Source organism: Pseudomonas tremae (genome assembly GCF_001401155.1).
GTDB lineage: Bacteria > Pseudomonadota > Gammaproteobacteria > Pseudomonadales > Pseudomonadaceae > Aquipseudomonas > Aquipseudomonas tremae.
In genome coordinates, this window is sequence record NZ_LJRO01000024.1 from 2,499 (window position 1) to 198,083 (window position 195,585).

Genomic DNA, 195,585 nt, shown 5'->3' on the forward strand with positions numbered 1-195,585 from the left:
AGCCAAGGGGAGGGCTCGAAATTGCCAGGGCCACGGTTGCTGATGGTTTTCCAGAGCGTGGGAAGTTGGGATTGCCAGTAGGCGGTAGACATGGTGCCTGGGCCTAATGGATCTTTAATCCCTTTGGTCTTCTGCGCGTCCTGATAGACTTTTCTGAATTTACTCGGTTGCTCCCAGTAGAAAGCCCAAAGCTTGCCTAGATCGGTATCTTTGTTCTGGTTGTCTTCTGCGTCGTTATTCGCATAAGGACGAATGTAGCGTTCCACCCGGTCCGAGCGAGTAATCAGCAGGCCTGTCATGCTTTCAAATACTGTTGGTACTACTTGAGTATTTTTTTGCAAGCCTGGAGTGCCATGTTCGCGATATAGGTTCCGCGTTACGTCCCCGTCTTCGCTTGCGATAAGTGCCTCGGGGACTTTCGGATTATCTTCAAAAAAACCAAACAGCCGCTCAATCATACCTTGTGCGTAGTTGGTATTTTCGTCTTCTTGCCAGAGGAACTGTGTCACGCCTAGCGTCGCTGCATTGCGGCCTGAGTTGATAATACTTGCAGCGCGGTAGGGCTTGTTGTAAGGGTTTGGAGGCCCGAGCGCAAAGACGGGAATTGGCCAGTAAGCTACTGATGGGCTTGCTGCATGCTGAAAGGCCACCCGAGTATTGATATCCGCTGTAGTTTCTCGCGAGCTCAAGGATGGGTTGTAGGCTTTAGAGTCCGACGGAAATATCGATGAGAGATTGTTGTTTTTCTTTACAATTTCTCGCCAGACAGACGATTGATGCCAGTCATTGACAGCTATGCCTACTCCCCTAATTTCCAGAGAATAGTTTCGCTTTTGAGTTGCCTGCTGTTCTGATACTTGTTCTTCCACTTTGGACTTGTAGGCTACCTGTTCGTGTTTTTCATCAGCAACGGCCTTGCCCCACCAGTGTCCGCTGTAACTCAGCAGAACCGCACCTAAAATCCCTGCAATGCCCCGGCGTGCTACCGAATGTATCTCACGAAATTCCATATGATTTTCCTGTGCTTCCGTTGCATGACCTGATCACAAAATTCCTAGACCACTCGCACATTCATGGCGTGGCTGGCGACACCCTGACAGCCGCACGCCAGTCGATGGCCGTGCAGCACCACCGGGATGCCGTTGAGCTTTCGGGTGGGGTGGCCTTCGATAAAAGCGAACTCACCGGAATGAAGCGGGCAGGTGGCCTTGTCGCCCAACACTGCTGGTGGCTTGCCATTGAGGGTGTGAGTGCCCGCCAGTTGGCAGGATATCACTCGGCCACCACTGCTGGTGGCGTCGCCCAGGCAGACCGGATAGCTCACTCCGCAGGTGCCCCGCCGGTTGGCGAGCCGAAGGTGAATGGGTCTGCGCCGCGATTCTGGCTGTTTTTCGCCTTGCGTGTTTCATCGGGCGGGCGAACCATTTGTACGGTCAGGCTGCCGTCGGTGCCTGCGTAGACCACAGCACTGACGCCGCCTTCCTTGTAGCTGGCGATGGTCGCCAGATTAATCTCGACCAGCGCACCGCTGACCCCGGTATTACCCAGACGGCGACCGATGTCGTAACCCTCTTCGACATTGCCGAGCTCAAGACCGTGGCCGTCCTTGTTCAGGTCGTGCAGGGCGTTGTTCAGAGCGATTTCGGCTTCCGGGTTGTTGGTGCTGTCGTAGAACACCCGCACAGGTTTCTGACCGTCGGGCAGGGTGCCCAGTGCTTGAATCCAGGCTGCTTGCAGGGCTTTGGCTTGCAGGGCAGGTTTCAGGCGTTTGCCGTTTTCATCCTGCATGGGCGCCTTGATCGGACGATGCAGATAGCCGAGAACCGGCGCAGCGTCGAACTCCTTGACCTGATGCTGATTCCAACGAATCGGCAGCCAAGGGGAGGGCTCGAAGTTGCCAGGGCCACGGTTGCTGATGGTTTTCCAGAGCGTGGGAAGTTGGGATTGCCAGTAGGCGGTGGACATGGTGCCGGGGGCGTAGGGGGTTTCAACGCCTTTCGCTTTCTCGGCAGTTTCGTACCAGTCCATAAATGCTTTGTCCCGATCCCAGTAGAAAGCCCAAAGCTTGCCTAGATCGGTATCTTTGCTCTGGTTGTCCTCTGGCTCGTTTGTCGCATAGGGACGAATATAGCGATCTACCCTGTCGGAACGGGTGACCAGCAGGCCTGTCATGCTCTCGAATACAGTGGGGACTACCTGAGCATTTTTGGGTAGTCCGGGAGTGCCACGTTTGCGATATATGTTCCGCGTGACGTCCCCGTCCTCGCTTGCGATCAGTGCTTGCGGAACTTTAGGATTAGCCTCAAAAAACTGAAACAGTCGCTCGATCATGCTTTGTGCGTAGTTGGTGCTCTCATCGTTTTGCCAGAGAAGCTGGGTGACACCTAAGGTCGCTGCATTCCGGCCGGAGTTGATTAGATTCGCTGCACGGTAGGGCTTTTCGTAAGGGTTCGGAGGGCCTAAAGCAAAGGCTGGAATTGGCCAATAGGCCACCGACTCTCCTGCGGAATGCTGGAAAGCCACCCGAGTATTAATATCCGCTGTAGTTTCTCGCGAGCTCAAGGATGGGTTGTAGGCTTTAGAGTCCGACGGAAATATTGATGAGAAATTGTTGCTTTTTTTAGCAATTTCTCGCCAGACAGACGATTGATGCCAGTCATTGACTGCAAGGCCTAAGCCTCGTATTTCTAGTGAGTATGTTCGCGCTTGCGCAGCCTGTTGTTCTGCATTTTTGGCAATAATCTCAGATCTATAAGCCGCCAGTTCGTGCTTTTCATTGGCAATAGCTTTGCCCCACCAATGCCCACTGTAACTCAGCAGAACTGCACCTAGAATGCCTGCAATACCCCAGCGGGTAACCGAGTTTATGTCACGAAGTTCCATATTGTTTTCCTGTGCGTTGAGATAGACCAGCAGAACGAAGCCGAGCCATAGCGCGAGCATCACCCCGGTTGTCCAGACATAAGGCTTAAGTTTTGGACGAAGCGTTGATCTTTGTCGTTTGACTGTCACTGGCTACCTCCGCTTTTCAATGAAGCTTGGACCAAGGGAGGAGGTACCAAAGATACTAAGCTCGCAGGTGGAAAGATTCCTTTTTGATAATACTCATGGCAGGCCTTCACGAGTGCCTGAGTTTCAGCGCTAAGATTTTCCCAACCAGGTAATTCAGTGGTGCTAAGAAACTGCCTTACATCCATCTTCCAATCCGCTATCGCCACCAGCACATCACGCATCGCTGGGTCGTCCAGGCATTTCGCCTGACCAATCGCAATATCCATCGCCGTTACCCAGCGTTGGTTTTCCGGACTGCGCAACAAGCCCGAGTGATAGCTATTGTCGGCCAGCACATCTGTGCTTTTATCCATGGATTCACGTATTTCGTCCGGGGTTTCTTCTCGTAGTATGTCGTAACGATCCGTAGGTTTGGGCGCGCCGTCGCCTGTCACTCGTTGTTTACGCATGATGCGGGTTTGTTCACTTGGTGCTTTGCCCAGATTCCATTTGGCTAACTCTCGCTCCAGATCTATCGATCCAGTTTGGCTGCGAACGTAATGCCAGTTGAACTTGGCTCTAGGATTGCCCACGGCAGAGGCTTTGTTCGCATCATCCGGTCTGTCAAGGCCCGATTTGGTTGGAGTGCCCTCTACTTCTTCTCCGCCAAACATAGCGGGGGCGTGTGGTGGATACAGTTGTTCTGCATTGATCAGGATCTTATGCCCTTTTTCTATAGGCCCTTTCGAAATGAACCCTGTGATAAAACCACCACCGGGATAACGAGATTCGCCATTGGCGCGCAACAAGTCATAGCCTGGCGGCTTTCCAACCATGACCGGCATGTCTTCACGGTGCCGTTTGGTCCACATGCGTTGAAAGAAACGCACTGCTTTCAATTCAGCCATTGGGTTACGATCGCTATTCTCACCATGTGTATCCCACACCCCGTAGGTGCCGATGCCTCTGACGTCATCCAGCGCGACGGTAGTGTCGTCCGGGCAGAAATACAGGTACACCTTGCCGCGGTTATCACGCTCAGGAAATACCGTCAGACCACCTACCTTATCCTTGTTCTTGCGCGTCCCTTGTATTGGTGACCACTGCGGGCCGCTTCTTCCGCGATAGGTTGCAGGGTTGCTCAGGTCCGACAGCGGCGGCTGGGTATGGGGTGCCTGAGTCACCTGCGCCACGATGCGGGTCAGTGTGGATAGTGTGTCTTGATCTTTGGGGGTCACTTCCGGGAACAGGCAGTAGGGCGTGTCCACCATGATGATTGTGTCCGCGCAACGATGCCCTCCGTCGACCAGCAACGCTTGCGCCAGCAGTGTGATTAACGTGCCTTGGCTATGCGCCATGATCGTGATGGTTTCGTCGGGAGATACTCTGCGTATCTCCTTGACCATCATGGCGAGCCGGTGAGCGGCCAGCACGTAATAACGCCGATGCGGGTTATCCCCTATAAAATGGGTGTTGGGCAGCGTCTTTCGGGCAATCTTAAGGCGCATGGTGAGTGGCAGGCCCCTGTCATACATTTCCAGCAGGTTATTGGTGGCATTGACAAAATAACCACCGGCCTTACCAAAATGACGATCCAGGCGATTGCCCTGTATGTCCTGATACTGGTCGCGCAGTTTGGTCGGGTCGTTGTTCTTGTCTCTACTGATTTCGCTGGGGTCGGCTCGGTATCCCCAATAGAAAGGAATCAGCAGACTGCGAGTTTTCGGGTCATCTGTATCGCGTTTGTAAAGATTGGTGTCAGGGTCGTCGAGTAGTTGTTTTTCTCGATCTCCCAGCGGTTGCTTGGCTCTGAGTTTGTCTTTCGCTGCGTAGTACTCAGCCCCATACCGCCCCGCCACCAAATCCGGCCGATCAAGCCGCTCATTAACCCCCTGACACAACCCCTTCTCCACCGACTCATAAGAAGCCCCCGGATCATTCACACCATGCAGAAAGATCACCACGCCGGGCAGGTCGGCGGGTACTTCCATTTTGCAGGTGGTGTTGAGGTTGGGGATCAGCCGGGTGTTGCCTTGGGCAACGGCGTATTCATCGGCGCCGTTCATTGCGCACCTCCTTTGGGTGCGCCGCTGCGTAATGCCGATACTTGCGCCTGATGCATCATTTCGCGCTCCACGCGCTCGGTCAGTCCGTCTGCGTTCGTCATTCCTTTCACCAGGCTGCCATCTTCCAGTTTGATTTCATAAGAATGGTCCGCCGCTGCCCGCGGGCTTGCTTCGCTGTGGCCAGGGTAGTGGAAGGTGACCTGCTGGGCGGCGGGGTCGCGGCCGAAAGAGGGGATCGACGCGCTGTCGGTTTTTGGGCCGATCCAGTCGTGTTCGCTGGCGTGCACTGTGACTTTGCCTTGCGAGCCGATCTCGACGCCGCCGCCTATCTTGATGTAACTGCCATCATCGGCGACCAGGCGAATGGTCGGAGCGGTGATAACCACTTCGCCCTCGACGGCCGAGACGTGCAGGTTTTTCTGGGCATTGAGCGCGATGTCGTCTTCCTGGGCCTGCACCAGCACCTTGCCGCGGTTGGCGATGGCGCTGATGCCTGCGTCCTGGGCGAAGGCCGACAGCCCTTTGCCTGCTTGCAGGTGCATGGCTGCGCCGCTGGTCAATTGCAGGTTGTCCTGCGCGGTGGTGTCGTGGTTTTGACCGGCGTAGTGAACCTGCGAGCGCGGTGTGGCGCTGGCGATGCCGGCTGCTGCGGTCATGGCCAGAACCGGGTCGCCCAGGGAGTTGTTGTCTGGCGCGGGCCATTGATCCAGCGACTGACGCAAGGCTTCGATGCCTTTTACATCTACCGCCTGCCCACCGCGAGCGGCAGCGGTTTCGCCGAGGGATTTGAACAGCTCTCCGCACTCGGCCAACAGCTTGAGCAGTTCCTCGCGATCCAGTTGCGAGCCTTTTGCGTCGGTGCGTGCATAGGTGGTCAGCAACATGCCTTGCGCAGCACGTAGCGCAATGGCTGCATCGGTACGCAGCTCTGCACCGTTGCCACGTGGCTGAGCGGTGCCGTCGGTGCGTGGGTCGGTCAGCTTACCCAGGTTGAGCGCCGTGGCCTGATGGGTGGTGCCCATGCGTGCGCGCAGCGAACCGGGTGTGTCATCGAAGAGCAATTCGTTGAAACCACTGCCCTTGTGTTCCTGAGTGCGGATCCCCGACAGCGTGCGATTGCCTGGCAAACCCGATGCCTTGCTGAAGCGCGGCGGCAAGTTATTGTTGTTGTAGAGCACCGAGGTGACCAGAGGCCGGTCTATGTCGCCTGCCAGAAAGGTCACCAGCACTTCCTGACCGATACGCGGCATGAACTGATGACCAAAGCCGCTGCCCGCGCTGGGCATGGCGACCCGCAGCCACGTGGTGCCCTGGGGGAGGCTGTCGCCGCGCTGCCAGTGGAACCTGACCTGAATGCGTGCCAGTTCATCGGTGAACACTTCTTCGCCTTGCGGCCCGACCACGATGGCGCTGAGCGGGCCGGGAACGGTTGGACGGGGGATGGTGATTGGATGACGATAAGGAATCTTCTGGCGAATGCACACGAACTCGTTTGCGTAACCCGCCTTTTCATCGGACAGGTAATTATTACGCCCGTTATGCGTGACTGATAACAGCAGAAAACTGCGATCTTCCGCAGAGCCCTGGTCGTGATCGAAATGCTGGGTCAGTTCAAACGTATGCCCGGGATACATGGCGCGGCAGTTGCTGATGCCGGTGAAGGTCTTGCCCTGTACTTCGATGGCTTCGAGACGCTGACGTACCAGACGTTCACCATCGTCGAACGTGCCGTGACTGTAATGATCGAGGAAGTCATAGACTTCGTATGAGTCGACATTGCCCTGTTCATTAAGGCTCGGCATGCTCACCGGCAACTGGTTGCGCGGTTGCTTGTAATCGAATGTCTGGATGGACAGGCGCCCGGGTTGCAGGCTGCGATGGCTACGCCATTCTGTAATCGAGTCCGCTGTCTCGGTAATGGATGCGCTGTGGTAACGGATGCGTGGCTGTTGGGCCAGTGGTGAAAGGTCCCGCGAGTGATCAAGAATGATCAGGGTGTGCTTTTCTTCGCTGTGCTCGAAATAGAAAAATAATCCTTCATGTTCCAGCAGCCTCAAGACAAAGGTCAGATCGCTTTCGCGGTACTGCGTGATGTAACTGTGCGGTTTGAGTGGCTGGCTGAGCTGGAACTCGAAGTCGGGCAAGGCGCCGTAGGCAGCAAATACCGTGCGGATGACTTCTTCGATGGTTTGTTCCTGGAAGATCCGTGAGTCGATGCGCCGGGAGAGCATCCACAGCCAGGGGCTCAGTGTGGCGCTGTAGCGTGCCAGACCGCCGTCGCTGCCCTGCAGGCTGAACGTGCTGATATAGCCGTTGATGTAGCGCGCCTCGCCCGTTGCCAGCTCTATCGCCAGTTGAGCCGGCTGGCCGATCTGCGACTTGAGCTGCAGGCCTGCATCGCGGCTGATCATCGACAACTCGAAGCTGAACAGTTCGGAAAGGCCTTCGGTGCCGGTAAACTTTTCGAGCAGGAGTTCCTGTTCGTTACGGGCGACGGTTGTCAATTTGATCAGGCGACGATTCTGTGGCGCAAATAGCGCTGTTAGGTCCTTTAACATTGTCGCTCCGGTATTAAAGCTGGCGTCTTTTTCTATTAAGAGCGCTGATACAAAGAGGGGCAGCAGTCTATACGCTTCTGTCTGTGCTCACACCTTCAAATCACACAGGTGCATTGCCGAAACAAGGTACGGGTAGCGAGAAACAAAAAGTAGTGCAGGGTGCCGAACAAGGTTGTCGGCTGTTTCACAGGGACCTGTAGTTTCTTTCTTACAAATAAATAGCAGCGTTATAAGGCCTCAGGCAAAAGCAGTCGAATGTTTAGCAGAAGGCTGGCTGAGTGGCGTAAAAAAGCCCCGACTCGTGCGAGTCGGGGCGGTTTGTTTTCTCAGTGCATTCTCGCCAGCGTAATAATAATAGTGATCGCCGCGAAGGCGGCGCCCAGTACGTTGATGAAGAATGCAGTACGTACTTTTTTCGACAGCCTCCACGGTTTGATGGCGAACGCATAAACCAGCAGGAAGATGACGGCGAAGATTTCCACCTGAGCCAGGATGACGGTCATGCCACCAAATGCGGCTCCGGTCTGGTCCGAGGCACCTTGCGATACATAGAACGTCAGCGCCGCGTAAATAATCGGTAGCCAGATACCCAGGCTTATAAGGATCAGTGGAACGGGGCTTCGTTTGTTTTCGGTGTTCACGTTGGTTCCTTGTAATGAGCATTCCGATTGGACTCGCATCCGAGCCTGTTTTTAACGCAGCAGCACCGAGCGCAGCCACTTTCGTACAGAGCCTAGCCAGCAATCAGGGCTTTTCGATACCCGTAGCCTCGTTCGGCGCCTCGGTTTTCGCCGTGCGTATCTCTCGGTTCCACTGCAGGATGATCATCACCAGCGTCGGAATACCCAGCAGGGCAGTGATCAGGAAGAAGTTGTGGTAGCCGAACTTCTCCACTACCACGCCCGAATAGCCGCCCAGTAGTCGCGGCAACAGCAGCATGATGGAGCTGAGCAGTGCGTACTGGGTGGCGGAGAATTTCAGGTTGGTGAGGCTTGACAGGTACGCGACGAAGGCTGAGGTCGCGAGCCCGGAGCTCAGGTTATCCAGTGAGATGGTCAGAATGAGCATTTTCACGTTGGGCCCCATGTCTGCCAGCAGCAGAAACAGGATGTTGGTCGACGCCGACGCGAACCCACCGATGAACAGAATCGGCATGATGCCGAACCTTACGATCAACAGACCGCCAGCGCCTGCGCCCAGCAGGGTCATGATCAGGCCGAATACCTTGCTGACGCTGGCGATCTGGTCCTTGGTGAAGCCCTGATCGATATAGAACACGTTGGCCATCACACCCATCACGGTGTCGGACATCCGGTAGGTCGCGATCAGCCCCAGCAATAGCAGTGCCTGCCAGCGGTAGCGCATGATGAAATCGTTGATGGGCGTAAGGACCGGTGCCAACCCGCGACGGCCCATCGAGGACAGGCAGGCGAACGTCAGAAGCGTGTAGAGAATGGCGCGCAGGAATGCCCGGTCCTCCAGCAGCAAGTCCATCCAGCTGGTGCCGTCGAACAGCACGCTGGCGAAGTCTGTGTTGTAAAGCTGGGTGAACATGGCCGGCACTGAAACCAGCAGCACGATCAGCACGAACACCGAAGCCAGCTGGTGGGTGAAGCCATAGCGTGCTGCCGACAGTTGCGTGCGCAACGGCACCGGCGGCTCGCGCATGATCAGTGTGGTAATCAGCGCTGGCAGCATCAGCAGGCCAAACAACACATACGTGCCGGTCCATGCCGAATGCTTGTAGGCAAAACCGGTCGAGCCAAAGCCCTCCGCAAATAACAATGCGCCAGCGGTCGCCAGTAGCGCCGCAACCCGGTAGCCGGACATATAGCTGGCGGCGAGGGCAGCCTGCTGGGTGTCATGGGCGATTTCGAGGCGATAGGCGTCGATGGCGATATCCTGCGTCGCGGACGCAAAGGCCACCACAACGGCAATTGCGATCAGCCATGACAGGTGTTTCTGCGGATCGCAGAAGCCCATGCCGATCAGGCCGAGAATCACCAGGCTTTGTGAAAGCACCAGCCAGGAGCGGCGACGCCCCAGCTTGCCGAGCAAAGGCAGTCGCCATTGGTCGAGCAGCGGCGACCATACCCATTTGAATGCGTAGGCAAGACCGATCAGGCTCGCGTAGCCGATGGTCTCGCGCGCGACACCGGCTTCGCGCAACCACACGGATAAGGTCGAAAAGACCAGCATGTAAGGCATGCCCGCAGCGAATCCGAGCAGCAGCAGTACTAATGTCGACGGGCTGGCATATGCGGCGAGCGCGGCGCGCCAGGTTTTACGGGGCATGGGCTGGAATCTGCCTCAGGTTACGAAAACAAAGGGCGCACTCTAACCGCTGTGCTATAGGGGACGCCAGCCATGGCGCTGCATATCAATCCGATTGTTTAGAATGCTGACGCCCTCGGCGCGCAAACGCGCCCGTTGTTCGTCGCCCGAAGCGCTGCCCTCCGGGAGGCTGAGCCGGCCGCCAGCGCCCAATACCCTGTGCCAAGGCAGCGAAGAGTCCGGCGGCAGTTGACTCAATGTACGTCCCACCCAGCGCGCAGCTCTGCCCAGCCCGGCCATTTCGGCCAGTTGACCGTAGGCGACGACTTTGCCCTCCGGCACTTGAGCCAGGGTCATGTAAAGCGCCACACGTCGTGCCTCGGCAGGCGACTGTTCGTCGGGGTAAGAAAGCGTCAAATCCGGGTCTGTCACTTGGTTTTCCTGTATAAAACATTACGGTACTGATAGTCATTCTCTGGAACTTTGATGAAATTGAGCTGTCTGTGAAACCTGTGCCTTGGTCCTCCATGACCGCCTTGTCGTTGTCCTGCAGGATAATGCCCGATTCCCGCCAAACAGAGCCTAGTTACCGCTTATGTTGTCCAGAACCCTGCTGTGCCTCGCAATTACTACTGCTTCCGCCCCATTGCTTGCTGACACCGTCTGGTTGAAGAACGGCGACCGGCTGACCGGCACAATCAAAGTGTTCGATGGCGGCAAGTTGCTGCTGCAGACTGAATACGGCGGCGCCATTGCGCTGGACTGGAAGCAGGTCAAAACCCTGAAGAGCGATCAGCCGCTGCTGGTCAAGCAGGATGAACACACCGGCGAAGTTTCCAACTCGCTGCAGGCTGCCGATGACGGCAAGGTCGTGCTGGCCAATGGCGATGCGCCCAAGACCGTCGATCTGGCAAGCATTCATCAGATCATCAAGCCCAAGCCGGTAATCACCGATCTGGTCTGGAAAGGCAATATCGACGCCGCACTGGACTTCCAGCAGGCCGAAAACGACACCGATGATTACAACGTTGCCTTCAAGACCTCGGCTCGTCACGGCGACTGGCGCCACAACGCCAAGGGCGATTACAACCGTGAGACCACCGACGAGGTTGTCGGCACTGACAACTGGAGCGCCGAATACTCGCTGGACCGCTTCCTGACCGAGAAATTTTTCTGGGATGGCCGCATCAGCTACAAGCGCGACAAGGTCGAAGATTTGTCTCGTCAGCGCGTCGTGGGTACAGGTCCCGGCTATCAGCTGTGGGATGACGAGCTGGGCGCGTTCAAGGTCGGGGCATTGCTCAACCGTACCGACTTCGAATTCTCCAATGGCCAGAAGGAAAACTTCTACTCCGTTGCAGGCACCTGGGATTACAACCGCTACCTGATCGGCAAGAAGGTCGAATTCTTCTCCAACGGGGAATTGGGCAAGCCGTTGAGCGCGGTGGCCGATTACTCCCTGGATTTCGAAGCAGGCCTGCGCTACAAGGTTACCGACTGGGCTTCGCTCAACGTGAAGGCCGAGAAAAACGTCATCAGCGGCTCGGATAATGGCGATGTCGACAAGACGCGTTACACCGCCGGCTTCGGCGTGAGCTGGTAAGTGGTTGGCATGCGACGCGCGTTCTGTGCGTCGCATGCCAGTCTGTAACGACTAGATTCGCATCGCTCCATCCAGTTCAAGAATGCGCCCGCTGAAGTAATCGTTCTCCAGGATGTAAGCCACCGAGTGCGCAATCTCGTCCGGCTTGCCCATGCGTTTCAGCGGGATGGCCGACGTCATTTTTTCCAGGGCTTCCGGCTTCATGCTGCCGGTCATCTCGGTTTCGATGAACCCCGGTGCCACGCCTGCCACTCGAATCCCATAGCGCGACAGCTCCCGCGCCCATGTCACGGTTGCTGCTGCGACCCCGGCCTTGGCGGCTGAGTAGTTGGTCTGTCCGATATTCCCGGCACGGGAAATCGACGAAATATTGATGATCGCGCCCTGGCTCTTCTGCTCGATCATCTTGGCCGCCACTTCGCGCGTGCAAAGAAACACACCGGTCAGATTGACGTCGATGACTGCTTGCCACTGCGCGAGGCTCAGTTTGGTCATCTCGCCATCCTTGACTTTGATCAGCAGGCCGTCACGCAGGATGCCCGCGTTGTTGATCAGGCCATGAAGGGTTCCCAGGTCGTCGGCAACCTTGTTGATCGTGTCGACGACTTGTTGTTCGTCGGCGACGTTGCACAGGTAGGCCCGCGCCTTGACGCCAAGCGTCTCGCAGGCTGCGACGGTCTGGTCCAGCTTTTCCTGATTCAAATCCAGCAGAGCCAGATTCGCGCCTTTGCCAGCGAGGTATTCGGCCATCGCTCTGCCCAGTCCCTGGCCGCCGCCGGTGATAACTATCAGCTTGTCTTTCAATTCCATGTGTGTGCCCAAATCAGTTGATCATTTCCATGGCGTCACCGGCTGTAAGCGGGTGTTCATGCCATAGCCAACCGACTTTATAGGCTGTTTTCGCTCGCTCGTCTTCCCGTTCAGGCTCGACATCAAACACTTTTTTGATGCTGCATCGACAGTCGCTATCAAGGCGTCGGCCCGATTTTGAAACACACCGATACACGTTCGTGAAGCCCAGGTTCAGCTGGCGTGTGTGCATAATTGTGCGTTCGCTGACACACCCGGTGCTTGAATTAACGATCTTCTGACATCACATACGGTCTACTCGGAAGGCATTCTTCCCTTGAGGAACTCATTTGATGCGTGTTTTTTTGCTGCTGTTTTTATTGTTCCCGGTACTTGAGCTGTTTCTGCTGGTTCGTGTCGGGATGTCCATCGGCTTTCTCTGGACCTTCCTGCTGGTCGTCGCAACCTCGATGCTGGGGTTGTTCGTGATGCGCGTGGCCGGGTTCGCGACGGCGTTGCGGGCACGCGAAAGCCTGGCGCGCGGCGAGTTGCCCGCTCAGGAAATGCTCGAAGGCCTGATGGTTGCCGTGGGCGGCGGTCTGTTGCTGTTGCCCGGTTTCATCAGCGACATTCTGGGTGTGATCTGTCTGCTGCCGATCACTCGCCGTCTGCTGATCAGCAAGGTGCGCCGACGTGCCGAGGATCAGGCCATGCGTCAGCGGGCCTTTGCCGACGACTTGCAGACGCCTGCCAATCACGGGCCTGCCAATCATCGTCCCGGTGCTATTCACCAGTCGACTCGCGATCCTGATGTGATCGAGGGCGAGTTCGAGAATCGCGACAAATAAACGCTACGGCCCCGCAGCGCGGCACCTTCGGGTGCCGCACTCGTTTTCAGGTTGCGCTTGTTTCGTAAAAAAAATTCTTGCCCAAGACTTGTAATCACCTTGCCCGCCCTTATGTATGGGTCACCGCAAGGTTTCTGGCCAAAACGCCAGACCGTATTCTGCGGTTCGCGCGTCGAACCGTAACCGGCAAGTCCGGATCCGTAGCGGCTGGTGCATTCGCCGGACGCTCAAAAAAACATAATCAGGAGATCGACAATGAAGCTTCGTCCTCTGCATGACCGCGTCGTAATCCGTCGCAGTGAAGAAGAAACGAAAACTGCCGGCGGTATCGTTCTGCCAGGTTCGGCTGCTGAAAAGCCTAACCGTGGCGAGATCGTTGCTGTAGGTACCGGCCGCGTGCTGGACAACGGTGACGTGCGTGCTCTAGCTGTAAAAGTGGGTGACAAGGTTGTGTTCGGCCCTTATTCCGGCAGCAACACAGTGAAAGTCGACGGCGAAGACCTGCTGGTGATGAGCGAGAACGAGATTCTTGCTGTTGTCGAAGGCTGAGTGCTTCCGCTGATTTCCGTTAATACCAAGTATTCAAGGAATAATGATCATGGCTGCTAAAGAAGTTAAGTTCGGCGATGCTGGCCGTAAAAAAATGCTCGCCGGTGTAAACGTCCTGGCTGACGCAGTAAAAGCGACCCTGGGCCCAAAAGGCCGCAACGTCATCATCGAAAAAAGCTTTGGCGCTCCGCTGATCACCAAAGACGGTGTATCGGTTGCCAAGGAAATCGAGCTGAAAGACCGTTTTGAAAACATGGGCGCGCAGCTGGTCAAAGACGTTGCCTCCCGTGCCAACGATGACGCAGGTGACGGTACCACCACCGCTACCGTGCTGGCTCAGGCTATCGTCAACGAGGGCCTGAAGGCTGTCGCTGCCGGCATGAACCCGATGGACCTCAAGCGCGGCATCGACAAGGCGACCATCGCCATCGTTGCTCAGCTGAAGCTGCTGTCCAAGCCCTGCACCGACACCAAGGCAATTGCCCAGGTCGGTACCATCTCTGCCAACTCCGATCACTCCATCGGCGACATCATTGCCGAAGCCATGGAAAAAGTGACCAAAGACGGTGTTATCACCGTTGAAGAAGGTTCGGGTCTGGACAACGAGCTGTCTGTTGTAGAAGGCATGCAGTTCGACCGTGGCTACCTGTCTCCGTACTTCATCAACAAGCCGGACACCATGGTGGCCGAGCTCGACAGCCCGCTGCTGCTGCTGGTCGACAAGAAGATCTCCAACATTCGCGAAATGCTGCCGGTTCTGGAAGCAGTCGCCAAGGCAGGTCGTCCTCTGCTGATCGTTGCCGAAGACGTTGAAGGCGAAGCGCTAGCAACTCTGGTTGTCAACAACATGCGCGGTATCGTGAAAGTTGCAGCCGTCAAGGCTCCAGGTTTCGGCGATCGTCGCAAGGCAATGCTGCAGGACATCGCTGTTCTGACTGGCGGTACCGTTATCTCCGAAGAGATCGGTCTGAGCCTGGAAACCACTACCCTGGAACACCTGGGTAATGCCAAACGCGTCATTCTGAACAAAGAAAACACCACCATCATCGATGGTGCTGGCGTCAAGACCGACATCGACTCGCGCATCTCCCAGATCCGCCAGCAAATCGGCGACACCAGCTCGGACTACGACAAAGAGAAACTGCAAGAGCGTCTGGCCAAGCTGTCTGGCGGCGTTGCAGTGATCAAGGTCGGTGCCGGTTCCGAAGTTGAAATGAAAGAGAAGAAAGCCCGCGTTGAAGACGCCCTGCATGCTACCCGTGCAGCCGTTGAAGAAGGCGTGGTACCTGGCGGTGGCGTGGCACTGGTTCGCTCCCTGCAGGCTATCGAAGGTCTGAAAGGCGACAACGCCGATCAGGACGTCGGTATCGCTCTGCTGCGTCGTGCAGTCGAAGCTCCTCTGCGCCAGATCGTTGCCAACTCCGGTGACGAGCCAAGCGTTGTTGTCGACAAGGTCAAGCAGGGTTCGGGTAACTTCGGTTACAACGCTGCTTCCGGCGAATACGGCGACATGATCGAAATGGGTATCCTGGACCCGGCCAAAGTGACTCGCTCTGCTCTGCAGGCGGCGTCCTCCATCGCCAGCTTGATGATCACCACCGAAGCGATGATCGCTGACGTGCCTGAAGACAAGCCAGCAGGCGGCGGCATGCCGGACATGGGCGGCATGGGTGGTATGGGCGGCATGATGTAAGCCAGCTTTACCCCTTAAGCTACACCCATAAAAAACCCCGCCTGGTGCGGGGTTTTTTTATGGCCGGCGTTAGGGGAAGAATGGGCTAGCGTGTCGGCTGGGCATCGCTGGCAGCGTGCTTCGGCGCAGGTCGATACAACACGCAGTAATAAACCCCGAGACAGATCAGCCAGCAAAACACTGCAGTCCAGATGTTATGAGAGAAGAAGTGTGCCCCTTGCAGCATGCGACCGATGGAGAAGATCGTTCCCAGGCCGAATGCCAGCGCCAGCCCCACTTTTGCCAGCTTCGGGCGACGATCACGCAGCATGAAGAACAACGCAAACAGTGTGAAACCGGTAGCGGCATGTCCGCCGGGCCAGCAGCGCCCAGGCTTGTCAGTGGCTGGGCGCGGGCTCAGCAGTTCGCTGTAGGTTTCCTGGCCGCCGAATTCTTTGAGGCTCCAGGGGCATTGCACCGAAGTTACTACTTTTACCGGCGTCACAAAGGCAGTCGACAAGGCCATCGACAGCACCAGACAACCCAGCTCTCTGCGCCACGGTATCAAACGCTCGACCTTGAAGGATGCGGCAAAGCCGATCATGGCCAGCACCCCGAATACCATGACCATCTGTTTGGCGCGGTCGTGGAGCACGTCTTCCAGAAAGTAGCTGTGCCTGCCGATGAACTCTCCACTGACCGGATCGAAGGCCATCTTGGCGATATCCATGTCCAGTGAGGTCAGTTCAAGCAGCACGAGTATCAAGGCAACAGCGGCAGGTATGCCGAGGTAGATCCATTTATTGATTGGGCGGGAGTAGGGTGGGGCGACGGTTTTCGACATATCGAATCCAGATCATGAGGGCAAATGCCGCTGTCAGTATGGGCGACGGTTTGTCTGAAAGTGTGTCATGAGCGTTGTTGATTTCGGGTGAAAAAATCGTCATGCCATTTCGGCGCTGGCCCTGACGCCCACTTCGTCTTAAGCTGCGCCAGCCCAAACTGCATATGAGAGTGCTTTATGCGAATTCTTCTGGTTGAAGACAACCGCGATATCCTGGCGAACATGGCCGATTACCTGGGCATGAAAGGCTACACCGTCGATTGCGCCCAGGATGGCCTCTCAGGACTGCATCTGGCAGCCACCGAGCATTACGACCTTATTGTTCTCGACATCATGCTGCCGGGCATTGATGGCTACACGTTGTGCAAGCGCCTGCGTGAAGATGCCCGCCGTGATACGCCGGTCATCATGCTGACTGCGCGAGATCAGCTGGATGACCGGCTGCAGGGCTTCCGTTCAGGCGCCGACGACTATCTGCTCAAGCCTTTCGCCTTGTCCGAACTGGCTGCGCGGATCGAAGCCGTACTGCGCCGCGCACAGGGCGGCGGTCGACGTACATTGCAGGTGGCGGATCTGGTGTACGACCTCGACACCCTTGAGGTAACGCGCGAAGGCCGAATGCTCAAGCTCAACCCGGTCGGGCTCAAGCTGCTTGCCGTGCTGATGCAGAAGAGCCCGCACGTACTGCGCCGGGAAATACTCGAAGAAGCGCTGTGGGGCGATGACTGTCCGGACAGCGACAGTCTGCGCAGCCATGTGCATCAGTTGCGTCAGGTGATCGACAAACCGTTCGCCAAACCGCTGCTGCAAACGGTGCATGGTGTGGGATATCGGTTGGCCGAGGGCCGGGATGGAGTTTAAGCAGAGTCTTGCCCAACGAATCATCATTGCCTTTGCGCTGATGAGCGCACTGGTCGCCGGGTCGTTTGCCATCGGTATCATTTCCACCGTCCATCTGGTTGAAGAGAAGCTCATCTCCGCCGGCCTGGGTGGCGATCTCAATCGTCTGATGCTGATGGACAGCGTCAGTGACTGGAGTCACCGGCCCAAGCCCGACCAGTTGTTCTACTTCAGCAATGGCCCGGGCGATTTTGATCTGCCCAAGGATCTGCGGCACCTGGAGCCGGGCTTTCATGAGGTGTTTCGCGGCCCGCTGTCCTACCACGCGATGATCGAGGTTGTGGATGGCCGGCATTATGCCTTGCTTCAGGATCAGAGCGATTTCGAGGAGCGTGAACGAGTGCTGTTTGCCGTGGTGCTCGTCGGTTTTGTGCTGGCGCTGGCGCTGGCAGTGTTTCTCGGCTGGGTGCTGGCCCGTCGCGTAATGGCGCCAGTAGTGCGTCTGGCCAGGCAGGTTCGCCACCGTGACCAGTTGCTGGGCCTTGCGCCGCCGCTAGCGCCTGATTATGCAGCTGATGAAGTGGGCGAGCTGGCCGTCGCGTTCGATGCGACGTTGGGGCGTCTGAGGCAGGCGCTGATCCGTGAGCGTATGTTCACCAGCGACGTGAGTCATGAGCTGCGCACCCCGTTGATGGTGTTGGCCAGTTCCTGCGAGTTGTTGCTGGAAAACCCGGCGCTTGATCTGCGTGGACGTCGCCAGGTAGAGCGAATCGGTCGCGCCTGTGAAGAAATGCGCGATCTGGTGCAGACGTTCCTCATGCTTGCGCGCACCCAGCGTGAAGATCCGGCCATGACGCCCAAGGCCACGCTGGTGGGTGTGGCCGAGCAGTTGATTTCGCAATGGCGTGAGCCGATAGAAAGCAAAGGTCTGCAGCTGACCTACACGCCGCCGTCGGACGACCAACTGTCCGATATCCGTTACAACGCCACATTTTTGCATGCGGTGATGGGCAATTTGCTGCGCAACGCGTTGCACTACACCGATCATGGTTTCATCGCACTGACCCTGCAGGCCGATAGCTTCACCGTCGAGGACAGCGGCGTCGGCATTCCCGAAGAAAAGCGCGAGGCCATGTTCGAGCCTTTTGTTCGGGGTAATGAGCAGCGCGGCGAAGGTCTGGGCCTGGGGCTGTCGCTGGTCCAGCGTATATGTACCAATCAGGGCTGGAGCGTCGATCTTACGCCGATGGAGCCACATGGTTGCCGTTTCAAGGTAACGCTGAACGTGATCAATGTCTGACTGATACTTTGAATAGAAAGTGGCTGCGTGTGACCGTAAATCGACTGCGTTTCGTCGATTGGTCACACAGCATGCCTAACTCTCTGTAAAATCTCGCAACAACTGACTTCCCCAGGTAACATTTTTTTCACATTGAGATGACCTGACAGTGACGGCTGGTTCTTTAGTTTTGCCGACACACCTGTCAGGAGATGCTCAACGTGAGCGAACGCATAGAACTCGAGTTTTCCCGCAAGTACGACAAATCGCATGCCCGTCAGTACCTTGAAAAACATCAGGACGGGCTATGGCGCAAGCTGTCACATCACCGCGACGAACAGTTGGCCAGAAAGGCTTTGCGTCTGGCCGGTGATCCGGGCCTGGTGCTGGACCTGCCGTGTGGTGCCGGGCGCTTCTGGCCGCTGCTGGCGGAGAAGCCCAATCGTTCGATCATCGGTGCCGATAACTCGGCGGACATGCTGGGCGTCGCCTGTGCTTCTCAACCGGCCGATGTTGTAAAAAGGGTACAACCCTTGCAGACATCTGCGTTTGATATCAAGTTGCCTGATAACGCAGTAGACAGCATCTTCTGTATGCGTCTGTTGCACCATGTCGGGCAGTCAAGCGACCGCATGGCCTTATTGCGGGAGTTTCAACGTGTTACCCGTGACAGTGTGATTATTTCACTGTGGGTGGATGGCAACTTCAAAGCCTGGAAACGCGAGCGACTGGAGAAACAGCGTCGGCAGAAAAATGGGCAGGAAAGTTACCAGAATCGTTTCGTGTTACCGGCAGATACCGCAGAAACCGAATTTGAACAGGCAGGGTTTCGCATTCAGAAGAGAATGGACTTCCTGCCGATGTACGCCATGTGGCGTGTCTATGTCTTACGTAAAAGGTAAAAAGATGGGTTTGCAGTCCTTGAAAAAGCCAGTTGTGAACTCGATGCAGGATGAGTTCAGTCATTTCTGGAGTCAGCGTGGCGAATGGGTTGAAGAGCCTAACGTGCGCAGGGGCGGAGAGAGTGGTGTACAACGGCTTCTCACGGACGACGGGCAGACCCTTTATGCCAAACGTCAGACAGGGCATATCTATCGCAGCCTGCTGCACCCGCTGGGCCGCCCGACGGTTCTGCGTGAGCGTGAAGCCCTCGAAGGTCTGCGCAAGCTGGGTGTAGTCGTACCGGAAGTGGTGTTTTGCGGTGCAACGCGCGACGCAGACAACGCCTGGCGGGCATTGCTGGTGACCGTTGCGCTAGAGGGTTTTGGCGAGATTGAGAAGTGGCTCGCTGCTGGAGGCCGCGAGCGGCACGGTGAGCTGTTTTATGAGCGGATGCTCAAGGAAGTGGCCAATACCCTGGCGCGCATGCACTTGGGCCGTTGGCAGCACAGCTGCCTGTACGTCAAGCACATCTTTGTACGTGTCACAGGGGATGGCCCTGACGCGGAGGTGGAAGTGGCCTTGCTTGATCTGGAAAAAGGACGTCGCCGTCTGACGGCTCATGGCGCTGCCCAGCACGACATGAAGCAGCTGAGACGCCATTCGTCATTCAGCGCTGCAGACTGGCAAAAGTTGGTCTATTTTTACCAGTCAGCATTTGGCAGCTCCATCAAAGGTTTAGAGTCATGAAACTAGAAATGGCACGAGGTTTGTTTCTGTTTGGTGCGTTGGCGGTAGCGACTGTCGCGGTAGCGGCGCTCGAGCAACCGTCTACCCGCATTCTAAGCGCACAGCATGGCGAGGGTTTTTGCCCTCTGCCGCGTGTGGCGAGGAATCTGGCGAACGTACAGCCCGACAAGGACCTGCTGCTGTTCATGTACAGTCTGGCGCAGGGTTCGGTCAGCAGAAACTGAGCGGTGCAGACGGGCTCGCAGCCCGTTAGAGCCGCAGCCAGGTAAAGCCTCAGGCCAAATGAAGATGGTTGTCCCACAGCCCCGCTGGCAGGTCCAGCGGCGTGGCCAGCAGTTGCTGTTTACGGCAATCGTAGAAGCGGCAACGCCCCTGACCAGAGGTCACGACGAAACCATCCTTTACCGCTCCCACGCCTGCGCAGTCCGGTAGCGGCGCGTCCAGCTTCAGTGCGCCACTGTCCATATCCCAGATGAAGAACCGGTTGCCTCGTGGTGCCGTAAGGGCGACCAGCCGCAGTTCGCTGTGCACGGCAACGCTGGCGGTGTAATGAGCCATAGCGCGCAATTGCTCTTCTGCCACCGGAAACGCCTGAAACGGCTGGCCCGGACGCTTGATCGCCAACAGCTCTGCCAATTCGTGACTTTCGCCCATGAACTGTTGGCTCGCCAGGATGGTGCCATCGTCGGCAATGCTCATGTGGCGCACGCTGTTCATTTGCTGAGAAAGCGTTTCCTTGCTCAATAGAGTGCCGTCGCGCTGCATGAGCACCAGGCTGGGCTGCATGGCGTTCAGATTCATCTCGACCCGGCTTTCTGCCTCGGTACGAATCCCGCCATTGGCGACGACCAGTGTTTCGCCGTCGGGCATCCAGGAAACCTGATGAGGCCCGATGCCGTGGGTGGATATTTCAGCTGAATGCACCAGCCGGTCATTGACGAATCGATACACGCCCAGCAACCCGCGACCGGGGTCACGGGTGTCGTTTTCAGTTGCATACAACCATTCGCCGTCTCGATGTATCACCGCGTGACCATAAAAATGCCGGTCCGGCCGGGAGACGATGGTTTGCAGCAGGCTGCCGTCGCGCACGTCGATCAGGTAGCTTTCGGTGCCCGGCCTGCGCGCAATGAAAACAGCGAGCGGCAGGCTTGGATGGTCAATGATGTCGTGACAGCGTTGGCCCACTTCAGTGGCAAACACCTGGGTCCCGTCAAGCCGGAAACCGACTGCGTAGTGCCGGCCTTCGCCGTCGTCGCGTGCGGAAAGCAGCAGCGGGCCTGTGGTTTTCTCCCCGGACAGCGTCCAGCCACCCAGGGTGCAGGCGCTGAGCAGCAGGCTGCCGAGGGCCTTGGCCTGACGTCGCAGCATCATTCGCACCTCTTGATCATGATCAATCGCCATCGTTGGCGTTGAAGCCCAACTGGATGCCCAACGCCTTGGCCAGTTCACCTTCATGCAGGCGATGCACTGCATTCAGGCTGTCATAGAAGGCATTGAGTTGCTGGCGTCCGGCGTCGGTGGCCAGCAGATCGGCCAGCGGCGGCTTGAGTTCCGAGAGCAGTTTGCGGCTATTGGCGTAGGCCGCGTCGATTTTGTCTGCCAGCGGTTTCTGTTCGGCAGGCAGCAAACCGCGCAGCCCTTTATTGTCGACGCCGGTCCAGACTGTTTCGGCGCTGATCAGGCTGGCCTCGAGGCTGCCGAGTGACGATTTGCTGCGCCATGAGTCAGCCTGGAAGGGCTGCGGCTGACCTTTGCTCTGGCGGCCGAGCGGCGTGCCCAGTTTTTTCTTCAGGCTGTCCAGCGCCGTGACCTGCACCCGTAACAACTCGGCAATGGCCTCGTGAGAGTCGGCGTAGCGCTGGTTGGGGAATTTGCTCAGCTGCGCGAGCATGCCGTCGGTGCTGTTCCAGCTATTGAGGATTTGTTCGGCAAGTTGCTTCTGACGCTCACCGATGGCCATCAGCAGCGGGCAATAGCGAGCTTTCTGTTCGGCATTGGCCATGTCGATTTCTGCATCGAACAGAATGTATTCGTAAGCGGAGAGCCCTTGAACCACAACGCTGGCTTTGGACAGCTCTTCGACGGTGACCTGTGGTTGTGCGCTCACCAGTTGTTCGACCTGACGGCCGACCAGGTTCTTTTTATCCGGCCAGAACTGCACTTGCCAGGCGCGATTGCCTTCGGCCAACGGGCCGATCAACAGCGGTTGCAGCTCGGCCCAGGTCTTTTGCGCCTTGAGGAAGTCGGCGCGCGCAGTGGCCAGATCGGTCTTGCCCTGACAGAACGCCAGTGCGCTGGCGGCCAGCTGGCGGTCAGCCTCGACCCAGCGGCTGTAAGTCGGCAGGATCACTTGCTTGGCGATAGCCGCAGACGTGACGGCCTGAGGGTCGGAAGGCGAGCAGGCACCCAACGCAAGCGCCGCGAGGCTGGTCAGCAACAACTTGGGTCGGAACATTGTCCGGCTCCTTATTTTCGAAAAGAAGATGTTGAACGAGAAGGTTCTGCAATGGGAGCAATCATAACGAATTCAGAAACGCCAACAGCGCTGTACGCTGTTCGGCGTCATACGCCAGCACCTTTCGTTGTGACGCTTGGGCTTCGCCGCCATGCCACAGTATCGCCTCAAGTGCATTGCGCGCGCGACCATCATGCAGCAACTGTGTGTGCCCGCTCACTGTTGCGGTCAGACCCAGGCCCCAGAGCGGCGGCGTCCGCCATTCGCTTCCGGTGGCCTGGAACTCGGTGCGGTTGTCCGCCAGCCCTTCGCCCATATCATGTAGCAGCAGATCGCTGTACGGATGAATCACCTGATTGGCCAGTTCCGGCTCGGCTGCGTCGCTTCGGGTCTTGAATGACGGTGTATGGCACTGCTGGCAGCCGGCTTCGTAAAACAGGTTCTTGCCGGCCAGCACCTGAGGGTCATCCACTTTGCGGCGTGCCGGAACGCCGAGGTTTCGGGTATAGAACTCCACCAGGCGCAGAATGTTGTCGCTGACTTCCGGCTCGCCCTCGGGGCCCTTGCCGCTGGGTGCTGCCAGGCAATCGGTCTGCTTCGGCGTGCAATCGTCGAACGGGCGCAGACGAGTGGTAAGACCCATGTCGCCGGAAAAGGCATGCGCGTTCTGCTGGTTCAGAGTGGGCTGTCCCGCTTTCCAGCCAAACTTCCCCATGACGACTTTCTGCTGGGCATCATCCCAGACCCAGTTGGGGCGTCCGGAAATCCCGTCGGCATTTTTATCATCGGGGTCGGCGTTGGCGAGCAGTGCGTCATCGGCAATCGCCTCAAGCAGTCCCAGACCGATCATGGGCGGTGCAATACGCGCAGAGATGTGTGTGTCTGGGTGCATCGGGCCATAGCCCAATTGCGTGATTTGCAGGGTCGGCTGGCGCAGCTCGACCGAGGTGCCGTCGCGAAACATGACCGTGAGCGCGTCGTATTCGACACGTACCTTGCCTTCTGGCGCCACGCCGGGGTTGGACATGTCCTGGAGCTGTCCGCCGTAGGTCGGCTCGGGCAATACACCGTTGCGCCGGATCAGGTCGGCGTAAGCCGGGTCGTCCGGAATCGATAATCTGACCAGCATCGACACCGCGTTGCTGTCGCCATCTTCCGGCGGGTGCCCGCGACCGTCCTTGATATGGCAGTTCTGACAGGCGTTGATGTTGAACAGCGGACCCAGGCCGTCGCGCGCCGTCGTTGTGGACGGGGCGATGACCCACGGGCTGCGGAAAAAGCTGTTACCGACGCTGAAATCCAGCCGTCGCACGGGGGACAGGTTGGCTGAGGGCATGGAGAAAGCGTTTTGATCGCGCTTCCCGACCGTTGCGCTGCCACCGGACAACGCTTCGCCCGGCTCGGCGTGAGTAAAGCGCGGGGCGTCATCGCACGCGCTCAGGGCCAGGGCCGTGAGCAAAGCAAGGGAAAGACGAAACCGCGTACTCATACTCATCCTGCAACGAGGTGCCAATCGGGGCGTGCAAGCTTATCAGTCTGGTGCGGTTTGAATAAGAGGGATTATCGTTTGCTACGTATGAGAGGCTTAGACGCATCACGCATCACGCCGACAGCCCCTGACCGACAAATGCCCGCAGAGAACCCAGACAGATGAAAAACACGCACAGCTCTGATTACGTGACAACCACCGAGGCGCTGGAAGCGTTGTACGGCCCAATCGCAGCGCCGTCGCTGGTCAAGGAGGTCGATCATATTCATCCGGTCTACAGGCCCTTCATCGAGTCTGCCCCCTTCGTTGTGCTTGCGTCCTCCGGCCCTGGCGGGCTTGATGCTTCACCGCGCGGCGATCAGGCCGGCTTCGTCCATATCGAGGACAGCAAGACGCTTTACCTGCCTGACCGGCGCGGCAATAACCGCATCGACACGCTTCGCAACATCGTTGACAACCCCCGCGTAGCCCTCTTGTTTCTCATCCCGGGCGTGGGTGAAACCTTGCGCATCAATGGCACGGCGCAGATATCGATACAGCCCGATTTGCTGGCGCGTTTTGAGATGAAAGGCCAGTTGCCCAGATCAGTTTTGCGTATCACCGTAACCAGTGTGTATTTCCAGTGCAGCCGGGCAGTTATCAGGGCTGGCTTGTGGGACGTCGCCCGGCAGGTGGAGCGCAGTTCGTTGCCCACCGCAGGGCAGATACTGAAAGAGGTATCGGCGTCGCAAATCGATGGCGAAGCCTATGACAAAGCCTTGCCGGGCCGCATCGCCGATACCCTGTATTGACGTAGAACGGTGCGGTTCCTGTACCCAAAAAGAATGCCGGTCAGCGAACTGACCGGCATTCTTTTACAGCAAGCGGGTTCTGTCAGAACTCGTGGTCAGCGTTGTCCGGGCTCAGGTCGGTGATGCCCAGTTTGCCAGCCGCTTGCTCGATGGCGCCGGTCTGTTTGACCAACGCAGCGATAGCGTCACGAACAACCTGATTGCCAGCGGTATTGCCTGCGGCGATCAACTGGTCGAAGTGTTCGCCCTTGTTGGCGTGGTCGACGATAGCCTGCAGCTTGGCCTGTGTGTCGTCCAGGTCAGCGCGCAGCGTGGCGTCGGTGGCCGGGTCTACCTTGGCGACCAGCGACGAAAGGCTTGGGCCGCTGACCTTGCTGCCATCGGTACGGGTGTATTCGCCCAGATAAACGTTGCGAATACCCTTGCCGTTGTAGAAGTGCGAGTTGTGCGTGTTGTCGCTGAAGCAGTCGTGTTCGTCTTCACTGGAGTTGGCTTCCAGTGCGACTTTCATGCGCTCGCCAGCCAGTTCTCCCAGCGAAAGGCTGCCCATGCCGAAGAGCATTTTGCGCAAGCCGCTTTCGCCTGGCTCGGCTTCCAGTGACGCGCGGTAGTTGTCGGCGACGCCCGCTCGCCAGTTGCCCGACATCTCTTCGAGGTCGCTGACCAGCAGGTCGGTGACCGCTTTGAGGTAGGCACGACGACGCTCGTTGTGACCGCCGGTTGCGCCTGCACCTTCAATGTAATCGCTGGCTGGACGGTTGCCTGCACCCGGGCCAGTGCCATTCAGGTCCTGGCCCCAGAGCAGGAATTCGATGGCGTGGTAGCCCGTTGCAACGTTGGCTTCGGAACCGCCCAGCTCGTTCAGGCTGGCCAGTTTCTCGGGCGTGATTTCCTTCACGTCGACCTTGTCTTCGCCCACCTGAATTTCGGTATTGGCGATGATGTTGGCAGTAGCGCCCGGGTTGCCCAGCGCGTGCTGGTAATCCTTGGCTACGTAGTCGATCAGGCCTTCGTCGAGGGGCCAGGCGTTAACCTGTCCTTCCCAGTCGTCGATGATGGTGTTGCCGAAGCGGAATACTTCACTCTGCATGTACGGCACGCGTGCTGCGACCCACGCATCCCGGGCTGCTTTCAGGGTTTCGTTGTTGGGCTTGGCCAGAAACGCGTCGACAGCCGTGCTCAGTTTTTTGGCACCGGCCTCGGCGTCGTCGAATACCGCAGACACCATGTTGGCATAATTCGCGACCACGGCTTTGGCTGCCGCGTCGTCGGTCTGGGCGGCAGGCGCGGGCGCGGCAACGGGTGCAGCAGGAGCGGCAGCCGGAGCAGCGGGTGCTGCCGGAGCCGGAGCGGCAGCCTTGTCCTTGCCTTCGCCACAACCGGCGAGAGAGATAGCGATGGCCAACAGACTAGCGGTTGCCAGAGGCATACGAATCATGACGGAATCCTGAGTCGAAAAAGGTGATGGCGGGGTACGCCCATAAAATCTGCGACATAATGCGAAGGATTTGCATTCGATGTAAAGGCAAAACGCCTTTGTGGCCGTGTTCAGGCCATCAAACGGTTGTAACAGCCAGTGTCAGGAGCCGGCGGCAGTCTGCTTGAAGCCAAGTCACGTTCACTCAGTGCAACGCAGTGCTGCCCTGTCGACCCTGCTTCAGGTAGGCCAGCAATTCCCGAGCGGGCAGCGGCTTGCTGTACAGGTAGCCTTGGCCTTCATGGCAGCCTTCGGTCACCACGTAGGCCTCCTGCTCGACAGTCTCCACGCCTTCGGCAATGACTTGCATGCCCAGGCTTTTACCCAACTGGATGATTGCACGCACAATGGTCGCGTCATCGTCGTCGTCAATGAGGTCCTGAACGAAGCTCTTGTCGATCTTGATCTTGTCCAGTGGCAGGCTTTTCAGGTAACTCAGTGATGAGTAACCGGTGCCGAAATCATCGATGGCAATCAGCGCGCCAGAGCGCCGCAGGCTGAGGAGGTGCTGGGCGGCCGTGGTGATGTCTTCCATCAGGCCGGTTTCAGTGACTTCCAGTTCCAGGCTGCAAGGCGGCAGACGATAGATCTGCAAGAGGTTGTTGACCACGCGTGGCAGCTCGGCATGGTGCAGTTGCACAGTCGACAGGTTGACCGCCATGCGCAGATCGGTAAAGCCTTGATCGAGCCACTCGCGCAACTGGCGACACGCTTGATCGAGCACCCATTCACCAAGAACGATGATAGTGCCGTTTTGTTCGGCCAGAGGAATGAATACGTCTGGCGGCACCAGACCGTGCTCGGGGTGTTGCCAGCGGATCAGCGCCTCCACGCCGACCACGCGGTGATCGACGTAGCTGATCTGCGGCTGATAGACCAGATAAAGCTGATTGCGTGGCAGGGCTTCGCGCAGGTCTTTTTCGAGTTCACGTCGACGGCGCATTTCACTGTCCACGCTGGCAATGTAGAACTGATACCGATTGCGCGAACGGGCCTTGGCCAGGGTCATGGTCTGTTCGGCTTTCTGCAGCAACTTCTCGGTGCTGTCGCCGTCTTCGGGGAAGAGGGTAATGCCGATGGTCGCTCGCAGCTGGATCTGCTGATCACCCACCACAAAAGGTGCTTCCAGCTCGTCCAGAATGTTCTGCGCCAGCTCTGCCGCTTCATAGGGTTGCTCGATGTTGGCCTGAACCAGCGCAAACTGATCGCCCCCCAGTCGCGCCAGTGCGCCGAGGCGTCCGCTGTGAGCGCGCAGCCGGTCTGCCAGGGCCAGCAATAACTGGTCACCCGACTGATAGCTGAACTGTTCGTTGATGCCTTTGAAGTCGTCCAGGCCCACGCAGAGAATCGCGACCCGATGTTGCTGACGCCCGGCGTCCTCCAGAATCCTGTCCAGCCCGGTCTGCAACTGAAGCCGATTGGGCAGGCCGGTCAGGAAGTCGTATTGCGCCATGCGCTGCAGGTTGTTTTCCGCCTCGTGACGCAGGTAGGTATGGCGCTCGATGGAGGCCAGCAACTGATTGGCGGTGTTGACCCATATCCCCAATTCGTTTTTTTCGTGGCCTTTGAGCAGCGGCAATTGATGCTCGCTGGGCCGGTCCGGATTGATGGCGATCAGGTGCTCGATGATTTTCGACAGCGGCTTGGTCAGCAACCAGTGATAGACCAAGTACAGAACCAAGCCCATCGCCAGGGCGCGCAGCACGCCAGCGATGAAGATAACCCCGGCATTGAACAGAAAACCTTCGCCATAGTTGGCGGTGTCCAGGGTGATACGCAGGTCGCCGTAATACTCGCTGTAAGGGCTGCGGCCCACCAGTTGTGTGGTGAAGCTGCGTTCCTGGCCGAGGATCAGGTCGGTCAGCCAGCGGGTTGAAGAGGCTTTCAGGGGACGGTCTTTTTCTGCGAGAAGGGTTTCGTTGGGATGGCCGATAGACGCCATGCGCACCGAGTCATCCTGAAACAGGCCCTCTATGACCTGCATGCCCATCTCGCGATCGAGGCTGTAGACGGCCTGAGTCGAAGGATCGCGGAACATGCCGAGAATGCGTTCGGCATCATTGGCGACAGTCTGTCGAGTCTTGTACGCATCGAAAACGATTTGCGCACAGCTCAACACGACGCCCACCAGAAGTGCTGAAAGCAGCACGACGCGCAGCAGCTTCACCGACAGGCTGTTCTTGAGTTCCAGCTTCAATGGCCGTTCCTTAGTTCGTGTCGGAGGGCGAATAACTTCACGGCCCTCGAAAAACCAGGTGCACCCGCAATGACAACTTAAAGGTGCATCTGGTCGATCTTCGCGTTCCCTGCACCCACCGGCCAAAGCCAACCCAGCGTATCGGGAGGCAGTAAGCGTAACTTGAGCAGAACACTGTAAAGAATTACGTCGTGGTACGAATCAGTCCGGATTTTTCCGACAATACACAAAGTCCGTGCGGCAGGCGAAAAAAACATTCGTCATTTGTGTGACCGACAAGTCTATCTCTGACGCTCAATGCAAGTTCATCGTTCCGGCGGTATTAATCTCCGAATGCGGAACATAAAAAAACCCGGCACCGGGCCGGGTTTTTTGTGACGCTGGAATCAGGCGGCGTATTGCTGGGCCACGAAGTCCCAGTTTACGAGGTTCCAGAACGCTTCTACATACTTTGGACGCAGGTTGCGGTAGTCGATGTAGTAAGCGTGTTCCCAGACATCGCAGGTCAGCAACGGCTTGTCGCCGCTGGTGATCGGGTTGCCTGCACCGATAGTGCTGGCCAGTGCCAGGCTGCCGTCAGCTTTCTTCACCAGCCAGCCCCAGCCGGAGCCGAAGGTGCCGATGGAGGTCTTGCTGAACTCTTCCTTGAACTTCTCGAACGAGCCGAATGCAGTGTTGATTGCATCAGCCAGCGCGCCGGTAGGCTCGCCGCCGGCGTTTGGCGCCAGGCAGTTCCAGTAGAACGTGTGGTTCCAGACCTGAGCGGCGTTGTTGAAGATACCGCCCGAAGAAGTCTTGATGATCTCTTCCAGGGTCTTGCCTTCGAACTCGGTGCCTGGCACCAGGTTGTTCAGGTTCACGACGTAGGTGTTGTGGTGCTTGTCGTGGTGATATTCCAGAGTCTCCGCAGAAATGTGCGGCACCAGAGCGTCTTTGGCGTAGGGCAGTGGTGGCAATTCAAAAGCCATGGTTTATCTCCTTTACAGGTCAATTGCGGTAATCGCACGGCCGATCACGGGCGGCCAGTTACAGCGTGCACCGGGAGTTTTACTCTTTTGCGGCGCAGACCCCGGATCATAGCACCGGGTCTGCGGCTTAACCACGCAACAACTGTGTGGGATAGAGGTTCCAGCTGTTGCCTGAATGGACATGAAAACTTCAGGCCGAACCGATCAACTGCCACGCCACGCTGAACATCATCACTGCAATCATTGCGTCCAGCAGGCGCCATGTAGCGGGGCGTGCCAGCCAGGGCGCGAGCCACGCCGCGCCTGCGGCAAGGGCTGAAAACCATATCAGCGAGGCGCTGGCGGCACCGGCCACGTAGGCGCCGGGCACACTTTGTTGCGCGCCGAGCGAGCCAATCAGCAACACGGTGTCCAGATAAACATGCGGGTTCAGGAGTGTGACGGCCAGAGCGCTCAACAGCACCCACGCAGCGATCTGACGCCCACCGCGGCGCCCTGTTCAAGGCTCTGTCGAGAGCAGGCTCGACGCAGCGCCAGCGCGCCATACCAACTGAGGAAAATCACACCGCCCCAGCGCGCCACGCCCAGCAAGGTCGGGTTAGCTGCCAGCACACTGGCCAGGCCGAATACCCCGGCAGCGACCAGTATCACGTCGCAGACAATGCACAGCAGGGCAACGGGAGCTGCGTGTTCACGACGCAAGCCTTGAGCCAGGACGAATGCGTTTTGCGAACCGATGGCCATGATCAGCCCTGCCGCTATCAGCAGGCCGTTGAGGTAGCTTTGCCACATGGAAAATGTCCCGTCGAGCTGATTAAGGTGGCGATTCTGTTGTGTTGAACGGTATAAGGAAAACCAATAATGCTGATCGCCCATTAGGAAAAGTGATGTTCGATTACAAGTTGTTGGCAGCGCTTGCGGCGGTTATCGAACAGGCTGGCTTCGAGCGTGCTGCTCAGGTGCTTGGCCTGTCCCAGTCGGCGGTTTCACAGCGCATCAAACTGCTCGAAGCGCGCGTTGGTCAGCCGGTGCTGGTGCGCGCGACGCCTCCCGCCCCGACCGACATCGGGCGACGTCTGCTCAATCATGTGCAACAGGTACGTCTGCTGGAGCGTGACTTGCTCAGCCAGGTGCCGTCGCTGGATGAGGATGGCATGCCCGAGCGCTTGCGAATCGCCTTGAATGCAGACAGTCTCGCGACCTGGTGGGCATCGGCAGTGGGCGCGTTCTGCGCGCAACATCGGCTGTTGCTCGATCTGGTCGTCGAAGATCAGGACGTCGGGCTCAAACGTATGCGGGCTGGCGACGTTGCGGCCTGCCTGTGTGGCAGCGAACGCCCTGTGGCCGGAGCGCGCAGCCTGTTGCTGGGTGCAATGCGTTATCGCGCGCTGGCCAGTCCGGCATTTATCGAGCGGCATTTCCCGGACGGTGTCAGCGCTGAAAAACTGTCCAGATCGGCAGCGCTGGTGTACGGACCGGACGATTTGCTGCAGCATCGCTACCTGGCACTGCTGGGGGTGCAGGACGGTTTCGAACACCACCTGTGCCCGTCATCCGAAGGGTTCATCCGTATGATCGAGGCCGGTATGGGGTGGGGGCTGGCGCCCGAGCTGCAGGTGCGCGAGCAATTGCATAATGGCACGTTGGGTGAGCTGCTCCCCGAGCGCTACATCGATGTGCCGTTGTACTGGCATCATTGGCGCAACGGCGGTCAGTTGCTCACGCGTCTCACCGAACACCTTGCGCAACACTCGGCGCGCTGGCTGGTGCCGCTTGGCGAAGAATGATCGTCAGTACGATCATGTGTAATTCATGCAGGCAGGTTGTTGCCTTTCTGCAGACCTGTTAATGGAGCGGTAAATGAAGATTCTGGTCACCGGCGCAAGCGGCTTCATCGGGGGACGCTTCGCGCGTTTCGCCTTGGAGCAGGGCATGAGCGTGCGGATCAATGGCCGTCGTGCCGAAGGTGTCGAGCATCTGGTCAGGCGTGGCGCCGAATTCGTTCAGGGCGACCTCGCCGATCCTTATCTTGTCCGTGCATTGTGCGACGACGTCGAGGCAGTGGTGCATTGCGCAGGTGCCGTCGGTGTATGGGGGCGTCGTCAGGATTTCTTGCAGGGTAACGTGCAACTGACCGAGAACATCGTCGAAGCCTGCCTGAAACAAAGAGTAAGAAGGCTGGTCCATCTGTCATCGCCATCAATCTATTTTGATGGGCGCTCCCGGCGTGACATCAAGGAAGAACAGGTCCCCAAGCGTTTTCACAACCATTACGCGGCGACCAAATACCTGGCGGAACAGAAGGTGTTCGGCGCCGAGGAGTTCGGGCTGGAAGTTATTGCCTTGCGGCCGCGCTTTGTCACCGGTGCAGGCGACAACAGCATTTTCCCGCGCCTGCTGCACATGCAGCGCAAGAAACGATTGTCGATTGTCGGCAACGGCCTGAACGTGGTGGATTTCACCAGCATGCAAAACCTCAACGAAGCCCTGTTGAGCAGCTTGCTGGCGACCGGAGCGGCATTGGGCAAGGCCTACAACATCAGCAATGGCACGCCGGTACCGCTGTGGGACGCGATCAACTACGTGATGCGGCAAATGCACTTGCCTCAGGTTACCCGTTATCGTTCATACGGCCTGGCCTACAGCGCGGCGGCGATTAACGAAGGTGCCTGTATGCTCTGGCCGGGCAGACCTGAACCTACCCTGTCGAGGCTGGGGATGCAGGTCATGAACAAGGATTTTACGCTTGATATCAGCCGCGCCAGGCATTATCTGGACTATCAGCCTCAAGTCAGTCTATGGACGGCGCTGGATGAGTTCTGTGGCTGGTGGCAGGCACAGCACGCAATCTGAATGCGGTAGTGGCACAGTGAGATTGAACAGGCGCTGTTGTTATACTGCCCGACTTTGGTTTAACAGCTTCCTGAAGGGTTATTCATGCGCAACGATCCATACGATGACGTCGATGACGTTCCCAGCCTTAGCGCCAAGGACGACGATGATGACTTCGAGCCTGGCAATGGCGCGCGCGAGCGCACCACGGTCTATTCGCGCACCACGCCTGTGGTCAAGGTAAAGGGGCCGAGTACCGGCCCGTTGTGGGCATTGGTCGGCGCGCTGTTCATTGCTTTTTGCGGTCTGGGCTGGTGGAGTTTTCAGCAGGTTTCTCTGATGGAGCAGCAACTGGTCGCCACCCAGGAGAGCTTTGCACGCATCAGCGAAGAAGCTGCCGGACGCTTGCAGGATATTTCCGGCAAGGTGGTCGCGAACGAAGCGCTGTCCAGTGACGGAGAAGCGCTCAAACAGCGTATCAAGCTGTTGGAAGCGCAGCTGGAAGATCAGGACAAGCAGCGTGAGGGCGTCGAGGGCCAGCAGGGCAGTCTCGACAAGCGTCTGGAACAGATGGCTGCGCAAACCGCTCAGCAGCAGACCGAAAGCGCACAGCTGCAAGAGCAACTGAAAGCCGTCGTGGCTGAACTGGCAACCCTGAAGTCGTCTTTGCCTGACCTGAAAACGGCACAGTCCGAGCAGGGCAAGCTGGACACGCAAATCAAAAGCCTGGCGGCTGATGTGGCGACACTGAAGAAACAGGGCGATCCGTCGGCCGCCATTGCGCGGGTCGAGCAGGACCTGATGGTGCTCAAAAGCGAGCAGGAGAATCGTCCGGCACCGTCAGCAGGAACCAACACCGCTGAGTTCGATGCGTTTCGTGCTCAGGTAACCCGCAACATAAATACCCTTACCAGCCAGATTCAGAACCTGTCTCAGCAGCTCAACTCACGCCGTTGATGCCGTGCATTGCCTGTCGCGATTTGTCGCAGCAGGCAAGTGCAACCGCCACGATTTTTCTCCTCGTTAAATAGTTATGTGCTTGCCGGTTAGAGGAGGGCTTACGCTTGCCTGGCTGTTAACTAAATGGATACTCAGGAATGAATGGAATCATTGATATGGATACCGATACCGCACAACAAACGACCGAACAGGTACACAGTCCGGCTGAGGACATGGGCAAGTGGGCAGACGAACCTGCCATGATGAGCTCACCTCCCGAGGGGGATGCGCCAGCAAGCCCGGACTTCACACCTATCCAGCACGCACCTCAGGTAAGGGTCAAGCCACCTGTGAAACCTCAGGTCAAGGTGGTTAGCCCGCTGAAGCCACCCGTGACACCGCCTGTGAAGCCACCGGCCAAGGTGGTTGAGCCGCTGAAGCCACCCGTGAAGCCGCCTGTGAAACCTCGGGTCAAGGTAGTGGATCCGCAGAAGCCACATGTGAAACCTCCGGTAACACCAAGCGTAAAACCCTCTACCAACCCAAAGGTTGTGCAGACAACGCCGCCGGTCCCTGAAGCGCCTTCGCGTCTGGACAAGCTACTGGCAGTCGTCAATACCGTCACTGGCGTTTTACAACTGGTCCACCCGCTCAATAGCGTTTTCAACCCTAATGGTACGGTCAGTCACCCTGACGGAAGTGTTGCCGCTGCAGATGGCGAGTCCGTGACTCGTCCCGACGGCACCACGCAGCATCTGGATGGCACCACCGTCCATGCAGATGGTTCGATCGAGCACCCCGATGGTGCGGTTCTGCACAAGGACGGCACTTGGGTCATGGCTGATGGCTCGGTCAACTACCCGGACGGGCGCTGGAAGTTGCCGGATGGCACCATCACTGATGCCGAAGGCAATGTGTTAGGAATAGTCGCGACCTAGATTGCGTTTGAAGCGCAATAAATTCAGACGAAAAAACCCTGGCTCTTGCGAGTCAGGGTTTTTGCTGTTGCAGCGTCGGGTTACAGGCGCGGGTAGTCGATGTAGCCGACCGGCCCCTTGGCGTAGAAGGTGTCAGGGTGCGGTTCGTTCAGCGGCGCATCGCTGGCCAGACGCTCTGGCAGGTCCGGGTTGGCAATGTAAGGCACGCCGAACGCTATGGCATCGGCCTTGCCTTCTGCCAGCCACGCATTGGCAGTGTTCTTGGTGAATTTCTCGTTGGCGATATACACACCGCCGAAGGCTTCTTTCAACTGCGGGCCAAGGCTGTCTTCAGCATCATGCTCACGGGCGCAGATGAACGCGATACCGCGCTTGCCGAGCTCTTTGGCCACGTAGCCAAAAGTTTCGGCACGGCTTTCATCGCTCATGTCATGCATGTCGGCGCGAGGCGAGAGATGCACGCCGACGCGACCAGCGCCCCAGACTTCAATGACTGCATCAGTCACTTCCAGCAGCAGACGAGCGCGATTCTCCACCGAGCCGCCGTACTGATCTGTGCGCTGATTGGACCCCGTCAGCAGGAACTGCTCAAGCAGGTAGCCGTTGGCACCGTGGACCTCGACACCATCGAAACCCGCCGCTTTGGCGTTTTCTGCACCGATGCGATAGGCCTCGACGATGTCGCCGATTTCCGCCAGCTCCAGTGCGCGCGGTACCGGCAGCGGAGTGATAGGGCGCATCAGGCTTACATGGCCTTCGGCAGCAATGGCACTTGGCGCAACCGGAGTTTCGCCATTCAGGTACGAAGGGTGGGAAATGCGGCCTACGTGCCACAGCTGCAAGACGATGCGGCCGCCAGCGTTGTGTACGGCTTTGGTGATGTTGCTCCAGCCGCGAACCTGATCGTTGGACCAGATGCCGGGGGTGTCCGGGTAACCCACGCCCATCGGCGTTACCGAGGTGGCTTCAGTCAGGATCAGGCCTGCCGAAGCGCGCTGCACGTAATACTCGGACATCATTGCATTGGGCACGCGGCCTTCGTCGGCGCGGCAGCGTGTCAGGGGCGCCATGATGATGCGGTTGGGCAGTTGCAGATCGCCAATGGTGATCGGGTCAAAGATAGTCGTCATGTATCGAATCCTCGGGATTGATCAGTGGGTAGCGTGGGCCAGATCCGGATTGCCGGTCTGACGAAATGTGATCAGGGTTATAAGCAGCGCGAGCACCGCCAGGACGGCTGCCGCCAGAGGCACGCTGGTCAGGCCCAGGCCGTGGGCGATAACACTGCCGCCGACCCAGGCGCCGAGCGCGTTGCCGACGTTGAAGGCGCCGATGTTCAGGGTGGAAACCAGATTGGGCGCGGCCTTGCCGAAGGTCACCACGTTGATCTGCAGGGCCGGTACGGCGGCAAAGGCCGCAACCGCCCAGAGGAACAGGGTGATTTCAGTCGGTATCAGCGCGATGCTGGTCCAGCTCAGGGCGGTGGAAATCACGGCCATCGAAGCGAACACCCCGATCAGCGTCGACGAAAGACGACGATCAGCCATTTTGCCGCCGATCACATTGCCTGCCGTCAGGCCAAGACCGATCAGCAGCAAGGTCCAGGTCACGCCATTGGGTGACACGCCGGTCACTTCGCCGAGCAGCGGTGCGATGTAAGTGAACAGCGTGAACATGGAGGCTGAAAACAACGCGGTCATGGTCAGCGACAGCCAGATGCCGGCACCTCGCAAGGCGCCCAGTTCGGCACGCATGTCGAGTTTTTCTTCGTTGCGATTGGTCGGCAGAAAGCGGATCAGGCCAATCAGTGCAATGATCCCGATGACGGTCACGGCCCAGAAGGTCGAGCGCCAGCCTGCGTATTGACCCAGCGCGGTGCCCAGTGGGACACCCAGCACGTTGGCGAGGGTAAGGCCGGTGAACATCAAGGCTACCGCCGAGGCACGCCGATTGGCGGGCACCAGTCCTGCGGCGACCACCGAGCCGATACCGAAGAATGCGCCGTGGCAAAGCGCCGTGACCACGCGGGCAAACATCAGCACGTTGTAATCACTGGCCAGCGCACAGAGCAGGTTGCCGATGATGAAAATCCCCATCAGCGTAACCAGCGCTGCCTTGCGCGGCAGTTTTGCTGTGGCCATTGCCATGAACGGCGCGCCGACTGCCACGCCCAGCGCATAGCCGGTCACCAGCCAGCCTGCTCCGGGAATGGACACACCCAGGTCGGCGGCAACGTCGGGCAACAGGCCCATGATGACGAATTCAGTGGTGCCGATGGCGAAGGCGCTCAGGGCCAGAATGAGTAGCGAAAGGGGCACAAGGCATCTCCTGGAAAAAGGTGGAAAAAATCAGGTCGGGTTGTTCAGCTCGTGAACCAGCGCCTCAACGAAGGCCTGGATCACCTCTTCGTTACGACGGAAGAAGTGCCACTGGCCGACCTTTTTGCTGCTGATCAGCCCGGCGCGTTGCAGCGTTGCAAGGTGGGCCGACACCGTTGACTGGGACAAACCTGCACGTTGATCGATCTGCCCGGCGCAGACGCCGTGTTCGATCGAATATTCCTGCGCAGGAAAACTCGCGCGCGGGTCCTTCAGCCAGGTCAGGATTTCTCGGCGGACCGGGTGGGCCAGAGCTTTTATTATGTCGTCGAGGTCGATCTGCATGTCGTTCTCACAGGCGTGTAGCGATATATCGCGATAGGGCGAACCTTATATCTGTATTTCGCGATATACAAATATGATTTTGTGCTTAGAGGTGAATAAATCGGTATATCGGGTTATATCGATATATGGACTGCATGCCTGCAAGCGGCGTACGCTTGCTGCCATGAACTATCTGGCACATCTTCATCTCGGCGGGTATCGTCCCGCCCAATTGCTTGGCAGCCTGTATGGCGATTTCGTCAAAGGTCCGCTGCCGGGGCGCTTTCCGGCGGAGCTTGAAGCCGCCATCCGTCTGCACCGGAGTATCGATGCCTTCACCGACAGCCACCCGCTGATCAAGGCCTCCATTGCCCGGTTTCCGGCACAGCGACGGCGCTACGCGGGCATCATGCTCGATGTTTTTTTTGATCACTGTCTGGCGCGCGACTGGCATCTGTATGCCGATCTACCGCTGGATGTGTTCACCCGAAAGGTCTACGGCACGCTGGCTGCCGAGTCGCAACTGCCCGAGCGCCTGGCGCTGATTGCACCGCGCATGGCAGCGCAGGACTGGTTGGGTTCTTATCGACAGTTCGAGGTGCTGGAGCAGGTGCTGCGGGGCATATCCAGCCGTTTGTCACGACCAGAAGGGCTGGCAGGCGGCATGCACGAACTGCAGGCGCTCTACCAGCCTTTGAGTGATGACTTCGCCGAGTTTTACCCGCAGTTGCAGGATTTCGCTCAGGCCGCTCTGGCCGGGCGAGAGACCGCTTCGCCCGACTGAGCAGGCTCGCCGATCTCGGGTTCACCAAACAATGCCACTTGCACAGCCTGCTGAGCCTTGAAGGCCAAGGCCGCACGCTCCTGATCCGCAGTCTGGATCGGCGTCAGCAAATGTATGTGCACGTCGCTTTGCTCGTTGGCGAACAGTCGGCGCAAATGTGACAGCAAGTCATCATCGCCAATGAACGGAGCAATCGGGTCAGGCTTGCCGTCGCGCGAATAACCAATGGCTACCGGCTGAATCGGCACACCCGCTTCGATGGCGCTGGACAGCAGACGCCCGTGGAAGGTACGCAAGCCCTTGCCGTCAGTGGTGGTGCCTTCCGGGAAGATCAGCAGTGCGTTGCCTTGTTGCAGATGACTGCACATTTGCTTCTGGATCAGACGGCTGTCGCCCGAGCCACGACGGATGAACAGCGTACCTGCCTTCAAGGCCAGCCAGCCGGCCACTGGCCAGGTCCGCACTTCGGCCTTGGACAGGAACGACAGTGGCGCGAGCATCCCCAGCAGTGCAATGTCGGTCCATGACACATGGTTGCTCACCCACAGCATCGGCTGCTTTGGCAGCTCGCCGGTGACGGTCACCCGAAACGGCAGCGCGTTACTCAGGCGGGCCATGAACCAGCGGCTCCAGCGCTGCCTGCGCTCCATCGTACTGCCGAATTTAATGCGTTCCAGAATCGCGAATGCTCCGGCAATCGTCAAGCCGAGCGCCACCACCATCAGCACTCTGGCTACGCGGGCATAGCCGCGCACCCTGCTCATTACACGGCCGCCTTGAAATGGCGCGCGTAGCGAGGGCACAGGTCATCGCGCTTGAGCAGGATGAACACGTCTGCTACCTGGAAATCCTCGTCCCAGCAAGGCTCGCCACAGATCTTGGCACCGAGGCGCATGTAGGCCTTGAGCAGCGGCGGCATTTCGCAGATGACGTTGTTGGGGATGTCGAGAGTCGGCAGCGGGTTCTTCGGCTCGGCGCGCAGATGTTCGTTGCACAGATAGCGTTCGCGCAGGCGCTGCATGATCGCGTGGGCCTGAATTCCGCCGTCCTGCATCGGGATACTCGCGCAACCCATCAGGTAGCTGTAGCCGCCCTCATTGAGTACTTCGGCCAGTTCGCTCCACAGCACGGTAATGGTGCCACCGTTGCGGTACGCCGGGTCGACACAGGTGCGGCCCAGTTCCAGAATCGGACCTTGCAGATGAGCCAGGCCGTGCAGGCTGAATTCTTCTTCACTGTAAAAGCTGCCGAGGGTACTGGCGGCTTTGTGGTCAAGCAGCCGCGTGGTGGCTACAAGACGCCCGGAGTTCAAGTCACGAACCCCGATATGTGAGCAGTGAATATCGTAATCATCGATATCCAGCCCTTGTTCAGCGCCATTGAGGCGGGCGTTGAACTCTTCGCTGAACACACTGAAACGCAACGCCTGTGCTTCCTGCAAGGCGCGCGTTCCAATCAGGCGCTCGGCCTGAAGACGACGTTCAGAAGTGTTGTCACGAATGCGGGCGATCTGGGTCATACGAATCTCCATGAGCCAGCCTTGCAGAGTTGGCTGGTTGACTGATTTGTCCAGGCGCTTTGCCGTAACTGCAGGCTAGGGAGATGGCGTGTCATGCCTGTGACGCTTTGGTGATGGTTGTGTGACGGAGGTCGTGAAGCCTTTTCATGAGCATTTGAGAGGAGCAATACGCGCGTGCAAACGCCGCAGAACGATAGGTCTCCGAAGGCACGCCCATCGTGTCCATGCTCCAGCGAGGGCATGCATTTCTGGACGCTCTTGAAGGTGAAGAACGATCCATCAGCATCAGCTGACTGTCATGAAGCCCTGATACAGTTCGCGGATAACCATTTTGGGAACCTGCCATGCCTCTTGGAACTGTCCGCCTGAGTCTGTTTCTGCTCCTGTGTCTCGGCACCCAGGGCGTCATTGCTGAAACATGGCCTGCAGAGCAGTGGTCTTCCCGAGCCGTATCCCCGGCCCCGGCAATCGAAGCGCTCGACACCTACGCGTTCCCGCCCCGTGACGACGAGGCCCGCAAGGGCATCCGCACCGATGCGCTCCTGGTTATCCGCGACGGGGAAGTGGTGTACGAACACTATGCTGGTGTCACCACTGAACAGACCCCGCACCTGACCTGGTCGATCAGCAAAAGCATCATGGCTACCGTATTGGGCGTGGCGTTTACAGACGGGCGCTTTCAGTTGAATGATCCGGTCGCGAAGTTCTACGCACCGTTCGAGAAACATCCCGACATCACCATCAAGCACATGATGAATTGGGCCTCTGGTCTGGATTGGCAGGAGGACTACGAATACGCTCCGCTCAACTCTTCTGTAGTCGCCATGCTCTATACCCGAGGGCGTGACGATATGGCGCATTTCACAGCCGATCACCCGGCAGCCAGGCCACCGGGCAAGGCGTACCTTTATTCCAGCGGCGACAGCAACGTTCTGGCTGCTGCATTGAAAACCATGGTCGGGCAACCCGCGTACGCGGACTACCCGTGGACAGCGCTTTTCGACCCGCTCGGTATCCACAGCGCCGTTTGGGAAACCGATGGCAGCGGGACATTTGTAGGGTCGTCCTATGCCTACATGACTGCTCGCGATCTGGCGCGTATCGGCCTGCTGATGCAACGCGGTGGCGAATGGCAGGGTCGGCAGTTACTCAATAAGGAATGGCTCGGTTTTGTCCTGACGCCGTTTGCGGGCGAGCAAGTGGACGCCAGCGTTGAAGTCCCGGGCGGTCAGTGGTGGCTCAACCGCACCCTGGATGGAGGCAAAGGCCCGTGGCCGGACGCGCCGCCTGACACGTTCGCGGCCCTTGGACATTGGGGGCAGGCGTTGTATGTAATCCCCAGCCAGAAGCTGGTGATCGTGCGCTATGCCGATGACCGCGACGGCACTTACAACCACGATCAAATGCTCAAGCTTCTGCTTGCGGCATTCGGCAAGGAGACTGGCCAATGAGTAGCCGTCGACTCTTCATTCTGCGTCGCCCGTTCAGCAGCCTGCTGATTCTGATCATTGCCACGCTCGCAGTACTTGCCTGGCAGTACCGCGTGAACCTGCAAGCATTTCCGACCATCATCAGTGCCTACACTGCCAAGGAATATTGCTCGTGCCGGTATGTGATGAACAACCCGGAAGCCTACTGCCGGGCGTACGTCAAACAGTACGTGCCCAGCACCCTGACTGACGACGCCGGCCAAAAGCGGGTGGTGGCCAGTGGTCTCGGACGCACCAGCAGTGCAGCCTGGCAGGGTGAACGACAGGGCTGTCGTCTGCAACCACCCGCGCTGTAGAGATTCCGGCGAACATAGCAGTTTGCCGGAGGTCTGACAGGCGGTAAGGTAGCCCTCAAATGCACCTCCGGAGTCTGCATGTTCAACATAAATCGCCTGCTGCTGGTCACGCTGGCCGCAGTGGCGTTACCTGCCCAGGCGAACTGGTATCTGGATAACGAGTCATCGCGACTGTCTTTCACCTCGACCAAAAATGCTGACATTGCCGAAGTGCATCGCTTTCTGGTGCTGCATGGCAAGGTCGACAACAACGGGCTAGCCGAAGTAGGGATCGAGACGGATTCAGTCAGCACCGGCATTCCGTTGCGCGACGAGCGCCTTCGCGAACAAGTGTTTCAGGTGCGCAAGTTTCCTGCTGCGCAAATCACCGCTCAGCTCGACATGCGGCCCATCAATGACCTGGCGCCTGGCGCGCAACTCGAACTGCGCTTGCCGCTGTCTGTCAGCCTGCGGGGCAAAACCCACACTTACAACGCCGAGTTGCTGGCGACACGGCTTGATGAGCGCCGCTTTCAGGTGGTGACGCTGGAACCTTTGGTGGTTCATGCTCAGGACTTCGATCTGGTGCCGGACTTCACTGCTTTGCGTGACGCTGCGGGATTGTCTGCGATCAGCCTGTCAGTACCTGTAGGCGCTGTACTGATCTTCACGGCGCGCTGATATGGCCAGCACGATATTTCCGTGGCGTGAAGACAACCAGTTTCAATTGCTGATCGACGGCCCTGCGTTCTTTCCGCGCATGATTGCGGCCATCGACCGCGCCGAGCAGCAGGTTGACCTGGAGTTGTACCTGGTCGAAGCCGGTGCCTGCGCCGATGCCATTGTGCGGGCACTGGTAGATGCGGGCAGACGCGGAGTCATCGTGCGCTGCCTGTTCGATGATTTCGGCTCAAAAGCTTTCGATGCGGGCCTGCGTCAGCAACTGATCAATGCCGGTGTCATCCTGCGCTTCTACAACCCGATTCACTGGCGGCGTGGTGTGCGTAACTTCTACCGCGACCATCGCAAGATACTGGTGGTGGATAAAACCCTGGCGGTAGTCGGCGGTACTGGTGTGACCGACGAATTCTGGGAGCCGGACAAAGACGTCAGCCAGTGGCACGAGGTCATGGTGGAGATCACCGGACCGCTGGTGCTCGACTGGCAGGCGCTGTTCGACCGGCAGTTCCACGCCAATGCACGACGCTTTGCCTGGCGCCCGAAGCAGAATTTTGGTCTGACGCACTTGCCGAAAGTCCCGACGTCCGGCACAGGGTTGGGCCGCGTCGCGTATGCCGATTCCCGTCAACACCGCGACATTGTGCAATCGCTGGTCCGCAGCCTGCACAGCGGGCAGAAGCGTATCTGGCTGGCTACGCCGTATTTCTTGCCCTCCTGGAAAGTCCGTCGTGCGTTGCGCAGCGCAGCCGCGCGTGGCATCGATGTACGTCTGTTGCTGACAGGGCCGCGCACCGATCACCCGTCCGTGCGCTACGCCGGTCACCGCTATTACCCGCGCTTGCTGCGTGCCGGTGTGAAGGTCTTCGAATACCAGCCGTGCTTCCTGCACCTGAAAATGGTGCTGATCGATGACTGGGTAAGCCTCGGTTCATGCAACTTCGATCACTGGAACCTGCACTTCAACCTGGAGGCCAACCTCGAAGCCCTGGACCCGGGATTGACCCGGGACGTAGTCGCCAGCTTCGAAAAAGACTTCGCCCTGAGCACTGAAATCACGCTGGAAGACTGGAAAGCCAGACCACTGTGGCGGCGCGTCAAACAGCGTTTGTGGGGCTGGATTGACCGGCTGGTGGTGAACTTGCTGGACCAGCGGAATTGAAGTGTACGCGGGGCTGACGATGGCCCTGCGTTGGCATGGTGGTTATGCGAAGCGGCCCAGCGAGCGGTATACCAAAAGCAGACCGGCCAAACCTGATCGATAACTCGGTGACCATCGATGAAGTTTGGGGGACTGTACAGCCGAATAAAAGAGGCCGGAACATTGACTGAAGTTTTCTTCAGTTGAAATAGATGCATCCTTCTACTGTTTCCTAAAATGCATTGTCTTAAGGTTTTTTAGCATTTTTTCGTTGCCTTTCTATCAGCGTGGGTACATTATTTTTATCAAGGCAGCCCCCAGAATATAGCGCCCCGATTATAAATCTTGCGGTAAAAAAGGACTGAAGGTGGATAGCGAAAGGAAAAATGCTTCAGAGCAGGAAAGTCTCAATCTTAAATTAAACTATAAGTTTTTCTTCTGGTTGCTGTTCTCGGTTGTGGTTTTGAAGTTCACGTTGTTCGATTATCTGGATAGCCCTTCCGGGGCAGACGAACTGCTGATGAAACGCGAGCTGCCGCAGGGCGACTGGCTTTACATCAGCCGCTACCTGGCACCCGCGACAGATCTGAACACCTTGCGTTTTTACATAAGCAAACGTCTGGAAGGCAACGACTCGGACGTGTTGAAGCAGTTGAATGAAACTCATCTTTTCCTGCTGACGGACAGCGACCCTGGTGACGCAAAGATTTCCGACACACCCAACGGTGTGGGCGTAGAGGTAACAGGCGCTGTCTATGCTTATTTCAGTAAGCAATACATTACCGAAGGCGAGACGTTACGAAGCTACCGGATCACATTGACTCAGCATGATGTGTCTCAGCCTTTTTAGGTAGTGCTCAGAACAAGATATAGCAGGATGCTTGCGCTTATCATCATTTGTATTTCAAGTTTGCGCAGCAGCTCCCGCCTGTTAATCGGGGTTGAAAGGTCTCTGGTTAGTGTAGGGTATGTATTGCAGGCTGGTGCTTGGCGGTAAGTAACGGCAACTGTGAGAACGTGTCATAAAATAGGGTCAAGTAGGCCGAGCTGGGGGCGGGGGAGTGCGAGTTATTGATAGCCCGGTAATCGTTGGCAGCAGGGAAGGAAAACTGGCGGCATTGCCAGTTTTCCTTCCTTGTAATGCGAAGCCTTACTGCACTTCCACCGCCAGACTGTCGCTGATCTTCTTCTGCCAGATCTGTGGGCCGGTGATGTGTACGGATTCACCGGTACTGTCGACCGCCACGGTGACCGGCATGTCTTTGACCTCGAACTCGTAGATCGCTTCCATGCCCAGTTCGGCAAAGGCCACGACTCGGGATTTCTTGATCGCCTGGGCGACCAGATACGCAGCGCCGCCGACAGCCATCAGGTAAACGGCCTTGTGGTCACGGATCGCTTCGATAGCGGTAGGGCCGCGTTCGGATTTGCCGATCATGCCCAGCAGGCCGGTCTGGTCGAGGATCTGACGGGTGAACTTGTCCATCCGCGTGGCTGTGGTCGGGCCGGCGGGGCCGACCACTTCTTCGCGCACCGGATCAACCGGGCCGACGTAGTAGATAAAGCGACCCTTCAGGTCAACCGGCAGGGTTTCGCCCCTGTTGAGCATTTCGACCATGCGTTTGTGCGCAGCGTCGCGGCCAGTCAGCATCTTGCCGTTGAGCAGCACGGTTTCGCCCGGTTTCCAGCTTTGCACGTCTTCCGGGGTCAGGGTGTCGAGGTTGACGCGACGGGCCGAAGGGCCGGCCTCCCAAACGATTTCCGGGTAGGCGTCCAGCGATGGCGCTTCCAGCGAGGCAGGGCCGGTGCCGTCGAGCACGAAGTGAGCATGACGGGTGGCGGCGCAGTTGGGGATCATGCACACCGGCAGTGAAGCGGCGTGGGTCGGGTAATCCATGATCTTGACGTCGAGCACGGTGGTCAGACCGCCAAGGCCCTGAGCACCGATGCCCAACTGGTTGACCTTCTCGAACAGCTCCAGGCGCATCTCTTCGATACGGCTTTGCGGGCCGCGTGCCTTCAGTTCATGAATGTCGATGGACTCCATCAACACTTCCTTGGCCATGACCGCCGCTTTTTCAGCAGTGCCGCCGATGCCGATGCCGAGCATGCCGGGTGGGCACCAGCCCGCACCCATGGTCGGTACGGTCTTCAGTACCCAGTCGACGATTGAGTCGGATGGGTTGAGCATCGCCATCTTCGATTTGTTTTCCGAGCCGCCGCCTTTTGCCGCTACGTCCACTTCGACGGTATTACCCGGAACGATGGAGTAGTGAATGACGGCGGGGGTGTTGTCCTTGGTGTTCTTGCGAGCGCCTGCCGGGTCGGCGAGGATCGAAGCGCGCAGCACGTTTTCAGGCAGGTTGTAGGCGCGACGCACACCTTCGTTGATCATGTCGTCCAGGCCCATGGTGGCGCCGTCCCAGCGTACGTCCATGCCGACGCGCACGAAAACGGTGACGATGCCGGTGTCCTGGCAAATCGGGCGATGACCGGTCGCGCACATGCGCGAGTTGATCAGGATCTGGGCGATGGAGTCGCGAGCGGCAGGCGACTCTTCGCGCAGATACGCCTCGTGCATGGCCTGAATGAAGTCCACGGGGTGGTAATAGGAAATGAACTGCAGTGCGTCTGCAACGCTCTGAATCAGGTCGTCTTGCTTGATCACGGTCATGCGGCGCGCTCCTCTGTTATGACGGGAACATTCAATTACGCTATCGGCAGCAGTCTGGAACTGCGGCTTGAACCAGAGCTGCAGGGTTGGCCGTAGCGGGCGCAAAAAGGCGCGGCAGTATAACCCGCCGTGAAGAGCAGGCTGTACAATCGCTGTTATTTTCTGCACGGGTCGCCTGAATGCCTCAATTGCATGTTGGAGAGCGTAGCTGGTCGGTCGCGTCGGCCAGCAATCTGCTTGATGACCTCAACCATGCCGGTGTCTCGGTGCCTTACAGTTGCCGTGCCGGCAGTTGCCATGCGTGTCTGGTGCGTTGTGTCAAAGGCGAGCCTGAGGACGCGCTTCCCGATGCCTTGCCTGCTGAAAAACGTCAACAGGGCTGGCGTCTTGCTTGCCAGTGCCGCGTGGTGGAGGACCTGTCAGTCGAAGTGTTCGACCCGCAAAGGGACGGTTTGCCTGCCAGAGTCTCAGGCTGCGACTGGCTTTGTCCGGCTGTGCTGCGTTTGCGTCTCGAACCCTTGCGCCCATTGCGTTACAGCGCCGGGCAACATCAGGTGCTGTGGACTGAAAGCGGTGTGGCGCGACCTTATTCGCTGGCCAGTATTCCGGGTGAAGATCCGTTTCTGGAGTTTCACATCGACTGCAGTCAGCCTGGCGCATTCCGCGATGCCGCCCGGCAGTTGCAGGCAGGTGATGAGCTGAGGCTGGGTGAGCTACGCGGCGGGGCACTGCGCTATGACCCTGACTGGCAGGACCAGCCCTTGCTGCTGCTGGCCGCCGGCACCGGCCTCGGACCGTTGTGGGGGGTGCTGCGCGAGGCGCTGCGTCAGGAGCATCAAGGCAGCATCCGCCTGATACACCTGGCTCGCGACAGTCAGGAACATTATCTGGCAAGTGAACTGCAGGCCCTGGCTGAGCGTTATCCACAGTTGCTTGTGCAACTGATTACAGCGCAGACGCTCCAGGCAACTCTGGCCGAGTTGCGACTGTTATCGCGGCATGCAATGGCGTTGGTGTGTGGCAGTGCTGAGAACGTGGAGATGTTCGCCAAACGTCTTTATCTGGCGGGACTGCCGCGTAATCAGTTATTGGCGGATGTGTTTTTAGCGCGGGACTGAAAGAGCGTCCGCATGATAATCATGAAAACTCACGCAGCTGACTCAAAGCAAAAGGCCCCGACTCTTGCGAGACGGGGCTGTGGCTTGCGGCGTTATACCGTCAGACCAACGGGTCGCCAACGTGCAGGATCTTCATGCCGTTGGTGCCACCGATGGTGTGGTAGCTGTCGCCCTTGGTCAGGATGACCCAGTCACCTTGCTCGACCAGACCACGCTTGAGCAGCTCATCGACTGCGGCCTGGCTGACCTGACCTGGCGGCAGGGCTGCCGGGTCGAATGGCACGGTGTAGACACCACGGAACATCGCCGCGCGTGCCTGAGTGCCACGGTGCGGAGAGAACGCGTAGATCGGCACCGAGGAGCGGATGCGCGACATGATCAGCGGGGTGTAGCCGCTTTCGGTCAGTGCAATGATCGCCTTCACGCCAGGGAAGTGGTTGGCGGTGTACATGGCGGCCAGCGCAATGCTTTCGTCACAACGTGTGAACGAGTGACCGATGCGGTGGCTGGAGGTCTTGCCGGTCGGGTGCTTTTCAGCGCCGACGCAGATGCGCGCCATGGCTTGCACCGCTTCGATCGGGTAGGAACCTGCAGCACTTTCGGCCGAGAGCATGACGGCGTCGGTGTAGTCGAGCACAGCGTTGGCCACGTCGGACACTTCGGCGCGGGTCGGCATGGGGCTGGAGATCATCGACTCCATCATCTGCGTCGCAACGATCACTGCCTTGTTATGGCGACGAGCGTGCAGAATGATGCGCTTCTGTACGCCCACCAGCTCGGCATCGCCGATTTCAACGCCCAAGTCGCCACGGGCAACCATGACGGCGTCGCTGGCGCGGATGAGAGCATCAAGCACTTCATCATTGGCGACGGCTTCAGCGCGTTCGATCTTGGCGACCAGCCAGGCTGTGCCACCGGATTCGTCACGCAACTGGCGAGCGTATTCCATGTCGGCAGCATCGCGCGGGAACGAAACGGCCAGGTAGTCCAGGTCCATTTCGGCAGCGAGCTTGATGTCCTGCTTGTCTTTTTCGGTAAGTGCCGGAGCCGTCAGGCCACCGCCGCGACGGTTGATACCTTTATGGTCGGACAGCGGACCGCCGATCAGCACCGTACAGTGCAGCTCGTTTGCGGTCTGGGTGTCGACGCGCATGACCACGCGACCGTCGTCGAGCAACAGCTCGTCGCCTACGCCGCAATCCTTGACCAGATCCGGGTAGTCGATACCCACGATTTGCTGGTTGCCACTGGTCAGCGGATGAGCTGTGGAGAAGGTGAACTTGTCACCCACCTTCAGCTCGATTCGCTTGTCGGTGAACTTCGCGATACGGATTTTGGGACCCTGCAGGTCGCCCAGCAGAGCGACGAAGCGCCCGTGCTTTGTGGCGATTTCGCGGATGAGCCTGGCGCGTGCCTTGTGCTCATCGGGAGTGCCGTGAGAGAAGTTCAGGCGAGCAACGTCCAGACCCGCGAGGATCAGTTGTTCGATGACTTCCGGCGAGTTGCTGGCAGGGCCAAGTGTGGCGACGATTTTGGTGCGGCGAACGGTCATGCACAAACTCCTTAATTGAAGCGCAGCGAGAGGCTACTCCTGTCTGGGTCTTTAGTCATTGTTCCTTTGCACTGAGATATTGCAGTCGAGGAGGGCAATCGGCGGACGACTGGCGCTCGATTCAGTTGAAGAAACAGGCTGTCAGGCCGATACAGGGCAGATAACAGGAGACTCCCATGCGTATTGTAACGATTGTTGTATTACTGGTTGCGCTTGGCGGTTGCACTCGCTGGGCAATGAACTCCAACCTGGACCACGCCTACCGTGCCTATCAGGAGGGCGATTGTGACCGGGTGATGCTCGACCTCTCCAAAGTGGAGCGGCAGAGCCGTTCGCGCCGCTATGTGCAGCCAGAAGTGTCGATGCTGCGTGGCCAGTGCCTGGAGCGGCAAAAATTGTATGTCGACGCAGCACAGACTTACCAGTTTCTGATGACCCAATACCCTGGGAGTGAGTATGCGTATCGTGCGCGAGCCAGACTCGACACGTTGGCGCAGGTAGGCCTTTACCCCAAGGCCCAACCCGCCAGACCTGTACCCGTGCCCGCACCTGCGCGAAACGTCTCAGTATCAAAGTAGTTACATTCATTTGGATGGGAGAGGCCGCTGCCGGGTGGATTTTGAAAATTTCTGAGCTAGTCTGATCTAACGGAGCGGATGAGCTGCAGGGACCTACCTCGAGAGGTCCTGTAGGGGTTGTGCAGATGAAGCCCACAGTCGACACGTATTTGTACACGACTGTAACAATGGCCTCACAAGGCAGCTTGCCATGCATAAAGAACGAAAAATCGAAAGACACCAGCTACAGGATTATCTTCAGGTGTTCAACCGCCACACCGGCAGACCTCTAGGGTGCCTAGGAAATGTGTCAGAAGAAGGGTTGATGCTTATCAGCGAGCTGCCTTTGCTGGTAGGGGCCAGGTTCGATCTGTGCCTGAAGCGGCCAGGCAGTGATACCGGGCAGCCGCTTGAAGTGAGTGCTACCTGCCTGTGGTGTCGCGAAGACGAAACCCCGGGCAGCTTCGATTCCGGTTTTGAACTGCCTGAGGTTTCGACGGAGTATCTGGAGTTCATCGAGCTTCTGCAGCGTTATTTCTGCTTTTATCCTTCTTACGAAGCGTCGGCCTGATTCCGCTGCAGAGCAGGTCGTACTGCGGTATTTCTGTCTTTTACAGCGTTCCTGCTTTTTTCCAGCCCAGATAGCGGCTGACCAGCTGTGGGCCAAGTTCTTTTGGTCGCGCATCCATGATTGCTATGCCCTGCGCGCTCAGGCGGTCGTGCAGGGACGCTCGGGCATTGAGGAAATTCATTGTCCCGCAGTAGTCCAGCGCCTGTTCATAGGTCTGTACCGGTGACTGACGCAGGCTGTCGAGCACTTCTTCTCTCAGACTGGCAATCAGTACCCGATGTTGTCCGCTTAGCTGCCTGACCGCCACCAGCAGCTCCTCGTCGTCTTCATCGCGAAGATTGGTCACCAACACCACCAGCGATCGTCTTTTCTGGCGAATCATTACATGGCGCACGGCGGCGCTGTAATCAGCCGGGCGGCGAGTGGTCTGCAGGTCATAGACAGTGTTGAGCAACAGGTTGAGCTGGCTTGGCCCCTTGACGGGCGACAGGTAGCGGTCCTGCTCGCTGGCAAACGTCGAGATACCTACGGAGTCGCCCTGACGCAACGCGACATAGCTCAGTAGCAGGCAGGCATTGAGCGCATGATCGAAATGCGACAGCTCGCCATCTTGACTGCGCATCCGGCGCCCGCAATCGAGCATGAATACTATTTGCTGGTCTCGCTCGTCCTGGTACTCCCTGGCAATCGGCGTTCGCTGACGTGCAGTGGCTTTCCAGTCGATCTGGCGCAAGCTGTCGCCCTCGCGAAACTCACGCAACTGGTTGAATTCCATACCAGGCCCGCGACGTTGCAATTGACGCACGCCCAACTGACTCAGCCAGCTGTCTACAGCAAGCAACTGCCCGCCGTACAGACGAGCAAAGTCCGGGTAGACACGCGTCGTGCTATGTACAACCAAATAGCGCCGTATCGTCCACAGTCGCAAAGGGCTGGGCAGGCTTATCTCGCATTGCTCGAACGTGAAATGGCCCCGGCTTGAAGGGCGCAGACGGTAGCCGACCCTGCCTTTGCTATCAGCAGGCAGGGTGACGGATTGCGGCAGGTTTTCATGCTCCAGGCCTGGCGGCACGTGGTCGAATATCTTCAGTGTGAGCGCCTTGCTGCCGTCGTGGCTCACGTCGAGCGTGGCTTCGTTCCAGCGATCCAGTGCCAGGCTGCCCGGTAGTTCGCGCTGCACGCAGGGCGACGGATGACGCAGCAGCAAGACTGCATCCAGCAAGGCCAGACCCGCCAGTGCCAGCATTGCGCCCCGGTATAGGCTGTCGATCTGCTGCGGATAGTCGATGCCGAGCGCATGAAGGGTGCCCAACAGCAAAGCAACGCACGCCAGCCCGCCGAGCCAGCAAAGCATCGGAACAGAAGGCTTCAATAACTGCTTCACAGGCGCGGTGCCGGTACCTGCTCGAGGATCTGCCTGAGCACCTGATCCACCGACAGCCCTTCGATGTCCAGTTCAGGGGACAGCCTGACCCGGTGCCGGAGTACCGCAAGTGCGCAGCCTTTTATGTCGTCCGGAGTGACAAATTCGCCACCCCGCAACAGCGCTCTGGCGCGCCCGCCACGCACCAGCGCAATTGAGGCGCGTGGCCCGGCACCCTGACTCAGACCCGGCCAGGTGCGTGTGCTACGGCCCAGGCGCACGGCATAGTCCAGCACTTGCTCATCCAGGGGCAACTCGCTGGCAATGCGTTGAAGTACCTGAACCTCACGCGCCTGCATGATGACCCTGAGTGGTCGCACATCCAGCATGTCGGCACGGGTGGAGCGGGTGACCTGACGCACCATCTCCAGCTCTTCCTGCGCTTCGGGATAGTCCATGCGCAGTTTCAGCATGAATCGGTCAAGTTCGGCTTCCGGCAATGGGTAAGTGCCTTCCTGTTCGATGGGGTTCTGGGTTGCCAGCACCATGAACGGTTGCGCAATGGGCAGGGCTCGACCTTCGAGGGTGACTTGCCGCTCCTGCATGGCTTCAAGCAGCGCCGCCTGAGTCTTGGCCGGCGCCCGGTTGATCTCGTCGGCCAGCAACAGGTTGGTGAACAACGGCCCCTTGCGCAGTTTGAACTGCTCGGTCTGCATGTCATACACGGCGTGACCGGTGACATCGCTGGGCATCAGGTCCGGCGTGAACTGGATGCGGGCAAACTCGCAGCCGATACAACTGGCAAGCGCCCGAACCAGTAATGTCTTGCCCAGCCCCGGTACGCCTTCAAGCAGCACATGCCCGCCGCCGATCAGCGCGGTCAGGACGTCTTCGACAACTGCGGTCTGGCCGATCACGGCCTTTTGCAGTTCGGCGCGCAGTGCCTGGGCGAGCTGACTGGCGCGCTGGCGCTGCTGCAGTTGAGTGCTTGCCGGGCTGCCAGGCTCGCTGGCTGGGTCAATCAAGGGCTGGGCGCTGCCGGGCAGTTCGGGTGTTGGATCGCTCATAGGGCATTCCTGAGAGTTTGCAGGTGGGCCACCTGACGGGTGAATTCGCTGTGTGAGAGGCGCTGCGCCGGGCGCGGGCGCAGGGCATCGCTGATGGCGCTGGTGGGCTGTCGGGTGAGGCGCGACAGCACCTGCCATTGTTCGGCGACGACCAGCCGCTCGAAGCCTGGATGCAGTCGACGTGCGCGGCGCAGAATGTCCTGTTGCAGCCCCTTTATAAGGGGTTGCTGGCCCGTGTGTCTGAGCAGGAAGCCGGCGCTGGCGCGCAAGTGCTCGGTCAATTGGCGGCGCGCCAAGGCCACGGGGCGGCGCAGCGGACCCTCGCGCAGGCCGACATGCCAGAGCCCCAGGCTGATCAGCAATGCGAAGGCCAGCAGTGCCTCGGGAAAGTTGCGCAGCAACAGGGCTGGCAAATTGTCGTGTCGAGTCTTCAGTATCATGGTCACGTCGCTGTTCTGGGTCAGATACCAGAGCAGCCATGCATTGTCGTAGCTGCCGATCGAGTGGGTTTCCCAAAGGCCTGAATCGGTGACAATGGTGATCAGCCCTTTTCCACGTTGTATCTGCAGCATATGGGTGGCCTCGGCGCTGTTGGCCCACGCCTGCGCCTGATCTTCCGGGTCTTCGAGGTGAAACGCAGGCTCGAAGCTCATATAGGCCGGTTCGTTTTCATTTTCCAGATAAAGACGAGTCAACTCGGGCCAGGGCATTTTTTTACGGCTGGGGGCAGGCCTGATCAGAGGAATGGGCAGCATGGGCTGCGGGTCATTCAACTGTCGCTCCTGCTCATTGATGTCTCGGGTCAGATACTGATGGACCTTCAGTCTGTCGAGCAGCAGGTCGCCACTGCGACCTTTCTGTTCGTCCCAGAGCCGTTCGGCCACGAACAGCAGGTGTCCGCCTGCTTCGGCCCAGTTCAGCAGACGCTCAGTTTGCACGGGCGTCATGCCTGCACGGTCATTGAGCAAAAGCAGGGTTTGGGTGCCCTGAGTCGGGTCCGGAAGCTGGTCCAGGGTGTCAGCGGTGTTCACCGTGACGGAGCGCTCGCGCAGGAAATGTTCGGCCGCGAGCCAAGGGTTGGCTATCGCTTGCGGGGAGGGCCCTTTATCAACGGTTTCCTCATAGCGCTCCAAATGACTGCCGAGCAGGTAAAGGCCCGCGCCTGTCAGCAGCAACAGGATCATCAGCCAGCTGAGTATTGCGTAACGGCGGCTCATGTTTTAACCGCTGGATTGAACAGACGACGCCAGCCATCGCAGAGTTCCTGCCTGGCGTTAGCAGGTGGAAGGCGATGACCATAGGCAAGGTTTTGCCAATGCGCTGTCAGTTCTCGGCTGAAGTCACTCAGCAGCGGCTGGTTCAGCAAGGCGATATGTTGCAATATCTGACCTTCGGTGTCGGCGTTCTTCAGCGGCAATCGGTAGTCGCTCAACAAACGACTGAGCAATGCGCGGTATAACAAACCCAGTGCTTCGCGGGGCTGGTTGCTCCAGAGTTGCTCGACCTGACCGGCGACATCCTCAGGAAGACTTTCGGCACTCACTTGCAGCCCGAACAGCTGTTCGGGGGCGGGGCGGGTGGTTTTAGTCCGGGTGGTTTCCAGCCTTGCAAAGGTTTTGAGCCAGTCCCGGTAGCGCCAGATCAGCAGGCCTGCCAGGCCGATGACAATGCCCCAGAGTAGTATCTCGGCCAGACGGGCCAATTCGCTGGCAGCCTGCACAAGCCGATTGAGCCAGTCGAGCAACCAGCCTTCACCATGTCTGTCCTTGACCCCTGCCTGCTTTTTTTCCTTTTCTGGAAAGCGCCAGCCACTCTCGGTGCGGATGTTCTTGAACGGAGGCCGATCCAGAATGCCCTGTATCTCGCTCTTGGCGGTTTCGCTGTTCAGTGGCTGGTGTAAAAGGCGCGGCGTGTCGGGGCCCGCTTCATTTTGGGCGGGCTCTGCCACAGCGGTGTCAGGCAGCGGGCAGCTGTAGTTTTGTGGGTCGGCCAACGCCGGGGCGGGTGCTGTCGAAAGGACCAGCCCGACACCGAACAAAAGTGCATAGGCGCTGCCGATCAGGCGCTGGCGCAGGCGCCTGAAAACCAGTTCGATATCCCAGGCCTCAAGGACGGTTCGGCGATTGAGGTACAGGGTGAAGCCGCATGCAACATAGACTGGCTCCCAGATCACCAGCGCTAAGGCATAGAAAAGATTGGTCAGGTGGTCGATCCATATCCACTGGTTTCCTGCGTCGATCAGGTTTTCCCAGTTCCAGTCTATCTCGACTCTTTGTGGAATGAAGGCATAAAGCAGGATCAGCAAGCTTATCCACAGCGCGTATTCAAGATGCGCGCCGACGATGGTGAGTAACCGCGCAGCGCGAAGGTCTTTCTGGCTGAGCAGGCTAACTCGCATGGCGCGCTCCGTGCCTGCCAAGTGTTCCAGTTGCTGGACCGGCAGTTGAAAGCTGCGGCTCAAGCTGAGTCGGCGCCAAAGCAGGCTGGGCAAAAGCTGGTCTTTCAGTGTGGCTGGCCAGGCCTTGAGGGCTTGTCTCAAAGTTGGCGTCGTACCGAACAGCGACTGCGACAAAATGAGCAGCGGCAAACGTTCGAACGCAGGCTTGAGCCACCAGAAAATAAAAATGACTGCTGAAGGGTAATCCCAGAGCAGCACGCTGAGCAGGCAGAAAAAAGGCAATGTAATGATTGCCCAACTGCCCATCAGCAGGCCGCGATGCCGACCCGCGAGCAGGACGCCCAGATCGATGGCTTCCCAAGGGGAGCGCGGACGTATGGCGACGGTAGATTCAGTCAGGCGCATGAGGGGTACGTCCGGCCAGGGTCAGGTATGCAATGACCAGTAGCCACAGCGCGGCACCTGCCAGGTATTTGACGAGGGGGGCGGGCCATGTCATTGATGACCAGTAGGCCTCGACGAATGCCGCTATCAGCAAAAACAGTACCACCCCGCCTGTCAGTTGCACGCTGCTGCTGGCTGCTGCGCGCAGTGCCGTACCGCGTGTGACATTCCCTGGGGCCAGCAAGGCCCATCCCAGTTTGAGACCGGCGGCGCCGGACAGCGCAATGGCGGTCAGTTCGAAGGCACTATGACCCACGACGAACGACCAGAAGGTCTGGCCGTAACCAATATCAGTCAGATGGCCCGCCACGGCGCCGATCATCACGCCGTTGAAAAGCAGGAAAAACAGGCTGCCCAAGCCGAACAGCAGACCGCTGGCGTAGGTCTGGAAGGCGATTCCGATGTTATTCATGATGTAGTAGCCGAACATCATCCAGTCAGCGTCGGATTCTCGCTCGATGGACTGCCCGATCCGGCTGGCTGACGGGTCGTACATGCTTTGCATTTCAAGGAGCTGTTCCGGGCTGACCACGCTGTAGACCAGTTGCGGGAAACCATACACCAGCAGACCCATGACGATCTGGCTTCCGAAGAACAGCAGGCTGGCAACCAGCACGAAACGCCATTCGGCGCGTACCAGACGCGGAAAGCCTCCCACGATGAAACCCAACAAACGGGCACCCGCAGCGCTGCGGTGACGGTAGAGTTGCTGGTGGCCACGCATGGCCAACTGATGCAGGGGGTCGATCAGATGGCTGCTGTAGCCGCGCTCCTGTGCCAGCGCCAGCTGGTGGCAGATGCGCCGATAATCGCCAGGGAATGATGCGTTGGCATTGGCTTTGCCATGTTCCAGCGCATCAAGGTGCTGTGCAAAGCGTTGCCACTCTTCTTCATGACGTATTTCAAACAGGCTCTGTTTCATTTCGACCCCAGCAGGCTGTGGGCGATGCCGTTTACATGGACGACGGCCTTGTGAGCGGGAATGCGCAGTGGCTCGGCCAGGATCGACGCGAGCTCCTGGGTGCGCGCGCTGGACAGTTCGCCTTGCCGCTCTGCCAGGCTCATGACCGCACGCTGTTCATCCAGGTGCAGCGAGAACGGCACGATAACGGGCTCTGCGTCCGGTAGAGTCGGGCGGATCACAGGACGGTCGCTGTAGATGACCAGGCTGCCGGCGGCCAGATCGCCCAGACGTTTGAACAGCGGATGGTTCAGGCAAGCGATCGCGCCAAACCCGTAGCCGATGGGGAGCATGTCGACGAAGCGCAGCAGATTGCGTATCAGGGAGGAAGACCAGTCTATCGGGGTGCCGTCGTCGTGAACCACTCGTAGCCCCAGTAAGCGCTTACCCGGTGTGCGGCCCTGGCCAAGCACTTCAAACAGCACCATGTACCACCAGTTCACCAGAAAAAACACGATGGCGCCCAAGCCGATGCCGAGCTTGTCGAACAGTTGCAGGAGCATATAGAAGACGGCAATGATGGCTGCGCGAACACAAAGGTCGATGCCAAACGCCAGTGCGCGGATAACAAGGCCGGCAGGGCGGAGAATCATGTCTATGCCTTCCGGGGTCTCGATGTCGATACGGGTATCCAGCGGCATGGGCAGCTTTGCATTCCTTGGCAAAACGGGAAGGGATGACATTGTCGGGAGGTTGCCCCTGAAAACCAGAACTGATGCTAGCTACCGCAGCCAAGCTAAGCAACCGACCATTCAATACGCGGGCTGTAAGAAAACATTTCCCGATGCGCCGGAAACCGCGCTATTAGCCAACGGCGCCCTTGACGCCCTACACTTCGCCGGTCTTTTGCTCAGGATCAGCCCGTGACTTCCAGCATTTTCTGGTACGACTACGAAACCACCGGCATCAACCCGCGCAATGATCGCGCGTTGCAGATGGCTGGCATCCGAACCGATGCCGAGCTCAATGAGATCGCGCCTCCGGTCAATCTGTACTGCCAGCCCGGTGATGACATTCTGCCCCATCCGGCGGCCTGTGTGATTACCGGCATCACGCCTGCCACACTGGCCGAAAAAGGTTTGTGCGAAGCAGACTTCATGACCCGAGTGCATGCCGAACTGTCCGCGCCGGGCACTTGTGGTGCCGGCTACAACACGCTGCGTTTCGACGACGAGGTCACACGGTACAGTTTCTATCGCAACTTCTTCGACCCCTACGCACGCGAATGGCAAGGCGGTAACAGCCGTTGGGACTTGATCGATGTGGTACGCGCAGCGTATGCATTGCGCCCCGATGGCATCGTCTGGCCTGAACAGGACGGGCGGGTCACGCTTAAGCTGGAACGGCTGACGGCTGCCAACGGTATTGATCATGGGCAGGCGCATGATGCGTTATCCGACGTTCGAGCAACTATTGCACTTGCGCGTCTGATTCGGGAAAAGCAGCCGAAGCTTTATGATTATCTGTTTGCACTGCGCACTAAACAGAAGGTTCAGGATCAGGTCCGGCTCCTGCAACCACTGGTGCATATTTCGGGGCGCTTTTCTGCCGCGCGCAATTATCTTGGCGTGGTGCTTCCGCTGGCGTGGCATCCCCATAATCGTAATGCGCTGATTGTCTGTGACCTTCACCTGGATCATTCGCCGTTGTTGCAATACGACGCTGAAACGCTAAAGCAGCACTTATATACCCGGCATGACGCGTTGGAGGAAGGCCAATTGCCAGTGCCGCTTAAGTTGTTGCATATAAATCGTTGTCCGGTGGTTGCGCCATTGGGTGTGTTGCGCAGCGAAGATCAGCAACGTCTGCAACTGGATCTGACGGCTTATCAGGCACGTGCGGCGCAGTTGAATGACAGTCGAGAAGTTTGGCAGGACAAATTGCAGGTCCTTTACGGCAAGGACGACTTTGTCGCAAGTGAAGATCCCGAACAACAGTTATATGACGGTTTTATCGGTGATCGTGACCGGCGATTGTGCGAGCAAGTTCGACAGGCCGAGCCTGAACAACTGGCCCGGGACGGATGGCCCTTCGACGATGCTCGTCTGCCTGAGTTGTTATTCAGGTACCGCGCCCGTAACTTTCCTGACACCTTGAGCACTGAAGAGCAGCAGCGCTGGCTGGCGTTCTGTCAGCAGCGGCTGCGCAGTCCGGAGTCGGGCGCGCCCAACACCCTACAGGATTTTACGAAAGCGCTGATTGACGTGTCGCTTAATGCCACGCCTGCGCAGCTTGAGGTATTACGGCAATGGCAAGACTACGTCCAGCAGCTGAGTAAACGTCTGGGTGTATAAATAGCGCGCAATAAAAAACGCCAGCAAGCTGGCGTTTTTTCAATCGCAGTCAATCATGACCGTATGAAGCTTAGCCCAACAGAGTGGCCCAGCTTTCAACGTCGTCACTGCCCCACTTGGCTTTCCACTCTTTCAGCGTTTTGTGGTTGCCACCTTTGGTTTCGATGACTTCGCCATTGTGCGGGTTCTTGTATTGCTTGACCTTGCGAGCGCGTTTGGTGCCAGCCGGTTTAACAGCACCGCCACGTGGCGCTTTGTTTACCTTGGCGTCCGGATCCAGCAGAGCAATGATGTCGCGCAGCGATTTTTGATATTCGCCCATCAGCGTGCGCAGTTTGCCTTCGAATTCCAGCTCGGTTTGCAGTTTGTCGTCTTGCGACAGGTTCTTCAAACGGGCTTGCAGTTCTTTGATGGCTTCTTCTGTGGCGCGGTACTCGTTGATCAGGGACATGAGGAGACCTTATGTTGTGAAGGGTTGCAGGGAGACAGTGCGACAATAATAGTCACTGTAAATGAGCAAGTAAACATTAAATAAAAGTTTTATTTGAATTATTTAGCAATATACACGCGTCCTACAGACGTCTGAACTAGGAGCGCGCCGGGCGTCCCTCAAAATAACCCGGCTATAAAGCCCTGCTTAATACAGGTCTTGTTTAGCAGTGGTCCTCCAGAAAGCCGATACTGGCAAGGTGCAATCTTCTGCCCGAAAGGCGTCATTTCCGGCAGACGAATCGGGTCAACAGAGATACTGCAGTTTTGCTGCGCAGCCGCTAGAATAGCGGCTTTGCGAAGTTCTGGAGTTTCCCCTAATGCGCACTTTTCGTCTGGTGATTGCTTGCCCGGACCGTGTAGGCATCGTTGCCAAAGTCAGTAACTTTCTGGCGTCCCATAACGGCTGGATCACTGAAGCGAGTCATCACTCGGACAGTCTCAGCGGCTGGTTTTTCATGCGCCACGAAATACGTGCCGATACCCTGCCATTTGATCTGGACGGGTTCCGCGAGGCGTTTAAGCCAATCGCCGAAGAGTTCGCCATGGACTGGCGCATCACCGACTCGGCGCAGAAGAAGCGCGTTGTGCTCATGGCCAGTCGCGAGTCCCACTGTCTGGCAGACCTGCTGCACCGCTGGCACAGTGATGAGCTGGACTGCGACATCGCCTGTGTCATTTCAAACCACCAGGACCTGCGCAGCATGGTCGAGTGGCATGACATTCCTTACTACCATGTTCCGGTAGACCCCAAAGACAAGGAACCGGCGTTTGCCGAAGTGTCGCGTCTGGTCGGGCATCACCAGGCCGATGTTGTCGTGCTGGCGCGTTACATGCAGATCCTTCCGCCGCAGTTGTGCCGTGAATATGCTCATCAGGTGATCAATATCCACCACAGCTTCCTGCCTTCGTTCGTTGGTGCCAAGCCGTACCATCAGGCATCTTTGCGCGGCGTCAAACTGATCGGTGCAACCTGTCACTACGTCACCGAAGAACTCGATGCCGGGCCGATCATCGAACAGGATGTGGTACGTGTCAGCCATCGTGACAGCATCGAAAACATGGTGCGTTTCGGTCGTGATGTGGAAAAAATGGTACTGGCCCGTGGTCTGCGCGCCCATCTCGAAGACCGCGTTCTGGTACACGACAACAAGACAGTCGTCTTCGGCTGATCTATTGTTTCGGGAGCGCGCCTGTCGCGCTTCCGGTGCAATGCATCGGCAGGAGTGCAACGCTCAGAGTGACAGCCGATGAAAGAACCTTTCGATAAAGCCACTTCCACTGCACCCGCCACGCTGGGTGAAGGCTGTCTCAGTCGCTATGACCCCGCTGCCCTGACTCCCGAAAACGGTGCCGATTTTGACGGTGCGGCGGCGCTATGGCGTGAGTTGCAGCAATCAGAAGAGGCGGCAGGAAGCGAGGAGGCTGGCGAAGTGGCTGAAGGAAGTGGAGAGGGAGAGGGCAAGTGATCAGGCCCCTCCGGGCGGCGCCAGGCAGGCACCGTCAGAAGGGCTTTGAGATCAGGACAGGGCTTTGGAAGCCAGCCAGAACAACGCCGCAGACAAGGCGACTGTGGCTGGCAGGGTCAGTACCCAGGCGAGCAGGATGGTGCGAACAGTTCCGCCTTGCAGGCCGCTCTTGTTGGCAACCATGGTGCCAGCCACGCCCGACGAGAGAATGTGGGTAGTGGAGACTGGCAGGCTGAACACGTTGGCCAGGCCAATTGCGCAGGCAGTGGTGATCTGGGCAGACATGCCTTGTGCGTAAGTCATGCCTTGCTTGCCGATCTTCTCGCCGATGGTCAGGACCACGCGCTTCCAGCCGACCATGGTGCCGATGCCCAGCGCCAGTGCAACTGCCAGGATCACCCAGAACGGCGCGTATTCAGTGGTTGCAGTCAGGTCCTTGCGCAGTTTTTCCAGATCGGATTTTTCGCGTGCAGCCAGGTCAGGAAGCTTGCCGACCTTGCGCGCGGTGTCGTCCAGGCACAACAGATAACGACGCACTTCAATGCGGCTTTCAGGCGCCAGCGAGTGGTAGTCCGACACACCCCTGAGGCGGTCGAGCAGCGCGTCGATAGTCGGTTCGGTCTGTTTTGGGTTGCAGGCCGAGCTGGATGGCAGGTCGCCTTTTTCAGCCTTGCCCATCGCCAGGTATTCACCCAGGGTGCTGCTGTTGCGTTGATAGAACTGGCTCAGATGCTGTGTGGCATCGCGGGTACGTTCGATCTGATAGGTCGTGCTGGTGAGGTCCAGAACAAACTGGCTTGGCACAATGCCGATGAGCACCAGCATGATCAGGCCGATGCCTTTCTGGCCGTCGTTTGAGCCGTGAACGAAGCTGACCGCCATGGCAGATATCACCAGCACCAGACGATTCCAGAAGGGCGGGTGTTTCTTGTCATCGAGCTTGCGGCGCTGATCAGGCGTCTTGTGCATTTTCGACAATGGGCGCCACCATTTCAGCCCGAGCAACACCAGGCCGGCGACAATGAAGCCAGCCAGCGGCGAGAACACCAGCGAAGCGCCGATATCGATCGCTTTCTGCCAGTTGACGCCATCAGCCAGCGGGATGTCATTGATCAGGGCATTGGCCAGACCCACGCCGAGTATCGAACCGATCAGCGTGTGCGAGCTGGAGGCCGGAATGCCGAAATACCAGGTACCGAGGTTCCAGGTGATGGCCGCTGCCAACAGCGAGAACACCATGGCCAGGCCATGTCCGGTGTTGACGTTGATCAGCAGTTCGACAGGCAGCAGGTGGACAATGGCATAGGCAACGCCGACACCGCCCAGCAACACGCCGAGGAAGTTGAATACACCAGAGAAGAACACCGCCAGATGAGGCGGCATGGCTTTGGTGTAAATGACTGTCGCCACCGCATTGGCGGTGTCATGAAAGCCGTTGATGAACTCGAAGGTGAGGACGAAAGCCAGGGCGAGCAAAAGGCTCACAAGCACCCAGGCATCAAGCCCGCTGAATAAATCGATCATGTAGGTTTTCTGACCGGGTCTGAAGGGGGCGAGATTATGACAGAAAAAATACAGCACGACTTGTCATCGCTGCGCAGTGTCGCTTCAAACAAAAAAAAAGACGCATGAGCGCCGCCTCGTTGAATGTTCAATGAGGCAGTCGGGCGTGTGTTTGCAGATGCTGAAAAGCAGAGGTGAGCGTTCAGGGATCATGAGACCCGCTGTGTCACGGCTCTTCTTTCAGGCCTTCTTCCATTTTTTGCAGTTCTTGCTTGAACGCTTGATCCAGCAGGCTGGCTCGTTTGCGCCATGGCTTGCGTTCCGGTTCCGGTTGCGCAGCGTAGGTGGTGATTTCGCCGCCGTAGACATCCTTGTAACGTTGCTCCTGGCGCTCAAGTTCCGCGCGCAGTTCATCTTTAGTCACTGTATTACCTGTTCAAGTCGAAATGGGTCTGGTGTTCACGCAAGACATCGCAAGTCTGTCAGCTCTCGTCCGATCGCCAGCCTTGATACAGGCAGCGGCCTGCAAAGGCGTAGAACCGGGAGGGGCTGACATCCTGCTATTGCCTGCGGCTACGCGCACCAGAAAAGCAGTTGTCGTAGCGACATACGTTTTGATTCAAAGCGCCGGTGCCGCAGTTGACTGGGATCCCGGTGATCGCTGCGTGTGCAAAGGCTGACAACACTTCAACAGGATAGTCGAGGCCGAAAATGCATGCACTGACGCGTGGGCACGAAGGTGATTAAGGTAATGCCGTCCCGCAGATGAACACTATCTCCAAGAAGTCCGGTGACGTCAACATCAGAGCTTGAATAAGTTTGCATGATTATTTTTTTGTAAGACTGTTCCTAAGTTTTAGTGGGGCCTTTATATGAAATAACTTTTATAAAGCATTCATCAATGGTTTGTGACAGGACGCGTACATGAGATTCACAAGTCTCGCTCTGTAGAGAACAAGGGGGTGAATTGGGTCTTTTGTAAAGGCAGGGGGTAACGGCGGGGGACGATGACACGGTCTGTAATGAAAACGGCCTTGCTGGTTGAGCAAGGCCGCTGCCTATGACTTCTCAGTGGGTACCTGACCAGTAATTTCCAAGAAGTCACTTCATGGCAGAGGTAAAGGTATAAGCATATTTGCGTGGGGTCAATTGCGATTATCGGCCACCTGTTCGATAATCGCACAATCTGATAGGTGCTTAACGGCGCAAAACGATCTGAATCCTTTGTTTTACAAGGCCTGAACACGCGTTAAAGAGGGTGCGACAATGAACGACGAACTGCGTAATTCTTTTGCCTCATTGGCGCCACCCATCGTGGCGTCGCCTGCCAAGCGTATTCAGGCCCTGACCGGTGATCCGGACTTCATGACCTCGCTGGCGCGCGGTCTTGCCGTTATCCATGCCTTTCAGGAGCGCAAGCGACACCTGACCATCGCACAGATCAGCCACCGCACAGAGATCCCCCGTGCGGCAGTGCGGCGCTGTCTGCATACGTTGATCAAGCTGGGGTACGCGACCACCGACGGGCGCACGTATTCGCTGTTGCCCAAGGTCCTGACCCTCGGTCACGCTTATCTGTCATCGACACCGCTGGCGACTTCTTCGCAGCCTTATCTGGACCGCATGAGCGATCAACTGCACGAGGCCTGCAACATGGCCACGCTGGAAGGCGACGACATCCTTTATATAGCCCGATCCGCGACCACTCAGCGTCTGATTTCGGTCGACCTTTCCGTCGGCGGTCGTCTTCCTGCCTATTGCACGTCAATGGGGCGGATACTTTTGGCCGCGCTAGACGATGTGTCATTGCACGAATACCTGGACCACGTCGATCTACAGCCCAAGACCAGCCGCACCATTCGCACGCCGGAAGCGTTGCTCGAATGCCTGCAATTGGTTCGTCAGCAAGGCTGGTGTATTGTCGATCAGGAACTTGAGCAAGGGCTGCGCTCTATTGCCGTCCCGGTCTATGATGCATCGGGCCAGGTGCTGGCGGCCCTGAATGTCAGCACCAGCGCAGGGCGCGTGGCGCGAAGTGAGCTGGAGCAGCGCTTTTTGCCGATCATGCTCGACGCCAGCCGCGACCTGAGCACCCAGCTGTTTACCTGATTGAGCAAGTCGGGGCCGTCACAAGTGAATTTGTTCGGTTACCGAACGGTTAGTCGATTATCGGATTGTTTGCCCCGTTGCTCAGGCATAACCTCATTTTCATTCCGGCGCAGGTTTCCGCGCTGATCATTGAACGTGATGTTGGGTTCGGAGCACCTCATGGCAGATATTCTTTCTCTACGCGATGCGGTGAAGCAACTGGTCAACGATGGCGACACCGTTGCGCTTGAAGGCTTCACCCATTTGATCCCTACAGCCGCTGGTCATGAAATCATTCGTCAGGGCAAAAAAGACCTGACGCTGGTCCGCATGACGCCTGACCTCATCTACGACCAGTTGATCGGCGCAGGGTGTGCGAAACGGCTGATTTTCTCGTGGGGTGGCAACCCTGGCGTCGGTTCTCTGCATCGCCTGCGCGACGCAGTCGAAAAACAGTGGCCACGAGCGATGGAAATCGAAGAGCACAGCCATGCCGACCTCGCCAATGCTTATGTCGCCGGAGCCTCGGGCCTGCCGTTTGCCGTACTGCGCGCCTACGCGGGTTCCGATCTGCCCAAGGTCAACCCGCTGATCAAGACCGTTACCTGCCCGTTCACCGGAGAAGTGCTGGCCGCAGTGCCTTCTGTGCGCCCCGACGTGACAGTGATTCACGCGCAGAAGGCCGACCGCAAGGGCAACGTTCTGCTGTGGGGCATTCTGGGCGCGCAGAAAGAAGCCGCCCTGGCAGCCAAGCGCTGCATCGTGACGGTGGAGGAGATCGTCGATGACCTCAAGGCGCCGATGAATTCCTGCGTGCTTCCGACGTGGGCACTGAGTGCGGTCTGCCTGGTGCCTGGCGGTGCTCATCCGTCATATGCACATGGCTACTACGAGCGTGATAACCCGTTCTATCAAGCCTGGGACCCGATTGCCCGCGATCGGGAAAGCTTTACGGCGTGGATCGACGAATACATCCATGGCACAGCAGATTTCAGCGAATTCCAGAGCAAGCTGGCTCGCGCTTCGGAGGCCAAATAATGACGTACTCCACCAGTGAAATGATGACCGTCGCTGCCGCGCGGCGTTTGCGCAACGGCTCGGTATGCTTTGTCGGCATCGGATTGCCCTCCAAGGCTGCGAACCTGGCACGGCTTACGTCTTCGCCCGATGTGGTGCTGATTTACGAGTCAGGCCCGATTGGTGCCAAACCCACGGTATTGCCCCTGTCTATCGGTGACGGCGAACTGGCGGAAACCGCCGATACAGTTGTTTCCACCAGTGAAATTTTCCGCTATTGGCTGCAGGGCGGCCGGGTTGATGTGGGTTTTCTGGGCGCCGCGCAGGTTGACCGTTTTGGCAACATCAACACCACCGTGGTTGGCGACTACCACCATCCTAAGGTGCGCCTGCCGGGCGCTGGTGGCGCGCCCGAAATTGCGGGGTCTGCAAAGTCGGTGTTGATCATTCTGAAACAGTCGGCACGCTCGTTCGTCGACAAGCTGGACTTCATTACATCGGTCGGCCACGGCGAAGGCGGCGACTCACGCAAGCGTCTCGGCCTGCCGGGTGCAGGTCCAGTGGGCATTATCACCGACCTGTGCATCATGGAGCCGGAGGCCGGCAGCAACGAGTTCATCGTGACAACGCTGCACCCTGGCGTGAGCCGCGAGCAGGTCGTTGCGGCTACGGGCTGGGAAATCCGCTTTGCGGAGAACGTGGTTGTGTCCGAAGAGCCCACTGATGTCGAGCTGACGGCGTTGCGTGATCTTGAGGCCCGTACCGCCGCAGCCCATGGCCAGGTTGCAGGAGAAGCGTGATGCGCGACGTGTTTATCTGTGATGCGATTCGTACACCGATCGGTCGCTTCGGTGGCGGTCTGTCCACGGTGCGGGCTGATGATCTGGCCGCCATACCGATCAAGGCATTGATGGAACGCAACCCCACAGTTAACTGGGAGGAGGTCGATGAAGTGTTCCTCGGCTGCGCCAATCAGGCCGGTGAGGACAACCGCAACGTGGCGCGCATGGCGGCGTTGCTTGCCGGCCTGCCGAAAAGCGTTCCCGGTGTCACTCTCAATCGCCTGTGCGCTTCCGGAATGGACGCCATCGGTACTGCGTTCCGGGCCATCGCTTCGGGCGAGATGGAGCTGGCTATAGCAGGTGGTGTGGAGTCCATGTCCCGCGCGCCGTTCGTGATGGGCAAGGCCGATGCCGCGTTCTCGCGCAACATGAAGCTGGAAGACACCACCATCGGCTGGCGTTTCATCAACCCGGCCATGAAGGCACTGTACGGTGTGGATTCCATGCCGGAGACCGGCGACAACGTCGCAGCCGACTTCAAGATTTCTCGAGCCGATCAGGACGCTTTCGCCCTGCGCAGCCAGCAACGCACTGCCGTTGCCCAGGCTGCGGGCTTTTTCGAGGAAGAGATCGTTCCGGTAAGGGTCGCGCACAAAAAGGGCGAGACCACAGTCGACAAGGACGAGCACCCGCGTGGCGATACCAGCCTGGAAACCCTGAGCAGGCTCAAACCGGTCAACGGCCCTGAGCAGACCGTCACCGCTGGTAATGCTTCTGGCGTCAACGACGGAGCTGCGGCGCTGATTCTGGCGTCCGCCGAGGCGGTCAAGAAGCATGGCCTCACCCCTCGGGCCCGCGTACTTGGCATGGCCAGCGCCGCCGTCGAGCCCCGGGTGATGGGCATTGGCCCGGTGCCTGCAGTGCGTAAGCTGGTCGAGCGGTTGGGGCTGGCGGTCACTGATTTCGATGTCATCGAACTTAATGAAGCCTTTGCCAGCCAAGGCCTTGCCGTGTTGCGCGAGCTGGGTCTGGCGGACGATGCGGCACAGGTCAATCCCAATGGTGGCGCCATTGCGCTCGGGCATCCGTTGGGCATGAGTGGCGCCCGACTGGTGCTGACTGCATTGCACCACCTGGAGAAAACCGGCGGGCGCAGAGGGCTGGCAACCATGTGCGTCGGGGTAGGGCAGGGCTTGGCGCTGGCTATAGAACGTTAAACTCTTCCACCTCAAACTCTTTGTGCAGCAACCCGGTTCATCTTTCTGTCTCCACGAAAAGACAGGTAGATAATCCGGGTTGTTGCGCGTTTACGTGTCCGTTGACGGCCGAAGCAGCCTGAGTGATTGTGCTTGGTCATAGACGGTGTTACAGGTTGTTTCTTACGGACAGTCTTGCTGAGGGGGAAATAATGACGACAACATCAAAAACACCGCATTACACAGGCGAGGAGCGAAGCAAAAGAATCTTTGCGATTGTCGGGGCGTCTTCGGGGAATCTTGTCGAGTGGTTCGACTTTTATATCTATGCCTTCTGCGCCATCTACTTTGCACCTGCTTTCTTTCCATCCGATGATCCGACCGTTCAGTTGCTCAACACCGCAGGTGTGTTTGCAGCGGGCTTTCTGATGCGGCCGATTGGTGGCTGGCTGTTTGGCCGTGTGGCTGACAAACATGGCCGCAAGAACTCGATGCTGATTTCGGTCACCATGATGTGCGCAGGCTCCTTGATCATCGCGTGTCTGCCGACTTACGCCTCGATTGGTGCCTGGGCGCCGGCACTATTGCTGATGGCGCGCCTGCTTCAAGGTTTGTCGGTGGGCGGCGAATATGGCACTACCGCAACCTACATGAGTGAAGTGGCGCTGCGTGGCCAGCGCGGCTTCTATGCGTCGTTTCAGTACGTGACGCTGATCGGCGGCCAGTTGCTGGCGGTGCTGACGGTGGTGATTCTGCAGCAGTTTCTCAGCACTGAAGAATTGCGGGCCTATGGCTGGCGCATCCCGTTCGTGATCGGCGCGGCGGCCGCAGTGATCGCCTTGCTGCTGCGTCGCACGCTCAATGAGACCACTACCGCCGAAAGCCGCCAGGACAAGGAGGCGGGCAGTATCGTCGCGCTCTTCAAGAACCACGCTGCTGCTTTTATCACGGTGCTGGGCTACACCGCCGGTGGCTCGCTGATTTTCTACACGTTCACCACGTACATGCAGAAATATCTGGTGAACACCGGCGGTATGGAAGCCAAGACTGCCAGCTACATCATGACCGGAGCACTGTTTCTTTACATGTGCATGCAGCCCTTCTTCGGCATGCTCGCGGACCGTATCGGTCGTCGCAATTCGATGTTGCTGTTTGGTGCGTTGGGCACGCTGTGTACGGTGCCGATCCTGATGACCCTGAAAACCACCACCAACCCGTTCATTGCCTTCATGCTGATTACCCTGGCGTTGGCGATTGTCAGCTTTTACACCTCTATCAGTGGCCTGGTTAAAGCGGAGATGTTTCCACCGCAGGTGCGTGCGTTGGGTGTGGGCCTGGCGTACGCAGTGGCCAACGCCATGTTCGGCGGCTCGGCGGAGTGGGTGGCATTGAAGCTCAAGAGCGCCGGGATGGAAAACAGCTTCTACTGGTATGTGACGGCGATGATGGCGATAGCGTTTCTGTTCAGCCTGCGGCTGCCGAAAGAGCCGAAGTACCTGCACCAGGATCATTGATCGCACAGTTCTACCGGCATAAAAAACCCACCTGATCAGGTGGGTTTTTTATGCGCTGCAATCAGAACACTGCCATTAGAACAGCTGCACCGAAGGTTTCTCTTTAGAGATGGTTTCGGTCTGGCCGGTCCTCTCGTACCAACCGCCGCCGAGGGCCTTGTACAGGTTGACCTCGCTGGTCAGCTGCGACAGACGATCGGTGATCAGCGTTTGTTGCGCGCTGAACAACGAGCGCTGGGCGTCGAGGAAAGTCAGGTTGCTGTCGATGCCAATGCGGTAGCGGCGTTCGGCCAGACGGTAGTAGTCCTGGTTGGCCGCGACATAGTCACGCTGCGCCTGGAGCTGTTCGTCGTAGGTCTTGCGCGAAGCCAGGCCGTCGGAGACTTCCTGGAAGGCGGTCTGAATCGCCTTCTCGTAGTTGGCGACACTGATTTCCTTCTGGATTTTCGAGTAGTCCAGACTGGCGCGCAGGTTGCCGGCGTTGAAGATCGGGATGTTGATGCTCGGCTGGAACAGCCATGCTCCAGAGCCTCCTTTGAACAGACCGGACAGTTCCGAGCTGCTGGTGCCAGCACTGGCCGTCAGGCTGATGCTCGGGAAGAACGCTGCACGTGCCGCGCCAATGTTGGCGTTGGCGGCCTTGAGCGTGTGCTCGGCTTGCAGAATGTCTGGACGGCGCTGCAACAAATCTGACGGCAGGCCTGCCGGCATTTCGGTCAGCATGTCGGAGTCCAGCAGATGGCTGGCTGGCAGGTTGTCGGGCAGGTTGGTGCCAAGCAGCATCACCAGACTGTTCTGATCCTGAGCGACCAGACGCTGGTACTGGGCCAGTTTGGCGCGCGCACTTTCGACAGCGGTACGCGACTGGCTCAGGTCCAGCGCCGAAGAAACACCGACTTCATTGCTGCGCGAAGTCAGGCGGAAGCTTTCTTCGTAGGTCTTGAGGGTGTCTTGCGTCAGCTTGAGCAGTTCCTTGTCGGCCTGCCAGGTCATGTAGGCATTGGCCACGTTGGCCACCAGGCTGATCTGGGTGCTGCGACGCGCTTCTTCACTGGAAAAGTAGGTTTCCAGTGCTTGTTCGCTGAGGCTGCGCACCCGACCGAACAGGTCCAGCTCGTAGGCACTGACGCCCAGCGTTGCCGAATAGCTGCTGTTGATGCCGGCCTGGCCGGTCTGCGACTGGTCCGCAGGCACGCGCTGACGGCTGCCGCTGCCGGTGGCCGATACAGCCGGGAACAAGTCCGAACGCTGGATGCGGTACTGGGCGCGGTAGGCGTCGATATTCAGCGCCGCAACCCGAAGGTCACGGTTGTTGAGCAACGCGGTCTGGATCAGCTGTTGCAGGGCCGGATCATTGAAGAAGTGGCGCCAGCCTTGCTCCGCGGCGGCCATCTTGGCCCCCTCTGCCGGCGAGTACGCCGGGCCTTGTGGATACTGTGCGGCGACCGGGGCTTCCGGCTGCTTGTAATCGGGGATCAAAGAGCAGCCGCCGAGAATGAACGCGGTAACTGCAAGAGAGATCAATGACTTGCTCATTGGCCAGCCTCGTCGTGTGAAGTATGTTTCTGCTTGCTCTTGAACAGCCCTGAAATCGATACGAAGAACAGGGGCACCCAGAAGATCGCCAGAATAACTGCCGTGATCATACCGCCAATTACGCCTGTACCGATCGAATGCTGACTGCCCGAACCTGCGCCCGAGGAAATCGCCAGCGGTACAACGCCGAGGATGAACGCCATCGACGTCATGATGATCGGGCGCAAGCGCATGCGGCACGCTTCGATCGCTGAATCGGTAAGGCTCTTGCCCTGTTCGTGCAGCTCTTTGGCGAACTCGACGATCAGAATGGCGTTCTTCGCGGCCAGACCTACCGTTACCAGCAGCCCGACCTGGAAGAACACGTCATTGGACAGCCCACGCAGGCTGGTTGCCATCAGCGCACCGATGACACCCAGCGGCACCACGAGGATGACCGCGATCGGGATCGACCAGCTTTCATACAGCGCCGCCAGACACAGGAACACGACCAGCAACGACAGCGCATAAAGGGCAGGGGCCTGGGAACCGGACAAGCGCTCCTCGTAGGACAGACCGGTCCAGGAGATGCCGATACCTTGCGGCAGTTTCTTGGCCAGGGCCTCGACTTCAGCCATTGCATCGCCGCTGCTGTAGCCCGGTGCCGGTGTGCCCAGGATTTCCTCTGCCGCTACGCCGTTGTAGCGCGACAGTTTTGGCGAGCCGTAGGACCATTTGCCGCTGGCAAAGGCCGAGAACGGCACCATTTCCCCCGAGCTGTTGCGCACGTACCATTTTTTCAGGTCTTCAGGCTTCATGCGGGCACCTGCGTCGCCCTGGATGTATACCTTCTTGACGCGGCCACGGTCGATGAAGTCGTTGACGTAGCTGCCGCCCAAGGCGATGGACAACGTGTTGTTGATGTCCGACAGCGTGATGCCCTGAGCGCTGGCGCGTTCGTCGTCAATGATCAACTGATACTGCGGCTCGTCATTCAGCCCGTTCGGACGCACGCCTGCCAGGATCTTGCTCTGTGCGGCCATGCCGAGGAACTGGTTACGTGCCTGCATCAGTTTCTCGTGACCAACGCCGCCCTGGTCTTGCAGGTAAACGTCGAAGCCAGTTGCGTTACCCAGTTCCAAAACAGAAGGCGGCACGATGGCGAACACCATCGCATCGCGCAGGCTGAAGAAGTAGCCCTGAGCACGTTTGGCCAGTTCGAATACGCTGTTTTCCGAAGTGCGTTCTTCCCACGGCTTGAGCATCACGAATGCAATCGCCGAGCTTTGACCGCGACCCGCGAAGTTGAAGCCGTTTACCGAGAACACCGACTTGACTGCGCCACTCTCCTTGGTCAACAGGTATTCACGCATGTTGTCGATGACTTCCTGCGTACGCTCGGTCGAGGAGCCTGCCGGGGTCTGGATCTGGGCGAAAATAACGCCCTGGTCTTCTTCCGGAAGGAATGCCGCGGGAATGCGCATGAACATGAAGACCATGCCGGCGCAGATCAGGACGTAGCCCAGGTAGGCTGGCCACTTGTGCTTGAGCATGTTGCCGACGCCGCGCTCGTAACTGAGAACGCTGCGGTCGAAGGTGCGGTTGAACCAGCCGAAGAAGCCGCGCTTGGGCTGGCCATGCGTCTTCTCGTCGATGGGTTTGAGCATCGTGGCGCACAGCGCCGGGGTGAAAATCAGCGCCACGACGACCGACAGGGCCATGGCCGAGACGATGGTGATCGAGAACTGTTTGTAGATCACGCCAGTAGAGCCGCCGAAGAACGCCATGGGCAGCAGAACCGCCGAAAGTACCAGCGCAATACCTACCAATGCACCCTGGATCTGCGTCATGGATTTGATCGTGGCGTCGCGCGGGGAGAGCTTTTCCTCCTCCATGACCCGCTCGACGTTTTCTACCACCACAATCGCATCGTCCACCAGCAAGCCGATGGCCAGCACCATACCGAACATGGTCAGGGTGTTGATGGTGAAGCCGAAGGCCGCAAGGATGCCGAACGTACCCAGCAACACCACCGGCACTGTCATGGTCGTGATGATCGTGGCGCGGAAGTTCTGCAGGAACAGGTACATCACCAGGAACACCAGCACGATCGCTTCGATCAGGGTGTGAACCACACCGTTGATCGATTCGCTCACCACTGGCGTGGTGTCATACGGGTAGACGACTTTCATGCCCGGCGGGAAAAACGGCTCCAGCGATGAAACGGTCGCGCGGATGGCCTTGGCAGTGTCCAGCGCGTTGGCGCCAGTGGCCAGTTTGATCGCCAGACCGGAAGCCGGTTTGCCGTCGAACTGTGAGTCTGTGCTGTAGTTCTCTGCACCCAGGCCGACCGTGGCGACGTCTTTCAGGCGAACCTGCGAGCCGTCGGTATTGACCTTGAGGAAGATGTTGCCGAACTGTTCGGCTGTCTGCAGACGGGTCTTGCCGATGATCGTGGCGTTCAGTTGCTGACCGCTGATCGCTGGCAGGCCGCCCAACTGACCCGAGGACACCTGGACGTTCTGCGCGGTAATCGCGTTTTTCACGTCCACCGGGGTCAACTGAAAGTTGTTCAGCTTGGCCGGGTCCAGCCAGATACGCATGGCGTACTGCGAACCGAACACCTGGAAGTCGCCCACACCGGAGGTCCGGGAGATCGGGTCCTGCATGTTCGACACGATGTAGTTGGCCAGGTCTTCCTTGCCCATGCTGCCGTCTTCCGACACCAGACCGATCACCATCAGGAAGTTCTTGACCGCCTTGGTGACGCGGATGCCCTGTTGCTGCACTTCTTGCGGCAGCAGCGGGGTGGCCAGGTTGAGCTTGTTCTGCACCTGCACCTGCGCCGTATCAGGGTTGGTACCCTGATTGAAGGTCGCGGTGATGGTCATGCTGCCGTCGGAGTTACTCTCCGAACTCACATAACGCAGGTTGTCGATACCGTTGAGCTGCTGCTCGATGACCTGCACCACGGTGTCCTGCACGGTCTGTGCAGAAGCACCTGGGTAGGTCACCTGAATGCCGATGGCCGGCGGTGCAATGCTCGGGTACTGGTTGATAGGCAGGCTGGAAATCGACAGCGCGCCGACCAGCATGATCACGAGGGCAATAACCCAGGCAAAAATGGGTCGATCAATAAAAAATTTCGACATGGGTTACTCCCCTTTGCTGCCTGCGGCTTTATCAGTGGCCGGGGCAGGCGCCGGGTTTGCTCCTTTAACGTTGGTCGCTTCGGCGACTTTCACTTCTGCACCTGGTTTGACGTATTGCAGGCCTTCGGTGATGACACGATCACCTTCTTTCAGACCGTCTTCGATCAGCCAGTCGCTGCCCACCGTGCGGTTGGCTACCAGCGTGCGCAATTCAACCTTGTTGTCCTGGTTGACCACCATCGCGGTCGGCGTGCCTTTGAGGTCGCGTGTGACACCTTGTTGAGGGGCCAGGATGGCTTTCGAATTGACGCCGGCCTGCAGTTGCGCGTGAACGAACATGCCTGGCAGCAGGCGGTGTTCCGGGTTCGGGAATACGGCACGCAAGGTGACGGAGCCGGTGGTCTGGTCTACCGACACTTCGGAGAACTCCAGCTTGCCTTCCTGGGCATAGGCGCTGTTGTCTTCCAGGGTCAGCTTGACCTTGGCGGCGTTGTCGCCTGACTTCTGCAATTTGCCGCTGTCCAGGTCGTTGCGCAGCTTGAGCATGTCGGAAGATGACTGCACCACGTCCACGTAGATGGGATCGAGCTGCTGAATGGTCGCCATTGCGTCAGTCTGGGCGCTGCTCACCAGAGCACCTTCGGTGACGGCAGAGCGGCCAATCCGGCCGGAAATCGGCGCGAGTACCTTGGTGTAGCGCAGGTTTATCTGAGCGGTCTGCAGGGCGGCCTGAGCTTCCTGGGTCGAGGCCAGAGCGGTGTCGTACTCCTGACGACTGACCGCTTGCTCGCTGACCAGTTGCTTGTAGCGATCAGACATCGACTTGGCGGACTGCAAGGTGGCCTTGGCACTGTTGGCATTGGCCTCATAGACAGCCGGATCGATCTGATACAGCTGCTGACCTGCCTTGACGTCGCCGCCCTCGGTGAACAGGCGCTTGAGAATGATGCCATTCACCTGAGGACGAACCTCGGCTACACGGAATGCAGTGGTCCTGCCCGGAAGTTCGGTGGTCAGGGTGTAAGGCTGAGCTTTGATGGTAACGACGCCGACCTGAGGGGTTTGCGCAGGCGGGGCGGCCTGTTCCTTCTTGCTACAGCCACTGAGCAGTGTTGCCAGGGCGACGGCAGTGACCAGAACGGTAACAGCTGGCTTGAATTGCATGAAGATCCTCGGGGCAGGAGCCTGTTATCTCAACAGTACGTTGAAGTGTAAAAAAATATTTCGGCTAGATAAGTAGCATGCTAAGGAATATACTTACATTCGCGGTTGTTTGTAAACACCCGCGATGCGCATTTGGCCACTCTCCAGTGTGCCGATAGCCGATTCGGGACAAGGCGAGACAAATGCCGCCCGGTTATGTATCCAGGTACTCGTCCAGACAGGTGCCTGAGGTGAATTTCTTGAGGTTTTATTGCCATGGTTCGTCGCACCAAAGAAGAAGCTCAGATAACCCGCAGCCAGATTCTGGAGGCGGCCGAGCAGGCTTTTTATGAGCGAGGCGTTGCTCGCACCACGCTTGCTGATATTGCGACGCTTGCCGGTGTGACGCGTGGGGCTATCTATTGGCACTTCAACAACAAGGCCGATCTGGTTCAGGCAATGCTCGACAGCCTCCAGGAACCGCTCGACGAAATGTCGCAAGCCAGCCAGAGCGAGGAAGAGGAAGACCCGCTGGGTTGCATGAGAGACCTGCTGATTCATCTGTTTCATGAGCTCGCGCTGGACCCGAAAACCCGTCGCATCAATGAAATCCTTTTTCACAAGTGCGAGTTTACGGATGAGATGTGTGATTTTCGTCGTCAACGCCAGGACAACGCCATCCAGTGTCATGACCGTATCACCCTGGGGCTGAACAATGCCGTTCGCCAGGGGCAACTTCCCCAAGGCCTGGACACCGGCCGGGCAGCGGTTGCTCTGTTTTCCTACGTCAACGGGATAATTTATCAGTGGCTATTGGTGCCAGACAGTTTTTCGCTGCCTGCAGAAGCCGAGCAACTGGTGGATGTGTGTCTGGACATGCTTCGCTACAGCCCGACCTTGCGCCGCCAGGCGGTGGCGGTCTGAAAGATATGCGCTCGTGACGAGCCGAGCTTTCGCACAGGGCCTGACTCTGTCAATGCTCTATAGAAATCGGCTTTCACCGACTATGTTAACCGTTTGTCCTGACGGTGCCCGCCGATGACGATCCATTGTCCTGCGAACTTACAAAAATTTGTAGGAAGCAGGTAGGACATTTCCTGATACATGTAGCTGATTTCCCAAAGTAATTTTCGAGTATTGCTCCGTGGGAAAACTCCCTTCACTCTGCGCGTCCTGAAAGCCCAGAAGAGAGGACGGTTGCATGTTTTTGCCGAATCTTGCGCCTGCTTGCCCGACAACCAGTGTCAGCCTCATTGATGCCCATACAGATGATCATGGCTATGGCCAGCGTGCTGTCGGCTATCAACGGGGCGTCATCCAGAGCTGTGAAGCAAACCAGCGCAGTGGGGCACGCCTGGATACTGCCGTTGCAGGGAGGGTCGCTGATGTCAGGCGTCGGAGCTGACGTCGTGAGGTTGCTGGCTAGGCTCGCGCCGCAGTCCGAACGTATGGGGGTGGATTCCCCGCTGGGAATGCCGGTGATCCGCCTGGGGCTGATCACCACGCTGTATTTTCGCAATGGTCATACTGCAGAGATGAAGCGTCGGGTCGATGCCTGCTTTTCGCGCTTTTACGACACATTCAAGACCAGGCTCAAATGGCAATTGTTCAAGCGCATGCGTCGTTTGAGCGGGTCCGGCTTTGCTTCAACCCGCCGTCAGGTTGTAGAGAGCCTTGCGCATGAGCAGTTCACGTGGTCAATTGCCAGTGCTACCCAGGCTGAGGTCGCGATGTACAGCCTGTTTGTGATGAACACGTCGCAAGGGCAGGCGGAAAACGACCGCTCATGCCTGAAGATGGTGCTGCCAGTGTCGTACCTGAGCGAGCCTGACGGGTTGAAACACTACGAAGCCTGGATCAGGTACCTGAGCAGCGAAGTGCAGGCCGAACACGGTTTTGGCGGGCTGGCCTGTGTGCTGCCTTGCGATGGTCATCAATATCTGCCGTGGGAATATCGGCTCGCCCAGGATTACCCGGGGCTGATGGTGGACCCCGGCCCGCACATAGAAAGCCTGCGTTTGCTCGACCGGATCAAGGGTGTCAGTTGGTACACGGTGCTGGGTGAAGGGTTCGTCAGGCAGTTGGGGGGTAGCGACCGATTGCGTGGGGAGATGAGCGCGCACAGCGACATCGTGTTTCACAGCTATCGCAATGGTCTGATTATTCGCGCAGGTGCTGTGCCCGAATTGGGCGGTAGAGGTTTGCCGCCACCGCAGCCTTATGTCACGGTCAATCGAGTCATCAAACCGATTCGCCTGCAGGACACCGGCAATCTTCATCCCTACCTGGCACCCGGTATCGGCTTTACCGAAGAAACCACTGCGCAATGGTATGCCCGGTTCGATGAAAAACCCTTGCCGCCAGTGGATGCCGGGCAGGCATGTCCGCGGTCGGGCTGCTGGTTCAGTAGCGCGCAGTTCGGCTCACGGCGACATTTCACCGAAGGCGAACTGATGCCTGCCTTTGCCCATGTAAAAAGCAAGAAGACCCAGTGGTTTTGGGCCGGCATGTCGTCCTGACGCACAGGGACGATTCAATCCCGGCCCCGCAACAAGGTATTTGGCATGGCGGCGGCTGCGGCCAGGCCGAGTAGCGAAATAGCCGCACTGGTGATCAGCAGATTTCTGAACGTCAACGCCAGCTCGGCGCGCAGGCTCTCAAGTGCTGGCCCGGTAGCAGCATTCAAACTGTCGAGCAGAATATTGCCAGAGCCGCCTTCGCCACCCAGCGCGCCTGCGCCGAGCTGACCGACCCCGGTGTGCTGCAACATGGCCAGCAGCAATGCCGACATCAGCGCCACGCCCACCGCGCCCCCCAGCGAACGGAAAAGATTGGTAGTGCTGGTGGCGACCCCCATGTCCCGAGGCTGGACCGCATTCTGGGTGCCGACCAGCGAAGTCGGGAACTGCATGCCGGTCGCGATACCGGTCAGGACCATGAACACGCTTGTCATCACCAGCGATTGGGGTGGCATGAACGCCATGCCCAGAATGGCGACCGGCATCAGCAGCGCCCCGGTAAGGATCAGAGGTTTGTAGCGTCCGGTGTGCGCGGTACGGCGCCCGGCAAAATATGCCCCCATCGGCATGCCTATGGCCAGCGGAAGCAAGTGCAGGGCAGCGCTGTCGGCACCGCCGCCAGTGACTGTCTGATAACGCAGGGGCATCAGAACAATCAGGGAAATGGCCTGGAAGCTGGTAAAAAAGACAGTACACCAGCACAGCACTGCGCTTTTATTGGCAAACAGATGCATGGGCAGCAAAGGTTCTGCAGCGCGGCGTTCGTACCAGACAAAAATCGCGAGGGTCAACAGGGCTGTGCCTAACAGCAGTTGAACCTGGCTGTCACCCAGACCATGCCCTTGACCGATCTCGGTTATGCCCAGCAGCAGTGCGGTTAGCCCGATGATAATGAACACTGTGCCCAGATAATCGATTATCGGCTTGCGTTGCGGAACCGGCAGGCCGATGAGGGTGCGGTAGGCGACTATCAGGGCGGCAGCGCCGAGCGGAAGATTGATCAGGAAAACCCAACGCCAGGACAGGTACTCGGTCATCAGGCCACCCAATACCGGCCCCGCGACGCTGGCGACGGCATACATGCTGCTGAAATAACCCTGATAACGACCCCGCTCACGGGGTGGAACGATGTCGGCAATGATTGCCTGGCTTACCGAGACCATGCCTCCCGCGCCTATGCCTTGAAGGACGCGCGCCAAGACCAGCTGTTCCATGCTTTGCGCCAGGCCGCAGAACAACGAGGCAAGGGTAAACATGCCCAGCCCGAACAGCATCAATTTGCGTCGGCCGTAAAGGTCGCCCAGCTTGCCATATATAGGGACGGCCACGGTCAACGAAACCATGTAGGCGGATATGACCCACGCCAGTAGGTCGATGTCCCGGAACTGGGCGGAAATGGCCGGCATCGAGACAGCAACAATGGTCTGATCGAGCGCGCTAAGCAGTACTGCCATCATCAACGCGAACAAAATGCTGCGAATGGCCGGAGGCGTTTGAGTAAGACTGGTCAAGGCAAAACCCGATGGCAGTGTTGACCCGCCTCAATGGCGGCGGGAGAGTCTGACCAGTCTAATCCGATAGCTTGCTAATCGATAGCTACCTTTGCTGAATGGCAACGCCGTTGCGCAGGATGAGCGTCATCGCAAGACGCTGAAGGTTGCGTCGGTCGGCACGCAATGACCAAACGTGCAGCTGGCGACCTGAGGCGCCTGGCGCGCCAGTTCGTTGCGATAGGCACCTGCTGCGTAAACAGCCAGCACCGCGAGAGCACCCATTACAGCCATGCATTTTCTTGTTTTTACTTTCATGACGCATTCCTTGTCTCGGCTACAGAGCAGTTCGAAAGGACTGATTAGAGTGTAGGACAAGGTTGAGTATTGCGTCGGTTGTCATCATCAAAGCCAGCGGCATGATGGACGCGCTAGAATTCACATTTTTGATGAACACGCAGGGGGCAGGCACATGGCGCGCAAGGAATACAACGGGTTTGAAGTGATTTCGGCAGTAATGCCTTCCGAGCAGGGTTATCGGGCGGCGATTGCCATCAAGGGGCTGGGCGGTGGCGGTGCGCCGCGTTTCCAGGCCCTGTTACCCGAGCAGACGTTCAAGACCGCAGACGATGCCGACCTGGCCGCTGCTCAGGAACTGCAGCGTCTGACCGGCATCGATGCCGAGGGGGAACCGCTGTGGGCGGATGCCTGATTCAGGCGCCCGGGCGGAACATTTTGAACAGCGCTTCCGGCCCAAGCTGGAAGTAGTCTGCAGGACCGCCGCCGCGCAGTATTGGCTCTGCGGCGGCGGTGTCGTAGACGCCATCCTTCAACAGGGATTTGTCGATGTGTATCGCCACCACTTCGCCCAGAATCAACCAACTGGGCACCAGTTCCTTGTCTGCGCGTTGCAACTGAATGATCTGCGTGACTTTGCACTCGAACGACACCGGCGTTTCCATTACGCGAGGTACTGCCACGATCTGCGACGCCAGCGGTGTCAGGTTAGCCAGCTCGAACTCGCTGACATCGGGCGCCACTGGCGCGCAGCTCTGATTCATGGCCTCGGCCAGGGAGCGGGTCGCCAGGTTCCAGACAAATTCGCCGGTCTGCTCGATGTTGTTGAGACTGTCCTTTCGCCCTACGCTGCAAAAGCCAATGATCGGTGGCACGTAATTGAATGCGTTGAAAAAGCTGTAGGGCGCCAGATTCAGCTTGCCGTTGGCATCCTGAGATGAAATCCAGCCAATCGGGCGTGGACCTACAATCGCATTGAACGGGTCATGAGGCAGGCCGTGACCTTTGGATGGCTCGTAGGAGTGAATGGCGTCTGACATGCTTTATTCCTGATAGCTCGAGATGGGGTGGGAACATAGTGCTGCGCATTGGCGAAGGATGCCAGAGCAGCGTTTGTTTCAGCTTGGGCCAGACATGAAGAAGCCCGGCATGAACCGGGCCTGAAGTGTAGCTTGCTGGATCAACCCAGACGGTTGGCACCTACGCGGTCTGCACCGTCGGCTGCCAAACGATTGGCACCTACATGGTCAGCGCCGTCGGCGGCCTGGCGGTTTGCACCTACGCGATCTGCGCCATCAGCAGCCAGACGATTTGCACCTACGTGGTCGGCGCCGTCAGCCGATACGCGGATCGAGCCGACGTTGGTGTGCTTGGTGCCGCCCTCAGCAACAATGGTTGAAGTCGACAGATCATTGCTCACCGTGGTGACTGGAAGTGCAAATGCACTGGAAGCCAGAACAGAGAAAGCCAGGCCGAAGATCAATTTAGTCGTTTTCATGATGATGTCTCCAATAAGTGTCGGGTGAGTTGTCATCCCGGTATGGAGGCAATGCTACGCGTCAGCGGATTATTAAGAAGTTAATAGGAATGCTAGCGATCATCGCTGAAAATGATAGTGGGCTGTAACGCTCTTGTTTCGGGCCTCGCGAGCAAAAATGCACTCGGCTGATGCATATTCTGAAAAACCTTGTAATAAAGGCTCTTGACAAACTGGAAGTATCATTTATTCAACGAGTTATCGCCAGATATCACGGAATAAGTGCACTGTATTGAAACACTTGGTTGCAACTGCCAGTGTAGCGTCGACGCTCTTTCGCGCGTGTTGTATCGATGGTGTAAATGATAAAGCCGGTAGATATGCGGCGCGAAGCGCTGGAACGAGAGCTGTACCCGACAGCTCTCGTTCCTCACACCTTTGGCCGACAGGCTTTTACGTGTGGCGCGCGTTGTGCTCGATCAGTCTGTCTCGATCCGTGAGTGTTTGCGGGTGTCTTTCATGAACACATATACCAGTAGCGAGCAGGCAATGCAGGCTGTCACGTACCAGTAGTAGCCGGTTTCCATGCCGATGCTCTTGAACCACAGTGCGATGTATTCCGCAGTGCCACCGAATATCGACACTGTCAGGGCATAAGGCAGGCCCACACCCAGTGCGCGGATCTCGGTCGGGAAGAGCTCTGCTTTGACCACGGCGTTGATCGACGTATAGCCACTGACGATGATCAGCGCCGCCATGATCAGGAAGAATGCGCCCCACCAGGTCTGAATGGTGTGCAACGTGGTCAGAATCGGCACTGTGCACAGCGTGCCCAATACGCCAAAAGCGATCAAAATCGGACGTCGCCCTACTTTGTCGGACAGCGCACCGATGACGGGTTGCAGCAGCATGAACAGGAACAGCGTCGCTGCCGATATCGAGGTCGAATCAGTGATGCTCATACCGACAGTGTTGACCAGGTACTTCTGCATGTAGGTGGTGTAGGTATAGAAAGCCAGCGTACCGCCCATGGTCAGGCCGACTACCGTCATCAGCTCCTTGGGATGGCGCATCAATGTGCGCATCAGGCTTTCCTTGGGCTTTTCCTTTTTCTTGCGGGTGAATGACTCGGTCTCTTCCATGCCGCGACGCAGGAACAGCGCGACGATTGCGCACAAGGCACCGATGACGAACGGAATGCGCCAGCCCCAGGCGTACAGCTGTTCAGTAGTGAGTGTCTGCTGCAGCACGATCAACACACCCAGAGCGATAAGCTGACCGGAAATCAGCGTGACGTACTGAAAGCTGGAGAAGAAGCCGCGACGTTCCTTGGTAGCCATCTCGCTGAGATAAGTCGCCGATGTGCCGTATTCGCCGCCGACCGACAGGCCTTGAAGCAGTCTGGCAAACACCAGCATGATCGGCGCGCCGACGCCGATGCTTTCATAGCCCGGGGTCAGGGCGATGATCAGTGAGCCAAAGCACATCAGCAGTACCGAGGCCATCAGCGCGGCCTTGCGGCCTTTGTAGTCGGCGTAAAGGCCCATCAGCCAGCCCCCGATGGGGCGCATCAGAAAGCCAACGGCGAAGATCGCAGCAGTGTTGAGCAACTGGGCGGTGGTGTCGCCTTTGGGAAAGAAGGCTTTGGCGAAGTACAGCGAAAAGGCGGCGTAGACGTACCAGTCGTACCACTCGACCATGTTGCCGACCGAGCCACTGAAAATGGATTTGAGGCGGCTGGAGGTGGTTTTTTGACCGGCAATGCTGGCAGCCGGTCCGTGGGAGGCGGGTGTGGAGGTTTCCATGATGTTCCTTGTCTTTCATTATTTTTAGAAGAGGCATGCGCTGCCCTGACCAGTTCCATAGCAGGACCTGTGCCACACCATGAGGGCTTGTTCCAGAGCGGTTTTGTCGAGCGGATGAGCAAGAATCCGCCTACCCACCGGTAGCGAGTAGGCGGAAAGTTGCCGAAGATCTGTTTCGTTAGCTGTCAGTCGATGGCCGGCTGAAGATTAATCAGCTGCTCAGCTTGGATGCGAACAGCATCGTGCCCATGACTATGCTCAATGTGGTGATAACCACCAGCACGGTATGTCTCAGGTAAAACTGGCGAATTTTCTGTCGGGCAGGCGCGGTCTGATAAAGGTAGCGATAGGGAGACAAGACGATCCACAGCACGGCAAGCAGCAGGTAGACCAGAAGCGTCCTTGGGCCACTGAGGGCATAAAACAGCCCGAGGAACAGAAACGGAATACCGTGGCGCAAAATCAGCACTTGAGTGCCGGGCCAGCTCACGGCCCTGGGCAGTAATTTTGTGCTCAGCCAGGCGTCGGCAGGCTCTGCCAGAACCATCAGCGGACGCCAGATGCAGATAAAGATGAAGAAGCCGACCAAGGTCCAGAATGGCGACAGGAACAGCTCTATCACCCTTGTTCCTGCGTTGTACTCCATGCCGGCAAGTGGTGCCTGAGGCGCGAGCAACTCCAGCAGGAACGCTCCGATATACACCCAGATCAGCGGCCTGAAATCGCTCTGCATACGCATCAGCTTCCAGGCGTTCAGGTCTGCCTCGGGGTAACGCTGCAAAATGTCCGGGAAGCGGACGGTCAGTTGTTCGCAGATGTGCTCACAGGCATTCCACACCGACTCATCGTACTTCCTTGCCATGCGCAGGCGTGCAGCCAGGCGGGGTGGCTTGAACAACAAGTGCGCAGCCTTCGCTTCGGCCGTTTGTGGTTTCGATTCAAGGATGCGGCGCAGGTACTCGTCATATTCGACTTCTTCCCAGCGGTCCCGCAAGGTCTGCCACAGGTCTTCAGGGCCGGGATGGACGTTATGCCCCATGCTCCAGCCAAACACTGCACTGGTCTGTTCAAACAGGTCGACGGTGAGGTTTTTACTGGCAATCAGCAGCACCATGCACCGGCATTGCAAATGCTCTCGGCGCTCCAGTTCACTCAGCCAGGGCTGCTGTTCGAGCGCCCGGAGCTCGTCTAGAAAGCTTGCGTGCTGGCCGCTTTCGATCAGTGCGCTGAACCGATCGAATGCTTCACGCAGTATCGCGTCGGCCAGCGCATATTGGTGATGGCTGCTGATGTGGATGGCTTGCCATACGGTCAGCCAGCGCAGGTGTTCGAAGGCGGCGTTGATCCGCTCTACATGGTGCGCAGAATCGTTCAGGCACTCCAGCAGCAACATTTGCTGAAAGCGTTCACCGTGGCCATGCTCCATTGCGATCTGATGTTGTTCGGGCAGGTTCTGCGCCGTGGTCTGCCTGACGTGGGCCTGCAAGTCGAATGATTGCTGCTCGACCACGCTCTCTGTCTGACGCAGGGCAGGCAAGGGCGCTATCGGCGGTTCACGCAATGCTGCCGGCTCGTCCTGTTCAAATGCGCGCGCCCGTGCACGTTCGAGCGCCTGTTCGTATGCGTCACGCAGGGTCTGGAAGGCGACCGGATCTTCGTCAGGACGGTTGACCTTCAACAGTCGCGCATATTGTCGTTTGACACTGCGCTCGTCAGCATCCTGCTCAAGTTCGAGTACGGCCCAGCAGTCCTTCATCGTGTGCCCTGCTCGAACTTGTCGACTTCCTGCTTGAGTTGCTTGCGGATTTCGTTGATCTGCCGCTCGTCCTGACTCTCCAGAACGTGTTGGAACTGAGTGGTCCAGTGGTCGATAAGGTCTCGATCACTGCCCAGGCACTCCTGATAGAGCCGTTCGAGTCGGGCAATCAGATGAGTATTGGCCTGCTGTTCGCGCGGATGAACCTTGAGCGCTTCCAGAACCAGAAGACGCTCCTGTATTTCTTCCGGCGTCATCACGCCCGGGTTGTTTTCGATGACCAGCTTGTGACGTTCTCCGGTCAGCTGTGTCACCACATCGGCCTCCAGCAAGCCGTTGTTGTCGTAGGTGAATCGCACATCCAGCGACACCTCGCCAGCCTTGGCCTTGGGTATCTGAATGTTCAGTTCGCCCAGTGCGATGTTGTCTTTTACCAAGCGGCTTTCGCCCTGAAATATCCGCACCAGTACCTGTTCCTGATCATCCAGAACGGTACAGACCGTTTTCACCCGGCTGACAGGCACGACGCTATTGCGCTCGATGATTGGCAGGTAATGACCGCTCTCGTAACGATTGCCAATCTGCGAGGTGGTCGCGATACCCAGCGTGTAGGGGCACACATCGGTAAGCACGATTTCTTCGAGTGCTGCATCACGCTGCTTGAGCGCGGCCTGCACTGCAGCCCCTTGAGCAACGATTTCATCGGGGTTGAGTGCAATGGACGGAAAGCGTCCGAACAGGCTGGCTGCAAGCTTGCGGATCAGCGGCATGCGCGTCGTGCCGCCTACCAGCAGGATCTCGTCAAGATCGGCCACGCGTATCCTGGCATCTCGAAGTGCGCGTTCGGCAGGCGCGCGAAGGCGGTTGAGCAGCGGCGCATACAGTTCGCCCATCTGCTCCTGGGTAATGGTCTTGCGCCACTCCCTGTCTGCGTGGCGCAACACGAAGTCGGTACTGCTTTCCTGGCCCAGTGCCTTGCGCACCCGTTCGGCTTCGCGTTTCAGGGCTGGGGCTATCAGCGATGTAGCAGGGAAGTCTGCTTCGTCCCGGTGCAGGGTCTGAAAGTGCTCGACCATCAGCTGATCGAAATCCTCACCGCCGAGAAAGTTGTCGCCTGCGCTGGCCCGCACTTCCATCACGCCGTCGAAGAGTTCCAGAATCGAAATATCGAACGTGCCGCCACCCAGATCGAAGACCAGAAACGAGGTTTCGCCTTCTTTTTGGTGTAACCCGTACGCCAGCGCTGCGGCCGTGGGTTCATTGATGAGTTTTTCGACTTTCAGGCCCGCCAGTTCACCGGCGATACGTGTGGCTTTGCGCTGTGCATCGCTGAAATACGCTGGAACGCTGATGACGGCTTCGGTAACAGGCTCGCCGAACGCACGCTCTACATCGGCTTTAAGGCTTTTGAGGACCAGCGAGGACAGCTCTTCCGGGCGGTAGGTAGCAGATCCCAGGCGAATTTCCTGAGCGCTGCCCATGTAGCGTTTGAACAGAGCGGTGGTTTTGTCCGGGTGGGTCTGCAACCGCTCGCGGGCGGCTTTGCCGACCAGAATATGGCCGTCGTCGTCCAGGCCGACGACGCTGGGGGTGAGTGTTTCTCCCAGTGCGTTGGTCACCAGTTGGCTGCTGCCATCGCGCCAGACCGCAACCAGACTGTTGGTGGTGCCCAGATCAATACCGACGATCATCTCGAAAATGCTCCCTGCTCTAAGAGTATTGCGCTGTTTTGCGTGATTCTGAATCAAGGCAGCCGGTGTTGTCTTGGTTTTATGCGTCGTGAGTGCCTGGATTCATACGAATCCACACCCTCAGTATTCCCCGCTGCGACTCACTGCCTTGTGCAGCAGCGCGGCCAGGTCTTCCCTGGAGTAGGGCTTCTGCAGCAGGTCGAAACGCTGTGTCTCGTCTTGGGCGATGGTCGCAAATTCAGTACTGTAGCCTGTGGTCAGGACAACCGGCATCCACGGATAGCGTGCTTCGATTTCGGCGTAAAGCTCCAGGCCGCTCATGCCTGGCATGGCGATATCCGAGAACACCACGTGAAAGTTCTCGGGGTTGCCGGAAAGTTCATGCAATGCCTCACGAGCACTCGTCACCCAAAGTACCTGAAAGCCCAGTTGCTCCAGCATCGGGCGGGTGTAAGTGCCGATGTCCTGATTGTCTTCGACCATCAGCACGCACAAACCGGGCAACGCCGCGAGGGTACAGTTTTTGTCCTCGGCAATGACTTCATGATTCCGGGCGCTGGGCAGACACAATGTAAAACGGCTTCCGCTGCCCAGTTCGCTCTCGACCAATACTTCGCCGCCCGACTGTTTGGCGAAACCGAAAACCTGCGACAGGCCCAGGCCTGTGCCTTGGCCAACGCTCTTGGTGGTGTAGAAGGGCTCGAAAATCAGGCCGAGTTTATCCTTGGCGATACCGGCGCCGGTGTCTGTCAGCGACACGGTTACATAATTGCCATCGCTAAGCGACGGGGCCAGGTCGGCAGAATCGCAGGCGGCGCATTCGACCTTGATCGTGAGCCGGCCCGAACCTGACATAGCGTCCCTGGCGTTGACCACCATATTGACCAGCGCGGTGTCGAACTGGCTGCCGTCGGCGAAGATAAAGCACGGTCCGGCGGGCAGGTCGATGTCTACCTGAATGCGCGCGCCGGTGAGTGTGTCCATCATCTCGCCAATGCGCTCCACGCTTTTGCAGACATCGAACACTTCCGGTTGCAATGCCTGACGGCGCGCAAACGCCAGCAACTGGCCGGTCAGACGCGCGGCGCGATCCACTGTGCTGGAGATGGCTTCGACGTATTTCGTGCGTCGGGCTTCTTCAAGGTTCTGGGATTTCAGCAAGTCGCTGCAAGAGCGAATAACCGTCAGCAGGTTGTTGAAGTCATGCGCGACACCACCGGTCAGTTGCCCGATGGCTTCGAGTTTCTGCGCTTGATGCAGCGCTTCCTGAGAAAGCTGCAACGCCCGGTTGGCTTCTTCTTCGGCCTGAATGTCGCGGCCGACGGCATGGATGAATTGCTTGTCCGGCACTGCGGTCCAGGAAATGGTCCTGTATGAACCGTCCATATGGCGGTAGCGATTCTTGAAGTGCGGGATGGTCTGGCCGCTTTCCAGCCCGCTCATGGCCGCCAGGGTGCTTTGCACATCATCGGGATGCACCAGTGCCAGAAACTGACTGTCGAGCAATTGTTCTTCCGACCAGCCCAGTGCCTGAGTCCAGGCCGGATTGACTGCCGAGATAATGCCGTCGAATTGCGCCACCAGCATCAGGTCGGTGGACAGGCGCCAGATACGGTCACGATCCTGGGTGCGCTCCACCACTCGCTGTTCAAGGGTTTCGTTGAGCGATAGCAGAGCTTCTTCAGCGTCTCTGAGCTGCGTCATGTCACGGGATACGCAGAGGATTTTCTCTGGTTTGCCATCCTTGCCGAAAATAGGGCTGACCTGCACATGCCACCATTTGGTGGCGCCCTTTATGGTCTGCGCCGAGCCCGTGAAGCTGGCGTTCTGACCCGCTCGCGCTGCTTCCACTGCAGCAATGGCGTCCAGATTGCCCTGGTCCTGCCAGAAATCAGGCCATGGACAGCCGACAATCGCGTTGAAATCACTGACCTCCATCACCCGTTGTCCGCCTTCACTCATGAAGGTCAGACGCGCGTCGAGATCAAGCACCTTGATGCAGTCATTGATGCTCGACAGCACCCGATTGGTGAACGCTTCGCTCTCGGACTGTCTGACTTCGGCAAGCACCTGCGAGGTGGTTTCGTTGACACGACAGAAGATGCCCTCGATCTGGCCGGTATCACCGTAAAGGGGCGAGTACGACAGCGACCACCATGTCTGTTCAGTCCTTCCGTTTCGAACAATAACGCGGCGGATATTGTCCGACCGACAACTGTGTCCGGCAAGCGCCTGCTCGGCCAGCGGGCGCACGGCTTCCCAGGCATCGCCCCAGATCGCAGCGATGGGACGGCCTTGCGCTGCTTGCGCAGTGACGGGCAAGACCTGGCAATAAGCGTCATTGAAGAACAGGGTAAAATCTGGCCCCCAGAGCAGGTACATGCTGTCCGGGCAACTGAGCATCAGGTTCATTGCGGACAGCAGTGCCGCAGGCCACGCTTGCTTCGGTCCCAGCGCAGACGTCGACCAGTCTGTGTCTCGGATAAGCCGGCCCATTTCGCCGCCCCCCAGTGGGAGGTCGAGGGGTATGCTCACGGTAGAAAATGCCCCATCTTTCGTACTGCCCAAGTGAGCTGAATAGCCAATGCCGGCATAATGTCATTATGCCATTTATGTATCCAGCCATCACGCCCTCATTTGGTCGCGACAGTATGCAGACATGGTGCCGCGTGAAATGTTCGGTTACCGCCTGAAGATGCCAGGCGGAATGTTCAACGCTTTCAACCCAGAAACATTTCCCGCACCAACGCATGCCGTTGCATCTTCTCGTTGAGCGTGCGACGCGGCAGTTGCAACTCATTGAGCACCGCCTTGATATCACCTTTGTGACGGGTCAGCGACGCGCGCAGGCATTGCGCTTCGAAGGCTTCCTGGCGCGCAGCCAGAGATTGCCCCGGCGACTGAGTGGCAGACTCCGGCGGGCTCAACTCCAGGCCCAGTGCCTGGCGCTCTGCGGCGTTGGCCAGCTCACGTACATTGCCGGGCCAGTCGTGGCTGAGCAACTGGCTCAGGCGCTCGGCATCCAGGACTGGCGCTTGCCGTCCGAGGCGCTCGGCGGCGGTTCTGGTGAAATGAATGAACAGCTGCGGGATATCTTCACGGCGATCGCGCAGCGGCGGCAGGTGCAGCTCGGCGACGTTCAGGCGATAGGCCAGATCTTCCCGGAACCGTCCGGCACGCGCCTCCTCGAGCAGGTCCGGTTTGGTTGCCGCGATGATCCGCAGATCGACCTGGATACTCTGGTTCGAACCCAGCCGCTCAAGGCGTTTGTCCTGAAGAACGCGCAGCAGTTTGACCTGTTGGGCCATCGGCATGCTTTCTATCTCGTCAAGAAAAACAGTGCCACCGTCGGCATACTCCAGACGGCCGATGCGCTTGCCCTGTGCGCCAGTGAATGCGCCGCTTTCGTGCCCGAACAGCTCGGCTTCGAACAAGTGTTCGGGGATGGCCGCGCAGTTGAGGGCAACGAACGGTTTGTCGGCACGCGGCCCGAAATCGTGCAGACAACGGGCAACCAGTTCTTTGCCGCTGCCGGTTTCGCCACGAATGATCACGTTGACCGGCAGTTGCGACAGCTCCAGCACCTGACGGCGCAACGTCTGCAGGCTTGGCGATACGCCGAGCAGGGTGGCGTCCAGCCGGGCCCGGGTGTCGCTTTGTTCATGCAGGCGACGGTTTTCCAGAACCAGCTGGCGTTTCTCCAGCGCGCGACGCAGGTTGCTGATCAGGGTTTCCGGGCTGAAAGGTTTTTCCAGAAAATCGTAGGCGCCATCACGCATCGCCTCGACAGCCATTGGCACATCGCCATGGCCGGTCAGGAGGACGACTGGCAGGCCTCGATCCAGGCTTTGCAGCCGATTCAGCAGTTCCAGACCGCCCATGCCGGGCATCCGGACGTCAGTCAGCACCACGCCGGGAAAGTGCTCGGGTATCTGTGCCAGGCAATCCTCGGCGCGCGCGAAGACTTGAACCTCGAAGCCCGACAGCGTCAGCCATTGCTCGACGGCCTGCCGAATGGGCGCTTCGTCGTCTACCACGATGACCGAATTCAACATGCAGGGTCAGGTCTCCAGGAAGTCATTGGGCAGGCTGAACCAGAACACCGCACCATTGGCATGGTTTTCCGCGGTCAGCTTTCCGCCCAGTTCGTTAATGATCGCGTATGACACCGCCAGGCCAAGACCCAGACCGTCGCCGACGGGTTTGGTGGTGAAAAACGGATCGAAGATATTGGCGAGGTTTTCAGGCGCGATACCACTGCCGCTGTCGCTCACGTTCAGCCGCCACTGATTGTGGTCGGTGGCGTCGATGCGCACCTCAAGACGCCTGGACGGGCGGTTGCGCATGGCATCCAGCGCGTTGCGCAGCAGATTGATCAAGACCTGCTCGAGGCGGATTGCATCGCCCCGAACCCAGGCCGGGCGATTCAGGTGCAGCACGCAGTCAATGTGCTCCTCACGCAGGCGCGGGTCTAGCAACAGCAAAGCCTGATCGACAACTGTGGCCAGATCCAGCCGCTCGCGCAAGCCGCTGGGGCTTTTGCGCGCAAAGGTTTTCAAATGACCGGTCAGCGCGGCCATACGCGTCAGCTGCTGGTCCACCGGCACCAGCGCCTTGCAGGCTTCATCAATCCGTCCCTGATCCAGAAGCAGCCGCAGGGTCGCCAGCTGCATGCGTTGGGCGGTCAATGGCTGGTTGATTTCGTGAGCCAGCGCTGCCGACATCTGCCCCAGTGCGGCGAGCTTGGCCGATTGCACCAGGCCGTCCTGTGCCGTTTGCAGGTCACGGGTGCGTTCCTGCACCTGACGCTCCAGTTCGTCGCGGCTGCGTTCCCGCAGTCGGGCAAGTCGCCAGCGTTGATAGAGAAACAGGCTCAGAAACACCAATGCCAGCCAGATACCCGCGGCAGCTAGTCCGGCATTGCGGATGTCCTCGCTGGATGCCGGAGGCTTGCGCAGCAGGTGCAAGGTCCAGTTTTCGTCGTGCAGCGGCAGCGACTGCCAGAGGTAATCCGCTGTGCCGTCCGGTCCTTCGACCCGGCTCAGGTGACTGTTTTCGGCAAACCGGTCAATGACCCGACTGCGCAAAGGCAATAGCGGGTTTTTGTCGTATTGGCGGGTGCGCTGCAGGTCTGCGCGGTCTTCAACGGATATGGGCAGCAGTTCGCGATAGCGCCAGCCAGGCTTGTTGGCGATGAACACAATGCCTTTGTCGTCGCTGACCAGCAGCAAGTCATCGCCTTGACCCCACTCCTGCTCAAGGTTCGGAAACTCCAGCTTTACCACCATCGCGCCGAGGAAGGCGCCCGTTTCGTTGGTGACTGCACTGGACAGGAAGTAACCCGGAATACCCGTGGTCACGCCGACCGCGTAAAAGCGCCCGGTGCCTTTGGCGCGGGTCTGCAGGAAGTAAGGGCGAAAGCCGTAGTTGTGGCCGACGTAGCTACTGGGTGTCCGCCAATTGCTCGCGCCGATTGCCAGCCCTTGCCTGTCGAGCAGTTCAAGGGTTGATGAATGAGCAGCAGCGTTGATTTTTTCCAGTTTGAGATTGAGCGCGTGCTGTACGTCATCGGTCACTGGGTCGCTCAACGCCGCACGAATCTCGGGGTCCAGTGCCAGAACCGAGGGCAGGGCGCGATAGCGCTCTATCAGGGTATGCAGGGTGTTGGCGTAAAGTGCCAGTTGCCCACCTGCACGAACGGCATCTTCCGACAAGGCATGACGCTGAGCCTGACGCATTGCCAGCCCCGCCGACAGCGCGGCGCAGGCCAGAATCAGCATTACGTAAAGGGAAAGCCGCCAGAAGCGAGGCTTGAGCGTCATTGTTGTGGCCTGATCGGACTCCACTGGCGCGTTTGCGAACGGGCACTCGCAAACGCGCCATGGACTGGCATTACAACAGGTTGAAGGTGGCTTCTTTCACAGTCTGCGAATCCAGGCCGATCATGACCTTGAATTCGCCGGGTTCCGCGGCGTACTTGAGCTCGGTGTTATAGAACTTCAAATCGTCCTCACTGAGCGTGAAGGTAACGACTTTCTCCTGCCCCGGCTCGATCATCACTTTTTCGAAGTTCTTCAATTCCTTGACCGGGCGGCTGATCGACGCCGCGACATCACGCAGATACAACTGCACAACGGTCGCGCCCGCTACCTTACCGGTGTTTTTCACTGTCACGCTGGCGGTGATCTTGCCCTTGCGCGGCAGGCTGTCAGCCGACAGCTTGATGTCCGAGACGTCGAACTGCGTGTAGCTCAAGCCATAGCCGAACGGGAAGAGCGGGCCATTAGGCTCCTCGAAGTAATGCGAGGTGTAGTTGCCCGGGCTGCCTTCGTGATACGGACGGCCAGTGTTCAGGTGTGCGTAATAGACCGGCAATTGGCCGATCGAGCGCGGGAACGACATGGCCAGCTTGCCCGACGGGTTGTAGTCGCCGAACAGCACGTCAGCTACTGCGTTGCCGCCTTCAGTGCCCGGGAACCAGGTTTCCAGCATGGCATCAGCCTGTTCCTGCTCGTCGACCAGAACCAGCGGACGACCATTCATCAGCACCAGCACGAGCGGTTTGCCAGTGGCCTTCAGCGCCTTGATCAGATCGCGCTGTTTGCCCGGAATGTTCAGGCTGCTGCGGCTGGCCGATTCGTGGGACATGCCACGCGACTCGCCGACCACGGCAACCACTACGTCTGCCTGTTCGGCAACCTTGACGGCTTCGTCGATCATTTCCTGAGCCGGACGCGGATCGATCTCCACTTCCTTCTCGATGAAGTTCAGGTAGGTGAGGACGTGTTCGTTGTCACTGACGTTAGCGCCGCGTGCATAAAGCAGCTTTGCCTTGTCGCCGACGGCGTTGGCCAGCCCCTCGTACACAGTGACCGACTGGTTGGGCCGGCCCGCTGCCGACCAGCTGCCCAGCGTATCCAGATGACTCTGTGCCAGCCCGCCGATGACTGCGATGGTGCCTTGTTTCTTCAGTGGCAGCGTGTCGTTCTGGTTTTTCAGCAACACCAGCGTCTTGCGTGCAACATCGCGCGCTTCGGCCCGGTGCAGGCGGTCATCGGAGTAGGTGTCGGCCGGATCATCGGCAGCAACGCCGATACGCCCGTAGGGCGATGCGAACAGGCCCATGTCGTACTTGGCGCCCAGCACTTCACGCACGGCGCTGTCGATTTCCTTCATGGAAACCTCGCCGTCCTTCACCAGCCCAGGCAACTGCTCGCCATAGGCAACGTCGTTCATGCTCAGATCGACGCCCGCTTTGATCGCGAGCTTGGCGGCTTCGCGATAATCCTTGGCCACGCCGTGTTCGATCAATTCCTTGATCGCGCCGTGGTCGCTGATGGTCACACCCTTGAAGCCCCAGTCCTTGCGCAGCAGATCCTGCATCAACCACTTGTTGGCCGTTGCGGGTATGCCGTTGATGGAGTTGAGCGAGACCATTATGCCGCCTGCGCCAGCGTCGATACCGGCTTTGTAGGGCGGCAGATAGTCCTGGTACATGCGCGTCTTGCTCATGTCCACGGTGTTGTAATCACGTCCGCCTTCGACCGCGCCATACAGGGCGAAGTGCTTGACTGCGGCCATGATGCTGTCATTGGCGGCAACGTTCTTGCCTTGAAAGGACCTGACCATTACGTCGGAAATCCGCGACACCAGGTAGGTGTCTTCACCGAACCCTTCGGAACTGCGGCCCCAGCGTGGATCGCGGGAAATGTCGACCATCGGTGCGAACGTCATGTCGATACTGTCTGCACTGGCTTCAACAGCAGAAACACGGCCCATCGTCGCTATGGCGTCCATGTCCCAGCTGGCGGCCATGCCCAGGCTGATCGGAAAAATAGTGCGGTGCCCGTGAATCACGTCGTAAGCGAAGAACATCGGAATTTTCAGCCGGCTCTTGGCGACGGCAGCTTCCTGCAACGGACGGTTCTCTGAGCGTGTAATGGAGTTGAACGTGCCACCGATTCTTCCGGCAGCAATTTCCTTGAGAATTTGCGGCTGTGGCATTTCCGAACTGATACTGATCAGTCGCAACTGGCCGATCTTTTCGTCCAGAGTCATTTGTTTCATCAGTTTGCCGATGAAGGCATTTTTGGCTTGAAGCGTTGTATTGTCAGCAGGGGCAGCACTCTGGGCAATCACCGGCTGGCTGGCCAAACCGACCAGCAAACCTAATAAACACAGCTTATTCATGAATGTTTTCTCAAGGCCTTTGTCGGCAACGCGCGTTAAATGCCGACAGCCAGTTTTTGGGTTATGGACCTTTGGCGTTATGGTTCGGACTGGGCGCAGGGATAGTTTCTATCCGCTTCACTGTCCGAAGTCTCCCCAAGGTATGTACGAAAATGCCGGATTGTTTGATTTTTGTACACGCCCTGTTCGATTGATTATCGACCGGCAGCCGGAGTCAGTGAGGGATTATGCCGGGGAACGTGAGTTTTGGCTAAGGCGTGTCGTTTCAATGGATTCAAAAAGTACCGGAGGTCTGATTTTGAAGTCTGTTTCACGATGGATGTTGTACGTGGTGATGCTGGTGGGTGGTGCAGGCATTGCCGGAGCGGACGAGCCCGCGCTGGTTTTTCCGCCGATGACTGGCAGTGTGGTCGATGCGGCGCAAATGCTCGACAGCCGGACGACGGTTCGTCTGGCCAGGCTGCTGCGCGCCCATGAACAGGCGACGGGAGCGCGCGTGGTGGTGGTGACCCTTGCTGACCTGCAGGGCGCGACGATCGAAGAGTTTGGTGCCCAACTGGGCGATGCGTGGGGTATGGGGCTGCACGGCAAGGATGACAGTGTCCTGCTGCTGATCGATCGTGACAAACGCAAGGTGTTCATTGAGGTCGGCGCCGCACTGAAGGCTCGCCTCAATGACGCTCAGACCTCGCTGATCATCGACATGTTGATGACGCCCGAATTTGACGATAGCCATTTGGCTGCCGGGGTAGAACGAGGTGCTCAGGCGGTGATCGCTGCACTGGGCGGTCAGATACCTGACTATCCTGAGCCTGCCCGACAGGTGGCCGGTCGTGACGAACAGGTCGACAGCGATCAGGTCTGGCTGATCGCTGTCGTGCTGACGCTCATCGTACTGGGGATTGTAGTCATCAGTATCAGGCGTGGTGCCGCTGCCCGGCCGGCGCGTGACAGAGCTACCGAGCGCAGCGGCGGGCGCTTCGGTGGCGGCGGTGCTTCAGGCAACTGGTAATCGGATTGATTCAGGAATGAGGGAACCATGGCGTTGTTGAACAGAGACGAACAGAAGCAGGTCGCTGAGGCGATTGATCGTGTTGAACAGCGTACTGACGCCGAACTGGTCACAGTGCTGGCTGCTCGTGCCGACGATTACGCGTACATGCCGCTGATCTGGGCCGGGCTTATTGGCCTGCTGCTGCCGGGGACAGTCAATTACTGCTTGCAGTGGCTGAGCGCGGACGAACTGATGCTCGCGCAGATGAGTACATTCATTATTGTGGCGCTGGTGTGCCGTATTCCGAAGGTGACTGCTTATCTGGTGCCAGTCTCGGTCCGGCGCTGGAGGGCGGGAAACCTTGCACGTCGGCAGTTTCTTGAGCAAAACCTGCACAAGACCCACGACGGGACCGGCATTCTGGTGTTTGTCAGCGAGGCCGAGCGTTACGTCGAGATTCTGGTTGATCATGGCATTGCCAGTCGCTTGCACGACGATACCTGGAAGGCGATGGTTGACGTGTTTACTCAACAGGTCAGGGACGGTCAGATTCTGCAGGGGTTTCTGGGTTGCATCCATGCCTGTGGCGAATTGCTCGCCGATCATGTTCCGGTGACGCATGGCAAAAACGAGTTGCCCAACAGGCTGGTGGTGCTGCGCTGAGAGTGGATGTCAGGAACTGATCAATATAGCCCTGACACCCTGTGTGCCCCAGTGTCAGATAATACGGCTAACGCTGTAGAACGACTTTATATAGGCCTTCAACTGTTCGACATTCTGGCTGATTGACGCTGAAGGCAACTCCTTCGGCGTGACTTGGTCCAGAAAACTGTACAGCGATTGATAAACCTTTTTCACTTCTTGAACCCAAAGCATCTTGCTTTGATCTACGCTCGCCAGCGCGGCCAGCTCATCAAGTTTTAGTTGCGTCGCTTTGGTTTCCTGTGTCGCAAGGCGCGATTCGTCGAGCAGGGCGTTATAACGCAGTCTCAATCTGTCGCGCTCTTCGGTCAGGTCTTTATAGGTCAGCGCGGTGCTGAGCTTGTCGAGCAACTTGCCGAGCCTGGCGATGCCGACAGAGACTGCTGCAATGTGCGGCGATGGCAGGTTGGCTAATTCCAGCTCCTCCGGCGTCGGCAGTATTTCCTTGAACCGATCGACCAGGTTATACGCCTCGAATGTTTTAATCGTCTCATTGAGCAGGCGTCGGTCTTCGGCGATTTCACTCATCCGTTCATTCCTTCCGGCTGCACGTTGAGTCAAGGTGTCGATCTGTTGCTGCAGTATTTGCGGCAGGCGATTGCCGTCCAGCGTCAGGTTGATTTGCAGCACATCGTCACTGCGCTCGGCGATGGCTTTAGCGCTGTTGCGCACGGCCGTTATCAGGTTCGAAATCTTATGAGCACGCTCTTCATTCAGCTCGCTGAATGCTTGCTGTTTCTGCTCATCGCTCAGTGTGTTGTCTGCCTCGATCTGTTGCTGTGTCAGATCAATCGGGTGCAAATTGATGCTGTTCAACTGCACGGTGACAGTGGCCAGTTTTTCGCGATAGGTCTTGTCTGCGTTAGTAAGTGCTGTTTGCAGAGGCCTCATTTTTTCTTTGATGACCGGCAGGAATTCCAGCTTCAAAGCGGTAACTTGCACATTGATATTCTGATGGGCTGCCGCCATGATTTTAGTGTCCGGTGGGGTGAGGACCAACGCGTCATGCAAGGTTTCAGTGCTCATGATCATTTCCCTTTAATCGTAGATTGCTGTTCGCGTTGAAATTGATTTAGCGCGCTATCAAAAATGGCCAGCAGCTTGGTTGTCATGCCGTTTATTTCTTCCCACGGTGTGACCACGGCATTGAATTTTATGGCGAATCTCAGCAGTGAATGATTGTCCTTGATCTCGGCCAGTTCGTTGGCGGAGCTGCTTATATAAGCCGTCAGCATGGTCCACAGGTCTTTAAGGTTGGTGGCGCCCTTATGCGCATCCAGCATACGGAAATTCATATCCTGGAAGAGCCTTTGCAAGTCGAATACCGCTGATGCCAGTGGACGTTTTTCCTTGAGCAGTAGAATTTTCTGGTTCTTTAAGTTGATCATCCGGTTTTTTTCTTTGCGGATTTTTTCCGCCTGACTGCCGAAGATACCTCCCGTTATCGCGACCCCGATGGGGCCCCCGAAAATACCCCAGGCAATATTGTTGACGGCGGTTTTGTACTCTTTGTTCTTTTGCTCTATCTCGACAGTCAATTGCTCAAGATCTGCTTCCAGATTCTTGACCTGCTGATCCACGTCAGAGCGGCTTGCCAGGTTCACTTTGTCGTTGATGTCAGGAATGAGGTCAACGCTCAATCGGGTGCTGAAGGTGTCGATTTTCTGAGTCAGTAGTTCTGAAGACTGTTGATGGGTCGCTATGTTCGACGCCAGATCTTTCAGAAATTCTGCCAGTTCAATACAGCCGTCCTGGTCGACCTTACTTAATGATAACAGCGGTGTGTTGTGGATTTCCTCGAGGGTCACGTTGGCAACTTTCTGGTCTATTCGCTTGGAAATACTCATGCTGTCGATGACGTCGATGATCTGTCGACCCTGATTCGAGAACGTGGCAGCAAATAGATCAATAGTGGTTCCGCTGAGCTTGATGCTGTCCTCGATATCTTTCCAGCTTCGGCCATGCTCGTTGGTTGCGAGGTACGTCATCAGCAGGTCTTCGGGCTCCAGGCCAGGTATCCCGCTTTTTGTAAAACCCAGTTGCTGTTCGACTCGCGTCATTGACGTGGGCAGATCAAGGCTGTGCCGTTCGTAGCGTTTTATACTAAGGATATCTTCCTTGGTTAGAATAAGCCCGGCACCGCGACCGCTGCTTTTTTCATCATTCAGTAAGGCCTGCAGGTATTCCCGGGGTTTTAGTGTGACCCGGGCAATGTCCTCGTTTTCCAGTAGTTCTGCGTGGCTCAACATAATGCACGTTCCTTGTGCGGGTTGTTCTGGTAGAGCAGGAAGCTCCACAGGTATGTTCTGACTGTGTTCAATCAGTCAGGGAGACTATAAGGCTGTTTGTGTTTTGTTCAATCAGTATATTGTTGGTTTGTCGGGGAATATTTTACTGTTTATGTACAGTTCGCATTGTTGTGTAGGTAATGGCGAGCAGGGGGTGTAGTCCTTCAAAAATAAGGGTGCCCATCAACCGCTGACACGCCTAAAATACGTTCCTGATTTTTCGAGTCCCGGCCGGGACGCTTGAGGCACATTTAAAATGTCAGTCATTACTCCTGCAACACTTACGGCTGCTGCCGATCACAGGACGCAGTTCCTCGACCTGCTGGACACCAGCCTCTCGCAGAGCTCGCTCATCAAGCTGGTCCTGGCCAAGTATGTGGGCAGCGAAGCCGAGCTGCAGCGGGTCATCATCAAGCCGCTGACGATCAAGGAGCAGCCTTGCCTGTCATTTGTCTATCGCTACAAGACCCGCGATATCACCAGAAATTTTCCGCTGGATGAGGCGGTGGGCGTCATCGCCAGTCTGCTACCCGAGTCGTTCAAGAACGCGCACCTGCTGTCGCTTACCGACGAAGTGCAGCTGGAATACAGTAAGAAAGGCAAGACCACACTGTGCAAGAGCAAGGCTCAGCAGGAGCGCGTTGCGCCTTCGGCCGGGCACGACCGAGAGAAGAAGCGTTATCTGGAATTGAGCCGGCCGTTTCTGACCGACCTTGGCGTGACCAACCGCCAGCATGAACTGATCCCGGCGATGTCGCGCAAGTGGAAACAGATCAACAAGTTCATCGAGGTGTTTTCCCATGCATTGAGCTCCTCGCCGCTCAAGCTGGATCAGCCGATCAAGGTCGCCGACTTCGGCTCAGGCAAGGGCTACCTGACGTTTGCCATCCACGACTACCTGTGCAACACGTTGCAGGCTGACGGGCAAGTGACCGGGGTCGAGTTGCGTGAGGACATGGTCACATTGTGCAACAAGGCCGCAGCGAGTCTTGAACACCCTGGCCTGACGTTTCAGCATGGCGACGTGCGTACCGTTGCGCCCAGCGCGCTGGATGTGATGATCGCGCTGCACGCCTGTGATATCGCAACAGACTACGCCATTCACATGGGCATCCGTTCCGGCGCGTCCATCATCATGTGCTCGCCATGCTGTCACAAACAGATCCGCTTGCAGATTCAGAGCCCGACGCTGTTGAAACCCATGCTGCAATACGGTCTGCACATGGGGCAACAGGCCGAAATGGTCACTGACAGCCTGCGGGCCTTGTTGCTGGAAGCCTGTGGTTATGAAACCAAGGTCTTCGAGTTCATCTCGTTGGAACACACCAATAAGAACAAAATGATCCTCGCCGTAAAACGTGCCGAGCCAGTCAACCAAGCCCTGTTGCTCGCGCGTATTCAGGAACTCAAAACGTTTTATGGCATCACCGGGCAGTGCCTGGAATCGCTGCTTCAGGCCGATGGTCATCTAGGCTGAAAAATTCGAACCTGAGCGACCAGCGGTCTCGTGCATCATCGTTTCATTGCTCTGGGTCAATGGTTGCGCCTCGCGTTCGGCGGATGCTTGAGCTACTCCCCTGCATCCCGGTCGCCCTCGAGGTTTCCATCATGATCAGCACCTTTTTCATTCCTTCCGTGAATATCATCGGCGCCGGCTGCATCGATGAAGCGATGCTAGCCATACGCAACTATGGCTTTCGCAAGGCATTTATCGTCACTGACGCCGGGCTTGCCAAGGCCGGGGTGGCGAGCCAGATCGCCGGTTTGCTGGTCGAACAGGGCATCGACTCGGTGGTGTATGACGGCGCCAGGCCCAACCCGACCATCGCCAACGTGGAAAACGGCCTGGTCATGCTGCAGGAGCAACAGTGTGACTTCGTGATTTCTCTGGGCGGCGGCTCGCCCCATGATTGCGCGAAGGGCATCGCCTTGTGCGCCAGCAACGGCGGGCATATCAGCGATTATGAAGGCGTCGACCGTTCGGCAAAACCGCAGTTGCCGCTGATTGCCATCAACACCACCGCCGGGACGGCGAGCGAGATGACCCGCTTCTGCATCATTACCGACGAAGTACGTCACGTAAAAATGGCTATTATCGACCGCAACGTGACACCGCTTCTGTCGGTCAACGACCCGAACATGATGGTCGCGATGCCTCAATCGCTGACGGCAGCCACCGGCATGGACGCGCTGACTCATGCCATCGAGGCCTATGTTTCGACGGCTGCCAACCCGATCACCGACGCCTGCGCATTGCAGGCCGTGGCGTTGATTGCCAACAACCTGCGCGACGCCGTTTCCAACGGCAGCAACATCACAGCACGGGAAAACATGGCCTATGCGCAGTTCCTCGCCGGCATGGCATTCAACAATGCGTCGTTGGGCTATGTGCACGCGATGGCTCATCAACTGGGCGGCTTTTATGATTTGCCGCATGGCGTGTGCAACGCTGTTTTGCTGCCTCATGTGCAGCGCTTCAATGCGAGCGTCAGCGCAGCACGCCTGACCGATATCGCGCATGCGATGGGCAATAATATTCGCGGCCTTTCCCCTGAGGAAGGCGCCCAGGCGGCAATCGATGCCATTCGCACTTTGTCCGCCGCTGTCGATATTCCTGCGGGCCTGACCGCGCTGGGGGTCAAAGAAGAAGATTTCCCGATGCTCGCCGCCAACGCCCTGAAAGATGCTTGTGGCCTGACCAACCCGCGCCCTGCAGATATTGAGCAGATTCAGGATATATTCCGTCAGGCACTTTGATAATTCGCCAGAAAACAGGCTTGCACATGGACATGCTTCGGCCATACACCCTCGCTCATCGGGACCTCTGTCTGGCTATTTTTGACAGCAACGTCCCGCGCTTTTTTGATCCCGTAGAGCGCGAGCAATTTTCCAGTTTCCTGATGGCTCCGCTGGGGCACTACTTTGTTGTCGAACGTGATGCCGAGGTTGTGGCGTGCGGGGGCTACCTGGTGTTGTCTGCCCCCTCCGTTGCCGAACTCACTTGGGGCATGGTTCACAGAGAATGCCACGGCAGTGGACTGGGCAGGTTTCTGACCCTGGCTCGTCTGCAGGCCATGAGGCTAGTGCCGGGTGTCACGCGTGCCTTTATCAATAGCAGCCAGCACGTTCAGGGGTTCTACTCGACGCTGGGGTTCGCCGTGACCGGCATTGAAGCCGATGGACATGGACGCGGAATCGACAGCGTCAAGATGGAACTGGCGATCTCGTGATTGCCGATGCCTGAACAGAGGCTGACGAAGGCCTAGGAACGTGAGTCAGGCAGGCCGACGCCCGTTTAGCATGCAGGCTGTCTTCGCGATTCCCGCGAATATGCCTGGTAGGTTGATCCATGAAGCCTTGGCCTTTGTTGACAGGTGGTTTCCCGAAGGTCGGCCTTTCGCGCTGCACACTGGCCTTGCTGCTGATGCTTTCCGGGTCGCAGTGCCTGCAGGCGGCAGACAGGCCCGAGGGTTTCGCCAGAGGTGTCACCGGTGGTGGGGCCGCAACGGCTGTGCATCCTGCTACCCCGGATGACCTTCGATCAGCACTCTGTGCGTCTCATGACTCACGAGGCGCCTGCACCGATGACACCCCGCGAGTGGTAGTGCTGGACCACCTTTTCGACTTTCGTGGAAGTGTGGTCACCAACGGCAGCGCCGAAACCACTGAGCCTGGCTGCAGGGTGAAAGTGTGCCCGCATGGCGGAGAACAACTGGCACTCAACGGTGCCAATGGCTTCTGCCAGTCGAGGCCGTCTGTCATGGTCACTTACGACAATGCGGGCCTGAAACCACTGAAAATCGGCCCGAACAAGACGCTGATCGGGAAGGGCGGCAACGCAGGCATTCTGGGCACAGGGCTGTTTATCGGTGACGGCGCGCATAACGTGATTGTCCGCAACCTGACGCTTTCCGATATCAACCCAAGTGTCGTGTGGGGCGGAGACGCACTCACGCTCGACAGGGCCGACGGTGTCTGGATTGATCACAACACCTTTGCACGTATCGGCCGACAGATGATCGTGACCGGTTGGGGCGCTGCTTCGCATGTCACCGTCTCCAGCAATGAGTTCGACGGGCGCACCCCTTATTCATCGACCTGCGACGGTCATCATTACTGGGTCTGGCTGTTCCTTGGCAGCCAGGACACGCTGACGATATCAAGAAACTACGTGCACGATACGTCCGGCAGGGCGCCACATGCCGGCGGTATGCACAATGCAGAAGTCCGTGCCCAACTGGTCAACAACGTCTTTCAGCGCATGACCTATCAAGGGGCGATCATGTCGCGAACCGATTCTTCGCACTTGCTGGTAGAAGGGAACGACTTCGAAAACGTCGCCCATCCACTGTTCAACGACATGGATCAGCCAGGCACCGCATTTGCCTTGTTTGATCCGGCGTCTCTTGCTGTACCTGACGCTTGCACACGCGTGATCGGCAGAGCGTGCGTTGCCAACCAGCAGCGGGTAAGCGGCGAGGACTATCGCCCTCAGGATGTTTCTGCGCTGAAGGCTTTCAGCGACTACCGGCAGTACCTGATAACGCCGGTTTCGGCAGATGAGGCCAGGGAAGAAGTCCCGAAAGAGGCTGGTGTGGGTAAGGTAAGTGCTGACCTACTGCCATGATTTCAAATCTGCTATCGAGTAAATCCATTCGTTACCGGTTTTTTGCTTGCTGAACAGTTTGAGGTCCACCAAGCCATTCAGAACGGTTGCCGCCGTGTTGTAAGCACATCCCAGGCTGTCCTTTATATCGGTCACGTATAAACAAAACCGCATGGCCTTGGCGGCTCTCCCAAAGAAACAGCCGTTACAAGCTGGCGATTTCTGGCTTGCCTGACCACCGACCAGGCCAGAGCTGCATCCAGCGATTTCGGAAATCTGAAACGTAACTTGTCGAAATGCAGGTAGCGTCTTTGTGCATCAAAGGGCTGCGCAAGCTAAAGGTAGGCGTCTGTCTGAGCGGCATGGTCTTTGATAATCCGGGTAAGTGGATTGTGTATAAGTTCGGGCGGCGACTTGACCGACATTTCAAATTTCGTTGAGATTGAAATGGGTGAAAAGCCTTTTCGAAGCAGAATGTGAGCTCTGTTGAGCGCATGAGCAAACAGAGGCATACCTTCAAGACTGCTCATCGCCGCAGAGTAAGTAAGACTGAGAGCAACTGGATGCTGATTGATGTCACGAGATTGCAGATGGGATAGGGGGGCAAAAAAGATGGAGCGGGTAGAGGGAATCGAACCCTCAACTAAAGCTTGGGAAGCTTTCGTTTTACCACTAAACTATACCCGCTCTGAGCTCAATGCTGAGCGGCTGACTTTGTACCAGAACCCTGCCTCGATTTGAAGCGCTAATTTCTCTGCGCAATGCTTTTCCCCTCGATTGCCTTAACAAAAAGCACACCGACATGCTCTGTCAGACAGGCCTCGGCAGTTGTTTTCTGGGTGGGCACATGCTCGGCGTCGTGTGTTCAATCCACCAGACGGTGACGATGTTTAGAACAGGTCGATTTCTGCCGCGTGCAGCGTACGGTAGCTGCCGGCTGCGAGGGTTGGGTCCAGGGTCAGTGCACCGATGCTTTCCCGGTGCAGCCGCAGCACTTTGTTGTCGAAGTGGCCGAACATCCGTTTCACTTGATGGTAGCGGCCTTCGACAATGCTCAGGTGTGCGCTGCGGGGTCCCAGCACGTTCAATTGCGCCGGTTGTGTGGTGATGTTTTCGAATGAGAAATACAGGCCTTCGGCGAATTTCAGCACATAACGGTCGTCAATGAGTTGCTCGGTTTCGACGTAATACACCTTGGGCATTTTGGTCTGCGGCTGAGTCAGTCGTCGTGACCATTGCCCGTCGTTGGTGATCAGCACCAGCCCGGTGGTGTTGAAGTCCAGGCGTCCTGCGATGTGCAGCTCGTGTTTGTCAGGCTCGTCCAGCAGATCAAGCACTGTCGGGTGCTGCGCATCGGTAGTTGCACTGACGCAGCCTGGCGGTTTGTGTAACATGAAGTAACGCGCGGCTTTGCCTGGCTGAAGAATTTCTGTGTCGAACATCACACAGCTGAATTCGCGTACTTCGTGATGCGGGTCACTCGTCGTCAGTCCGTCTACCTGAACGCGACCGCTGGCAAGGGCCAGGCGTACGCTCTTGCGATTGAAGCGCGGCAGGTTGCTGAGGAAACGATCAAGACGCATGGCAGGAATGAGGCAAGTGAGAGCGGTTGCGCATCTTACTACGTGCCCTGACCAATGGGTTGCCCGAGCGCTGCTCCCTCGACTCCGGCGCAACGTGGGCAAAGACAGGCCTTGTTGCGAGCTTCTTCTGGCAATGCAGCAAGGCGCGCCGGGTCAATGCTCTCGGAAAAGCACCAGCATGGCTGATCTGCAGTGCGCGGGTCGGCCAGGCTGCATCGGTTGCTGAAGCCACACGCAGGGCACAGCGCTGTGTCGGTTAGGGCGGTTGTCATTTTTTAGGAAGGCGCCGTGCTTGATGATGGGGTCGCTGGGTTCAGGCCATATTAGCAATCACCGAACCCGCTGTCGGGGCATGATAGACGGGTGCGCGACTCAGCAAGGCCGAGAAGGCGGCACATCGGCAGTGCACCAGTAATATTCGGTCGTAATGAATGCCTTGAGCCGACAGGCTGTTGAACAGATCGGCCAGCGATGGCGGCGTCATGCCGAAACGGTTGCGCACCGTCAGCACGTCCATCGGCGTCGGCGGCAACCAGCCCTGCAAGGGCGATGCCCGAGAGTTGCCTACCACGCGTGCGATCTCGTCATAAGTCTCGTCGGTTGCACTCTGGAACTTGGACAGGCTGTAATTTTTAAGCCTGCCGGGTAGCGACGTCCCGGCAATGAGTTTGTCGGTAATGAACAGGGGCTCGAGCGACGTGTGCGGCATCACTGAATGCACCGCCGTGTTCGAGTGGGAGAATGGCCTGGCATTCTTGTTGACGACGCGATGCAGTTGCGGGTCTACCAGTTCGTAGCCATGCGGCGCGTAGGTGCGAATTTCGGTACCGTTGGGGATTCCTACTGTACGCGACCACGGTGTGTAATACCCGTGGGTGCTGACCACCAGAGTCCGCGCTTGGCCTCTGTCGGACGTCCACAACAGAAACCTTCGGCCCAGCTTCCAGGCATGTATCGGCAAGAGGGTTGGCGATAGGGAGGTGGTGACCGTCCAGCGTCGCAGAAGCGCGTCGGTGTGGAAGAATTTCTCCAGTCGGGTCTGGCGCGGGTTCACCACGTGCCTGCGCAGCGCTCTGTCTATAGCAGTTAAGGCGGCCTGGCTTTTGCTCGCGGCTGGTTTGGCGATCCTGCTTAATGAGCGCAGCATGCGTGGCGTTTGCGGAGCCCGCTGCAACAGCCCCAGCGACAGCGTAGCCAGTAAAGCGTGATTTTTCTCTGCGTGGCGCCTGCCCGGTAACTGCGTTGCGGCGATAGCGAGTGAGGCAAGGCCGACCTCGGTCGCCAGCGAGGCAATAAAGGCGGGTGTCAGTAACAAGGACATGGGCACCAGCAAGCGTTGTAAATGCAGCAGCCGTTCTGTCCAGTCAGCCAGTGAAACCTGCGCCGAGGTAGTGATCTGTTCTTCTGCGTCATCCAGTGCGTTTTGCCTGAGGCGCTGGTGCAAAAAAGCGAATGGCGTGTTTGACAGTCTTTTTTCACACAGCGAGTGGCGCATGGCCTGGCGCGTGTCAGGGTTGTAGAGCGCGTCGGTCCAGGGACGCAGTATCGACGCAGGCGGGTTGGGAGCCTGGGCACCGCCCCACAGTTTGAACAGGTAATTCAGGCGTTGCTGATGGCTGAGAGGAACGTAACGCATGACCGTTTCACGCCACTCCGGATCAGCCGTTTTACGGGTCAGGTGCAATGCCAGTGCCGTGTCGTCGACAAACTCCAGAAACCCCTCGGCGTGGCCTGCCTGATAGAGCACCTTCCGTGCGCCCGGTAGTTCGAGCACCAGCAGACCGGTGTACTGATGCACCAGCCCGTCGATCAATGAGCCCTGAACGAAAAAACCGAGGGCCCGCCATTGATGTTGCGCAGCGGGCGCAAGTGTTTCCACGACAAGATCGAAGCTGCTGCGCCTGAGTTTGCCGCGTTTCAGGCTGATCAGTAGCTGCGCGATGAACGATGATCTGAATGCTCGTTCGATAGTGCTGTGCTGCTGGTCCCAGAAGTCGTGGATGCGCTGAGTCATCCAGTTCAGAAAACCGAAGCCGCTTATGTAGTTCTCGAGCGCCTGTGGACTGATTTTCAGGATCTGGCCCTGCTCACGGTTACCCAGCCCGGAGGGGTCGAAGAAGACTTCGGTGCCGCCGCCGTGATCGACATAGCCAGCCGGATGATCGACCCGGTAATGATCCGTCAGCGCTTCGGTCAGGCTGACCGGTTTTTCGTCGGGGGTGTGAACATGGATGGGCGCCACGCGGGGTACGCCCAGTGGCCGGTTCGAATGGCCGGGCTTATAGGCGATGAACACATGCTCAGGGTTGAGGGTAAGCCCGTGGTGGTCCTTTAAATAGTTCGCCATGATGTGTGCAGCCATTTTCGAGGCGACCGGTATTTGTTCGAGAATGTCCGGTTGTGTCTGCCAGAGGTCTGCAGCGCCTGCCAGCGCAAGGCTGCGCGCCACAGGTCTGAGCAGATCGATGGTGGCGCAGGTGTTTCTGCCGTTCAGAATCGCCGTGAAGGAAGCCTGCGTGAGAGCAGTGAACAGATCGCCTTCGATCAGCGGAGCATCGGCTACCATCGCTGCATGTTGTTGCAGTGCAAGCAGCGCGTGGCCGTACAGCCCGGACGCGTTCATGGCTGCCAGTAACCGCTGGGGCATGTGTGCCGGATCATCGCTGATGTACTCGGCGATCTTGCCCTTGGCGCCCAGTATGTGAATGAAACAGTGTGAGGTGGTTTTCGACCTGACCTGAAATATCCCGGGCACCTGCTCGCCGTTCAACGAGAGTAATCGGACCTCGGTCAGTTCGCCTCGTCCGCTATCGTCCAGCACGTCCCCGTCGAGGGGAAACCGGCTCATGCCCAAGGCGTCCAGTGCAAGCCGATAGCCGTCCCGACTGATATGTCGGTGGGTGTGCTGTCGGGCCAGGTTGTCGAGAAAAGCCAGCCGCGCCAGTGTGCGCCAGGTTGCTTCGTGCCTTACCCGGAAAGCTTCCAGGATGGCGCTGTAATCATGATCCAGAGGCATATCGCCTATCCATTTGAAAACCTGCCTGGTCATCAGCAAGGGCGTGTCTTCGGATATGGGTGTGTCGGTAATGACGCTGCGATACAGGGCCAGAAAATGTTCCGGTTCGAAGCTGGTCAATGCCACTTCAGTCAACGACAGACTGACGCTGTAATGCTCTTGGCCCTGATCGTCCACAGCGGGCAGGTCATCGCTGCTGAACGTGATCTGTAAGGTGTCCGGATCGAGCACGTTGCCACTCTTGTGCATGAGCAACGTGATCAGTTGCTCACGTACGTAGTGTTGGCGGGGCGGTGGAAAGTCCATGTCCAGCTGGCAGGCTTTCAGAAGCAATGCCGAGTCGGCAATCAACCGGAAGCCAGGGCTGTCGCGCATGGCTTTAAGTTGACGTTCGATGTGCGAAGCGATGTCTTCCGGCCCGCGCTCTTCCGATACCGGCGGCAATGGGGTTTGAGCGAGCGGTGAATAGGCCGTCGGCAGGGTGAATGTTGGCGATGCGTTCAGTGTGTCGTGCCTGTCGCTACTGTGCTCGGGCCGCAGAACGCTGGGCTGCTCAAGCAGGAAAGCAGACGGATGGAACAGTGTGTCCTGGCGAAGCGGACTCCAGATAGGGTTCATGACGTGCGGTCAAAATAAATGAGTGGCCATTATTCCGGGAGTTGCAGCGTGGGAGGTCATAGCTATGTACCGCAGCTTGCGATCACGCCAAAAGAAGCAAGGCGGCGCGCCGTGGCACGCCGCCTTGTCTGCTTAAAGTTGCTGCAGGTATGCGCGCCAGCCACCGAGATGGCTGATGTCGCGCGAGCCTTCCAGGCCATAGGCCTCGCAGATGAAACCGGTCTCCCAGCGCCCGTCGGTCAACTGCACCTTGCCTAACCCGAGCGGTGCCGGGATACCGCTCAGAAACGAGCCCAGCTCGGCGCTTGGCAGCTCCCAGACTTCAACGGCGATCGCCACGCCACCCCCGGCCACGCGCATCATGCCGGGCCGGAACGGCGGGCCGCCAGCCAATGCATACAAGCGATAATCGGCTGAGCTTTGTGTGGCCTCCAACAGACGGCCGCCACGCTGCCGGAGCTGCCAGTTCAAGGCCAGACCATCCAGATGCGCGCCGCATACCACCAGCCTGGCCATGTCATTGCGAGCGGCATTGGTCGGGGTCGGTAGCGACGGTACCTCGCCCCCGATCAGCGGCAGGGCGCTTTGTCGCTGCAAGGCATCGGCCAGGCTAAGCAGGTATTGATCAGTGAACGCTCGCCCGAACAGCGTCACGCCCCACGGCAGACCATTGCTCATGAAGGCGCCGGGCACGGCGATAGCGGCGTAGTCGAGCAGATTGACGAAGTTGGTGTAATAACCCAGTTCCGAATTTCGCAGCACGGGCTCGGCGCTCAGTTCTGCCGAGGTTACCGGACGACCAATGCTTGGCGTCAGCACGCAGTCCAGCCCTTCCAACGCCTGGTCACAGATCATTTTCAGCGCTTGCAGGCGATATTGCGCGCGAAAGGTATCGACTCCGCTGACTGCGGTTGCTTTGGCCAGCACCGCACGAATGACCGGCAGCACAGCCTCGGGGCGCTCTTCCATCAGCGGCCCGGCGACGCTGTAGCGTTCGGCCACCCACGGGCCTTCGTACAGCAACCGTGCAGCTTCCAGAAAGGGCGACAGGTTCACAGTGACTGCTTCGCCGCCCAGCGCAGTGAGGCGGTTGACGGCATCGCCGAACAGCAACGGGCCTTCAGCACAACCAAAGAACTCCAGGTCTTCGGCTCGGGGAACTCCGAAACGGAACGGGCGAGGTGCACCGAACGCCGAGGCGTCGTTCCACTGCGGGTTGCGACGGCTGTACTCATCGCGTGGGTCAAACCTTGCGACCAGCCCCAGCAACTGACTGGCTTCTCTGGCCGTGGCAGTGAAGGTGGAAACACAGTCCTGTGTGCGGCAGGCGGGCACTACTCCGGCTGTGGAGATCAAGCCCTTGCTGGCTTTCATGCCCACCAGATTGTTCAGCGCTGCAGGCACTCGTCCCGAACCTGCGGTGTCGGTGCCCAGAGCAAAACTGCTGACACCCAGCGCAACCGCCAGAGAAGAACCAGAGCTTGAACCGCCGGATGGATAGTCCGGGAGAACGCTATTGGGGCAAGCGCCATAGGGCGAGCGGCTGCCATTCAGGCCAGTCGCGAACTGGTCGAGATTGGTCTTGCCCATCGGCACCGCACCCAGTGTGATCAGCTGCTCGACGACGGTCGCCGAGCGCTCGGGTGTGTAGGCGTAATCCGGACAGGCGGCGGTGGTGGGAATGCCGGCCAGATCGATGTTGTCCTTGATCGCGAAGGGCACGCCGTACAGGGGCAGGTCCTTTAGGTCACGACTTTCCAGCTCCGCAAGGTAGGGTTCCAGTTCATCCACGCTGAGCAAGTGAATGAACAGGTGAAAGACGGGATTGAGCGCTTCGGCTTTCTCGCGCAGTGCCAGAATCAATTGGCGGGGCGTCAGATCACCGGCCTGATAGGCGCCACGCACGGTGTCCAGGCGAAGGTCGTTCGGCAATGTTGTGTCGGTCATGACGAAATTCCAATGAAGTTGAAAAGTTGATCGGTTCAGTCTGCTGCCAGCACCACGACCCGCTGTCCCGCGCGGATTGCGGAACCTGGCTGCACCCGGACTTCCCTGACAACGCCTGCGACAGGCGCTAGCAGGGGGATTTCCATCTTCATCGACTCCAGAATCACCAGCACATCGCCTGCTTCGACCCGTTCGCCAGGCTGCACCTGTACTTGCCATAGATTGCCGGCAATATGGCTGTCGATGCCTTGGTGGCCTGCTTGCAGGGGAAGTTCTTCGATATCAGGTGCAACGCCTTCATCGCTTTGAAAATCCGCCTGACCGTTGGCGATCCAGCGTTCGCGTTCGGCGTTGAACGCCGATTGCTGCTGCGCACGGAATGCCGCAATGCCGTCTGCTTCACGTGCCAGGAAGGACTGGTAATCGGCCAGGTTCAGGGTGCTGTGTTCGATGTGCAGGGCAAAGCGCCCAAGTGGAAAGTCGCGGCGGATGCGTAACAGTTCGTCGGCGCTGACCGGGTAGAAACGGATCTGATCGAAGAAGCGCAGCAACCACGGTTTGCCTTCGAAGGCGGCGACATCGCGGTAGCGGTTCCACATCTGCAACGTGCGGCCTACGAATTGATAGCCGCCGGGGCCTTCCATCCCATATACGCACATGTAGGCGCCGCCAATACCGACAGAGTTTTCAGCAGTCCAGGTGCGTGCCGGGTTGTACTTGGTGGTCACCAGCCGATGCCGAGGGTCCAGAGGCGTGGCGACCGGTGCGCCCAGGTACACATCGCCCAGCCCCATGACCAGGTAGCTGGCATCGAATACTGTGCGCTGTACTTCATCCAGATTGGGCAGGTCGTTGATGCGACGGATGAACTCCAGATTGCTCGGGCACCACGGCGCGTCCTTGCGCACGGTGGTCATGTATTTCTCGATGGCCAACTGGCAGGCCGGGTCATCCCACGACAGGGGCAGGTGGACGATGCGCGACGCCACTTGCAGGTCTTTCGCTGCACACACGGCGTCCCACTCTCCGGCAACAATGTCGAGCAGTTGCCGAAGCGGCAGTTGTTCGGGGCAGTAGTGGACCTGCAGCGAGCGAATGCCCGGCGTCAGGTCGATCACGCCTGCCAGGGCCTTGGCTTCCAGTGCGAGCATCAAGGCGTGGCCGCGCAGGCGCAGCACCAGATCCAGCTCCGGCGCGCCGATTTCCAGCAGCAGGTGAGTGTCGCCGGACAGCCGCGCTACGAGGCGTTTGTCGTCGTGACCGATGTCGAGAATGATCGGGCTGGGCAGTTCGCCTTCGCGAGCAAGCTCGCTCCCACAGATGTTTACGGGACCTTGGGGGAGGGTTGAGTTCACTGCCGCATGACACGCCTCGACACTCACCGGAAAAAACCGGACCTTGTCTCCGGCCTTCAATTGCCCCAACTGCCACAAATCCGCTTCGATGATGGTCACCGGGCACACGAAACCACCCAGGCTAGGGCCGTCAGGGCCGAGGATGACCGGCATGTCGCCGGTGAAATCCACCGCGCCTATCGCGTATGGGTTGTCGTGGATGTTGGAGGGGTGCAGACCTGCGTCGCCACCGTCCTCCCGCACCCATTCAGGTTTGGGGCCGATCAGGCGCACACCGGTACGGCTGGAGTTGAAATGCACCTCCCAGTCGGTCGCAAAGAACGTTTCGATGTAGGTTTCAGTAAAGTATTCCGGGGCTGCATGAGGGCCGTAGATCACTCTTATCTGGCGGACTTTTTTCAGCTCGTCGAGGTGTTCGTCGGCAATCTGCTGGCCTGCGCTGCGATCGACCAATGCCGCGATATGCAGCACATCACCCGCCCGCAAAGCTCGGCCGCCATGGCCGCCAAACTGGCCTAGAGTAAAGGTGCTTTTGCTGCCCAGATAATCCGGCACGTCCAGCCCGCCACGCACGCACAGGTAACTGCGTACGCCAGCACCGGCTATGGTCCCCAATGCAAGGGTCGAACCGGCGCGCACCAGCAGTGCGGTGTTCATGGCGCAGGGCTCGCCATCCAGCGTGATCGGAATATGCGCGCCGGTCACGGCGATCACCGCGTCGGTATTGAAGCGCAGCAACGGCCCGCTCATGGTGATTTCCAGCGCGGCGCATCCTTCGGCATTGCCCAGCAACAGATTCCCCTGACGCAAGGCGCGACTGTCCATCGGTCCTGACGGCGGCACACCGACTGCCCAATAACCCAGGCGGCCTGGGTAATCCTGAACGCTGGTCTGCGTACCTCCGCTCAGCACCTCGAACGTATCGGCTTGATACAGGAGGTCTTCCAGGCAGCGCGTCCACGGCTGACCGCTGGCGAAGGGCGTGTCGGCGATGATCTGGCGCAAGTAATCGCGGTTGGTCTCGACGCCGTACAGGCGGGTCTCATGAAGGGCTGCGGACAAGCCGGCCCTGGCCTGATCGCGGCTTGGTGCCCAACTGATCAGCTTGGCAATCATCGGGTCGAAATACGGTGGTATTTCGCAACCGGCTTCCACCCAGGTGTCAATGCGCAACGCATGGCCATCGGCAGGGGGGAAATTCACCGCTGTCAGCAAACCGGAGCAAGGCTGGAAATCGCGGCCCGGATCTTCGGCATACAGTCGCGCCTGAATGGCATGACCGACGGGTTTGAGGCTTGCCTGCAACTGGCTGAGCGGCGGCAGATCACCCGCCGCGAGTTGCACCATCCAGCTGACCAGATCGACGCCCCACACTTGCTCGGTGACGCCGTGTTCGACCTGTAGGCGCGTGTTCACTTCCAGAAAATAGAAGCGCTGGTCTTCGCTGTCGAAGACGAATTCAACAGTCCCGGCGCTGCGGTAACTGACCGCTCTGGCCAGCTTGATCGCCGCCGTGCACAGCTCATCGGCCATGCCCTCTGGCAGGTTGGGGGCCGGGGTTTCTTCCAGTACTTTCTGATTGCGGCGCTGCACCGAGCAGTCGCGCACGCCGAGGGCTAGCACTTCGCCCTGGCCGTCACCAAACACCTGCACTTCCAGATGACGGGCGCGCTGGATGTATTTCTCGATGAACACACCCGCGTCGCTGAAATTGTTCTGCCCAAGACGTTTGACTGCCTCGAATGAATCGGTCAGTTCCTCTGCACTGCGACACACGCGCATGCCGATGCCGCCACCGCCAGCGGTGCTTTTGAGCATCACCGGGTAGCCGATGGCACGAGCCGCAGAAAGGGCTGACTCCAGGCTGTCGAGCAGTTCGGTGCCTTCCAGCAGGGGCACGCCGTGTTGCCTGGCCAGCGCACGGGCGGTGTGCTTGAGGCCAAACACACGCAGTTGTTCTGGCGTCGGGCCGACGAAGGCGATACCGGCGTCTTCGCAGGACTGGGCAAACGCAGCGTTTTCAGAGAGAAAGCCGTAGCCGGGATGAATGGCTCTGGCGCCAGAGGCTTTGGCAATGGCGAGGACCTTGTCCACCGCCAGGTACGTACTGGCCGCGCCGCCTTCGCCCAGGCTGTGGGCTTCGTCGGCCTGCATCAGGTGCAGGCTGGCTGCGTCGGCTTCGGAATACACCGCCACGCCTTTCACCTGCAAGGTGCGCAGGGTTCGCAGGATGCGGCAGGCAATGGCGCCACGGTTGGCGATCAGCAGTTTGTCGAACATGGCATAACCCCGGAAACCCAGTCGCACTCGGTTTCGTGATGGGAAGCGGGCCGTCCCGCTATTGATCAATCTACGCAACGGTCGTCCGTTGCTGGCGGCGGGTGCCGGGTCAGTCGCGGATCAGCAGGTGCGCAGGCGTCGGGTTATAGCCGTTGCATGGATTGTTCAGCTGCGGGCAGTTGGAAATCAGCACGATCACGTCCATTTCGGCGCGCAGCTCGACGTACTTGCCGGGCGCGGATATGCCGTCCTCAAAGGTCAGGCCGCCTTCGGCTGTCACAGGCACGTTCATGAAGAAGTTGATGTTCGGGCCGATGTCGGCCTTGGTCAGGCGACCGTCATGCAGGCAGGCGCGCAAGTAGTTGTCGCGGCAGCTGTGCATGTGGCGTTTTTCCAGCGCGTAACGCACGGTGTTGCTCTCTTGGGCACACGCGCCACCCAGCGTGTCATGACGACCGCAGGTGTCATCGACAATAGTCAGCATCGGCTGGCCGAGGTTGGAAAACAGCACGCTGCCGGTGGTCAGGTAAACGCTGTTTTGCCGGCGCAGGGTGCGCTGCACGTCGTAGCGTTCGCGCGGGTTGGCGAGGCTGAAAAACAGTGTGTCGACCGCCTGATTGCCCTCCAGGTCGAGAATGCGCACGGTCTGTCCGGCCTTTACTTCGGCCAGAAACGGTTCGCCAGCCGCAATGGTCGCGTCGCAGGAGTGATGATTATGTGAGTTCATGACGAGGCTCCTCAGGCGAACAGGCGGTCAGTGTTGATAAAGCCGCGCTCGTTTTCCGGGCGCGATGTGCGGCAGTGCTCGGCAACGCTGGCGTCGGCTTTCATCCAGCCGAGTTTGAGCGGTTGTGGAGCGTATTCTGGGTTGGGGTCCATCGGGTGTTGCAGCGCGGTGAGCACCACCAGCGTGTCCATCGGCGCATACAGCTCGATGTAATCACCGGCTTTCGAGTTGTTCGGGGCGAAATGCAGCTTTCCTGCTTCGTCCACATCGACGCGGCTGAACAGGTTGAGGGTCATCAGCAGGTCGGACAGCCCCAGCCCCCATTTGCCCAGCTCGACGAGCAGGTTATCGACGCCATTGCGAAAGAAACCGTTACGCAGTTCCTGATAACGCCCTTGGCCGTATTTTTCAGCGACTTCCTGGGCGTTGAGCACGCCACCGATGCTGTCGCTCCAGCCGCAGGTGTCGGTGACGATCGCGGCCAGTACGCGACCCATGTCTGAATACAGGCAGTGGCCGTTACTGAGCCTGGCGGTGTGCTGGCATTTGAGGCTGTCCGGCAGGTTCAGACGCTCGGTCTTTTCGTGAGCGTTGAGCAGGGTGAGGCTGACGTTGGCGTTGCCGCGCAAATCGGTCAGGCGTAACAACTCGCCGCGCTTGAGGACAAACGAGCGATGGCCGCCACCGGGCAGCAGTTCTTCGGCAAAAACCGGGTACAGCGTGGTCGAGTCAGTCATTGAACGGGCTCCTCTGAAACGTTGATCAGCGAATCGATGGCAGCGCGTTCGGCGCGGCGTTCGCTGTTGAGGGGGATGTCATAGGTGATGCGCGCGCCATATGCCCCCGGTTCATGCGGGTCGTGGCGCACCTTGTCGAACACCAGCAGGCGGGTGCCGAGGTTGAAGCCTTCGGACAGGTCGTGGGTGACCATGAATACGGTCAGTTTTGTCTCGCGCCACAGCTCCAGCAGTAAATGGTGCATGTCCTTGCGAATGCCGGGGTCGAGCGCGCCGAACGGCTCATCCAGCAGCAAAATGCGAGGTTTCATGATCAGTGCCTGGGCAATCGCCAGCCGTTGTTGCATGCCGCCGGACAGCTGCGTCGGGTACTTTTCCAGCGCGTGGCCCAAGCCGACCTTGCTCAACAGCTGCGCGGCCTGCTCACGCGCCTCGCGTTTGGCCTGACCGAACAGCCGGCCGAGCCAAGCTGCGCGTGGCAGCTCAAGGCCCAGCGCCACGTTGTCGAGCACCGACAGGTGCGGGAACACCGAGTAGCGCTGGAAGACCACGCCCCGGCTGGCGTCCGGTTCATTGAGCAGCGCTTGGCCGTCCAGCGTGATCAGGCCGCGGCTCGGGGTTTCCTGGCCCAACAGCAAGCGCAGGAAGGTCGATTTGCCACAACCCGATGCGCCCACCAGGGTGCAGAACTCCCCCTCGGCGACGTCCAGATTCAGGCCTTCAAGCACCACCTGATCGTCGTATTGCTGCCAGACATTACGCACACTGATAAAACTCATGCGCGGGCTCCTTCGTACCAGGGAAAGGCGCGTCGGGTCAGAGCTTTCAGGCCCCAGTCCATCAGCCAGGCGAGCAGGGTGATCCACACCACATAGGGCAGAATCACATCCATCGCCAAGTAGCGCCGAACCAGAAAGATCCGGTAGCCCAGGCCGTCAGTCGACGCGATGGCCTCTGCGGCGATCAGGAACAGCCACGCCGAGCCGAGCACCAGGCGAAGGGCAATCAATAGGCGCGGCAGCAATTGCGGCAGAACCACCCGCAGGATCAGTGTCCAGGTCGTGGCACCCAGGGTTTGCGCCTTGATCAGCAGCTCGACCGGGATTTCCCGGGCGCGTTGTTCCAGGTCGCGGGCCAGAATCGGCGTGATGCCGATCACGATCAGCATCACTTTCGACAGCTCGCCCAGACCGAAAACGATGAACAGGATCGGCAGAATCGCCAGCGGCGGAACCATCGAAAGCACTGTCAGCAAGGGCGACAAGGGCGCGCTGAACAGCGGCAGGATGCCCGCCGCGATACCCAGGCAAAGCCCCAGCAGCGCACTGATGCCCAAGCCGATAGCAAGTCGCTTGAGGCTCGACGCAGAGTCTTGCCACAGCAGGTAGTCGCCAGTACGAGCGTCGGCGGTGAACGCTACGCGTTTGACCGCATCGGCCATCTGCACTGCGCTGGGCAGCAGCTTGTCGGTAGGGTTCTCCGCAAGCCTTGTGGCCGAGCCCATGAAGTAGGCGAACAGCAGCAGGGCAAACGGCAGGATCACCAGAATCAGGCGACCGGCGCGATCCGGATGGCGGTTTATCAAACGCATGGCAATGACCTTTCTACTGAGCGTGGTTTACAACTTGCCGTCGGCGGCCATCTGCACGTAGCTGGGGTCAAAGTGCAGCTTGAGGTTGGCCTTGTCGCCGACGATCACACCGTTTGCGAACGACATGCCGACCGCGTTCGCGTCGCGCGCGCCTTCGCCGAGCAGGCCGTGGGCGAATGAGAAGTCGGCGACTTTGCGCTGGGTTTCAGGTAACTGGCTGCTGGTGGCGAACTCAAGCGCTTCCTTGGGCGTGGCAAACAGCTTGGTAGTGTCCAGCTGCGCCTGGAAACCGGCCAGGTCAGTGCCTGACGCCTTGGCCATGTGTTCCAGAGCGGCCTTGGCCTGGGCGTTTTTGGCGTTCATCAGGCCGACTACTTCAAACCATGCGCCGGTCAGGGCTTTGCCCAGTGCCGGGTTGTCTTTCAGGGTTTGGGTGTTGACGACCATCATGTCCATGATCTCGCCAGGGATCTGGCTGGAGTTGAACACTTCAGTCACGCCAGGCTTGGCCTTGATGTCCGACAGCATCGGGTTCCAGGTGGTAACCGCCTGCACGTCATCGGTGTTGAAGGCTGCCGAGATATCGGCATCCGAGGTGTTGACGACCTTGAGGTCCTTTTCGCTGAGCTTGACGCTGTCCAGCGCGCGGGCCAGCAGGTAATGGGAAACCGACAGCTCAACCAGATTGACGTCCATGCCTTTGAGGTCGGCCACTTTCTTGCCTTCGCCCTTGATCACCACGCCGTCGTTGCCATTGGAAAAGTCGCTGACGACCAGTGCAGTGCTTTCCACGCCGCCCGCAGCCGGGATGGTCAGGGCGTCCATGTTGGTCATGGTGCAGCCATCGAACTGGCCGGCGGTGTATTGGTTGATGGATTCGACGTAGTCATTGAGCTGGGTGACATCGATCTTGATGCCGTACTTTTTCGCCCACTTGTCGACGATGCCTTGGCTACCTGCGTATTCCCACGGCATCCAGCCTGCGTAGATGGTCCAGCAAACGTTGAAATGATCTTTCTGGGCGGCATTCGCCGAGAGGCTCAACGCAGCAAGCAGGCCTGCAGTGAGCAGACCGAAAAGACGAGGCTTTTGCATGTCGAGAAATCTCCAGTAGTGAAAAAAGGCGGCCAGGAGCAACGTGACACCACTGGTGTCCCTGTCTCCCGGGCTTTTGTCCCGCCGTGTAACCTCTACTGGAGGTCGCCAACTCTCGGACCAGCCACTTGCCTGTCGGCAAGCCGGAACCCTAGTCGGCTATTGCAAATTGTGGTGCCGCGAACCTGTGTTGACTCCTGCACGTGAGTTATCAAGCGAGAGTTGTGCCAACTCTTTGCACGCCTTGATTTTGAAGGCTGCATGGCAAATCGTTACTGGCCTGCAGGAATGAGGCTGCCTTGTGCTGGTGCGGGATGCACCGGGATGAAGCGCGAGCACGTTTGATGGAGTGAAATGTTTTGTAGCATCTTTGCGGAACGCTCAAACCGCTCCGCAAGTCTTTGTTTCACGGCCATTCCAGCCCGGATCTACACGCTTCACGCGGCTTTATAAAAAGCGCGTAAAGGGCACTAGAAAGGCTTTTCGCTGTCTGATTTTCTGTCCGCCAGCCTGTTTGGTGGACGCCGACCAGCGTCGCTGGTTTGTGCCAATCGCGGTCCAGGAGGCCGCCATGTATCGAAGACCCTTGCTTATCACGTTGCTGACCCTTTTCCTTGCCGGTTGCTACGCAGGCCCTGGTTACTATGAATCCGACGTGTACACACAACCGACTACCGTTGTTCGCGGCAGCGCTTACGCGTATGACAACGGCTATAACACAACTTATTACCAGGAACGGCGTATCTACGTAGCACCGCAACCACGCTATTACGAACAACCGCGTTACTACGCTCCGGCACCGCGCTATTACGCGCCACCCCCTGTGCCGCGCTATTACCAGCCGGGGCGTCCACCGGGCTATGGCTGGAGACATGACGGGTTCCGCCGCAATGACGGGTTTGGTGGTAATGGCGGTTTCGGACGTAATGACGGCTTTCGCGGGGACCGTGGCAATCGCGGCTGGGATGACCACGGCGGTCGTGGCGGGCGAGATGGCCGCGATGGTCGCGACCACGGCAGAGGCGGGCGCGGCGATGGCCGTGGCGGCCATCGGTAGCTGAAACCTCACCCTGTCTAGTCTTGCTGCCGACGCACCGCGTCGGCATGCATTTATGTAAGTTTTGCTTCCGGCCTTGGACGCGCATCGCGCATCCAGCATTGACTTTGCTGCCGGGCTTTCCTAGTGTCCGCGCATTGTTTTTAGCGGATGTAACCATGACTAGCGACGACCGCATCAAGCTTGAGCCAAGCTGGAAAGAAGCCTTGCGTGACGAATTCGAACAACCCTATATGGCTCAATTGCGTGAGTTTCTGCGTCAGGAGCATGCGGCCGGCAAGGAAATCTATCCGCCCGGACCGCTGATTTTCAATGCGCTGAACTCGACGCCGCTGGATAACGTGAAAGTGGTGATCCTCGGTCAGGACCCGTATCACGGTCCCAATCAGGCACACGGTCTGTGCTTTTCGGTTCAACCGGGCGTGCCGACGCCGCCATCGCTGGTCAACATCTATAAAGAGCTCAAGCGCGACCTGAATATCGATATTCCGAACCACGGTTGCCTGCAATCGTGGGCTGATCAGGGCGTGCTGATGCTCAATACCACCCTGACGGTCGAGCGCGCCAATGCTGCGTCTCATGCGGGAAAGGGCTGGCAGCATTTTACCGACCGAATCATTCAGGTGGTCAGTGAGCATCAACCACATCTGGTCTTTCTGTTGTGGGGCGCTCATGCGCAAAGCAAGCAGAAGCTGGTCGATGCGACCAAGCATCTGGTGTTGACGTCCGTCCATCCTTCACCGCTCTCGGCCTATAAAGGCTTTTTGGGCAACGGGCACTTCGGGCGTGCCAATAAGTACCTTGAGCAAAACGGCCTGGCGCCGATCGACTGGCGACTGCCTGCGCTTTGAGTGGGGCGCTTGCGAACTGACTGAGTCGCTCAGTCGGCCAGCCGTTTGTTCCAGCGTCGGTACAGCGGCTCGGCCAGAAACAGCACGAACAGCAAGCGCATGACCTGCATGGCCGTTACCAGCGGCACTGACAACTGCAGCACCTCGGCGGTCAGGCTCATCTCGGCGATGCCGCCGGGCATCATGCCCAGCGTCAGCGAGCGTAAATCCAGATTTGTGAGGGCGCTGAGGCCCAGTGCGGCCAGCGCTGCGATCAACATGGTCAGCGCAGTGCCGAGTAGCGTACGGGCCAGAAACGACGGTGCACGCCTGAAGAACTCCCGATTGAAATGACAACCCAGCCCGCTGCCGATCAGCAACTGGCCGAGCTGGCTGGCACCATTGGGCAAGCCGATTTTCAGATTCCAGACCACGCTCACCACCGCGCTGAGCAGCAATGGGCCGAACAGCCACGGGTTGGGCTGTTTGAGACGCTGCCACAGCCAGGCCAGCGCCGCCCCGACTGGCAGTAGAAATGCCAGCCAGCGCCAATCGACAACAGTGCTGTGTAATGCGGGCGCGCCATCACCCAGCAAGTACTTGAAAATCGCCGGCACACACAACACCACCGCCAGCACCCGCAGGCTTTGCGCAGCGGCGACACTGCTGAGCCTGGCACCGTTGCGTGCGCCAAGGTTGACCATCTCTCCGGAACCGCCCGGCATGCTTGAGAAAAACGCAGTCGGGCGGTCTTCTCCGGTGCGCAGCATCAACCAGACGCCCACCAGGCACGACAGGCTGGTGACCAGTGCACCGATGAAAATCAGGCCGAAATGCTCCAGTACCTGTTCGATGACCACCGGGGTGAAATGCAGGCCGATGCCGATTCCCACGATCAGCTGACCGCATTTTCGGCCGCCTGGAACTTGCCCGAGCTGCCAGGGCGTCAGGCAACGTACCAGTATGATTGCCAGTAACGAGCCAACCATCCACGGCAGCGGCCAGCCGACCTGACTGGCGAGGTAACCGCCCAGCAGGCCGACCAGTGGCGTTGCCCACCATTGACGCAAGGACGAATCAGTCATGCGTCGCAGCAGCCTGCTGTTTGGCGCGCTTGCGCCAGATACGGATCAGCGGGAACAGCAGCATGAACACGGTCACCACCCAGACGCCGAGGGTGATCGGGCTGGCCCAAAGAATCCCCAGCTCGCCGTTGGAAATCGACAGGGCGCGGCGCAGGTTCTGTTCCATCAGGCCGCCAAGGATGAAGCCGAGCAGGATCGGCGACAGTGGAAAGTCCAGCTTGCGCAGGATGTAACCGAAGATGCCGATGCCGACCATCAGGAACAGGTCAAACGTAGTGGCGTGCACCGCATACACACCGATGCCGGTGATGATCGCGATCACCGGCACCAGCGCCCAGTTCGGCACGGCGAGGATACGGGTGAAGATGCGGATCATCGGGATGTTGAGAATCACCAGCATGATGTTGGCGACGAACAACGAAGCGATCAGGCCCCAGACGATATCCGGTTGCTGCTGAAACAACATCGGGCCGGGCGTGATGTTGTAAAGCGACAACGCGCCGATCATCACTGCCGTGGTCCCGGAGCCAGGAACGCCCAGCGTCAGCATGGGCACCAGCGCACCACAGGCCGTGGCGCCGATGGCGGTTTCCGGGGCGGCCAGACCGCGCATGTCACCCTGGCCAAACTTGCCACTGGCACCGGCGATACGTTTTTCGGTCATGTAGGCGACCGCACTGGCCAGCGTTGCACCGGCGCCCGGCAGTACGCCGAGGATAAACCCCAGCAGCCCGCAACGAATGTTGACTGCAAAAACCGAGGCTGCTTCCTTGAAGTTGAACATCATGCGGCCGGTGGCTTTGACCGCCTCCTGACCTCGATGGGTTTTTTCCAGCAGCAGCAGAATTTCGCTGATCGAAAACAACCCCAGGACCAGCACCACGAACTGGATGCCATCCGTCAGGTGAATGTTATCGCCTGTGAAACGGTACACCCCGCTATTGGCGTCTATGCCTACTGCGGAGAGAAACAAGCCTATCAGTGCAGCGATGAACGTCTTGAGTGGCCTGTCACCGGCCATGCCGCCCAGACAGACAATCGCAAACACCATCAGCACGAAATACTCCGCCGGGCCGAAAGCAATCGCCCATTTGGCGAGCAGCGGCGCGAACAACACCATGCCGCAGGTAGCGATGAACGCGCCGATGAACGAGCTCCACGCCGACAGCGACAAGGCCACCCCGGCCAGCCCTTGGCGGGCCATCGGGTAACCGTCCAGGGTGGTCATGACCGTTGACGCCTCGCCCGGAATGTTCAGCAGGATCGAACTGATCCGTCCGCCGTATTCACAACCCAGATACACAGCCGCAAGGAGAATCAGCGCCGACTCGGGCGGCAGACCCAAGGCAAAGGCTATAGGGATCAACAACGCCACGCCGTTGATCGGTCCCAGCCCCGGCAGCAGGCCGACGACGGTGCCGATCAGCGTGCCGGAAAGCGCAGTGATCAGGTTGTACGGGGTGAGCGCGACGCCGAAGCCCTGGCCCAGGTAGCTGAAAGTATCCATGTCAGTTCTCCAGAACGCGAAGCAGGCCCAAAGGCAAGGGGACATCCATGGCCTTGTCGAACAGCAGGTAAAGGCCGACGCTCATCAGAATCACCACCACGACGCTGGGCAGCCAGCGCCCGCCGTACAGGCGCGCCATGGGAATGCCGATCAGAATGCTGCTGAGAATGAAGCCCAGCGGTTCGAACAACCCGGCGAAGATCAGCAGCAACACAATGCACAGGCCGATCTTGACCAGCGTTTCGCGATCCAGCGCAGGTTCCTCTTCGGTGTGGACAATGGCTGTAGGGCGAATCAACAGGTACAGCAGGGCGATGCCCATCAGCCCCAGCATCAACAAGGGAAAGGCGCGAGGGCCGACCGGTTCGTAGGAAAATGGCGCCTGATAAGGCCAGGCCATGAGGGCCAGGCCTGCGCACGCCAACAACAGCACGGCAGCGAAAATACGTTGTATGACCATGAGAAGCTCCTGAGTCGCGCCCGCTGTGCAGGCGCCACCGATAGTCAGTCAAGTGTGTTCGATTACTGAATCAGGCCGAATTCCTTGGCCATCAATTTGTAATCGGCTACCTGCTTCTTGACGTAGGTGTCCAGCTCCGCGCCGGTCATGGCGAACGGGAACAGCTCGCGCTGGTCACGCAGCTTGGCGAAGTCTTCCGAGGCCAGAATCTTGTCGAACGAGGCTTTCCACCAGTTGTAGTCTTCGTCGCTGACCTTTGGCCCGAGGTAGAAACCCCGCACCACCGGCCAGACGATGTCGTAGCCCTGTTCCTTGGCGGTGGGGATGTCTTTCATTTCCGGCTCGTCGAGGCGCTTGTCGGCAAACACGGCAAGCAGGCGCATGTCACCGCTCAGAATGTGCGGCATGGAGTCGGAGATGTCGGTGCTGCCTACCTGAATATGACCGCCGAGCAGCGCGGTGGCGATTTCGCCGCCACCTTCCAGTGCAACGTAGCGCAACGCACGCGGGTTGATACCAGCGGCTTTGGCGATCAGGGCAGTCTGCATCCAGTCCTGACTGCCTACCGTACCGCCGGAGCCGATCACGACTTTGCTCGGGTCGGCTTTAAGCGCCTTGACCAGGTCGTCGAGGTTTTTATAGGGCGAGTCGCTTTTGACTGCGATAGCGCCATAACTGGTGCCTACGGCGGCGAGCCAGCGCACGGCGTTTTCATCGAAACGGCCGAATTTGCCTTGCGCCAGGTTCAGCAATGAGCCGCTGGACCAGGCGACCAGCGTGCCTGCATCTGCCGGGCGCTGAGCTACCACGGCGTTGTAGGCCACTGCACCGACGCCGCCGGGCATGTAGGTCACGCGCATGGGGGTTGTCAGAATCTTCTCGTTGATCAGCGCGCTTTGTATCAGCTTGCAGGTCAGGTCGAAGCCTCCGCCTGGTGACGCGGGAGCGATGCACTCCGGGCGCCTTGGCTCAGCGAGCAACTGGCTGGCAATCAGCATGCATCCGGCGGTGGCCGCTATGTGGCGCAGGGAAAATCTCATGTTCAGTCTCCATTTTTTTGTTTTTGGGTGTTTTGATCAGAGAAGAAGCTGGCAACAATCGTTTTCGTCAGGGGTACAACGGGACACCGTTCGCTGACAGAAAAATATCGCGGTTACGGAAGGTGGTGGTGGCGATTCGAGAAGGGGGCAATCGGGAGAGTGTTCGCAGTGAGCCATTCGCGGATGAAAGGCGATCAACGAACGGTCGAGCCTGGGCTGGCTTGGACATGTGTGACTCCGTTTACTGATTTATTGTTTTTATTTTTCAGACGCATCCGGGCGCCTGCTTTATACGTACCCTTTGGTCGGGCCTTGTAGCGATGCTAAACGACCAACCTTTCACAAACCTTTCAGCTGGCTTTCGATTCGCCATTCCAGGGAGATGAGTCGTTTCTGTGCTTCACAGCTGGCGGTCTGTCTGTAAACTCCGCTGCCACACACACTGACAATAACCGTGACTATCGGGAGACGGCGATGCGTGTTCTTCTCGTGGAAGATCATCTGCAATTGGCTGAAAGTGTCGCGCAGGCGCTCAAGGCAGCGGGTTTGACCGTTGATGTGCTGCACGATGGCGTAGCCGCCGATCTGGCGCTGAGCAGCGAGGAGTATGCCGTTGCCATTCTCGATGTCGGGCTGCCGCGCATGGACGGTTTTGAAGTTCTTGCCCGCTTGCGGGCACGCAGTAAAAACCTCCCGGTGCTGATGCTGACAGCTCGCAGCGACGTCAAGGATCGGGTTCATGGCCTGAATCTTGGGGCCGACGACTATCTGGCCAAACCGTTCGAACTCTCCGAACTCGAGGCCAGGGTCAAGGCCTTGCTGCGTCGCAGCGTGCTGGGCGGCGAACGACAGCAGCGTTGCGGGGTGTTGGTCTACGATCTGGACACGCGGCGTTTCACGCTGAGCGACGAACTACTGACTCTGACCTCTCGCGAACAGGCAGTGCTGGAAGCGCTGATCGCACGACCTGGCAGGGTAATGAGTAAAGAGCAAGTGGCGGCGCAGGTGTTCGGCCTGGATGAAGAAGCCAGCCCTGACGCAATCGAAATTTATATTCATCGGCTGCGCAAGAAGCTCGATGGGCACTCTGTGGCCATCGTGACTTTCCGGGGCTTGGGGTATTTGCTTGAAAACCGCGATGATTAACGACAGCCTGCGTTGGCGGCTGCTGTGGAATCTGGCGTTGCTGCTGGTGGTGCTGATGCTGGCCAGCGGCATGAGCGCTTACTGGAACGGTCGCGAAGTGGCCGATACCGCCTATGATCGTACGCTGCTGGCCTCGGCCCGTACCATCGCGGCGGGGTTGACTCAGCGTGACGGAACCCTGAGCGCCGACATCCCGTATGTGGCGCTGGACACCTTTGCCTACGACAGCGAAGGGCGCATCTACTATCAGGTAAACGACATTCACCAGAAGCTGATTTCGGGTTACGAAAACCTGCCGTCGCCGCCTCCCGGCACCCTGCGCACCGATGATTATCCGGCACTGGCCAAGTTTTATAACGGCATCTATCAGGGCCAGGACGTGCGGGTGGTCAGCCTTCTCAAGCCAGTGACCGACCCGGGCATGAATGGCACTGCCGAAATCCGCGTCGCAGAAACCCAGGAAGCGCGCAAGAACATGGCGCGCAGTCTGATGGCCGACACTTTGTTGCGTCTGGGCATGCTGGGTGGCGGTGCACTGTTGCTGGTCTGGTTTACGGTCAGCGCGGCATTGCGTCCGCTGGAGCGACTGCGCACGGCGGTCGAAGAGCGCCAGCCGGACGATCTGCGCTCGCTGCCCATGGTTGAAGTGCAGCACGAACTGCGCCCTCTGGTGGGCGCGCTCAATCACTTTACCGAACGATTACGCGTGCAATTCGAGCGTCAGGCGCAGTTCATTGCCGACGCCGCGCATGAGTTGCGCACACCTCTGGCGGCCCTGAAAGCGCGGGTCGAGCTTGGCCTGCGCGAGCGTGACCCGCAACAATGGCGTAACACATTGGAGTCGGCTGCACTCGGCACAGATCGACTCACGCACCTGGCTAATCAACTGTTGTCGTTGGCACGCATTGAAAACGGTGCCAGAGCAATTGCCGAAGGCGGGGCACAGCAGTTGGACCTCAGCCAGTTGGCCCGGGAGCTGGGCATGGCGATGGCGCCGCTGGCTCACTCGCGCGGTGTCGCACTGGCGCTGGAGGCGGACGAGCCGGTCTGGCTGCGGGGCGAGCCGACCTTGTTGAACGAGTTGCTGAGCAACCTGATAGATAACGCCTTGGCCCATACGCCACATGGCGGCAATGTGGTGCTGAGGGTTTATGCGCCCGGTGTGCTTGAGGTAGAAGATGACGGGGCCGGCATCCCGGCTGATGAACGTGAGCGGGTGTTCGAACGTTTTTACCGTCGCGGCCAGCAGGGCAGCGGCGCGGGGCTTGGTCTGGCCATCGTGGGAGAGATCTGCCGCGCGCATCTGGCCAGGATCACATTGCATGACGGTGCCGAGCGGGGGCTCAAGGTACGCGTCAGTTTTGCCCTGTCCTGAGGCGGACAAGGTCAGTAAAGCATGCTCTTGGCTTCGTCCATCTGCGCATCCAGCAAGTCACCGGCCCTGGCAAGCCCTAGCTGGCTGAAGGCCGGCAGATCGGTCATTTCGATGAGGCTGAAGGGGTGCTCGGTGTTCTTGTGGATGTGTACTGTCGCGACCTGGACCAGGTCTGTGTAGTCCGGTGTTCTGGAGATGCGTGAGAAATTCTGGAATTGGCCCGGCACGCATGACAGTGGCTCGGGAAAGTCCCATGAGCGCAACAGGCGCTCGCCAATGACCGGATGAATGCTGTCGATTACGTGGTTGAGGCTGATCGGATCAGACAGCAGCTCGTAATGGTCTTCAGCGTAAGTCAGGATCGGCAGAATGCCGATCAGGTGAATCAGCCCGGCGAGCGTCGCCTGATCGGGTTTGAGCTGGGTATAGCGCTGGCACAGGGTGTAACTGATGCCGGCGACCTGCAGGCTTTGCTTCCAGATGTCACGCATCTTCTGCTCGATCACAGGTGATTTGGCGTGAAACATCTGCTCGACGACCAGACCGATGGCCAGGTTGCAGGTGTAGTTGACGCCAAGACGCCGTATCGCCGTGTTGACGTCGCTGACTTCGAAATTCGGGCGCAGCAGGGGGCTGTTCGCGACCTTTATCAGGCGCGCAGAAAGTGCTGTGTCGCTGCCGATGACTTTGCTCAGGGCCGAAATACTGATTTCAGTGTCTTCGGCGGCGAGGCGAATCTTCAGTGCTACTTCCGGCAGGGTAGGCAGAAACAAGGCATCTCTGTCGATGGCCTTGATCAAGTTCCTCTGCACCTCGTCAGCCATCTTGCTCATGTTGCTTCTCGCAGCCGTTGGGGGTGTCCAGCGTTGTTCACGCGCCCCGGAGGGCGCCGGCGTGCACGCTGGATCGCTCTAAAGACAGTAGGAACCTGAATGTGTTCGTCGGGCTCAGCGCAGAGTTTCGAGTCTGCTGTCCAGCTGGTAGGGCAGGTCGCTCATTTGCAATGCTGCACCCTCGGGCGAGCCGAGGTGTATGCGACCGTTTTCGGCAGCGTCGCCCTGCAACACAGCGAGCAGTTCTACTGCCTGACCAGCCTGCGCAGCAACGACGACATTGCCCACGGCGCTGGCATGCACAGGGGAAAACACAGCTGTACCGGGCTCCGGGACCTGATCGCCCTGCAGGGTCAGCCGGTAAAGCCTGCGCTTGAGTTTGCCGAGGTATTGCATGCGCGCCACGATTTCCTGACCGGTATAGCAGCCTTTCTTGAAGCTGACACCGCCGACCGCCTGCAGGTTGATCATCTGCGGGATGAACTCTTCGCGGGTGCTGCCGAACACCTGACCGATGCCGGCGCGTACCTGACCCAGCAGCCAGTCGTTCAGCGGGCCCTCTGCCAGCTGTGAAGCCAGTCGCGATCTGATGTCGTCGGCCTGTTCGGCACGCACCCAGAGTTCTGCGCGGGCAGGGGAGACGCGAATCGCGAGCATGTCCTGGCTTCGTACGACCGCATCGGTCTCCTGAGGCAGATCCAGGCCAAGGCTGACCAGTGCGCCATCCCCGTCCTGCAGACCAAAGCGCACCCAGGCTGAGCTTTCATCCGTCAGTTTCGATTTGGAGAACACTGCGTATTTGCGCAGGTCCAGCAATTGCGCCTCGATCAGCTCGCTGGCCATTGCCAGCAGGCAACCGTCGCCGTCGAAGACGATGCGAAAACTCGACTGCATCCGGCCTTTTTGCGTGCAGCGCGCACCGAGGCTGGACCTGTCTTCATTCAGGTAATTGAGGTTGCACGTCAACTGCCCCTGAAGAAACTTGCCGGCATCCACGCCGCGAACGGCGAGAACGCCCTCATGGGATAGCGTGCAGAAAAAAGCTGTGTGGGCCATGGTCATCGCAGATTGGGAAAAAAGTCCGGGGACACATCATAGTGCCGAGTCGAGGTTATGCATACGGGTACATGAAAACTGCTGCGACCATTGCGATATTCGCGTGACTGTCTTGCGGCTGTATACTTGCAGCCTACTTTGAGGAGCGCTCCATGGTCGAAGACGTTGAACTCAACCGCCTTTACTGGCACAGCCGCCGTGGCATGCTTGAACTGGATGTGCTGCTGGTGCCATTTGTCCGCGAGGTCTACCCGCATCTGAACGACGTGGATCGCGATCTTTATCGTCGCCTGCTGACCTGTGAGGATCAGGACATGTTCGGCTGGTTCATGCAGCGCGCCGAGTCCGAGGACGCTGAATTGCAGCGTATGGTTCGCATGATTCTGGACCGTGTCCAGCCTGAATGATTACTTCGAGTGTCACTGGCAGGCGTCGCGCCTGCTGTTGACTGCTTATCTTGCTGTTCAGGTATTGGCGCTGAGCGCCCTGTTGTGGCTGGACATCGACTGGTGGCTTGTCATGGCAGGGGTGCTGATGTGTATGGCGCATGCAGCATGGTCGCTGCCCAGGTCAGTTCTGTTCAGCCACCCTACAGCGTTCCGTGCGCTGAGGCGCGATCAACAGGGCTGGCATTTGTGGAGCGAGCGTAGCGGCTGGCAGCCAGTGCAGTTATGCCCAGACAGCCTGGCACTGCCGCCGGTGGTGGTATTGCGCTTTCGCTTGATCGTCAACGGCAGGCCATCCCGATCGATAAAAAGCTGTTGCATACCGGGTGACGCGCTGAGCTCCGACATTCATCGACGCCTGCGTGTGCGCCTCAAATTCAGCCGGCGTAAGTGGGCGGCACCAGAATAGTGTCCAATGCTTCGGGCAGCAGGTCAGGGTAGTCCAGCGTGTAATGCAGGCCGCGGCTCTCTTTGCGCTGCATGGCCGAGCGGATCATCAGTTCGGCGACCTGAGCCAGGTTGCGCAGCTCGATCAGGTCGCGGCTGACCTTGTAGTTGCTATAGAACTCGTCAATTTCGTCCAGCAGCAATCGCACGCGGTGCTGAGCGCGTTGCAGACGTTTGTTGGTGCGCACGATACCGACGTAATCCCACATGAAGCGCCGCAATTCATCCCAGTTGTGGGCAATGATCACGTCTTCGTCCGAGTCGGTGACCTGGCTTGCGTCCCAGGCTGGCAGGTCGGTTGGCATGCGCACATCAGCCAGTTGCTGCTCGATGTCCGTCGCCGCCGATCTGGCATAGACGAAGCACTCCAGCAGTGAGTTGCTGGCCATGCGGTTGGCACCGTGCAGGCCGGTGAAACTGGTCTCGCCGATAGCGTACAGGCCTGGCACATCGGTGTGCCCGTTGCTGTCGACCATCACGCCGCCACAGGTGTAATGCGCTGCCGGGACGACTGGGATCGGCTGGCGAGTGATGTCGATGGAAAACTCCAAACAGCGCTCGTAGACGGTCGGGAAGTGCGATTTGATGAATGCTTCCGGCTTGTGACTGATGTCCAGATAGACGCAATTGATGCCCAGCCGCTTCATTTCGTGATCGATTGCCCGGGCAACGATGTCGCGAGGGGCGAGTTCTGCGCGCTCGTCGAATCGCGGCATAAAACGCTCGCCGTTGGGCAGCTTGAGGTACGCGCCTTCACCGCGCAGTGCTTCGGTGATCAAAAAGCTCTTGGCCTGCGGGTGATACAGGCAGGTCGGGTGGAACTGGTTGAACTCAAGGTTTGCCACCCTGCAACCGGAGCGCCAGGCCATCGCAATGCCGTCGCCGCACGCGCCGTCCGGGTTGCTGGTGTACAGGTAGACCTTGGCGGCGCCTCCCGAAGCCAGAATGGTAAAGCGCGCGCCATAAGTGTCCACTTCGCCGCTGTTGCGATCCAGAACATAGGCCCCCAGGCAACGCTGGCCTTCGAGCCCAAGGCGGCGTTCGGTGATCAGATCAATCGCGGCGCGTTGCTCCAGCAGCTCGATATTGGGTCGCTTGCGTGCCTGTTTGAGCAGCGTCCGGAAAATCGCCGCTCCTGTTGCGTCTGCAGCGTGGATGATTCGGCGGTGGCTATGGCCGCCTTCACGGGTCAGGTGAAACTCAAAGCTGCTTTCATCGGCCTCTGCTTTGTCGTCGCGGGTGAACGGGACGCCCTGATCGATCAGCCATTGAATCGCTTCGCGGCTGTGCTCGACCGTAAAACGAACAGCGTCCTCGTCGCACAGGCCGCCGCCGGCATTCAGCGTGTCTTCAACGTGGGACTGCACTGTATCTGTGTCATCCAGCACCGCCGCCACTCCACCCTGCGCCCAGAAGGTCGAGCCATTGGACAGATCTCCTTTGCTCAGAACTGCAATCCGCAGGTGGTCGGGGAGGTTCAGCGCCAGGCTCAATCCGGCAGCGCCACTGCCAATTACCAGTACGTCGTGCTGAAAATATCGACTCATCTATGAATTCTGCCCTTGGCGGCTACTAGTATAAGTATGGGTGTAACGGCACAATAGCCGCGCCTACATGGCAATGTGAGACCACGGCGGGTCCGGATTGTGCTCCAGTCCTGAGCGTCCTGCATATTGTTTTCCCTTTGAATCGTCACTGGACATGCGCCAGTGCATTGATTTCAGGGCGTTTCGTACAATGTGCTGCTCACCCCTGCAATTGTGTATATGGAACTTTTTCATGAGAACCAGACTCAATAGCAGGTTGCCTATAAAGGAACAGCGTCGTTTTGCAGGGTTAGATAAGTGATCATCAACTGCGAGCCGACGACAAGATTATTCGCGCAGCCGACTTTGTCGCGCTGCGTTTTTCGTGCAGGCGTTTATGATGGTCTGCAGGAAACTTGCTGGAAGGGGGAGAACTTTTGCGAAAAGCCCGAGTCTATGTTTGCGAGCCTGAGAAATATCAGTTGCAACGCTCCTTCAAGCTTAACGAGGAGTGTTCATGCTAACCCAGGAAGAGGATCAGCAGCTTGTCGAGCGGGTACAAGCCGGCGACACGCGAGCATTTGATCTGTTGGTGTTGAAATATCAGCACAAAATTCTAGGGTTGATCGTGCGGTTTGTGCACGACACCCATGAGGCTCAGGATGTTGCGCAAGAGGCTTTTATAAAGGCTTATCGGGCGCTCGGAAACTTTCGCGGTGACAGTGCTTTTTACACATGGCTGTATCGCATTGCCATTAACACGGCGAAAAACTATCTGGTGTCGAGAGGTCGTCGTCCACCGGATAGCGATGTCAGGTCTGAAGACGCGGAGTTCTACGATGGCGATCATGGCCTCAAGGACATCGAGTCGCCGGAGCGCGCATTGCTAAGGGATGAGATCGAGGGCACCGTCCATCGGACCATCCAGCTTCTCCCGGAAGATTTACGTACCGCACTAACTTTACGTGAATTCGATGGTCTGAGTTATGAAGACATTGCGAGCGTCATGCAGTGTCCAGTTGGTACCGTGCGCTCTCGGATCTTTCGCGCTCGGGAAGCCATCGATAAAGCCCTGCAGCCGTTGTTGCAGGAATCCTGAGACAGCGGCGATAGCCCAAGAGAGGAACCCGCCATGAGTCGTGAAGCCCTGCAGGAATCGCTGTCCGCGGTATTGGATAACGAAGCGGACGAACTGGAATTACGTCGGGTATTAAATGCCATTGACGATGCCGACACTCGCGCCACCTGGTCGCGTTATCAGGTTGCCCGCGCAGCCATGCACAAAGAGCTGTTGCTCCCTCATCTGGATATTTCGGCTGCTGTGTCTGCCGCTATCGCCGATGAAGTCAGCCCGCTGAAGGTTGCACGTGGTCCTTGGCGTACGCTGGGTCGCCTGGCTGTAGCAGCATCGGTTACTGTTGCCGTTCTTGCTGGTGTCCGTCTGTACAATCAGGACGACATTGCAGGGGCGCAACTTGCTCAGCAGACTCAGCAGCCTGCCAACCTGACGGTCCCGCAAGTCAAGGGTCCTGCAGTTCTGGCCGGTTACACTGAAAGTGCCGAGCAAGCACCTGGTCCGATGGCCAATGGTGTACTGCAGGGCGCTGGCGAAGCCGATCAGCGTTTGCCGGGTTACCTGCGTCAGCATGCACAGGAAGCTGCGCTGAAAGGCACTGAAAGCGCGCTGCCATATGCACGCGCTGCGAGCCTGGAAAACCGTTAAGGAGGATCATGCGAGCCGTCCCTCTGCTGCCGCTACTATTTGGTGGATGGCTTGCCCTCCCGGTACACGCTGATGATGCGCAAGACGCAATCAATCGTCTTGCCAGGGTTGACCAGCAACAAAGCTATCAGGGTACGTTCGTCTACGAACGTAACGGTAGTTTTTCTACGCACCGGATCTGGCACCGCATAGCGGATGGCAAGGTTCAGGAGCGTTTGCTGCAACTCGATGGCTCTGCTCAAGAAGTGGTACGTGTTGGCGGGCTTACTCAGTGCGTCAGCGGTACGCTTGAAGCGGGTGTCGTCAACCCGCCTGTCTCTACCTCTCGCGCGTTTGATGTCAAAAGACTTTCTGCCTGGTACGACATGAAAATAGTCGGCAAATCCAGAGTGGCGGGTCGCCAGACGACAATCGTTGCAGTAACGCCCAAAGATCAGCACCGATACGGTCTCGAGCTGCATCTGGATAACGAAACCGGGCTCTTGCTCAAATCACTCTTATTGAGCGAACGAGGGCAACTGCTTGAGCGTTTCCAGTTCACCGACCTCGATACAGCCAGTGTCTTGACCGAACAGGCGCTCAATGCCAGCGCCGATTGCAAAGCCGTATCTGCTCCGAAAGCCAAGCCTGAGCCTACTACCAGCCCTGTGGCCTGGCATTCTGACTGGCTGCCGCCAGGTTTTGAGTTAAGCAGTAGCGGTGTCCGCAAGGACGGCGCAAGCCAGTCACCAGTGACTCGTCTGACGTATGGCGATGGTCTGGCGAGCTTCTCGGTGTTCATTGAAGCGGTGAAAGGCAGTTCTTCGTCGGATATTCGCACTCAGCTAGGCCCTACCGTGGCAGTCTCACGTCGTCTCACTACGCCTCAGGGCGACATGATGATGACGGTCGTCGGAGAAGTGCCGATGGGTACCGCCGAGCGTATTGCGCTGTCGATGCGCGGTGATGAAGAGTCAGCAAAGAAATAGACTTGAAGCAGCCCGGTCGCGGGATGTAAAAGTTTTCATCTTCGGTTCAATGAGCCGCCAGACCGCAGTCAAACTGGCCTTGCGCGAGATACTGAAATGTTTGGTGAGGTTTGCGAGTTGCAAAAAATCCGATTTTTTTCTATAGGTCACAGCCTCGCAGCTCTGGCCTTTGTCGTTCGTGGGCCCTATATCTGACTCTGGAATGAGCGTTACTGCTCAAGGTTGCTGAGTCAGTTGCTCTGTACTGCTTAATTTGCTCGTTACCAACGGGAGCCGTATGTCGATACCACGCATGAAGTCTTATTTCTCATTGATTGCCGCCGTGCTGATGCTCGGTCAGGTCGCCACGGCTCAGGCCGAGAACCTGCCGGACTTTACCGGTCTGGTCGAACAGGCATCGCCTGCAGTGGTGAATATCAGTACTCGTCAGAAATTGCCGGACCGCGCCGTTGCCAATCAGCAGATGCCTGATCTGGAAGGCTTGCCGCCAGTGCTGCGCGAGTTTCTCGAACGCAGCATGCCGCCGGGTTCCCGCCCGCCGGGAGTGGGGAAGGGGGATCGCCAGCGTGAGGCTCAATCGCTGGGTTCGGGGTTCATCATCTCCCCTGATGGCTATGTTCTGACCAACAACCACGTGATCGATGGCGCCGATGAGATTCTGGTGCGCCTGTCCGATCGCAGCGAGCTGAAAGCCAAGCTGGTGGGCACCGATCCGCGTACCGACGTTGCGGTCCTGAAAATCGAGGGCAAAGACCTGCCGACTGCCAAGCTGGGCAACTCGAACACGCTCAAAGTGGGCGAGTGGGTGCTCGCGATAGGTTCGCCGTTCGGTTTCGACCATTCGGTGACCAAAGGTATCGTCAGCGCCAAGGGTCGCAGTCTGCCAAACGATACCTATGTGCCTTTCATTCAGACCGACGTGGCGATCAATCCGGGTAACTCGGGTGGTCCGCTGTTCAACATGGCTGGCGAAGTGGTCGGGATCAACTCGCAGATATTCACTCGCTCCGGCGGCTTCATGGGGCTGTCTTTCGCCATTCCGATCGATGTCGCGATGGATGTGGCCAACCAGCTCAAGGCCAGTGGCAAAGTCAGCCGTGGCTGGCTGGGCGTAGTCATTCAGGAAGTGAACAAGGACCTCGCTGAATCGTTCGGTCTGGACAAGCCTGCCGGCGCACTGGTTGCACAGGTGCTTGAAGATGGCCCGGCTGCCAAGGGTGGTTTGCAGGTAGGCGACGTTATTCTCAGCGCCAACGGCCAGCCAGTCATCATGTCGGCTGACCTGCCGCACTTGATCGGCAATCTCAAGGACGGCAGCAAGGCCGAGCTTGAAGTGATTCGCGACGGCAAGCGTCAAAAGCTGACGGTGACCGTGGGCGCGCTGCCTGATGAAGGTCAGGAGATGGGTGACATCCCGGGCTCCGGTGCCGAGCGCAGCAGCAATCGTCTGGGTGTTTCGGTGATCGAACTGACCGCCGAGCAGAAAAAAAACCTGGACATCAAAGGTGGCGTGGCAATCAAGGAAGTCACTGGCGGTCCGGCGTCCCTGATCGGTTTGCAGCCGGGTGACGTGATCACTCACCTGAACAATCAGGCGATCATGTCCGGCAAGCAATTTACCGATGTGGCGAAAAGCCTGCCCAAGGATCGCTCGGTCTCGATGCGCGTCCTGCGTCAGGGTCGTGCGACCTTTATCACCTTCAAACTGTCCGAGTAACGGGCTGATGTGACCGGGAAGGGTGGCTGCGGCCACCCTTTTTTGTGGCTGATTGTTTGCACTGCCCCGATCCGGGTGCCTGCGAGCGTGACGCCTCTTGCTTAGTTCAGGTACAATTCCCGGCTATTTTTCGGCGGGCAATCTGCCTGCAACCTTTTTGAGTGTTGATCCGTGAGTGATTTGAGTCATATCCGCAATTTCTCCATCATCGCCCACATTGACCATGGCAAGTCGACGCTGGCCGACCGCTTCATTCAAATGTGCGGCGGCTTGTCCGAGCGCGAAATGGAAGCCCAGGTGCTCGACTCCATGGATCTCGAGCGCGAGCGCGGGATCACCATCAAGGCCCATAGCGTTACGTTGTACTACAAGGCCAAAGACGGAATCACCTACCAGCTGAACTTCATCGACACCCCGGGGCACGTGGACTTCACCTATGAAGTCAGCCGTTCTCTCGCCGCGTGCGAAGGTGCATTGCTGGTGGTCGATGCCGGTCAGGGCGTTGAAGCCCAATCGGTCGCCAACTGCTACACCGCCATCGAGCAGGGCCTTGAGGTCATGCCGGTGCTGAACAAGATGGATTTGCCCCAGGCTGACCCGGACCGCGTCAAGGAAGAAATCGAAAAGATCATCGGCATTGATGCCACCGATGCCGTGGCGTGCAGCGCCAAGAGCGGCATGGGCGTGGATGAGGTGCTCGAGCGTCTGGTAGCGACCATTCCGCCACCGACCGGCAACATCGAAGATCCGCTGCAGGCGTTGATCATCGACTCGTGGTTCGACAACTACCTGGGCGTTGTGTCGCTGGTGCGTGTGCGTCATGGCCGCGTACGCAAGGGTGACAAGATCCTCGTCAAATCCACCGGCAAGATGCATCTGGTCGACAGCGTCGGGGTGTTCAACCCCAAGCACACGGCAACCGTTGATCTGAAAGCCGGTGAAGTAGGCTTCATCATTGCAGGCATCAAGGACATTCACGGCGCGCCTGTCGGCGATACCCTGACCCTCAGCACCACGCCTGATGTGGACATGCTGCCCGGCTTCAAACGTATTCAGCCGCAGGTCTACGCGGGCCTGTTTCCGGTCAGTTCGGACGATTTCGAAGACTTCCGCGAGGCGCTGCAAAAGCTTACGCTGAACGATTCTTCGCTGCAGTATCTGCCTGAAAGCTCGGACGCACTGGGCTTCGGCTTCCGTTGTGGCTTCCTGGGCATGCTCCATATGGAGATCATCCAGGAGCGTCTGGAGCGCGAGTACAACCTCGACCTGATCACCACCGCACCCACCGTTATCTTCGAGTTGCTGCTGAAGACCGGCGAGACAGTCTACGTCGACAACCCGTCGAAGCTGCCGGACCTGTCGGCCATCGAAGACATGCGCGAACCCATCGTTCGGGCAAATATTCTTGTGCCGCAGGAGCACCTGGGCAACGTCATTACGTTGTGCATCGAAAAGCGCGGCGTTCAGCATGACATGCTGTTCCTCGGCACCCAGGTTCAGGTGAGCTACGATTTGCCAATGAACGAAGTCGTTCTCGACTTCTTCGATCGTCTCAAGTCTGTCAGCCGCGGTTATGCTTCCCTGGATTATCATTTTGATCGTTACCAATCGGCTAACCTGGTCAAGCTCGATGTGCTGATCAACGCCGAGAAGGTCGATGCACTGGCGCTGATCGTTCACCGTGACAACGCGCACTACAAAGGACGTGCGTTGACCGAGAAGATGAAAGAGCTGATCCCTCGACAGATGTTCGACGTGGCAATTCAGGCCGCCATTGGCGGTCAGATCGTGGCCCGGACTACCGTCAAGGCGCTTAGAAAGAACGTATTGGCCAAATGCTACGGCGGTGACGTCAGCCGCAAGCGTAAATTGCTGGAAAAGCAAAAGGCCGGTAAGAAACGCATGAAGCAGGTCGGCAACGTGGAAATTCCACAGGAAGCCTTCCTTGCCGTGCTCAGGTTGGAATAGTCAGGTCCTATGTCACTAAATTTCCCGCTGTTGTTGGTCATCGCTGTCTTCGTCTGTGGCGTGCTTGCACTGATTGATCTGGTCATCCTCGCGCCTCGTCGCCGGGTCGCCATTTCCAACTATCAGGGAAGCGTCGGAGAACCTGACATTGCTGTCGTCGAGCGCTTGAACAAGGAGCCGTTGCTGGTTGAATACGGCAAATCGTTCTTTCCGGTGCTGTTCATCGTGCTGGTGCTTCGTTCGTTTCTGGTCGAGCCGTTCCAGATCCCTTCGGGTTCCATGAAGCCGACGCTGGATGTGGGTGATTTCATTCTGGTCAACAAGTTCGCGTATGGTATTCGCCTGCCGGTTCTGGACCAGAAAGTGATCGAGATCGGTGATCCGCAGCGTGGCGACGTGATGGTCTTTCGCTACCCGAGCGACCCGAGCGTCAATTACATCAAGCGCGTGGTCGGTCTGCCAGGTGATCGCATCCGCTACACCAGCGACAAGCGCCTGTTCATCAATGGCGAGCTGGTGGCCAAGAAGCTGATCGGCACCGAGCCCGGTACACTGGGCAGCGCTGAACTTTACGACGAGCAACTGGGCGCTGTAGAGCACCAGATCCGCCAGGAAATGAGCCGTTACCGTGCGCCGCCTGACAGCGAGTGGACAGTGCCGGCCGCGCACTACTTCATGATGGGCGACAATCGCGACAACTCCAATGACAGTCGTTACTGGGATGATCCCAACATTCCCAAGGACGAGCTGGGCATGGTTCCGGACAAGAACATCGTGGGCAAGGCCTTCGCTGTCTGGATGAGCTGGCCGGAACCCAAGTTGAGCCACTTCCCTAATTTTGCACGCGTAGGGTTGATCAAGTAATCGATGCGGCGCTGCCATAAGCAGCGCCGTTTGTCATTTCGGGCTGACGGGAAACCGCTGAACGATTCGCCGGCCCGCTCGGGCAGGCTGTCCACCTTTGAGGTCGAACATGAAGTTCTCTGGTTCTCAAAAAGGTTTTTCGTTCGTGGGATGGCTTTTGGTTCTGGCGCTGGTCGCGTTTGCAACCACCACGGCCTTCAAGCTGGTTCCGCACTACCTCGACTATATGACGATGAAAAAAATCATCGAAGCGGTCGACACCAATCAGACCCTGGACATCACCACGGTCGACGAATTTTACGGTTATGTCGGTAAGAACATGCAGGTCAACAGTATTCGGGATATAGATTTGAACAAGGCGTTGAAAGTGACGGTGGAGAACAATGCGTTCAAGGCTCATTTGAATTATGAGCAGCGTGAACCCTGGTTCCAGAACATCGATCTGGTGTTGAAGTTCGACAAGCAATTCAGTGTGGGTAAACCGTGAGCGTATCCTTGAGCCGCCTTGAGCGTCAGCTCGGCTATACCTTCAAGGATCAGGAGCTGATGATCCTGGCCCTGACCCATCGCAGTTTTGCCGGTCGCAACAATGAGCGGCTGGAATTTCTCGGCGATGCGATTCTCAACTTTGTAGCGGGCGAGGCGTTGTTCGAGCGTTTTCCTCAGGCGCGCGAAGGGCAGCTGTCACGTTTGCGGGCGCGTCTGGTCAAGGGCGAAACCCTGGCACTGCTGGCGCGTGGCTTCGATCTGGGCGAGTACCTGCGTCTTGGCTCTGGCGAGCTGAAAAGCGGTGGTTTCCGTCGTGAATCTATCCTGGCCGACGCCCTCGAGGCGCTGATCGGGGCGATCTATCTTGACGCAGGCATGGAAGCGGCGCGCGAACGCGTGCTGGCCTGGCTGACGACCGAGTTCGACAGCCTTACGCTGGTGGACACCAACAAGGACCCCAAGACCCGACTGCAGGAGTTTCTTCAGTCGCGGGCCTGTGATTTGCCGCGTTACGAGGTGGTGGATATCCAGGGCGAGCCGCATTGCCGGACGTTTTTCGTCGAATGCGAGATCAACCTATTGAATGAAAAAAGCCGAGGACAGGGTGTCAGCCGCCGGATTGCCGAACAGGTAGCCGCCGCAGCAGCACTTATCGCCCTGGGCGTGGAGAACGGTCATGAATGATACAACCGCAACACGCTGTGGCTATGTTGCCATCGTCGGCCGTCCTAACGTAGGCAAGTCCACGCTGCTCAACCATATTCTGGGTCAGAAGCTGGCGATCACCTCGCGCAAGCCGCAGACCACCCGCCACAACATGCTGGGCATCAAGACAGAGGGCGCCGTGCAGGCGATCTATGTCGACACCCCCGGCATGCACAAGAATGGCGAAAAAGCGCTTAACCGCTACATGAACAAGACCGCTTCGGCGGCGTTGAAAGACGTCGATGTGGTGATCTTCGTGGTCGACCGCACTCGCTGGACCGACGAGGACCAAATGGTCCTGGAGCGAGTTCAGTACGTGGAAGGCCCGGTCATTCTGGCGATCAACAAGACTGATCGCATCGAAGACAAAAGTGATCTGATGCCGCATCTGGAGTGGCTGCAAGGCCAACTCCCGAATGCTTCAATCATGCCGATCTCGGCACAGCACGGGCATAACCTGGAAGCGCTGGAAAGCCTGATCGCTACCCATCTGCCAGAGAACGATCACTTTTTCCCTGAAGATCAGATTACCGACCGCAGCAGCCGTTTTCTGGCTGCCGAGCTGGTTCGCGAAAAGATCATGCGCCAACTGGGTGCCGAGCTTCCTTACCAGATCACCGTCGAAATCGAAGAGTTCAAGCAGCAGGGTCGTACGCTGCACATTCACGCTCTGATTCTCGTCGAGCGTGACGGGCAGAAGAAGATCATCATTGGCGACAAGGGCGACCGCATCAAGCGTATTGGCAGTGATGCCCGTCGCGACATGGAGCTGCTGTTCGACTCCAAGGTCATGCTCAACCTGTGGGTCAAGGTCAAGGGTGGCTGGTCCGATGACGAGCGCGCACTGCGCTCTCTGGGCTACGCCGACCTTTAAGCTGTCCTCCGCCCGAACCTTCTGCGGTCGGGCGAACCTTTCTCTTCCGAGCCCGCCTGATGAGCACGCCCACCGGCCAACCTGCTTATGTGCTCCATAGCCGTGCGTACCGTGAAAACAGCGCACTGGTCGATTTCCTGACCCCGCAGGGCCGCCTGCGTGCCGTGTTGCGCAGTGCCAAAGGCAAGGCCGGCTCGCTGGCACGTCCGTTTGTGCCGCTTGAAGTCGAGTTTCGTGGTCGCGGCGAACTGAAAAATGTCGGTCGCATGGAAAGTGCAGGCGTTGCGACCTGGATGACCGGCGAAGCCCTGTTCAGTGGCATGTACCTCAACGAATTGCTGATTCGCCTGCTACCCGCCGAAGACCCGCACCCTGCTGTATTCGATCACTATGCCGCTACGCTGATTGCGCTTGCGCTTGGCCGTCCGCTGGAGCCGTTGCTGCGTTCGTTTGAATGGCGGTTGCTGGATGACCTCGGCTACGGCTTTGCCATGGACGCCGATATCAATGGTGATCCGCTGGCGGTCGATGGCATGTACCGCCTGCAAGTGGATGCCGGCCTCGAGCGCGTTTACCTGCTCCAGCCCGGTCTGTTTCAAGGCGTCGAACTGTTGGCGATGTCCGAGGCAGACTGGAGCGTTCCGGGTGCCTTGTCGGCGGCCAAACGTCTGATGCGTCAGGCGCTGGCCGTGCATCTCGGCGGGCGGCCGCTGGTTAGTCGTGAACTGTTTCGCAAGCCTTGATCAGGCTTTATGCTCTGTTTTATCTGTCGGTTTCAAATAGCCCCGAGTTTCAAGCAATCAGCTCGCACATTTTCTGGAGACAACCGTGACCCAAAGCACCCGCATCCTTCTTGGCGTGAACATTGATCACGTGGCCACTCTGCGTCAGGTCCGCGGCACACGTTACCCGGACCCTGTGAAAGCGGCGCTGGACGCCGAAGAAGCGGGCGCGGACGGGATTACCGTTCACCTGCGTGAAGACCGCCGGCATATTCAGGAGCGCGACGTGCTGCTGCTCAAGGACGTGCTGCAGACCCGCATGAACTTCGAAATGGGCGTGACAGAAGAAATGCTCGCGTTTGCCGAGCGCATTAGTCCTGCGCATATCTGCCTGGTGCCGGAAACACGCCAGGAACTGACCACCGAAGGCGGGCTGGATGTTGCCGGGCAGGAGGCGCGGATCAAGGCGGCGGTCGAGCGGCTGGCAAGGATCGGCTGTGAGGTCTCGCTGTTTATCGATGCTGACGAACGCCAGATCGCCGCGTCAAAACGTGTCGGCGCGCCAGCCATCGAACTGCACACCGGCCGTTATGCCGATGCACAGACCCCCACCGAAGTGGCCGAAGAACTGCAACGGGTTGCCGATGGTGTGGCGTTTGGCCTCGCTCAGGGGCTTATAGTCAACGCCGGTCACGGCCTGCACTATCACAACGTCGAGGCAGTGGCTGCGATCAAGGGCATCAACGAACTGAACATCGGTCACGCACTGGTGGCCCATGCACTGTTCGTTGGCTTCAAGGCAGCGGTGTCAGAGATGAAAGCGCTGATTGTCGCGGCTGCCAGATAAGCGATTCATCAAGGCTTGCGTCCCACGATCACCGCACGCATCGGCGCGGGCAGGCCTTCGACGGTTTTGCTGTGGTCAGCGGGGTCAAGGTAGTCGCCCAGTGACTGAAAGCGCATCCACTCGGTGCTGCGCTGTTCTTCCACCGTTGTATGGCTGACGTCGACGCAGCGCACGTCGGTGAACCCTGCGCGACGCATCCACAGCTCCAGCGCAGGTACTGATGGCAGAAACCATACGTTGCGCATTTGCGCGTAACGGTCTTCAGGCACCAGTACCTGATGCACGTCGCCCGGTATCACCAAGGTCTCCATCACCAGTTCGCCACCTTTGACCAGGCAGTCTTTAAGTGCCAGCAAATGGTCGATCGGCGATTTGCGGTGATACAGCACGCCCATAGAAAACACTGTGTCGAAGCCTTCCAGACTGGCCGGCAGGTCTTCAAGTGCGAAGGGCAGGTGCCAGGCGGGAAGGTCGGGGAGGTAGCGCTGCATGGCCTGGAACTGACAGAAGAACAGCCAGTTAGGGTCCACACCGATCACACAGTCGGCGCCCGCGCCGAGCATGCGCCACTGGTAGTAACCGTTGCCGCAACCGACGTCCAGAACACGCTTGCCCTTCAGGTCGAGGTGCGGAGATACCCGTGACCACTTCCAGTCCGAGCGCCATTCAGTATCGATATGCACGCCGAACACGTTGAACGGTCCCTTGCGCCACGGCGACAAGCCCAGCAACGCCTTGCGCAGCACGGTGCGGGTTTCACCGTCGCAATCGGCTTGCAGGGTGAAACTGTCGGTCAGGTCTACCTTGTCGGCCTGCAGGTCCGGCAGGGCGTCGAGCGCGCTCTGCCAGCGCTGCAGGTCGCCGTGGCCTTTGCTCATTTTGGTGTCGAGTTGTGCTTGCAGGCCATTGGCCCATTCAGCCAGAGGGGTGCCCGCCAGACGACGGACAAGGGGGGCGAGATCAATCATGGCAGGGCAATCAACGAGGCAAAGTTAAGGCACTGAAACCACGGCACCACCTTGGAGAAACCGGCGGCGAGCAGGCGTTGGCGGTGTTCTTCAAGGCTGTCGGGTTTCATGACGTTTTCGATGGCGCTGCGTTTCTGGGAAATCTCCAGATCGCTGTAGCCGTTGGCGCGTTTGAAGGCAACGTGCAGGTCAGTCAGCAGCGCGTGTTCCTGCTCATCGTTGAAACGCAGTTTCTCCGAGAGGATCAGCGCACCGCCTGGCACCAGCGCGTCACGAATACGGCCAAGCAGGGCCAGACGCTGTTCGGGGGCGATGAATTGCAGGGTAAAGTTCAGCGCCACCACCGAGGCGGGCTTGAACTCCAGTGCCAGGATATCGCCTTCGACGACCTGTACTGGCAGCAACTCCTGAAACATGGAGTTCTGCGCGTTGAGATATTCACGGCAGCGTTCGACCATCGCGCTGGAGTTGTCGATCGCGATGACCTCGCAGCCTTCACCGCGCACATGCCGACGCAACGCTTGAGTGACCGCGCCCAAAGAACTCCCCAGGTCATACAGAACGGTGCGCGGCTGGGCGAACTGCGCGGCCAGCACGCCGAGGTTCTCGACAATCGTCGGGTAACCGGGCACCGAGCGCTTGATCATGTCCGGGAATACCCGCACGACGTCTTCGTTGAAGGCGAAATCAGGCACCTGGGCCAGAGGCTGGGCGAAAATACGGTCGGGTTCTTTGCTCACGGCAGTTCCGGCGAAGGCTTTGAAAGGCGGGCATTCTAGCCAAGTTGTCGCCGGGATGCATGGTGCAGTGCGTGTTGTCTAACCTGCGGTGGACAATGCGTCAGTCCACCGTGATTGCGCACTCGAATGTCTGCTCCGGTGGGACTTCCGGCGCCCAAGGCTGCTGGTAGGTCATCATCAGCCTTCCGGTCCCGGCGTCGGTTGCCTTGTAGCGCCACACGGATTGCCCGCCGCTGCCGACCATTTCCTTGGTTTCGGCATTGGCGTACACCTCAGGGCCCAGGCTTCGCAGGATATTCTGCGCGGGGTTCTGGGTCAGCCAGCGAAAGCCGGTGGTTGGATTGCTGGGCAGTGTCAGGATCAGCGTCTGGCCGGTCTTGAGTGCCAGAGGGCAGTCGCTTTGCGAGTCGATGGAAACGATGCTTTTCGGCGTCTGAGCACAGGCCGTCAGCAGCGCGAGGCTTAACGGTGCAATAAAACGGGCAGGAGTCATGGCAAGTTCCGGTATTGCGAAACGATGCGCAAGGATAACCGATCAGGGTTTTATGGGGGAGTACGGCAGGTGTCCTGCTCGGGATATGACGCAGCGCGTCCAGAGCTACGTTCCCACGCTGGGGCGCAGGAACGAGAAGCAGCGCGGGTGGCCGCGCTGCATCAACCTCTAGAAAAGCACTTTCACTACATCCGCAAAGCGCTTGGCGAAGTGCACGGTAATGCCCTCCTTGAGGTAATCCGGCAGTTCCTCGAAGTTGCCACGATTGGGCTCCGGCAGGATCAGTTCGTGGATTTTCTGGCGACGGGATGCAATGACCTTTTCACGCACACCACCGATGGGTAGCACGTGCCCGGTCAGTGTCAGTTCGCCGGTCATGGCGACACCTTTCTTCGGCGCCTGATTACGCGCCAGTGACAGCAGGGCACTGGCCATGGTCACGCCCGCGCTGGGGCCGTCCTTCGGGGTTGCGCCCTCGGGAACGTGTACATGCACGAACGCCTCATCAAAGAACTTCGCGTCGCCACCGAATTTCGACAGGTTAGCGCTGACGTAGCTGTAGGCGATTTCTGCCGACTCCTTCATGACATCACCCAATTGCCCGGTCAGCTTGAAGCCGCGGTTCAAGGTGTGAATGCGGGTCGCTTCGATCGGCAGGGTTGCGCCACCCATGCTGGTCCAGGCCAGGCCGGTGATCACGCCGACACCCGATAGCACTTGCTCGCTACGGAACACGGGCATGCCCAGTGAGGCTTCAAGGTCTTTCGGACCGATCTTGATCACCGAGTCGGGCGCATCGAGCAATTTGACGACAGCCTTGCGCACCAGTTTGCCGAGCTGCTTTTCCAGATGCCGCACACCGGCTTCCCGCGCGTAGCCTTCAATGACGGCACGCAAGGCAGTATCACTGATGGTCAGCTTGTTCTTGGCGACGCCTGCTTTCGCCAGTTGCTTGGGCCACAGGTGACGTTTGGCAATCGCCAGTTTTTCTTCAGTGATATAGCCGGACAGGCGAATCACTTCCATACGGTCGAGCAGCGGACCGGGGATCGAGTCCAGGGTATTGGCGGTACACACGAACAGCACTTTGGACAGGTCCAGGCGCAGGTCCAGATAATGGTCGAGGAATTCGACGTTCTGTTCCGGGTCCAGGGTTTCCAGCAGCGCAGAGGCAGGATCGCCCTGATAGCTCTGGCCCATTTTGTCGATCTCATCGAGCATGATGACCGGGTTCATGACTTCGACATCTTTCAGCGCCTGCACCAGCTTGCCCGGCTGGGCACCGATGTAGGTGCGGCGGTGGCCCTTGATTTCGGCCTCGTCACGCATGCCGCCCACACTCAGCCGATAAAACGGGCGACCCAGTGATTCGGCGATAGAGCGGCCGACGCTGGTCTTGCCCACACCCGGCGGGCCGACCAGCAATACGATCGAACCGCTGATCTCGCCCTTATAGGCGCCGACGGCGAGGAATTCGAGAATCCGCGCCTTGATGTCATCCAGCCCGGCGTGGTGCTGATCGAGCACCTTGCGCGCGTGCTTGAGGTCCAGCTTGTCAGCGCCGTAGACACCCCACGGCAACGAGCTGGTCCAGTCCAGATAATTGCGCGTTACAGCGTATTCCGGCGAGCCGGTTTCCAGCACCTTGAGCTTGCCGATTTCCTCGTCGAATTTCTTGCGCGCCTGCGGGGGCAAGGTCTTGCCTTCCAGACGTTGTTCGAACTGCTCAATGTCGGCGCTGCGGTCGTCTTTGCTAAGCCCGAGCTCCTGCTGGATGACCTTGAGCTGCTCCTTGAGGAAGAACTGACGCTGGTGCTCGCCGATCTTGCGGTTCACCTCGGCAGAGATTTCTTTCTGCAGCCGCGCAACCTCGACCTCCTTGCGCAGCATTGGCAGGACTTTCTCCATGCGCTTGAGCATCGGCACGCAGTCAAGCACCTGCTGCAGCTCGACACCGGTTGCAGAGGTCAGCGCAGCGGCAAAATCCGTGAGCGGCGAAGGATCGTTGGGGCTGAAGCGATTGAGGTAGTTCTTCAGCTCTTCGCTGTACAGCGGGTTCAGCGGCAGCAGTTCCTTGATCGCATTGATCAGGGCCATGCCATACGCTTTCACCTCGTCAGTGGGCTCGTTGGGCTGTTGCGGGTACTCGACTTCCACCAGATACGGCGGACGATGATGCTTCAGCCAGGTGCGAATACGCACCCGGCTGAGCCCTTGTGCCACGAACTGCAGACGACCGTTTTCACGACTGGCGTGGTGAACTTTCACCAAAGTGCCATACTCGGGAAGCGCAGCCGTGTCGAAGTGGCGCGGATCTTCCTGAGGGGTGTCCATGAAAAACAGCGCCAGCGAGTGATGTTCGGACTTGCTGACCAGCTCTAGGGTCTCGGCCCAGGGCTCTTCGTTGACGATGACCGGCAGAACCTGCGCCGGGAAGAACGGGCGATTGTGGATAGGAATGATGTAAACCTTGTCGGGCAGGTTCTGGCCGGGCAAGGCAAGCGAGGTGCTGTCGGAACTCAGAGACACGTCGTGCTCGTCTTCGTCGTTGGGCAAATCTGGCGAGTCTGTCTGCTGGTCGCTCATGGGGCACCTGAGAAGTTGAACATGGCTCTTAGATGGGGCAGCGATCCTCAGGTTTCAATAGTTTCGGTCGATAGTCTGTAAAGGGGCAATTAAAACCGACATCTCGTGGCATGGAGGCAGTCAGCTCTGTACGGCGCTGGCTTATTTAGTCGCGGCACTGCCGCTTTGGGTTGAATCAGGTATGACCAACGGATTTTTTTCAGCGCTGCTGGCCGGATTATGGATGGCATCAGCTGTGACGGCATCGGCCGCTACCTTTACGGCGCAAGTAATCGACAGTCAGGGCAAACCTCTCGCGGATGCGGTGGTGACTCTGCAGGGGCCAGCCGGCACTGCACCGGTAGCGCTTCAGGCCGCGATGGATCAGCGTGAGCAGGAGTTTGCACCTCACGTACTGGCCGTTCACTCGGGTACTCAAGTCAAATTTCCCAATAGCGATAACATTCGCCATCAGGTTTATTCGTTTTCTCCGGCCAAGCGCTTTGAATTGCGTCTTTATGAAGGCACCCCTTCAGCTCCGCTGTTGTTCGACAAGCCTGGCGTAGTAGTGCTCGGCTGCAACATTCATGACTGGATGGTTGGCTATATCTACGTGACCGACGAGCCATGGTTCGGCGTTACTGACAGCAATGGCCTGTTGAAGCTGGACCAACTGCCCGCCGGTCATTATGCCGCCACGCTCTGGCACCCGAAGATCGAAGACATGCAGCCGGTGTCAGGCGACGAGTTCGACGTGCCCGCGACGGGCCTGGTTCAGCAATTCAAGCTGAATGTCGAGGTGAGTCCCGATGACAAACCCGCCAAACCCGCGCCCGGTGGGTTCGGCGAAGCCTTTCACAAGGCCGCCCATGAATGAAGCTTAAAATCAGCTTTCAGGCGCGTATCGCCGGGGTTCTGATTGCCCTGTTGATGATCGTCGTGTGCGCCGTCTTTCTCGCGGTCAAGTTGGCCACCGGGGATGCTGTGCGCACTCAGGCCCAGGCGCAGCTGGAAGTTGGTAGTCGTGTGTTTGAACGCTTGATGGACCTGCGCGGCAAGCGGTTACGTGACGGCGTGCAGTTGCTGGCGACCGATTTCGGTTTTCGCGATGCGGTGGCCAGCTCTGATGCATCGACCATTCGATCGGTATTGATGAACCACGGCAAGCGGATCAATGCCAGTGAGATGTTTTTGCTGAGCATGGACGGTATCGTCCGTGCGAGCACCGTGGCTGAAGTGCCTGAAGGCTCCATATTCATTTACGACCAGGCGCTACGCAACGCCAAGCGCGCTGGTCAGTCAGTACTTATTATTCCCGGTGGCGGTATACCTCATCTGCTGGTTGAAAGTACCGTGCTGGCCCCCCTGCCGATCGGTCGGGTGGTCATGGGTTTTGCCATCGACAGCAACATTGCCGAAGAGCTGCGCTCGCTCAGCGGTCTGGAAGTCTCTTTTCTTGCTGTAGAGAACGGTAAGTCGGGCAACTTGATCAGTACTCAGCCACCCGCACTGCATGAGGGGTTGGTCGAGTTGATGAGAAGCTCCTCTGGCGGACAGATGCGTATCACCGAACAGGCGAATCTGAACTTCCTCAGTCAGACCCTGATGCTTGCCAACACCGGAAATGCTGGCGACGGACAAGTTATCGCACTGTTGCAAAGCCCTCTGGACAAGGCCTTTCAGGCCTTTGCACCGCTGGATGAAAAGATTTTCTGGATATCCATGGCCGCTGTACTGGCGTCGTTGATCGGTACGCTGGCGCTGGCCCGAAGCGTCTCGTTGCCAGTGCGTGCGCTGGCCATTGCTGCCAAGCGCATTGGTGACGGTGACTACGAGACGCCGGTTAACATGGCCCGTAGCGACGAACTGGGCATGCTTGCCGACGCGATCAACACCATGCAGCACGGCATTGCCATGCGTGAGGGACAGTTGGCGCACAACGCGTTGCACGACAACCTGACCGGGCTGCCCAACCGCGCACTGGTCATCGAGCGAGTAGGTAGTCTGATTGCAGTCCAGCGTCAGTTTGCCTTGTTGTATCTCAGTATCGAGAACCTGACGACGATCAACGAAAGCGCTGATGCAGAGGGCGTCGAGCAATTGTTGCGTCAGGTTGCCTTGCGCCTGCAGGGCATTGTGCGGTCCGGTGATACGCTTGCCCGGTTGAGCGCTAATGAATTTCTCTTGCTGCTGGACAACACTGCCAGTGATGGCGCCGTGGGTATGGCCGACGCCGCACAACGCCTGATCAACAAACCGCTGCGCATCGATAATCAAGAGCTCACCCTTGAATGCTGCATCGGCATCACGGTTTATCCCGAGCATGGCGGTTCAGCCCAGGAGCTGTTGAATCGTGCGGCGATTGCACGCAAGGACGCAGCCTTGCTGCCAGGTCGTCTGCAAATCTATGAGGACGGTCGCGACCTTGCTCACCAGCGCCAGATCTGCCTTATCCGTGACTTGCGCAAAGCCCCTCAGCGCGGCGAACTGACGCTGCACTATCAGCCCAAGCTGGACATCCGTCAGGGCTATGTACGTCAGGCCGAAGCCTTGCTGCGATGGATGCACCCGCGCTTCGGCAATGTCTCGCCTGCTGAATTCATTGTGCTGGCCGAGCGTACCGGCAGTATTCATCTGCTGACCGACTGGGTCATCGAAGAAGCATTTCGGCAGCTGGCCGACTGGCGCCAGCGTGGGCTGATATTGCAGGTCTCGGTCAATATTTCCGCAGATGACTTGTTAAGCGGCGATCTGGCTGGCTATGTCGTGCGCTTGATCAAGCAATATGGTGTACCTGCAGAGCAGCTGGTATTCGAGATCACCGAAAGCGCCGTCATGAGCGAGCCGGAAAAAGCGCTGATCGTTCTGCACCGCCTGCGTGACTGTGGCATCAGTCTGTCAATCGATGACTTCGGCACCGGCTATTCATCGCTGGCGCATTTGAAACGGCTGCCGGTGCAGGAATTGAAAATCGACCAATCCTTCGTTCGCGACCTGGATGAAACCAGTGAAGATGCAGTTATCGTGCGAGCGACCATTGAAATGAGCCACAACCTGGGGCTCAAGGTCGTGGCCGAAGGCGTTGAATATCAGCACAGCCTGGACCTGCTCCGGCGCTGGCACTGTGACACGGCGCAGGGGTATTTGATCAGCCGTCCGTTGACGGCTGTCGCCTTTGAGGCGTGGATGACCCAGTCCGAGGGAGCACCTGGCTTCAAGGTGAACTGAATTATGTCCTATAGAATTCCGTTAGTGCTGGGCTGTGTTCTGGGAGCTGTTGCGCCGTTTGCGCTGGCTGACAACGGGCGCCTGATCGCAACGGGCGGTGCATCAAGCATCGAAGGCAGCGCGGGCGGTGGTATCACGCCCTGGGCGGTTATCGCTGGCTACAGTGAGCAAGGCGAGTGGGGCGCAACGGCCTTTGCCACGCATGTCGATCTGCCCGACTACCACCTGGATGTGGCGGGCCTGGCTGTCGGCTACGGCAACAGGGTCGAGTTTTCCTACGCGCATCAGCGCTTCGACATCAGCACCCTGCAGCGCTCACTGCGCCTGCCTGACGATAACCTCAGCCAGGACGTGTTCGGGGTCAAGCTGCGGCTGTTTGGTGACTTGATCTATGACAGCCTGCCGCAGGTGTCTTTGGGGTTGCAGTACAAGCATCAGACTAATTTTCTGATCCCAAGACTGGCGGGCGCTCAGCGCGATTCTGATGTCGACGGTTACCTGACGGCCAGTCGGTTGTTCATGGGTGCCGCATTTGGCTACAACGTGGTGGTCAACGGTGGTCTGCGTTACAGCCGCGCCAATGAAATGGGTCTGCTGGGCTTCGGCGGTGATCGGCGTGACAGTCGCAGCGTACTTAAGGAGGGCTCCGTCGCCGTCTTGTTCAACCCTCGTTGGGCGATGGGCGTCGAGTACCGTGAGAAGCCGGATAACCTGTCAATTGCAGGTGAAACCGATTGGGCCGATTTGTTTGTCGGGTATTTCCCCAACAAGCATCTATCGGTTGTGCTGGCCTACGCCCACCTGGGCGAAATCGCCACGCTGGAAAACCAGAACGGCACGTATTTGTCCGTGCAGGGGAGTTTCTGATGAAGCGCCTGCTGATTTGCCTGATGTTGACGGTACTGGCAGGGTGCGCCCAGCAACCGCCCAAGGATGACAGCCTCTATCAGGATCTGGGTCAGCGTGCCGGCATCCAGCGCATTGTTGAAGGTATGCTGCTTAACATTGCCAAGGATGAGCGCATTGTCGGGCACTTCAAGAAGGTCAACATTGTGCGCTTGCGCGACAAGCTGGTCGAACAGTTCTGTGTCGAGGCGGGCGGTCCGTGCCATTACTCGGGTGACAGCATGGCCGAGGCGCACAAGGGGCAGAGCCTCACCCCCAGCGACTTCAACGCGCTGGTCGAGAACCTGATCGCGGCGATGGACACCGAAAATGTCCCGGTCCCCGCCCAGAACCGCCTGATCGCCCGGCTGGCACCGATGCGCGGCGAGGTCCTCGATAAGTAACATGGCTTAGTGGCATGCCTCTCGAATCAGTTCGTTGGTACGCAGTCAGTGAAGCTCTGCGTCACAATTCGACGGCACGCCGCACATTCAGGATCGGACGCAGAGCGTCCAGAACGGCATCACCACGCTGGAGCGCGGGGACGATAGTCTCCAGCCTCGCCTCAACTCAGCCGCGTCAAATACTCCGGCACTTCCTGTTCCGGTAACACCGAGAGCACTTTCAAGCGCTGGAGCATACGTTGCCGGGCGCGTTGCAGGTGTTCCCTGAGGTTCAACGCCGCTGCGTCGAAAGCGCCGTGCAGCAATAGCTCGATGATCAGTCTGTGTTCGGCCAGCATCGCTTCGTCTGCGCCGATGTCCAGCAAGCGGTAAAAAATCCGGTTGACGATCATCGGGCTCTGCGCCTGACTGATCAGGGTTGCGATCTTGCGGTTTTGCAGGCCCGCCAGGCATTGCTGATGCAAATCATCCTCGAGGCGCTCGATCTCTTCGAGGCTGCAGAGCTCTGTGTTCTGAGCCCGTATGACTCTGGCCAGCATCGCTTCCAGGGTTTCGCGACTCAGCTGCGGCGCAGTCTGGCGCAAGGCCTCGGGCTCAAGACACGCGCGCAGCTCGTAGTCTTCGGTGATTTCCCGTGCAGTCAGCGGTCCTGCCAGCCATTGCGAGTAGGGCTCCTTTTCCACCAGACCACGATCACGCAAACGCATCAGAGCCTCACGCACCACGGCGCGGCTGACGCCGTAATGCTGCGCGGCACTCTGTTCATCCAGACGGTAATGACCAAACGCAATACAGGCTGACAGCGCCGCGCCAATCTCATCATGAATGCGCTCGCCAAGCGGGCGGGTATCGACCAGCTCTTCAGTGCTGTCCAGACCGAACTGCTTGTGGCTCAGGCTCAGCCGCAACGGCTCGACGTGCTCGCTTTGCGGATTGACCAGATAGCCTCGGCCATCGAAACGGCTGATCAGCTCTTCTTCATGCAGCAGGTTGAGCGCCTTGCGCACCGGCACCCGGCTGGTGCCGAACAGCTCCGCCAGCGGTGCTTCAAGCAATACCAGTCGAAACAATGGCGTTACGCAGTACTTCACGGATCATGGCGTAGCGCGATGCGGTGCGCGGGTCCTCTTCTGACATTGCTTTCTTACACTTCTGGCGGCTGACGGACGATTCTCGCACAGATGCATCGTTGTCACCTTGGGCTACGTCCTGATGCTCGCTCATGGGGCCACCGTTACTTTTTTGCACTGAAATGTACCTTTTGTAAAAGATACATTATTTCTTTATGACCGTTTGATCCGCCTGCAAGTCCGGTTCCAAACAGCACAGCTGCCAGCAAGGAGAGGTTCTAGCACGCGCGTTCCAGCTCGATGGAGGGCTAAAGTCCCGCCGCGAAGGCCTGTTACCGCACAGATTGGCACGAAACCTGCCTCTAATAAATGTACATTTTATGAATAAGTACATTTTCAAGGTGCGGCTTTATGATCGATACCGGGAGTGCCACGATTCGCCAGGATGCCTGTGCAATGGCAGAGGATTTCGCCAAGGGTCGCAGTGATCCCCTGCGGGTTCTGGACATGGCGCTGCAGCAGGCAACGCAGGTCGATAACGTGTTCATTTCCATGAGTGTCGACCGCGCGCGCCGCGAAGCCGAGGCTTCTGCCGCCCGCTGGAAGCAGGGGCAGCCATTGAGCCCGTTTGACGGTGTGCCGATCGCCTGGAAAGACCTCTTCGATGTGGCCGGCAGCGTGACCACTGCTGGTGCAGCCGTACGCAATAACCTGTCACCGGCGTTGCTGGACGCCCCGAGTGTCGGCCTGCTGGCACGATCGGGGATGGTCAGCCTGGGCAAGACCAACCTGAGCGAGTTCGCCTATTCCGGTTTGGGCTTGAATCCCCATTTCGGCACACCGATCAACCCGCTGAGCGACAGCACGCCGCGCATCCCGGGCGGGTCTTCCTCGGGTTCAGCGGTCGCGGTGGCTGCCGGGATCGTGCCGATTGCGATGGGCACCGACACCGCAGGTTCGATTCGTGTTCCTGCTGCGTTCAATGGCTTGGTGGGGTTTCGCAGCACCAGCCGCCGTTACAGTCGCGACGGCGTGTTTCCGCTTGCTCTGACGCTGGACAGCATCGGCCCGTTGACCCGCAGTGTGCGCGATGCACTGGTCATCGATGACCTGCTTTGTGCGCGCAGCAAACCTTCTTCGCTGATACCGCGCAGCCTTGCCAGCCAGCGATTTCTGGTCGACAAGGCCGTGCTGGATGACGAACGGGTCGAGCCCGCGGTGCGTGACAATCTGCTGCGTGCCATCGACATCCTGCATGCCGGCGGGGCGTTGATTGAAGTGCGGCCCTGCCAGGCGTTTCAGGCCACCTTGCTGTTGATCCGGCAGCACGGCTGGCTGGGCGCTGCAGAGGCTTTTGCGCTGCATCAGCCGTTGCTGGACAGCGACGCCGCAGACCAGCTTGACCCAAGGGTCCGCAAGCGCCTGGAAGCTGCGCGGCATATGCCGGCCAGTCTGCTGGTCAATTTGTATAACGCGCGTGAGCAATTGCAGGAGCAGCTGGCCGCCGAACTCGATGGTGCGCTGTTGCTTACCCCAAGCGTCGCCCATGTTGCTCCGCCGCTGGCGCCCTTGTTGGCCGACGACGAGTTGTTCGTGCAAACCAACCTGGCCACGCTGCGCCTGACCATGTCCGGCAGCCTGCTGAACATGCCAGGCGTATCGCTGCCCAGCGGCGTCGATGCGGCGGGCTTGCCCACCGGTCTGTTGCTCAGTGCTCCGGCCGGGGAGGACGCGCGTCTGCTGCGCGCCGCACTGGCGGTCGAGGCGTTGCTCAACTCCGTGTGAACTGATGCCGTTGAACCCTTGCAAACCGGCACGCGCGCGAACTGCCGTGATGCCGCTCTGATAAACCAGCGGGAGAACCAAGATGGCCAAAGAAATTCTGTGTGCGTTTGGTGTGGATGTCGATGCAGTCGCAGGCTGGCTCGGCTCGTATGGCGGTGAGGATTCACCTGACGATATCTCGCGCGGGCTGTTCGCTGGCGAAGTGGGCGCGCCACGCCTGCTCAAACTGTTCGAACGGTATGGCCTGCGCACTACCTGGTTCATTCCCGGGCACTCGATGGAGACTTTCCCCGAGCAGATGAAAGCCGTGGCCGACGCCGGGCATGAAATCGGCGTGCATGGTTACAGCCATGAAAACCCGATCGCCATGACCCCGGAACAGGAAGAGATCGTTCTCGACAAATCCATCGATCTGATCACGCAGATGACCGGCAAGCGTCCCACTGGCTATGTCGCGCCGTGGTGGGAATTCAGCAACGTGACCAACGAGCTGTTGCTCAAGAAAGGCATCAAGTACGACCACAGTCTGATGCACAACGACTTTCATCCGTACTACGTTCGCGTCGGCGACAAGTGGACCAAGATCGACTACAGCCAGCACCCGGATACCTGGATGAAACCGCTGGTGCGTGGCGAAGAAACCGATCTGGTAGAGATCCCGGCCAACTGGTATCTGGATGACCTGCCGCCAATGATGTTCATCAAGAAAGCACCCAACAGCCACGGCTTCGTCAACCCGCGGCACCTGGAAGAAATGTGGCGCGACCAGTTCGACTGGGTCTATCGCGAGCACGAACACGCCGTTTTCACCATGACCATTCACCCGGACGTGTCTGGTCGCCCGCAAGTGCTGCTGATGCTGGAGCGCTTGATCGAGCACATTCAAAGCCATGCTGGCGTCAAGTTCGTAACGTTCGACGAGATTGCCGACGACTTCGTGCGTCGCAATCCCCGTACCCGCTGATTCATTGCCCTGTCCGAGGCGTCACTCATGTCCATATACAATAAGCTTGACCTGAACGGCTGGAAGCCTGAGCAACTGACTCCTGACCAAGTACGGTTCGCCACATGGATTGCGTTTTTCGCGTGGGTGTTTGCGGTATACGACTTCATTCTGTTTGGCACGCTGTTGCCGGAAATCGGTCGGCATTTCGGCTGGAGTGAAGTGGAGCAGGCCGAAATCGCGACGCTGGTCGCGGTCGGCACGGCGGTAGTGGCGCTGGCCATCGGTCCGCTGGTAGATCGCCTGGGACGGCGCGTGGGTATCATTTTCACCGTGAGCGGTTCGGCAATCTGCTCGGCGCTCACGGCTATCGGTGGGGCGTGGGGCAAATCGCCGCTGATCCTGATCCGCTCGCTGGGCGGTCTGGGGTATGCGGAAGAAACAGTCAACGCGACCTACCTCAGCGAAATCTATGCGGCCTCCGATGATCCGCGTCTGGCCAAACGTCGCGGCTTTATCTACAGCCTGGTGCAGGGTGGCTGGCCGGTCGGTGCGTTGATCGCGGCGGGGCTTACAGCCGTTTTGCTGCCGATCATCGGCTGGCAGGGCTGCTTCGTATTCGCCGCTATTCCGGCCATCATCATTGCGATCCTGGCGCGCAAGCTCAAGGAAAGCCCGCAATTCCAGATCCACCAACGCATCACTCAACTGCGCAAGAAAGGTGATGTGAGCCAGGCGCAAGCCGTTGCACAAACCTACGGCGTCGACTACGACGAACACAGCAAGGCGGGTATTGGTGCCGCTTTCCGGGGTTCTTCGCGTCGTGCCACCCTGGTGATCGGGGCGGCGATCCTGCTCAACTGGGCGGCGATTCAGGTGTTCAGCGTGCTGGGCACGACGGTAATCGTCAGCGTTCACCACATCTCGTTCGAAAACTCGCTGATCATTCTGGTGCTGTCCAACCTGGTGGGCTACTGCGGTTACCTGTGCCACGGCTGGATGGGCGACCGAATCGGCCGTCGTAACGTCATCGGCCTTGGCTGGATGCTCGGTGGTCTGGCGTTCGCCGGCATGCTGTATGGGCCTAGCAACATGGTAACAGTCGTCGGTCTGTACAGCCTCGGCCTGTTCTTTCTGATCGGCCCTTACTCGGCAGCGCTGTTTTTCATCAGTGAAAGTTTTCCAACCAGCATTCGGGCTACCGGCGGCGCAATCATCCATGCCATGGGCCCGCTCGGCGCTGTGGTTGCGGGTTTCGGTGCCACATCGGTACTGAGCGCAGGCGGTGACTGGCAGACCTCGGCCTTGTACTTCGGCGCAGTGCCATGCTTCCTGTCGGGTGCGTTGATGTTTGCCGCCAAACATGTGCGGCCTGAAACAGTGAAATAAGGAGCAAGCACATGGTTCGTAAAGTTGCAGTGATAACCGGTGCCGCCAGCGGCATCGGCCAGGCACTGGCAGTGGCCTTTGCCAGGCAGGGTGTTGCGGTGGCAGGCGGGTACTACCCGGCTGACCCGCACGACCCGGAGCACACGCGTCAGTTGGTGGAGGCGGCGGGCGGCGAATGCCTGATGCTGCCGCTGGATGTAACCTTCACCGAGTCCGTCGACGATCTGGCCGCGCAGGCAGTCAAAGCGTTTGGTCGGCTTGACTACGCGGTGGCCAATGCCGGGTTGCTACGTCGCGCGCCGTTACTGGAAATGACTGACGAGCGCTGGAACGCGATGCTCGACGTAGACCTGACCGGCGTAATGCGCACCTTTCGCGCTGCTGTCCGGCATATGGGCGAGGGCGGGGCGCTGGTGGCGATTTCTTCGATTGCCGGGGGCGTCTACGGCTGGCAGGACCATTCCCATTACGCCGCCGCCAAAGCTGGCGTGCCAGGGCTGTGCCGGTCGCTGGCGGTGGAACTGGCACCCAAAGGCATTCGCTGCAATGCCGTAATTCCAGGCCTGATCGAGACGCCGCAGTCGCTGGACAGCCAGAACTCGCTAGGCCCTGAAGGGCTGGCGAAGGCGGCCAAGGCCATCCCGCTGGGCCGTGTTGGCCGTGCTGACGAGGTGGCTTCGCTGGTGCGTTTTCTGTGCAGTGACGAAGCCAGTTACCTGACCGGGCAAAGCATCGTGATCGACGGCGGCCTGACCGTGCGCTGGCCGGAGTAGATCGCGCAAACTCAACCGAGGAACCCGACCCATGCAACAACTCAAACAAAAACGCGCAGTGATCACGGGTGCAGGCAGTGGCATAGGTGCAGCCATAGCCCGTGCATATGCGACGGAAGGTGCGCGGCTGGTGCTGGGCGATAGAGACGCCGATAGCCTGGAAAGGGTCGCCGCGCAGTGCCGCGAGCTTGGCGCGCAGGTGCATGAATGCGTCGCCGACGTGGGCAGTGTCGAGGGCGCGCAGGCCAGCGTCGATGCCTGCGTCAAGCATTTCGGCGGCATCGATATTCTGGTCAATAACGCCGGCATGCTCACCCAGGCACGCTGCGTCGACCTGAGCATAGACATGTGGAACGACATGCTGCGCATTGACCTGACCAGCGTATTCGTGGCCAGCCAGCGTGCTTTGCCACACATGATCGCGCAGCGATGGGGACGCATCATCAACGTAGCCTCGCAACTGGGTATCAAGGGCGGGGCCGAACTGACCCACTACGCCGCCGCCAAGGCCGGGGTGATCGGTTTCAGCAAATCGCTGGCGCTGGAAGTCGCCAAAGATAACGTGCTGGTCAACGCCATCGCGCCCGGTCCTATCGAAACGCCCCTGGTCGCGGGTATCAGCAGTGCCTGGAAAACCGCCAAGGCCGCCGAACTGCCGCTGGGCCGTTTCGGTCTGGCCGAAGAGGTCGCGCCGGTCGCTGTGCTGCTGGCCAGCGAACCAGGCGGTAATCTTTTCGTCGGCCAGACGCTTGGGCCCAATTCCGGCGACGTCATGCCATGAGCAAACTGCTGGAGAGCAACTGATGTGTGGACTGTGCGGCCTGCTGGGCGAAGATGTGCACTGGAGCGATCCGCTGGCGACCGAGCTGCCTCGGCGCCGTGAACGCTTTCGGCGTATTGCCGCGATCAACAAAGTGGTTGCGCCGTTTCGTTTGAAGGTCGAAGACTTTCAGGGCGTTTCCTATCTGTTGCTGGGGGCCACCGGCAAGCAGGAGCTGGCGACCGGTCTGGAGCAGCTGTGGCAGAAGGCCGAATTGTTGATCGGTCGGCCACTGGATCCGCTGGACCCCAGCCTGCTCGAGCATTTGCAGAGGTCATCATGAGCATTGCCCTGAATGTGATTACCGGTTTTCTCGGCAGCGGCAAGACCACCTTGCTCAAGCGTCTGCTGGCCGATGAGAGCATGGGCGACACCGCGCTGCTGATCAACGAGTTCGGTGATGTCGGCATTGATCACCTGCTGGTCGAAGAGGTCGCGCCGGATACCGTGCTGCTGCCCAGCGGTTGTGTCTGCTGCACCGTTCGGGGTGAGCTGAAAGACGCATTGCTGAGCTTGCTGGATCGCCGCAATCGCGGAGACATTCCGGCATTCCGGCGGGTAATTCTGGAGACTACGGGCCTCGCCGACCCGGCCCCCATTCTCACAACCCTGAGCAACGATCCGCAGTTGCGCGGGCGCTTTCACATCGGCTTGATCGTTACGCTGGTGGATGCCTGCCACGCCGAGTTGCAAGAGCGTCTGCACCCGGAGTGGCTGGCCCAGGTAGCGGCGGCGGACCGGCTGTTGCTGAGCAAGACCGATCTGGTAGACAAGCCCGCACTCGACGCGTTGCGCGGCCGTCTGCAGGCGCTCAATTTTTCTGCACCGTTGCTGGATACCGCGCAGATCCACAGTGGTGATCAGCTATTGCTCGGCGAAGGCGTTCGCAGCGCCGAACCTGCCATCGAGGTGACGCGCTGGCAATTGCACCGTGTCGAGTCGACGTCAGCACGGCACGGGGACGCGCAGGTGTGTTGCCTGACCTTCGATCGCCCGCTGGACTGGGTCGGTTTCGGGGTGTGGTTGTCGATGCTGTTAAGATGCCACGGCGAGCGAATCCTGCGTGTCAAAGGGCTGCTGAACGTGAATGATAACCAGGGTCCCATCGTGATTCATGGTGTGCAGCATTGCTTGCATGCGCCGGTGCATCTTGCCGCGTGGCCCGGTGACGATTGTACGTCGCGGCTGGTTTTTATCCTGCGCGGGCTGGACCCGGACTTGCTGCGTCGCTCGTTTGACGTCTTCTCCCATAGCTTCGCGCCACTGCCAAGCGAGTCAGTTGCATGACCATTACCCTGCGTGTGCTTGGCACGTCAGTGACCTTGCTCGAGTCCCTGCGCGAGCGTGCCGAGCAGGATCTCGGCATCAGGCTGACTTACCAGATTCATGATGTGCAGACTGCGCAACGTATTGCGGTCATGCAGCCGGACAGCTACGACCTTTACGATCAGTGGTTTCATAACGTCGACTTCGTCTGGCCGGCGCGGGCCATCCAGCCCATTGATACGCGGCGTATTGCGCTGTGGCATGAAATCAACGATTTGCCCAAGCGTGGTCGCTTGCGGCCGACCGATCAGCCGGGCAGTGGCAGCGTGCCCAGCGAGCGTTTGTTCGTGCAACATGATGGCAGCTTGGGCAGTGGCGTCACCGAGCGCATCAGCATGTTGCCGTTGACCCACAACGCGGACAGTTTTGCCTACCGCCCCGAGCGATTGCCGGACGGCCTGAGTTCTGCGGACGAAAGCTGGGGCTGGTTGCTGGACCCAGCGTGGGGTGGCCGGATTGCATTGCAGAGCGATGCGGCCATCGGCGCGCTGGATGCCGCGCTGGCGGTGCAGGGCGCAGGACTGGCGACATTCAACGACATCGGCAACATGAGTATCGAAGAGATCGATCTGCTGGCCGACGTGCTGGTGCGCAAACAGCAGCAAGGGCATTTCGGCGCGTTCTGGTCGGACGACGAAGAAGCCGCCGAACTTATGCTCAGCCCGACCATAGACATTCAGAGCTTATGGTCGCCGACACTCGTCAGGCTCCACCGTGCGGGTGTGAAGTACCGTGTAGCGGTGCCCAAAGAAGGCTATCGGGGCTGGTTTGGCGGTTTGTCGCTGTCACGTCACGCCAAGGGCCCGGTGCTGGATGCGGCCTACGCCTACCTCAACTGGTGGCTGTCCGGCTGGCCGGGAGCGGTGATGGCGCGACAGGGCTACTACATCGGCAACCCGGCGCGCAGTCGCGACCACCTAAGCGCGGCAGAATGGGATTACTGGTACGCCGGCCTGCCTGCCCGCGAACAACTGCTTGGCAGCGACGGTCTGCCCCTGATCGACGCTGGAGAAATTCGCGACGGCGGCTCGTACGAAGAACGCATGGGCCACATCGCCGTGTGGAACTCGGTCATGAACGAGCACAACTACCTGGTGCGCCGCTGGGGCGACATCCTGCGTGCAGGCGGCAAGAGCAGCGCGAAAGCGCGGTAGGTACTGATCGAGACCCCTCAAGAGCGCACGCAGAGCGTCCGGAACAGCGTTGCTGCAATGGTGCGTTGGGCCGATAGATGATCTGCAAAACACTATCGTGCGAATGCTCCCACGTCTTGTCCGATAGCAAACGCAACTGAGGTCCAGGTTTCAATGGCGACAAAAAAAGGCGGCTACCTCTCGGTAGCCGCCTTTCATTTACTTCAACACCACCTTACTTCGGCAGTTTGAACGCCATCACGTAGTCACCTTGCTTGGTGCCCAGCGAACCATGACCGCCAGCCACGACCAGTACGTACTGCTCGCCGTCCTTGCCGGTGTAGGTCATCGGGGTGGTTTGCGCGCCTGCTGGCAGACGGGCTTCCCACAGCTGCTTGCCATTGCGTACGTCGTAGGCGCGCAGATACTGGTCAAGCGTAGCGCTCATGAATGCCAGGCCGCTGGCGGTCATGAACGGGCCTCCCAGGCTTGGAACACCCATGGTCAGCGGAAGTGGAATCGGCGAGCTGTCGCGTACAGTGCCGTTTTTGTGCTTCCAGATGGTTTTATGGGTGGTCAGGTCGACTGCCGCGAGATAACCCCACGCCGGTGCCTGGCAGGGCAGGCCCATAGGCGACAGCAGCGCTTCGAGGATCACGCCGTATGGCGCGCCTTTGTTCGGTTGCACGCCTTCGGTTTCGCTCTTGCGACCCGGGCCGCCTTCAACTTCTGCGGAAGGTACAAGTTTGGATCGGAACGCCATGTAGTTCGGGTTGACGAAGGCGATCTGGCGAACCGGATCGACTGCAATGCCGCCCCAGTCGAACACACCGAAGTTACCCGGATAAACGATCGAGCCCTGCAACGATGGCGGCGTGAACGGGCCGTCGTAGCGCAGCGACTTGAAGTCGATCCGGCACATCATCTGGTCAAACGGAGTCACGCCCCACATGTCGCGCTCTTTGAGCGGCGGCGGCATGAAGTTGAGGTCGGACTTCGGTTGGGTCGGCGAGGTGTGGTCGCCTGCAACAGCGCCTTGCGGGACCGGCACTTCGTTGATCGGCACGATTGGCTTGCCGGTGCTGCGGTCCAGAACGTAAATGCTGCCCTGCTTGGTCGATGCCAATACCGCTGGCTTCACGCCATCGGCGGTTTTCATGTCCAGCAGGGTCGGTTGACCGCCCACATCCATGTCCCACAGGTCATGGTGGGTGAACTGGAAGTCCCAACGAACGCGACCGGTAGCGATGTCCAGTGCAACCAGACCAGCGCTGTACTTCTCGGACTCCGGCGTACGATCACCGCCCCACTGGTCTGGCGTCTGGTTGCCCATCGGCAGGTAGATCAGGCCGAGTTTTTCATCGACGCTGAACATGGACCACATGTTCGGCGAGTTGCGGGTGTAGATCTTGCCTTCGGCAATCGGAGCGGTTTCTTCCGGGTTGCCACTGTCCCAGTTCCAGACCAGACGACCGGTGTGGACGTCGTAGGCACGGATCACGCCGGACGGCTCGTCGATCGACACGTTGTCAGTGACGTGACCACCGATGATCACCAGGTCTTTGGTTACTGCCGGTGGCGATGTGGAGTAGTAACCGCCAGGTGCGAACGTGCCCATGTTGGCCGTCAGATCAACCGAGCCTTTGTTGCCGAAGTCTTCGCACATCTTGCCGGTGTCGGCGTTCAGGGCGATCAGACGGGTGTCGGCCGTCGGCAGAAAGATTCTGCGTGGGCAAGCGCTTGCCGTGGCCGTGCTATCGGCTGCCGGGTTTTGTGCCGGAGCGCTGGCGGCATACGCTGCATCGTCGTGGTAGGAAACGCCACGGCAGGTCATGTGTGCCCAGCCTTTGAAGTTGGCTGCGTTCTGAGTGCTGAGCTTCGGATCGAAGCGCCAGATTTCCTTGCCTGAATCCGGATCAAGGGCGATCACCTGGCTGTGCGGCGTACACACGTAGAGCATGCCGTTGACTTTCAGCGGGGTGTTCTCGGCTGTGGTTTCACCTGGGTCATTCGGGCCAGGAATATCGCCTGTGCGATAAGTCCAGGCCGGCTCCAGCTTGTTCACGTTTTCCGGGGTAATCTGCGTCAGTGGCGAATAGCGATCGCCGAAAGCCGTACGGCCATACGACTGCCAATCGCCGTCGGGCATAGCCGGAGCGGTATTGGTGGTGCCAGCAGTTTCGCGGTCCAGTTGGCCTTCGATACGTCCAGGATTGGTAAACTGGCTGGCCAGCGCGGTCAGACCGGCCAGCACCACAGCGATACTCAATGCACCCGTGCCCATGCGCGCCGGGCCGTTGAGCAGCAGCGGACGGCGGAACCAGGGCAGCAGCAAGACAATACCGAGTGCGAACCACAACGCCAGACGCGGCACCAGTTGCCACCAGTCCAGACCGACTTCCCACAGCGACCATACGGTACTTGCGAACAACAGCAGCGCGTAAAGCCCGAGCGCGGCCGCGCGTCCGGTGAGCAACAACACGCCGGTGACGGCAAAACCGACGCCCGCCAGCAGGTAGTAAAGAGAGCCGTCCAGTTGCAGCAGGCGGACGCCGCCGACTAGCAACGCCAGCCCCATCAGCAGGATCACCAGCCCGAGCAGGGTCGGTAACAGGCGATTTCTGTTTGAAGCACCGTCAGTGCTCATAATGCGAATCTCCGCGAGAAGTAAGTGATTGGTGTCTTGTTTTCGTGTGCATCGCCTACCCTGGCGCCATTCCTTGAAGCTGCTTAATGAGACGAATCACTGACAGTTGAATTCAACCGTCGAGCAGAATGCGCTTGTGCGCTCAACCTGCGATGGTCATTGAGTCGTAGACCACCGCTGTCCGAGTTCGTGCATCTGCGTTTATCCGCAGCAATCTCTGGAAGAAGTCTCTGAAAGAAAGGATCTTCAATCCCTAAACCGGCAATGATAGGGCCCTAACGATTTCTCGAAAAGCTTTAAACATGACATGGATCATTGCGGGCCTCGCAACAGTGCATTAAGGCGGATGTGTTTTATCAAAGCGCGGCGCTTACAATGGCCGACTTTGCTGAACCCCGGCGCCTGCCAGCGATCTATTCGGCGTCGGTTCTCTACTCATCCGTTGCAAGGTTCATCATGACGACACCCAATTCCGATCCGCTCCACGGCGTCACGCTGGAGCAGATTCTCAGGGCTCTGGTCGAGCACTACGAATGGTCCGGCCTTGCCGAGCGAATCGACATTCGCTGCTTCAAGAGCGACCCGAGCATCAAGTCCAGCCTCACGTTCCTGCGCAAGACTCCCTGGGCACGAGAAAAGGTCGAGGCGCTTTATGTGAAGCTGCATCGCGGCAAAGGCTGGTAAAGCGCTTCAGCCCTACACGTTCGGCAGGGAAGCTGGCACTCAAGGAAACAGATCGATGCACAGCGAACACCCGCACACCGCGCAGGGACAGCGCTATTACGCTCTGGTTGCGGCCTGTCTGGGATGGTCGGGGCTGGTCATCCAGCTTTATCTGATCTTCATGGGGCGCTATGCCGACCATGCCAGTCTGTTGGGCGGGCTGGTAAGGTTTTTCAGTTTTTTCACAGTGCTCACCAACACCCTTGTAGCGGTCGCACTCAGTTGCGCACTGACCGGGCGGCAATCGGCGGGGCATCGGTTTTTTCGCCATCCGGTCGTGTGTGCAGGTATCGCAGTGAGCATTGCGCTGGTCGGCATCGCCTACAACATCCTGTTGCGCCACTTGTGGCACCCGCAGGGCTGGCAGTGGGTCACCGACGAGTTGCTGCACGACGTCATGCCGCTGGCATTTGTAGTGTACTGGTGGATGTATGTGCCCAAGGGGCATTTACGTCCGGGCCATGTTGCGCTGTGGGCGATTTACCCGGTGGTGTATTTCGCCTACGTGCTGCTGCGCGGCAACATGATTGGCGACTATATGTACCCGTTCATTGACGTCGGCACTCTCGGCTTTCTTAAAGCGTTCGTTAATGCATTGGGCGTGCTGCTGGGGTTCGTGTTGATTGCGCTGCTGTTGCTGGCGGTCGACACATGGGCGGCTCGTCGCAAGGGGTGAGTCGCCCGGCGTCGTTTTACGCTTCGCCGTCGCCCAGCTTCCAGTAGCCGGCGGCTTTGACGAAATCTTCTTCCAGCCCGAGTTCGTCCAGCAGCACCCGGCGCAACTTGCGCGACAGGCCGGATTCCGTGGCAACCCACGCATACAGCTTGCCCTCGGGCATCTCCAGGCGGCGAACGACGTCTGTCAGGCTTTGCTCGCCGCGCACAATCCAGATCACATCGACCTGCGCCGCACTCTGGAAAGTCTGTTGTTCCTGTTGATTGGCCACCTCGACCACCACCAGTGCAGCACGACTGGCGGGCAGCGACTCCAGACGCCGGGCAATGGCTGGAATGGCCGTTTCATCGCCGATCAACAGATAGCTGTCGAACATGTCCGGCACTACCATCGAACCCTTTGGCCCGGCGATGTGCAGGAATTGCCCCGGCTTTGCCTGTGCGGCCCAGGTCGCCGCCGGACCTTCGCCATGCAGAACGAAGTCGATGTCCAGCTCGCCGCTGGTTTCGTCGTAGCGTCGCGGCGTGTAATCACGCATGGGCGGGCGTGGCGTGTCCTTGTCATCGGCAGGGGTCAGGTCTTCCAGCGCTGCCTGTTGTTCCGGGGTTTGAGGGAAGAACAGCTTCACATGGTCATCAGTCCCCAAGCTGATAAAACCCGCCAGATCAGGGCCGTGCAGCGTAACGCGGCGCATTAGCGGGGTCAGGTCGGTGACCCGCAGCACTTCCAGCTTGCGACGCTTGATTTCATGCATGACGCGATGGATCGATTGTGGCGAATTCATTCGGTTGTCTCCGAGGCAGACTGAGGCCCATCGACAATGGCCTTGGCGGTGGTATTGAGCAAATCGCTGACCCTGAGGATTTCTTCCGGGCTCCAGCGACCGTGGTGCATTTGCAAGGCATGCCGCAAATTGTGTACCGCTTCGTGAATCTCGGGCGGACGGTCATGGCCGCGCAACGAACGCTTGCTAACATCGATACGTGTCCGCACGCCCTCAAGGGCAACGGCCTGGTCCTGCAGCGAGCTGCGCCCAGCTTCAGTGACGGTGTAAAGCTTCTTGCCGGCCTGGGCGTCGCCAAGAATCATTTCGCTTTCTTCAAGAAAGGTCAGGGTTGGGTAGATGACGCCAGGGCTCGGGCAATAGGCGCCGTCGAACAGACCCTCGATCTTGCGGATCAGGTCGTAGCCGTGAGCAGGTTGCTCGGCGATCAGCGCCAGCAACAATAATTTCAGGTCCCCTGGGGCGAAGACCCGCGGGCCGCGTCCACCGCGTTCGCGGCCAGGGCGCTTTTCGAAACCGTCGCGGTCCTCGCCTGCTTCACGAAGGTGGGGCGGACGATGATGGGGAGGGTGTTTGTCTTCACGCATTTTTTTCATCTCTGGTTACACGTTAGATATACCTTAAGATATATCTAATTGTGTTGGCAAGAGACAGGGACGAACGGTTTTCCGGGTCAAGCACCCTTGGGCGGATCAGGTAGTCGGTTATTGCACATGGCCTGTCCGTGGTTTTCCAGATAAGGCGTCAGGATCGGCGCCATGCCTTTGAGTACCTGCACTGGCAAGGCCGAGGTGAAGCGAAAACCCTCTGCAGCGCGCCCCGGCACGAAGGCAGTCAGTGCGCCAAAGTGGTTGTCGCCGATGTAAAACACGAAGGTCGCGGTGCGGTTGATCGCCCTGGAGCTGAGAATGCGTCCACCCGCACCAATGCTTTCGATCCGATTGTCCCCCGTGCCGGTCTTGCCTCCCATCGCCAACACACTGCCGTCCTGCATCTTGAAGGTGCCTTGCACGCGTTTGGCGGTACCGCCGTCGACCACCTGCGACAACGCTTCGCGCATTGCCGCCGCCACTTCGGAAGGCAAGACCCGCTGACCCAGTTCCGGATTGATGGTCAGGTCCGTTTCGTATGGCGTGTCGGCGGCGAAACGCAATGAGTCGATGCGCACCGGCGGCAGGCGAATGCCGTCGTTCTGAATGATGCCGATCAGCTCGGCCAGCGCCGCCGGACGATCGCCCGAGCTGCCGATTGCCGTTGCCAGCGAAGGCACCAGGTGATCAAACGGATACCCCACGCGCTGCCAGCGCTGCTCGATATCCAGAAACGCCTCGACCTCCATCATGGTCCGCACACGACTGTCGCGAGCGCCTTTGTGGCGACTTTTGAACAGCCAGCCATAGACTTCCTGACGCTCGAAGCGACTGGCCGCCGCTGCATCCTTGAATTGCGCGTCCGGATGCTTGAGCAGGTAGCCCACCAGCCACAGATCCAGCGGGTGAACCCTTGCTATATAGCCTTGATCCGGCAGGTTGTAAGTGCCCGGACCGTAGCTTGTGTACAGATCAGCCAGGCGCTTGTCGGTCAGCTTCGAGCTCGCTCTGGTTTCTTCCAGGTGAGCGCGAACAAACGCATTGAACGCGGCCTGATCGGCGCTCGGCAGCAGGTAGCGATGCACGGCGGCGAGGCGAATTGCAGTCGGATGGATACCGTCCAGAAAAGTGTCGAGCCGCTCCTGCGTGGTCTTGTTCTTGTAGCGTTTCCAGAAGCGCAGCAGGAACACCGTGCCCTCCCGATCGGCAAACTGGCTCAGGTATTCCTGGCGGCGCGGATCGTCATCATCCTTGAGCAGCGAAGCGCTGTTATTAGGCGCCTGATAAGTGCTGTAGCGCACGACGTCGCGCATCAGGCGAATGAACGGCAGGTTGATCGATTCACGCAGCGACTCTCGCAGGGTCGGGATTCGCTCGTTGTCTTCACGGCGAAAATTGTTGAAACGGTGCATGCCGCCGCCGGTAAAGAAGGCCTCGGCAGGGCTCGCCGAGTAGGTTCGGTCCAAGGCCGAGGAAAGCATCTTCGCCAGGTTGCGATCCGTGTTTTGCATCAGGTAATCCACAGCCCAGCGAGTCAACCGGTCAGGCTCCTCGACGGGGACCTTTCTCAACTGCGCCATGCTCATGCCTGCATAGCGCCCGTGTAGTTCGGCGATGATTTCCAGGTAGGTCGTCAGCACGCGCATCTTGGCAGTGGAGCCCAGTTCCAGCTTGCTGCCTTCGTTGATGTCGAAAGGCTGATCGGTGCTGTCGGTCTGCACCCTGACTCGCGAACCGTCTACGCCGCGCTCGAACAAGGTAAAGCTGTAGCGCACCTGCGTCGTGCTGGCTGGGGTCAGCAGACGCTCGCCCATCAAACCGACCCTGGCGGCAAACTCAGGGTTGGCCAGATCACGCAGGTACTGGCTGACGCTGCGCTGCAACTCGCCGTGCAAGGTGCTGGTGGCAGACAGGTCCAGACGGTCAAGGTCGTAAAGCGGACGGTTGAGCAGGTTAGACAACCGGGTGCGGGCGACACTGATGCCCTTGTTGGTTTCAATCGGTTGAATGGTCGGCTGCTGTGCCCAGTCGCGGTAGGTCACCGTTGCTGTCAACGCGGCATCGGCCAGAGGTTTATCAATGACATTGGCCTGAGCCAGCAAGCGAATGTGGCTGTCGGTCAGCTCTGCCAGCTCCGTACGACCCTTGGCCAGATAGTGTGACGGACGGCGCTGGGCAATCACCAGTGATAGCACCTCACGCAACGCCAGCGCTTTTTCAGCCAAGCCCTTTTGATCAGTGGGGCTGGACGCCAGCACTTCATTGGTTCTGGCGAAGTCCACGCCGAACCAGACCCGCAACCCCTCGGCCAGACCATGCACTTCACCGTGGCCCGGCACCGCAGAAAGCGGCACGCTGTTCAGGTAATCACGTACTACCCGCTGGCGCACTGCAAGGGTCTGCTCGCCGGGTTGATAGGCGCGCACGCTGGCGGAAATCATCTGGCGCAGTTTCTCCGAGCCAGACTGTGTCAGCCCGTCGGGTGAGTGACGGTATTTCTCCAGCTGGGTCGCGAGCGTGCTGCCGCCGGCAGATTGGCCGGGCAGGGCGAATATCTTCGCCACTTGCGACCATGCGGCCTTGGCAAAACGCGGCCAGTCCACCGCCGGGTTGGCCAAGGGCTGCTGCGGGTCGAGCAGATCGCGGTTCTCGATAAACAGCAGGCTGTGAACCACCAGCGGTGGAATGTCGGCGAAAGTCGGGTAAAGCTGTTGCGGATACCTGTATTCATACAGTGGTGCACCGCGGCAATCGGTGATCGACAGCCCGGCCTGAATTTTTTCCTCATAGGGAACAAAGAAACCGCGCTGCACATAGCGACGCAGTTCGGGGGAAAAGCGCGTCTGGCGCGTAATCACGTAGTCACGCTTGAGCAGGCGCGGCAGAAACTCATCCAGCGATGAGTAGCCGAGACGCTTGTCGAACGGCCCGTCACCGGGGTAGATCACCTCGTTGCCTGGCCCCGTTTGCATCGAATAGCTCAGGCTCGCCGCAAATCGGCTGAACTCCCGCGCTTGTAATCTGGAGCTACGGCTCTCCATTGCCACAGCGACGCTCAGCGCCAGCCCGGCCAACACTAAAATCCCCCAGAACACCCACCAGCCGTATCGCCTGCGACGCGGCCGCTTCGGCGTTCGCGGATCGTCCTCACGGTCGGCGGACATCATGTCTTGCTTGCTATCGGAATGCCGAAATACGCCCATAGTCGATCGTCCGGTCATCCTGTAAACGCACCTGATCTCAGCTTAGACGCTGGTTGAGGTTATGGGGAAAATTGTCTGGTGGTTTTCGCGCTTGATTGAGGGGGCTACGCAGAGGGACGTGATTCGGGTGCTTTTTTTGTCTAAGTCAAGCGCCTGCTGCAACGCAGTTGTTCGTTGACAGCCGTTTGTGTAACAGCTTGTCCCTCAATCAATGATAGTAGTCAAACGCTCAATTAGTTATTTTGTAGAAAGTTTCTGATAAGTGTTTCTGTCGCTTGATCTCGATTAAAACAGCTTATTACGTCCGGGTTTGTTAGTGGCAATGATGCCCTGCGTAATCAATCAATACTATCGAGATTAATAAGATGAAGAATAAGAAAGACAAAGCGCGGCGTGTGCTTTTGTCCGGACTGCTATTGGCAGTTTCCTGGCATGCGATAGCGGAAGTAGATGGAATCTCTGCCAGCATCGAGCAGCCTCCACAACTGCGTCAGGCGGTTCCTGATGCAAATGGTTCTACTCCTGTCATGCTGTCGGATAAGCTTCATCAGATCAACAACTCTCTGGAAAGTACTACCGCGGTTCATCAGTATGATTTTACTGCTGTGCGTGGACAGAATGTACTGATCACTACCCCGACAGCGACTATAACCAGAAATGGAAGTTGGAGTATCAGGTGGAGGGTGGGGAGTGGCAGCCCAAGCGACATAATGGTGCGGAGAAAGTCACTGGGTTGAATGCCGGGACCCAGGTCAGTGTACGTATTCTTGCTACAGACGGTGCCGTGTTTGATAGCACCGGCTATAGAGTGGTGTTCGGTTCTTTTCCTCATTTGAACTATGATTTGCATCATGAGGCGGGTTTCAGGTTGATTCCGTATGGTTTTACCGATCCTCCTTTTCTAGCGACTCAGGCGCTTACGGAGGCGATGCTGGAAGCGACCTTTACAGACAGCAAAGCTTTTCCATTGGAAGGTGGGGTGATGGGGTTTTTTCTTGAAGTCGAAAATGATGGCGACATGACGTACACATCGGACAGCTCGGGGAAGATCATGCAACTGATAAAGTTTGGCCGATGTGAAGGTGGAAAACTCGCTGACAACTTCACGTATTATAGCGAGAACGGTAGAGAGACCTGAAGTACGCGCTATCAGGTAAAAAGCTATAGGGCGAATAATGTACTGCCGGAGCAGTTGGCAGATAAGCCGCACACGTATAATTTTGGCCCTGTTTGCAAGCGCTGGTTGACTAATTGGTCCAGGAACTGATTCAGGTTTAAACGCTCTGCCTTGGAGGACCCAGGCAGGGCGTTTTCTATTTTTGTAAGCAAGGCCGGTGTGTCAAAAAAATCCTTTTTCTAGTACTGATAGATCAGGGCTCGTAAAAACCCTGGCTTTGATAAATCAAGCATGAGTGTCAATGACAGGCGTGCGCTCATCCTCACGTGTCGGCGTATTGCGCTCCACTTGGTAAAGAATTGTGTTGATGAAATTCCCGATGTGGTTGCGGCCGAATACCTGTCCGTAGTCAATTATTTTGCTGTAATTCTCTAGATTGAGCGTGTGCTGCTTGTCTGGTTTTTCCGTGTGGTGGTCGACGAACTCCATAATGCTTTTGGCGTTCTTGCTCAAGCTGTCTTTCAACGACTGACGCTCGTTCAATTTCTCGGTCAGGTAGCTGAATTCTGCAGGGGTAAGTACGTTACCAGGGTCGGTGACCTGGATGCTCTCGTTGAAATTCAGTGTGAAGCCAAACTGCTTATTTGACAGTTCAAGATTCAGGTAAGGAAGCTGCTGTTTGAATTCGTGGTAGTCATCATACATGCTGCACATTTCAGCGTTCGTTGTTTTGATGAGCTCCCTTAGGTATTTATCTTTTAGGTCAGCAAGATTTTCTTCGGAGAGCATTTTGTAGAATGAAGCGATTTCACCTTTTGAGTTTTTTGTGAGCCAAGGAGCGTTCTCATATCGGTAGAACTCTTCATTGGGGTTGCGTTGTTTCTCAACCGGTTGAGCCGCTTTTTCGGGATTCTTGTCTGGTGCGGTGGTTTGTCGTAAAAGTGGCTGCTTATGAGTACTGCTGGTGGGGGAGCTAATATTCATTTTGAAACGCCCTTCGCTGTTAGTGATAACTCTCTAACGGCATTACGCCGGAAAACTTTGCCTGATAAGCTTGTAGGATTTTTCCTTAGTTAGCAGGGGGTGTTTTTTGTAGGAAGATTCCTTGGGTTTTATGCAGCGGTTGACTATATGTCCGGCGCTCTATCAGGTCAATTTATGGTGTGGCGAGGCTTTTGTCTCGCCAGGCTGCTTCATCAGACAGCCAAAGAAATATAAGAGAAATCTCGTTTTTCAGCGTTGCTTTGAACTTGTTGTACCCATTCGTTGTGTCTGTTTTTTTCGCTGGTGTTCATGATCTTTCCATGGTTGATAACGTCCTGGAAATTACTGATGTCCAGATTGTACCGGCCGCCGAACGTCTCGTGATTATGGTCCACCAAGGTCATTATGATTTTTGCGTGATGCTGACTTGCTCTTTGAATTCTCTGAACTCATTAATAGAGCGTGTGAGGACCGATTTATCATTTTCAGTCAGGCTATTGTCGTAATCAATTATCTTTATTGACGCACTTGCATCCAGAGTGAAGCTAAATTTTTTACTTGCAATTTCAGGATAGAGTTCCTTCAGTTACTCTTGAAAGCTGCTGTAAGTGATCTCCATCAAAGCGAGGTCCAGGATCTCTATTAGTTTCTTTTCGGCTACGTAGTCAAGCCGGTTTTTTATATGCTCGCTGACGGGCTCCAACAACCACGGCTCCTTCTGCTGTTCGTAAAACTTTTTTCTTTCGTCAGTTTTGCTTCGGATGCAAGGATGTCCTTCGTGCCGACCTCTTCTGTCGGTTCTGCCTTACTGGCGCCGTATGGCTGCGTCATCAGTTGCAGGGTACTTGCCTGGTTCGGGACTCCATTGATGTTCAAGACGTTGCCCTCCGTTTAGTCTCTAGACGGATAGCGGCCTATTTCTGAAAAACTTGGCCTGATAAACCAGTAGGACATTTCCGAGAGGGCGTACAAACGTGATGCTGTTCTCAAGTAATCAACAGGCGGGGTGATTTTCCCAAGTGTTTATTCAATTCCAGCCCATTGGCCATGAGCATCATCAAGCCCAGCCCCACAATCGCAGTGGTGACTTGAATTGGCCGGGTATCTCCGCCCAGCGCGTTCGCCATATCTGCCAGTGGTGCGAGCAGGACGCCCAGGCAGAAGACTTCCAGCGAGTAACGACCCATGCGAGAGGTCTGGCGGGCCGGCCAGTTTTCCAGCCAGGTGTTTGAAGTTGGCAACAGCCGGGCGACTACGTAGACCAAAGCAAGGAAGTGCAGCAGGCGCGCAGGTGCCAGGTCGGTCTTGCTGATCGGGTACAGGGCGTCGAGGCGCAGGGTCGTTACCAGGGCGGCGTGCAGATCTGGCCATTTTTCGCTGAAGGTGAGGACTCCGGCGATCAGTACATAGACGGCAGCCATCAGGAAAAGAGGCTGTCGGCGCAAAGGAGGGCGTATGACTGTTGTCGATGTTTCGCTGCGCAGTGCGCAGGCCCCGCCGAGAATGAACAGCAGCTGCCAGGCCACCGGGTTGAAGTACCACACACCACCGCCTTCATAGGCGCGCAGGTTCCAGCCAAACAACGGCACCATCAGGTACAGGGCAATCGACAGGCCGACCGCGACTTCGAGATTGCGCAGCATCAACGGCAAGGTCAGGGGCAAGGTCAGCAGCAGGACGATGTACAGCGGCAAGGGGTCGGTCAGGTTGGGTTTGAAGCGCAACAGCAGTTCATCGGCCAGCGCCTGTTGCGGGTTACCGACGAAGTATTCGAGGCCCATTTGCTGGACCATGTCTCGGGTCTCGACATGATTATTGGCAACAAAGACGATGCCCATCAGCAAGGTCAGCAGAAAGATATGCACCACGTACAGCACCCAGGTGCGACGCAATATGCGCACCCCGGCCACCAGCATGCCATCGCGCCGGGCAACGCGCCCATAGGCCATGACCGCTGCGTAGCCGGCGAGGAACACGAAGACTTCCGCAGCGTCGCTGAAGCCGAAGTTGCGCAAGGTCAGTTGCGCCAAGGGGTTGTCCGGCACGTGATCCCAAAAGATGAAGATCAGCGCCAGGCCGCGAAAGAAGTCGATTCGATGATCGCGTCCGTTAGTCATAACGGTGGACTCTTGAAAGTGCTAATGAGTAGAGATCGGCCACACGGGCTCAGGTTCCGGGCCAGCGACCAGTGACGTTCGGCGGCGCGGCAGGGTGCCGCCATACGCCGAAAATTGCAAAAGCGGGCTATTACAGAATGTCTCCAGCGCTTGTGTCTCAATGGTTCCGGGCGACATCCGGCCCGCCCGGATGTCCGATCACACTCGATAATGTCAGCAATCAACAGCAATCATTCTCATCTGGTGATATGTTACTGTATAACGATTGCAGTCAACTCACTGGAGAAACAGCCATGAAACCCGATATCCATCCCGCGTACCGTACCGTGCTGTTCCACGATACCGCTGCCGACGCTTACTTCCTGATCGGCTCGACCGTGGACACCGACCGGACGCAGAAGCACACCGACGGCACGACTTACCCTTATGTCGCGCTCGACGTCTCCAGCGCCTCACACCCGATGTACACCGGGCAGCAGCGCAAGACCACCACCGAAGGCCGTATCGCAGGTTTCAACAAGCGTTTCGCCGCTTTCGGCTCTGGTAGCAAGAAAGAAGCTGCAGAGGCTCAATGAGTCGTCTGACCTCCCGGTCATGGGCATTTCGAGTGAATTACCCATGACCGGGATTTTTTTGTCTGAATTTCAGGTGGATGGCTCATCATCTACTGGACTAACGGCCGACATTGCTTTTATCTTCGCGGCCTGAAAAACAGGAGTAGCCGCTTTGAAAAAGTCAGTCGCCATCGTTTTCGGTGGGCAATCCAGCGAGCATGAGGTTTCGTTGCAATCGGCACGCAACGTGATCAATGCGATTGATCGTGAGCGCTATGCGCTGACCCTGATCGGCGTCGACAAGCTGGGCCGTTGGTTGCGCTTCGAGGAAGCCGATTACCTGATCAACGCCGATGATCCCGCGCGAATCAGGCTGAGCGCATCGGGCAAGCAACTTTCTTTGCTGCCAGGCCGCACCGGCGGGCAGTTTGTCGAGGTCGAGACGGGCCAGCCGCTGCCAGCGATCGACGTAGTGTTCCCGCTGATCCACGGCGCATTCGGTGAAGACGGTGCATTGCAAGGGTTACTGCGGATGCTGGCCATTCCGTTCGTAGGCGCAGATGTTCTCTCATCGGCAGCGTGCATGGACAAAGACGTGACCAAGCGCCTGCTGCGCGACGCAGGCATCGACGTTGCACCGTTTTTGGTGCTGACCCGTGGTCAGACGATCGACTTCGCCGATGCGGCCGCACAACTGGGCTTGCCGATGTTTGTCAAACCCGCCAATCAGGGCTCTTCGGTAGGTGTCAGCAAAGTGTCTGACGAGGCGGGTTTTGCCGGCGCACTGGCGCTGGGGTTCGAGTTCGATCACAAGTTGTTGATAGAGCAGGGCATCGTTGGCCGGGAAGTGGAATGCGCAGTGCTGGGCAATTTTGAACCGCAGGTCAGCGTCTGCGGCGAAGTCATCGCCAACGACGAGTTCTACGCCTACGACACGAAATACCTGAACGGTGACCAGGCGCGCATTGCCATCCCTGCCGACATGCCTGTCGATCTGAGCGACCAGGTACGTGACGTCGCACTTCAGGCTTATAAAGTGCTGGGTTGCGCCGGGCTTTCAAGGGTCGATTTCTTCGTCACCGAGGCGCGTCAGATCATCATCAATGAGGTCAACACGCTGCCCGGTTTCACGTCGATCAGCATGTACCCCAAGCTCTGGCAGGCCAGCGGCCTTACTTACGCCGAGCTGATCCATCGGCTGATCGTGCTGGCTCTCGAGAGGGCAGAGCAGGCGCGGCTGCTCAAGACCGAGATATTCGCATGAAGGTCATCAGCATTGCGGCAGCGCTGTTGATCGGCGCGGATGGCCGGACCTTACTGGTACGCAAGCGCGGTACTCAGGCGTTCATGCAGCCGGGCGGCAAGATAGAGCCTGACGAACCGGCCCCGTTGGCACTGGCCAGAGAGCTTGAAGAAGAACTCGGGCTGGTCATTGATCCACGACAGGCCGCGTTTCTGGGGGAGTTTGCGGCACCTGCTGCCAACGAGCCGGGCTTTGAGGTTCGTTGTCAGCTTTACGAGGTCAGGACGGATGCCGAAGTAAAGCCCGCCGCCGAGATCGAAGAAGCGATCTGGGTCGGCGCAGACCGCCTTCCGGATCTGCATCTGGCACCGTTGACCCGCGATTTCATCCTGCCGTTGTATCGCCAGCGGCAGGTAGACAACATCTGAAAATTCGCCGTCCTGGGCCTCGCGCAGGACGGCGCTGTCAGCGAACCGCGCTCACGCCGTCCAGGGTCGAGAACGAGGTGTCTTTGGCGGTCAGCAGAAAATCGCGCATGTACGGCGCGTCGAGCATGTCGGTGCGAATAGCCGCGTACAGCGTCGCGAACAGCCCTTTGTCTCCCAGTCGCTTGGCCTTCACATAGCCCCGTGAGCTGTATTCATGCAGCGCCCAATGGGGCATGCCGCAGACCCCGCGTCCGCTGGCGACCAGTTGCATCATCATCACTGTCAGTTCCGAGGTCCGCACTTGGGCGGGCTCGATGTCGGCGGGCTCCAGAAAACGCGTGAAGATGTCCAGTCGGTCACGCTCCACCGGGTAGGTGATGAGCGTTTCAGTGAGCAAATCCTCGGGAACGATATACGCCTTGCTGGCCAGTGCGTGCTGATTGGCCACCGCGAGCATTGCTTCATACGTGAACAGCGGCACGTAGGTGATGCCGGGCAATTCCAACGGATCGGACGTCACTACAAGGTCCAGATCGCCTCTCGCCAGCGCGGGCAATGGCGCGAACGAGAAGCCGGAAGACAGGTCCAGCTCGACTTCCGGCCAGGCGTCACGAAACTGGTCGATGGTCGGCATCAGCCACTGAAAACAGCTGTGACACTCGATTGCCATGTGCAGGCGTCCCGCCGTACCGCCAGCCAGACGAGCAATATCGCGCTCGGCACTGCGCAGTTGCGGTACCAGCGCGTCGGCCAGTTGCAGCAGGCGCAGACCTGCACTGGTGAAGCGCACCGGCTTGGTCTTGCGCACGAACAGCGGCATGCCCATGCGCTCTTCCAGTTCCTTGAACTGATGGGACAAGGCTGATTGCGTCAGGTGCAGGCGTTCGGCGGCTTCTACAAGGCTGTCGGCCTCACGCAAGGCGTGCAGGGTTTTGAGATGGCGTATTTCAAGCACCGTCACGGCTCCATGAAAAGTATTTGTGATCAACGCGAAAAAAATGAGTTTGTCTCATGTTGCGTCGGCTGTCGACAATAGCGCCATCTTTTATGGAGGACGCACCATGGCCCAGACCCCACACCTTGAATGCCTGCGCATCGGCGCAGATCGTGAACTGCAGCAGGCCCTTCAGGCTTTCTGGAAAGACGATCAGGGTGGGGCGGCCATTGGTGAAGCCTCAGGTTGCGCATTGCGCACCTGGTTGCGCACGCATCATCCGGAGCTGGTGCCGCAACTCAAGCATGACCTGCGCTTCCAGCCAGACTGGCAGCCACTGCTGGCAGACGCCAGCGACGCTTGTGAGCACGGTCGCAAACCTGCGTTGATAGGTCCGCTGACACTGCTCTGGTTGAGCGATATTCAGAACCGCGAGCATCAGGGCAATGACGTTGATCGCCTTGAATGGCTGGAGCAGCTTCTGCCTGTTTATGGCGAGATCTTCGGGCGTCTGGCGGCACGCGGCGTCGAGTGGGTGCAGATCGACGAACCGATCCTCACCCTCGACCTGCCGCTGGCATGGACCAACGCCTTCGAGCGCGCCTACCACATTCTTCAATATTCGCCGCTCAAGAAGCTGGTTGCCACGTATCACGGCGACCTGCGCTGCAACCTCGGCGTTGCGGCATTGTTGCCGGTTGCCGGCCTGCATCTGGACAGCGTCAGTGTGCCGGAGCAGCTGGCTTCGGTGTTCGACCGCCTGCCTACTTACAAAGTGTTGTCCTTGGGCGAGTGCGATCAGCATGAAGGCTGGCGTCACGAATCGCTGCTGGAAGCACGTGCCCGTTTCGGCGAAAACCTGATTGTGGCCGATCAGGCAGCTGCCTAGAGCAAAACGGTTTAACGACCGCTCGGCGCCATTCATCAAACTGTCACGCAACTGTGGCAGCGCGCCTGGAAAAACATCATCAGACTCGCGGCCTACTGGGGATCTGTTTTTTGGTGTTTTTCATGCGGGTTTTAATTTTTCTGGCCGCGCTTCTGTGCGGCTTGCCGTCTTTTGCGGCCGATCGTTGTGATGTCAATGCTCCTGTACAGTTTGCTGACCTCAAGGACGTACGAATCGCCTACCAAAGTATTGGCAGCGAGTCCGACCCTGCCTTGCTGCTGGTCATGGGGCTGGGTGGGCAACTGATCCATTGGCCGGACGAAGTCGTCGTTGCGCTCTGCCAGCAGGGGTATCGGGTGATTCGCTATGACAACCGCGATGTCGGTCTGTCGACTTGGGTGCAGCAGCCGGCCGATGCGAATCTGACCTTCGAAGTGTTGCGCTACAAGCTCGGCTTGCCCGTTTCGGCACCTTACTCACTCACCGACATGGCCGACGATGCGTTGGGCCTTATGGACGCGATGCAGATACGCCAGTTTCACGTACTGGGTGCGAGCATGGGCGGCATGATTGCCCAGCACCTGGCCGATCTGGCGCCATCGCGGGTCGAGAGCATGACGCTGATCATGACCAGTTCCGGTGCCCAGGGCTTGCCGATGCCCAGTGCGGCATTGATGCAACTGTTGGCACGTCGCGGCGCACCGAACCGGGAAGTGGCCATCGAGCAGCAGGCTGACCTGCTGGCTGCCCTGGGCAGCCCGCAGGTCAAGGATGATCGTGAGCAGTTGCTGCATCAGGCTGCGGTTTCTTATGATCGGGCGTTCAATCCCGAAGGCGTCAAGCGTCAGATCATGGCGATTCTTGCCGAGCCCAGCCGGGTCGAGTTGCTCAACCGCCTGCGTTTGCCGGTACTGGTGGTGCATGGCACGGCCGATCCGTTGCTGCCGGTCATGCACGGTATTCATGTTGCTGCGCACATCCAGGGCAGTGAGCTACGCCTGATTCCAGGGTTGGCGCATCGTTTTCAGGAAGCCTTCAAAGCGCCATTGCTGGGCGCAGTGCTGCCGTACCTGAAAGCGCAGCATGAAGATGGCCGCAGCCTGGCCCAGTTGTGAAGCCTGCCCGGTTGTCAGGCACAGACAGAGGTGTATCGTGTGGCCTTTGCTTATTGAAAAGGGGCCATCATGACAACTGCACTGAAGATCGATTTCATTTCCGATGTTTCCTGCCCCTGGTGCGTCATCGGCCTGCGCGCACTTGATCAGGCGCTGGACGCGCTAGGTGATGAAGTGCAGGCGCAGATCCATTTTCAGCCATTCGAGCTGAACCCGAACATGCCTGCCGAAGGGCAAGACATCAAAGAGCACATTGCCGAGAAGTATGGCTCTACGCCTGAGCAGATCGAAGGTATTCACGACACGATCCGTGAGCGCGGTGCCGAGCTGGGTTTTGAATTTGCCAAGGGGGAGCGGCGCATTTACAACACGTTCGATGCGCATCGTCTGCTGCACTGGGCGGAACAGGAAGGCAAGCAACACGCCTTGAAAGAGGCGCTGTTCGAAGCCTATTTCAGTGACCTGAAAGACCCCTCCAATCATCAGGCCCTGGCAGACACTGCGCAGAAGGTTGGTCTGGACCGTTTGCGGGCACAGGCCATTCTGGACAGTGATGAATATGCTGCGCAAGTCCGTGAGGCCGAACAGCTCTGGACGTCACGTGGCATCACGTCGGTGCCGACCATGGTCTTCAATGACCAGTACGCAGTTTCGGGTGGGCAGCCGGTCGACGTGTTTGTGAGCGCTATCCGGCAGATTGTCAGCGATTCGAAATAACTCGACGCCCGGCTTGGACGCAGAGCGGCGCTACCCGGCAGAGCGTCGCACGATAGTCGAGATCATCGTTCCTCACGCTCTGGTATGAGCCCCAAAGCCGGGCGTTCGGACCACTGCTTTGGTGGGCAAGCTCACACAAGGCCAGGGCCATGTGCATTTCAAAGCCCGTACTTCTTGACCTTGTCAAACAAAGTGGTCTTGGCCATGCCCAGTTCCTGACTGGCCTGGCTGAGGTTGCCCCCGCTGCGTTGCAGTGCTTCGCCGAGCAGCGATCTTTCAAAAGCTTCCACCGCTTCGGCGAACCCCAGGCTTTGATTTTCGCTTACCGTGCCGGTCTGTTTGAACGCAGGCAGACCGAGTGCGAAACGTTCTGCGACGTTGCGCAACTCCCGCACGTTACCTGGCCAGTCGTGACTCATCAGGCTTGAGCTGGTCTGACGATCCAGCGTCGGCGGCTCGCGGTCGAAACGCAATGATGACAGCTGCAGGAAGTGTTCGAACAGTTGCAGAATGTCTTCGCGGCGCTCGCGCAAAGGCGGTAATTCAAGGGTAACGACGTTGAGGCGGTAGTACAGGTCGCTGCGAAACTGATTGGTCTTGCCCAGTGCGTTCAGGTCGGACTTGGTTGCTGAAATCACCCTGCAATCTACTGCAACGCTCTGGTTTGAACCCAGACGCTCCAGAGTTCGCTCCTGAAGGACACGCAACAGCTTGATCTGCAGGTTGATCGGCATGCTCTCGACTTCATCGAGAAACAACGTGCCGTTGTGTGCGTGCTCGATCTTGCCGATGCGCCGTTTGCCTGCGCCGGTAAAGGCATTGGCTTCGTGACCGAAAATCTCGGATTCGAACAGGCTCTCCGCCAGCCCTCCACAATTGAGGGCGACAAACGGGTGGTCCTTGCGTCGACTGAAATCATGCAGACAGCGGGCGACCAGTTCCTTGCCTGTCCCGGTCTCGCCTTCGATCAGGATGTTGGCCGAGGTATCGGCAACGTTGGCAATCAATGCACGCAGGTTCTGCATCGCCGCAGAGCGTCCGATGATCCTGCCTTCCAGCGAGTCGCGTTCGGCCAGTCGCTTGCGCAATGCCCAGACTTCCCGGGCCAGCCCGCGTTGTTCCAGGGCACGGCGCGTGACGTCGACCAGACGCTCGGGCGAGAAGGGCTTCTCCATGAAGTCATATGCGCCGTCACGCATCGCATTGACGGCCATGGTGATATCGCCGTGGCCGGTAATCAGTACCACCGGCAGACTATTGTCACGAGTCTTCAGACGGCTCAACAGCTCCAGACCGTCCATGCCCGGCAAGCGAATGTCGCTGATGACGATGCCGGCGAAATTATCGCCGATACGCGTTAGCGCCTCCTCGGCGCTCGACACGCCTTCGCTGCTGATATCTTCCAGCGCCAGTGCCTGCTGGCAGCCCAGCAATACGTGCGGGTCGTCTTCGACGATCAGGACGGTCAGGTCGCTGTTGATGCTCATGGATGTTCCCTCATACAGGCTCGCCCCGGCGAGAATCGGTCGGGGTGTTCGAAATGAACGGCAGGCACAGAACAAAGGTCGTGCCGGCTTCGCCCACCGGTTCTGCGCCAAGGCTGCCTCCTGCGGCAGCGGCAAGGCTTGCCGACAGCGTTAGTCCAAGCCCCAGTCCTTGCTCGCCAGGTTTGGTGGTGAAAAACGGTTCGAACAGGTGCTTGCGTGTTTCATCGTCGATGCCGTGGCCATTATCACGCACCTGCAAACGGTAACGGCCGTCGATGATCGAGCCTTCAAGCCACAGCTCTGGCTGTGGCTGGGCGAACATGGCATCCAGTGCGTTGCCGATCAGGTTGACCAGAATCTGCTCGAGCCGGGTCTGGTCGATGGTCAGGGTGGCGTCGCTGAATTCGCGGTGCAGAACCAGGCCGGAGTGCTCCAGACGTACGCCCAGCAACTGTAAAGCTGCATCGACCGCCTTGCTCAACTGCGCCTGACCCTGATCATCGCCGCGTCGGGCGAAGGCTCGCAGGCTGGCGGTGATGCGGCCCATGCGGTCGACCAGATCGTTGATGGTTCGCAGGTTGGTGCTGGCGGTGTCCAGTGCGCCACGTTCCAGAAAACGCACCGTGTTGCCGGACAAGGTGCGCAGGGCAGCCAGAGGCTGGTTCAGCTCATGCGCGATGCTGGTCGACATCTGACCGATAGCTGCCAGCTTGCCAGCCTGTACCAGTTCATCCTGCGCCTTGCGCAATGTGTCCTCGGCCTGCCTTCGTTCACGAATCTGCGCCTTGAGGCGTTCATTGCTGGCCCGCAGGTGTTCGGTCCGCTCGGCGATCTTGCGTTCCAGCTCATTGTTTGCTGCCTGCAGCGCTTCTCTGGCAGCCAGCCGGGTCGAAATCACCTTGCGGCGCTCGTTCCAGGCAATCAGCAGGAACGTCACCAGCGCGCAGGCCACTGCGACCAGCATGCCGCGACTTGCCGCTTCACTGCGCAGGTCTTCCAGCGGCGTCAGCAGCGTCAGGTGCCAGGCGGTGTCGTTCAGCGGCCGGGTCTGGGCCAGATAGCTGACCTGATTATGCTCCCGGTCGACACTGACGTTGGCCGGGAAAACAAGTTTCTCGACACTGTCAGACAGGTTCTCGCGTTCAAGCGGCACCAGCTCGTCGAGCGGCCACCAATAGTATTGCAGGCTGCGGGCCAGGCGCTCCTTGAGTTCCGGCGTGAGCGGGCGCACCGACTTCAGACGTCTGGCCGGGTCGCTGGACAGAATGATGATGCCGTTCTCGTCGCTGACGAAGGCCTCCAGGCGCGCCCGCTGCCAGCGCTCTTCGAGTGCTTCGAGGCTGACCTTGATGACTGCCACGCCGATAATCCGGCCTTTGTCTTCCAGGCCATGAGCCAGGTAGTAACCGGATTCACCGTTGGTGGTGCCGATCCCATAAAAGCGCCCTGGCAAGCCGCGCACTGCGTCCTGAAAATAGGCACGAAAGGAGAGGTCTTCGCCTTGAAAGCTGTCGGAGTCGCGCCAGTTGCTGGTGGCGAGTACCCGGCCAGTCGTGTCCATCACGTAGATGGCACGGCTGCGGCTGCGTCGGTTCAAACCTTCGAGGTAGCGATTGACCTGCTGCTGAAGCTCCGGCCCCGGTTTGTTCAGCAATTGCGACACGCTGGACTCTAGCTCCAGAACGCTGGGCAGGTAGGTGTATTTGCTGATTTCGCTTTCAACCGTGCGTGCATGCAGCTCCAGCTGGCGTTCGCCGCTTTCGCGCAGGCTCTTGATGCCATTGTGTTCGCTGACCAGGTAGGCAACGTAACCCAGACCGATCATCAACAAGAGGATCAGCGGTGGCAGAAACAGTTGGCGGATCAGGCGAGGTTTCACGGCGAGTGATGGCGGCGCTGCGCGATAAAGAGTGGGGTCGCATTTCATCACAGTCGTCCTGAACCGAACAGCTGTCCGCGAAAGTGCGGACAGCCGCGAGATGCACTGCCTAGTGCTGGAGAATCTTGGCGAGGAACTGTTGGGCGCGCTCGGAGCGTGCGTTGACATCGCCGAAGAATTCTTCCTTCGCGCAGTCCTCGACGATCTGGCCCTTGTCCATGAAAATCACCCGGTCGGCGACTTTGCGAGCGAAACCCATTTCGTGGGTCACGCACATCATGGTCATGCCTTCGTGGGCCAGTTGCACCATTACGTCGAGCACCTCGTTGACCATTTCCGGGTCCAGTGCCGAAGTGGGTTCGTCAAACAGCATGACCACCGGGTCCATCGCCAAAGCGCGGGCAATGGCAACACGCTGTTGCTGTCCGCCGGAAAGCTGGCCCGGATGCTTGTGCGCATGTTCCGACAGACCGACTCGTTCCAGCAGTTTCAAGCCTTTTTCCGTGGCCTCGGCCTTACTGCGGCCCAGTACCTTGATCTGCGCGATGGTCAGGTTTTCAACAATGCTCAGGTGCGGAAACAGTTCGAAGTGCTGAAACACCATGCCGACTCGCGAGCGCAGTTTCGGCAGGTTGGTCTTGGCATCGGAGATCGACGTGCCATCGACCACGATTTCGCCTTTCTGAAACGGTTCCAGTGCATTGACGCACTTGATCAGGGTCGATTTGCCCGAGCCGGATGGCCCGCACACCACGACCACTTCGCCCTTGCTGACCTCGGTGCTGCAATCGGTCAGCACCTGGAAGTCTCCGTACCACTTGTTGACGTTCTTGATGGAAATCATACGGCAAACCTTTTTTGCAGACGCTTTACCAGCACGGAGGCGGCAAAGCTGATCGTGAAGTACACCAGACCGGCAATGATCAGGAACTCGTTTGCGCGACCGATGATGTCGCCGCTGGAGCGCGATGCGTTGAGAAAGTCCACGAGGCCTACGGTGTACACCAGAGAGGTGTCTTGAAACAGAATGATGCTCTGCTGCAGCAACAACGGGGTCATCTTGCGAAATGCCTGGGGCAGGATGATCAGTCGCATCATCTGCGAGTAGTTCATGCCCAGTGCCTGCGCCGCGCCCATCTGGCCCTTGGAGATGGACTGCACACCGGCCCGGACGATTTCGCAGAAGTAGGCGGCTTCGAACATCATGAACGCCACGACGCATGAGGCGAATGCACCGATCGGGGTGTCTTCACCAGTGATCCAGCGCAGCACGAATGGCACCGCCAGGTAGAACCAGGTGATTACCAGCAGCAGCGGGATCGAGCGAAAGTAGTTAACGTAGGCGCCAGCCACATTGGCCAGCAGTTTGTTCGACGACAGACGCATCAGGGCCAGAGCAGTACCCAGCACCAGGCCGCCGACAACCCCCATCGCCATCAGCTTGAGGGTCATGACCATGCCGTTCCAAAGGCCGGGAATGGCCGGAACGATTCCAGTAAAGTCCATTATTTACCCCCCAGGGAGATCAGGCCGGGCACCGCGACTTTCTTCTCGATCACGCGCATCAGCAGCATCAGGCCCATGTTAAGCGTGAAATAGATGAGCGTTGCGAGGGTGAAGGCTTCGAACAGGTTCGCGGAAAACTCGGCGGTCTGTTTGGTCTGTGCGAGCAACTCCATCAGGCCGATCAGCGACGCAACCGAGGAGTTCTTGAACACGTTCAGGAATTCGGAGGTGAGCGGTGGAATGATGATGCGATAGGCTTGCGGCAACAGCACGTTCCAGTAAATCTGCGGCAGCTTGAAGCCCATTGCGCGAGCGGCCGATTCCTGGCCCTTCGGCAGCGCTTCGATGCCGGTACGTACCTGTTCGCAGACCCGCGCAGCGGTAAACAGGCCCAGGCAGACCACGACGCTCAGGAACGCCGAAGTGGTCGGGTTGAGGTCCTGCTTGTACCACTCCTGCAGGTTTTCAGGCAGCAGGTCGGGCACCAGGAAGTACCAGATGAACAGCTGCACCAGCAGGGGCACATTACGGAAGATTTCCACGTATACCGTGGCGATCCCCGACACCAGACGGCTTGGTACAGTGCGCATGACACCCAGTACCGAGCCGAGTATCAGGGCGATGATCCAGGCAACGACAGCAATGGCGACAGTCCAGCCCAGACCGGAGATGAACCAGTCCAGATAAGTCTCGCTGCCGACGCCGGTGGAATTGAAGAACACTCCCCAGTCCCAGTTGTAATTCATCAGGGTCTACCCCTCTTTTTTATATGGCTATCGAGATGCACGTGCTGGCGGAAGTCGAGCGCGCTGTACCGGTCCCGAAAGGTCTTGCCCGTTCGGGACCCGGTCCTGAACCGGCTGCTCAGGCTTTCTTGTCGTCTGCAGCTTTATCGGTCGGGTTCTGAATCAGTTCCTTGAGTTTTTCGCTCATCGGGAAATTCAGATTCAGACCTTTAGGAGGGACCGGAGACATGAACCACTTGCTGTAGATGGCATTGATGTCGCCGGATTTGAACGTCGCGACAATGGCGTCATCCACCGCTTTCTTGAACGGGGCGTCGCCCTTGCGAACCATACAGCCGTAATCTCGTAGGATTGCGCAGTACCGGTCACTGCCCAATCGTCAGGCTTCTTGGCTTTGGCCATTTCACCTGCCAGCAGCGCGTCGTCCATCATGAAAGCGACTGCACGGCCCGACTCGAGCATCTGGAAGGATTCGCCGTGGTCCTTGGCGGAGATCACGTTCATGCCCATCTGCTTGTCGGCGTTCATCGCCTTGATAATGCGCTCGGAGGTGGTACCCGCGGTGGTAACGACGTTCTTGCCTTTCAGGTCATCGAAGTCCTTGTAGCTTGAGTCTTTTTTGGACAGAAGGCGGGTGCCTACTTCGAAGATACCCGTGGAGAAGTCAACCTGTTTCTGGCGTTCAACGTTGTTGGTGGTCGAACCGCATTCCACATCGACGGTGCCGTTCTGAACCAGCGGGATACGTGTCTGGGACGTCACCAGGTTGTACTTGACCTTGAGTGCAGGCATGTCGAGGTCTTTCTTGATGGCTTCGACGATTTTCAGCTGTATGTCATGGGAGTAGCCCATCGGCACGCCTGATGCGTCAGCGATGTAGGAGAAGGGGATAGAGGCGTCACGGTGACCAAGTGTGATGGTGCCGGATTCCTTGATCTTCTTCAGGGTACCGGTGAGCTCTTCTGCCAGAACCGGAGTGCTGATCAGGGCGGCGGCCAGTGCGGCGGAGATTGCGGCGCCCAGAACATGGGGAGCGATACGCATCGGTTGAATCCTCTATTTCATTTCTTATTGATAGGGACGCTGGGAAGGCGGCCCACTTATGACGAATGCTTCAACCGCGTCCTTTGAGACACACGCATGTGTCGAAGCTGTCGATATAGAGAGCAGGACTCGTGCCAAACTTGGCAATTCTCCTAGGCTCATGATAGTAAAGGACTTTTTGTGATGATCGTGGAGGCGCGCAAGTCGCTATGTACGGAAGTCCGAACGTGACGAGTCAGGATGTTCGGAAAACCGAATATTGCAGGAAGTTGGCAGTGAAGCAGGGATTCGATGCGAGGAGGGTGTCGAATGAGAAAGGTGTCGAGCGGGGGAGCCTGTTCATCCTGGGAAGGATGAACAGGTGAGCGCATGGTGGATCAGGCGGCTTCGATGTCAGCCTTGTTGCGCACTACGGTTTCCAGATAGCTGCGTACTCCGGCCTGCTCTTCAGGAGTGGTAAACAGACCCAGCTTGGTGCGACGCCACAGGATGTCCTCGATACTGGTAGCCCATTCCTGATCGCACAGGTAATCGACCTCACGCGTGTACAGCCCTGCGCCCAGATGCTGGCCCAGATCGTCCAGGCTCTGCGCACCTTCCAGCAGACGCCAGCTGCGGCTGCCGTAAGTGATCGACCAGCGTTTGGCGATAGGCTCAGGCAACCAGCTGAAGCGTCGGGTCATTTCTGCCGTCAACGCTTCCGGGGTGGTCATGTCTTCACCGCCGGGCAGGGCAGACTTGGCTGTCCAGCTTGGTTTCATGTGTTTGAAAAACGGCGCCAGCTGGGTCATCGCCGATTCGGCGAGCTTGCGATAAGTGGTCAGCTTGCCACCAAATACCGACAAAATCGGCGCTTCTTCAGCTCCGCCCGACAGCGACAGCGTGTAATCGCGGGTGATAGCTGACGGATTGTCGGACTCGTCGTTGCACAGCGGGCGTACACCGGAAAAGGTGTGCAGCACATCGGTACGACTCAATTGCTTCTTGAAGTGGTCGTTGGCCACTTTGAGCACGTAGTCCATCTCGCCTTCAGTGATATCCACCTTGTTCGGATCACCCTGATATTCACGGTCAGTGGTGCCGACGATGGTGAAATGCTCCATGTACGGAATCGTGAACACGATGCGTTTGTCTTCGTTCTGCAGAATAAACGCATGCTCGCCTTCGTACAGCTTGGGCACGATCAAGTGGCTGCCTTGAATCAGGCGAATGCCATACGCCGAGTCGAGCTTGAGGTCTTCGCGAATGAATTTGGCGACCCAAGGGCCGGCAGCGTTGACCAGCGCCTTGGCGTGGATCGAAAACAGGCTGCCGTCGCTGCGCTCCAGATGCAGATGCCACATGCCTTTGATACGGCGCGCGCTGACACAACGGGTCTGAGTGTGGATGTGCGCACCGTTTTCACGGGCAGCCATCGCATTGAGCACCACCAGACGAGCATCGTCCACCCAGCAATCCGAGTATTCGAAGCCGCGAGTGATGCTTGGGTTGAGCGGGCTGTCCGCGCCGAACTTGATGGTTCGCGAGGCTGGCAGTTTTTCGCGCTTGCCGAGGTTGTCATAAAGGAACATCCCCGCACGAATCATCCAGGCCGGGCGCAGATGCGGACGGTGAGGCAAGACAAAGCGCATCGGTTTGACGATGTGCGGTGCCTTGTCGAGCAGCACTTCACGTTCGGCGAGCGCTTCACGCACCAGGCGAAATTCGTAGTGTTCCAGATAGCGCAGGCCGCCGTGGATCAGCTTGCTGCTGGCCGACGATGTGTGGCTGGCCAAGTCATCTTTCTCGCAGAGAAAAACCGAAAGGCCGCGACCCGAAGCATCCGCCGCGATCCCGACACCGTTGATGCCACCGCCAATAACGGCAATGTCGTAAACCTCTGAGAGGGGCGGGGTTGGCACGTTGGTGTGGGGCATTGGTGGCCTCCTGGACAATTCTTGAGCGCAGCTCGAAAGGCGAATCTGAACATTAATGTTCACTTTCGAAAATAATAGCTCAATAAAATGACCCTTGCCAGTCGGTATCGATTGAAAATACTGATGATGGAAGTCAAAAAGAACAAAAATGAACATTGTAGGGCTAGATGTGAAGCGGGGAAGATCGTACTTCCGCACCTCTACGAGCACACGCCCTGGGCCAGCATGCAGTTCGGAACAGCATGCCGGCGCGGAACATCGCACGACAGTGGTGACGTTGTTCCGGACGCCTCTCGTTACTCGCGTGCTGGTCGGAAACCGGTGTTCACAATCAAACCACTTCCAGACGAATCTTGTGCTGTGTCAGCAGTTGTTGAAGCGCAGGCACCGGAGGCTGGTCGGTAACCAGGCAGTCGATCAGGGTGATCGGCCCAAGTCGTACCATTGCGTTGCGTCCGAACTTGCTGGAGTCGGCCGCCAGCAACACTTTGCGCGCGTTGGCGATGATCGCCTGGGAAACCCGCACTTCCTGATAATCGAAGTCCAGCAGGCTGCCGTCTTCATCTATACCGCTGATGCCGACCAGCGCGAAGTCGACCTTGAACTGGCTGATGAAATCGATACTGCCCTGGCCGACCACACCGCCGTCACGACGAACATTGCCGCCTGCGATCAAGACCTCGAAATCATCCTTGGTGCTGAGAATGGACGCCACATGCAGGTTGTTGGTGATGATCTTCAGGTTGTTGTGATTGAGCAGGGCGCGGGCAATGGATTCGGTGGTGGTACCGATATTGATGAACAACGAAGCGTTGTCCGGGATCTGCGCAGCAATGGCCTCGGCGATCCGCTGTTTTTCATCGCGCATCTGATCCGCACGCATGGCGTAGGCGGTGTTTTCGATGCTTGAGTCATAAGCCGCGCCGCCGTGGTAGCGACGCAGCAGATTCATTTCCGCCAGTTGATTGATATCGCGGCGGATGGTTTGTGGGGTCACGACGAACAGCGTCGCCATTTCCTCGATGCTGACGTAACCGCGGTCGCGGACCAGTTCGAGTATCTGTTGTTGGCGGGGAGGCAGGTTCATTGTTTTTCCTTGAGCGCCCTCTACAAATGGCGCCCATCATGCCGCAGGCACGTGTGACCTGTCAGCCGGAATCCTGCTCCCCCTTACACAACAGCGTTTATCACTCTTGGTTTTCGTGCGGTTCCCAGTCACGGGTGCGCGCTACTGCTTTCTGCCAGCCAGCGTACAGCTTCTCGCGATGCGCCTCTTCGCAGGTAGGTTCGAAGACGCGTTCGATGACTGCCTTGTTGCGCAACTCGTCCAGGCTGCTCCAGAAACCGATTGCCAGACCCGCCAGGAAGGCTGCGCCCAGCGCCGTGGTTTCACGCATTTGCGGACGTTCGACGTGAGTGCCGAGAATGTCCGCCTGGAACTGCATCAGGAAGTTGTTGGCCACCGCGCCGCCGTCTACGCGTAGCGACTTGAGGCGTTCGCCAGAGTCCTGCTGCATGGCGTCGAGCACGTCGCGGGTCTGGTAGGCGATGGATTCCAGCGCCGCCCGGATGATGTGGTCGACCTTCACGCCACGTGTCAGGCCGAACAGCGCGCCACGGGCATACGGGTCCCAGTAGGGCGCGCCCAGGCCGGTGAACGCAGGCACCAGATAAACACCGTTGCTGTCCTTCACTTTGCCGGCGAAGTATTCGGTGTCCAGCGCGTCGTTGATGAGTTTCAGTTCATCGCGCAGCCACTGTACGGTAGAGCCGCCGTTGAACACCGCGCCTTCCAGCGCATAGGCCACTTCGCCACGCGGGCCGCAACCGATGGTGGTTAGCATGCCATGGGCAGACTTCACGGCTTTCTTGCCGGTGTTCATCAGCAGGAAGCAACCGGTGCCATAGGTGTTTTTCGCCTGACCCGGTTCTACGCACATCTGGCCGAACAGCGCCGCTTGCTGGTCGCCTGCAATACCGGCAATAGGAATGCCGCTCTTGCTGTGGCCATAGACCTCGGAGGAGCTTTTGACCTCGGGCAGGATCTCGCGCGGGATATCCAGCACATCAAGCATGCGCTGATCCCATTCCAGCGTATGGATGTTGAACAGCATGGTCCGCGAGGCGTTGGTGTAGTCCGTCACGTGAACCTTGCCGCCGGTGAATTTCCAGATCAGCCAGGTATCGATGGTGCCGAACATCAACTCGCCTTTTCGGGCGCGCTCGCGACTGCCTTCGACGTTGTCGAGAATCCACTTGACCTTGGAACCTGAGAAGTAAGGGTCGATCACCAGCCCGGTGGTGTCCTTGATGTACTCCTCCATGCCGTCGCGCTTGAGCTGCTGGCAGATTTCGGTGCTGCGGCGGCACTGCCAGACGATCGCGTTGTAGATCGGGCGGCCGGTTTCACGTTCCCAGATAACGGTGGTTTCACGCTGGTTGGTGATGCCGATGGCGGCGATCTGGTCGTGGTGCAGGTCTGCTTGCGCCAGCGCTTTGGTCATGCATGCAGTCTGGGTAGCAAAGATTTCCATCGGGTCATGCTCGACCCAGCCTGCCTGCGGATAGTGCTGCACGAATTCGCTTTGGGCAGTGCTCACCACGTTGGCGTCGCGGTCGAAAATGATGGCTCGCGAGCTGGTGGTGCCCTGGTCAAGAGCAATGATGTAATTCTTGTTCTGTTTGTCAGTCATGTCGATTGCCTTGCATTGTTGGGTGGGATTCAACGTTGTATGGGGTTCAGGACGAAGCCTGAACTTTGCCGCGAACCACGGGTGTTTCTTTTTCGTGTTCGGCAGAAACGGCGCTCGGCAGATGACGCGCAATCAGCGTGCGATAGCCTGCAGCACCCAGACAGGCACCCAGAATGGGCGCAAAAATCGGGACCAGGAAATAAGGAATGTCGCGACCACCGGTAAAGGCTATTTCACCCCAGCCAGCGAAAAACGTCATCAGTTTCGGACCGAAGTCGCGTGCCGGGTTCATGGCGAAGCCGGTCAGAGGGCCCATTGCGCTGCCGATCACGGCTACCAGCAGACCGATCAGCAAAGGGGCCAGCGCGCCGCGGGGCAGGCCGTTGTTGTCATCGCCCAAGGCCATGATGACACCCATGAGAATAGTGGTGATGACCACTTCGACCAGAAATGCCTGACCCACGGAAATGGCAGGGTTAGGGTAGGTCGAGAACACCGACGCAAGCTCGAGACTCTGCTGGCTGCCGCGGATGATGTTGTGGGTATGTTCGAAATCGAAAAAAAGGCTGACGTACAACAGGTACACAAGACCTGCACCGCAAAATGCACCTGCGATCTGTGCGCAGATGTAAAACGGCAATTTACGTTTTTCGAAACCTGCAAACAGACTCAGCGCGATGCTGACTGCAGGGTTGAGGTGAGCACCTGAAATACCTGCGCTGAGGTAAATGCCCATGCTGACGGCCATGCCCCAGATGATGCAGATTTCCCACAGGCCGAAAGTGGCCCCCCCGACCTTGAGCGCTGCAACGCACCCAGTGCCGAAAAAAATCATCAGCGCTGTGCCCAGAAATTCAGCTACACATTGCCCGGAGAGCGTTGGTTGTTTTAGTGCGATGGTCATGGATACCTCATTTTTTGTTTTTGTCTCGGCACCCTGAGACAGGCATGGGTGCTCGTTATTCATGCGTATCAGAAAAACCCCATTTCTGATCGCTGGTACGAGTTATACCGAAAAAGCGCTTTCGATAATATTCGTAAACGAAAAAATATAGGCAAGAATCCCCCCTGTCAAAGGTCGGAACCGAACGGTCAGCAAATCTGCGACACACCGCACAGGCGTTTCAGCAGGCTGTACACCGGGGTATTCGAGCAGTTTTCAAAAGGCCATCATTGTTACAGGTCGCGTGAATCAAGGCATGTTCACTTTACTTCGCTTAAAGTGATCGTCGTCTCGACCCCTTTGGAGCGCTGCATGACACCCGCACTGGATTTACTGAAGAAAAACCGCGTCGAGCACCGTATTCACAGCTACGAACACGATCCCAAAGCCGCGTCGTATGGGCTGGAGGCAGCAGAAAAACTGGGGCTGGAGCCTGCCCGGGTTTTCAAGACGCTGTTGGCAAGTACTGAAAAAGGAGAATTGCTGGTCGCTGTGGTGCCGGTCGTCGGAACGCTTGATCTGAAGGCTCTGGCGCACGCTTGCGGGGCCAAGAAAACCGAAATGGCCGACCCGGCGGCGGCTCAGCGTTCTACTGGTTACTTGCTGGGAGGGATCAGTCCGCTGGGGCAGAAGAGACGTTTGCGCACGTTCATCGATGAAACTGCGCAGCTTTTTGAAAGCATATATGTCAGCGCAGGAAGGCGGGGGCTTGAGGTCGAGCTGTCGGCGGACATGCTCGCGGAGCATACCCAGGCCAGGTTCGCGCCTATCGGTCGGGAATAAATCTGGCGCTCAGGTGTTCAGCGTTCGCGTCGCAATGTTGCCAGATGCTGCGAATAACACCAGATGATCGGCTGCTACACGAATGCCCACATTGTCACCCTGCCGGTGATCGGCATGGCTGGGGAAAATCGCTTCCAGCTGGCTGCCTGCGGGCAGTTGCAAGCGATACAGGGTCGAGGCGCCCTGGAATGTCCGACCGATGACCTGCGCCTGCAAACGGCTGTCCGGTGCATAGACGATGTCGTCCGGCCGCAGCAGGACATCCACGGCACTGCCGCTGATGCCGGGGTAAGTCCGATTGCCACGCAGCACGCCGAGTTCGGTGTTCACCGATTTCGGGTCAAGCATCTGACCGCGAATGAAGTAGCCCTGCCCGATGAAGCTTGCAACAAAAGGCGTCAGCGGCTCGTGATACAGGTTGTAAGGCGTATCCCACTGTTCCAGACGTCCTTCCTTGAACACGCCGACATGGTCGCTGACGGCAAAGGCCTCTTCCTGATCATGAGTCACCAGAATGGCACTGGTGCCCCGTGCCTTGAGAATGTCGCGCACCTCATGGCTCAGCCGCCGACGCAACTCGCCATCCAGATTGGAGAACGGCTCGTCGAGCAGCAATAACTGTGGCTCAGGCGCGAGCGCCCTGGCCAGCGCGACGCGTTGCTGCTGGCCGCCGGACAATTCGTGTGGGTAGCGCTTACCCAATTCGCCGAGGTTGACCAGCTCCAGCAATTCAGCGATTACCTGATCGAGGCGCGGGTGGTTGCGAATGCCGAAGGCAATGTTTTCGGCGACGCTCAGGTGCGGGAACAGCGCGTAGTCCTGAAACACCATGCCGATTCGGCGTTTTTCCGGCGCAAGCGTCCATCCGGGACGGGATATGACCTCGCCAGCCAACGTGATTTCTCCCGAATGGATCGGTTCGAAGCCGGCAATGGCGCGCAATGTAGTGGTTTTGCCGCAGCCCGACGAACCCAGCAGGCAGCCAATATCACCCGCATTAAGGTGCAGGTTGAGGTCCTGCACCACGCGCTGGTTTTGGTAGCCGCAGGCCAGGTCACGCAGGTTCAGCAGCAACTCGCTCATGCGGGCTTGCAGGACGGCGCGACGAGAAATTCCAGCAGCGCCTTCTGTGCGTGCAGGCGATTTTCGGCCTGATCCCAAGCGACCGAGCGCGCGTCGTCCAGCAAATCGACACTGATTTCTTCGCCGCGGTGAGCCGGCAGGCAATGCATGAACAAGACGTCGCTGGCGGCCAGATCGAGCAGGGCGCGGGTGACCTGAAACGGGGCAAACAGCGCCTTGCGGCGTGCGGTTTCTTCTTCCTGACCCATAGAGGTCCAGACGTCGGTGCTGACCAGGTGAGCGCCGGTCACGGCGGCTTTCGGATCACGAACCACGGTGACGCGGTCTCCGGCCAAGGCCAGAAATTGCGGGCTGGGCTCGTAACCGGCAGGGCAGGCAACGCGTAGCTGGAAGTCGAACTGAATCGCCGCTTCTATATAGCTGTTGCACATGTTGTTGCCGTCGCCAATCCAGGCAACCGTCTTGCCTTTGATCGAGCCGCGATGCTCCAGGAAGGTCTGCATGTCGGCCAGCAACTGGCAGGGATGCAGGTCGTCTGACAGACCGTTGATCACCGGCACGCGGGAATTGGCAGCGAACTCGGTCAGGTTGCTGTGCGCATAAGTGCGGATCATGACCGCATCCAGCATCCGTGACATGACCTTTGCGCTGTCGGCAATTGGCTCGCCACGGCCCAACTGGGTATCTCGATGCGACAAAAAGATGGCCTGGCCACCCAGTTGAATCATCCCTGCTTCAAAAGAAAGACGGGTACGTGTCGAGGATTTTTCGAAAATCATCCCGAGTACCCGGTTCTTCAGCGGCTCGAAAAGTACGCCGCGATTTCGCAGGTCTTTGAGCTCTACGCCACGACGGATCATGCCCAGAAGTTCGTCCGGGGTGTAATCCATCATCGAGAGAAAGTGCCTGGCATTCATGATTAACTACCTTTTTTGCAACAGACCGCAGGTTATCAAAGCCGGTTTTTATCGGGAAAACGGGCAGACCTGCGGCGGAGGCCGCACGGAGCGACGAATAAGGAAGGCGCGATAGTATAAAAAAATGTCGCGTCTTACCAATAGCAAGCGTGTTTCAGAAAAGCCGAAGCCTCGACGCTGCCCATTAAAGGCGCGCTGTAATACTTCATTGACAGGCTAAAAACTGGCTACGCTGAGAAGGCGAATGGCGTTCTCTGCTTTTTCCGAAGGCAGCATTTGTACACTGCTCAAATAGCGCTTGGCAATTAGTACCAATCCTGCAACAGTCCACTTTTCCGCAGCCGTGCTTATGCGACGCGCTTCACGGACTTGGATCAGGGACCGTTTCTTTAATGCCGGTCACAGGTTATAAAGCGTTGCCGAAACATTTACTGATCGAGGGGTGGGGAATGGACTCAAAAGAGCGTCAATTAACGGAGTTACTGGGGCTGACCGCCCGTACGCTCACCCATCTGACTGCTTCAATGACCTCGATGTCCTTTGAGTTGCTGCGCAGCGAGGACGAGGTGACGCGCAATGCGGGACGTCGCATGATCGACCGAATGGCGACCATCAGTTCGGGTCTCGACGAACACTGGCGTCTGATCGGCGATCTGACCGGTGTTCACCTGGCCCAGGAGCAGATCGAAACCGTCACCGAAATCCAGCTTCAGCACAAGGTCGTCACACCTCTGGGCGGCTGACCCGGTCTGCTCATCGGCGCGCCTGATGCTTTCCGATTCACAATGCTGACGTCAGTGGCGCAGCTCATCGGCACGCACCATAGTGACTGTTAAGCAATCAGTCTGATTGCCATGACAAGAACCGAGGCTGCGATGACCCGGACCGAACATTACCGCGCCTGCCATTTGTGCGAGGCTATCTGCGGCCTTGCCATCGAGACCGAGGCCGGGCCGGACTCTGCCCCTCGAATCACCTCGATCAAAGGCGACCCGCTGGACACCTTCAGTCGTGGTCACATCTGCCCCAAGGCCGTTGCGCTGCAGGACATTCAGAACGACCCTGACCGCTTGCGCCAACCGATGTTGCGCAACGGGGAGCAGTGGCAGCCGATCACCTGGCAAGACGCGTTCGATCGGGTTGCCGAGCGGCTTCATGCCATTCAGCAACGTCACGGGCAGAATGCGGTGGCGATCTATCAGGGCAACCCCAGCGTCCACAACTACGGGCTGATGACCCACAGCAATTATTTTCTTGGCCTGCTCAAGACCCGTAACCGTTTTTCAGCGACGTCGGTCGATCAGTTGCCGCATCATCTGACCAGCTTTCTGATGTACGGCCACGGCATGTTGCTGCCGATTCCGGACATTGATCACACCGACTTCATGCTGATTCTGGGAGGCAATCCGTTGGCTTCCAATGGCAGCATCATGACCGTTCCGGATGTCGAGAAACGCCTGAAGGCCATTCAGCAACGCGGCGGCAAGCTAGTGGTCATTGATCCGCGCCGCAGCGAAACCGCTGCCATTGCCGATCAGCACCTGTTCGTTCGTCCTGGCGGCGATGCGGCGCTGCTGTTCGGGTTGCTCAATACGTTGTTCGAAGAGGGGCTGACTCGCCAGAGCCATCTGCCGGTCGACGGGCTGGAAGAGGTGCGAAAAGCGATTGGCGACTTCAATGCCGAAGCGATGAGCCCGCGCTGCGGCATCGCTGCAGGGCAGATTCGGCAATTGGCCCGCGATTTTGCAGCCGCCGACCAGGCGGTGTGTTACGGACGCATGGGCGTTTCCACTCAGGCGTTCGGCACGCTGTGCCATTGGCTGACACAGTTGATCAATCTGGTGACAGGCAATCTCGACCGTGTCGGCGGCGCGCTGTGCACTGAGCCCGCCATCGACCTTGTCAGCTCGACATCGGGCGGGCATTTCAATCTGTGGCAAAGCCGCGTGTCAGGGCTCCCGGAGTACGGTGGCGAGTTGCCGGTCTCGGCGCTTGCCGAAGAAATGCTCGTGGAAGGGGAGGGGCAGGTTCGCGCGCTCGTGACGGTCGCGGGCAACCCGGTGTTGTCGACGCCCAACGGACGCCAGCTGGATCAGGCGCTGAAGGGTCTGGAATTCATGGTCAGCATCGATCTGTACATCAACGAGACCACTCGCCATGCCGACCTGATCCTACCGTCCACGTCGGCGCTGGAGAACGATCATTACGACACCACGTTCAACACCCTGGCGATCCGTAACGTCACGCGCTTCAATCGCGCGATCTTCGAAAGGCCCGAGGGCGCATTGCACGATTGGGAGATATTTGTCGGCCTGGCCAAGGCGTTTGCAGCCAAGGCTGCGCGTGAGCTGAAGCTAACCCTGCCACCGGCGCAGATGATTGATCGCGGTTTGCGTGCGGGGCGCTATGGCGAGGCATCGGCCCACAATCTGTCTCTTCAGACACTGGCAGGCCACCCCCACGGCCTGGATCTGGGCGCACTGAAGTCAAACCTGGCAAGCCGCCTGAAAACCGCCAATGGCAGCATCCAGGCTGCGCCAGAGGTGATCATGGCTGATCTCGCACGCTTTGCTGCCGATCCTGGTCAGCAGGCGGGTGAGTTGCTGCTGATTGGCCGCAGGCATGTACGCAGCAACAATTCGTGGATGCACAACTACCACCGGCTGGTGAAAGGCAAGCCTCGGCATCAGCTGTTGATGCACCCTGAGGACCTGCAGCGGCGTGGCTTGAGTGACGGGCAGCAAGTCAGGGTCAGCTCGCGGGTAGGTGTGATAGAAGTCCAGGTATTGAGCAATCTGGACATGATGCCGGGTGTCGTCAGCCTGCCGCATGGCTGGGGACATTCGCGGGCCGGTGTGAAAATGGAGATCGCCCGGAGCCAGCCCGGCGTGAGTGCCAACGACCTGACGGACGAACGGCAACTCGATGTTCTGTCCGGCAACGCTGTGCTGAACGGCGTTCCGGTGCAGGTGGTGTCTTGTTAAGGCGCAAGACAGAGCGTCATGCTCGGGTTTTCGTTACAATGCGCCACCGTGCCGACAACTGAGTCGGATATTTCAGCCGAGGTGCATCATGGATATCATCGAAACGATCAAAGAGCAGATTGCCAACAACACCATTCTGCTTTACATGAAAGGCGCTCCAAACGCTCCACAATGCGGCTTTTCGGCCAAGGCCTCCCAGGCGTTGATGGCGTGTGGCGAAAAGTTTGCCTACGTCGACATCCTGCAAAACCCTGAAATCCGCACCAACCTGCCAAAGTACGCCAACTGGCCGACTTTCCCGCAGCTGTGGGTTGCCGGTGAGCTGGTTGGCGGTAGCGACATCATCAGCGAAATGATGGCTGACGGTTCGCTGCAGACGCTGGTCAAGGATGCATCTGCCAAGGCAGCACCTGCCAAAGCCGAGTAAAACCTTACGCTCCAGCGTGGCGTGTATGTCACCTGGAGGACGCAGAGCGTCGCACGAT

The 195,585-nt window shown here is 58.4% G+C and carries 167 protein-coding genes, 1 tRNA gene, 6 pseudogenes and 1 riboswitch; of the genes and pseudogenes, 82 read left to right on the plus strand and 92 right to left on the minus strand.

The features are described from left to right. The 8 genes and pseudogenes from ALO43_RS00570 to ALO43_RS00605 form a co-directional block, all read right to left on the minus strand. A pseudogene (locus ALO43_RS00570) lies at window positions 1-1,028 on the minus strand (type VI lipase adapter Tla3 domain-containing protein); the annotation flags it as partial. A gap of 26 nt (window positions 1,029-1,054) precedes the next feature. Beyond that, window positions 1,055-1,324 (minus strand): PAAR domain-containing protein, encoded by a 270-nt coding sequence (locus ALO43_RS00575; protein WP_054996966.1) that lies wholly within the window; start codon window positions 1,322-1,324, stop codon window positions 1,055-1,057. Continuing rightward, window positions 1,321-3,012 (minus strand): type VI lipase adapter Tla3 domain-containing protein, encoded by a 1,692-nt coding sequence (locus tag ALO43_RS00580; protein WP_162235561.1) that lies wholly within the window; start codon window positions 3,010-3,012, stop codon window positions 1,321-1,323. The genes ALO43_RS00575 and ALO43_RS00580 overlap by 4 nt, the downstream gene beginning before the upstream one ends. Beyond that, window positions 3,009-5,057: a T6SS effector phospholipase Tle3 domain-containing protein gene (locus tag ALO43_RS00585; protein WP_054996967.1), complete on the minus strand. Its 2,049-nt coding sequence runs from the start codon at window positions 5,055-5,057 to the stop codon at window positions 3,009-3,011. The genes ALO43_RS00580 and ALO43_RS00585 overlap by 4 nt, the downstream gene beginning before the upstream one ends. Continuing rightward, window positions 5,054-7,615, minus strand: a complete 2,562-nt coding sequence (locus ALO43_RS00590) for a type VI secretion system Vgr family protein (RefSeq protein ID WP_054996968.1) — start codon at window positions 7,613-7,615, stop codon at window positions 5,054-5,056. Before ALO43_RS00590 ends, ALO43_RS00585 begins: the two co-directional genes overlap by 4 nt. Before the next feature lie 326 nt (window positions 7,616-7,941). Continuing rightward, entirely contained in the window at window positions 7,942-8,256 is a 315-nt protein-coding gene (locus ALO43_RS00595) for a hypothetical protein (protein ID WP_024670868.1), read from the minus strand. Between the two features lie 103 nt (window positions 8,257-8,359). Then, complete coding sequence (locus tag ALO43_RS00600) at window positions 8,360-9,910, minus strand: AmpG family muropeptide MFS transporter (protein WP_005890826.1); 1,551 nt, start codon at window positions 9,908-9,910, stop codon at window positions 8,360-8,362. Between the two features lie 54 nt (window positions 9,911-9,964). Then, window positions 9,965-10,321 carry an MGMT family protein gene (locus ALO43_RS00605; protein ID WP_024691530.1) on the minus strand — a complete coding sequence of 119 codons (357 nt, stop codon included), beginning with the start codon at window positions 10,319-10,321 and terminating at the stop codon, window positions 9,965-9,967. Between the two features lie 163 nt (window positions 10,322-10,484). Between ALO43_RS00605 and ALO43_RS00610 the strand changes: the two genes are divergently transcribed. Then, entirely contained in the window at window positions 10,485-11,492 is a 1,008-nt protein-coding gene (locus ALO43_RS00610) for a DUF481 domain-containing protein (RefSeq protein WP_005890820.1), read from the plus strand. A 51-nt stretch (window positions 11,493-11,543) separates the two neighbouring features. Here ALO43_RS00610 and ALO43_RS00615 read toward each other — a convergent pair whose 3' ends face one another. Beyond that, the gene (locus ALO43_RS00615) at window positions 11,544-12,302 is read right to left on the minus strand and encodes an SDR family oxidoreductase (protein ID WP_024670867.1); all 759 of its coding nucleotides are present in this window, start codon (window positions 12,300-12,302) and stop codon (window positions 11,544-11,546) included. Window positions 12,303-12,634: 332 nt separating this feature from the next. Between ALO43_RS00615 and ALO43_RS00620 the strand changes: the two genes are divergently transcribed. The 3 genes from ALO43_RS00620 (at window position 12,635) to groL (ending at window position 15,371) form a co-directional block, all read left to right on the plus strand. Beyond that, window positions 12,635-13,129, plus strand: coding sequence for an FxsA family protein (locus tag ALO43_RS00620; RefSeq protein WP_053480784.1), 495 nt, complete (start codon window positions 12,635-12,637; stop codon window positions 13,127-13,129). A 255-nt stretch (window positions 13,130-13,384) separates the two neighbouring features. Next, window positions 13,385-13,678 (plus strand): co-chaperone GroES, encoded by a 294-nt coding sequence (locus tag ALO43_RS00625; RefSeq protein WP_024670865.1) that lies wholly within the window; start codon window positions 13,385-13,387, stop codon window positions 13,676-13,678. A gap of 49 nt (window positions 13,679-13,727) precedes the next feature. After that, entirely contained in the window at window positions 13,728-15,371 is a 1,644-nt protein-coding gene (gene groL, locus ALO43_RS00630; RefSeq protein WP_007248922.1) for a chaperonin GroEL, read from the plus strand. 85 nt (window positions 15,372-15,456) lie between these two features. On the opposite strand, the gene ALO43_RS00635 is transcribed toward groL, so the two are convergent. Continuing rightward, window positions 15,457-16,194, minus strand: coding sequence for a phosphatase PAP2 family protein (locus ALO43_RS00635; protein ID WP_005890809.1), 738 nt, complete (start codon window positions 16,192-16,194; stop codon window positions 15,457-15,459). A 177-nt stretch (window positions 16,195-16,371) separates the two neighbouring features. Between ALO43_RS00635 and colR the strand changes: the two genes are divergently transcribed. The 5 genes from colR to ALO43_RS00660 all read left to right on the plus strand — a co-directional run bounded on the left by colR (window position 16,372) and on the right by ALO43_RS00660 (window position 20,166). Next, window positions 16,372-17,055: a two-component system response regulator ColR gene (gene colR, locus ALO43_RS00640; protein WP_005890808.1), complete on the plus strand. Its 684-nt coding sequence runs from the start codon at window positions 16,372-16,374 to the stop codon at window positions 17,053-17,055. Then, complete coding sequence (locus ALO43_RS00645) at window positions 17,045-18,334, plus strand: sensor histidine kinase (protein ID WP_024670863.1); 1,290 nt, start codon at window positions 17,045-17,047, stop codon at window positions 18,332-18,334. The genes colR and ALO43_RS00645 overlap by 11 nt, the downstream gene beginning before the upstream one ends. Window positions 18,335-18,534: 200 nt before the next feature. Continuing rightward, on the plus strand, window positions 18,535-19,215 hold the full coding sequence (locus tag ALO43_RS00650; RefSeq protein ID WP_054996997.1) for a class I SAM-dependent methyltransferase: 681 nt from the start codon (window positions 18,535-18,537) through the stop codon (window positions 19,213-19,215). 4 nt (window positions 19,216-19,219) lie between these two features. Further along, window positions 19,220-19,942, plus strand: coding sequence for a lipopolysaccharide kinase InaA family protein (locus ALO43_RS00655; RefSeq protein WP_005890797.1), 723 nt, complete (start codon window positions 19,220-19,222; stop codon window positions 19,940-19,942). Continuing rightward, complete coding sequence (locus ALO43_RS00660) at window positions 19,939-20,166, plus strand: hypothetical protein (protein ID WP_005890795.1); 228 nt, start codon at window positions 19,939-19,941, stop codon at window positions 20,164-20,166. The genes ALO43_RS00655 and ALO43_RS00660 overlap by 4 nt, the downstream gene beginning before the upstream one ends. A 49-nt stretch (window positions 20,167-20,215) precedes the next feature. Here ALO43_RS00660 and ALO43_RS00665 read toward each other — a convergent pair whose 3' ends face one another. From ALO43_RS00665 to ALO43_RS00675, 3 genes are all read right to left on the minus strand, one after another. Continuing rightward, window positions 20,216-21,313: a DUF1513 domain-containing protein gene (locus ALO43_RS00665; RefSeq protein WP_005890792.1), complete on the minus strand. Its 1,098-nt coding sequence runs from the start codon at window positions 21,311-21,313 to the stop codon at window positions 20,216-20,218. Window positions 21,314-21,335: 22 nt separating this feature from the next. Continuing rightward, entirely contained in the window at window positions 21,336-22,400 is a 1,065-nt protein-coding gene (locus tag ALO43_RS00670; RefSeq protein WP_005890788.1) for an imelysin family protein, read from the minus strand. Between the two features lie 61 nt (window positions 22,401-22,461). Next, entirely contained in the window at window positions 22,462-23,889 is a 1,428-nt protein-coding gene (locus ALO43_RS00675; protein WP_054996969.1) for a di-heme oxidoreductase family protein, read from the minus strand. 161 nt (window positions 23,890-24,050) lie between these two features. On the opposite strand from ALO43_RS00675, the gene ALO43_RS00680 reads away from it, so the two are divergent. After that, complete coding sequence (locus ALO43_RS00680; protein ID WP_005890781.1) at window positions 24,051-24,680, plus strand: pyridoxamine 5'-phosphate oxidase family protein; 630 nt, start codon at window positions 24,051-24,053, stop codon at window positions 24,678-24,680. 82 nt (window positions 24,681-24,762) lie between these two features. Here the strand turns inward: ALO43_RS00680 and ALO43_RS00685 are convergent, their stop codons facing one another. The 4 genes and pseudogenes from ALO43_RS00685 to ALO43_RS00700 form a co-directional block, all read right to left on the minus strand. Then, the gene (locus tag ALO43_RS00685) at window positions 24,763-26,118 is read right to left on the minus strand and encodes an imelysin family protein (protein WP_024670859.1); all 1,356 of its coding nucleotides are present in this window, start codon (window positions 26,116-26,118) and stop codon (window positions 24,763-24,765) included. A gap of 184 nt (window positions 26,119-26,302) precedes the next feature. Further along, a complete protein-coding gene (locus tag ALO43_RS00690; protein ID WP_054996970.1) occupies window positions 26,303-28,354 on the minus strand; it encodes a putative bifunctional diguanylate cyclase/phosphodiesterase in 2,052 nt (683 codons plus the stop codon). Between the two features lie 386 nt (window positions 28,355-28,740). Further along, window positions 28,741-29,322, minus strand: a complete 582-nt coding sequence (locus ALO43_RS00695) for a superoxide dismutase (protein WP_005890774.1) — start codon at window positions 29,320-29,322, stop codon at window positions 28,741-28,743. A gap of 190 nt (window positions 29,323-29,512) precedes the next feature. Continuing rightward, window positions 29,513-30,114: pseudogene (locus ALO43_RS00700) on the minus strand (LysE/ArgO family amino acid transporter). 95 nt (window positions 30,115-30,209) lie between these two features. On the opposite strand from ALO43_RS00700, the gene ALO43_RS00705 reads away from it, so the two are divergent. From ALO43_RS00705 to ALO43_RS00720, 4 genes are all read left to right on the plus strand, one after another. After that, window positions 30,210-31,109 (plus strand): LysR family transcriptional regulator ArgP, encoded by a 900-nt coding sequence (locus tag ALO43_RS00705; RefSeq protein ID WP_054996971.1) that lies wholly within the window; start codon window positions 30,210-30,212, stop codon window positions 31,107-31,109. Between the two features lie 73 nt (window positions 31,110-31,182). Beyond that, entirely contained in the window at window positions 31,183-32,175 is a 993-nt protein-coding gene (locus ALO43_RS00710; RefSeq protein ID WP_005890766.1) for an NAD-dependent epimerase/dehydratase family protein, read from the plus strand. A gap of 84 nt (window positions 32,176-32,259) precedes the next feature. Next, window positions 32,260-33,111 (plus strand): ATPase, encoded by an 852-nt coding sequence (locus tag ALO43_RS00715; RefSeq protein WP_005890764.1) that lies wholly within the window; start codon window positions 32,260-32,262, stop codon window positions 33,109-33,111. A 158-nt stretch (window positions 33,112-33,269) separates the two neighbouring features. Next, window positions 33,270-34,031 carry a hypothetical protein gene (locus ALO43_RS00720; RefSeq protein ID WP_042932326.1) on the plus strand — a complete coding sequence of 254 codons (762 nt, stop codon included), beginning with the start codon at window positions 33,270-33,272 and terminating at the stop codon, window positions 34,029-34,031. Window positions 34,032-34,111: 80 nt separating this feature from the next. On the opposite strand, the gene ALO43_RS00725 is transcribed toward ALO43_RS00720, so the two are convergent. Genes ALO43_RS00725 through ALO43_RS00735 form a run of 3 tightly spaced genes read right to left on the minus strand, consistent with a single transcriptional unit; the run spans window position 34,112 to window position 36,694 of the window. Then, window positions 34,112-35,161 carry an alkene reductase gene (locus ALO43_RS00725; RefSeq protein WP_005890759.1) on the minus strand — a complete coding sequence of 350 codons (1,050 nt, stop codon included), beginning with the start codon at window positions 35,159-35,161 and terminating at the stop codon, window positions 34,112-34,114. Between the two features lie 21 nt (window positions 35,162-35,182). Continuing rightward, on the minus strand, window positions 35,183-36,349 hold the full coding sequence (locus tag ALO43_RS00730; RefSeq protein WP_024691522.1) for an MFS transporter: 1,167 nt from the start codon (window positions 36,347-36,349) through the stop codon (window positions 35,183-35,185). A gap of 30 nt (window positions 36,350-36,379) precedes the next feature. Next, entirely contained in the window at window positions 36,380-36,694 is a 315-nt protein-coding gene (locus ALO43_RS00735) for an ArsR/SmtB family transcription factor (RefSeq protein ID WP_005889094.1), read from the minus strand. A gap of 163 nt (window positions 36,695-36,857) precedes the next feature. Here ALO43_RS00735 and ALO43_RS00740 point away from each other — a divergent pair, with 163 nt between their 5' ends. Then, a complete protein-coding gene (locus tag ALO43_RS00740; protein WP_005889096.1) occupies window positions 36,858-37,457 on the plus strand; it encodes an acyl carrier protein phosphodiesterase in 600 nt (199 codons plus the stop codon). On the opposite strand, the gene ALO43_RS00745 is transcribed toward ALO43_RS00740, so the two are convergent. Both ALO43_RS00745 and olsB read right to left on the minus strand, forming a co-directional pair. Further along, window positions 37,415-38,221: a lysophospholipid acyltransferase family protein gene (locus tag ALO43_RS00745; protein WP_024671730.1), complete on the minus strand. Its 807-nt coding sequence runs from the start codon at window positions 38,219-38,221 to the stop codon at window positions 37,415-37,417. The two genes, ALO43_RS00740 and ALO43_RS00745, sit on opposite strands and share 43 nt — an antisense overlap. Next, on the minus strand, window positions 38,221-38,976 hold the full coding sequence (gene olsB, locus ALO43_RS00750; protein ID WP_054996972.1) for an L-ornithine N(alpha)-acyltransferase: 756 nt from the start codon (window positions 38,974-38,976) through the stop codon (window positions 38,221-38,223). The genes ALO43_RS00745 and olsB overlap by 1 nt, the downstream gene beginning before the upstream one ends. 344 nt (window positions 38,977-39,320) lie before the next feature. Between olsB and ALO43_RS00755 the strand changes: the two genes are divergently transcribed. From ALO43_RS00755 to ALO43_RS00775, 5 genes are all read left to right on the plus strand, one after another. Next, the gene (locus ALO43_RS00755) at window positions 39,321-40,427 is read left to right on the plus strand and encodes a serine hydrolase domain-containing protein (RefSeq protein ID WP_024671729.1); all 1,107 of its coding nucleotides are present in this window, start codon (window positions 39,321-39,323) and stop codon (window positions 40,425-40,427) included. After that, window positions 40,424-40,762 (plus strand): hypothetical protein, encoded by a 339-nt coding sequence (locus ALO43_RS00760; RefSeq protein WP_053480779.1) that lies wholly within the window; start codon window positions 40,424-40,426, stop codon window positions 40,760-40,762. The genes ALO43_RS00755 and ALO43_RS00760 overlap by 4 nt, the downstream gene beginning before the upstream one ends. A gap of 78 nt (window positions 40,763-40,840) precedes the next feature. Beyond that, on the plus strand, window positions 40,841-41,422 hold the full coding sequence (locus ALO43_RS00765; protein ID WP_005889104.1) for a YceI family protein: 582 nt from the start codon (window positions 40,841-40,843) through the stop codon (window positions 41,420-41,422). 1 nt (window position 41,423) lies between these two features. Next, the gene (locus ALO43_RS00770; RefSeq protein WP_024671727.1) at window positions 41,424-42,581 is read left to right on the plus strand and encodes a phospholipase D-like domain-containing protein; all 1,158 of its coding nucleotides are present in this window, start codon (window positions 41,424-41,426) and stop codon (window positions 42,579-42,581) included. Window positions 42,582-42,927: 346 nt separating this feature from the next. After that, on the plus strand, window positions 42,928-43,410 hold the full coding sequence (locus ALO43_RS00775) for a hypothetical protein (RefSeq protein ID WP_053931486.1): 483 nt from the start codon (window positions 42,928-42,930) through the stop codon (window positions 43,408-43,410). Between the two features lie 300 nt (window positions 43,411-43,710). On the opposite strand, the gene ALO43_RS00780 is transcribed toward ALO43_RS00775, so the two are convergent. After that, entirely contained in the window at window positions 43,711-45,234 is a 1,524-nt protein-coding gene (locus ALO43_RS00780; RefSeq protein ID WP_024691514.1) for a fumarate hydratase, read from the minus strand. A 179-nt stretch (window positions 45,235-45,413) separates the two neighbouring features. On the opposite strand from ALO43_RS00780, the gene ALO43_RS00785 reads away from it, so the two are divergent. After that, window positions 45,414-46,352: an iron-sulfur-binding ferredoxin reductase gene (locus tag ALO43_RS00785; RefSeq protein ID WP_005889110.1), complete on the plus strand. Its 939-nt coding sequence runs from the start codon at window positions 45,414-45,416 to the stop codon at window positions 46,350-46,352. Between the two features lie 100 nt (window positions 46,353-46,452). Here the strand turns inward: ALO43_RS00785 and pyk are convergent, their stop codons facing one another. Beyond that, on the minus strand, window positions 46,453-47,904 hold the full coding sequence (pyk, locus tag ALO43_RS00790; RefSeq protein ID WP_005889111.1) for a pyruvate kinase: 1,452 nt from the start codon (window positions 47,902-47,904) through the stop codon (window positions 46,453-46,455). Between the two features lie 176 nt (window positions 47,905-48,080). On the opposite strand from pyk, the gene ALO43_RS00795 reads away from it, so the two are divergent. Continuing rightward, window positions 48,081-48,482 (plus strand): tetratricopeptide repeat protein, encoded by a 402-nt coding sequence (locus tag ALO43_RS00795; protein ID WP_005889112.1) that lies wholly within the window; start codon window positions 48,081-48,083, stop codon window positions 48,480-48,482. Between the two features lie 190 nt (window positions 48,483-48,672). Beyond that, complete coding sequence (locus ALO43_RS00800) at window positions 48,673-49,032, plus strand: PilZ domain-containing protein (RefSeq protein ID WP_005889114.1); 360 nt, start codon at window positions 48,673-48,675, stop codon at window positions 49,030-49,032. 40 nt (window positions 49,033-49,072) lie between these two features. Here the strand turns inward: ALO43_RS00800 and ALO43_RS00805 are convergent, their stop codons facing one another. Genes ALO43_RS00805 through ALO43_RS00830 form a run of 6 tightly spaced genes read right to left on the minus strand, consistent with a single transcriptional unit; the run spans window position 49,073 to window position 55,906 of the window. Beyond that, entirely contained in the window at window positions 49,073-50,416 is a 1,344-nt protein-coding gene (locus tag ALO43_RS00805; protein ID WP_024671724.1) for a DUF58 domain-containing protein, read from the minus strand. Beyond that, window positions 50,413-51,462, minus strand: coding sequence for an AAA family ATPase (locus tag ALO43_RS00810; protein WP_005889118.1), 1,050 nt, complete (start codon window positions 51,460-51,462; stop codon window positions 50,413-50,415). The genes ALO43_RS00805 and ALO43_RS00810 overlap by 4 nt, the downstream gene beginning before the upstream one ends. Then, the gene (locus ALO43_RS00815) at window positions 51,459-52,679 is read right to left on the minus strand and encodes a DUF4350 domain-containing protein (RefSeq protein WP_005889120.1); all 1,221 of its coding nucleotides are present in this window, start codon (window positions 52,677-52,679) and stop codon (window positions 51,459-51,461) included. Before ALO43_RS00815 ends, ALO43_RS00810 begins: the two co-directional genes overlap by 4 nt. After that, window positions 52,676-54,265, minus strand: a complete 1,590-nt coding sequence (locus ALO43_RS00820; protein WP_005889122.1) for a DUF4129 domain-containing protein — start codon at window positions 54,263-54,265, stop codon at window positions 52,676-52,678. Before ALO43_RS00820 ends, ALO43_RS00815 begins: the two co-directional genes overlap by 4 nt. Further along, window positions 54,252-55,226: a stage II sporulation protein M gene (locus tag ALO43_RS00825; protein WP_005889125.1), complete on the minus strand. Its 975-nt coding sequence runs from the start codon at window positions 55,224-55,226 to the stop codon at window positions 54,252-54,254. Before ALO43_RS00825 ends, ALO43_RS00820 begins: the two co-directional genes overlap by 14 nt. Next, on the minus strand, window positions 55,223-55,906 hold the full coding sequence (locus ALO43_RS00830; RefSeq protein ID WP_005889127.1) for an RDD family protein: 684 nt from the start codon (window positions 55,904-55,906) through the stop codon (window positions 55,223-55,225). Before ALO43_RS00830 ends, ALO43_RS00825 begins: the two co-directional genes overlap by 4 nt. A gap of 222 nt (window positions 55,907-56,128) precedes the next feature. On the opposite strand from ALO43_RS00830, the gene sbcB reads away from it, so the two are divergent. Further along, entirely contained in the window at window positions 56,129-57,559 is a 1,431-nt protein-coding gene (gene sbcB, locus ALO43_RS00840) for an exodeoxyribonuclease I (RefSeq protein WP_005889131.1), read from the plus strand. A gap of 70 nt (window positions 57,560-57,629) precedes the next feature. Here sbcB and mvaT read toward each other — a convergent pair whose 3' ends face one another. Continuing rightward, window positions 57,630-58,010, minus strand: coding sequence for a histone-like nucleoid-structuring protein MvaT (mvaT, locus tag ALO43_RS00845; RefSeq protein ID WP_002554971.1), 381 nt, complete (start codon window positions 58,008-58,010; stop codon window positions 57,630-57,632). Window positions 58,011-58,368: 358 nt separating this feature from the next. Here mvaT and purU point away from each other — a divergent pair, with 358 nt between their 5' ends. Then, entirely contained in the window at window positions 58,369-59,220 is an 852-nt protein-coding gene (purU, locus tag ALO43_RS00850; RefSeq protein ID WP_024671719.1) for a formyltetrahydrofolate deformylase, read from the plus strand. A 78-nt stretch (window positions 59,221-59,298) separates the two neighbouring features. Continuing rightward, complete coding sequence (locus tag ALO43_RS00855; protein ID WP_053931484.1) at window positions 59,299-59,517, plus strand: hypothetical protein; 219 nt, start codon at window positions 59,299-59,301, stop codon at window positions 59,515-59,517. Window positions 59,518-59,568: 51 nt separating this feature from the next. On the opposite strand, the gene ALO43_RS00860 is transcribed toward ALO43_RS00855, so the two are convergent. Both ALO43_RS00860 and ALO43_RS00865 read right to left on the minus strand, forming a co-directional pair. Next, window positions 59,569-61,041 (minus strand): inorganic phosphate transporter, encoded by a 1,473-nt coding sequence (locus ALO43_RS00860; protein WP_024671717.1) that lies wholly within the window; start codon window positions 61,039-61,041, stop codon window positions 59,569-59,571. A 205-nt stretch (window positions 61,042-61,246) separates the two neighbouring features. Then, window positions 61,247-61,444, minus strand: coding sequence for a hypothetical protein (locus tag ALO43_RS00865; RefSeq protein WP_002554967.1), 198 nt, complete (start codon window positions 61,442-61,444; stop codon window positions 61,247-61,249). A gap of 842 nt (window positions 61,445-62,286) precedes the next feature. Here ALO43_RS00865 and pcaR point away from each other — a divergent pair. The 5 genes from pcaR to ALO43_RS00890 all read left to right on the plus strand — a co-directional run bounded on the left by pcaR (window position 62,287) and on the right by ALO43_RS00890 (window position 67,617). Beyond that, the gene (pcaR, locus tag ALO43_RS00870; RefSeq protein ID WP_005889139.1) at window positions 62,287-63,129 is read left to right on the plus strand and encodes a pca regulon transcriptional regulator PcaR; all 843 of its coding nucleotides are present in this window, start codon (window positions 62,287-62,289) and stop codon (window positions 63,127-63,129) included. Window positions 63,130-63,288: 159 nt separating this feature from the next. Continuing rightward, on the plus strand, window positions 63,289-64,146 hold the full coding sequence (locus tag ALO43_RS00875; protein ID WP_024671716.1) for a CoA transferase subunit A: 858 nt from the start codon (window positions 63,289-63,291) through the stop codon (window positions 64,144-64,146). Continuing rightward, window positions 64,143-64,925 carry a CoA-transferase subunit beta gene (locus tag ALO43_RS00880; RefSeq protein ID WP_172678979.1) on the plus strand — a complete coding sequence of 261 codons (783 nt, stop codon included), beginning with the start codon at window positions 64,143-64,145 and terminating at the stop codon, window positions 64,923-64,925. Before ALO43_RS00875 ends, ALO43_RS00880 begins: the two co-directional genes overlap by 4 nt. Then, the gene (gene pcaF / locus ALO43_RS00885; protein WP_024671715.1) at window positions 64,925-66,124 is read left to right on the plus strand and encodes a 3-oxoadipyl-CoA thiolase; all 1,200 of its coding nucleotides are present in this window, start codon (window positions 64,925-64,927) and stop codon (window positions 66,122-66,124) included. Before ALO43_RS00880 ends, pcaF begins: the two co-directional genes overlap by 1 nt. 191 nt (window positions 66,125-66,315) lie before the next feature. Further along, the gene (locus ALO43_RS00890; RefSeq protein ID WP_005889148.1) at window positions 66,316-67,617 is read left to right on the plus strand and encodes an MFS family transporter; all 1,302 of its coding nucleotides are present in this window, start codon (window positions 66,316-66,318) and stop codon (window positions 67,615-67,617) included. A 75-nt stretch (window positions 67,618-67,692) separates the two neighbouring features. On the opposite strand, the gene ALO43_RS00895 is transcribed toward ALO43_RS00890, so the two are convergent. From ALO43_RS00895 to ALO43_RS00905, 3 genes are read right to left on the minus strand one after another with little or no spacing between them, the layout of a single operon-like run. After that, entirely contained in the window at window positions 67,693-69,153 is a 1,461-nt protein-coding gene (locus tag ALO43_RS00895; protein ID WP_024671714.1) for an AdeC/AdeK/OprM family multidrug efflux complex outer membrane factor, read from the minus strand. After that, entirely contained in the window at window positions 69,150-72,284 is a 3,135-nt protein-coding gene (locus ALO43_RS00900) for an efflux RND transporter permease subunit (RefSeq protein ID WP_024691507.1), read from the minus strand. The genes ALO43_RS00895 and ALO43_RS00900 overlap by 4 nt, the downstream gene beginning before the upstream one ends. Before the next feature lie 3 nt (window positions 72,285-72,287). Beyond that, complete coding sequence (locus ALO43_RS00905) at window positions 72,288-73,448, minus strand: efflux RND transporter periplasmic adaptor subunit (protein WP_005889155.1); 1,161 nt, start codon at window positions 73,446-73,448, stop codon at window positions 72,288-72,290. 255 nt (window positions 73,449-73,703) lie between these two features. Between ALO43_RS00905 and pmeR the strand changes: the two genes are divergently transcribed. Both pmeR and ALO43_RS00915 read left to right on the plus strand, forming a co-directional pair. Continuing rightward, window positions 73,704-74,351 (plus strand): auxin-lysine conjugate-binding transcriptional regulator PmeR, encoded by a 648-nt coding sequence (pmeR, locus tag ALO43_RS00910; protein ID WP_005889157.1) that lies wholly within the window; start codon window positions 73,704-73,706, stop codon window positions 74,349-74,351. A 524-nt stretch (window positions 74,352-74,875) separates the two neighbouring features. After that, complete coding sequence (locus tag ALO43_RS00915) at window positions 74,876-75,946, plus strand: DUF3396 domain-containing protein (protein WP_162010125.1); 1,071 nt, start codon at window positions 74,876-74,878, stop codon at window positions 75,944-75,946. A 14-nt stretch (window positions 75,947-75,960) separates the two neighbouring features. Here ALO43_RS00915 and ALO43_RS00920 read toward each other — a convergent pair whose 3' ends face one another. Both ALO43_RS00920 and ALO43_RS30850 read right to left on the minus strand, forming a co-directional pair. Further along, the gene (locus ALO43_RS00920) at window positions 75,961-77,457 is read right to left on the minus strand and encodes an MDR family MFS transporter (protein ID WP_054996973.1); all 1,497 of its coding nucleotides are present in this window, start codon (window positions 77,455-77,457) and stop codon (window positions 75,961-75,963) included. 126 nt (window positions 77,458-77,583) lie between these two features. Continuing rightward, window positions 77,584-77,754 carry a hypothetical protein gene (locus tag ALO43_RS30850; protein WP_005889161.1) on the minus strand — a complete coding sequence of 57 codons (171 nt, stop codon included), beginning with the start codon at window positions 77,752-77,754 and terminating at the stop codon, window positions 77,584-77,586. Between the two features lie 154 nt (window positions 77,755-77,908). On the opposite strand from ALO43_RS30850, the gene ALO43_RS00925 reads away from it, so the two are divergent. Beyond that, on the plus strand, window positions 77,909-78,148 hold the full coding sequence (locus ALO43_RS00925) for a hypothetical protein (protein ID WP_024691504.1): 240 nt from the start codon (window positions 77,909-77,911) through the stop codon (window positions 78,146-78,148). Window position 78,149: 1 nt separating this feature from the next. On the opposite strand, the gene ALO43_RS00930 is transcribed toward ALO43_RS00925, so the two are convergent. From ALO43_RS00930 to bglX, 9 genes are all read right to left on the minus strand, one after another. Continuing rightward, window positions 78,150-78,773: a flavin reductase family protein gene (locus ALO43_RS00930; RefSeq protein ID WP_005889164.1), complete on the minus strand. Its 624-nt coding sequence runs from the start codon at window positions 78,771-78,773 to the stop codon at window positions 78,150-78,152. 140 nt (window positions 78,774-78,913) lie between these two features. Then, window positions 78,914-79,231 (minus strand): hypothetical protein, encoded by a 318-nt coding sequence (locus ALO43_RS00935; RefSeq protein ID WP_005889165.1) that lies wholly within the window; start codon window positions 79,229-79,231, stop codon window positions 78,914-78,916. Window positions 79,232-79,689: 458 nt separating this feature from the next. Then, window positions 79,690-81,015 (minus strand): MFS transporter, encoded by a 1,326-nt coding sequence (locus tag ALO43_RS00940; protein WP_024671710.1) that lies wholly within the window; start codon window positions 81,013-81,015, stop codon window positions 79,690-79,692. A 211-nt stretch (window positions 81,016-81,226) separates the two neighbouring features. Then, window positions 81,227-82,771 (minus strand): J domain-containing protein, encoded by a 1,545-nt coding sequence (locus ALO43_RS00945; RefSeq protein WP_054996974.1) that lies wholly within the window; start codon window positions 82,769-82,771, stop codon window positions 81,227-81,229. Continuing rightward, window positions 82,768-84,462 (minus strand): molecular chaperone HscC, encoded by a 1,695-nt coding sequence (locus tag ALO43_RS00950; protein ID WP_005889169.1) that lies wholly within the window; start codon window positions 84,460-84,462, stop codon window positions 82,768-82,770. Before ALO43_RS00950 ends, ALO43_RS00945 begins: the two co-directional genes overlap by 4 nt. Window positions 84,463-84,582: 120 nt before the next feature. Next, window positions 84,583-86,958 (minus strand): PAS domain-containing protein, encoded by a 2,376-nt coding sequence (locus ALO43_RS00955; protein ID WP_054996975.1) that lies wholly within the window; start codon window positions 86,956-86,958, stop codon window positions 84,583-84,585. A 224-nt stretch (window positions 86,959-87,182) separates the two neighbouring features. After that, entirely contained in the window at window positions 87,183-88,517 is a 1,335-nt protein-coding gene (locus ALO43_RS00960) for a sigma-54-dependent transcriptional regulator (protein WP_024671707.1), read from the minus strand. A gap of 6 nt (window positions 88,518-88,523) precedes the next feature. Then, window positions 88,524-90,284 (minus strand): ATP-binding protein, encoded by a 1,761-nt coding sequence (locus ALO43_RS00965; RefSeq protein WP_054996976.1) that lies wholly within the window; start codon window positions 90,282-90,284, stop codon window positions 88,524-88,526. A 70-nt stretch (window positions 90,285-90,354) separates the two neighbouring features. After that, window positions 90,355-92,652 carry a beta-glucosidase BglX gene (bglX, locus tag ALO43_RS00970; RefSeq protein ID WP_024671705.1) on the minus strand — a complete coding sequence of 766 codons (2,298 nt, stop codon included), beginning with the start codon at window positions 92,650-92,652 and terminating at the stop codon, window positions 90,355-90,357. Window positions 92,653-92,971: 319 nt separating this feature from the next. On the opposite strand from bglX, the gene ALO43_RS00975 reads away from it, so the two are divergent. Together ALO43_RS00975 and ALO43_RS00980 are read left to right on the plus strand one after the other, a co-directional pair. Beyond that, window positions 92,972-93,664 (plus strand): TPM domain-containing protein, encoded by a 693-nt coding sequence (locus ALO43_RS00975; RefSeq protein ID WP_032619188.1) that lies wholly within the window; start codon window positions 92,972-92,974, stop codon window positions 93,662-93,664. A gap of 27 nt (window positions 93,665-93,691) precedes the next feature. Next, window positions 93,692-94,309 carry a TPM domain-containing protein gene (locus tag ALO43_RS00980; protein ID WP_005889183.1) on the plus strand — a complete coding sequence of 206 codons (618 nt, stop codon included), beginning with the start codon at window positions 93,692-93,694 and terminating at the stop codon, window positions 94,307-94,309. A 54-nt stretch (window positions 94,310-94,363) separates the two neighbouring features. On the opposite strand, the gene ALO43_RS00985 is transcribed toward ALO43_RS00980, so the two are convergent. Further along, a complete protein-coding gene (locus ALO43_RS00985; RefSeq protein ID WP_005889185.1) occupies window positions 94,364-95,380 on the minus strand; it encodes an alpha-xenorhabdolysin family binary toxin subunit B in 1,017 nt (338 codons plus the stop codon). Further along, the gene (locus tag ALO43_RS00990; RefSeq protein ID WP_024671703.1) at window positions 95,377-96,597 is read right to left on the minus strand and encodes an alpha-xenorhabdolysin family binary toxin subunit A; all 1,221 of its coding nucleotides are present in this window, start codon (window positions 96,595-96,597) and stop codon (window positions 95,377-95,379) included. The genes ALO43_RS00985 and ALO43_RS00990 overlap by 4 nt, the downstream gene beginning before the upstream one ends. A 295-nt stretch (window positions 96,598-96,892) precedes the next feature. On the opposite strand from ALO43_RS00990, the gene ALO43_RS00995 reads away from it, so the two are divergent. The 4 genes from ALO43_RS00995 (at window position 96,893) to ALO43_RS01010 (ending at window position 101,263) form a co-directional block, all read left to right on the plus strand. Further along, the gene (locus ALO43_RS00995) at window positions 96,893-98,113 is read left to right on the plus strand and encodes a class I SAM-dependent methyltransferase (RefSeq protein WP_054996977.1); all 1,221 of its coding nucleotides are present in this window, start codon (window positions 96,893-96,895) and stop codon (window positions 98,111-98,113) included. A gap of 131 nt (window positions 98,114-98,244) precedes the next feature. Next, on the plus strand, window positions 98,245-99,393 hold the full coding sequence (gene yiaY / locus ALO43_RS01000) for an L-threonine dehydrogenase (protein ID WP_005889191.1): 1,149 nt from the start codon (window positions 98,245-98,247) through the stop codon (window positions 99,391-99,393). A 26-nt stretch (window positions 99,394-99,419) separates the two neighbouring features. Next, window positions 99,420-99,866, plus strand: coding sequence for a GNAT family N-acetyltransferase (locus ALO43_RS01005; RefSeq protein WP_024671701.1), 447 nt, complete (start codon window positions 99,420-99,422; stop codon window positions 99,864-99,866). A 194-nt stretch (window positions 99,867-100,060) separates the two neighbouring features. After that, window positions 100,061-101,263 carry a pectate lyase family protein gene (locus ALO43_RS01010; RefSeq protein ID WP_230855610.1) on the plus strand — a complete coding sequence of 401 codons (1,203 nt, stop codon included), beginning with the start codon at window positions 100,061-100,063 and terminating at the stop codon, window positions 101,261-101,263. 592 nt (window positions 101,264-101,855) lie between these two features. On the opposite strand, the gene ALO43_RS01015 is transcribed toward ALO43_RS01010, so the two are convergent. From ALO43_RS01015 to ALO43_RS01060, 11 genes are all read right to left on the minus strand, one after another. Next, window positions 101,856-101,929 (minus strand) — tRNA-Gly (locus ALO43_RS01015). 203 nt (window positions 101,930-102,132) lie between these two features. After that, entirely contained in the window at window positions 102,133-102,825 is a 693-nt protein-coding gene (locus ALO43_RS01020; RefSeq protein ID WP_054996978.1) for a 16S rRNA pseudouridine(516) synthase, read from the minus strand. Window positions 102,826-102,863: 38 nt separating this feature from the next. Then, entirely contained in the window at window positions 102,864-103,097 is a 234-nt protein-coding gene (locus ALO43_RS28060) for a cysteine-rich CWC family protein (protein ID WP_080268047.1), read from the minus strand. 41 nt (window positions 103,098-103,138) lie between these two features. Next, a complete protein-coding gene (locus ALO43_RS01025; RefSeq protein WP_054996979.1) occupies window positions 103,139-106,459 on the minus strand; it encodes a dermonecrotic toxin domain-containing protein in 3,321 nt (1,106 codons plus the stop codon). Window positions 106,460-106,591: 132 nt separating this feature from the next. Beyond that, complete coding sequence (gene atzF / locus ALO43_RS01030) at window positions 106,592-108,406, minus strand: allophanate hydrolase (RefSeq protein ID WP_054996980.1); 1,815 nt, start codon at window positions 108,404-108,406, stop codon at window positions 106,592-106,594. 35 nt (window positions 108,407-108,441) lie between these two features. Continuing rightward, window positions 108,442-112,041, minus strand: a complete 3,600-nt coding sequence (gene uca / locus ALO43_RS01035) for an urea carboxylase (RefSeq protein ID WP_054996981.1) — start codon at window positions 112,039-112,041, stop codon at window positions 108,442-108,444. Window positions 112,042-112,150: 109 nt separating this feature from the next. Beyond that, window positions 112,151-112,768 carry an urea amidolyase associated protein UAAP2 gene (locus tag ALO43_RS01040; RefSeq protein ID WP_024671696.1) on the minus strand — a complete coding sequence of 206 codons (618 nt, stop codon included), beginning with the start codon at window positions 112,766-112,768 and terminating at the stop codon, window positions 112,151-112,153. Between the two features lie 11 nt (window positions 112,769-112,779). Further along, complete coding sequence (locus ALO43_RS01045; RefSeq protein WP_024671695.1) at window positions 112,780-113,505, minus strand: urea amidolyase associated protein UAAP1; 726 nt, start codon at window positions 113,503-113,505, stop codon at window positions 112,780-112,782. After that, entirely contained in the window at window positions 113,502-114,284 is a 783-nt protein-coding gene (locus tag ALO43_RS01050; RefSeq protein WP_054996982.1) for an ABC transporter ATP-binding protein, read from the minus strand. Before ALO43_RS01050 ends, ALO43_RS01045 begins: the two co-directional genes overlap by 4 nt. Further along, window positions 114,281-115,096, minus strand: coding sequence for an ABC transporter permease (locus ALO43_RS01055; RefSeq protein ID WP_005889214.1), 816 nt, complete (start codon window positions 115,094-115,096; stop codon window positions 114,281-114,283). Before ALO43_RS01055 ends, ALO43_RS01050 begins: the two co-directional genes overlap by 4 nt. Window positions 115,097-115,123: 27 nt before the next feature. Beyond that, window positions 115,124-116,191 (minus strand): putative urea ABC transporter substrate-binding protein, encoded by a 1,068-nt coding sequence (locus tag ALO43_RS01060; protein WP_024671693.1) that lies wholly within the window; start codon window positions 116,189-116,191, stop codon window positions 115,124-115,126. A gap of 63 nt (window positions 116,192-116,254) precedes the next feature. After that, a riboswitch (guanidine-I (ykkC/yxkD leader) is annotated at window positions 116,255-116,357 on the minus strand. 489 nt (window positions 116,358-116,846) lie between these two features. Here ALO43_RS01060 and ALO43_RS28070 point away from each other — a divergent pair. Together ALO43_RS28070 and ung are read left to right on the plus strand one after the other, a co-directional pair. Then, window positions 116,847-117,248 carry a hypothetical protein gene (locus ALO43_RS28070; RefSeq protein WP_162010126.1) on the plus strand — a complete coding sequence of 134 codons (402 nt, stop codon included), beginning with the start codon at window positions 116,847-116,849 and terminating at the stop codon, window positions 117,246-117,248. Between the two features lie 158 nt (window positions 117,249-117,406). Continuing rightward, window positions 117,407-118,099 carry a uracil-DNA glycosylase gene (gene ung / locus ALO43_RS01070; RefSeq protein ID WP_024671691.1) on the plus strand — a complete coding sequence of 231 codons (693 nt, stop codon included), beginning with the start codon at window positions 117,407-117,409 and terminating at the stop codon, window positions 118,097-118,099. A 29-nt stretch (window positions 118,100-118,128) separates the two neighbouring features. Here ung and ALO43_RS01075 read toward each other — a convergent pair whose 3' ends face one another. The 4 genes from ALO43_RS01075 to ALO43_RS01090 form a co-directional block, all read right to left on the minus strand. Further along, complete coding sequence (locus ALO43_RS01075) at window positions 118,129-119,163, minus strand: AbrB family transcriptional regulator (protein WP_054996983.1); 1,035 nt, start codon at window positions 119,161-119,163, stop codon at window positions 118,129-118,131. Next, the gene (locus ALO43_RS01080; RefSeq protein ID WP_053931472.1) at window positions 119,156-120,670 is read right to left on the minus strand and encodes a tripartite tricarboxylate transporter permease; all 1,515 of its coding nucleotides are present in this window, start codon (window positions 120,668-120,670) and stop codon (window positions 119,156-119,158) included. Before ALO43_RS01080 ends, ALO43_RS01075 begins: the two co-directional genes overlap by 8 nt. A 1-nt stretch (window position 120,671) precedes the next feature. Further along, window positions 120,672-121,130 carry a tripartite tricarboxylate transporter TctB family protein gene (locus ALO43_RS01085; RefSeq protein WP_005889220.1) on the minus strand — a complete coding sequence of 153 codons (459 nt, stop codon included), beginning with the start codon at window positions 121,128-121,130 and terminating at the stop codon, window positions 120,672-120,674. Window positions 121,131-121,192: 62 nt separating this feature from the next. Beyond that, a complete protein-coding gene (locus tag ALO43_RS01090; protein ID WP_172678978.1) occupies window positions 121,193-122,176 on the minus strand; it encodes a Bug family tripartite tricarboxylate transporter substrate binding protein in 984 nt (327 codons plus the stop codon). A gap of 468 nt (window positions 122,177-122,644) precedes the next feature. Between ALO43_RS01090 and ALO43_RS01095 the strand changes: the two genes are divergently transcribed. Then, window positions 122,645-123,316 (plus strand): response regulator, encoded by a 672-nt coding sequence (locus tag ALO43_RS01095; RefSeq protein ID WP_053480757.1) that lies wholly within the window; start codon window positions 122,645-122,647, stop codon window positions 123,314-123,316. After that, window positions 123,309-124,691, plus strand: a complete 1,383-nt coding sequence (locus tag ALO43_RS01100; protein WP_005889224.1) for a sensor histidine kinase — start codon at window positions 123,309-123,311, stop codon at window positions 124,689-124,691. Before ALO43_RS01095 ends, ALO43_RS01100 begins: the two co-directional genes overlap by 8 nt. A gap of 11 nt (window positions 124,692-124,702) precedes the next feature. Here ALO43_RS01100 and ALO43_RS01105 read toward each other — a convergent pair whose 3' ends face one another. Then, window positions 124,703-125,524: an HDOD domain-containing protein gene (locus tag ALO43_RS01105; protein WP_005889227.1), complete on the minus strand. Its 822-nt coding sequence runs from the start codon at window positions 125,522-125,524 to the stop codon at window positions 124,703-124,705. 114 nt (window positions 125,525-125,638) lie between these two features. Beyond that, on the minus strand, window positions 125,639-126,580 hold the full coding sequence (gene ygfZ / locus ALO43_RS01110; RefSeq protein WP_032618787.1) for a CAF17-like 4Fe-4S cluster assembly/insertion protein YgfZ: 942 nt from the start codon (window positions 126,578-126,580) through the stop codon (window positions 125,639-125,641). Between the two features lie 152 nt (window positions 126,581-126,732). On the opposite strand from ygfZ, the gene ALO43_RS01115 reads away from it, so the two are divergent. Both ALO43_RS01115 and ALO43_RS01120 read left to right on the plus strand, forming a co-directional pair. After that, window positions 126,733-126,987, plus strand: coding sequence for an FAD assembly factor SdhE (locus tag ALO43_RS01115; RefSeq protein WP_005889231.1), 255 nt, complete (start codon window positions 126,733-126,735; stop codon window positions 126,985-126,987). After that, window positions 126,971-127,435 carry a protein YgfX gene (locus ALO43_RS01120; RefSeq protein ID WP_005889233.1) on the plus strand — a complete coding sequence of 155 codons (465 nt, stop codon included), beginning with the start codon at window positions 126,971-126,973 and terminating at the stop codon, window positions 127,433-127,435. The genes ALO43_RS01115 and ALO43_RS01120 overlap by 17 nt, the downstream gene beginning before the upstream one ends. On the opposite strand, the gene nadB is transcribed toward ALO43_RS01120, so the two are convergent. Continuing rightward, window positions 127,404-129,020, minus strand: coding sequence for an L-aspartate oxidase (nadB, locus tag ALO43_RS01125; protein ID WP_054996984.1), 1,617 nt, complete (start codon window positions 129,018-129,020; stop codon window positions 127,404-127,406). The genes ALO43_RS01120 and nadB overlap by 32 nt on opposite strands. A 496-nt stretch (window positions 129,021-129,516) precedes the next feature. On the opposite strand from nadB, the gene rpoE reads away from it, so the two are divergent. The 11 genes from rpoE (at window position 129,517) to pdxJ (ending at window position 139,876) form a co-directional block, all read left to right on the plus strand. Beyond that, entirely contained in the window at window positions 129,517-130,098 is a 582-nt protein-coding gene (gene rpoE, locus ALO43_RS01130) for an RNA polymerase sigma factor RpoE (RefSeq protein ID WP_005889236.1), read from the plus strand. 33 nt (window positions 130,099-130,131) lie between these two features. Further along, window positions 130,132-130,722: an anti sigma-E factor RseA C-terminal domain-containing protein gene (locus ALO43_RS01135; RefSeq protein ID WP_005889238.1), complete on the plus strand. Its 591-nt coding sequence runs from the start codon at window positions 130,132-130,134 to the stop codon at window positions 130,720-130,722. Between the two features lie 8 nt (window positions 130,723-130,730). After that, the gene (locus ALO43_RS01140) at window positions 130,731-131,690 is read left to right on the plus strand and encodes a MucB/RseB C-terminal domain-containing protein (RefSeq protein ID WP_024671683.1); all 960 of its coding nucleotides are present in this window, start codon (window positions 130,731-130,733) and stop codon (window positions 131,688-131,690) included. Window positions 131,691-131,982: 292 nt separating this feature from the next. Continuing rightward, a complete protein-coding gene (locus ALO43_RS01145) occupies window positions 131,983-133,407 on the plus strand; it encodes a DegQ family serine endoprotease (protein ID WP_234778656.1) in 1,425 nt (474 codons plus the stop codon). A 171-nt stretch (window positions 133,408-133,578) separates the two neighbouring features. Next, complete coding sequence (lepA, locus tag ALO43_RS01150; protein ID WP_024671681.1) at window positions 133,579-135,375, plus strand: translation elongation factor 4; 1,797 nt, start codon at window positions 133,579-133,581, stop codon at window positions 135,373-135,375. Between the two features lie 9 nt (window positions 135,376-135,384). Continuing rightward, window positions 135,385-136,239 carry a signal peptidase I gene (lepB, locus tag ALO43_RS01155; RefSeq protein ID WP_005889244.1) on the plus strand — a complete coding sequence of 285 codons (855 nt, stop codon included), beginning with the start codon at window positions 135,385-135,387 and terminating at the stop codon, window positions 136,237-136,239. A 109-nt stretch (window positions 136,240-136,348) separates the two neighbouring features. Further along, complete coding sequence (locus ALO43_RS01160; RefSeq protein ID WP_005889246.1) at window positions 136,349-136,726, plus strand: DUF4845 domain-containing protein; 378 nt, start codon at window positions 136,349-136,351, stop codon at window positions 136,724-136,726. After that, window positions 136,723-137,412, plus strand: coding sequence for a ribonuclease III (rnc, locus tag ALO43_RS01165; RefSeq protein WP_005620106.1), 690 nt, complete (start codon window positions 136,723-136,725; stop codon window positions 137,410-137,412). The genes ALO43_RS01160 and rnc overlap by 4 nt, the downstream gene beginning before the upstream one ends. Then, window positions 137,405-138,307, plus strand: coding sequence for a GTPase Era (gene era / locus ALO43_RS01170; RefSeq protein ID WP_005889251.1), 903 nt, complete (start codon window positions 137,405-137,407; stop codon window positions 138,305-138,307). The genes rnc and era overlap by 8 nt, the downstream gene beginning before the upstream one ends. Window positions 138,308-138,366: 59 nt before the next feature. Beyond that, on the plus strand, window positions 138,367-139,050 hold the full coding sequence (gene recO / locus ALO43_RS01175; RefSeq protein WP_024691478.1) for a DNA repair protein RecO: 684 nt from the start codon (window positions 138,367-138,369) through the stop codon (window positions 139,048-139,050). A gap of 85 nt (window positions 139,051-139,135) precedes the next feature. Then, a complete protein-coding gene (gene pdxJ, locus ALO43_RS01180) occupies window positions 139,136-139,876 on the plus strand; it encodes a pyridoxine 5'-phosphate synthase (protein WP_024691477.1) in 741 nt (246 codons plus the stop codon). An 8-nt stretch (window positions 139,877-139,884) separates the two neighbouring features. On the opposite strand, the gene cmoB is transcribed toward pdxJ, so the two are convergent. From cmoB to lon, 4 genes are all read right to left on the minus strand, one after another. After that, the gene (cmoB, locus tag ALO43_RS01185; RefSeq protein WP_005889257.1) at window positions 139,885-140,844 is read right to left on the minus strand and encodes a tRNA 5-methoxyuridine(34)/uridine 5-oxyacetic acid(34) synthase CmoB; all 960 of its coding nucleotides are present in this window, start codon (window positions 140,842-140,844) and stop codon (window positions 139,885-139,887) included. Further along, window positions 140,841-141,584 (minus strand): carboxy-S-adenosyl-L-methionine synthase CmoA, encoded by a 744-nt coding sequence (gene cmoA / locus ALO43_RS01190; protein ID WP_005889259.1) that lies wholly within the window; start codon window positions 141,582-141,584, stop codon window positions 140,841-140,843. Before cmoA ends, cmoB begins: the two co-directional genes overlap by 4 nt. Before the next feature lie 100 nt (window positions 141,585-141,684). Then, window positions 141,685-142,077, minus strand: coding sequence for a protease inhibitor I42 family protein (locus tag ALO43_RS01195; protein WP_005889261.1), 393 nt, complete (start codon window positions 142,075-142,077; stop codon window positions 141,685-141,687). Between the two features lie 168 nt (window positions 142,078-142,245). Then, a complete protein-coding gene (lon, locus tag ALO43_RS01200; RefSeq protein ID WP_024691476.1) occupies window positions 142,246-144,663 on the minus strand; it encodes an endopeptidase La in 2,418 nt (805 codons plus the stop codon). 181 nt (window positions 144,664-144,844) lie between these two features. Here lon and ALO43_RS01205 point away from each other — a divergent pair, with 181 nt between their 5' ends. Genes ALO43_RS01205 through ALO43_RS01220 form a run of 4 tightly spaced genes read left to right on the plus strand, consistent with a single transcriptional unit; the run spans window position 144,845 to window position 149,159 of the window. Further along, entirely contained in the window at window positions 144,845-145,519 is a 675-nt protein-coding gene (locus tag ALO43_RS01205) for a methylamine utilization protein (protein ID WP_054996986.1), read from the plus strand. Beyond that, window positions 145,516-147,870 carry a bifunctional diguanylate cyclase/phosphodiesterase gene (locus tag ALO43_RS01210; RefSeq protein ID WP_005889269.1) on the plus strand — a complete coding sequence of 785 codons (2,355 nt, stop codon included), beginning with the start codon at window positions 145,516-145,518 and terminating at the stop codon, window positions 147,868-147,870. The genes ALO43_RS01205 and ALO43_RS01210 overlap by 4 nt, the downstream gene beginning before the upstream one ends. Window positions 147,871-147,873: 3 nt before the next feature. Further along, window positions 147,874-148,737: a DUF3034 family protein gene (locus ALO43_RS01215; RefSeq protein WP_042932162.1), complete on the plus strand. Its 864-nt coding sequence runs from the start codon at window positions 147,874-147,876 to the stop codon at window positions 148,735-148,737. Next, window positions 148,737-149,159: a group I truncated hemoglobin gene (locus ALO43_RS01220; protein ID WP_053931470.1), complete on the plus strand. Its 423-nt coding sequence runs from the start codon at window positions 148,737-148,739 to the stop codon at window positions 149,157-149,159. Before ALO43_RS01215 ends, ALO43_RS01220 begins: the two co-directional genes overlap by 1 nt. Before the next feature lie 161 nt (window positions 149,160-149,320). On the opposite strand, the pseudogene ALO43_RS01225 reads toward ALO43_RS01220, so the two are convergent. Beyond that, window positions 149,321-150,296: pseudogene (locus tag ALO43_RS01225) on the minus strand (GntR family transcriptional regulator). A 344-nt stretch (window positions 150,297-150,640) separates the two neighbouring features. Between ALO43_RS01225 and ALO43_RS01230 the strand changes: the two are divergent. The 8 genes from ALO43_RS01230 (at window position 150,641) to ALO43_RS01265 (ending at window position 158,419) form a co-directional block, all read left to right on the plus strand. Next, a complete protein-coding gene (locus ALO43_RS01230; RefSeq protein ID WP_053480749.1) occupies window positions 150,641-152,014 on the plus strand; it encodes an amidase in 1,374 nt (457 codons plus the stop codon). A gap of 82 nt (window positions 152,015-152,096) precedes the next feature. Next, window positions 152,097-152,978 carry a polysaccharide deacetylase family protein gene (locus tag ALO43_RS01235; RefSeq protein WP_002554892.1) on the plus strand — a complete coding sequence of 294 codons (882 nt, stop codon included), beginning with the start codon at window positions 152,097-152,099 and terminating at the stop codon, window positions 152,976-152,978. A gap of 27 nt (window positions 152,979-153,005) precedes the next feature. Then, on the plus strand, window positions 153,006-154,346 hold the full coding sequence (locus ALO43_RS01240) for an MFS transporter (RefSeq protein ID WP_005889276.1): 1,341 nt from the start codon (window positions 153,006-153,008) through the stop codon (window positions 154,344-154,346). An 11-nt stretch (window positions 154,347-154,357) separates the two neighbouring features. After that, window positions 154,358-155,119: an SDR family NAD(P)-dependent oxidoreductase gene (locus ALO43_RS01245; protein ID WP_024671672.1), complete on the plus strand. Its 762-nt coding sequence runs from the start codon at window positions 154,358-154,360 to the stop codon at window positions 155,117-155,119. A gap of 31 nt (window positions 155,120-155,150) precedes the next feature. Beyond that, the gene (locus tag ALO43_RS01250) at window positions 155,151-155,900 is read left to right on the plus strand and encodes an SDR family NAD(P)-dependent oxidoreductase (RefSeq protein ID WP_024690243.1); all 750 of its coding nucleotides are present in this window, start codon (window positions 155,151-155,153) and stop codon (window positions 155,898-155,900) included. A gap of 22 nt (window positions 155,901-155,922) precedes the next feature. Then, window positions 155,923-156,222, plus strand: coding sequence for a hypothetical protein (locus ALO43_RS01255; protein WP_005889279.1), 300 nt, complete (start codon window positions 155,923-155,925; stop codon window positions 156,220-156,222). Further along, window positions 156,219-157,226 (plus strand): CobW family GTP-binding protein, encoded by a 1,008-nt coding sequence (locus ALO43_RS01260; protein WP_054996987.1) that lies wholly within the window; start codon window positions 156,219-156,221, stop codon window positions 157,224-157,226. The genes ALO43_RS01255 and ALO43_RS01260 overlap by 4 nt, the downstream gene beginning before the upstream one ends. Then, the gene (locus tag ALO43_RS01265; RefSeq protein WP_053931468.1) at window positions 157,223-158,419 is read left to right on the plus strand and encodes an ABC transporter substrate-binding protein; all 1,197 of its coding nucleotides are present in this window, start codon (window positions 157,223-157,225) and stop codon (window positions 158,417-158,419) included. Before ALO43_RS01260 ends, ALO43_RS01265 begins: the two co-directional genes overlap by 4 nt. A 214-nt stretch (window positions 158,420-158,633) precedes the next feature. Here ALO43_RS01265 and ALO43_RS01270 read toward each other — a convergent pair whose 3' ends face one another. After that, complete coding sequence (locus ALO43_RS01270) at window positions 158,634-161,045, minus strand: glucose/quinate/shikimate family membrane-bound PQQ-dependent dehydrogenase (RefSeq protein WP_053480748.1); 2,412 nt, start codon at window positions 161,043-161,045, stop codon at window positions 158,634-158,636. A 456-nt stretch (window positions 161,046-161,501) separates the two neighbouring features. On the opposite strand from ALO43_RS01270, the gene ALO43_RS01275 reads away from it, so the two are divergent. Together ALO43_RS01275 and ALO43_RS01280 are read left to right on the plus strand one after the other, a co-directional pair. After that, window positions 161,502-161,729 carry a VF530 family protein gene (locus ALO43_RS01275; RefSeq protein ID WP_004658220.1) on the plus strand — a complete coding sequence of 76 codons (228 nt, stop codon included), beginning with the start codon at window positions 161,502-161,504 and terminating at the stop codon, window positions 161,727-161,729. A 55-nt stretch (window positions 161,730-161,784) separates the two neighbouring features. Beyond that, window positions 161,785-162,444, plus strand: a complete 660-nt coding sequence (locus ALO43_RS01280; RefSeq protein WP_005889288.1) for a Pr6Pr family membrane protein — start codon at window positions 161,785-161,787, stop codon at window positions 162,442-162,444. Window positions 162,445-162,460: 16 nt separating this feature from the next. Here ALO43_RS01280 and ALO43_RS01285 read toward each other — a convergent pair whose 3' ends face one another. The 3 genes from ALO43_RS01285 to ALO43_RS01295 form a co-directional block, all read right to left on the minus strand. Then, window positions 162,461-163,228 carry a siderophore-interacting protein gene (locus tag ALO43_RS01285; RefSeq protein WP_054996988.1) on the minus strand — a complete coding sequence of 256 codons (768 nt, stop codon included), beginning with the start codon at window positions 163,226-163,228 and terminating at the stop codon, window positions 162,461-162,463. Next, window positions 163,225-163,824, minus strand: coding sequence for a PadR family transcriptional regulator (locus tag ALO43_RS01290; protein ID WP_005889290.1), 600 nt, complete (start codon window positions 163,822-163,824; stop codon window positions 163,225-163,227). Before ALO43_RS01290 ends, ALO43_RS01285 begins: the two co-directional genes overlap by 4 nt. A gap of 77 nt (window positions 163,825-163,901) precedes the next feature. Beyond that, entirely contained in the window at window positions 163,902-167,021 is a 3,120-nt protein-coding gene (locus ALO43_RS01295) for a transglycosylase domain-containing protein (protein ID WP_054996989.1), read from the minus strand. A gap of 365 nt (window positions 167,022-167,386) precedes the next feature. Here ALO43_RS01295 and ALO43_RS01300 point away from each other — a divergent pair. Next, window positions 167,387-168,288: pseudogene (locus tag ALO43_RS01300) on the plus strand (hypothetical protein). Window positions 168,289-168,423: 135 nt separating this feature from the next. Here ALO43_RS01300 and ALO43_RS01305 read toward each other — a convergent pair. The 3 genes and pseudogenes from ALO43_RS01305 to ALO43_RS01315 all read right to left on the minus strand — a co-directional run bounded on the left by ALO43_RS01305 (window position 168,424) and on the right by ALO43_RS01315 (window position 171,239). Continuing rightward, entirely contained in the window at window positions 168,424-169,122 is a 699-nt protein-coding gene (locus tag ALO43_RS01305; protein WP_167346606.1) for a hypothetical protein, read from the minus strand. Window positions 169,123-169,334: 212 nt separating this feature from the next. Then, a pseudogene (locus tag ALO43_RS01310) lies at window positions 169,335-169,953 on the minus strand (hypothetical protein). A gap of 155 nt (window positions 169,954-170,108) precedes the next feature. Then, complete coding sequence (locus ALO43_RS01315; protein WP_053931464.1) at window positions 170,109-171,239, minus strand: OpgC domain-containing protein; 1,131 nt, start codon at window positions 171,237-171,239, stop codon at window positions 170,109-170,111. A gap of 293 nt (window positions 171,240-171,532) precedes the next feature. Here ALO43_RS01315 and ALO43_RS01320 point away from each other — a divergent pair, with 293 nt between their 5' ends. The 3 genes from ALO43_RS01320 (at window position 171,533) to ALO43_RS01330 (ending at window position 173,464) form a co-directional block, all read left to right on the plus strand. Continuing rightward, the gene (locus ALO43_RS01320) at window positions 171,533-171,814 is read left to right on the plus strand and encodes a type B 50S ribosomal protein L31 (protein ID WP_005889299.1); all 282 of its coding nucleotides are present in this window, start codon (window positions 171,533-171,535) and stop codon (window positions 171,812-171,814) included. 151 nt (window positions 171,815-171,965) lie between these two features. Further along, entirely contained in the window at window positions 171,966-173,057 is a 1,092-nt protein-coding gene (ddlA, locus tag ALO43_RS01325) for a D-alanine--D-alanine ligase (protein WP_005889301.1), read from the plus strand. Continuing rightward, a complete protein-coding gene (locus ALO43_RS01330; protein ID WP_005889303.1) occupies window positions 173,054-173,464 on the plus strand; it encodes an NUDIX hydrolase in 411 nt (136 codons plus the stop codon). The genes ddlA and ALO43_RS01330 overlap by 4 nt, the downstream gene beginning before the upstream one ends. A gap of 37 nt (window positions 173,465-173,501) precedes the next feature. On the opposite strand, the gene metR is transcribed toward ALO43_RS01330, so the two are convergent. Next, window positions 173,502-174,419 carry a transcriptional regulator MetR gene (gene metR, locus ALO43_RS01335; protein WP_054996990.1) on the minus strand — a complete coding sequence of 306 codons (918 nt, stop codon included), beginning with the start codon at window positions 174,417-174,419 and terminating at the stop codon, window positions 173,502-173,504. 106 nt (window positions 174,420-174,525) lie between these two features. Between metR and ALO43_RS01340 the strand changes: the two genes are divergently transcribed. The 3 genes from ALO43_RS01340 (at window position 174,526) to ALO43_RS01350 (ending at window position 177,119) form a co-directional block, all read left to right on the plus strand. Beyond that, complete coding sequence (locus tag ALO43_RS01340) at window positions 174,526-175,287, plus strand: uroporphyrinogen decarboxylase/cobalamine-independent methonine synthase family protein (protein WP_054996991.1); 762 nt, start codon at window positions 174,526-174,528, stop codon at window positions 175,285-175,287. Between the two features lie 122 nt (window positions 175,288-175,409). Further along, complete coding sequence (locus tag ALO43_RS01345) at window positions 175,410-176,402, plus strand: alpha/beta fold hydrolase (RefSeq protein WP_080268308.1); 993 nt, start codon at window positions 175,410-175,412, stop codon at window positions 176,400-176,402. Window positions 176,403-176,471: 69 nt separating this feature from the next. Beyond that, window positions 176,472-177,119, plus strand: coding sequence for a DsbA family oxidoreductase (locus ALO43_RS01350; RefSeq protein ID WP_024690251.1), 648 nt, complete (start codon window positions 176,472-176,474; stop codon window positions 177,117-177,119). A gap of 158 nt (window positions 177,120-177,277) precedes the next feature. Here the strand turns inward: ALO43_RS01350 and aauR are convergent, their stop codons facing one another. The 10 genes and pseudogenes from aauR to ALO43_RS01400 form a co-directional block, all read right to left on the minus strand. Beyond that, complete coding sequence (gene aauR, locus ALO43_RS01355) at window positions 177,278-178,606, minus strand: two-component response regulator AauR (RefSeq protein WP_005889313.1); 1,329 nt, start codon at window positions 178,604-178,606, stop codon at window positions 177,278-177,280. A 10-nt stretch (window positions 178,607-178,616) separates the two neighbouring features. Beyond that, on the minus strand, window positions 178,617-180,533 hold the full coding sequence (gene aauS / locus ALO43_RS01360; RefSeq protein WP_005889314.1) for a two-component sensor histidine kinase AauS: 1,917 nt from the start codon (window positions 180,531-180,533) through the stop codon (window positions 178,617-178,619). Between the two features lie 61 nt (window positions 180,534-180,594). Further along, window positions 180,595-181,329 carry an amino acid ABC transporter ATP-binding protein gene (locus ALO43_RS01365; RefSeq protein WP_024671658.1) on the minus strand — a complete coding sequence of 245 codons (735 nt, stop codon included), beginning with the start codon at window positions 181,327-181,329 and terminating at the stop codon, window positions 180,595-180,597. Continuing rightward, entirely contained in the window at window positions 181,326-181,994 is a 669-nt protein-coding gene (locus tag ALO43_RS01370; RefSeq protein ID WP_172678951.1) for an amino acid ABC transporter permease, read from the minus strand. Before ALO43_RS01370 ends, ALO43_RS01365 begins: the two co-directional genes overlap by 4 nt. Beyond that, entirely contained in the window at window positions 181,991-182,737 is a 747-nt protein-coding gene (locus ALO43_RS01375) for an amino acid ABC transporter permease (protein ID WP_005889317.1), read from the minus strand. The genes ALO43_RS01370 and ALO43_RS01375 overlap by 4 nt, the downstream gene beginning before the upstream one ends. 118 nt (window positions 182,738-182,855) lie before the next feature. Beyond that, a pseudogene (locus ALO43_RS01380) lies at window positions 182,856-183,781 on the minus strand (glutamate/aspartate ABC transporter substrate-binding protein). A 377-nt stretch (window positions 183,782-184,158) separates the two neighbouring features. Next, the gene (gene glpD, locus ALO43_RS01385; RefSeq protein WP_054996992.1) at window positions 184,159-185,697 is read right to left on the minus strand and encodes a glycerol-3-phosphate dehydrogenase; all 1,539 of its coding nucleotides are present in this window, start codon (window positions 185,695-185,697) and stop codon (window positions 184,159-184,161) included. A 331-nt stretch (window positions 185,698-186,028) separates the two neighbouring features. Then, window positions 186,029-186,784 (minus strand): DeoR/GlpR family transcriptional regulator, encoded by a 756-nt coding sequence (locus ALO43_RS01390; RefSeq protein ID WP_005889322.1) that lies wholly within the window; start codon window positions 186,782-186,784, stop codon window positions 186,029-186,031. Between the two features lie 100 nt (window positions 186,785-186,884). Continuing rightward, window positions 186,885-188,390 carry a glycerol kinase GlpK gene (gene glpK / locus ALO43_RS01395; protein ID WP_005889324.1) on the minus strand — a complete coding sequence of 502 codons (1,506 nt, stop codon included), beginning with the start codon at window positions 188,388-188,390 and terminating at the stop codon, window positions 186,885-186,887. Between the two features lie 46 nt (window positions 188,391-188,436). After that, entirely contained in the window at window positions 188,437-189,294 is an 858-nt protein-coding gene (locus ALO43_RS01400; RefSeq protein WP_024671656.1) for an MIP/aquaporin family protein, read from the minus strand. Window positions 189,295-189,645: 351 nt separating this feature from the next. On the opposite strand from ALO43_RS01400, the gene ybaK reads away from it, so the two are divergent. After that, window positions 189,646-190,116, plus strand: a complete 471-nt coding sequence (gene ybaK / locus ALO43_RS01405; RefSeq protein WP_054989756.1) for a Cys-tRNA(Pro) deacylase — start codon at window positions 189,646-189,648, stop codon at window positions 190,114-190,116. A 9-nt stretch (window positions 190,117-190,125) separates the two neighbouring features. Here ybaK and ALO43_RS01410 read toward each other — a convergent pair whose 3' ends face one another. Further along, entirely contained in the window at window positions 190,126-191,199 is a 1,074-nt protein-coding gene (locus ALO43_RS01410) for an ABC transporter ATP-binding protein (RefSeq protein ID WP_054996993.1), read from the minus strand. Beyond that, window positions 191,196-192,116 (minus strand): ornithine carbamoyltransferase, encoded by a 921-nt coding sequence (gene argF, locus ALO43_RS01415; protein WP_024671653.1) that lies wholly within the window; start codon window positions 192,114-192,116, stop codon window positions 191,196-191,198. The genes ALO43_RS01410 and argF overlap by 4 nt, the downstream gene beginning before the upstream one ends. A 449-nt stretch (window positions 192,117-192,565) precedes the next feature. On the opposite strand from argF, the gene ALO43_RS01420 reads away from it, so the two are divergent. The 3 genes from ALO43_RS01420 to grxD all read left to right on the plus strand — a co-directional run bounded on the left by ALO43_RS01420 (window position 192,566) and on the right by grxD (window position 195,527). Then, window positions 192,566-192,859 carry a hypothetical protein gene (locus ALO43_RS01420; protein WP_005889335.1) on the plus strand — a complete coding sequence of 98 codons (294 nt, stop codon included), beginning with the start codon at window positions 192,566-192,568 and terminating at the stop codon, window positions 192,857-192,859. 132 nt (window positions 192,860-192,991) lie between these two features. Beyond that, on the plus strand, window positions 192,992-195,100 hold the full coding sequence (locus ALO43_RS01425) for a molybdopterin oxidoreductase family protein (RefSeq protein WP_054996994.1): 2,109 nt from the start codon (window positions 192,992-192,994) through the stop codon (window positions 195,098-195,100). An 88-nt stretch (window positions 195,101-195,188) separates the two neighbouring features. Then, window positions 195,189-195,527, plus strand: coding sequence for a Grx4 family monothiol glutaredoxin (gene grxD, locus ALO43_RS01430; protein WP_005889339.1), 339 nt, complete (start codon window positions 195,189-195,191; stop codon window positions 195,525-195,527). The last annotated feature ends 58 nt before the right edge of the window (window positions 195,528-195,585 follow it).

Bases quoted from the DNA above. Each gene is read 5' to 3' on its own strand.
- ALO43_RS00585 (WP_054996967.1), bottom strand. From the start codon at position 5,057: ATGAACGGCGCCGATGAATACGCCGTTGCCCAAGGCAACACCCGGCTG.
- ALO43_RS00590 (WP_054996968.1), bottom strand. From the start codon at position 7,615: ATGTTAAAGGACCTAACAGCGCTATTTGCGCCACAGAATCGTCGCCTG.
- ALO43_RS00600 (WP_005890826.1), bottom strand. From the start codon at position 9,910: ATGCCCCGTAAAACCTGGCGCGCCGCGCTCGCCGCATATGCCAGCCCG.
- ALO43_RS00610 (WP_005890820.1), top strand. From the start codon at position 10,485: ATGTTGTCCAGAACCCTGCTGTGCCTCGCAATTACTACTGCTTCCGCC.
- ALO43_RS00615 (WP_024670867.1), bottom strand. From the start codon at position 12,302: ATGGAATTGAAAGACAAGCTGATAGTTATCACCGGCGGCGGCCAGGGA.
- ALO43_RS00620 (WP_053480784.1), top strand. From the start codon at position 12,635: ATGCGTGTTTTTTTGCTGCTGTTTTTATTGTTCCCGGTACTTGAGCTG.
- ALO43_RS00625 (WP_024670865.1), top strand. From the start codon at position 13,385: ATGAAGCTTCGTCCTCTGCATGACCGCGTCGTAATCCGTCGCAGTGAA.
- groL (WP_007248922.1), top strand. From the start codon at position 13,728: ATGGCTGCTAAAGAAGTTAAGTTCGGCGATGCTGGCCGTAAAAAAATG.
- ALO43_RS00635 (WP_005890809.1), bottom strand. From the start codon at position 16,194: ATGTCGAAAACCGTCGCCCCACCCTACTCCCGCCCAATCAATAAATGG.
- colR (WP_005890808.1), top strand. From the start codon at position 16,372: ATGCGAATTCTTCTGGTTGAAGACAACCGCGATATCCTGGCGAACATG.
- ALO43_RS00645 (WP_024670863.1), top strand. From the start codon at position 17,045: ATGGAGTTTAAGCAGAGTCTTGCCCAACGAATCATCATTGCCTTTGCG.
- ALO43_RS00655 (WP_005890797.1), top strand. From the start codon at position 19,220: ATGGGTTTGCAGTCCTTGAAAAAGCCAGTTGTGAACTCGATGCAGGAT.
- ALO43_RS00660 (WP_005890795.1), top strand. From the start codon at position 19,939: ATGAAACTAGAAATGGCACGAGGTTTGTTTCTGTTTGGTGCGTTGGCG.
- ALO43_RS00665 (WP_005890792.1), bottom strand. From the start codon at position 21,313: ATGCTGCGACGTCAGGCCAAGGCCCTCGGCAGCCTGCTGCTCAGCGCC.
- ALO43_RS00670 (WP_005890788.1), bottom strand. From the start codon at position 22,400: ATGTTCCGACCCAAGTTGTTGCTGACCAGCCTCGCGGCGCTTGCGTTG.
- ALO43_RS00675 (WP_054996969.1), bottom strand. From the start codon at position 23,889: ATGAGTACGCGGTTTCGTCTTTCCCTTGCTTTGCTCACGGCCCTGGCC.
- ALO43_RS00680 (WP_005890781.1), top strand. From the start codon at position 24,051: ATGAAAAACACGCACAGCTCTGATTACGTGACAACCACCGAGGCGCTG.
- ALO43_RS00685 (WP_024670859.1), bottom strand. From the start codon at position 26,118: ATGATTCGTATGCCTCTGGCAACCGCTAGTCTGTTGGCCATCGCTATC.
- ALO43_RS00695 (WP_005890774.1), bottom strand. From the start codon at position 29,322: ATGGCTTTTGAATTGCCACCACTGCCCTACGCCAAAGACGCTCTGGTG.
- ALO43_RS00705 (WP_054996971.1), top strand. From the start codon at position 30,210: ATGTTCGATTACAAGTTGTTGGCAGCGCTTGCGGCGGTTATCGAACAG.
- ALO43_RS00710 (WP_005890766.1), top strand. From the start codon at position 31,183: ATGAAGATTCTGGTCACCGGCGCAAGCGGCTTCATCGGGGGACGCTTC.
- ALO43_RS00715 (WP_005890764.1), top strand. From the start codon at position 32,260: ATGCGCAACGATCCATACGATGACGTCGATGACGTTCCCAGCCTTAGC.
- ALO43_RS00720 (WP_042932326.1), top strand. From the start codon at position 33,270: ATGGATACCGATACCGCACAACAAACGACCGAACAGGTACACAGTCCG.
- ALO43_RS00725 (WP_005890759.1), bottom strand. From the start codon at position 35,161: ATGACGACTATCTTTGACCCGATCACCATTGGCGATCTGCAACTGCCC.
- ALO43_RS00735 (WP_005889094.1), bottom strand. From the start codon at position 36,694: ATGCAGATCGACCTCGACGACATAATAAAAGCTCTGGCCCACCCGGTC.
- ALO43_RS00740 (WP_005889096.1), top strand. From the start codon at position 36,858: ATGAACTATCTGGCACATCTTCATCTCGGCGGGTATCGTCCCGCCCAA.
- ALO43_RS00745 (WP_024671730.1), bottom strand. From the start codon at position 38,221: ATGAGCAGGGTGCGCGGCTATGCCCGCGTAGCCAGAGTGCTGATGGTG.
- olsB (WP_054996972.1), bottom strand. From the start codon at position 38,976: ATGACCCAGATCGCCCGCATTCGTGACAACACTTCTGAACGTCGTCTT.
- ALO43_RS00755 (WP_024671729.1), top strand. From the start codon at position 39,321: ATGCCTCTTGGAACTGTCCGCCTGAGTCTGTTTCTGCTCCTGTGTCTC.
- ALO43_RS00760 (WP_053480779.1), top strand. From the start codon at position 40,424: ATGAGTAGCCGTCGACTCTTCATTCTGCGTCGCCCGTTCAGCAGCCTG.
- ALO43_RS00765 (WP_005889104.1), top strand. From the start codon at position 40,841: ATGTTCAACATAAATCGCCTGCTGCTGGTCACGCTGGCCGCAGTGGCG.
- ALO43_RS00770 (WP_024671727.1), top strand. From the start codon at position 41,424: ATGGCCAGCACGATATTTCCGTGGCGTGAAGACAACCAGTTTCAATTG.
- ALO43_RS00780 (WP_024691514.1), bottom strand. From the start codon at position 45,234: ATGACCGTGATCAAGCAAGACGACCTGATTCAGAGCGTTGCAGACGCA.
- ALO43_RS00785 (WP_005889110.1), top strand. From the start codon at position 45,414: ATGCCTCAATTGCATGTTGGAGAGCGTAGCTGGTCGGTCGCGTCGGCC.
- pyk (WP_005889111.1), bottom strand. From the start codon at position 47,904: ATGACCGTTCGCCGCACCAAAATCGTCGCCACACTTGGCCCTGCCAGC.
- ALO43_RS00795 (WP_005889112.1), top strand. From the start codon at position 48,081: ATGCGTATTGTAACGATTGTTGTATTACTGGTTGCGCTTGGCGGTTGC.
- ALO43_RS00800 (WP_005889114.1), top strand. From the start codon at position 48,673: ATGCATAAAGAACGAAAAATCGAAAGACACCAGCTACAGGATTATCTT.
- ALO43_RS00810 (WP_005889118.1), bottom strand. From the start codon at position 51,462: ATGAGCGATCCAACACCCGAACTGCCCGGCAGCGCCCAGCCCTTGATT.
- ALO43_RS00815 (WP_005889120.1), bottom strand. From the start codon at position 52,679: ATGAGCCGCCGTTACGCAATACTCAGCTGGCTGATGATCCTGTTGCTG.
- ALO43_RS00820 (WP_005889122.1), bottom strand. From the start codon at position 54,265: ATGCGCCTGACTGAATCTACCGTCGCCATACGTCCGCGCTCCCCTTGG.
- ALO43_RS00825 (WP_005889125.1), bottom strand. From the start codon at position 55,226: ATGAAACAGAGCCTGTTTGAAATACGTCATGAAGAAGAGTGGCAACGC.
- ALO43_RS00830 (WP_005889127.1), bottom strand. From the start codon at position 55,906: ATGCCGCTGGATACCCGTATCGACATCGAGACCCCGGAAGGCATAGAC.
- mvaT (WP_002554971.1), bottom strand. From the start codon at position 58,010: ATGTCCCTGATCAACGAGTACCGCGCCACAGAAGAAGCCATCAAAGAA.
- purU (WP_024671719.1), top strand. From the start codon at position 58,369: ATGCGCACTTTTCGTCTGGTGATTGCTTGCCCGGACCGTGTAGGCATC.
- ALO43_RS00855 (WP_053931484.1), top strand. From the start codon at position 59,299: ATGAAAGAACCTTTCGATAAAGCCACTTCCACTGCACCCGCCACGCTG.
- ALO43_RS00860 (WP_024671717.1), bottom strand. From the start codon at position 61,041: ATGATCGATTTATTCAGCGGGCTTGATGCCTGGGTGCTTGTGAGCCTT.
- pcaR (WP_005889139.1), top strand. From the start codon at position 62,287: ATGAACGACGAACTGCGTAATTCTTTTGCCTCATTGGCGCCACCCATC.
- ALO43_RS00875 (WP_024671716.1), top strand. From the start codon at position 63,289: ATGGCAGATATTCTTTCTCTACGCGATGCGGTGAAGCAACTGGTCAAC.
- pcaF (WP_024671715.1), top strand. From the start codon at position 64,925: ATGCGCGACGTGTTTATCTGTGATGCGATTCGTACACCGATCGGTCGC.
- ALO43_RS00890 (WP_005889148.1), top strand. From the start codon at position 66,316: ATGACGACAACATCAAAAACACCGCATTACACAGGCGAGGAGCGAAGC.
- ALO43_RS00895 (WP_024671714.1), bottom strand. From the start codon at position 69,153: ATGAGCAAGTCATTGATCTCTCTTGCAGTTACCGCGTTCATTCTCGGC.
- ALO43_RS00900 (WP_024691507.1), bottom strand. From the start codon at position 72,284: ATGTCGAAATTTTTTATTGATCGACCCATTTTTGCCTGGGTTATTGCC.
- ALO43_RS00905 (WP_005889155.1), bottom strand. From the start codon at position 73,448: ATGCAATTCAAGCCAGCTGTTACCGTTCTGGTCACTGCCGTCGCCCTG.
- pmeR (WP_005889157.1), top strand. From the start codon at position 73,704: ATGGTTCGTCGCACCAAAGAAGAAGCTCAGATAACCCGCAGCCAGATT.
- ALO43_RS00915 (WP_162010125.1), top strand. From the start codon at position 74,876: ATGGGGGTGGATTCCCCGCTGGGAATGCCGGTGATCCGCCTGGGGCTG.
- ALO43_RS30850 (WP_005889161.1), bottom strand. From the start codon at position 77,754: ATGAAAGTAAAAACAAGAAAATGCATGGCTGTAATGGGTGCTCTCGCG.
- ALO43_RS00925 (WP_024691504.1), top strand. From the start codon at position 77,909: ATGGCGCGCAAGGAATACAACGGGTTTGAAGTGATTTCGGCAGTAATG.
- ALO43_RS00930 (WP_005889164.1), bottom strand. From the start codon at position 78,773: ATGTCAGACGCCATTCACTCCTACGAGCCATCCAAAGGTCACGGCCTG.
- ALO43_RS00935 (WP_005889165.1), bottom strand. From the start codon at position 79,231: ATGAAAACGACTAAATTGATCTTCGGCCTGGCTTTCTCTGTTCTGGCT.
- ALO43_RS00940 (WP_024671710.1), bottom strand. From the start codon at position 81,015: ATGGAAACCTCCACACCCGCCTCCCACGGACCGGCTGCCAGCATTGCC.
- ALO43_RS00945 (WP_054996974.1), bottom strand. From the start codon at position 82,771: ATGAAGGACTGCTGGGCCGTACTCGAACTTGAGCAGGATGCTGACGAG.
- ALO43_RS00950 (WP_005889169.1), bottom strand. From the start codon at position 84,462: ATGATCGTCGGTATTGATCTGGGCACCACCAACAGTCTGGTTGCGGTC.
- ALO43_RS00955 (WP_054996975.1), bottom strand. From the start codon at position 86,958: ATGGGCCGGCTTATCCGAGACACAGACTGGTCGACGTCTGCGCTGGGA.
- ALO43_RS00960 (WP_024671707.1), bottom strand. From the start codon at position 88,517: ATGTTGAATTCGGTCATCGTGGTAGACGACGAAGCGCCCATTCGGCAG.
- ALO43_RS00965 (WP_054996976.1), bottom strand. From the start codon at position 90,284: ATGACGCTCAAGCCTCGCTTCTGGCGGCTTTCCCTTTACGTAATGCTG.
- bglX (WP_024671705.1), bottom strand. From the start codon at position 92,652: ATGAATAAGCTGTGTTTATTAGGTTTGCTGGTCGGTTTGGCCAGCCAG.
- ALO43_RS00975 (WP_032619188.1), top strand. From the start codon at position 92,972: ATGTTGTACGTGGTGATGCTGGTGGGTGGTGCAGGCATTGCCGGAGCG.
- ALO43_RS00980 (WP_005889183.1), top strand. From the start codon at position 93,692: ATGGCGTTGTTGAACAGAGACGAACAGAAGCAGGTCGCTGAGGCGATT.
- ALO43_RS00985 (WP_005889185.1), bottom strand. From the start codon at position 95,380: ATGATCATGAGCACTGAAACCTTGCATGACGCGTTGGTCCTCACCCCA.
- ALO43_RS00990 (WP_024671703.1), bottom strand. From the start codon at position 96,597: ATGTTGAGCCACGCAGAACTACTGGAAAACGAGGACATTGCCCGGGTC.
- ALO43_RS00995 (WP_054996977.1), top strand. From the start codon at position 96,893: ATGTCAGTCATTACTCCTGCAACACTTACGGCTGCTGCCGATCACAGG.
- yiaY (WP_005889191.1), top strand. From the start codon at position 98,245: ATGATCAGCACCTTTTTCATTCCTTCCGTGAATATCATCGGCGCCGGC.
- ALO43_RS01005 (WP_024671701.1), top strand. From the start codon at position 99,420: ATGGACATGCTTCGGCCATACACCCTCGCTCATCGGGACCTCTGTCTG.
- ALO43_RS01010 (WP_230855610.1), top strand. From the start codon at position 100,061: ATGCTTTCCGGGTCGCAGTGCCTGCAGGCGGCAGACAGGCCCGAGGGT.
- ALO43_RS01020 (WP_054996978.1), bottom strand. From the start codon at position 102,825: ATGCGTCTTGATCGTTTCCTCAGCAACCTGCCGCGCTTCAATCGCAAG.
- ALO43_RS28060 (WP_080268047.1), bottom strand. From the start codon at position 103,097: ATGACAACCGCCCTAACCGACACAGCGCTGTGCCCTGCGTGTGGCTTC.
- ALO43_RS01025 (WP_054996979.1), bottom strand. From the start codon at position 106,459: ATGAACCCTATCTGGAGTCCGCTTCGCCAGGACACACTGTTCCATCCG.
- atzF (WP_054996980.1), bottom strand. From the start codon at position 108,406: ATGACCGACACAACATTGCCGAACGACCTTCGCCTGGACACCGTGCGT.
- uca (WP_054996981.1), bottom strand. From the start codon at position 112,041: ATGTTCGACAAACTGCTGATCGCCAACCGTGGCGCCATTGCCTGCCGC.
- ALO43_RS01040 (WP_024671696.1), bottom strand. From the start codon at position 112,768: ATGAACTCACATAATCATCACTCCTGCGACGCGACCATTGCGGCTGGC.
- ALO43_RS01045 (WP_024671695.1), bottom strand. From the start codon at position 113,505: ATGACTGACTCGACCACGCTGTACCCGGTTTTTGCCGAAGAACTGCTG.
- ALO43_RS01050 (WP_054996982.1), bottom strand. From the start codon at position 114,284: ATGAGTTTTATCAGTGTGCGTAATGTCTGGCAGCAATACGACGATCAG.
- ALO43_RS01055 (WP_005889214.1), bottom strand. From the start codon at position 115,096: ATGCGTTTGATAAACCGCCATCCGGATCGCGCCGGTCGCCTGATTCTG.
- ALO43_RS01060 (WP_024671693.1), bottom strand. From the start codon at position 116,191: ATGCAAAAGCCTCGTCTTTTCGGTCTGCTCACTGCAGGCCTGCTTGCT.
- ung (WP_024671691.1), top strand. From the start codon at position 117,407: ATGACTAGCGACGACCGCATCAAGCTTGAGCCAAGCTGGAAAGAAGCC.
- ALO43_RS01075 (WP_054996983.1), bottom strand. From the start codon at position 119,163: ATGACTGATTCGTCCTTGCGTCAATGGTGGGCAACGCCACTGGTCGGC.
- ALO43_RS01080 (WP_053931472.1), bottom strand. From the start codon at position 120,670: ATGGATACTTTCAGCTACCTGGGCCAGGGCTTCGGCGTCGCGCTCACC.
- ALO43_RS01085 (WP_005889220.1), bottom strand. From the start codon at position 121,130: ATGGTCATACAACGTATTTTCGCTGCCGTGCTGTTGTTGGCGTGCGCA.
- ALO43_RS01095 (WP_053480757.1), top strand. From the start codon at position 122,645: ATGCGTGTTCTTCTCGTGGAAGATCATCTGCAATTGGCTGAAAGTGTC.
- ALO43_RS01100 (WP_005889224.1), top strand. From the start codon at position 123,309: ATGATTAACGACAGCCTGCGTTGGCGGCTGCTGTGGAATCTGGCGTTG.
- ALO43_RS01105 (WP_005889227.1), bottom strand. From the start codon at position 125,524: ATGAGCAAGATGGCTGACGAGGTGCAGAGGAACTTGATCAAGGCCATC.
- ygfZ (WP_032618787.1), bottom strand. From the start codon at position 126,580: ATGGCCCACACAGCTTTTTTCTGCACGCTATCCCATGAGGGCGTTCTC.
- ALO43_RS01115 (WP_005889231.1), top strand. From the start codon at position 126,733: ATGGTCGAAGACGTTGAACTCAACCGCCTTTACTGGCACAGCCGCCGT.
- nadB (WP_054996984.1), bottom strand. From the start codon at position 129,020: ATGAGTCGATATTTTCAGCACGACGTACTGGTAATTGGCAGTGGCGCT.
- rpoE (WP_005889236.1), top strand. From the start codon at position 129,517: ATGCTAACCCAGGAAGAGGATCAGCAGCTTGTCGAGCGGGTACAAGCC.
- ALO43_RS01135 (WP_005889238.1), top strand. From the start codon at position 130,132: ATGAGTCGTGAAGCCCTGCAGGAATCGCTGTCCGCGGTATTGGATAAC.
- ALO43_RS01140 (WP_024671683.1), top strand. From the start codon at position 130,731: ATGCGAGCCGTCCCTCTGCTGCCGCTACTATTTGGTGGATGGCTTGCC.
- ALO43_RS01145 (WP_234778656.1), top strand. From the start codon at position 131,983: ATGAAGTCTTATTTCTCATTGATTGCCGCCGTGCTGATGCTCGGTCAG.
- lepB (WP_005889244.1), top strand. From the start codon at position 135,385: ATGTCACTAAATTTCCCGCTGTTGTTGGTCATCGCTGTCTTCGTCTGT.
- ALO43_RS01160 (WP_005889246.1), top strand. From the start codon at position 136,349: ATGAAGTTCTCTGGTTCTCAAAAAGGTTTTTCGTTCGTGGGATGGCTT.
- era (WP_005889251.1), top strand. From the start codon at position 137,405: ATGAATGATACAACCGCAACACGCTGTGGCTATGTTGCCATCGTCGGC.
- recO (WP_024691478.1), top strand. From the start codon at position 138,367: ATGAGCACGCCCACCGGCCAACCTGCTTATGTGCTCCATAGCCGTGCG.
- cmoB (WP_005889257.1), bottom strand. From the start codon at position 140,844: ATGATTGATCTCGCCCCCCTTGTCCGTCGTCTGGCGGGCACCCCTCTG.
- ALO43_RS01195 (WP_005889261.1), bottom strand. From the start codon at position 142,077: ATGACTCCTGCCCGTTTTATTGCACCGTTAAGCCTCGCGCTGCTGACG.
- lon (WP_024691476.1), bottom strand. From the start codon at position 144,663: ATGAGCGACCAGCAGACAGACTCGCCAGATTTGCCCAACGACGAAGAC.
- ALO43_RS01205 (WP_054996986.1), top strand. From the start codon at position 144,845: ATGACCAACGGATTTTTTTCAGCGCTGCTGGCCGGATTATGGATGGCA.
- ALO43_RS01210 (WP_005889269.1), top strand. From the start codon at position 145,516: ATGAAGCTTAAAATCAGCTTTCAGGCGCGTATCGCCGGGGTTCTGATT.
- ALO43_RS01215 (WP_042932162.1), top strand. From the start codon at position 147,874: ATGTCCTATAGAATTCCGTTAGTGCTGGGCTGTGTTCTGGGAGCTGTT.
- ALO43_RS01220 (WP_053931470.1), top strand. From the start codon at position 148,737: ATGAAGCGCCTGCTGATTTGCCTGATGTTGACGGTACTGGCAGGGTGC.
- ALO43_RS01230 (WP_053480749.1), top strand. From the start codon at position 150,641: ATGATCGATACCGGGAGTGCCACGATTCGCCAGGATGCCTGTGCAATG.
- ALO43_RS01235 (WP_002554892.1), top strand. From the start codon at position 152,097: ATGGCCAAAGAAATTCTGTGTGCGTTTGGTGTGGATGTCGATGCAGTC.
- ALO43_RS01240 (WP_005889276.1), top strand. From the start codon at position 153,006: ATGTCCATATACAATAAGCTTGACCTGAACGGCTGGAAGCCTGAGCAA.
- ALO43_RS01245 (WP_024671672.1), top strand. From the start codon at position 154,358: ATGGTTCGTAAAGTTGCAGTGATAACCGGTGCCGCCAGCGGCATCGGC.
- ALO43_RS01250 (WP_024690243.1), top strand. From the start codon at position 155,151: ATGCAACAACTCAAACAAAAACGCGCAGTGATCACGGGTGCAGGCAGT.
- ALO43_RS01255 (WP_005889279.1), top strand. From the start codon at position 155,923: ATGTGTGGACTGTGCGGCCTGCTGGGCGAAGATGTGCACTGGAGCGAT.
- ALO43_RS01260 (WP_054996987.1), top strand. From the start codon at position 156,219: ATGAGCATTGCCCTGAATGTGATTACCGGTTTTCTCGGCAGCGGCAAG.
- ALO43_RS01265 (WP_053931468.1), top strand. From the start codon at position 157,223: ATGACCATTACCCTGCGTGTGCTTGGCACGTCAGTGACCTTGCTCGAG.
- ALO43_RS01270 (WP_053480748.1), bottom strand. From the start codon at position 161,045: ATGAGCACTGACGGTGCTTCAAACAGAAATCGCCTGTTACCGACCCTG.
- ALO43_RS01275 (WP_004658220.1), top strand. From the start codon at position 161,502: ATGACGACACCCAATTCCGATCCGCTCCACGGCGTCACGCTGGAGCAG.
- ALO43_RS01280 (WP_005889288.1), top strand. From the start codon at position 161,785: ATGCACAGCGAACACCCGCACACCGCGCAGGGACAGCGCTATTACGCT.
- ALO43_RS01285 (WP_054996988.1), bottom strand. From the start codon at position 163,228: ATGAATTCGCCACAATCGATCCATCGCGTCATGCATGAAATCAAGCGT.
- ALO43_RS01290 (WP_005889290.1), bottom strand. From the start codon at position 163,824: ATGAAAAAAATGCGTGAAGACAAACACCCTCCCCATCATCGTCCGCCC.
- ALO43_RS01295 (WP_054996989.1), bottom strand. From the start codon at position 167,021: ATGGGCGTATTTCGGCATTCCGATAGCAAGCAAGACATGATGTCCGCC.
- ALO43_RS01305 (WP_167346606.1), bottom strand. From the start codon at position 169,122: ATGAATATTAGCTCCCCCACCAGCAGTACTCATAAGCAGCCACTTTTA.
- ALO43_RS01315 (WP_053931464.1), bottom strand. From the start codon at position 171,239: ATGACTAACGGACGCGATCATCGAATCGACTTCTTTCGCGGCCTGGCG.
- ALO43_RS01320 (WP_005889299.1), top strand. From the start codon at position 171,533: ATGAAACCCGATATCCATCCCGCGTACCGTACCGTGCTGTTCCACGAT.
- ALO43_RS01330 (WP_005889303.1), top strand. From the start codon at position 173,054: ATGAAGGTCATCAGCATTGCGGCAGCGCTGTTGATCGGCGCGGATGGC.
- ALO43_RS01340 (WP_054996991.1), top strand. From the start codon at position 174,526: ATGGCCCAGACCCCACACCTTGAATGCCTGCGCATCGGCGCAGATCGT.
- ALO43_RS01345 (WP_080268308.1), top strand. From the start codon at position 175,410: ATGCGGGTTTTAATTTTTCTGGCCGCGCTTCTGTGCGGCTTGCCGTCT.
- ALO43_RS01350 (WP_024690251.1), top strand. From the start codon at position 176,472: ATGACAACTGCACTGAAGATCGATTTCATTTCCGATGTTTCCTGCCCC.
- aauR (WP_005889313.1), bottom strand. From the start codon at position 178,606: ATGAGCATCAACAGCGACCTGACCGTCCTGATCGTCGAAGACGACCCG.
- aauS (WP_005889314.1), bottom strand. From the start codon at position 180,533: ATGAAATGCGACCCCACTCTTTATCGCGCAGCGCCGCCATCACTCGCC.
- ALO43_RS01365 (WP_024671658.1), bottom strand. From the start codon at position 181,329: ATGATTTCCATCAAGAACGTCAACAAGTGGTACGGAGACTTCCAGGTG.
- ALO43_RS01375 (WP_005889317.1), bottom strand. From the start codon at position 182,737: ATGAATTACAACTGGGACTGGGGAGTGTTCTTCAATTCCACCGGCGTC.
- glpD (WP_054996992.1), bottom strand. From the start codon at position 185,697: ATGCCCCACACCAACGTGCCAACCCCGCCCCTCTCAGAGGTTTACGAC.
- ALO43_RS01390 (WP_005889322.1), bottom strand. From the start codon at position 186,784: ATGAACCTGCCTCCCCGCCAACAACAGATACTCGAACTGGTCCGCGAC.
- glpK (WP_005889324.1), bottom strand. From the start codon at position 188,390: ATGACTGACAAACAGAACAAGAATTACATCATTGCTCTTGACCAGGGC.
- ALO43_RS01400 (WP_024671656.1), bottom strand. From the start codon at position 189,294: ATGACCATCGCACTAAAACAACCAACGCTCTCCGGGCAATGTGTAGCT.
- ybaK (WP_054989756.1), top strand. From the start codon at position 189,646: ATGACACCCGCACTGGATTTACTGAAGAAAAACCGCGTCGAGCACCGT.
- ALO43_RS01410 (WP_054996993.1), bottom strand. From the start codon at position 191,199: ATGAGCGAGTTGCTGCTGAACCTGCGTGACCTGGCCTGCGGCTACCAA.
- argF (WP_024671653.1), bottom strand. From the start codon at position 192,116: ATGAATGCCAGGCACTTTCTCTCGATGATGGATTACACCCCGGACGAA.
- ALO43_RS01420 (WP_005889335.1), top strand. From the start codon at position 192,566: ATGGACTCAAAAGAGCGTCAATTAACGGAGTTACTGGGGCTGACCGCC.
- ALO43_RS01425 (WP_054996994.1), top strand. From the start codon at position 192,992: ATGACCCGGACCGAACATTACCGCGCCTGCCATTTGTGCGAGGCTATC.
- grxD (WP_005889339.1), top strand. From the start codon at position 195,189: ATGGATATCATCGAAACGATCAAAGAGCAGATTGCCAACAACACCATT.